General features: G+C 72.4%; 199 protein-coding genes, 16 pseudogenes and 1 riboswitch (2 of these 216 running past the window's edge). Of the genes and pseudogenes, 105 read left to right on the top strand and 110 right to left on the bottom strand.

The annotated features are described in order from the left end of the window. Positions 1–1,944, top strand: partial view of a SpoIIE family protein phosphatase gene (locus G3I77_RS09985; RefSeq protein WP_248502641.1) — the 3' portion only. The gene continues 213 nt to the left of window position 1, outside the view; 1,944 of the gene's 2,157 nt are visible here — the last part of the coding sequence; its start codon lies beyond the left edge, outside the window; the stop codon is at positions 1,942–1,944. A 114-nt stretch (positions 1,945–2,058) separates the two neighbouring features. On the opposite strand, the gene G3I77_RS09980 is transcribed toward G3I77_RS09985, so the two are convergent. Further along, on the bottom strand, positions 2,059–3,426 hold the full coding sequence (locus G3I77_RS09980; RefSeq protein ID WP_248502280.1) for a S1 family peptidase: 1,368 nt from the start codon (positions 3,424–3,426) through the stop codon (positions 2,059–2,061). 742 nt (positions 3,427–4,168) lie between these two features. Between G3I77_RS09980 and G3I77_RS09975 the strand changes: the two genes are divergently transcribed. The 4 genes from G3I77_RS09975 (at position 4,169) to G3I77_RS09960 (ending at position 10,335) form a co-directional block, all read left to right on the top strand. Next, a complete protein-coding gene (locus tag G3I77_RS09975; protein ID WP_248502278.1) occupies positions 4,169–4,384 on the top strand; it encodes a type A2 lantipeptide in 216 nt (71 codons plus the stop codon). Positions 4,385–4,479: 95 nt separating this feature from the next. Continuing rightward, positions 4,480–5,286: an HlyD family efflux transporter periplasmic adaptor subunit gene (locus G3I77_RS09970; protein ID WP_248502276.1), complete on the top strand. Its 807-nt coding sequence runs from the start codon at positions 4,480–4,482 to the stop codon at positions 5,284–5,286. Then, positions 5,283–7,508, top strand: a complete 2,226-nt coding sequence (locus G3I77_RS09965; protein WP_248502275.1) for an NHLP family bacteriocin export ABC transporter peptidase/permease/ATPase subunit — start codon at positions 5,283–5,285, stop codon at positions 7,506–7,508. The genes G3I77_RS09970 and G3I77_RS09965 overlap by 4 nt, the downstream gene beginning before the upstream one ends. Before the next feature lies 1 nt (position 7,509). Next, a complete protein-coding gene (locus G3I77_RS09960; RefSeq protein WP_248502273.1) occupies positions 7,510–10,335 on the top strand; it encodes an NHLP bacteriocin export ABC transporter permease/ATPase subunit in 2,826 nt (941 codons plus the stop codon). Positions 10,336–10,387: 52 nt separating this feature from the next. On the opposite strand, the pseudogene G3I77_RS40855 reads toward G3I77_RS09960, so the two are convergent. Continuing rightward, a pseudogene (locus tag G3I77_RS40855) lies at positions 10,388–10,636 on the bottom strand (MFS transporter); the annotation flags it as partial. A gap of 213 nt (positions 10,637–10,849) precedes the next feature. Here G3I77_RS40855 and G3I77_RS09950 point away from each other — a divergent pair. Genes G3I77_RS09950 through G3I77_RS09930 form a run of 5 tightly spaced genes read left to right on the top strand, consistent with a single transcriptional unit; the run spans position 10,850 to position 14,029 of the window. Then, positions 10,850–11,857: a Ppx/GppA family phosphatase gene (locus tag G3I77_RS09950; RefSeq protein WP_248502271.1), complete on the top strand. Its 1,008-nt coding sequence runs from the start codon at positions 10,850–10,852 to the stop codon at positions 11,855–11,857. Between the two features lie 48 nt (positions 11,858–11,905). Next, positions 11,906–12,106, top strand: a complete 201-nt coding sequence (locus G3I77_RS09945; protein WP_248502270.1) for a hypothetical protein — start codon at positions 11,906–11,908, stop codon at positions 12,104–12,106. A 50-nt stretch (positions 12,107–12,156) separates the two neighbouring features. Continuing rightward, a complete protein-coding gene (locus G3I77_RS09940) occupies positions 12,157–13,164 on the top strand; it encodes an iron-containing redox enzyme family protein (RefSeq protein WP_248502268.1) in 1,008 nt (335 codons plus the stop codon). A 21-nt stretch (positions 13,165–13,185) separates the two neighbouring features. Further along, complete coding sequence (locus G3I77_RS09935) at positions 13,186–13,842, top strand: HemK2/MTQ2 family protein methyltransferase (protein WP_248502266.1); 657 nt, start codon at positions 13,186–13,188, stop codon at positions 13,840–13,842. Continuing rightward, positions 13,823–14,029: a CDGSH iron-sulfur domain-containing protein gene (locus G3I77_RS09930; protein ID WP_248502264.1), complete on the top strand. Its 207-nt coding sequence runs from the start codon at positions 13,823–13,825 to the stop codon at positions 14,027–14,029. Before G3I77_RS09935 ends, G3I77_RS09930 begins: the two co-directional genes overlap by 20 nt. A 165-nt stretch (positions 14,030–14,194) precedes the next feature. On the opposite strand, the gene G3I77_RS09925 is transcribed toward G3I77_RS09930, so the two are convergent. Next, positions 14,195–14,629 carry a protease inhibitor gene (locus tag G3I77_RS09925; RefSeq protein ID WP_248502263.1) on the bottom strand — a complete coding sequence of 145 codons (435 nt, stop codon included), beginning with the start codon at positions 14,627–14,629 and terminating at the stop codon, positions 14,195–14,197. A gap of 326 nt (positions 14,630–14,955) precedes the next feature. On the opposite strand from G3I77_RS09925, the gene G3I77_RS09920 reads away from it, so the two are divergent. From G3I77_RS09920 to G3I77_RS09910, 3 genes are all read left to right on the top strand, one after another. After that, positions 14,956–15,537, top strand: coding sequence for a hypothetical protein (locus G3I77_RS09920; protein ID WP_248502261.1), 582 nt, complete (start codon positions 14,956–14,958; stop codon positions 15,535–15,537). A 94-nt stretch (positions 15,538–15,631) separates the two neighbouring features. Further along, complete coding sequence (locus G3I77_RS09915; protein ID WP_248502259.1) at positions 15,632–16,330, top strand: alpha/beta fold hydrolase; 699 nt, start codon at positions 15,632–15,634, stop codon at positions 16,328–16,330. A gap of 80 nt (positions 16,331–16,410) precedes the next feature. Next, positions 16,411–17,580 (top strand): lactate 2-monooxygenase, encoded by a 1,170-nt coding sequence (locus G3I77_RS09910; protein WP_248502257.1) that lies wholly within the window; start codon positions 16,411–16,413, stop codon positions 17,578–17,580. Positions 17,581–17,638: 58 nt separating this feature from the next. On the opposite strand, the gene G3I77_RS09905 is transcribed toward G3I77_RS09910, so the two are convergent. The 3 genes from G3I77_RS09905 to G3I77_RS09895 form a co-directional block, all read right to left on the bottom strand. After that, positions 17,639–19,249, bottom strand: a complete 1,611-nt coding sequence (locus tag G3I77_RS09905) for an RICIN domain-containing protein (protein WP_248502255.1) — start codon at positions 19,247–19,249, stop codon at positions 17,639–17,641. 327 nt (positions 19,250–19,576) lie between these two features. Beyond that, the gene (locus G3I77_RS09900) at positions 19,577–19,954 is read right to left on the bottom strand and encodes a hypothetical protein (RefSeq protein WP_031110699.1); all 378 of its coding nucleotides are present in this window, start codon (positions 19,952–19,954) and stop codon (positions 19,577–19,579) included. A 3-nt stretch (positions 19,955–19,957) separates the two neighbouring features. Then, on the bottom strand, positions 19,958–20,203 hold the full coding sequence (locus G3I77_RS09895; RefSeq protein ID WP_248502253.1) for a hypothetical protein: 246 nt from the start codon (positions 20,201–20,203) through the stop codon (positions 19,958–19,960). 175 nt (positions 20,204–20,378) lie between these two features. On the opposite strand from G3I77_RS09895, the gene sigJ (G3I77_RS09890) reads away from it, so the two are divergent. Together sigJ (G3I77_RS09890) and G3I77_RS09885 are read left to right on the top strand one after the other, a co-directional pair. Then, positions 20,379–21,308: an RNA polymerase sigma factor SigJ gene (gene sigJ, locus G3I77_RS09890; protein WP_248502252.1), complete on the top strand. Its 930-nt coding sequence runs from the start codon at positions 20,379–20,381 to the stop codon at positions 21,306–21,308. Positions 21,309–21,445: 137 nt separating this feature from the next. Beyond that, a pseudogene (locus tag G3I77_RS09885) lies at positions 21,446–21,928 on the top strand (ubiquinol-cytochrome c reductase cytochrome b subunit); the annotation flags it as partial. Here G3I77_RS09885 and G3I77_RS09880 read toward each other — a convergent pair. From G3I77_RS09880 to G3I77_RS09870, 3 genes and pseudogenes are all read right to left on the bottom strand, one after another. Next, positions 21,919–22,710: an alpha/beta fold hydrolase gene (locus G3I77_RS09880; protein WP_248502250.1), complete on the bottom strand. Its 792-nt coding sequence runs from the start codon at positions 22,708–22,710 to the stop codon at positions 21,919–21,921. The pseudogene G3I77_RS09885 and the gene G3I77_RS09880 sit on opposite strands and share 10 nt — an antisense overlap. A gap of 76 nt (positions 22,711–22,786) precedes the next feature. Then, positions 22,787–25,030, bottom strand: a complete 2,244-nt coding sequence (locus tag G3I77_RS09875; protein WP_248502248.1) for a glycoside hydrolase family 9 protein — start codon at positions 25,028–25,030, stop codon at positions 22,787–22,789. Positions 25,031–25,185: 155 nt separating this feature from the next. Next, a pseudogene (locus G3I77_RS09870) lies at positions 25,186–28,280 on the bottom strand (glycoside hydrolase family 2 TIM barrel-domain containing protein). Between the two features lie 256 nt (positions 28,281–28,536). Here G3I77_RS09870 and G3I77_RS09865 point away from each other — a divergent pair. Together G3I77_RS09865 and G3I77_RS09860 are read left to right on the top strand one after the other, a co-directional pair. Next, complete coding sequence (locus tag G3I77_RS09865) at positions 28,537–30,924, top strand: SpoIIE family protein phosphatase (RefSeq protein WP_248502246.1); 2,388 nt, start codon at positions 28,537–28,539, stop codon at positions 30,922–30,924. Positions 30,925–31,059: 135 nt separating this feature from the next. After that, positions 31,060–32,358, top strand: coding sequence for an arsenic transporter (locus G3I77_RS09860; RefSeq protein ID WP_248502245.1), 1,299 nt, complete (start codon positions 31,060–31,062; stop codon positions 32,356–32,358). Positions 32,359–32,370: 12 nt separating this feature from the next. On the opposite strand, the gene G3I77_RS09855 is transcribed toward G3I77_RS09860, so the two are convergent. Continuing rightward, positions 32,371–34,761 carry a ricin-type beta-trefoil lectin domain protein gene (locus tag G3I77_RS09855; RefSeq protein WP_248502243.1) on the bottom strand — a complete coding sequence of 797 codons (2,391 nt, stop codon included), beginning with the start codon at positions 34,759–34,761 and terminating at the stop codon, positions 32,371–32,373. A gap of 372 nt (positions 34,762–35,133) precedes the next feature. Continuing rightward, a complete protein-coding gene (locus tag G3I77_RS09850) occupies positions 35,134–36,090 on the bottom strand; it encodes a helix-turn-helix domain-containing protein (RefSeq protein ID WP_248502241.1) in 957 nt (318 codons plus the stop codon). A gap of 63 nt (positions 36,091–36,153) precedes the next feature. Here G3I77_RS09850 and G3I77_RS09845 point away from each other — a divergent pair, with 63 nt between their 5' ends. Then, positions 36,154–36,996 carry a phytanoyl-CoA dioxygenase family protein gene (locus tag G3I77_RS09845; protein ID WP_248502240.1) on the top strand — a complete coding sequence of 281 codons (843 nt, stop codon included), beginning with the start codon at positions 36,154–36,156 and terminating at the stop codon, positions 36,994–36,996. 16 nt (positions 36,997–37,012) lie between these two features. Here the strand turns inward: G3I77_RS09845 and G3I77_RS09840 are convergent, their stop codons facing one another. From G3I77_RS09840 to G3I77_RS09830, 3 genes and pseudogenes are all read right to left on the bottom strand, one after another. Further along, complete coding sequence (locus G3I77_RS09840) at positions 37,013–37,981, bottom strand: aldo/keto reductase (protein ID WP_248502636.1); 969 nt, start codon at positions 37,979–37,981, stop codon at positions 37,013–37,015. 150 nt (positions 37,982–38,131) lie between these two features. Beyond that, a pseudogene (locus G3I77_RS09835) lies at positions 38,132–38,665 on the bottom strand (flavoprotein); the annotation flags it as partial. A 28-nt stretch (positions 38,666–38,693) separates the two neighbouring features. Beyond that, entirely contained in the window at positions 38,694–39,152 is a 459-nt protein-coding gene (locus G3I77_RS09830) for a nuclear transport factor 2 family protein (protein WP_248502239.1), read from the bottom strand. Positions 39,153–39,243: 91 nt separating this feature from the next. On the opposite strand from G3I77_RS09830, the gene G3I77_RS09825 reads away from it, so the two are divergent. Continuing rightward, a complete protein-coding gene (locus G3I77_RS09825) occupies positions 39,244–39,795 on the top strand; it encodes a TetR/AcrR family transcriptional regulator (protein WP_248502238.1) in 552 nt (183 codons plus the stop codon). A 9-nt stretch (positions 39,796–39,804) separates the two neighbouring features. Here G3I77_RS09825 and G3I77_RS09820 read toward each other — a convergent pair whose 3' ends face one another. Both G3I77_RS09820 and G3I77_RS09815 read right to left on the bottom strand, forming a co-directional pair. Continuing rightward, positions 39,805–40,002, bottom strand: a complete 198-nt coding sequence (locus tag G3I77_RS09820; RefSeq protein WP_248502237.1) for a ferredoxin — start codon at positions 40,000–40,002, stop codon at positions 39,805–39,807. A gap of 13 nt (positions 40,003–40,015) precedes the next feature. Further along, entirely contained in the window at positions 40,016–41,212 is a 1,197-nt protein-coding gene (locus G3I77_RS09815) for a cytochrome P450 (RefSeq protein ID WP_248502236.1), read from the bottom strand. 349 nt (positions 41,213–41,561) lie between these two features. Here G3I77_RS09815 and G3I77_RS09810 point away from each other — a divergent pair, with 349 nt between their 5' ends. Continuing rightward, positions 41,562–42,194: a LysE family transporter gene (locus G3I77_RS09810; RefSeq protein ID WP_248502235.1), complete on the top strand. Its 633-nt coding sequence runs from the start codon at positions 41,562–41,564 to the stop codon at positions 42,192–42,194. Between the two features lie 102 nt (positions 42,195–42,296). After that, on the top strand, positions 42,297–42,746 hold the full coding sequence (locus G3I77_RS09805) for a nitroreductase family deazaflavin-dependent oxidoreductase (protein ID WP_248502234.1): 450 nt from the start codon (positions 42,297–42,299) through the stop codon (positions 42,744–42,746). An 89-nt stretch (positions 42,747–42,835) separates the two neighbouring features. Here G3I77_RS09805 and G3I77_RS09800 read toward each other — a convergent pair whose 3' ends face one another. Then, on the bottom strand, positions 42,836–43,756 hold the full coding sequence (locus G3I77_RS09800; RefSeq protein WP_374385383.1) for a cation diffusion facilitator family transporter: 921 nt from the start codon (positions 43,754–43,756) through the stop codon (positions 42,836–42,838). 139 nt (positions 43,757–43,895) lie between these two features. Between G3I77_RS09800 and G3I77_RS09795 the strand changes: the two genes are divergently transcribed. Together G3I77_RS09795 and G3I77_RS09790 are read left to right on the top strand one after the other, a co-directional pair. Continuing rightward, positions 43,896–44,921, top strand: a complete 1,026-nt coding sequence (locus G3I77_RS09795) for a glutathione S-transferase family protein (protein ID WP_248502232.1) — start codon at positions 43,896–43,898, stop codon at positions 44,919–44,921. Between the two features lie 35 nt (positions 44,922–44,956). Beyond that, positions 44,957–45,253 carry a DUF4235 domain-containing protein gene (locus G3I77_RS09790; protein WP_030845173.1) on the top strand — a complete coding sequence of 99 codons (297 nt, stop codon included), beginning with the start codon at positions 44,957–44,959 and terminating at the stop codon, positions 45,251–45,253. Positions 45,254–45,348: 95 nt separating this feature from the next. Here G3I77_RS09790 and G3I77_RS09785 read toward each other — a convergent pair whose 3' ends face one another. The 8 genes from G3I77_RS09785 to G3I77_RS09750 all read right to left on the bottom strand — a co-directional run bounded on the left by G3I77_RS09785 (position 45,349) and on the right by G3I77_RS09750 (position 51,981). Further along, positions 45,349–45,741, bottom strand: a complete 393-nt coding sequence (locus G3I77_RS09785; protein ID WP_248502231.1) for a VOC family protein — start codon at positions 45,739–45,741, stop codon at positions 45,349–45,351. Positions 45,742–45,819: 78 nt separating this feature from the next. Beyond that, positions 45,820–46,284 (bottom strand): pyridoxamine 5'-phosphate oxidase family protein, encoded by a 465-nt coding sequence (locus G3I77_RS09780; protein ID WP_248502230.1) that lies wholly within the window; start codon positions 46,282–46,284, stop codon positions 45,820–45,822. A 127-nt stretch (positions 46,285–46,411) separates the two neighbouring features. Beyond that, positions 46,412–47,662 (bottom strand): cytochrome P450, encoded by a 1,251-nt coding sequence (locus G3I77_RS09775; RefSeq protein WP_248502229.1) that lies wholly within the window; start codon positions 47,660–47,662, stop codon positions 46,412–46,414. Further along, entirely contained in the window at positions 47,659–48,261 is a 603-nt protein-coding gene (locus G3I77_RS09770) for an ATP/GTP-binding protein (RefSeq protein ID WP_248502228.1), read from the bottom strand. The genes G3I77_RS09775 and G3I77_RS09770 overlap by 4 nt, the downstream gene beginning before the upstream one ends. After that, positions 48,242–48,613 carry a DUF742 domain-containing protein gene (locus G3I77_RS09765; protein ID WP_248502227.1) on the bottom strand — a complete coding sequence of 124 codons (372 nt, stop codon included), beginning with the start codon at positions 48,611–48,613 and terminating at the stop codon, positions 48,242–48,244. The genes G3I77_RS09770 and G3I77_RS09765 overlap by 20 nt, the downstream gene beginning before the upstream one ends. Next, the gene (locus G3I77_RS09760) at positions 48,610–49,020 is read right to left on the bottom strand and encodes a roadblock/LC7 domain-containing protein (protein WP_248502226.1); all 411 of its coding nucleotides are present in this window, start codon (positions 49,018–49,020) and stop codon (positions 48,610–48,612) included. Before G3I77_RS09760 ends, G3I77_RS09765 begins: the two co-directional genes overlap by 4 nt. A 4-nt stretch (positions 49,021–49,024) precedes the next feature. Further along, complete coding sequence (locus tag G3I77_RS09755; protein WP_248502225.1) at positions 49,025–50,752, bottom strand: sensor histidine kinase KdpD; 1,728 nt, start codon at positions 50,750–50,752, stop codon at positions 49,025–49,027. 284 nt (positions 50,753–51,036) lie between these two features. Beyond that, complete coding sequence (locus G3I77_RS09750) at positions 51,037–51,981, bottom strand: GlxA family transcriptional regulator (protein WP_248502224.1); 945 nt, start codon at positions 51,979–51,981, stop codon at positions 51,037–51,039. Between the two features lie 69 nt (positions 51,982–52,050). On the opposite strand from G3I77_RS09750, the gene G3I77_RS09745 reads away from it, so the two are divergent. Next, positions 52,051–53,001 (top strand): NADP-dependent oxidoreductase, encoded by a 951-nt coding sequence (locus G3I77_RS09745; RefSeq protein ID WP_248502223.1) that lies wholly within the window; start codon positions 52,051–52,053, stop codon positions 52,999–53,001. Positions 53,002–53,638: 637 nt separating this feature from the next. On the opposite strand, the gene G3I77_RS09740 is transcribed toward G3I77_RS09745, so the two are convergent. Together G3I77_RS09740 and G3I77_RS09735 are read right to left on the bottom strand one after the other, a co-directional pair. Beyond that, the gene (locus G3I77_RS09740; protein ID WP_248502222.1) at positions 53,639–54,745 is read right to left on the bottom strand and encodes an NAD(P)-dependent alcohol dehydrogenase; all 1,107 of its coding nucleotides are present in this window, start codon (positions 54,743–54,745) and stop codon (positions 53,639–53,641) included. A 23-nt stretch (positions 54,746–54,768) separates the two neighbouring features. After that, positions 54,769–56,223, bottom strand: a complete 1,455-nt coding sequence (locus G3I77_RS09735; RefSeq protein ID WP_248502221.1) for an aldehyde dehydrogenase — start codon at positions 56,221–56,223, stop codon at positions 54,769–54,771. A 103-nt stretch (positions 56,224–56,326) separates the two neighbouring features. Here G3I77_RS09735 and G3I77_RS09730 point away from each other — a divergent pair, with 103 nt between their 5' ends. The 4 genes from G3I77_RS09730 (at position 56,327) to G3I77_RS09715 (ending at position 59,064) form a co-directional block, all read left to right on the top strand. Then, a complete protein-coding gene (locus tag G3I77_RS09730; protein ID WP_248502220.1) occupies positions 56,327–56,764 on the top strand; it encodes a MarR family winged helix-turn-helix transcriptional regulator in 438 nt (145 codons plus the stop codon). Positions 56,765–56,969: 205 nt separating this feature from the next. Beyond that, entirely contained in the window at positions 56,970–57,347 is a 378-nt protein-coding gene (locus tag G3I77_RS09725) for an anti-sigma factor antagonist (protein ID WP_248502219.1), read from the top strand. A gap of 105 nt (positions 57,348–57,452) precedes the next feature. Beyond that, entirely contained in the window at positions 57,453–58,115 is a 663-nt protein-coding gene (locus tag G3I77_RS09720) for a DUF4230 domain-containing protein (RefSeq protein ID WP_248502218.1), read from the top strand. Positions 58,116–58,518: 403 nt separating this feature from the next. Further along, positions 58,519–59,064 (top strand): VanZ family protein, encoded by a 546-nt coding sequence (locus tag G3I77_RS09715; protein ID WP_248502217.1) that lies wholly within the window; start codon positions 58,519–58,521, stop codon positions 59,062–59,064. A 13-nt stretch (positions 59,065–59,077) separates the two neighbouring features. Here the strand turns inward: G3I77_RS09715 and G3I77_RS09710 are convergent, their stop codons facing one another. Continuing rightward, entirely contained in the window at positions 59,078–59,314 is a 237-nt protein-coding gene (locus tag G3I77_RS09710) for a hypothetical protein (protein WP_248502216.1), read from the bottom strand. Between the two features lie 66 nt (positions 59,315–59,380). Continuing rightward, positions 59,381–60,190, bottom strand: a complete 810-nt coding sequence (locus G3I77_RS09705) for an SDR family oxidoreductase (protein WP_248502215.1) — start codon at positions 60,188–60,190, stop codon at positions 59,381–59,383. Between the two features lie 124 nt (positions 60,191–60,314). Between G3I77_RS09705 and G3I77_RS09700 the strand changes: the two genes are divergently transcribed. The 4 genes from G3I77_RS09700 (at position 60,315) to G3I77_RS09685 (ending at position 64,627) form a co-directional block, all read left to right on the top strand. Beyond that, a complete protein-coding gene (locus tag G3I77_RS09700; protein ID WP_248502214.1) occupies positions 60,315–61,346 on the top strand; it encodes a PHP domain-containing protein in 1,032 nt (343 codons plus the stop codon). 39 nt (positions 61,347–61,385) lie between these two features. Next, a complete protein-coding gene (locus G3I77_RS09695; protein ID WP_248502213.1) occupies positions 61,386–62,042 on the top strand; it encodes an HAD family hydrolase in 657 nt (218 codons plus the stop codon). A gap of 165 nt (positions 62,043–62,207) precedes the next feature. Then, positions 62,208–63,389 (top strand): aromatic acid exporter family protein, encoded by a 1,182-nt coding sequence (locus tag G3I77_RS09690; RefSeq protein ID WP_248502212.1) that lies wholly within the window; start codon positions 62,208–62,210, stop codon positions 63,387–63,389. Between the two features lie 209 nt (positions 63,390–63,598). Further along, complete coding sequence (locus G3I77_RS09685; protein ID WP_248502211.1) at positions 63,599–64,627, top strand: SDR family oxidoreductase; 1,029 nt, start codon at positions 63,599–63,601, stop codon at positions 64,625–64,627. Between the two features lie 88 nt (positions 64,628–64,715). Here the strand turns inward: G3I77_RS09685 and G3I77_RS09680 are convergent, their stop codons facing one another. The 4 genes and pseudogenes from G3I77_RS09680 to G3I77_RS09665 form a co-directional block, all read right to left on the bottom strand. Next, complete coding sequence (locus tag G3I77_RS09680) at positions 64,716–64,991, bottom strand: hypothetical protein (protein ID WP_248502210.1); 276 nt, start codon at positions 64,989–64,991, stop codon at positions 64,716–64,718. 61 nt (positions 64,992–65,052) lie between these two features. Further along, a pseudogene (locus G3I77_RS09675) lies at positions 65,053–65,508 on the bottom strand (ROK family protein); the annotation flags it as partial. A gap of 48 nt (positions 65,509–65,556) precedes the next feature. Then, positions 65,557–66,528: an aminoglycoside phosphotransferase family protein gene (locus tag G3I77_RS09670; protein WP_248502209.1), complete on the bottom strand. Its 972-nt coding sequence runs from the start codon at positions 66,526–66,528 to the stop codon at positions 65,557–65,559. Positions 66,529–66,559: 31 nt separating this feature from the next. After that, a complete protein-coding gene (locus tag G3I77_RS09665) occupies positions 66,560–69,751 on the bottom strand; it encodes a cytochrome P450 (protein WP_248502208.1) in 3,192 nt (1,063 codons plus the stop codon). Between the two features lie 152 nt (positions 69,752–69,903). Here G3I77_RS09665 and G3I77_RS09660 point away from each other — a divergent pair, with 152 nt between their 5' ends. Further along, positions 69,904–70,548 carry a PAS domain S-box protein gene (locus G3I77_RS09660; protein WP_248502632.1) on the top strand — a complete coding sequence of 215 codons (645 nt, stop codon included), beginning with the start codon at positions 69,904–69,906 and terminating at the stop codon, positions 70,546–70,548. On the opposite strand, the gene G3I77_RS09655 is transcribed toward G3I77_RS09660, so the two are convergent. Continuing rightward, positions 70,488–71,402 carry a DUF3626 domain-containing protein gene (locus G3I77_RS09655; protein ID WP_248502207.1) on the bottom strand — a complete coding sequence of 305 codons (915 nt, stop codon included), beginning with the start codon at positions 71,400–71,402 and terminating at the stop codon, positions 70,488–70,490. The genes G3I77_RS09660 and G3I77_RS09655 overlap by 61 nt on opposite strands. Positions 71,403–71,485: 83 nt before the next feature. Between G3I77_RS09655 and G3I77_RS09650 the strand changes: the two genes are divergently transcribed. From G3I77_RS09650 to G3I77_RS09635, 4 genes are all read left to right on the top strand, one after another. Next, positions 71,486–71,980, top strand: coding sequence for an FBP domain-containing protein (locus G3I77_RS09650; protein ID WP_248502206.1), 495 nt, complete (start codon positions 71,486–71,488; stop codon positions 71,978–71,980). Between the two features lie 87 nt (positions 71,981–72,067). Next, a complete protein-coding gene (locus G3I77_RS09645; RefSeq protein WP_248502205.1) occupies positions 72,068–73,321 on the top strand; it encodes an FUSC family protein in 1,254 nt (417 codons plus the stop codon). A gap of 45 nt (positions 73,322–73,366) precedes the next feature. After that, on the top strand, positions 73,367–74,542 hold the full coding sequence (locus G3I77_RS09640) for a hypothetical protein (protein ID WP_248502204.1): 1,176 nt from the start codon (positions 73,367–73,369) through the stop codon (positions 74,540–74,542). A gap of 115 nt (positions 74,543–74,657) precedes the next feature. Beyond that, positions 74,658–75,851: a lactonase family protein gene (locus G3I77_RS09635; protein WP_248502630.1), complete on the top strand. Its 1,194-nt coding sequence runs from the start codon at positions 74,658–74,660 to the stop codon at positions 75,849–75,851. On the opposite strand, the gene G3I77_RS09630 is transcribed toward G3I77_RS09635, so the two are convergent. Further along, complete coding sequence (locus tag G3I77_RS09630) at positions 75,819–76,547, bottom strand: DUF2470 domain-containing protein (RefSeq protein ID WP_248502203.1); 729 nt, start codon at positions 76,545–76,547, stop codon at positions 75,819–75,821. The genes G3I77_RS09635 and G3I77_RS09630 overlap by 33 nt on opposite strands. Before the next feature lie 85 nt (positions 76,548–76,632). Further along, complete coding sequence (locus G3I77_RS09625; RefSeq protein ID WP_248502202.1) at positions 76,633–77,241, bottom strand: TetR/AcrR family transcriptional regulator; 609 nt, start codon at positions 77,239–77,241, stop codon at positions 76,633–76,635. 109 nt (positions 77,242–77,350) lie between these two features. Between G3I77_RS09625 and G3I77_RS09620 the strand changes: the two genes are divergently transcribed. Then, positions 77,351–78,847, top strand: a complete 1,497-nt coding sequence (locus G3I77_RS09620; protein WP_248502201.1) for a cytochrome P450 — start codon at positions 77,351–77,353, stop codon at positions 78,845–78,847. On the opposite strand, the gene G3I77_RS09615 is transcribed toward G3I77_RS09620, so the two are convergent. The 11 genes from G3I77_RS09615 to G3I77_RS09565 all read right to left on the bottom strand — a co-directional run bounded on the left by G3I77_RS09615 (position 78,809) and on the right by G3I77_RS09565 (position 90,543). Then, a complete protein-coding gene (locus G3I77_RS09615) occupies positions 78,809–79,651 on the bottom strand; it encodes a pentapeptide repeat-containing protein (RefSeq protein WP_374385374.1) in 843 nt (280 codons plus the stop codon). The genes G3I77_RS09620 and G3I77_RS09615 overlap by 39 nt on opposite strands. 30 nt (positions 79,652–79,681) lie before the next feature. Beyond that, entirely contained in the window at positions 79,682–80,593 is a 912-nt protein-coding gene (sigJ, locus tag G3I77_RS09610; protein ID WP_248502199.1) for an RNA polymerase sigma factor SigJ, read from the bottom strand. A gap of 33 nt (positions 80,594–80,626) precedes the next feature. After that, on the bottom strand, positions 80,627–81,361 hold the full coding sequence (locus tag G3I77_RS09605) for a PIG-L deacetylase family protein (RefSeq protein ID WP_248502198.1): 735 nt from the start codon (positions 81,359–81,361) through the stop codon (positions 80,627–80,629). 50 nt (positions 81,362–81,411) lie between these two features. Next, positions 81,412–82,713, bottom strand: coding sequence for an alpha/beta fold hydrolase (locus tag G3I77_RS09600; protein WP_248502197.1), 1,302 nt, complete (start codon positions 82,711–82,713; stop codon positions 81,412–81,414). A gap of 108 nt (positions 82,714–82,821) precedes the next feature. Next, entirely contained in the window at positions 82,822–83,847 is a 1,026-nt protein-coding gene (locus tag G3I77_RS09595; RefSeq protein ID WP_248502196.1) for a LacI family DNA-binding transcriptional regulator, read from the bottom strand. 87 nt (positions 83,848–83,934) lie between these two features. Beyond that, the gene (locus tag G3I77_RS09590) at positions 83,935–85,365 is read right to left on the bottom strand and encodes a BNR repeat-containing protein (RefSeq protein WP_248502195.1); all 1,431 of its coding nucleotides are present in this window, start codon (positions 85,363–85,365) and stop codon (positions 83,935–83,937) included. A 174-nt stretch (positions 85,366–85,539) separates the two neighbouring features. Continuing rightward, positions 85,540–85,860, bottom strand: a complete 321-nt coding sequence (locus tag G3I77_RS09585; RefSeq protein ID WP_248502194.1) for an L-rhamnose mutarotase — start codon at positions 85,858–85,860, stop codon at positions 85,540–85,542. Positions 85,861–85,890: 30 nt separating this feature from the next. Next, positions 85,891–86,973 (bottom strand): rhamnose ABC transporter substrate-binding protein, encoded by a 1,083-nt coding sequence (gene rhaS / locus G3I77_RS09580; protein ID WP_248502193.1) that lies wholly within the window; start codon positions 86,971–86,973, stop codon positions 85,891–85,893. Positions 86,974–87,003: 30 nt separating this feature from the next. Further along, positions 87,004–87,996 carry an ABC transporter permease gene (locus tag G3I77_RS09575; protein WP_248502192.1) on the bottom strand — a complete coding sequence of 331 codons (993 nt, stop codon included), beginning with the start codon at positions 87,994–87,996 and terminating at the stop codon, positions 87,004–87,006. After that, entirely contained in the window at positions 87,989–89,029 is a 1,041-nt protein-coding gene (locus tag G3I77_RS09570) for an ABC transporter permease (RefSeq protein ID WP_248502191.1), read from the bottom strand. Before G3I77_RS09570 ends, G3I77_RS09575 begins: the two co-directional genes overlap by 8 nt. Next, positions 89,026–90,543 carry a sugar ABC transporter ATP-binding protein gene (locus G3I77_RS09565; protein WP_248502190.1) on the bottom strand — a complete coding sequence of 506 codons (1,518 nt, stop codon included), beginning with the start codon at positions 90,541–90,543 and terminating at the stop codon, positions 89,026–89,028. The genes G3I77_RS09570 and G3I77_RS09565 overlap by 4 nt, the downstream gene beginning before the upstream one ends. A 261-nt stretch (positions 90,544–90,804) precedes the next feature. Between G3I77_RS09565 and rhaI the strand changes: the two genes are divergently transcribed. The 6 genes from rhaI to G3I77_RS09535 all read left to right on the top strand — a co-directional run bounded on the left by rhaI (position 90,805) and on the right by G3I77_RS09535 (position 98,513). Beyond that, positions 90,805–91,965, top strand: coding sequence for an L-rhamnose isomerase (gene rhaI, locus G3I77_RS09560; RefSeq protein ID WP_248502189.1), 1,161 nt, complete (start codon positions 90,805–90,807; stop codon positions 91,963–91,965). Positions 91,966–92,068: 103 nt separating this feature from the next. Next, entirely contained in the window at positions 92,069–94,108 is a 2,040-nt protein-coding gene (locus tag G3I77_RS09555) for a bifunctional aldolase/short-chain dehydrogenase (RefSeq protein WP_248502188.1), read from the top strand. After that, on the top strand, positions 94,105–95,568 hold the full coding sequence (locus tag G3I77_RS09550) for a rhamnulokinase family protein (protein WP_248502187.1): 1,464 nt from the start codon (positions 94,105–94,107) through the stop codon (positions 95,566–95,568). Before G3I77_RS09555 ends, G3I77_RS09550 begins: the two co-directional genes overlap by 4 nt. A 70-nt stretch (positions 95,569–95,638) precedes the next feature. Continuing rightward, a complete protein-coding gene (locus G3I77_RS09545; RefSeq protein ID WP_248502186.1) occupies positions 95,639–96,394 on the top strand; it encodes a (Fe-S)-binding protein in 756 nt (251 codons plus the stop codon). Beyond that, positions 96,391–97,869 (top strand): LutB/LldF family L-lactate oxidation iron-sulfur protein, encoded by a 1,479-nt coding sequence (locus G3I77_RS09540; protein WP_248502185.1) that lies wholly within the window; start codon positions 96,391–96,393, stop codon positions 97,867–97,869. Before G3I77_RS09545 ends, G3I77_RS09540 begins: the two co-directional genes overlap by 4 nt. Then, positions 97,866–98,513 carry a lactate utilization protein C gene (locus tag G3I77_RS09535; protein ID WP_248502184.1) on the top strand — a complete coding sequence of 216 codons (648 nt, stop codon included), beginning with the start codon at positions 97,866–97,868 and terminating at the stop codon, positions 98,511–98,513. Before G3I77_RS09540 ends, G3I77_RS09535 begins: the two co-directional genes overlap by 4 nt. 14 nt (positions 98,514–98,527) lie before the next feature. Here the strand turns inward: G3I77_RS09535 and G3I77_RS09530 are convergent. After that, a pseudogene (locus G3I77_RS09530) lies at positions 98,528–98,926 on the bottom strand (SDR family NAD(P)-dependent oxidoreductase); the annotation flags it as partial. A gap of 43 nt (positions 98,927–98,969) precedes the next feature. After that, complete coding sequence (locus G3I77_RS09525) at positions 98,970–99,539, bottom strand: TetR/AcrR family transcriptional regulator (protein WP_248502183.1); 570 nt, start codon at positions 99,537–99,539, stop codon at positions 98,970–98,972. Between the two features lie 146 nt (positions 99,540–99,685). Here G3I77_RS09525 and G3I77_RS09520 point away from each other — a divergent pair, with 146 nt between their 5' ends. Together G3I77_RS09520 and G3I77_RS09515 are read left to right on the top strand one after the other, a co-directional pair. After that, entirely contained in the window at positions 99,686–100,543 is an 858-nt protein-coding gene (locus tag G3I77_RS09520; protein WP_248502182.1) for a MoxR family ATPase, read from the top strand. Then, positions 100,540–101,898 carry a VWA domain-containing protein gene (locus G3I77_RS09515; RefSeq protein WP_248502181.1) on the top strand — a complete coding sequence of 453 codons (1,359 nt, stop codon included), beginning with the start codon at positions 100,540–100,542 and terminating at the stop codon, positions 101,896–101,898. Before G3I77_RS09520 ends, G3I77_RS09515 begins: the two co-directional genes overlap by 4 nt. Here the strand turns inward: G3I77_RS09515 and G3I77_RS09510 are convergent, their stop codons facing one another. Then, positions 101,899–102,603 carry an SDR family oxidoreductase gene (locus G3I77_RS09510; protein ID WP_248502180.1) on the bottom strand — a complete coding sequence of 235 codons (705 nt, stop codon included), beginning with the start codon at positions 102,601–102,603 and terminating at the stop codon, positions 101,899–101,901. It abuts the gene before it with no gap. Positions 102,604–102,815: 212 nt separating this feature from the next. Between G3I77_RS09510 and G3I77_RS09505 the strand changes: the two genes are divergently transcribed. Beyond that, entirely contained in the window at positions 102,816–103,793 is a 978-nt protein-coding gene (locus tag G3I77_RS09505) for an NAD(P)-dependent alcohol dehydrogenase (protein WP_248502179.1), read from the top strand. Positions 103,794–103,804: 11 nt separating this feature from the next. Here the strand turns inward: G3I77_RS09505 and G3I77_RS09500 are convergent, their stop codons facing one another. The 3 genes from G3I77_RS09500 to G3I77_RS09490 are packed head-to-tail and all read right to left on the bottom strand — an operon-like array spanning position 103,805 to position 105,882. Further along, entirely contained in the window at positions 103,805–104,164 is a 360-nt protein-coding gene (locus tag G3I77_RS09500; RefSeq protein WP_248502178.1) for a cupin domain-containing protein, read from the bottom strand. Positions 104,165–104,224: 60 nt separating this feature from the next. Next, a complete protein-coding gene (locus G3I77_RS09495; RefSeq protein ID WP_248502177.1) occupies positions 104,225–105,205 on the bottom strand; it encodes a pyridoxal-phosphate dependent enzyme in 981 nt (326 codons plus the stop codon). Then, the gene (locus G3I77_RS09490) at positions 105,202–105,882 is read right to left on the bottom strand and encodes a transcriptional regulator (protein ID WP_248502176.1); all 681 of its coding nucleotides are present in this window, start codon (positions 105,880–105,882) and stop codon (positions 105,202–105,204) included. The genes G3I77_RS09495 and G3I77_RS09490 overlap by 4 nt, the downstream gene beginning before the upstream one ends. Positions 105,883–106,068: 186 nt before the next feature. Between G3I77_RS09490 and G3I77_RS09485 the strand changes: the two genes are divergently transcribed. From G3I77_RS09485 to G3I77_RS09475, 3 genes are read left to right on the top strand one after another with little or no spacing between them, the layout of a single operon-like run. Continuing rightward, positions 106,069–106,989, top strand: a complete 921-nt coding sequence (locus G3I77_RS09485; protein WP_248502175.1) for a metal ABC transporter solute-binding protein, Zn/Mn family — start codon at positions 106,069–106,071, stop codon at positions 106,987–106,989. Then, positions 106,986–107,834 (top strand): metal ABC transporter ATP-binding protein, encoded by an 849-nt coding sequence (locus G3I77_RS09480; protein ID WP_248502174.1) that lies wholly within the window; start codon positions 106,986–106,988, stop codon positions 107,832–107,834. Before G3I77_RS09485 ends, G3I77_RS09480 begins: the two co-directional genes overlap by 4 nt. After that, the gene (locus G3I77_RS09475) at positions 107,831–108,712 is read left to right on the top strand and encodes a metal ABC transporter permease (protein WP_248502173.1); all 882 of its coding nucleotides are present in this window, start codon (positions 107,831–107,833) and stop codon (positions 108,710–108,712) included. Before G3I77_RS09480 ends, G3I77_RS09475 begins: the two co-directional genes overlap by 4 nt. Before the next feature lie 7 nt (positions 108,713–108,719). On the opposite strand, the gene G3I77_RS09470 is transcribed toward G3I77_RS09475, so the two are convergent. The 4 genes from G3I77_RS09470 to G3I77_RS09455 are packed head-to-tail and all read right to left on the bottom strand — an operon-like array spanning position 108,720 to position 114,469. Further along, positions 108,720–110,417 (bottom strand): amidohydrolase, encoded by a 1,698-nt coding sequence (locus G3I77_RS09470; protein WP_248502629.1) that lies wholly within the window; start codon positions 110,415–110,417, stop codon positions 108,720–108,722. A 47-nt stretch (positions 110,418–110,464) separates the two neighbouring features. Next, on the bottom strand, positions 110,465–111,448 hold the full coding sequence (locus tag G3I77_RS09465) for an ABC transporter permease (protein WP_248502172.1): 984 nt from the start codon (positions 111,446–111,448) through the stop codon (positions 110,465–110,467). Continuing rightward, the gene (locus G3I77_RS09460) at positions 111,445–113,448 is read right to left on the bottom strand and encodes an ATP-binding cassette domain-containing protein (protein ID WP_248502171.1); all 2,004 of its coding nucleotides are present in this window, start codon (positions 113,446–113,448) and stop codon (positions 111,445–111,447) included. The genes G3I77_RS09465 and G3I77_RS09460 overlap by 4 nt, the downstream gene beginning before the upstream one ends. Positions 113,449–113,458: 10 nt before the next feature. Continuing rightward, on the bottom strand, positions 113,459–114,469 hold the full coding sequence (locus G3I77_RS09455) for a sugar ABC transporter substrate-binding protein (protein WP_248502170.1): 1,011 nt from the start codon (positions 114,467–114,469) through the stop codon (positions 113,459–113,461). Between the two features lie 207 nt (positions 114,470–114,676). Between G3I77_RS09455 and G3I77_RS09450 the strand changes: the two genes are divergently transcribed. Then, positions 114,677–115,699 carry a LuxR C-terminal-related transcriptional regulator gene (locus G3I77_RS09450; RefSeq protein WP_248502169.1) on the top strand — a complete coding sequence of 341 codons (1,023 nt, stop codon included), beginning with the start codon at positions 114,677–114,679 and terminating at the stop codon, positions 115,697–115,699. A gap of 15 nt (positions 115,700–115,714) precedes the next feature. On the opposite strand, the gene G3I77_RS09445 is transcribed toward G3I77_RS09450, so the two are convergent. Then, on the bottom strand, positions 115,715–116,656 hold the full coding sequence (locus tag G3I77_RS09445; RefSeq protein WP_248502168.1) for a TIGR03619 family F420-dependent LLM class oxidoreductase: 942 nt from the start codon (positions 116,654–116,656) through the stop codon (positions 115,715–115,717). A 103-nt stretch (positions 116,657–116,759) separates the two neighbouring features. Between G3I77_RS09445 and G3I77_RS09440 the strand changes: the two genes are divergently transcribed. Further along, a complete protein-coding gene (locus G3I77_RS09440) occupies positions 116,760–117,332 on the top strand; it encodes a MarR family transcriptional regulator (protein WP_248502167.1) in 573 nt (190 codons plus the stop codon). A 14-nt stretch (positions 117,333–117,346) separates the two neighbouring features. Here the strand turns inward: G3I77_RS09440 and G3I77_RS09435 are convergent, their stop codons facing one another. From G3I77_RS09435 to G3I77_RS09390, 10 genes are all read right to left on the bottom strand, one after another. Further along, positions 117,347–118,039 (bottom strand): gamma-glutamyl-gamma-aminobutyrate hydrolase family protein, encoded by a 693-nt coding sequence (locus tag G3I77_RS09435; protein WP_248502166.1) that lies wholly within the window; start codon positions 118,037–118,039, stop codon positions 117,347–117,349. Next, a complete protein-coding gene (locus G3I77_RS09430; RefSeq protein ID WP_248502165.1) occupies positions 118,036–119,526 on the bottom strand; it encodes an aldehyde dehydrogenase in 1,491 nt (496 codons plus the stop codon). The genes G3I77_RS09435 and G3I77_RS09430 overlap by 4 nt, the downstream gene beginning before the upstream one ends. A gap of 63 nt (positions 119,527–119,589) precedes the next feature. Beyond that, positions 119,590–121,050, bottom strand: a complete 1,461-nt coding sequence (locus tag G3I77_RS09425; protein WP_248502164.1) for an APC family permease — start codon at positions 121,048–121,050, stop codon at positions 119,590–119,592. A 138-nt stretch (positions 121,051–121,188) separates the two neighbouring features. Continuing rightward, positions 121,189–121,791 carry a TetR/AcrR family transcriptional regulator gene (locus G3I77_RS09420; protein ID WP_248502163.1) on the bottom strand — a complete coding sequence of 201 codons (603 nt, stop codon included), beginning with the start codon at positions 121,789–121,791 and terminating at the stop codon, positions 121,189–121,191. 313 nt (positions 121,792–122,104) lie between these two features. Further along, positions 122,105–122,950, bottom strand: coding sequence for a fumarylacetoacetate hydrolase family protein (locus tag G3I77_RS09415; RefSeq protein ID WP_248502162.1), 846 nt, complete (start codon positions 122,948–122,950; stop codon positions 122,105–122,107). Continuing rightward, positions 122,943–123,863: a 3,4-dihydroxyphenylacetate 2,3-dioxygenase gene (locus tag G3I77_RS09410; RefSeq protein ID WP_248502161.1), complete on the bottom strand. Its 921-nt coding sequence runs from the start codon at positions 123,861–123,863 to the stop codon at positions 122,943–122,945. The genes G3I77_RS09415 and G3I77_RS09410 overlap by 8 nt, the downstream gene beginning before the upstream one ends. Beyond that, positions 123,856–125,316, bottom strand: a complete 1,461-nt coding sequence (locus G3I77_RS09405) for an aldehyde dehydrogenase (RefSeq protein WP_248502160.1) — start codon at positions 125,314–125,316, stop codon at positions 123,856–123,858. The genes G3I77_RS09410 and G3I77_RS09405 overlap by 8 nt, the downstream gene beginning before the upstream one ends. A gap of 121 nt (positions 125,317–125,437) precedes the next feature. Next, positions 125,438–126,247, bottom strand: coding sequence for an acetoacetate decarboxylase family protein (locus tag G3I77_RS09400; protein WP_248502159.1), 810 nt, complete (start codon positions 126,245–126,247; stop codon positions 125,438–125,440). Further along, a complete protein-coding gene (locus tag G3I77_RS09395) occupies positions 126,244–127,455 on the bottom strand; it encodes an NAD(P)/FAD-dependent oxidoreductase (protein WP_248502158.1) in 1,212 nt (403 codons plus the stop codon). Before G3I77_RS09395 ends, G3I77_RS09400 begins: the two co-directional genes overlap by 4 nt. A gap of 1 nt (position 127,456) precedes the next feature. Then, the gene (locus G3I77_RS09390) at positions 127,457–127,645 is read right to left on the bottom strand and encodes a ferredoxin (protein WP_031108213.1); all 189 of its coding nucleotides are present in this window, start codon (positions 127,643–127,645) and stop codon (positions 127,457–127,459) included. A 337-nt stretch (positions 127,646–127,982) separates the two neighbouring features. On the opposite strand from G3I77_RS09390, the gene G3I77_RS09385 reads away from it, so the two are divergent. Then, positions 127,983–129,332 carry a glutamine synthetase family protein gene (locus G3I77_RS09385; RefSeq protein WP_248502157.1) on the top strand — a complete coding sequence of 450 codons (1,350 nt, stop codon included), beginning with the start codon at positions 127,983–127,985 and terminating at the stop codon, positions 129,330–129,332. Between the two features lie 17 nt (positions 129,333–129,349). Continuing rightward, positions 129,350–130,636, top strand: a complete 1,287-nt coding sequence (locus tag G3I77_RS09380; RefSeq protein WP_374385373.1) for a cytochrome P450 — start codon at positions 129,350–129,352, stop codon at positions 130,634–130,636. Here the strand turns inward: G3I77_RS09380 and G3I77_RS09375 are convergent. After that, positions 130,623–130,976, bottom strand: a complete 354-nt coding sequence (locus tag G3I77_RS09375) for an alpha/beta fold hydrolase (RefSeq protein ID WP_248502155.1) — start codon at positions 130,974–130,976, stop codon at positions 130,623–130,625. The genes G3I77_RS09380 and G3I77_RS09375 overlap by 14 nt on opposite strands. A gap of 66 nt (positions 130,977–131,042) precedes the next feature. Between G3I77_RS09375 and G3I77_RS09370 the strand changes: the two genes are divergently transcribed. Next, positions 131,043–132,422 carry an FAD-binding oxidoreductase gene (locus G3I77_RS09370; protein WP_248502154.1) on the top strand — a complete coding sequence of 460 codons (1,380 nt, stop codon included), beginning with the start codon at positions 131,043–131,045 and terminating at the stop codon, positions 132,420–132,422. Positions 132,423–132,454: 32 nt separating this feature from the next. Continuing rightward, on the top strand, positions 132,455–133,270 hold the full coding sequence (locus tag G3I77_RS09365; protein ID WP_248502153.1) for an alpha/beta fold hydrolase: 816 nt from the start codon (positions 132,455–132,457) through the stop codon (positions 133,268–133,270). A gap of 85 nt (positions 133,271–133,355) precedes the next feature. On the opposite strand, the gene G3I77_RS09360 is transcribed toward G3I77_RS09365, so the two are convergent. Both G3I77_RS09360 and G3I77_RS09355 read right to left on the bottom strand, forming a co-directional pair. After that, positions 133,356–133,967 carry a sigma-70 family RNA polymerase sigma factor gene (locus G3I77_RS09360; protein ID WP_248502152.1) on the bottom strand — a complete coding sequence of 204 codons (612 nt, stop codon included), beginning with the start codon at positions 133,965–133,967 and terminating at the stop codon, positions 133,356–133,358. 217 nt (positions 133,968–134,184) lie between these two features. Beyond that, the gene (locus G3I77_RS09355) at positions 134,185–134,841 is read right to left on the bottom strand and encodes a hypothetical protein (RefSeq protein ID WP_248502151.1); all 657 of its coding nucleotides are present in this window, start codon (positions 134,839–134,841) and stop codon (positions 134,185–134,187) included. A 144-nt stretch (positions 134,842–134,985) separates the two neighbouring features. Between G3I77_RS09355 and G3I77_RS09350 the strand changes: the two genes are divergently transcribed. Continuing rightward, on the top strand, positions 134,986–136,125 hold the full coding sequence (locus tag G3I77_RS09350) for a winged helix DNA-binding domain-containing protein (RefSeq protein ID WP_248502150.1): 1,140 nt from the start codon (positions 134,986–134,988) through the stop codon (positions 136,123–136,125). An 89-nt stretch (positions 136,126–136,214) separates the two neighbouring features. Here G3I77_RS09350 and G3I77_RS09345 read toward each other — a convergent pair whose 3' ends face one another. Then, on the bottom strand, positions 136,215–136,691 hold the full coding sequence (locus tag G3I77_RS09345) for a DUF4396 domain-containing protein (RefSeq protein WP_248502149.1): 477 nt from the start codon (positions 136,689–136,691) through the stop codon (positions 136,215–136,217). A gap of 126 nt (positions 136,692–136,817) precedes the next feature. Here G3I77_RS09345 and G3I77_RS09340 point away from each other — a divergent pair, with 126 nt between their 5' ends. The 12 genes from G3I77_RS09340 (at position 136,818) to G3I77_RS09285 (ending at position 149,072) form a co-directional block, all read left to right on the top strand. Next, positions 136,818–137,684: an SDR family NAD(P)-dependent oxidoreductase gene (locus tag G3I77_RS09340; RefSeq protein WP_248502148.1), complete on the top strand. Its 867-nt coding sequence runs from the start codon at positions 136,818–136,820 to the stop codon at positions 137,682–137,684. Between the two features lie 107 nt (positions 137,685–137,791). Then, a complete protein-coding gene (locus G3I77_RS09335; protein ID WP_248502147.1) occupies positions 137,792–138,589 on the top strand; it encodes a VOC family protein in 798 nt (265 codons plus the stop codon). A 118-nt stretch (positions 138,590–138,707) separates the two neighbouring features. Beyond that, positions 138,708–139,100, top strand: a complete 393-nt coding sequence (locus tag G3I77_RS09330; protein WP_248502146.1) for a nuclear transport factor 2 family protein — start codon at positions 138,708–138,710, stop codon at positions 139,098–139,100. A 30-nt stretch (positions 139,101–139,130) separates the two neighbouring features. Then, positions 139,131–139,667 (top strand): GNAT family N-acetyltransferase, encoded by a 537-nt coding sequence (locus G3I77_RS09325; protein WP_248502145.1) that lies wholly within the window; start codon positions 139,131–139,133, stop codon positions 139,665–139,667. Between the two features lie 23 nt (positions 139,668–139,690). After that, positions 139,691–141,193: an ABC transporter substrate-binding protein gene (locus tag G3I77_RS09320; RefSeq protein ID WP_248502144.1), complete on the top strand. Its 1,503-nt coding sequence runs from the start codon at positions 139,691–139,693 to the stop codon at positions 141,191–141,193. Between the two features lie 20 nt (positions 141,194–141,213). Next, a complete protein-coding gene (locus tag G3I77_RS09315) occupies positions 141,214–143,091 on the top strand; it encodes an ABC transporter permease subunit (RefSeq protein WP_248502143.1) in 1,878 nt (625 codons plus the stop codon). Further along, positions 143,088–144,395 carry an MFS transporter gene (locus tag G3I77_RS09310; protein ID WP_248502142.1) on the top strand — a complete coding sequence of 436 codons (1,308 nt, stop codon included), beginning with the start codon at positions 143,088–143,090 and terminating at the stop codon, positions 144,393–144,395. The genes G3I77_RS09315 and G3I77_RS09310 overlap by 4 nt, the downstream gene beginning before the upstream one ends. A gap of 282 nt (positions 144,396–144,677) precedes the next feature. Further along, a complete protein-coding gene (locus G3I77_RS09305) occupies positions 144,678–146,054 on the top strand; it encodes a serine/threonine-protein kinase (RefSeq protein ID WP_248502141.1) in 1,377 nt (458 codons plus the stop codon). A 129-nt stretch (positions 146,055–146,183) separates the two neighbouring features. Continuing rightward, positions 146,184–146,369: riboswitch (cobalamin riboswitch) on the top strand. 29 nt (positions 146,370–146,398) lie between these two features. Beyond that, a complete protein-coding gene (locus G3I77_RS09300; RefSeq protein ID WP_248502140.1) occupies positions 146,399–147,100 on the top strand; it encodes an energy-coupling factor ABC transporter permease in 702 nt (233 codons plus the stop codon). Then, on the top strand, positions 147,097–147,465 hold the full coding sequence (locus G3I77_RS09295; protein WP_248502139.1) for an energy-coupling factor ABC transporter substrate-binding protein: 369 nt from the start codon (positions 147,097–147,099) through the stop codon (positions 147,463–147,465). The genes G3I77_RS09300 and G3I77_RS09295 overlap by 4 nt, the downstream gene beginning before the upstream one ends. Positions 147,466–147,471: 6 nt before the next feature. Beyond that, positions 147,472–148,221: a cobalt ECF transporter T component CbiQ gene (gene cbiQ, locus G3I77_RS09290; protein WP_248502138.1), complete on the top strand. Its 750-nt coding sequence runs from the start codon at positions 147,472–147,474 to the stop codon at positions 148,219–148,221. Then, on the top strand, positions 148,218–149,072 hold the full coding sequence (locus G3I77_RS09285; protein WP_248502137.1) for an energy-coupling factor ABC transporter ATP-binding protein: 855 nt from the start codon (positions 148,218–148,220) through the stop codon (positions 149,070–149,072). The genes cbiQ and G3I77_RS09285 overlap by 4 nt, the downstream gene beginning before the upstream one ends. 63 nt (positions 149,073–149,135) lie before the next feature. Here the strand turns inward: G3I77_RS09285 and G3I77_RS09280 are convergent, their stop codons facing one another. Then, positions 149,136–150,272, bottom strand: a complete 1,137-nt coding sequence (locus G3I77_RS09280) for an amidinotransferase (protein WP_248502136.1) — start codon at positions 150,270–150,272, stop codon at positions 149,136–149,138. A gap of 165 nt (positions 150,273–150,437) precedes the next feature. Between G3I77_RS09280 and G3I77_RS09275 the strand changes: the two are divergent. The 4 genes and pseudogenes from G3I77_RS09275 to G3I77_RS09260 all read left to right on the top strand — a co-directional run bounded on the left by G3I77_RS09275 (position 150,438) and on the right by G3I77_RS09260 (position 153,844). Next, positions 150,438–151,093, top strand: a pseudogene (locus G3I77_RS09275) (maleylpyruvate isomerase N-terminal domain-containing protein). A gap of 67 nt (positions 151,094–151,160) precedes the next feature. Then, a pseudogene (locus G3I77_RS09270) lies at positions 151,161–151,445 on the top strand (SpoIIE family protein phosphatase); the annotation flags it as partial. Then, positions 151,442–151,774, top strand: a complete 333-nt coding sequence (locus tag G3I77_RS09265) for an STAS domain-containing protein (RefSeq protein ID WP_248502135.1) — start codon at positions 151,442–151,444, stop codon at positions 151,772–151,774. The pseudogene G3I77_RS09270 and the gene G3I77_RS09265, both read left to right, overlap by 4 nt. A gap of 255 nt (positions 151,775–152,029) precedes the next feature. Beyond that, positions 152,030–153,844 carry an ABC transporter ATP-binding protein gene (locus tag G3I77_RS09260; RefSeq protein WP_248502134.1) on the top strand — a complete coding sequence of 605 codons (1,815 nt, stop codon included), beginning with the start codon at positions 152,030–152,032 and terminating at the stop codon, positions 153,842–153,844. Positions 153,845–154,014: 170 nt separating this feature from the next. Here the strand turns inward: G3I77_RS09260 and G3I77_RS09255 are convergent, their stop codons facing one another. Then, on the bottom strand, positions 154,015–155,529 hold the full coding sequence (locus G3I77_RS09255; protein WP_248502133.1) for an MFS transporter: 1,515 nt from the start codon (positions 155,527–155,529) through the stop codon (positions 154,015–154,017). A gap of 231 nt (positions 155,530–155,760) precedes the next feature. Here G3I77_RS09255 and proP point away from each other — a divergent pair, with 231 nt between their 5' ends. Further along, positions 155,761–157,257, top strand: a complete 1,497-nt coding sequence (gene proP / locus G3I77_RS09250) for a glycine betaine/L-proline transporter ProP (protein WP_248502132.1) — start codon at positions 155,761–155,763, stop codon at positions 157,255–157,257. A 53-nt stretch (positions 157,258–157,310) separates the two neighbouring features. Then, positions 157,311–157,649 (top strand): alpha/beta fold hydrolase, encoded by a 339-nt coding sequence (locus G3I77_RS09245; protein WP_248502672.1) that lies wholly within the window; start codon positions 157,311–157,313, stop codon positions 157,647–157,649. A gap of 23 nt (positions 157,650–157,672) precedes the next feature. On the opposite strand, the gene G3I77_RS09240 is transcribed toward G3I77_RS09245, so the two are convergent. The 8 genes and pseudogenes from G3I77_RS09240 to G3I77_RS09210 form a co-directional block, all read right to left on the bottom strand. Further along, the gene (locus tag G3I77_RS09240) at positions 157,673–158,866 is read right to left on the bottom strand and encodes an aromatic ring-hydroxylating dioxygenase subunit alpha (RefSeq protein WP_248502131.1); all 1,194 of its coding nucleotides are present in this window, start codon (positions 158,864–158,866) and stop codon (positions 157,673–157,675) included. 150 nt (positions 158,867–159,016) lie between these two features. Further along, the gene (locus tag G3I77_RS09235; protein ID WP_248502130.1) at positions 159,017–159,550 is read right to left on the bottom strand and encodes an AAA family ATPase; all 534 of its coding nucleotides are present in this window, start codon (positions 159,548–159,550) and stop codon (positions 159,017–159,019) included. 77 nt (positions 159,551–159,627) lie between these two features. Beyond that, a complete protein-coding gene (locus tag G3I77_RS09230) occupies positions 159,628–160,158 on the bottom strand; it encodes a GNAT family N-acetyltransferase (protein WP_248502129.1) in 531 nt (176 codons plus the stop codon). A gap of 106 nt (positions 160,159–160,264) precedes the next feature. Then, positions 160,265–160,405: a hypothetical protein gene (locus tag G3I77_RS09225; protein ID WP_248502670.1), complete on the bottom strand. Its 141-nt coding sequence runs from the start codon at positions 160,403–160,405 to the stop codon at positions 160,265–160,267. 106 nt (positions 160,406–160,511) lie between these two features. After that, a pseudogene (locus G3I77_RS41150) lies at positions 160,512–160,748 on the bottom strand (hypothetical protein); the annotation flags it as partial. A gap of 121 nt (positions 160,749–160,869) precedes the next feature. Further along, a pseudogene (locus tag G3I77_RS09220) lies at positions 160,870–161,082 on the bottom strand (ATP-binding protein); the annotation flags it as partial. A gap of 193 nt (positions 161,083–161,275) precedes the next feature. Further along, complete coding sequence (locus G3I77_RS09215; protein WP_248502128.1) at positions 161,276–162,994, bottom strand: SpoIIE family protein phosphatase; 1,719 nt, start codon at positions 162,992–162,994, stop codon at positions 161,276–161,278. 216 nt (positions 162,995–163,210) lie between these two features. After that, the gene (locus G3I77_RS09210; protein ID WP_282572770.1) at positions 163,211–163,996 is read right to left on the bottom strand and encodes an endonuclease/exonuclease/phosphatase family protein; all 786 of its coding nucleotides are present in this window, start codon (positions 163,994–163,996) and stop codon (positions 163,211–163,213) included. A 266-nt stretch (positions 163,997–164,262) separates the two neighbouring features. On the opposite strand from G3I77_RS09210, the gene G3I77_RS09205 reads away from it, so the two are divergent. Together G3I77_RS09205 and G3I77_RS09200 are read left to right on the top strand one after the other, a co-directional pair. Continuing rightward, positions 164,263–164,958 carry a GAF and ANTAR domain-containing protein gene (locus G3I77_RS09205; protein ID WP_248502126.1) on the top strand — a complete coding sequence of 232 codons (696 nt, stop codon included), beginning with the start codon at positions 164,263–164,265 and terminating at the stop codon, positions 164,956–164,958. A gap of 139 nt (positions 164,959–165,097) precedes the next feature. Next, a complete protein-coding gene (locus G3I77_RS09200; protein ID WP_248502125.1) occupies positions 165,098–166,345 on the top strand; it encodes an aromatic acid exporter family protein in 1,248 nt (415 codons plus the stop codon). Positions 166,346–166,604: 259 nt separating this feature from the next. Here the strand turns inward: G3I77_RS09200 and G3I77_RS40850 are convergent, their stop codons facing one another. After that, the gene (locus tag G3I77_RS40850) at positions 166,605–166,832 is read right to left on the bottom strand and encodes a hypothetical protein (protein ID WP_308311370.1); all 228 of its coding nucleotides are present in this window, start codon (positions 166,830–166,832) and stop codon (positions 166,605–166,607) included. Here G3I77_RS40850 and G3I77_RS41145 point away from each other — a divergent pair. Then, positions 166,783–167,040, top strand: a pseudogene (locus G3I77_RS41145) (AAA family ATPase); the annotation flags it as partial. The gene G3I77_RS40850 and the pseudogene G3I77_RS41145 sit on opposite strands and share 50 nt — an antisense overlap. 384 nt (positions 167,041–167,424) lie before the next feature. Here G3I77_RS41145 and G3I77_RS09190 read toward each other — a convergent pair. Then, positions 167,425–167,613 (bottom strand): hypothetical protein, encoded by a 189-nt coding sequence (locus G3I77_RS09190; RefSeq protein WP_248502668.1) that lies wholly within the window; start codon positions 167,611–167,613, stop codon positions 167,425–167,427. Between G3I77_RS09190 and G3I77_RS41140 the strand changes: the two are divergent. From G3I77_RS41140 to G3I77_RS09170, 5 genes and pseudogenes are all read left to right on the top strand, one after another. Next, positions 167,612–167,695 (top strand): annotated as a pseudogene (locus G3I77_RS41140) (polysaccharide deacetylase family protein); the annotation flags it as partial. The gene G3I77_RS09190 and the pseudogene G3I77_RS41140 overlap by 2 nt on opposite strands. Positions 167,696–167,756: 61 nt before the next feature. Then, positions 167,757–168,860, top strand: a pseudogene (locus G3I77_RS09185) (lipase family protein); the annotation flags it as partial. Between the two features lie 234 nt (positions 168,861–169,094). Then, positions 169,095–170,411, top strand: coding sequence for a Na+/H+ antiporter NhaA (gene nhaA / locus G3I77_RS09180; RefSeq protein WP_248502124.1), 1,317 nt, complete (start codon positions 169,095–169,097; stop codon positions 170,409–170,411). 174 nt (positions 170,412–170,585) lie between these two features. Beyond that, complete coding sequence (locus tag G3I77_RS09175) at positions 170,586–170,837, top strand: hypothetical protein (protein WP_248502123.1); 252 nt, start codon at positions 170,586–170,588, stop codon at positions 170,835–170,837. 136 nt (positions 170,838–170,973) lie between these two features. Then, positions 170,974–171,522: a TerD family protein gene (locus G3I77_RS09170; protein ID WP_248502122.1), complete on the top strand. Its 549-nt coding sequence runs from the start codon at positions 170,974–170,976 to the stop codon at positions 171,520–171,522. Here G3I77_RS09170 and G3I77_RS09165 read toward each other — a convergent pair. The 6 genes from G3I77_RS09165 to G3I77_RS09140 form a co-directional block, all read right to left on the bottom strand. Further along, a complete protein-coding gene (locus tag G3I77_RS09165; protein ID WP_248502121.1) occupies positions 171,494–172,144 on the bottom strand; it encodes a hypothetical protein in 651 nt (216 codons plus the stop codon). The two genes, G3I77_RS09170 and G3I77_RS09165, sit on opposite strands and share 29 nt — an antisense overlap. Positions 172,145–172,300: 156 nt before the next feature. Then, positions 172,301–173,338, bottom strand: coding sequence for an SPFH domain-containing protein (locus tag G3I77_RS09160; RefSeq protein WP_248502120.1), 1,038 nt, complete (start codon positions 173,336–173,338; stop codon positions 172,301–172,303). 4 nt (positions 173,339–173,342) lie between these two features. After that, positions 173,343–173,774: an NfeD family protein gene (locus tag G3I77_RS09155; protein WP_248502119.1), complete on the bottom strand. Its 432-nt coding sequence runs from the start codon at positions 173,772–173,774 to the stop codon at positions 173,343–173,345. Positions 173,775–173,977: 203 nt separating this feature from the next. After that, a complete protein-coding gene (locus tag G3I77_RS09150; protein WP_248502118.1) occupies positions 173,978–178,789 on the bottom strand; it encodes a DNA repair ATPase in 4,812 nt (1,603 codons plus the stop codon). A gap of 89 nt (positions 178,790–178,878) precedes the next feature. Continuing rightward, positions 178,879–180,912: a flotillin family protein gene (locus G3I77_RS09145; protein ID WP_248502117.1), complete on the bottom strand. Its 2,034-nt coding sequence runs from the start codon at positions 180,910–180,912 to the stop codon at positions 178,879–178,881. A gap of 76 nt (positions 180,913–180,988) precedes the next feature. Continuing rightward, positions 180,989–181,480, bottom strand: coding sequence for a hypothetical protein (locus G3I77_RS09140; protein WP_248502116.1), 492 nt, complete (start codon positions 181,478–181,480; stop codon positions 180,989–180,991). Between the two features lie 245 nt (positions 181,481–181,725). On the opposite strand from G3I77_RS09140, the gene G3I77_RS09135 reads away from it, so the two are divergent. Next, positions 181,726–182,784, top strand: coding sequence for a helix-turn-helix domain-containing protein (locus G3I77_RS09135; protein WP_248502115.1), 1,059 nt, complete (start codon positions 181,726–181,728; stop codon positions 182,782–182,784). 56 nt (positions 182,785–182,840) lie between these two features. Here the strand turns inward: G3I77_RS09135 and G3I77_RS09130 are convergent, their stop codons facing one another. Further along, positions 182,841–183,413: a DM13 domain-containing protein gene (locus G3I77_RS09130; RefSeq protein ID WP_248502114.1), complete on the bottom strand. Its 573-nt coding sequence runs from the start codon at positions 183,411–183,413 to the stop codon at positions 182,841–182,843. A 459-nt stretch (positions 183,414–183,872) separates the two neighbouring features. Here G3I77_RS09130 and G3I77_RS09125 point away from each other — a divergent pair, with 459 nt between their 5' ends. Beyond that, positions 183,873–185,405: an alanine/glycine:cation symporter family protein gene (locus tag G3I77_RS09125; RefSeq protein WP_248502113.1), complete on the top strand. Its 1,533-nt coding sequence runs from the start codon at positions 183,873–183,875 to the stop codon at positions 185,403–185,405. Positions 185,406–185,489: 84 nt separating this feature from the next. Here G3I77_RS09125 and G3I77_RS09120 read toward each other — a convergent pair. Next, positions 185,490–185,639, bottom strand: a pseudogene (locus tag G3I77_RS09120) (pirin); the annotation flags it as partial. A gap of 20 nt (positions 185,640–185,659) precedes the next feature. Here G3I77_RS09120 and G3I77_RS09115 point away from each other — a divergent pair. Both G3I77_RS09115 and G3I77_RS09110 read left to right on the top strand, forming a co-directional pair. After that, complete coding sequence (locus G3I77_RS09115; protein WP_248502112.1) at positions 185,660–185,821, top strand: hypothetical protein; 162 nt, start codon at positions 185,660–185,662, stop codon at positions 185,819–185,821. Positions 185,822–186,162: 341 nt separating this feature from the next. After that, positions 186,163–188,616 carry a SpoIIE family protein phosphatase gene (locus G3I77_RS09110; protein ID WP_248502111.1) on the top strand — a complete coding sequence of 818 codons (2,454 nt, stop codon included), beginning with the start codon at positions 186,163–186,165 and terminating at the stop codon, positions 188,614–188,616. Positions 188,617–189,123: 507 nt separating this feature from the next. Here G3I77_RS09110 and G3I77_RS09105 read toward each other — a convergent pair. Beyond that, a complete protein-coding gene (locus tag G3I77_RS09105; RefSeq protein WP_248502110.1) occupies positions 189,124–190,089 on the bottom strand; it encodes a pirin family protein in 966 nt (321 codons plus the stop codon). A gap of 113 nt (positions 190,090–190,202) precedes the next feature. Here G3I77_RS09105 and G3I77_RS09100 point away from each other — a divergent pair, with 113 nt between their 5' ends. The 3 genes from G3I77_RS09100 to G3I77_RS09090 all read left to right on the top strand — a co-directional run bounded on the left by G3I77_RS09100 (position 190,203) and on the right by G3I77_RS09090 (position 191,566). Further along, positions 190,203–190,685 carry a MarR family winged helix-turn-helix transcriptional regulator gene (locus G3I77_RS09100; RefSeq protein ID WP_248502109.1) on the top strand — a complete coding sequence of 161 codons (483 nt, stop codon included), beginning with the start codon at positions 190,203–190,205 and terminating at the stop codon, positions 190,683–190,685. After that, positions 190,682–191,128 carry a MarR family transcriptional regulator gene (locus G3I77_RS09095; protein WP_248502108.1) on the top strand — a complete coding sequence of 149 codons (447 nt, stop codon included), beginning with the start codon at positions 190,682–190,684 and terminating at the stop codon, positions 191,126–191,128. The genes G3I77_RS09100 and G3I77_RS09095 overlap by 4 nt, the downstream gene beginning before the upstream one ends. Positions 191,129–191,206: 78 nt before the next feature. After that, positions 191,207–191,566 (top strand): tetratricopeptide repeat protein, encoded by a 360-nt coding sequence (locus tag G3I77_RS09090; RefSeq protein WP_248502107.1) that lies wholly within the window; start codon positions 191,207–191,209, stop codon positions 191,564–191,566. Between the two features lie 57 nt (positions 191,567–191,623). Here the strand turns inward: G3I77_RS09090 and G3I77_RS09085 are convergent, their stop codons facing one another. Then, positions 191,624–193,027 (bottom strand): PepSY domain-containing protein, encoded by a 1,404-nt coding sequence (locus tag G3I77_RS09085; RefSeq protein WP_248502106.1) that lies wholly within the window; start codon positions 193,025–193,027, stop codon positions 191,624–191,626. 153 nt (positions 193,028–193,180) lie between these two features. On the opposite strand from G3I77_RS09085, the gene G3I77_RS09080 reads away from it, so the two are divergent. Beyond that, entirely contained in the window at positions 193,181–193,825 is a 645-nt protein-coding gene (locus tag G3I77_RS09080) for a peptide deformylase (protein WP_248502105.1), read from the top strand. Between the two features lie 200 nt (positions 193,826–194,025). Here G3I77_RS09080 and G3I77_RS09075 read toward each other — a convergent pair whose 3' ends face one another. Then, positions 194,026–195,456, bottom strand: coding sequence for an NAD(P)/FAD-dependent oxidoreductase (locus G3I77_RS09075; protein WP_248502104.1), 1,431 nt, complete (start codon positions 195,454–195,456; stop codon positions 194,026–194,028). Positions 195,457–195,575: 119 nt separating this feature from the next. Here G3I77_RS09075 and trxA point away from each other — a divergent pair, with 119 nt between their 5' ends. Continuing rightward, positions 195,576–195,956, top strand: coding sequence for a thioredoxin (gene trxA, locus G3I77_RS09070; RefSeq protein ID WP_248502103.1), 381 nt, complete (start codon positions 195,576–195,578; stop codon positions 195,954–195,956). A gap of 45 nt (positions 195,957–196,001) precedes the next feature. On the opposite strand, the gene G3I77_RS09065 is transcribed toward trxA, so the two are convergent. From G3I77_RS09065 to G3I77_RS09055, 3 genes are all read right to left on the bottom strand, one after another. After that, entirely contained in the window at positions 196,002–197,438 is a 1,437-nt protein-coding gene (locus tag G3I77_RS09065; RefSeq protein WP_248502102.1) for a benzaldehyde dehydrogenase, read from the bottom strand. Positions 197,439–197,666: 228 nt separating this feature from the next. Further along, on the bottom strand, positions 197,667–198,716 hold the full coding sequence (locus G3I77_RS09060) for a LacI family DNA-binding transcriptional regulator (protein ID WP_374385372.1): 1,050 nt from the start codon (positions 198,714–198,716) through the stop codon (positions 197,667–197,669). 82 nt (positions 198,717–198,798) lie between these two features. Continuing rightward, the gene (locus tag G3I77_RS09055) at positions 198,799–199,467 is read right to left on the bottom strand and encodes a TetR/AcrR family transcriptional regulator (RefSeq protein WP_248502100.1); all 669 of its coding nucleotides are present in this window, start codon (positions 199,465–199,467) and stop codon (positions 198,799–198,801) included. Positions 199,468–199,594: 127 nt separating this feature from the next. On the opposite strand from G3I77_RS09055, the gene G3I77_RS09050 reads away from it, so the two are divergent. Then, positions 199,595–200,158 (top strand): NAD(P)H-dependent oxidoreductase, encoded by a 564-nt coding sequence (locus tag G3I77_RS09050; RefSeq protein WP_248502099.1) that lies wholly within the window; start codon positions 199,595–199,597, stop codon positions 200,156–200,158. Between the two features lie 177 nt (positions 200,159–200,335). Here G3I77_RS09050 and G3I77_RS09045 read toward each other — a convergent pair whose 3' ends face one another. From G3I77_RS09045 to G3I77_RS09030, 4 genes are read right to left on the bottom strand one after another with little or no spacing between them, the layout of a single operon-like run. Further along, a complete protein-coding gene (locus tag G3I77_RS09045; protein ID WP_248502098.1) occupies positions 200,336–201,466 on the bottom strand; it encodes an XdhC/CoxI family protein in 1,131 nt (376 codons plus the stop codon). After that, positions 201,459–203,576: a xanthine dehydrogenase family protein molybdopterin-binding subunit gene (locus G3I77_RS09040; protein ID WP_248502097.1), complete on the bottom strand. Its 2,118-nt coding sequence runs from the start codon at positions 203,574–203,576 to the stop codon at positions 201,459–201,461. The genes G3I77_RS09045 and G3I77_RS09040 overlap by 8 nt, the downstream gene beginning before the upstream one ends. After that, positions 203,573–204,565: a xanthine dehydrogenase family protein subunit M gene (locus G3I77_RS09035; protein WP_248502096.1), complete on the bottom strand. Its 993-nt coding sequence runs from the start codon at positions 204,563–204,565 to the stop codon at positions 203,573–203,575. Before G3I77_RS09035 ends, G3I77_RS09040 begins: the two co-directional genes overlap by 4 nt. Further along, complete coding sequence (locus tag G3I77_RS09030) at positions 204,562–205,107, bottom strand: (2Fe-2S)-binding protein (protein WP_248502095.1); 546 nt, start codon at positions 205,105–205,107, stop codon at positions 204,562–204,564. Before G3I77_RS09030 ends, G3I77_RS09035 begins: the two co-directional genes overlap by 4 nt. A 244-nt stretch (positions 205,108–205,351) precedes the next feature. On the opposite strand from G3I77_RS09030, the gene G3I77_RS09025 reads away from it, so the two are divergent. Beyond that, the gene (locus tag G3I77_RS09025; protein WP_248502094.1) at positions 205,352–205,930 is read left to right on the top strand and encodes a TetR/AcrR family transcriptional regulator; all 579 of its coding nucleotides are present in this window, start codon (positions 205,352–205,354) and stop codon (positions 205,928–205,930) included. 61 nt (positions 205,931–205,991) lie between these two features. Here G3I77_RS09025 and G3I77_RS09020 read toward each other — a convergent pair whose 3' ends face one another. Then, the gene (locus G3I77_RS09020; protein WP_248502093.1) at positions 205,992–206,897 is read right to left on the bottom strand and encodes a LysR family transcriptional regulator; all 906 of its coding nucleotides are present in this window, start codon (positions 206,895–206,897) and stop codon (positions 205,992–205,994) included. A gap of 115 nt (positions 206,898–207,012) precedes the next feature. On the opposite strand from G3I77_RS09020, the gene G3I77_RS09015 reads away from it, so the two are divergent. Beyond that, positions 207,013–207,228, top strand: coding sequence for a hypothetical protein (locus G3I77_RS09015; RefSeq protein ID WP_248502092.1), 216 nt, complete (start codon positions 207,013–207,015; stop codon positions 207,226–207,228). Between the two features lie 45 nt (positions 207,229–207,273). Here the strand turns inward: G3I77_RS09015 and putP are convergent, their stop codons facing one another. The 4 genes from putP to G3I77_RS08990 all read right to left on the bottom strand — a co-directional run bounded on the left by putP (position 207,274) and on the right by G3I77_RS08990 (position 215,996). Then, complete coding sequence (putP, locus tag G3I77_RS40845; RefSeq protein WP_308311369.1) at positions 207,274–210,855, bottom strand: sodium/proline symporter PutP; 3,582 nt, start codon at positions 210,853–210,855, stop codon at positions 207,274–207,276. 145 nt (positions 210,856–211,000) lie between these two features. After that, on the bottom strand, positions 211,001–211,708 hold the full coding sequence (locus G3I77_RS09000) for a hypothetical protein (RefSeq protein ID WP_248502091.1): 708 nt from the start codon (positions 211,706–211,708) through the stop codon (positions 211,001–211,003). Beyond that, positions 211,705–213,357: a serine/threonine-protein kinase gene (locus G3I77_RS08995; protein ID WP_248502090.1), complete on the bottom strand. Its 1,653-nt coding sequence runs from the start codon at positions 213,355–213,357 to the stop codon at positions 211,705–211,707. The genes G3I77_RS09000 and G3I77_RS08995 overlap by 4 nt, the downstream gene beginning before the upstream one ends. A gap of 155 nt (positions 213,358–213,512) precedes the next feature. Further along, entirely contained in the window at positions 213,513–215,996 is a 2,484-nt protein-coding gene (locus G3I77_RS08990) for a SpoIIE family protein phosphatase (protein WP_248502089.1), read from the bottom strand. Between the two features lie 348 nt (positions 215,997–216,344). Here G3I77_RS08990 and G3I77_RS08985 point away from each other — a divergent pair, with 348 nt between their 5' ends. The 4 genes and pseudogenes from G3I77_RS08985 to G3I77_RS08975 all read left to right on the top strand — a co-directional run bounded on the left by G3I77_RS08985 (position 216,345) and on the right by G3I77_RS08975 (position 220,349). Next, the gene (locus tag G3I77_RS08985) at positions 216,345–217,319 is read left to right on the top strand and encodes an alpha/beta hydrolase (RefSeq protein WP_248502088.1); all 975 of its coding nucleotides are present in this window, start codon (positions 216,345–216,347) and stop codon (positions 217,317–217,319) included. 81 nt (positions 217,320–217,400) lie between these two features. Further along, a pseudogene (locus G3I77_RS41135) lies at positions 217,401–218,027 on the top strand (hypothetical protein); the annotation flags it as partial. Beyond that, positions 218,022–219,005: a helix-turn-helix domain-containing protein gene (locus G3I77_RS41130; RefSeq protein ID WP_374385382.1), complete on the top strand. Its 984-nt coding sequence runs from the start codon at positions 218,022–218,024 to the stop codon at positions 219,003–219,005. The pseudogene G3I77_RS41135 and the gene G3I77_RS41130, both read left to right, overlap by 6 nt. 153 nt (positions 219,006–219,158) lie before the next feature. Continuing rightward, the gene (locus G3I77_RS08975; RefSeq protein WP_248502086.1) at positions 219,159–220,349 is read left to right on the top strand and encodes a CaiB/BaiF CoA-transferase family protein; all 1,191 of its coding nucleotides are present in this window, start codon (positions 219,159–219,161) and stop codon (positions 220,347–220,349) included. 21 nt (positions 220,350–220,370) lie between these two features. Here the strand turns inward: G3I77_RS08975 and G3I77_RS08970 are convergent, their stop codons facing one another. Together G3I77_RS08970 and G3I77_RS08965 are read right to left on the bottom strand one after the other, a co-directional pair. Further along, positions 220,371–221,351: a TerC family protein gene (locus G3I77_RS08970; protein ID WP_248502085.1), complete on the bottom strand. Its 981-nt coding sequence runs from the start codon at positions 221,349–221,351 to the stop codon at positions 220,371–220,373. 84 nt (positions 221,352–221,435) lie between these two features. Continuing rightward, entirely contained in the window at positions 221,436–222,080 is a 645-nt protein-coding gene (locus G3I77_RS08965; RefSeq protein ID WP_248502084.1) for a phosphoribosyltransferase, read from the bottom strand. A gap of 214 nt (positions 222,081–222,294) precedes the next feature. Here G3I77_RS08965 and G3I77_RS08960 point away from each other — a divergent pair, with 214 nt between their 5' ends. The 4 genes from G3I77_RS08960 to G3I77_RS08945 are packed head-to-tail and all read left to right on the top strand — an operon-like array spanning position 222,295 to position 225,531. Beyond that, entirely contained in the window at positions 222,295–223,284 is a 990-nt protein-coding gene (locus tag G3I77_RS08960) for a GlxA family transcriptional regulator (RefSeq protein WP_248502083.1), read from the top strand. Then, positions 223,281–223,883 carry a DJ-1/PfpI family protein gene (locus G3I77_RS08955; RefSeq protein WP_248502082.1) on the top strand — a complete coding sequence of 201 codons (603 nt, stop codon included), beginning with the start codon at positions 223,281–223,283 and terminating at the stop codon, positions 223,881–223,883. The genes G3I77_RS08960 and G3I77_RS08955 overlap by 4 nt, the downstream gene beginning before the upstream one ends. A 55-nt stretch (positions 223,884–223,938) precedes the next feature. Further along, positions 223,939–224,394: an archease gene (locus G3I77_RS08950; RefSeq protein ID WP_248502081.1), complete on the top strand. Its 456-nt coding sequence runs from the start codon at positions 223,939–223,941 to the stop codon at positions 224,392–224,394. Positions 224,395–224,427: 33 nt separating this feature from the next. Beyond that, a complete protein-coding gene (locus G3I77_RS08945) occupies positions 224,428–225,531 on the top strand; it encodes a CapA family protein (protein ID WP_248502080.1) in 1,104 nt (367 codons plus the stop codon). A gap of 19 nt (positions 225,532–225,550) precedes the next feature. On the opposite strand, the pseudogene G3I77_RS08940 reads toward G3I77_RS08945, so the two are convergent. Next, positions 225,551–225,785: pseudogene (locus tag G3I77_RS08940) on the bottom strand (sigma factor-like helix-turn-helix DNA-binding protein); the annotation flags it as partial. 55 nt (positions 225,786–225,840) lie between these two features. On the opposite strand from G3I77_RS08940, the gene G3I77_RS08935 reads away from it, so the two are divergent. Then, positions 225,841–226,293 (top strand): YbhB/YbcL family Raf kinase inhibitor-like protein, encoded by a 453-nt coding sequence (locus G3I77_RS08935; protein ID WP_248502079.1) that lies wholly within the window; start codon positions 225,841–225,843, stop codon positions 226,291–226,293. A 154-nt stretch (positions 226,294–226,447) separates the two neighbouring features. Beyond that, positions 226,448–227,231, top strand: the 5' portion of a protein-coding gene (locus G3I77_RS08930) for an MFS transporter (protein WP_248502078.1). The gene runs 476 nt beyond the window's last position; only the first 784 of its 1,260 coding nucleotides appear in the window; its start codon is at positions 226,448–226,450; its stop codon lies beyond the right edge, outside the window.

Below are 227,231 nucleotides of genomic sequence, written 5' to 3'. Positions count from 1 at the left end.
CGGGTGGGTCTGAGCTCGCCGATCCCGGTCTCCGACGCGGCGCGCGAGCGGCGGCTGGTGTGGGTCGGCGGCGAGGAGCAGATGGCCCGCCACTATCCGCGGATCGCCGTGGTGCTGCCCTACCCGTTCGCCCTGGCCGCGGTGCCGATCGCCACCGAGTCGACCGTCTATGGCGCGGTCTTCGTGACCTGGCCGGGCGCGCATCCGGCGGAGATGTCCGATCACGAGCGCGATCATCTGACCGCGGCCTGCGACCGGCTTGCGGTCCGGCTCGAGCGGGCCGCCGAGCACAGCATCCCGCCGCACCCCGAGACCGATCTGCTCGCCTCGCCCCTGGTGGGCGGCATGGCCGGCACGCTCGGCACGGTCGAGGCGGCCCGGATGGTGAGCCGGCTGCCGTACGGGCTGGTCTCGCTGGACCTGCACGGACGCATCGGCTTCGTCAACGCGGCGGCGGCCGAGCTGCTGAACGTCCCGGTCAGCCGGCTACTCGGCACCCAGCTGTGGGCCTCGGTGCCGTGGCTCAACGACCCGGTGTACGAGGACCGTTACCGGGCCGCACTGCTGAGCCAGCACGTCACCTCGTTCGTGGCGCTGCGCCCGCCCGGTGAATGGCAGTCGTTCCGGCTGTACCCGAGCACGACGGGCCTGAGCGTCCGCATCACCCGGTCCAGGGCCGTGTCCCGGATGAACCGGACCGCGCCGGCGCCCGCCGGGACGCCGTCCCGCCTGGTCACCATCTCGCAGGTGCTGGACCTGGCCGGCGCGCTCACCGAGGCGGTCGGGGTGCAGGACGTGGTGCAGCTGGTCGCGGACGAGATCGCCCCGGCCGTGGGCAGCCAGGCCCTGGTCGTGCTGGGCTCGCGGGCGAACCGGCTGCAGGTGCTCGGGCATCGCGGATACCCGGACCCGCACGTGGTGGAGCGGTTCGACGGGATGCCCCTGACCGAGTCGACACCCGGCACCCAGGTGCTGCGGACGGGCGTGCCCGCGTTCTTCGAGTCGCAGGAGGAGCTGGAGCGCCTGTACCCGGTGCGGCTCGCGACCCCCGACGGGTTCGCGGCCTGGGCCTATCTCCCCCTGATCGCCCAGGGCCGCCCGGTGGGGACGTGCGTGCTCTCCTACGCCGAGCCGCACCCGTTCCCGACGGAGGAGCGGGCGGTGATGACCAGCATGGCCGGGCTGATCGCCCAGGCGCTGGAGCGGGCACTGCTCTACGACGCCAAGCACCGGCTCGCGCACGGCCTGCAGGAGGCGCTGCTGCCGCACTCCCTGCCGTCGCTGCCCGGCATCGAGGCGGTCGGCCGCTATGTGCCGGCCACTCAGGGCATGGACATCGGCGGCGACTTCTACGACCTGGTCGGCTCCCAGGGGATGGCGGCGGCGGTGATCGGGGACGTGCAGGGCCACAACGTGACGGCGGCCGGGCTGATGGGGCAGGTCCGCACCGCGGTGCGCGCGTACACGACCGTGGGGCAGGCGCCCGAGGAGGTCATGCGCAGCACCAACCGGCTGCTGCTCGACCTGGGCTCCGACCTGTTCGCCAGCTGCCTCTACCTGCGGCTCGACCCCGAGCACGGGCGGGCCGTGATGTCCCGGGCGGGGCATCCCCCGCCGCTGCTGAGACGGCCGGACGGCAAGGTGCGCGTCCTCGACCTGGCGGGCGGCCCGCTGCTGGGCATCGACGCCTCGGCGGTGTACCCGACGACGGAGGTCGCCCTGCCCCCGGGTTCGCTGCTCGTCCTCTACACCGACGGGCTGGTCGAATCCCCCGGCACGGACTTCGAGGAGGCCCTCGCGGATCTGGGCCGGCGGCTGGGTCACGCCGGGGACCAGCCGCTGGACGAACTCGCCGACAGCCTCATCCGCCAGAAGCCCCCTCACATGGACGGGGAGGAACGGCTCGACGACATCGCCCTGTTGCTGATCAGGGCCCTCGGTTAGGGCCGGGGGCGCCGGCGGCCGGACAGGAACGCCGGAATGCCGGCCCGGTTCCGCCAGGAAGGGGGCGGAACCGGGCCGGCTGCGTCGGACCGGCTGCCGACGGCTTCGAAGGGGTCAGCGGGACTCGGTCAGACCGGAGTTGTCCTCGACGCCCTGACCCGCGTCCTGACCGGCACCGGCTCCGGCACCCGCTTCCTCGCCTCCGGCCTGCTCACCGGCACCGGCCTCCTCGCCGGCTCCGGCCTCTTCGCCGGCACCGGCTTCCTGGCCGGCACCCGCGCCGCCCTCTTCACCGGCACCGGCTTCCTCACCGGCGCCCGCACCGGCCTCGTCACCGGCACCGGCACCGCCGCCCGCGGCACCGCCCGCGCCGAGGGTCGCGCCGACCGCCTCCAGAGCGGTGGTCACCGGCTGGAAGAACGTCTCGCCGCCGACCGTGCAGTCGCCGCTGCCGCCGGAGGTCAGGCCGATGGCCAGACCGTCCTGGGTGAACAGCGAGCCGCCGCTGTCGCCGGGCTCGGCGCAGACGTTGGTCTGGATGAGGCCGGTGACGGTGCCCTCCGGGTAGTTCACCGTGGCGTCCAGGCCGAGGACCTGGCCGTCGGCGAGCCCGGTGGTGCTGCCCATCCGGAAGACCTCCTGGCCGACGGTCGCCTCCGCGGCCTCGGTGATCGGCACGGTCTGGTCGCCGGTGTTGACATCGCTGGGCGCCTCGGTCGCCGGGTCGTCGTACTTCACGAGTGCGAAGTCGCCGTTGCCCGGGAACGTGGACTGGTCGACGGTGGCGATCGGCTGGCCGCCCTGGGTGTCCGACCACTCGTTGCCGCCGAGGGTGCAGTGACCGGCCGTCAGGAAGGCCGGCGAGCCGTCGCCCGCGGTGACGTTGAAGCCGAGGGAGCAGCGCGAGCCGCCCGCGAAGATGGCGTCGCCGCCGGAGACGAACGGCTTGAAGGTCCCGGAGGACTTCTTGATGGTGGCCATGCCGGAGCCGAGCTCCTGCACGGTGGATTCCAGTCTGTCCCACTTGGCGCCGGTCACGGTGCTGTCCGCCGTCACCAGGAGCTTGTTGGTGCGCGGGTCGATCGACCAGGAGGTGCCCGCGATGGTCGCCTCGGACTTCAGCGTCGACGCCCCGTCCTGGAGCTCCGACCAGCTGTTCTCGACCTCGCGGACCTTCGCGCCGGCCGCCTTCGCCTGCACGATCACGTTGTTGTTGTCGCCCGGCACGACGTTGACGACGAGCTGCTGGCTGTCGCCGTCGTAGTAGGAGCCGCCGAACGCCTCACCGAGGAGCCCGGAGAGCTGCGAGGCGAGATCCGAGGCGTCGCCCGCCTTCAGGGTCTTCGGCGCGGCCGCCGCGTCGCCGGACGAACCGTCCTGCGAGGCGTTGGCGTTGGGGAGCAGGATCGCGGCCGCGCCGAGCGCCACCACGCCGCCCGCCGCTATCGCGGCCTTGCGCTTCGGAATTCGCTTGTGACTCAAACTTCTCTCCTCCTGGGGGGACGGAGCCTGTGCCGCCGTCCGGCAGCTTGGGGGGCGCCTGGATGGCTGTTGGTACGCACGGGCCGCCTGGGGCGTTCAATTCCGATTGCAAGTGATCCCTTCGCATCGCGGAATCAGCCAACTCCCGCCGCCCGCGCACCGACCGCGCGGTCCGCGACTCCCCTGTTCGCATGGGCCGGTCGAGAAGGGCGGGCCCGGTCGGCCCGCGGAGAGCCATGGCCGGATGACGGCCCTTCAGTTACGGGTGCCGCTCCGGCATGGCGGAACGGAACGCTCCGTATCCGGTCGGGAACGATCTGTCGCAATCACGGAGTGGAATCCCGGCTTCAGTGAATCTGCACATCGAATGCTCAACCCGGTCACCGAAATGAGGGTTATCCACACCCCGGCCGCGTCGGTCACGTCTTTAAGGCGGGAGTGCCGGATTCGCCGCGCCCGGAGCAAGGACCCGGATGCGCCGATGCGGTGCCGCATGTGAAGAACTCGCCGCCAAGCGGTGCGCAGACCTGCACGGATCGGTGCTGCTGGTGCGCAAGTTGCCTGGTGAGGAGGGTGGTTGATTGGAAGCGCGGAGCCGCAGCGTGCTTTGATCCATCGCACCGCGGGGGCCGCTCAGGGCACTCGGAAACGAATGCCCGGTGCCCGCGGTCGCGGCCGTCATCTGTCCCCAGAGGGGGCCGCTCCCCCCTTGTGAGATATCCATACGAAGGGAAGTTCCATCATGAACTCCACCCCCCAGGTTGAGACCGTCGAGATCGCTGACGCCCAGCTCGACGCCATCTCCGGCGGCCTGTCCGTGAACGCCGTGAACACCGTCACCGACACCGTTGACGGCATTGCCCCGGTCTCCGGCCTGGTCGACACCGCCGTCGGCACCGTCGAGGGCGTCACCGGCCTCAACACGGCCCCGGTCTCCGGCCTGGTCTCCGGCCTCTGATCGAGCCCCTGTGCCGTTGATTCCCGGAACCGCAGCCGGCGGTTCCGGGTTCTTCGGGTTCCGTACGCACCTCTTCCACGGGTGAGGGAAGTTCATTGCAGTTCCGCCAACAGGCCCTCGCCAAGCTCCAGTCACCGGAGGAACTCGATCTGCCGGTGCGCTTCGCCCGCCCGCAGGGCTGGCTCGTACTCTCGGTGACGGTGGTCGCGATGGCCGCAGCCTCGGTGTGGGCGGTGACCGGCTCGGTGACCTCCACCGTCAGCGCACCCGCCATCATCACGCACGGGCAGGGCAGTTACCTCCTCCAGAGCCCCGTCGCGGGCCAGGTCACGGCGGTGCTCGCCAAGCAGGGACAGCGCGTACCCGCGGGCTCCCCCGTACTCAAGGTCCGTACGGCCGAAGGCGAAACGGTCGTCCGCACCCTCGACGCGGGCCGTGTCTCCGCGCTCGCCGCGACCGTCGGGCAGATCATCCAGACCGGCGCGAACGTCGCCGCCGTCGAGAAGGTCACCCACACCAAGGACCCGCTCTACGCCACCGTGTACGTCCCCGCCGAGAACGCCGCCTCGATCCCCGACGACGCCGCCGTGGACCTGACGGTGCAGTCGGTGCCGACGCAGGAGTACGGCGTGCTGCGCGGCCATGTGAAGTCGGTGGACCGCTCGGCCCAGTCCTCGCAGCAGATCGCCGCGTTCCTCGGGGACAGCCAGCTGGGCGAGCAGTTCACGAAGAAGGGCAGGCCGGTGGCCGTGACGGTCCGGCTGGACAAGTCCTCCGCCACGAAGAGCGGCTACGAGTGGTCGTCCGCGGACGGGCCGCCGTACAAGCTGACCTCCATGACGCTGGCCTCCGGTTCGATCCGGCTGGCCGACCAGCGCCCCGTCGACTGGCTGCTGCCATGAGCGCGACCGCGCAGGAGCCCCGGAGCAGGCGACGCGCCGCCCCGCCGAAACGCAAGGTTCCCAAGGCCCGGGCGAAGACCGTGCGCACCCCCACCGTGCTCCAGATGGAGGCCGTCGAGTGCGGCGCCGCCTCCCTGGCGATGGTGCTCGGCCACTACGGCAAGCACGTCCCGCTCGAAGAGCTGCGCATCGCCTGCGGCGTCTCCCGGGACGGCTCGCGCGCCAGCAACCTCCTGAAGGCGGCCCGCTCTTACGGCCTGACGGCCAAGGGCATGCAGATGGACCTGGCCGCCCTCGCCGAGGTGAAGTCGCCGGCCGTCCTGTTCTGGGAGTTCAACCACTACGTCGTCTACGACGGCATGGGCCGGCGCTTCGGCCGGCGCGGCGTCTACATCAACGACCCCGGCAAGGGCCGCCGGTTCGTCCCCATGGAGGACTTCGACGGCAGCTTCACCGGTGTCGTACTGGTGATGGAGCCCGGCGAGGACTTCGCCCGGGGCGGCCGCAAGCCGGGCGTCCTGGGCGCGATGCCCGCCCGGCTGCGCGGCACGGCGGGCACCATGCCGGCCGCGGTGCTGGCGAGTCTGCTGCTGGTGGCGGTCGGGGCGGCGGTACCCGCGCTGAGCCGGACCTACATCGACGAGTTCCTGATCGGCAACCAGACCTCGCTGCTCGGCGTGCTGTTCACGTCGATGGCGGCGTGCGTGCTGCTCACGGTCGTGCTGACCTGGCTCCAGCAGGCCAACCTGCTGCACGGCCGCATCATCTCCTCGACCCTGTCCAGCGCCCGCTTCCTGCGGCATCTGCTGCGGCTGCCGGTGACGTTCTTCTCCCAGCGCAGCCCGGCCGACCTGGTGCAGCGTCTGCAGTCCAACGACGCGGTGTCCGAGACCCTGTCCCGCGACCTCGCGGCGGCGGGCGTGGACGCGATCGTGGTCGTCCTGTACGCGGTACTGCTGTACAGCTACGACCCGCAGCTGACGTTCGTCGGCATCGGCGTGGCCCTGCTGAACATCGTGGCCATGCGGGTCGTCATCCGGCTGCGGGCGACGCGCACGGCGAAGCTGCGCGCGGACACGGCCCGGCTCACCAACACGGCGTACTCGGGCCTTCAGCTGATCGAGACCATGAAGGCGACCGGCGGCGAGGACGGCTACTTCCGCAAGTGGGCCGGACAGCACGCCACCACCCTGGAGGAGCAGCAGCGGCTCGGCGTGCCGAGCGCCTGGCTCGGCGTGGTCGCGCCGACGCTCGCCACCCTCAACAGCGCGCTGATCCTGTGGATCGGCGGCATGCGGGCGGTCGAGGGGCACATCTCGGTCGGTCTGCTGGTCGCCTTCCAGGCCCTGGTCACCCGCTTCACGGCCCCGCTGACCCGGCTGAACGGCGTCGCGGGCCGCATCCAGGACTTCGCGGCGGACGTGGCCCGGCTGAAGGACGTGGAGAACTTCAAGGCCGACCCGCTCTACGGCCGTCCCGGCGCAGGCGAGTCCACGCGTCGCCTCCAGGGCCATGTCGAGCTGGAGAACATCACGTTCGGCTACAGCCCGCTCGACAAGCCCCTGCTCACCGGCTTCGATCTGACGGTCGGACCCGGACAGCAGGTCGCGCTGGTCGGCGGTTCGGGCAGCGGCAAGTCCACGGTGTCCCGGATGATCTCCGGCCTGTACGCGCCGTGGGAGGGCGTGATCCGCATCGACGGGCAGCGCATCGAGGACATCCCGCGAGGGGCACTGGCCGCCTCGGTCTCCTTCGTCGATCAGGACGTCTTCCTCTTCGAAGGGACGGTCCGCGACAACGTGGCGCTGTGGGACCCGTCGATCCCCGACGACGCGGTGGAGGACGCCTTGCGCGACGCCGCCCTGTACGACGTGATCACGCGCCGGCCGGGCGGCATCCACAGCAAGGTGGAGCAGGACGGCCGCAACTTCTCCGGCGGCCAGCGCCAGCGCCTGGAGATCGCGCGGGCGCTGGTGCGCCGGCCGAGCATCCTGGTGCTCGACGAGGTGACGAGCGCGCTGGACGCGGAGACCGAGCAGGTCGTGATGGACAACCTGCGCCGGCGCGGCTGCGCCTGCGTGGTGATCGCGCACCGGCTGAGCACGGTGCGCGACAGCGACGAGATCGTCGTCCTGCAGCACGGCACGATCGTGGAGCGGGGACGGCACGAGGACCTGGTGGCCCGCGGCGGCGCGTACGCGGCACTGGTCAGGGAGCGGTGAGATGACGGCCGTTCACGAAGGGCACGACGGCGACCTCGTGCTGGGCGCCTTCGGGCAGATGGGCTCGCGCATCGACTGCGCCGGGTTCAACCGTCTCGACCTCGAAGGCCCGCAGGTGCTGTGGCTGGTCGCGTCCGGCGCCGTGGATCTGTTCGCGGTCGACGCCGGGCAGCAGGGCCACTGGCACCATCTCGGCCGGCTGGAGGCGGGCTCGCTGGTGCTCGGCCCGGTGCCGGGGCCGCAGCACACCTTGGTGGCCCGCCCGCTGCGGGACTGCGTGGTGCACCGCATCGCCCTGCGCGAGCTGTACCAGCCCGCCAACACCGCGACCTGGTCGTACGACGAGTACGGCAACCCGCAGTACGTACCGCCCACGACGAGTCCGCTGGAGTACGCGCTCGCCCTCGGGGTCGGCCGCAGCCTGTCGATCCTGTTCCAGGCGCCGATGGCCACCGAGCGGGCCGCGGCGCCCACGGACGACGACGTGTTCTGGATGCAGGTACCGCCGGGCAGCGTGCAGTACGGCTCGTTGTACGGCGCGGAGGCCGCGGCCGACCTGCTGATGGACCCGGGGCTGTGGCAGTCCATGGTCGACCAGCAGTACCGGCTGCTGACCACCCTGGACCGCTGGATCGAGCAGCTGGAGCACACCCACGAGACCCGTACGGCCGAGGGCATCAAGGCCGGTGAGGCGGTGCGCGCCCAGGCCGACCAGACGCTGCTCGCCTCCATCGGCAAGCGCTCCTCGCAGCGCACGACCGCGGCCGACGCGGACGCGACGTACGCGGCCTGCAAGCTGGTCGGGCAGGCGGCCGGGATCCGGATCACCGAGCCGACCCAGAAGGGCATCGGCGGGGACCGTCTCGACCCGGTCGAGCAGGTCGCCCTGGCCTCGCGGGTCCGTACCCGGGCCGTACGGCTCGACGGCCGCTGGTGGCGGGACAACGCGGGGCCGCTGGTCGGCCGGCGGGCCCTGTCGGGCGCGCCGGTGGCGTTGCTGTGGCGGCGCGGCGGCTATGTCGCGGTGCATCCGTCGACCGGCCGCGAGACGCCGATCGAGAAGGCGAACGCCGACGAGTTCGAGCCGCGCGCGGTGATGTTCTACCGTCCGCTGCCGGAGCGGGGGCTCAGCCCGCTGAGGCTGTTGCGGTTCTGTATGCAGGGCATGCGCGGCGATCTGACGGGCCTGTTGCTCAGCGGTCTGGTCACGGTGGCGATCGGCGCCCTGGTGCCGGTCGCGACCGGCAAGGTGCTGGGCGAGTTCGTGCCGAAGGCGCAGACGGACCTGATCGTGCGGGTGTGTCTCGCGGTGATGCTGAGCAGTGTGGTGGCCGCGGCCTTCATGCTGCTGCAGAACCTGACCATCCTGCGGCTGGAGGGCCGGATCGAGGCCACGCTCCAGCCGGCGGTGTGGGACCGGCTGCTGAGACTGCCGACGAAGTTCTTCACCGAGCGCTCCACGGGCGAACTGGCCAGTGCGGCCATGGGCATCAGCTCGATCCGCAGGCTGCTGGCGGGAGTCGGCCCGACGGTGGCCCAGTCGGTGACGGTGGGCGCGATGAACCTGGGGCTGCTGCTGTGGTTCAGCGTGCCGATGGCGATGGCCGCGATCGGCATGCTCGTCGTCATCGCGGCGGTGTTCCTGGGGCTCGGGCTGTGGCAGGTGCGCTGGCAGCGGCGGCTGGTGGTGCTCTCCAACAAGCTGAACAACCAGGCGTTCCAGACGCTGCGCGGCCTGCCCAAGCTGCGGGTGGCCGCCGCCGAGAACTACGCGTACGCCGCGTGGGCGTCGGAGTTCGCGCGCAGCCGTGAGCTCCAGCAGAAGGTCGGCCGCATCAAGAACCTCACGACGGTGCTGGGCGCGGTGTATCTGCCGCTGTGCACCCTGCTGATGTTCATGCTGCTGGCCGGTCCGGCCCGGGGCTCGATGTCGGCGGCGGCGTTCCTCACCTTCAACACCTCGGTGACGATGCTGCTGACCGCCGTCACCCAGCTGACCGGCTCGTTCGTCTCGGCGGTGGCCGCGCTGCCGCTGTTCGAGGAGATCAAGCCGGTGCTGGACGCGACACCCGAGGTGCGCACGGCGAGCACCCGGCCGGGTCCGCTGACCGGGGCGATCGAGGCGCGGCGGGTGTCCTTCCGCTACTCGGACGACGGTCCGCTGGTCCTGGACGACGTGTCGTTCGAGGTGCGGCCGGGCGAGTTCGTCGCGGTCGTCGGCCCGAGCGGCTGCGGAAAGTCGACACTGCTGCGGCTGCTGATCGGCTTCGACCGGCCCGGGTCGGGCAGCGTGCTGTACGACGGGCAGGACCTGGCGGCCCTCGACCAGTCGGCGGTGCGCCGCCAGTGCGGGGTGGTGCTCCAGCACGCGCAGCCGTTCACCGGCTCGATCCTGGACGTCATCTGCGGCACCGAGCCGTACACGCCGGAAGAGGCGATGGCGGCGGCCGAGATGGCCGGTCTCGCCGAGGACATCAAGCGGATGCCGATGGGGCTGCACACCATCGTCGCGGGCAGCGGGGCCGTCTCCGGCGGCCAGCGCCAGCGGCTGATGATCGCCCAGGCGCTGATCCGCCGGCCGCGCATCCTCTTCTTCGACGAGGCGACCAGCGCGCTCGACAACGAGACGCAGCGCACGGTCATCGAGAGCACCAAGGCCCTCAACGCCACCCGGATCGTCATCGCGCACCGGCTGTCGACCGTGATGGACGCCGACCGGGTCGTGGTGATGGAGGACGGCAAGGTCATCCAGCAGGGCTCGCCGGCGCAGTTGCTCGCCGACACGAACGGGCGGCTGCACGAGCTGGTCCGCCGCCAGATGGCGTGACGTAGGGCACTTCCCCACCGCCCCAGCGAAACGTTGCCGTTTCGCTGGGACCGTTCAGCAGCGAGAGCGCGGTCGGCGCGAGCAGCGCGCCGAAGACGCCCTGAAGGGCCCGGGCGACGACCAGCATCTCGAAGCCGTTCGCCGCGCCGCCGAGCGCGGAGGCGGCGGCGAACCCAACGATGCCGACGACGAAGGCCGGCTTGCGGCCGAACAGGTCGGCTGTCCGGCCGCCGAGCAGCAGCAGGGAGGCGAACGCCAGCGCGTACGCGGTGACGATCCACTGCCGGTTGCCGTCGGAGAAGCGCCGCGGGTGCGCTGATCACCCTGGTCCTGCACCGGCACGGGGTGCCGGAGCTGGACGCGGAGGCGCCGCCGGTCGTGCACATGTGACCGCCGGGAGGTGCCGGGGCCGTCGTGCGCGGGGACACGGCGGCCCCGCCGGCCGGTGGCGCGTCCTCGCCGGTGCGGAGCGTGCGGCCTGTTGGCCCGCCCCGTAAGTGGGTACCCACCGGCCATGCGAATCAGCGTGGTGGATGTGGGATCGAACACGGTCAGACTTGTGGTCGCGGACGCGGCGGACGGGGTGCCGCTGCCCGTGCACACCGCCAAATGGCGACTCAGGCTGTCCGAGCAGGTCACACCGGGGGGACCCATCCCGGAGCAGGCCGTGGGACAACTCGTCGACGCGGTGGCCGGGGCGAGCCGGACCGCCACCCGGTGGGGTGCGGCCGGCCCGCTGGCGTTCGCGACCGCCGTGGTGCGCAACGCGCCGAACCGGCACGAGGTGCTGCGCACCGTCCGCGCCCGTACGGGCGTCGACCTGTGCACCCTGCCGGGCGAGGTCGAGGCCGAACTGACGTTTCTCGGGGCCCGGCGCTGGATGGGCTGGCGCTCGGGGCCGCTCGCCCTGCTCGACATCGGCGGCGGCACGCTCGAAGTCGCCTTCGGGCGCGGCCGGTTACCCGACTTCGTGGCGTCGCTGCCGCTGGGCGCGCGGCGGCTGACGCACGAGTTCTTCGAGGACGAGGACCCGCCGTCGCCCGAGCGGGTGCGGGCGCTGCGCCGCAAGGTCCGCCATCAGCTGCGGGACGTCGCGGCGCGGATCCGCTGGGAGGGCCCGCGCACCGCGGTCGCCACCTCCCGCACCTTCCAGCAGCTGGGGCGGCTGTGCGGCGCGGCGCCCGGACGCCACGGCCCCTTCGTGGACCGGCAGATGCACCGCTCCGAGCTGCGGGAGGCGATCACGCGGCTGGCCGCCCTGCCCGCCGCCGAACGCGCGCACCTGCCCGGCATCTCCGCACCGCGCGCCGCACAGAGCCTGGCGGGAGCGGTGGTCGGGCACACCGCGCTGAAGCTCACCGGCATCAAGGCGGTCACGGTATGCCCCTGGGCGATCCGCGAGGGCGTGCTGCTGCGCCATATCGAGGACGGCCCCTCCTGGTGGGCGGAGGTCACCCGCCGCAGCGAGGAGGCCGCCCCTCCCGACCCGGTGCCGCTGCGCATCGCCGCAGCCACCACCTGAACGCCCACGCCCGTGACCGGGCGTACCGAACACAGGAAGGAGACCTCCGTGTCCCAGCACAAGGACCACGACCGGGACGAGGACCAGCACGGCGAGCCGCCCCAGACGGCGCTCGAGGAGGTGCTGCGGGAAGTCGAGGACGCCGAGAACCGCACCCGGGACTCCGCCGGGGAGCGCCGCCACCGGGGCGAGGCCGGGGATGCCGTCACCCCCAACCCGCGCGCGCAGGAGGAGTCCGAGGGGGACTGACCCGGCCCCGCCACGGGTGACCTCGGTCGCCTGGCGGGTACCCGGCGCGCATGGAGCACGAAGGACCACGACTGCCCACCCCGCGCGGCCCGCTGAGCAGGGGCGTCGACGCGTATCTGCGGGGTGCGGGCCGCCTGCCCCGCCTCGAGGAGGCCGTCCGTGCCGAGGTGTACGGCGACGACCTCCAGCTCGCCCTGTACCTGTGCTACGAGCTGCACTACCGCGGCTTCGCGGACGTCTCCCCGGAGCGCGAGTGGGACCCGGACCTGCTGCGCGTCCGCGCGGCCATGGAGCACCGCTTCCTGTCCGCGCTGCGCACCGACGCACACGTCCACGACAGCGTGGACGAGGCACTGGCCGGCCTGCTGGTCGAGCCGGTCGAGGGCACCGGCGTCAGTCACTTCCTGCGTGCCGAGGGCGAGCTGTGGCAGGTGCGCGAGTACGCGGCCCAGCGCTCCCTGTACCACCTCAAGGAGGCGGACCCGCACGCCTGGGTGCTGCCGCGGCTGTGGGGCCGGGCGAAGGCCGCGATGGCGGCGGTGGAGTTCGACGAGTGGGGCGGCGGCCGCGCCGACCGCGTGCACGCCTCCCTGTTCGCCGGCCTGATGACGGACCTGGGCCTGGACACCACATACGGCCGCTACCTCGCCGCGGCGTCCGCCGAGGCCCTGGCCACGGTGAACATGATGTCCCTCTTCGGGCTGCACCGGGCCCTCCGGGGCGCCCTGGTCGGCCACTTCGCGACGGTCGAGATCACCTCGTCACCGAGCTCGCTGAGGCTCGCCGAGGCGATGCGCCGCACGGGCGCCGGGCCCGCCGCCGAGCACTTCTACGACGAGCACGTCGAGGCCGACGCGGTCCACGAGCAGGTGGTGCGTCACGACGTCATCGGCGGGCTGCTGGAGCAGGAGCCGCATCTCGCCCCGGACGTGGCCTTCGGCATCGACGCCACCGAGTTCGTCGAGGAACGCTTCGGCGCCCGGCTGCTCACCGACTGGCGTGCATCACGTTCGTCACTGTATGCACCCCTCGCCCGGGAAGAAGCTCATATCTCCTGATTGCCGGGGTACTCGGCGTCCGTGACTGCACTGGTACCCCCGGGCGTGTACGCCCCGCAGGAAGACACCGAGCTGCTGGCCGGCGCCCTGGCCGACGAGCCGCTGCCCCCGGGTGCGAGAGTCCTCGACGTGGGCACCGGCAGCGGCGCCCTGGCCCTGGAGGCCGCGCGCCGGGGCAGCCGCGTGACCGCGGTGGACGTGTCCTGGAGTGCCGTGTGGGCCGCACGGCTCAACGCCCGGCTGGCGGGGCTCCCGGTCCGCATCCGGCACGGGAATCTCTTCGAACCCGTGCGCGAAGTAACGTTCGATCTGATCCTGGCGAATCCGCCGTACGTGCCGGCGCCGGAGGGTCATCGCAGGCCGCCGCGAGGCGCGGCCCGGGCCTGGGACGCGGGCGGTGACGGGCGGCTGGTCGTCGACCGGATCTGCCGGGAGGCGCCCGGCCTGCTGCGGCCGGGCGGGGTGCTGCTGCTCGTGCAGTCGGCGCTCAGCGGCCCGGACCTCACCGTCGGCCACTTGCGCGCGTCCGGCCTGAAGGCCGCGGTGACCCGCCGGCGCCGGATCGCGCTCGGGCCGGTGCTGCGCGGCCGGGAACGCTGGCTGCGGGAGCGGGGGCTGCTGCCCGCCGCCGATGACGAGGAAGAGTTGGTGGTCGTCCGTGCCGAACTCCCCGTCTGACCGGTCCGCGACGCCGCGCCGCGTCACCGTCCAGCGCAAGGGCCCGCTGCTGCTGGAGGGCCCGGTGGAGGTGGAGCTGGAGGACGGCTCCGTCGTCACCTCGGACCGCTTCCGCGTGGCCCTGTGCACCTGCCGCCGCAGCCGCCGCTACCCGTGGTGCGACACGAGCCACCGCGACCGGGCGTGAGGCCCCGGGCGCAGAAAACGCCCAGGGGCCGACGGGCGGCCCCACTCCGCCCGCCGGCCCCCTTGCGCGAGATCGCGACTCCCCGTGACAACGGCCCGGCTCCCCAGCCACGGCCCGCTGCGCTTCACGGATTCAGCGCGATCCCGGTCTGTGGGCTCGGCCCTCTCAGAAGGAGAAGACGCCCGTTCCGTAGGCGTTCTTCATGCAGTCGTTGGAGAAGGTGCGCTCGTAGGAGACGCGCTTGCCCTGCCAGACACCGTCGACGGTGACGACCACGGGGTCGTACTGCTTCGTGCACATCACGCCCTCCCTCGCGGTCAGGGCGTCGAAGTCGCCGCCGACGCCGCGCAGTTCCGCGCAGGCGGAGCCCGCCGCCGGGTGCGTACCGGCGGGCGTCGGGGCACAGGTCAGGGTGACCGCGCGTTCGGGAGTCGCTGTGATCGCGCTCTCGCCATGGCCCACCGTGAGGACGAGGGCCGACGGGGCGTAGAGCGCGGTGGGGGCCTGACCCGGGGTGGCGAGCGCGGCCCCGGAGAGGGGTCCGCAGACGGCGGTGGCCGTCAGGCCGAGGGTCATGGCCCAGCGCGCGGTGGTCCGCATTGTGTGCATCCTTCCGCATCGATTACAGGGTGTGCCGGCCCGTGCTCGGTCGGTGCCCGGAGCGGCGAGCGCGAGTCTGCCGAGTCCGCCGCGGAAACACACATCGACCCCACGGATTTCAGTAACATTGCGTGTTGAATCAGTGGCGTGAAGTTACGGAATCTGCACGGGTGAAGCCCGTAACTGCGCGGTTTCCGGGGTCACGAAGCGGCCAGATGGCTGATTTCCGTGCGCTCGTTAATAGGCCTGAAACATTCCGATTCTGCTCTCGGCCGACTGCCCGGCGACCCCTTGTGTTCATGAATCGGCCGAGTAATCGTCATTACATGATTACTTCAGAGCAGAGAGAGAAGCTCCGCGGCTGGTTCGCCGGCCGCCTGCCCGACGACCTCTTCGAGGAGCTGACCGAGATCACGGTCGACCGCGAGGAGATCACCGTGATCGGCCGCATCCCCGCACCCCGGCTGGCCGAGGACTCCCCGGCCACCGAACGGGAGGCGGCCCTGGAGAGCCGGGTACAGGAGTTCCGGGAGCGCACCCGCGAGGACCGGATGGCGGTGGCCCGGGAGGCCGAGCACCGGTTCCGCCGGAAGGTGTCCTGGGGTGTGGAGTGCGGCGGGCAGCGGACGCTCTTCACCCACGTGGCCGCGCCGGTCATGACGCGGCTGCGCCAGCCGGAGCGCCAGGTCCTCGACACCCTGATCGCCGGCGGCGTCGCCCGCAGCCGCAGCGACGCGCTGGCCTGGTGCGTGCGCCTGGTCCAGCGTCATACGGACGACTGGCTCGCGGAGTTGCGCGATTCGCTCGAACACGTGCAGCGCGTCAGGGCCCAGGGTCCGGACGCCGAACCGGACGCCACACCGCGCGCGGACGACACGCACGACGACGACACGAAGGACCAGGAGTGACCACGGACGCCGCAGCGGCTGTACCCGAACCCCGGACGGCCTGCGGGCCCGGCACGGCAGGGACGTTGTCGGACCCTTCGGCTACGTTGCCCGCATGACCGACTTCGTACTGGTGGCAGGGACATGGCTCGGGGCGTGGGCATGGGACGAGGTGGCCGCTGAGCTGCGCGGCGCCGGGCATGACGCGCATGCGCTGACGCTGTCGGGCCTCGCCGAGCGGCGGAGCACCCAGCCCGCCGGTCAGCAGACGCACGTCGGGGACATCGTCGAGGAGGTGGAGCGCCTCGATCTGCGGGACGTCGTCCTGGTCGGGCACAGCTACGCGGGCATCCCGGTGGGGCAGGCCGCCGAGCGGATCGGCGACCGGCTGCGGCGCGTGGTGTTCGTCGACGCCAACGTGCCGGTGGACGGGGAGTCGTTCCTGTCGGGCTGGCCCAGCGACCACGTACGGCAGGCGATCGACGGCCATGCCGGGTACTGGCCGCCGCTCGGCCCCGAGGACTACGCGGGGCAGGGGCTGACGGACGAGCAGATCGCCCGGATCGTGGGCGGCTCGGCCCCGCACCCCGGTGTCACGCTCACCGAGCCGGCGGTCCTCGCCCGTCCCCTCGGCGAGCTCCCGGCGACGTATGTGAAGTGTCTTCTCGACGGGGACGAGCCGATGCCGGCGGTGGCCGCGGTCCTCGGGAGCGACAGCTGGGAGCTGGTGGAGCTGGACACCGGGCACTGGCCGATGTTCTCGCAGCCGCGCGCACTGGCCCGGGTGCTGCACGCGGCCGTGGCCCGCCCCTGATCCGGCGGCGCGCATACCGCTCGGTATCGTCGGCCGCACGGCACGGTCTCGACGAGGAGACGACGAGAGGCGGGCGTACGGTGGGCAAGCACTGGGCGGACTTCCAGTACGAGATCTATCTGAACGGGATGACGGGTGCCGTACCGCGGCTGCCCACGGATCTGACCCGGCTGGAGGAGCTCACCGAGCAGCGGCTCGGGCCCGGCCCGGTGGGCTATGTGGCGGGCAGCGCGGGCAACGGCAGTACGGCCCGCGCCAATCGGGCGGCTCTGGAGCGCCGCCGGATCGTGCCGCGCATGCTGCGGGACGTGCACGAGCGGGATCTGTCGGTCGAGGTGCTGGGCCGTGCCCTGCCGGCTCCCCTCGCCCTGGCTCCGGTCGGCGTGCTGTCGATCATGCACCCGGACGCCGAGTCCGCCGCGGCCCGGGCCGCCGCCGCGCAGGGCGTGCCGTACATCCTGTCGTCCGCGTCCAGCACGCCGATGGAGCAGGTCGCCGAGGCGATGGGCGACGCCGAGCGCTGGTTCCAGCTGTACTGGCCGAAGGACCCGGAGGTGGCCCGCAGTTTCCTGACCCGGGCGAAGGCGGCCGGGTTCACCGCGCTGGTCGTCACCCTGGACACTCCGCTGCTGGCGTGGCGGCCGCGCGATCTCGACCAGGCGTACCTGCCGTTCCTGCACGGTGTCGGCACGGCCAACTACTTCTCGGACCCGGCCTTCCAGGCAGGTCTGGCCAAGCCGGTGCACGAGGATCCGAACGCGGCCGTGACGCACTTCGTCGGCATGTTCTCCGATCCGGCCAAGAGCTGGCCGGACCTGGCGTTCCTGCGGGAGAACTGGGACGGCCCGATCGTCCTCAAGGGCGTCCTGCACCCGGACGACGCGCGCCTGGCCGCCGACGCCGGCGTGGACGGCGTGGTCGTCTCCAACCATGGCGGGCGCCAGGTGGCGGGCTCCGTGGCGGCGGCCGACGCTCTCCCGCGCGTGGCGGAGGCCGTGGGCGACCGGCTCACCGTCCTCTTCGACAGCGGCGTCCGCACCGGTGACGACATCTTCAAGGCGCTCGCCCTCGGCGCCCGCGCGGTCCTGGTCGGCCGCCCGTACGTCTACGGCCTCGGCCTCGACGGCTGGGCCGGCGTCGAACACGTCATCCGCTGCCTGCTCGCCGAACTCGACCTCACGCTCGCCCTCTCGGGGCATGCGACACCGCGCACGATCGGCCCGGCCGACCTCGTCGAGGATCCGGCCTGAGCGGGGGCTGCGCGGCGCGTCCGGCGCGCAGCCCCCGCTCAGGTCCCCGGGCCCGTCGTCACGCAGTGCGGCCGTCGGTCAGTGCCACCCGGCGGGCCGCCGGGTCGTCCTGCTCCTCGATCGACAGGGAGCCCGCCGCCGTCGGCAGGGGCTCCGGCTGCCAGCGCTGGGCGTCGGAGGAGCGGTCGCGGACCTTGACGACGATGTCGGCGTCCGGGGCGTCGTCGGCCGGGGCGAGGGCGAGCTGCTCGTCCCAGCGGGGCAGCAGCTCCCCCTGCACGGTGAGGTCGTAGCGCACGTCGTCGCTCCGCTCGGCATCCTCGTCGGCGCAGGTGCCGAGGACGACGACACCGGCGTCCTTGTGGGAGTCCAGACACAGCCCGGGATCGGCGACGCTGCGCAGGAGCCCGTCGTCCTCGTACGTCCACTGCTGGGTCCACACCGTCGCGCACTCCGCCAGCTTCGTGCCCGAGCCCTCCTTCGGCAGGTCCCGGATGTCGAGGCACAGGTCGGCACCCGCGTTGCGCAGCCGCGTCACGCCCTGGGCCGCGGGAAGCCCGGCGGTGCCGGGCGGCGTCACCGACGCGGAGCCGGTGCCGCCGGCGGCACCGGTGGAGCCGGCCGGGTCGGCCTCCCCGCCGTCGTAGGACGACACGTTGATGATGAGCACCGTCGCCAGCACCCCGGCCGACACCGCGCCGACGCCGGAGAGCAGCGTCCGCGAGGAGCGCGGCGCCCCCGGAACCCGGCGGGCGGGCACGGGAAGCCGGGACAGCAGCCCGTGCCGCCCCCGCCGCCCGCCGCCGCGCCGGCCCGCGCGGGTGCCGTGCGACGCCCGTCCCGGGCGCGAGTCGAGGTAGCGGCGAGCACCCCAGCCGAGCACCGCCTCGGCGATCAACGGACCCAGCGGGCCCTCGAAATGGCTCAGTTGTTCCGCCGCGTTCCGGCAGTAGCGGCACTCGTCCAGATGCTGCTGGACGTCCGGCAGCAGTGCGCCGCCCCGGCGGATCGGGACGTCGAGGAGACGGTTGTAGAACCGGCAATCCTGGGTCGGGGCGAGTTCGCGATGGGCATGAACACAGCCTTCACGGAATGTGTCCCGCGCCTGTTCGAGGGCCGCCGACGCGATGTCGGTGTCCATGCCGAGCAGACCGGCCGGGACGCTTAAAGGATCTGCCTCGACCTCGACATGCCAGAGCAAACACCGCAAGGCCGCGGGAAGTGCCTGGAATGCCCGCTCCGCGAGGGTGCGATTTTCGGGCGTCATGGACGTCGCCGCGCGCAGGCCGCGCCCTCCGGCCGGTTTCTGCAACGCGGGCAGAACGGCTGATATTCGATCGTCACCGGACCACTCGCGGATCGTGTCGCGCACGGTCACCAGTAGGGCCGGGCGCAGCGCGACGGCGGACTCGCCGAAGGCGAGGCGGTTGAGGGTCCGGTGGAAGGCGGTCCCGGTCACCATCGCGGCGACCTGCGCCGACGAGGCGAGACAGATGACCGCGTACTCGTGCACCGGCTGGTAGTGCCGCGCCATCAGCAGCGCGACGGAATGGGCGGCGACCTCGCCCTCCGGGCTGCCTCTCAGCGGGGCGGCGAGTGATTCATCGGATTCCCCGGGATCCCCGCCGGGCGGGGGATACGGGGGGCGAGGGGGGTGGGGGGTGGGCACTGAGATGGTTCCTTCCCACGCATGTGGCACACAGAAGTCCTGCCGCCGAAAAGGAGGCCCGGTGGGTGCGTACCTTTTGGCGGGGCGCGGGAGGTGCGAATTCACCGACGGCGAATCGGACGCGGTCCACAAATCACGTGCGACACCCGGCCATTCCCCCCGCACGCGCGTTTCACTCTTGCACAACCCCCACACGGCCAACAAGGCGCCCGGACAACATGCCCGCCATTGACAAGAAGTCAGAAACGGGGAACGGATGCGCGCAGGTCGCACTCGTTTTCGACATTTCCCTGCGGCCCGCGTGAATCGGGCACCGGATCCGGTTCCTCAGATCTGCCACGAGCGCAGCCGGTCCGCCGCGCCGTAGACGTCGGTGGTGCCGGACAGCAGGTCGCGGGCGAGGTCGACGAGGGCTCCGTAGGGCGGGTCGATGCCGACGCCGCTGACGAACATGTACGCCACGGCGGTCGCGCAGGCGAAGCGGGCGTTGGCCGAGGGCAGCGGCCGGAGCACGGTGATGGTGTGCAGCAGGGCGGCGGCCCGCCAGGCCGGGTCGGAGTTCACCCCGAGGCGCGGCGGGTCGACGCGATGCCGGGCGACGGCGGCGACCAGCGCGGAGAAGTCGTTGACGGTGGGCTGGTCCGGCAGGACCTCCTCGTGGCGCTGAAGCAGCCAGGGCACGTCGATATGGATCACGGGTGCCATGGGTCAGGCGGCCCGCCCTTCGCCCCTGGCGGGCGGTTCGTCGTCGGGGAACGCGGCGGCGAACTCGTCGGCGTGGGTGGCGAAGAACCGGCGGAAGGCCTCCGCGCCCTCCTGAAGGGCCCGGTGGCGGGCTATGTCGGCCGCGGCCGCTTCCCGCACGAGCGCCTTCATGGACGTACCGCGCTCCTTGGCGATCTGCCTGAGGTCCTCAAGTTCGCGGTCGCTGAACTCCACGTTGAGAGCTGGCATGCCTTCACGGTACCGCTCGGGTACTGACTCGTAAATATCCCCAGCTCAGAGAGGACGCGAGAAGGTACCGGACCGGTATTCCACCTGAGATGCGGGTCACATCGGGCCGGGGGATGTCACATTCCGGGGCCCTGCTCGGCTCGCAGTGGTGAGCGCGTCTCTGGGAGGCCCACGCATGACCGAGATCTCCGTACCCGGCACCGACGCCCCGCTCGACGCGGCGACCGGGGTGTTCGTCGACCAGCGCGAGCTGCTGTTCGGCGTCGTCTACAACATGCTCGGCAGTGTCGCCGACACCGAGGACGTCCTGCAGGAGACATGGCTGTCCTGGACGGCCCGCGGCGGGGGTGCTCCCCTGGCCGGGGTCGACAACCCGCGCGCCTATCTCGTCCGGGTGGCGGTCAACCACGCGCTGCGCCGCCGTGCCGTGATCAGCCGCCGGCGGGAGACGTATGTCGGCCCGTGGCTGCCCGAGCCCCTGGTCGGCGAGGAGACCGAGACCGCCGAGGACCCGGCCCTGCGTTCCGAGTCGGTGTCGCTGGCGATGCTGGTGGTTCTGGAGTCGCTGACGCCGCTGGAGCGGGCCGTGTTCGTGCTGGGCGAGGTGTTCGGCTACCCGCATGCCGAGATCGCGGAGATCATCGACCGCTCCCCCGCCGCCGTACGGCAGTTGGCGCACCGGGCCCGGGAGCATGTGCACGCGCGGCGGCCGCGGTACGAGGCGCATCCGCGGGTGCGGCGGGAGGCGACCGAGCGGTTCGTGCGGGCGGCGCTCGGCGGGGACATCGCCGAGCTGATGGAGGTGCTCGCGCCGGACGTCACAGCGTGGACGGACGCGGGGGGCAAGCGCCGCCGGGCGAGCCTGCGCCCGGTGCACGGCCGGGACAAGGTGGCCCGTCTGCTCACCGCCGGCCGGGGCGGTCCGGACCACCCGGTCTGGCACTACCGGCGCGTCAACGGCGACGACGCGGTGGTGCTGTTCGACGGCGACGCGCCGTACGCGGTCCTGGTCCTGGACCTCACCCCGGAGGGCGACCGGGTGTGCGGCATCTATGTCGTGGCCAACCCGGACAAGCTCGCCCATCTGCCCGGGGCGGCGGCATGAGCGCCGGGCGCGGAGAGCGGCTCGCCGACTGGTTCGACGGGCGGCTCGGCATCCATACGCTCGGCAGGAAGTACCTGCGCAAGGTGTTCCCCGACCACTGGTCGTTCCTGCTGGGCGAGATCTGCCTGTACAGCTTCGTGGTGCTGGTCCTCACCGGCGTGTATCCGTTCCTGGAGGCCAGGTTCACCGGCGACCGGGACGAGCACCATCTGCTGGACCGGCCGCGCGACCGGCCGGTCCGTACGGCGATCGGAGCGGCCTGGATCAGCCTCTACCTGGTGCTGCTGGCGGGCGGCGGCAACGACATCGTGGCGACCCGCTTCCATCTGTCGATCAACACGGTGACGTGGGCGGTGCGGATCGGGATGTTCGTCGTCCCGGCGGTCGTCTTCGTCGTCACCCGGCGGATCTGCCTGGGGCTGCAACTGCGCGACAGGGAAGTGGTGGCGCACGGCCGGGCGACCGGCGTGATCAAGCGCCTGCCGCACGGCGAGTACGTCGAGGTGCACGAGCCGCTCGACCGGGCTCGCCTGCACACGCTGACCGCCCACGAGCGCCCGGGGGAACTCGTCGGGCACGAGCCGCGGCGCCGGGCCGTGGGCGGGTCCGGTCAGGAGTGAGCGCGGCAGAACTCCCGGACGGTCCGGTTGAACGGCTCCGGCGCCTCGATGTTGCTGAGGTGCCCGATGCCGGGGAGAACGACCAGCATGGCCCGCGGGATCGCCGCGAGGAACTGGTGGGCGACGGGCTCCACGGGTGAGCGGGCGTCGAGCTCGCCCCACAGCAGGAGCACCGGTACCGCGATCTTCGGCAGCAGATCCCGCTGATCGGCCTCGGCCATGACGGTGAGCTCGGTCCGCACGCTCTGGGCGCGGGTGTCGGCCGACATCACGGACAGCACCCGCACGGCTTCGGCGGGTGGCTGCCCGGCGAAGAGGCCCGGCATGGTCGGTGCGAACGCCTCGGGCGGGACCGCGAGCATCCGCTCCGCGCCCTCGACCCGGGACCGCACCTCCGCCGCGGACAGCGAGCCCTTCCAGCCCGCGTAGGTGTCGACGAGAAGCAGCGTCCGCACGACCTCGGCGTGACGCCGGTAGAGCTCCAGCACGACGGTCCCGCCCCAGGACAGGCCGAGAACATGGGCCGGGCCGAGGTCCACGTCCTCGATGACGGCCGCCAGACAGCGGGCGTAGTCGGCCAGGGCGAAGGAGGGCGGTACGTCGGAGGACCGGCCGGCGCCCGGTTCGTCCCAGGCGACGACGGTGAACTCGTCGGCCAGGTCCTCGACCTGGGGACGGAACAGCCGGGCGTCCGTCGTGGCGCCGTGCGCGAGCACGAGGGGCGGGCCCTGGCCCACCCGGTCGTACGCGACCTCGATGCCGTCGACCCGCACCGCTGGCATGACTCCAGGCTACGTGCGCGTGCCGGAGGCGTCCTGTCGGCGGACTCCCCCGGCACGCGGCACCGCTGTCCGCTCCCTATCCCTGGTCCGCCACGAAGGAGGCCATGCGGGTCAGGGCGGCGTTCCAGTTGATCGTGTGCTCGTTGGTCGACCAGGACTGGATGTCGTCGATGTAGCAGAACTGGCCGACGCAGCCCTGGAGTTTGCTCTGTGCGTAGGGGTCCTGGATGCTCGAGTTCGGCCCGCCCGCGAGGGTGCCCTTCGGCGGGCCCGGCTGGTTCGGGTCGAGCTGGCGGGCGTACCAGCGGCTGTGCTGGTTCTGCGCACTGACCTCGCCGTAGCCGGTGACGTAGGAGATGTTCAGCGCGTTGCGGCCCAGGATGTAGTCCATGCTCTGCAGCGCGCCGTCCCGGTACTTCGAGGCGCCGGTGATGTCGTACGCGGTGGCGAGGACGACCGCGTTGTTGAGGACCTGGTGGCTGGATCCCCAGTCGTACGTGTCGCCGTCCGGGGCGTACGGCATGCCGTAGGGGTGTGCCTTCAGCGTGGCGAGGTAGCGGTCGGCGCCCTTGATCACGGACTGGCGCGCCTTGTCCCGGCCGGGCAGCCGGCTGGGCACCGTGGCGAGGTCGAGCCGGCCCGCCGCGCCGGTGCGGGCCCAGTCGAAGCCGATGGGCTTGAAGAGGTCGGCCGTGTGGACCGGGGACTTCAGGACGTACTCCTCGAACTGCTTCTCGCCCGTGGAGAGGTACAGCTCGGCCGCCGCCCAGTAGAAGTCGTCGCTGACGTCGGTGTCGGCATAGGCGCCGCCGCCGATCCCGTCGCTCTCGGAGGCGAGGCGGTCGGGGTGGGCGAGCGCCGCCGACCACGCCTTGCGGGCGGCGGACAGGGCCTTGCCGGCGAACGCCCTGTCGTAGGGCCGGTAGAGGCGGGCGGCCTGCGCGGCCGTGGCGGCCAGGTTCAGGGTCGCGGCCGTGGACGGCGGGTGCAGCTCGCGCTTCTGCGGGTCGTCATGGGGCATCAGCGGCAGGCCGGTCCACTGCTCGTCGTGCATCTTGTGGTGGGCCATGCCGGCCAGCGCCTCGCCGTCGGGCACCTGCATCTTCAGCAGGAACTCCAGCTCCCAGCGGGCCTCGTCGAGGAGGTCCGGCACCTTGTTGCCGCTCTCGGGGATGGCGAGCGTGCCGTCCCCGAGCTTGTCCGCCTGCCCGGTGCGGGCGTTGCGCGCGCGTTCGTAGGTGCTCAGCAGCTCCCAGGTGGAGATGCCGCCGTTGACGACGTACTTGCCGTGGTCGCCGGCGTCGTACCAGCCGCCGCTGACGTCGAGGCTGTAGTCGCACACGCCGGGCTGGCAGGGCACGGAGGTGTCGCCCCGGTTGGGGGCCACGCCCACGTGACCGGCCGGCCGGCCGTAGCCGGGCCGCAGGTCGTCGCGGATGGCGAGGCCGCTGCGCTGGGTGTAGTAGTACTTCGCCGAGTCCAGCCGGAGCCGCTCGTAGGCGCTCGCGTCGATGTCGAAGGGGCGGCTGGTCTCGCCGTCGGCGACGAGCGTGAAGCCCGTGCCCTTCGTGCGGTGGGCGCCGAAGTCGATCGAGTGGACGTTCTGCCCGGAGGAGGCGTCGACGCCGCGCGGCAGGGTCGTGCCCCGGGCGACCACCCTCCCGCGGGAGTTCTTCAGCTGCCACGGCAGTCTGGCCGTGGCGTCGGTGACGAGGGTGGCGTTCTTCGGCCCGGCCGGCAGGTAGGCGACCTGGTTCACGCGGACCCGGGGCCCGGTGTCGGGCTCGTACGGTTCCGGTGCCACGCCGGCGAGCAGCGAGACGTCGTCCATGCAGAAGCGCCAGGCGTCCGCGCTGCCGCCGAGCTGGAAGCCGACCTGGCCCTGCGCGGTGTCAACGGGCGAGGTGAAGGTGTACGAGTAGGTGTCGCCGGAGACGCTGAGCTGCGGTGTCACCTCGTAGTAGGTGTCGTACGGCGACACCGACAGGCCCACGATCGCCCGCACCGCATGCCCGGCGGGTGTCCCGGTCGCGCTGAACGAGAAGCGGTACGACTCCCCCTTCACGAGGGTGATGTCGTTCTGCCCGACGGCGGCGTCCCAGCGGTTGGCGGTGCCGCCGGGGACGTCGGCGCACAGCCGGCCGTCGGACACGCCCGCGGTGACGTTGCTGGTCGTCCACCAAGGGTCGGTGGCGGTGTCGAAGGTGCCGTTCCTGACCTGCTCGACCTCGTCGGCCCCGGCCGGCGAGGAGGGCAGCGCGGTGAGCGCGGTCGCCAGCAGGGCCGTCAGGGACAGCAGGGCGGTTCTGCGTCGTTTCACGTCTGGGCTCCTCTGGGAGGTGCGGGTGGCGCTCGACATGGGAGCGCTCCCAGATGCGGATGCCCGCCATGGTTGTGGTTGATGTGACACCCCGTCAACGGTCCGGACGGGACTGGCTGTTCGCCGCCCGTCCGGATCAGTGGCGCGAGGGGGGTTCAGGCGGTCGGCGTCTCCAGCCGGCTGATGCGGATCGCGCCCCGGGGCTCGCCGGGGTGACGGCTCGTGAGGGTGAGCCGGATCCGGGAACCGCGGAGGGACTTGAAGGTGATCACGGTCGGGGCGTCGGAGGCGGTGGCCCAGCCGATCTCGGTCTCCCGCGCGGCCTGCCACGCCTCACCGTCCCACACCGCCACCTCGATCGCCGCGGGCAGGCTGTGCGCGGCGTCCACGGTGAAGGAGACCTCCACCCGGTCGAAGCCGCGGGTGCGCCCGTGGTCGAGCGAGACCCAGTCCTCGGTCCGCGCGCCGTCGAAGGCGGGCAGCAGGGCCGTGGCCTGCTTGTGGAAGCCGTTGGACCAGCCGGTGGCGGGGTCTTTGTCGAGCATGGCGGCGGGCAGGGTGTCCGGACGGCCGGAGTAGCTCGCGTCCGCGTGCGGGAGGCCGACGGGGTCCGGGTGCTCCGGCCGGAAGGCGGCCGGAGCCGTCTCGGCCCGGTCCTTCGCCCGGGTGGCGCGTACGGTCGCCGTGCCCGCGCGCAGCCCCTCGGCGCGGGCGGTCACCCTCACCACGCCGGCCCTGGTGCCGGACCGGACGATGGCGAGGGCCTTGCCGTGGAAGGCGGTCCGGGTGCTCGCTGGTATCGCTCGGCGCTCTCCTGGCGGCCGTTGTCGAGCCCGGCGAGGGAGCCGCCCGCCACCTCGAAGGACAGCAGGTGCTCGGCGTCGGGCACCACCACACCGCGCCGGTCGACGACCTCGGCGGTCACGAAGACCAGGGAACGGCCGTCCGCGGCGAGGGACTCGCGGTCCGCGCTCAGGCGTACCGCGTGCGGGGCGCCGGCGGTGCGCAGCACGTCGGTGGCGACCACCTTGCCGCCCCGCCGTGCGACGGCCTTCAGCTCGCCCGGCGCGAAGGGCACCTTCCAGGCCAGGTGGAGCTTGCCGGCGCTGCCGTTCGGGCTGGTGTAGCTGCCGGGGTAGGGGCCGTCGGTGAAGGTCTTGTCGTCGCCGGTCGCCTCGGTCGTCTCCAGGTACGCGCGGCCGTCGACGGTCTTCTTGGTGTCGAACCGCCGTACGCCCAGGGACTTCCCGTTGAGGTACAGCTCGACGGTGTCGACGTTCGCGTACGCCCAGACCTCGACCGTGTCGCCCTTCTCGTGGTTCCAGGTCATCGGCAGCAGATGGACCATCGGCTCGCCGACCCACTGGCTGCGGAACAGGTAGTACATGTCCTTCGGGAAGCCCGCCGTGTCGACCGCACCGAAGAAGGACGCCTTGACCGGGAAGACGTCGTACGGCGTGGGTTCACCTATGTAGTCGATGCCCGACCAGAGGAACTGCCCGGTGAACCACTTGCGGTCCCGGTCCTTCTTGTGGCCGTACTCGCCGCTCATGGTCCAGGAGGCGAGGTTGTTGTCGTAGGAGGAGGTCGAGCGCCTGCCGGGCGTGTGGTTCTCGCCGGTGTTGAGGTGCTCGGGCTCCTGGTAGGCGCCGCGGGTGGAGGTCTCCGAGGAGGACTCGGACTCGAAGAGGAACAGGTGCGGGTAGGCCGCGTGCAGCTGGTCCACCGACTGGGCCGTGTTGTAGTTGAGGCCGAGGCCGTCCAGCTTGGCCAGCATCAGATCGGCCGCGGAGCCCTTGGCGGGCAGGCGGCGGTACTTGTCGGAACCGATGACCAGCGGCCGGGTGTCGTCGGCGGCCCTGATCGCCTCGATGATCCGGTCGGCCATGGCGAGGCCGGCGGTGGAGGTGGAGTCGGGGACCTCGTTGCCGATGGACCAGCTGAGCACGGCGGGCGAGTTGCGGGCCGCCAGCACCATCTCGGTGGCGTCCTTCTCGCCCCACTCGTCGAAGAAGCGGCCGTAGTCGTACCGGTTCTTGCCGGTGCGCCAGCAGTCGAACGCCTCCACCAGCATGATGACGCCGAGCTCCTCGCAGACCTGGATCACCTCGGGCGCGGGCGGGTTGTGGGAGGTGCGCAGGGCGTTGACGCCCATGGACCGCATGATCTCCATCTGCCGGCGGACGGCGTCGATGCTGACGGCGGCGCCGAGGGCGCCCAGATCGTGGTGGAGGTCGACGCCCTTGATCTTGTGGTGGGTGCCGTTGAGGAAGAAGCCCTCCTCCGGGTCGAAGCGGAAGGTGCGGAAGCCGAAGGGCGTGCGATAGGTGTCGGTGGTCCTGCCGCCGACGCGCAGTTCGGTGTGCAGGGTGTAGCGGTGTGGCGACTCGAAGTCCCACAACTTCGGCCGCCGGAGCGTGAGTTCATGGGTCTCGGTGTGCTCACCGGTGACGGCCGCGGTGGAGGATGTGCGGGCGACGGTCCGGCCCTTGCGGTCGACGATCCGGGAGACGACCTCGACGTCCGCGCCCGCGCCGGAGGCGTTGACGACGGAGGTGGCGACCCGTACGACGGCACGCTCGGCGGAGATCTCGGGCGTGGTGACGCGGGTGCCCCAGCGGGCCACGTGCACCGGCTCGGTGATCACCAGCCTGGCCTCGCGGTAGATGCCGCTGCCCGAGTACCAGCGGCTGCTGGGGAGCCGGTTCTGGACCTTCACGGCGATCACGTTCTCGGTGGTGCCGTCGGTGTGCACCAGGTCGGTGAGGTCGAGGGCGAAGCCGGTGTAGCCGTAGGGGTGGCGGCCGGCCTCCTTGCCGTTGCAGTAGACGGTGGAGTCCATGTAGACGCCGTCGAACTCCACCGAGACGCGCCGGCCGGCGAGGGCGGACGGCAGGGTGAAGGCCAGGCGGTACCAGCCGAGGCCGCCGGGCAGGAAGCCGGTGCCGCTGGTGGTGCCGTGCTCGGTGGTGGGGGTCTGCTCGATGCTCCAGTCGTGCGGGACGGCGGTCTCACGCCATCCGGAGTCGTCGTGGCGGGGAAGGTGGGCGTCGGCGTAGGCCCCGGTCGGGTCGGTGATTCCGCCCGGGTTCACCAGCGCGAAGCGCCAGCCGTCGCGCAGTGCGACGGTCCGGCGGCCGGACGCGCCGCGCGCCTCCCCGGCAGCCCACGCCTCCGGGGTGGCGAGCAGCGCTCCGGCCGCGGGCGCGGCCGCGGAGGCGAGCAGGACCGATCTGCGCGTGACCGACATGACGGCTCTCCCTCATTAGGGCCCAGAAGTACTCACAACTGATCGTGAACAAACAGATTCTGTCGATGCGTCACACCGGCCCGTCAAGGGTGCGGGGACGCCCTTCTGCCTCAGGGATCACTTCGGCCGGATGTGAGCCTGCCCCGGGCCGGGGCGGCGGCACCGGGGTTACCGGTCCACGCCGGGCGCCTACGGACTAGGCTGGAACTCAACTGGCCTCCCTGTTCACTGTGAGTGTCCGTATGGAGTCGCGACGATGAGCCCGGACGAGGCGTTCGACGATGGCGTGGCCGCCCGTGCCGTCATCGCCGTCGACGGCACGCTCACCGAGTGGAGCGAGGGCGCCCGCCGTCTGCTGGGCCACACGGCCGCCGAGGTCGTGGGCCGTCCCGCCGCCGCGCTGCTGGCCGACGGCGCGGACCCGCCGTCCGTGGCGGACGACTCCCGCTGGAGCGGCACACTCACACTGCGTCACCGCGACGGTCACCCCGTGTCCCTGTGGGTGCTCGCCCACCGCAGACCGCCGGACGAAGCGGAGGCGACCGACTGGCTCGCGGTGTCCCCGCCGGAGGCCAACGACCACGGGCTTCCGGACGACCCGCTGGTGCACATGGCCCTGACCCAGTCGCCCTGCGCCACCATGATCTTCGACGAGCGGCTGCGGCTGCGCGGCGTCAACGAGGCCATGGCGGACCTCGTGGGACTGCCCGCCGGGCGGATGCTGGGCCTGCGGCCCACCGACATCGGCAGCCGTCCGCAGAACTCCGAGCTCGAAGAGCTTCTGCGCCGGGTGCTGAGCACCGGCCGGCGGCAGGACATGCAGACGTACATGAAGGCAACCGGCGAGAACCGGGGCGCGCACGCCTGGCTGGCCCGGATGGCGCCGCTCACCGACGGTACGGGCCAGGTGCGGGGCGTGTGCGTGACCGCCCACGACTTCTCCGACCAGTACCGGTCACGGGAGCGGCTACAGCTGGTCAACGAGGCGAGCGTGCGCATCGGCACCACCCTCGACGTCACCCGTACGGCGCAGGAGCTGGCGGACGTGTGCGTCCCGGCGCTCGCCGACTTCGTCAGCGTCGACCTGCTCGACCCGCTGGAGCACGGCGGCGAGTCCGCCGGGGCACCGGCCACGCCGCTGAGTCTGCGCCGGTCCGCCCACCAGTCGGTCAACAAGGGCAGCCCCGAGGCCGTCGCCAAGCCGGGGCAGGTGGACGTCTACCCGGAGAACTCCCCGCAGGCCGCCTCGCTGGTCGCGGGGCACACGGTCGTGGCGTCGGGCTTGTCCGGCGACCTCGAGCAGTGGCTGGCCTGGGACCCGGTGCGCTTCCGGCGGATCCAGGAGTACGGCATCCACTCCACGATGTCCGTCCCGCTCCAGGCCCGGGGCACGACCCTCGGGGTGGCGGTCTTCACCCGCTTCAGGCGCCCCGAGGCGTTCACCGACGACGACGTGCTGCTGGCCGAGGAGGTCACGGCCCGGGCCGCCGTGTGCATCGACAACGCGCGCCGCTACTCCCGCGAGCGCGAGACGACCCTCACCCTGCAGCGCAGCCTGCTGCCCCGCACCCTGCCGCGCACGGCGGCGGTCGAGGCGGCCTCCCGCTATCTGCCGGCCATACGCTCCGGTGTGGGCGGCGACTGGTTCGACGTGATCCCGCTGTCGGGGATGCGGGTCGCCATGATCGTCGGCGACGTCGTCGGCCACGGCATCCAGGCCTCGGCCACCATGGGCCGGCTGCGCACGGCCGTCCGTACCCTCGCCGACATCGACCTCGCCCCCGACGAACTGCTCACCCACCTCGACGACCTGGTCGTCCGGCTGTCCCAGGAGTCCGGCGGCGACCACGGCACCGGAGAGGTGGGTGCGACCTGTCTGTACGCCGTGTACGACCCGGTGTCGCGGCGCTGCAACCTGGCCCGGGCCGGGCATCCGCTGCCCCTGCTGGTGCCGCCGGACGGCCCGGCCCGGCAGCTCGACCTGCCCTCGGGTCCGCCGCTGGGCGTCGGGGGGCTGCCGTTCGAGGCGGCCGAGGTCGAGCTGCGGGAGGGCAGCGTCCTGGCGTTCCACACGGACGGGCTGCTCGTGAGCCGCGAGCGGGGCCTCGACTCCGGCGGCCGGATGCTCCGCGAGGCCCTGTCGGTGCCCTCCGACTCCCTGGACGAGATCTGCGACCGCGTGCTGAACACCCTGCTCCCGCCCGGCGGATCCAGCGACGACGTGGCGCTGCTGCTGGCCCGCACCCGCGGCCTGCCGTCCGCCCAGGTCGCCACCTGGGACATCCCCGCCGACCCGGCACTGGTGGCCCCCATCCGCAAGCAGGTCGTCGACCAGCTCGAACGCTGGGGGCTGATCGACGCCACGTTCACCGCCGAGCTGGTGGTGAGCGAGCTGGTCACCAACGCCATCCGCTACGGCGCGCCACCCATCCGGCTGCGGCTGATCCATGACGCGGCCACCCTGATCTGCGAGGTGTCCGACACCAGCCACACGGCGCCGCACCTGCGCCGGGCCAAGACGTGGGACGAGGGCGGCCGCGGTCTGCTGCTGGTCGCGCAGCTCACCCAGCGGTGGGGCAGCAGGCACACCGCCGAGGGCAAGACGATCTGGGCGGAGCTGGCCCTGCTCCACGACGAGATCTGAGGGCACCGGGCCGGGCGGGCGGCCGGGCGGCCGGCGCCGGACAGGAGTTCCTGACGGCGCTCGCGGCGGGCGGCGCAGCGGTCTTCGAACAGCACCGCGGGGCCGTTGAGAGTCTCCTTACCTGGGCCTGCTTTCATGGGCGGCCGACCTGCTCGCGCGCCGGAGGACCCCGCCCTGAACACCCCGCTCGCCGAAGTCCTGTCCGTGACGCTGCTGGCCGCCGTACTCCTCTGGGCCGTCGCCCGCCCGAAGGGCCTGCCCGAGGCCGTGCTGGCGGTGCCTGCCGCCGGGCTCGCCATCGGCCTCGGAGTGATCCCGCCGGAGCACGCCTGGGAGGAGATCCAGCGGCTGGGGCCCGTGGTCGGCTTCCTCGCGGCCGTGCTGGTGCTCGCCCACTTCTGCGACGTCGAAGGGCTGTTCACGGCGTGCGGGGCGTGGATGGCCCGCTGGGCGGCGGGGCGCCCCGCGCGGCTGCTGACCGCGGTGTTCGCACTGGCGTCCGTCATCACGGCCGTGCTCAGTCTGGACGCCACGGTCGTCCTGCTGACTCCGGTGGTGCTCGCCACCGCCACCCGCATGGGCGTGCAGGCCCGGCCGCACCTGTACGCGTGCGCCCATCTGTCGAACACCGCCTCGCTGCTGCTGCCGGTCTCCAACCTGACCAATCTGCTGGCCTTCACGGCGAGCGGGCTGAGCTTCACCCGCTTCGCGGCACTGATGGCGCTGCCCTGGCTGGTCGCCATCGCCGCCGAGTACCTGGTGTTCCGGCGCTTCTTCGACGACGAACTCACGGCGCCTCTCCCCTCCCCCGACCCCGCGCCGCATCCGGAGCCGCTCCCGCTGTTCGCCCTCGTCACGGTCGGCTGCACGCTCGCCGGGTTCGTCGTGGCCTCCGCCGTGGGGATCGAGCCGGCGTGGGCCGCGCTGGCCGGTGCGCTGGTGCTGGCCGGGCGGGCGCTGGTGCGCCGGCGGGCCACGCCGCTGACGGTGGTGCGGTCCGCGGGCCCCGCCTTCCTGGCGTTCGTGCTCGCGCTCGGTGTCGTCGTGCGCGCGGTCGTCGACCACGGGCTCGCCGACGCGCTGCAGCGGGTCCTGCCCGGCGGATCGGGCCTGCTCACGCTGCTGGGCGTGGCCGCGGTGGCCGCCGTTCTGGCCAACCTCATCAACAACCTGCCCGCGGTGCTGGTGCTGCTGCCCCTCACCGCCGGGGCCGGTCCCGGCGCCGTGCTGGCGGTGCTGCTCGGTGTGAACATCGGCCCCAACCTGACCTACGCCGGATCGCTGGCGACCCTGCTGTGGCGGCGGATCGTGCAGCGGCACGGGCACCGGGTCGGGCTCGGGGAGTTCACGCGGCTCGGGCTGATTGCCGTGCCGGCCGCGCTGGTGCCGGCCGTGCTGGCCCTGTGGCTGTCGCTGACCGTCGTCGGGGCCTGAGCACACGCCCGGTCAGCGGCGGCCGCCTCCGCCGTGGCCGTAGCCGTAGCCGGGGTAGCCGTGTCCCGGGTTGCCGTACTGACCGTCCGCGTCGCAGTAGTAGCCGTAGCGGTAGCAGGACGAGTCGGTGGCGGCAGGGCTGCTCGGCGCCGGCTGCGGGGCCGAGGAGGTCGCGGACGGCGTCGGCGCGGGCTCGGGCGTCTTCGACGGTGTGGGAGTCGGGGTCGGCTCGGGCGTGGGGCGCGGGGCCGGAGCGGCGGCGCTCCAGTTGACGGCCTCCATCCGGAGGTCGGCCTTGGAGGTGTCGATCACCCAGCGCTGGACCTCGTCGTCCGCCCGGGCCTTGACGACCAGGGCTCCCGAGCCGTCGGTCGCGGCCGGGGCCAGGGCGACGTCCTGGTCCCAGCGGGGCACCAGGGCGCCCTGGAGGGTGAAGTCGTAGCGGATGTTCTTCGGGTCCGGCCGGGACGCGCCCGCGCAGGGGGCCAGCCGCACCGAGTAGCCGAGCCGCGAGTCCAGGCACAGGTCGGGGGCGGCGCCGTTGCGCAGCAGTCCGTCGGTCTCGTACGTCCACTGCTGGGCGGCGTCCGCGGAGCAGGTCGTGAGCTCGGCCTCCCCGCCCTCGACGGCCTTGTTGCCGTCGATGCCGACGCACAGGTCCGAGGCGACGTTGTGCAGCCGGCCGCGCAGGGTGCCCTTCTCGGCGTTGCCCGCCCCGGCCGAGGACGGGTCACCGTTCGCCTCGCCCGCCCCGGAGTCGGGTGCCTCCTCGGCGGACCGGTCGGCGCCGGACGGGGCGCCGTCGCCGGAGTCGCCGATGGACCACAGGACCAGCGGCAGGACGACGAGGCCGCTGACGGTCAGGATGCCCGCGGTGAGGTTGCGCCGCCGGGCGGCACGGCGGGCCGCCTTGTGGGCGGACCTTCGGGCGGCGGCCCGGTGGCCTTCGGGCCGAGGGCCCGGGGATGCGGTGACAGGCGAGGGGGAGTCGCCCGCGCGGGCCGGAGCCTGGGCCGTGTCCCTGACTGCGTCCGCGCCCTCGGCCAGGGGAGCGGGCGGAACGGCGGCCGGCCCGCCCGGATCGGTGAACGACTCCCCGACGGTGCCTGTCAGGGCAACCGGGTCCGGGTAGGCCTCACGCCCCTGAGCGGCCGGATGGGGAAACGCCTCACGCGCCGTACCCGCCGGGCCCCGGAAGCCTTCATGCGCCGTCCCGGCCGGGTCCGGAAGCACCTCACGCGCCGTACCCACCGGATCCGGGAACTCCTCACCCGCCTGACCGGCCGGATAGGGAAACGCCTCACGCGCCGTACCCGCCGGGCCCCGGAAGCCCTCACGTGCCGTCCCCGCCGGGTGCGGGAAGACTTCACGCGCCGTACCGACCGGGTCCGGGAACACCTCACGCGCCACGTCCACCGGGTCCGGGAACACCTCACGCGCCAGACCGACCGGATCCGGGAAGGCCTCGGGCGTCAGACCGGCGGTGGCGGCCGCAGCGGCCGCTCGCCGGGGCAGCCCGCGCCCGCGCTCCGCGGCACCGCTCCCGCGGCCGCCCCCGCCGGTCTCCCCCGCGTCCCTCACCCGGCTCTCCGCGTACTCCCGCCCGCCCCAGCCCAGAACCCCCTCCGACAGGGCGGTGCCCAGGCCATGGTTGAACTGGTCGAGCTGGTCGGCGGTGGCGCTGCAGTGCCCGCAGCCCTCGATATGCGCGCGTAGATCCGGGTCGATGTCGAAGCCCCCGCGTCGGTACGTCACGTCGAGCAGGCGCAGATAGCGGCGGCACTCCTCGTCGGGGGCGAGTTCGCGGTGCAGCTGGAGGCACTCCTCGCGCAGCCGGTCCCGGGCCCGGCCCAGTTCGACGCGCGCGCCCTCCTCGTCCAGGCCGAGCAACCCGGCCGGGGAGGTGAGCGGTTCGGCCTCGACCTCGACGTGCCACAGCAGGCAGCGGGCGGACTGGGGCAGCCGCTGGAAGGCCCCGGACAGCAGGCGCCGGCGCTGCGACGGCAGCAGTCGGGCGGCAGGCCGCTCCCCCTCGCCGGTCCCGGCGAGCAGCTCCGGGTGGAGCATGTCGCGTCTGTGGTCACCGGCCCACTCGGCCGCGATACGCCGCACGGTGACGAGCAGATGGGGCCGCCATGCGGCGGACGGGCCGTTCTGCCGGAGGGTTTCGCCGAAGAGCCGGGTGAAAGCCGCAGTGGTGAGCATTCCCGCGGAACGCGGGCCGTCGGTGCACAGCCGGGCGTAGGCGAAGGCCGCCTCCCAGTGCCGGTCCAGCAGTTCACCGACGGGATGAAGTGCGGGCGTCGCCCCGGTCCACTTCCTGAGCTCCGCGCTCAGCTGCTCGTCCGTCGCGCCGAACCTGCGGGCCGAGGCCGGATAATTCGACGGGCCTGCGTCTTTCACGGCTGCATTCCTCTCAAGGGCATGCGAAATAAGGTCCATACCAAGGGGTATGCCAGCACGGCGGCCTCGCGCATACGAAGAAAGGCGTGATGTGGGCACGCTGTCACGGCACACCTTTGCACAGGTCAGGGACGGGGAACAAGAGATCCAGCGGTTTCGTGCATTGTGTGCGCTGCCAGCGCCTTTTGACAAAGTGTCAATCAGCTGAGCGAAAGGCATTTCCGTGCTGTCTGCCCCCTTTAGCGACTCGCATTAGCCCGCTTCCGGTAGCCGCAGGAAACCATTGACCCATCGCCTGCACAGCAGCTCACCCCGTCGACCGCCCTCTCCGCGCCGGCCATTCGGGGCCGCCCGCGAGACCAATGGCGGTGCTCAGCCCGGCGAACCGCCGTGCATCGTGCGGTACGCCCCGGGTGGCGCCCCGTAGCGCTCGCGGAAGGCGCGGTTGAAGTGGAACGGGCTGACGAAACCCGAGGCCGCGGCGACACGTTCCACGGGCAGGTCGGTGCTCTCCAGCAGCCGGGCGGCATGGCGCAGCCGCGCCTCGCGCAGGGCACGCATGGGCGACTGGCCGAGCTGCCGGCTGAACAGATGGGCGAAGCGGGACGGCGACAGCGCGACGCCCCCGGCGAGCGAGCGGACGGTGTGCGGGGCGCCCGGGTCGGCGTCGATCAGCTCCCGGGCGCGGCGGATCCGTGCGTCGAGACCGGGGTGGGGCGTCGCGGGCCGGGCGGCGGCGGTGGTGAGCAGGACGATCTCCTCCAGTGCGCACAGGGCCAGTTCGCGCGCCGCGCTGCCGTGCGCCACGGCGACCTGCCCGTCCGGAGGTGACGCGTCGGGCGTTGCCTCGGTGCCGGTCCAGCGCGCGTCGGCGTGCATCCGCCGGAACGCCGTCCCGACCCGGCCGTGCACTCCGGCCGGGGCGGAGGTGACGACGTACATCCCGGCGCCGGCGTCGTACGGGCGCAGCCACGCGGCCCAGGACGGGCGGGCCTGACAGTGCGCCCACCAGAACCTCCAGTGCCGGGCGCCGGGCTCGACGGCGTAGCCGTGCGGGACGCCCGGGGCGAGGACGACCAGGTCGCCCGCGCCGGCCGAGGTCTGCGCACCGCCCTGCCACAGCCGTCCCCGGCCTGCGGTGGTCCAGGTGAAGAGCCAGCTCGCGGATCCGTGCGGCCGGTTGACGCCGTAGCCGGGCGGCTGGTCGAAGTGGCCGAGCACGACCAGCCCGGGCGGCGGGGCGGGATCCCCGGCGTTCCCGGCGTTCCCGGTGCTTCCGGTGTCCTCGCGCTCAGCAGTGCCGGGCAATCCGTCAGCACCCACGGGCATCCTCCTCGACGGCTGGGCGGCCTAGCGTTTCGGACCGAGGACACCTGACCGAGGAGTGCGTTCATGACAGTCACGGGCAATGGCGCCACCGGCGCTTCCATCCTGGACCCCGCCGGGCTCCGGCGGTACCGGGAGGGGTTCGAGGAGGACGGCTTCACGGTAGTGCGCGGGCTCTTCGGGGCCGACGAGACCGACCGGCTGTGCGACGAGTTCGCGGCGCTGCGGGCGGCCGGTCCGGTGCCCGGGCACTTCGAGCCGCGCGCGGCGGACGCGCCGGGCGTCGATCCGCTGCACGTCTGGCCCCGGGTGATGCACCCGCACGAGATCAACGGCGTCGCGCGTGAGGTCCTGCTGGACGCCCGGCTGCGGACGGTTCTGGAGGTGCTTCTCGGGGAGGAGGTGCTGGCCGCGCAGAGCATGTTCTACTTCAAGCCGCCGGGGGCCCGGGGGCAGGCGCTGCACCAGGACAACTTCTATCTGCGGGTGGAGCCGGGCACCTGTGTGGCGGCGTGGGTGGCCTGCGATGTGATCGACCGGGAGAACGGCGGGCTGGAGGTCGTGCCGGGCACGCATCGCATGGACCTCTTCTGCCCGGAGCAGGCCGACTCGGATGTGTCCTTCGCCCGGGAGTTCGTTCCGCCGCCGACGGGGCTGACGCCGGTCCCGGTGGACATGGCGCCGGGGGACGTCCTGTTCTTCAACGGGAGCCTGGTGCACGGATCGCAGCCGAACCGGTCGGCCGAGCGGTTCCGGCGGTCGTTCATCGGGCACTACGTGGGACGGTCTGCGGAGCGGATCGGGCGGTACTACCGGACGCTGACGATGAGCGGGGCGAGGGTGGAACTGGCGGAGAGCGAGGGGTCGGGCCCCTGCGGAACGGAGTTCGCGCCGCAGGGGCCCCACTGAGCTTCGCGTGCCGCGTTCAGTGCCCGGCGACGGGATGGGGGCCGTACGGGTGCTGAAGTTCCTCCAGCTCCTTGTCGCTCAGCCGGATCTCCACGGCAGCCACCGCGTCCTCCAGGTGCCCGGGCTTGGACGCGCCGACGATCGGGGCGGTCACCGTGGGCTGGTGGAGGAGCCAGGCGAGGGCGACCTGCGCGCGCGGGACGCCCCGCTCGCCGGCGATACGGGTGACCGCCTCGACGATGGTGCGGTCGCCCTCCTGGTACAGGGTGCTGCCGAAGGTGTCGGTGGCGCTGCGCTCGGTCGTGGTGTCCCAGTCCCGGGTGAGGCGGCCTCGGGCGAGCGGGCTCCAGGGCAGGACGCCGACGCCCTGGTCCGCGCACAGGGGGAGCATCTCGCGCTCCTCCTCGCGGTAGATCAGGTTGTAGTGGTTCTGCATGGAGACGAAACGGGTCCAGCCGTTCAGCCGCGCGGTGTACTGGGCCTTGGAGAACTGCCAGGCGTACATCGAACTCGCCCCGATGTAGCGGACCTTGCCCGCCTTGACGACGTCGTGCAGGGCCTCCATCGTCTCCTCGACCGGGGTGTGCGGGTCGAAGCGGTGGATCTGGTAGAGGTCGACGTAGTCGGTGCCGAGGCGGGTGAGGCTCTGGTCGAGCTCGGTCATGATCGCCTTGCGGGACAGTCCGCCGCCGTTCGGTCCGGGCCGCATCCTGCCGTGCACCTTCGTCGCGAGGACGATCTCGTCGCGGCGGGCGAAGTCGCGCAGGGCCCGGCCGACGATCTCCTCACTGGTGCCGTCGGAGTAGACGTTCGCCGTGTCGAAGAAGTTGATCCCCGCCTCGACCGCCTGCCGTATCAGCGGGCGCGAGGCCTCCTCGTCGAGGGTCCACTCGTGCGGACCGCGGTCGGGCAGACCGTAGGTCATGCACCCCAGACAGATCCGCGAGACGTCCAGGCCCGTCGAACCGAGCTTCACGTACTGCATCGTTGCTGCTCCTGTCTTCGGGAGGGCTTCCACGGGGAGCGTACGTGTTCGTGTGTGCTCGAAGACGCGGCCGGGCAGGATGCCTGACGGACCGTCACCATCGCTGTCCCCAGATGGGGCCGCGGTCGGCAGCGCGCCTGACCGTCGGCCGCGTCCGATCAGGTCCAGGGCCCGTTCCCACCCGAACTCCGGCCGCCCGCCGCCCTCCCCCGGCTCTCCCGTGTACGGCTCGCCGAACCGCACGCCCATCCCGCGCAGCCGTTCGAGGCTCTCCCGGTAGGCGGGGTGGGCGGCCAGCGCGCCGGCCACGCACGGCAGGACGGCGACCGGCACACCGGTGCCCGCGACCTCGCACAGGGTGCCCAGGGCGAGGGTGTCGGCGATGCCGGCCGCCCACTTGTTGACCGTGTTGAAGGTGGCGGGCGCGACGACCACGGCGTCGGGTGCCGGGAACGGGCGCGGCTCGCCGGGGGTACGCCAGGCGGAGCGGATCGGGCGGCCCGTCCGCGCCTCGACGGCGGAGGTGTCGAAGAAGCCGTTCATGGCGACGGGCGTCGCGATGACGCCCACCTCCCAGTCCCGTTCCTGCGCGGCGGTGATCAGTTTGCTGACGTCGGCGGCGATGCCGGCGGCACAGACGACGACGTAGAGGAAGGGTTTCCGGGCGGCGGCCTGTTCGGTCATCCCGGAAACCCTAGCGACTCCCCCGGGCTCACCGGAGGGGGAACGTCTCTCCCCGTTCGGCCTCCGGCCGTGGACCGTGGATACGGCGCTCCTTCTCCTCGATCGGCACGTCGTTGATGCTCGCCTCGCGCCGGGTCATCAGGCCGTGCTCGTCGAACTCCCACAGTTCGTTGCCGTAGGCGCGCCACCACTGCCCGTCGGTGTCGCGGCACTCGTACTGGAAGCGGACGGCGATGCGGTTGCCGTCGAAGGCCCACAGGTCCTTGCGCAGCGCGTACTCCTGCTCGCGCTCCCACTTGCGGGTCAGGAGTTCGGCGATCTCGGCGCGGCCGGTGACGAAGGTGTCGCGGTTGCGCCAGACGGAGTCCGGCGCGTAGGCGAGGGCGACCTTGTGCGGGTCGCGGGTGTTCCAGGCGTCCTCGGCGGCCTGGACCTTCTGTGCGGCGCTCTCGCGGGTGAAGGGCGGCAGCGGCGGGCGGTCGGACATGGATCCTCCCTGTCAGCAAGGGAGAACGAGCGTTCTCCGCAGGGCTGCTACCGTAGGAGAACGCTCGTTCTCGCGTCAAGGAGGGTCGTCCATGGACAGCGCAGAGGCCCGGGAGCGGGCGCTGGACGCCGCCGAGGAGTTGTTCTACGGGCGGGGTGTGCAGTCCGTCGGCATGGACGACGTCCGCGGCGCCTCCGGGGTCTCGCTCAAGCGGCTCTACCAGCTGTTCCCGGCGAAGGAGCACCTGGTGGAGGCGTATCTGGAGCGGCGCGACACGCGCTGGCGCGGGCAGCTGGCCGAGTACGTCGAGGGGCACGCGGAGCCGGAGCAGCGGCTCCTGGCCGTGTTCGACTGGCTCGGGATGTGGTTCGGCGAGCCGGGCTTTCGCGGCTGCGCGTGGCTCAACGCGTACGGCGAGCTGGGCGCCACCTCGGCGCGCGTGGCGGCCCAGGTGCGCGCGCACAAGCGGGCGTTCCGCGCCTACCTCGACGCGCTCGTGGCGGCGGCGGGGCTGCCCGGCGCGCTGGCCGGGCAGCTGTTCCTGCTGGCCGAGGGTGCCATGGCCACGGCGGGCGTCACCAGGAGCGCCGAGCCCGCCGCCGAGGCGCGCGAGGCGGCCCGGCGGCTCCTGGACGCCGCGTGAGATCCGGTGTCAGCTCACCGTCTCGGACACGGAGATGGCGCTGACCGGGCAGGCGCGGGCCGCCTCCCGCAGCAGCGGGCTGCCGCTGTCCTCCCCGCCGGGCAGCAGGGTGCTGTAGCCGTCGTCGTCCTGGGTGAACACCTCCGGGGCGGTCAGGGCGCACTGGCCCGCACCGATGCAGATGTCCTTGTCGATGTCGATGTGCATGTGCGGAAGCCTCTTACCAGGTCACGGGGAGTTCCAGCATCCCCTGGATGGTGTCGCCCGGCTTGAACGGGATCTCCTCGGCCGGAGCGGCCAGGCGCAGGGTGGGCAGCCGGTCGAAGAGGCTGTGCAGGGCGATCTCCAGTTCGGCGCGGGCGAGGTTCTGGCCGAGGCACTGGTGGATCCCGAAGCCGAACGCGACGTGGTGACGGGCCGGGCGGCTCCAGTCGAGGGTGTCCGGCTCGGGGTAGACGCTCTCGTCGCGGTTGATGACGGAGGTCGCGAAGACCACCCCCTCACCCTTGCGGATCGTCGTCCCGGCCACCTCGATGTCCTCGACGGCGAGACGCAGCATGCCGTCCGCGATCGACAGCATCCGCATCAGCTCCTCGACCGCGGCCGGCAGCAGTCGCGGGTCCGCGCGCAGCTCGGCGAGCCGCTCGGGGTGCTGGAGCAGGGTGAAGGTGCCGAGCGAGATCATGTTGGCGGTCGTCTCGTGGCCCGCGACCAGCAGGATGAGGGCCATGGCGATCAGGCCCTCGCGGTCGAGGTCGCCCTCGCGCAGCTGCCGGTGGACCAGGTCGTCCAGCAGGCCGGTGCCGGGGTCCCGCTGCTTGCGGTCGATCAGGTCGCCGAAGTACGACTCCAGCCGGTCCCGGGCGTCGAGGACGTCGGCGGTCTCCGGGCCGCGCAGCAGCCGTCGCGACTGGGTCTCGAAGAAGTCGTGGTCGGCGTAGGGGACGCCGAGCAGGGCGCAGATCACCATGGACGGCACGGGCAGCGCGAAGGCACTCACCAGGTCCGCGGCCGGGCCCCGGGCGATCATCGCGTCGAGCCGTTCGTCCACGATCTGCTGGATCCGTGGCCGGAGTTCGACGGCCCGCTTGAGGGTGAAGTCCCCGACGACCATCCGCCGCTGGGCGCGGTGCTCGGGGTCGTCGACGCCGAGCAGGGCCGTTCTGCGGTCGCGGATCCCGGCGAAGCGCTTGGTGGGGGCGGGGAAGCCGGGCCGGTCGCGGTTGGACGACAGCCGCGGGTCGGCCAGCAGTGCGCGGGCGGTGGCGTGCCCGCTGACCAGCCAGGCCTCGCGGCCGTCGAAGAGGGTGACGCGGCTCAGGGGGCGTTCGGTGCGCAGCGCGTCGTAGGCGGCGGGCGGGTGGTAGGGGCAGGTCCGGCTCTGGGGGAAGGCGACGGGTGCGGTCGTTTCCGTCATGAAGACCTCGCAGACGAGTAGTGCGTCGTGCCGATCTTCATTAGATGCCCCAGGCACCTATAGGGCGACGCGAAGTTCGGCCAGATCGCCGGTGGCGGCAACATGGCCGGGGGCTGCCGTCTTCCCGTTCGAACACCGGGGACGGTGGCCCGTGTTGCGGGCTCCGCGTCCTCGCCCGGGCGCGGGTGCGGCCACGCCGATTCGAAAACCGGTTGTCGGTACGGCGGGGCAGGCCGCAGGATCCGGCCATGCCTACGTTCACCGTTCTCCTGCCGCCGTCCGTCGCCGCCTCTGCCCCGCGCCGACAGCGGCAGTCCGGCCGCCGGGGAGGTCCGACTCCGCCGCGGTCATGACGGCCGCGCTCGTCGCGGGGCTGCTCGCCGGGTACGGCATCGCCGTCCCCGTGGGGGCCGTCGGGACCTACCTCGTCTCCCTCACCGCCCGCACCTCCCTGCGCACCGGTGTCAGCGCCGCGCTCGGTGTCGCCACCGCCGACGGGCTCTACGCCCTCGCGGCCACCCTCGGGGGCACGGCCCTCGCGGCCGCGCTGCGGCCGGTGCTCGGGCCGCTGCGGTGGGTCTGCGTGCTGGTGCTGCTCGCGCTGGCGGCCTGGGGCACGGTCACCGCCGTGCGCGAGTACCGCGGCCACCGGCTCGCGACCCGGAGCGCCCCCGCTCCCCCGAGCCCCGCCCGGGCCTGTCTGGGTCTGCTGGGCATCACCCTGCTGAACCCCACCACCGTCATCTATTTCGCGGCCCTCGTGCTCGGTTCCCAGGCCACGGGCCCGGCCGGTCCGCTGGAGCAGGGCGTGTTCGTGGCAGCCGCCTTCGCCGCCTCCGCGAGCTGGCAGGTGCTGCTGGCCGGGAGCGGAGCGCTGCTGGGCCGGGTGCTGACCGGCCATCGAGGGCGGCTGGCGACGGCACTGGTGGCGAGCGGGGTGATGACGGCTCTGGCCGTGCGGATGGCACTCGCGCCGGGGTGAGTCCACGTCCGGCCGGATCCGGCCGGTGCGGATGATTCCCGGGGGCACGGACGTTGAAGCCAGGTGGCGATGAGCCTCGGACGCGACGATGGGACGGATGCCATGCCTCTCGAAGGCGAGTACGAACCCAGCCCGACGCAGTGGGTGCGCAAGCAGGTGGAGCTGTACGAGAGCTCCGGCGGTACGGAGGGGACTACGTTGCAGGGCTCGAAGATGCCGGTCGTCCTCCTGACCTCACGCGGTGCCAGGAGCGGAAAGCTGCGCAAGACACCGGTGATGCGGGTGGAGCACGAGGGGCGTTACGCCGCGGTGGCCTCCCTCGGCGGGTCGCCCAAGCACCCCGTCTGGTACTTCAACCTCCGGGCCGACCCGCATGTGGAGCTCCAGGACGGGCCGGTGAAGCAGGACATGACCGCCCGTGAGGTGACGGGCGAGGAGAAGGCGGCATGGTGGGAGCGGGCCGTCGCGGCGTACCCGGCGTATGCCGACTACCAGAAAAAGACGGACCGGGAGATTCCGGTGTTCGTACTGGAGCCGCCCCAGGAGGGCTGAGACAGGGGCCGGCTGCCCGGTGCGGGCAGCCGGCCGGGAAGAACTTCCTCCTCGTGTGTGTGAACCGGCCGCGAGGGGGCACGCGAGGTTCAGGCCCCGCCGCGTTCCCCCGTCGCGGCGGGGCTTTCCGCTGCCTCGCGGGCGAGGCGGTCGGTCACGTCGAGGAAGATCTGGTCGGCCTCGGGCACCGTCCGGGCGATGGATCGCTTGATGCGGACGGCGACCTCCTCGACCCGCTCGCTGTCCAGGCCGGGCACCAGGTCGACGCGGGCGGCCACCAGGGCCGTGTCCAGCCCGGTCTTCATCGTGAACAGCGCTTCCACACTGTCGATCTCGGGCTGGGCACACAGCAGCGCCTGGATCCGCCCGCTCGACTCCGGGTCGGCCGCCTCGCCGATCAGCTGGTCGCGGGCGTCGCGGCCCAGCCGGAACGCCACGTAGACCAGCAGCGCGCCGATCGCGAGCGAGGCGGACGCCTCCCACACCACCTGGCCGGTGACCATGTGCAGCGCCATGCCCACGATGGCCAGGGTGACGCCGAGCACCGCGGTGCCGTCCTCGGCGACGACCGTCCGCAGAGCCGGATCACGCAGCCCGGCGCTCGTGCCACCCTGCCGGCGCACCTGGTACAGCGCGCGCAACAGCGAACCGCCCTCCGCGAGGAGGGCGATACCGAGCACGATCAGGCCTGCCACATAGCCGCTGAGATTCTCCTCCGAACCGCTCGCCAGGGCCTCGAAGCCCTGGAAGAAGGAGAAACAGCCGCCCATCACGAAGATCCCGACAGCCGCGAGGAGCGACCAGAAGAACCGCTCCTTGCCGTAGCCGAAAGGATGACGCCGGTCGGCGGGGCGACGGCTGCGGCGCAGCGCCGCGAGCAGGAACACCTCGTTCAGACTGTCGGCCACCGAATGGGCCGCCTCGGACAGCAGGGCGGGTGACCCCGCTGCCAGGCCGCCGATGGCCTTGGCCACCGCTATCACCAGATTGGCCGCGAGCGCCACCAGCACGGTGACGCGTGTCCTGCGATCACTTCCTTCATCACTCACCCACGCCGATTGCCCCGGTCGGCGGTGCTCACACCGTGCCGTCCGCGGAAAACGGGGAACGCGTTCACCAGGGCACACGTACGGCAAGGAGGTCACCCCCATGAGCCGCGACGACGGCGACGACGGCAACACCGGCTACGGAAGGAGGGCGTTCACACGGTCCAAGGCACATTTCGCGGACCGGATCACCGCGGACGGCCGGGACGGCTGGCCGGTGGAGGCCGGGCGCTACCGTCTGGTCGTCAGCCGTGCCTGCCCGTGGGCGAGCCGGTCACTGGTCTCCCGGCGGCTGCTCGGCCTGGAGGACGCCCTGTCCCTGGCCGTCGCCGACCCGATCCAGGACGACCGCAGCTGGCGCTTCACCCTGGACGAGGACGGCCGCGACCCGGTCCTCGGCATCCGCTTTCTGAGCGAGGCCTACGACCGCCGCGAGAACGACTACCCCGGCGGTGTCAGCGTGCCGGCGGTCGTGGACGTGCCCAGCGGGCAGCTGGTGACCAACGACTACCAGCAGCTCACCCTCGATCTCGCCACCGAGTGGACGGCCCTGCACCGGGACGGCGCGCCCGACCTGTACCCGGACGCGCGGCGCGACGAGATCGACGAGGTCATGGCGGACGTCTACGAGGACGTCAACAACGGCGTCTACCGGGCGGGTTTCGCCACCGGGCAGGAGGAGTACGAGGCCGCCTGCGCGGGTGTGTTCCGGCGGCTGGAGCTGCTCTCGGGGCGGCTGGAGCGGCAGCGGTACCTGGTCGGCGACACGATCACCGAGGCGGACATCCGGCTGTTCACCACGCTGGTGCGCTTCGACGCGGTCTACCACGGCCACTTCAAGTGCAACCGCTGGAAGCTGACGGAGAACCAGGTGCTGTGGGCGTACGTCCGCGACCTGTTCCAGACGCCCGGGTTCGGCGACACCGTCGACTTCGACCACATCAAGCGCCACTACTACCAGGTGCACACGGGCATCAACCCGACCCGCGTCGTCCCCCTGGGGCCGGACCTGTCCGGCTGGCCGGCCCCGCACCACCGCGAGGAGCTGGGCGGCCGGCCGTTCGGTGACGGCACACCGCCCGGGCCGGTCCGCGTCGAGGAGCGGATACCGGCGGCGCACACCCCCTGACCACGTTCCCCCCCACAGCGATCAAGGAGTTCCCCGTGGCAAAGAAGAAGAAGATGTCCCTCGCGTACCAGCCCCTCGGCTTCGTGCTCGGCTGGTCGGGCGGCTGGCTGGCCGGGCTCGCCTTCCGCAAGACGTGGATGGCGATCCGGCACGAGGAGGACGCGCCCGACGCGCTGGACAAGGACCGCGGCTGGGGCGAGGTCCTGCTGGCCGCCGCGATCCAGGGCGCCATCTTCGCGGTGGTGCGCAGCGCCGTGGACCGCGCGGGTGCCAAGGCCATCGAGCGTTCGACCGGCACCTGGCCGGCCGGCGAGAAGGGCGGCCGGGACTGACAGCGACGCGGCCCCGCCCGGCACCGTACCGGGCGGGGCCGTCCTGTGCGCTCAGCCGCCCCGCTGGGCCCGGCGGCGCCGGGCGGACGCCGCGCTCAGCCCTGCTTGGGTGCCGTCGGCGCCGTGCGGCGCAGCGTGAAGGAGTGGCCTGCCGGGTCGGCGTAGCCGCGCTCCTCCAGGGGACCCGAGGCCTCCTTGGCCTCCAGGGGGCGGCCGCCGAGGCTGATGACGCGGCGTTCCACCGCGTCGAGGTCGTCCACCACGAACTCCAGATGGGCCTGCAGGGAGTTCTCGGGGCGCGGCCAGCTGGGCGGGGTCGCGTTGACGTCCCGGCGCAGTGCGATCCGGAAGCCGTCGGCGCTCTTGATCTCCACCAGGTTGGCGGTGGCGTCCGACTCCTCTCCCTCCAGCAGTTCCTTGTAGAACACGGCGAGCTTCTCGGGCTCGGCGCAGTCGAGCACGAGGACCCCCGCTTTCACCAGTGCCATGTCTCCTCCGCAGGATTCGGTCGCGGGGCGGTCGTGCCCCGCGGACCCGTACCTTGCGGATATCCCGGTACGGCGGATTCAGTCGGTCTTCAACCACCGTCCGTCGCGCATGAGTTCGCGGCCGTCGAGTTCGTCGGCCTCCCGCCAGGCCTGCACCCGCCGCGGCACGACGCGGAAGTAGAGGTACGGCGTGGCCAGCCGGCGGGGGTCGAACCCGGTCTTGGCGGCGAAGAGTTCGGCGTCCTGCTCGGTCAGCTCGCCGGGCTGGACCGTCTCGACGGTGCCCTCGACGAGGACGACGTCACGGGTCGGCCCGATGCCCACCCGGGCCCGGCCGGAGGCGGCCAGGTTCCGTCCGGTGGGGCTGGACGCGGGCGTGGCGAACAGCAGGTACGAGCCGTTCCAGAGGAAGGACAGCGGGACGAGGTACGGCGTCCCCGACACGCCGTCGGCCGTGGCGACCCAGGCGTCCACGTCGTGGTCCAGGCGGTGCAGGGTGTCCTTCTTGCGCTGCTCAGCGCTGCGTACGGGTGCGGACGTCATCGCGGTGCGCCTCCTGACGAGTCGTCGGACGGACTCGTACCAGTGTGACGTCCCGGGGCGGCGGAGGCTCGGCGGACAAGCCGGGCGGGGCCCGGCCGGAGGTCCGGCCGGGCATCACGCGAGGGCGCTACACGGCGAACTCGACCGGCAGGCTGTCCAGCCGGGACTCCCACGTGGAAGCGGTCGAGGTGAGATCCTCCGGGGGCACGGCCAGGGTCAGGCCCGGCAGGCGGTGCAGCAGGACGTCCACCGCGATCTCGATGATGGACTGGCCGATGCTCTGCCCCGGGCACTCGTGCGGACCCGAACTGAACGCCAGGTGTGCCTGGTTGCCCTGGACGGAGACACCCGTGTCCGGCCGGACGTCGGGGTCGGTGTTGCCCGCAGCGAGGCCCAGCACCAGCAGGTCGCCCTCCTGGATCTGGTGGCCGCCGAGTTCGAGGTCGCCGGCGGCGAACCGGCCCGGCAGCACGGCCAGCGGCGGGCTGTTCCACATGACCTCCTCCACCACGGCGGAGATGTTCAGCTGGCCGCTGATCAGTCCGGAGAGCCGGACGGTGTCGGTGAGGATCATCTGGAGCACCCGGGCCAGCAGGTTGCTGGTCGTGGTGTGCGCGGCGATCAGCACCAGACGCAGATGGCTGACCACCTCGTCCTCGTCGAGACCGGCCGCGTGCCCCAGCAGGGCGGTGGCGAAGTCGCCGCCGGGCTCGGTGCGCTTGCGCTCGGCCAGTTCGGCGAGGATCCCCATGATGCGCTCGTTGTGCGCGAGAGCGTCCTCGCCGCCCTTGAAGACCTGGGCACAGGACTCGACCAGGTCGCGCCCCTCCGACTCGGGAAGACCGAGGATGCGGGAGAGCACGAGCATCGGCAGGTACTCGGCGTAGTCCGCCACGAGGTCGGCGCGTCCGGTGTCGGCGAAGGCGTTGATCTGCTTGTTCGCGAAGTGGGTCGCGTGACGCCGGATGCCGCGGGCAGCCGCCGCCTGGAGCCCGTCGGTCACGGCCGCGCGCAGCCTGCGGTGCGGTTCGCCGTCCTGGGAGACGCAGTCCGGCCGCCAGCCGATCATCGGGATCAGCGGCGAGGTCTCGTCGACGCGCCCGTCGGCCCAGTCCCGCCAGATCCTCGCGTCCCGGCTGAACTGGCGGGGGTTGTCGAGCACCCGCCGGTTGTCGCGGTAGCCGAGGACCAGCCAGGCGGGCACGTCTCCTTCGAGCAGGACCGGCGCGACCGAGCCGTGCTCCTTGCGGAGCCGCTCGTAGATGCCCATCGGGTCGGTCGCGGCGTCCGGGCCGTACAGCCGCGTCAGGTCGGCCCCGTGGTGGGCGACGGGGCAGCCCCGCATGGCCGGGAGGCTGGATTCGGTCGAGTCGTTCATCGGGGCTCCAGGGCCACGGCCGAGCGTTCCTTCAGATGGTGGATCAGGGCGACCAGGACGTCCCGGCTGGCGGCCCGGTCGCGGGCGTCGAAGGCCACGACCGGGGTGTGCTCGGGGATGTCCAGGGCGTCCCGGATCTCCTCGACCGGGTAGTTCCGCGAGTCGGGGAAGACGTTCAGCGCGACGACGAAGGGGACCTCCTGCCGCTCCATCTCCTCGATCGCCCGGAAACTGGATTCCAGACGGCGCGTGTCCACCAGGACGATCGCGCCGAGGGCCCCCTTGAACAGCCCGTTCCACAGGAACCAGAACCGCTCCTGACCCGGCGTGCCGAACAGGTACAGCACCAGGCTCTCGTTGATGCCGATCTTGCCGAAGTCCAGGCTGACGGTGGTCTGCGTCTTGTCGGCGACGCCGATGAGACGGTCGACGTCGGCACTGGCCTGGGTGAGGGTCTCCTCGGTGGTGAGCGGCTTGATGTCGCTGACCGACCGGACCATGGTGGTCTTCCCGGTGCCGAACCCGCCGGCGATCATCACCTTCACCGAGCGGGTGTCCCCGGCCGAGCCTCCGGGTTGGTCAAAGCCTTTCAAGTCCACTGAGTACCTCCTCAAGGAGCGCGAGGTCGGGCCCGCGGCCGGCGTCGTGTGCCGGGATGGGGTTACGGGCTTCGACGCGACCTGCGTCCAGCAGGTCCGACAGCAGCACCGCGAGAATGTTGAAGGGGAGCCCGAGGTGGGCGCCGAGCTCGGCGACCGACAGCGGGTCGCGGCAGCGGCGGAGGATGTCCTCGTGCTCGTGCTGCATGCCCGGTAACGGGGCGGCGCGGGCGACGACCAGCGTCGCCACGTCGAGGCTCGACGCCGAACCGCCCGGTCCGCTGCGCCCTCCGGTGAGGACGTAGTAGCGCTCGAGACCGGACGGGTCCGACGGCCTGCGGGGAGCACTCATCCAGAGTGCTCCTCCAGGCGCGGAGTGGTGCCGAGGAGCTCACCCATCCTGCGGGCCAGGTCTCTCATCTGGTGCCCGAGCAGGCCCTGGTCGAGGCCTTCCCTGGCGAGGACGCCGAGGTACGTCTCCACCCCCGCGCGGACGACGAAGAGGTGCCCGCCGTCCACCTCGATCATCGCGAGGCGCAGCTGCCCGGCGTAGTTGGGGAACTGCTCGGCGACCGGCTGGGCCAGGGCCTGCAGTCCGGCCACCACGGCCGCGAAGCGGTCGACGTCGTCGGGGTCTTCGGCGCCGTAGGAGGTGATGGCCTTGCCGTCGCTGGAGGCCACGAGGGCGAAACGGATCTCCTGGATACTCTCGACGAGATCGCGGAGCGCCCAGCTCACATCTGTTCCTTGCTGCGTCATGGGACTAGTCGCTCTCTTCGGTGCGGTGCTCGGTGTACTCGCGTCCGGCGAGGGTGCCGCGGTCGTCGGCCGCCTCGGAGGCCTCCGCCGCGTCGCGTCCGGCGGTGGCGAAGGCGGCGAGACCCGAGAAGGACGCGTCCGGCGGGACGGCGGCGACGGTGTTCCGGTCGGTCCGCTCGGCCGGCCTGGGCGCCTCCGTCTCGTTGCGCTTGCTGCGGCGCCGGGGCAGTCCGCCGGGGGTGGTCTGCCCGGTCTCGGCCTGCACGGCCTGTGGGCCGGGCGCGGTGTCCGACTCGGCGGCCGGGGCGGCCGTGGCGGTGCGGACCTCCGGGGCCGGCGCGGCCGTCGCGGTCGCGGCCATGGGCAGCGGGCTGAAGTACTTGTGCGGGACCACGACCACCACGGAGGTGCCGAGCCACGGCGAGTCCGCGAAGGTGACGCGGATGCCGTAGCGGCGGGCGAGGGCGCCGACGACGCGCAGGCCGATGTTGGCATCCTCGGTGATGCCGCCGAGGCCCGCGCCGGGCGCGGTGCCCGCGAGGGCGTGCTCGGCCTCGCGCTTCTTCTCCTCGCTCAGGCCCTTGCCGGAGTCCTGGATCTCGATGCCGACGCCGTTGGGGACCTCCTTGCCGGAGATGAGCACCGGCTCGGTGGGCGGCGAGTAGCGGGCCGCGTTGTCCAGGAGGTGGGCCAGGATCAGCGTGAGGTGGTCGACGAGGCCGCCGTCGACGCCGAGTTCGGGCAGGTGGCGGACCTGGATCCGGTGGAAGTCCTTGATCCGGCCGATGCCGCCGCGCACCACGCTCAGCAGCCGCTGCGGTTCCTGCCACTGACGCCCGGGCCGGTCCGAGCCGCCGAGCACGCCGATGCTGGCGGCGAGCGAGTCGGCGGGGCCGAGCTCCTGGTCGAGTTCCATCAGGCCCCGGGCGACGGACGGCAGCCGGCCGTGCTCGCCCTGCATCTCGTGCAGACGGCCGCGGAGCTTGCTGGTCAGGACGTGGATGCGGTTGCCGATGCTGATCACGGCCTGTTCGGCGGAGGTGGAGCGGTCGAACTCCGCCTCCAGGCCGATCAGGGAGGTGCGCAGCAGCTTGCGCAGTTCGGCCTGGAGGTCCGAACTGACCTTGGCGCACTGGTTGACGGTGGGCAGCAGGTCGTCGATGGCGTCGCCGGCGCGCAGCTTCTCCATCGCGTCGGGCAGCTGCTCGTCGGCGAGCCGGGCGACCGCGGCGAGCTGGTGGGAGAGCTGCTCCTGCCAGACCTCGGCCTGGTCGGCGAGCTGGGCCTCGTACGAGGTGGCCTGCTCGGTCAGCCGTTCCTCATAGGCCCGGGACTGGTCGGCGAGCTGCGTCTCGTACGTGGCGCTCTGGTCGGCCAGGCGTCGCTCGTACGCGGCGTTCTGCTCGTTGAGCTGGGATTCCAGCGTGGCGCGGTCGGCGGTGAACTTGCGTTCCAGACCGGCCACATGCTGCTGCCACTGCTGGTTGTGCTCGGCCTGCGTGGTGCGGAAGGAACCCTCCGCGCGGTGCAGTTGTGCCCGGGTGCGCAGCAGCAGCCGTACGCACACGGCACCGGCCGCCGTCGCCGCTACTCCGGCGACGGCCACGGTTATTCGCTCCGAGCTCATGAACGTGGCGGCAACGGTCCCGCCTCCCAAGCCCAGCGGCATCAACCACCAGCTGTACCAGGCGACAGGGGCCCGCGCCGCCGGTGGCGGAGTGGCGAGTTCCATCTGCATCCTTCGAGGCAACACGATCGAACAGGGGGGTGTGGATCGCACTCATGAGTACGCACTGCGAATCGACTGGACGCGATCGCGTCAACTCGCAGCGCCGATCGGAACCTTATCGGGTTTGGACCCGAAAGGATCAACCTCCCCCCTGTCGGACGTGAGGGTTCCGTCACGCTCCGACAGAAGGCAACAGGTCGACAAATGTCTTTGCTGTCAATGGAATTGGCTGTGCGTCAGGACGCGCGGCAGGTCATGCCGCAGGCCGTACGCGGATGCCGCCGATGTCAGCGGGCGGTCTGGAACGTGCGGCGGTAGGCCTGCGGGGAGACCCCGATCGCCGCGTGCAGATGCTGGCGCAGGGACGCGCCGGTCGCGAAGCCGACCCGGCCGGCGATCTGATCAACCGTCAGGTCGCTGGACTCCAGCAGATGCCGGGCCCGCGCCACGCGCTGCTGGATCAGCCAGCGGCCGGGGCTGAGACCCACCTCGTCGTGGAAACGGCGGGCGAAGGTGCGCAGGCTCATCCGCGCATGGCCGGCGAGGTCGGCGAGCGTGAGCGGTTCGCCGAGACGCGCCAGGGCCCAGGCGCGGGTGGCCGCGGTGCTCGCGGCGCCCTGCTCGGGCACGGGCTGCTCGATGTACTGGGCCTGGCCGCCGTCCCGGAAGGGCGGGACGACGCAGCGGCGGGCGACGCTGTTGGCCACGTGGCTGCCGTGGTCCTTGCGGACGAGGTGCAGGCAGATGTCCACGCCGGAGGCGGCACCGGCGGAGGTCAGGAACGGGTGGTCGTCGACGAACAGCACGTCCGGGTCGAGGTCGACCCGCGGGAACATGCGCCTGAAGTGGTCGGCGACCTGCCAGTGGGTGGTCGCCCGCCGCCCGTCGAGGAGACCGGCGGCGGCGAGGACGAAGGCGCCGGTGCAGATGGAGACGATGCGGGTGCCGGGGCGGATGAGCGCGAGCGCGGCCAGGACGTCGTCGGACACCTCGTCGGTCAGGTGGGAGGGGGCGACGGGCGCGATCACCACCGTGCCGGCCGTGGCCAGGGCCTCGGGGCCGTGCTCCACGGTGACGCCGAAGTCCGCGTTGGTGCGCACCGGACCGCCGTCGACCGAGCAGGTGAGGACCTCGTAGCGGCCGTCGGCCGCACCGAGGATCCGGCTGGGGATGCCCAGCTCGAAGGGATACACCCCGTCCAGGGCCAGGACCACCACTCGCTCGCGTCGCATGGCACGATCCTATCGAAGGTTGGCAATCGTGCCATTGGCGGGCGGTGCGCGGACCGGCACGCTGGGTCCATGAGCACACAGAACACGATGCGAGCCATCGGCCAGGAGGACCTCGGCGGCCCCGAGGTCCTGAAGGAAGTGGAGATCGAGCGCCCGGTACCGAAGCCCAACGAGGTACTGGTCCGGGTGCGGGCCGCAGGGGTCAACCCGACCGACTGGAAGCACCGCGCGACCGGCGGGTTCCTGGGTGAGCCGCCCTTCGTCCTCGGCTGGGACGTCTCCGGGGTGGTGGAGGCGGTCGGCATCGGCGTCGTGGCCTTCGCACCCGGTGACGAGGTCTTCGGCATGCTGCCGTATCCCTACGGGCACGGCTCGCACGCCGAGTACGTGATCGCCCCGGTCCGCGCCCTCGCCCGCAAGCCGGCCGGGGTCGACCACACCCAGGCGGGCGCGCTTCCGCTGGTCTCGCTCACCGCCTGGCAGGCGCTGACCGAGCACGCGAACCTCCGGCCCGGGCAGCGGGTGCTGATCCACGCCGCGGCGGGCGGGGTCGGGCATGTGGCGGTCCAGATCGCCAAGGCGCGCGGCGCGTACGTGATCGGCACCGCGAGCGCGGGCAAGCACGACTTCCTGCGCGAGATCGGTGTGGACGAGGCGGTGGACTACCGGGAGACGGACTTCACCGAGGCCGTGAAGGACGTCGACGTCGTCCTGGACACGATCGGCGGCGACAACTCCCTGCGCTCGCTGCGCGTGCTGCGCCCCGGCGGGGTCCTGGTCTCGATCCTCCCGGGTGGCTCGGACGACCTCTACGAGGAGGCCGAGCGGCTCGGTGTGCGGGCGCTGCGGATGCTGGTGGACGCCGACCGCAGCGGCATGGAGGCGATCGCGGAACTGGTCGAGACGGGGAGGCTGCGCGCCACGATCGCCGGAACCTTCCCGCTGGCCGAGGCCGCCGAGGCGCACGCCCTCGGCGACACCGGGCGTACGACGGGCAAGCTGGTGCTGCTGAACGACTGAGCACGCCTCTGACCGTCGGCCGAGCCGGGGCGTACCGGGCCGGCTGCGGACGGGGGCGCCCCGGCGAGGCCGACGACCACCCGGCCGAGCCGGACGGTCCGGCTCCACCCGGCGAACGCGAAATGAGCCGGGAGGGGGCCGGCAGCCGGCTCGTGAGGTCCGGCCGGGCCGTCCCGCCACGCGGCACCGCTCCGGCTCCACCGGGCGAACGCGATAGAGCCAGACAGAAGGGAACCGGCAGCCGGCTCGACAGGCCCGGCCGGTCCCGACCCACCGGGCAGCACCGGCCGCCCGGCCCGGCCGGTCCCGACCGGACCGGCCGCACGCGAGCCGCCCCGGCGGCCTCGCCGCCGTCGGCGAGCCGTCACGGCGCTCGGGCCTCGCCCGGTCGCCAAGGAAGGCCGCGCGGCTCCGGCCTCCCTGCCGGCCGCACGGCCCGGACAGTCGCGACCCGCCAAGCAGCACCGGCCGCCCGGCCCGGCCGGTCCCGACCGGACCGGCCGCACGCGAGCCGCCCCGGCGGCCTCGCCGCCGTCGGCGAGCCGTCACGGCGCTCGGGCCTCGCCCGGTCGCCGAGGCAGGCCGTGGCCCAACTCCCCTGTCGGCCCGGGCGGTCAGACTGTCCGGGCCGGCGGTGTCAGAACGTCAGGACCGGCTTGATCGTCTTGCCGGACCTCATGTCCTGGACCGCCCGGTCGATGTCCCCGAAGGAGTAGGTGCTGATCAGGCGGTGCAGCGGGAGCCGTCCGTCCTTCACCAGGCGGACGAGGGCCGGGATCATGGTCTGGGTCTCGCTGTCGCCGAGGGTGAGGCCGACGATGCGCTTGCCGCCGAGGAGGCCGTTGACGTCCAGGGCGACCTCGGTGCCGAAGGGCGGGGCGCCGACGACGACCAGGGTGCCGCGGGCGGCGAGTGCGTCGACGCCCTGGCGCAGGACACCGACATGGCCCGTGGTCTCCACGACACCGTCCGCGCCCTGACCGCCGGTGATCCCGGCGAGGGCCTCGGCCAGATCCGCCCGGCTCGTGTCGACGGTGTGCGTGGCGCCCAGCTCCGTCGCCAGGGCCAGGCGTTCGGCGACCCGGTCGACGGCGACGATCCTGGTGGCCGGGGTGAGGGCGGCCGCCATCACGGCCGACAGGCCGACCGCTCCGGCGCCCAGGACGACGACCGTGCCGCCGGTCTCCGGCTTCAGGACGTTCCACACCGCCCCCACACCGGTCTGTACGCCGCAGCCCAGCGGGGCGATCGACTCCAGCGGCACGTCCGGGTCGACCTTGACGAGGCTGCGCTCGTCGGCCAGGGCCAGCTCGGCGAAGGAGGACTGGCCGAAGAAGTGGCCGCCCAGGGTCTCGCCGCCCCGGCTGATGGTGCTGGTCCCGTCGGCCCGGCGCCCGCCGATCAGGTTCAGCGGCAGCCAGGTCGCACAGTACGCGGGGTGCCCGCCGCGGCAGTTGCGGCAGTCGCCGCAGGAGGTGAAGGAGAGCAGGACGTGATCGCCCGGCGCGACGCCGGTGACGGCGGAGCCGACGGCCTCGACGACGCCCGCGCCCTCGTGGCCCAGGACGCCGGGCAGCGGGAAGGGCAGTCCGCCGCTCGCCACCCCGAGGTCGGTGTGGCACAGGCCGGTGGCGGTCATGCGGACCAGCGCCTCGTGCGGGCCGGGTGCGTCGAGCACGACGTCGGAGAGGGTGAAGGGCGCGCCGCCGGACTCGACGACCGCGGCAAGGGTGGTGGTGGGCATCGCGATGACTCCTTGACGGTGTCTCAGTCGAGCGAGACGACGACGGACTTGACCTTGGTGTAACCGGCGAGGGCCTCGGGCCCGTACTCGCGGCCGTAGCCGGAGTCCTTCACCCCGCCGAAGGGCACCGCGGGGTCGAGCATCGCCCAGTCGTTGATCCAGACGATGCCGGCCTGGAGCCGGTCGGCGACCCGGTGGGCGCGGGCGAGGTGGCTGGTCTGGATGCCCGAGGCCAGGCCGTAGGGCGTGGAGTTGGCGAGGGCGACGGCCTCGTCCTCGTCGTCGAAGGGCTGCACGGTGAGGACCGGGCCGAAGATCTCCTCCTGGATCACCCGGGAGTCGTTCGCCAGGTCAGCGATGACGGTGGGCTTGTAGTAGTAGCCACCGTCCAGGTCGAGCCGCTCGCCGCCGCAGACGATACGGGCGCCCTCCATGCGGGCCAGGGCGACGTACTCCTCGACCTTCTTCAGGTGCTTCTCCGCCGCCATGGGGCCGATGACGGTGGCCGGGTCGCGCGGATCGCCGATCGGCACTCCGGGCACGGCCTCGGCGAGGATGCCGAGCAGCGTCGGATACACCGAGCGGGCCACCAGCAGGCGCGGGCCGCCCATGCAGAACTGGCCGGTGTTGAAGACGAAGCCCTTGATGACCGCACCGACCGCCTTCTCCAGGTCGGCGTCCTCGAAGACGATGTGGGCGGCGTTCCCGCCGAGTTCCATGGTGACGGGCTTGAGCGCCTCGCCGGCGACGCTCGCCACGTGCCGGCCGATGGCGGTGGAGCCGGTGAAGGCGACCTTGTCGACCCCGCGGTGCCGCAGCAGCGCCTCGCCCGCCACCGGGCCGCTGCCGGTCACGACGTTGACCACGCCGTCGGGGACGCCGGCCTCCTGGAGCAGCCGGGCCATGTACAGGGCGCTCAGCGGGGTCTCGTCGGCGGGCTTGTGGACGACCGTGTTGCCGGCCGCCAGCGCCGGGGCGAGCTTCGAACCGGCCAGGATCAGCGGGAAGTTGAACGGGGTGATCGCGGCGACCACGCCGAGGGGCTCGCGCTTGGTGTAGGCGAGGGCGTTCATGGGGATGTCGCGCAGCGCGCCGTCCTGGCTCTGGGCGAGCTGGGCGTAGTACTCGTAGTCGTTGGCCGCGTTGGTGACGTCGACCGCGCCGCACAGCGAGATCGGCTTGCCGACGTCGAGGCTCTCCAGCGCGGCGAGCTCGTCGGCGTTCTCCCGGATCAGCTGGGCGACGCGGTGCAGCACCCGGCCGCGCTCGCGGCCGCTCAGGCCGGACCAGGCACCGTCGTCGAAGGTCTCGCGGGCGGCGTTCACGGCCGCGTCGACGTCGGCGGGGCCCGCCTCGGCGACGGTGGTGACGACCCTGCCCCGGGACGGGTCGATCACCTCGGTGCGCGACCCGTCGGCGGCCTCGCGCCATCGGCCCCCGATGAACAGTTGCCCGGGTGTGCCCTCGAAGGTGGTCATCGCCGCTCCTCAGCATCGTCGCCAAGATTTCAACAAACAGGATTCCTGTCTTTGCGCAGTCTCTTTACGGACAGGTTTCCTGTCAATGGTCTAGCCTGCCCCCATGCTCGACACACAGGTGACCAAGGCGCCCCCTTCCCTGCTCTACATGGTCAAGCAGGTGGAGCTCGTCGTGCGCTCCCATCTGGACGAGCTGGTCAGACCTTCCGGGATCACCGCTCTTCAGTACACGGCGCTGACCGTGCTGGAACGGCACGACCACCTGTCCGCCGCCCAGCTGGCGCGCGACTCCTTCGTCACCGCCCAGTCCGTCGCGGACCTGGTCCGCTCCCTGGAGGGCCGCGGGCTGGTGCGCCGGGAGCGCAACCCCCGCAACCGCCGGGAGCTGCTGATCCTGCTCACCGACGCCGGCCGCGAACTGCTCGCCCGGCACGCCGGGCCCGTCCGGGAGCTGGAGGAACGGATGGTGCGCGACCTCACCGCGCATCAGACCGAGCAGTTCCGCCAGGCGCTCACCAAGGCCTGGCACGCCCTGTCGTAGCCCCGCCGGGCCGTCGCGACGCGCCCCCGGAGTGACACCCGCGCACGCCCCGGCGTAAACCTCGGCCAACTCGGCCGGAATTCAAAGACATATGTCAATCGAACATGCTCAAATTCACTCGTTGGGGGGTAACTTGCAGAGCGGGGACCGGCGTTGGGGCCGCGGCCCCTCCCCAGGCACGGAGCAGGCTGGAGGCGATCTCGTCGTGCGGCAGGAACCTGCACCGCTCACCCGGTATCTGCGCGTCCGCCAGGAACGGGGGCACACGGTGCTGGAGTTCCGCGGCGAGATCGACCTCGCCGCGGCCGCGGAGATCGCCCCGCACCTGGACCGGGAGACGAACCGCCCCGCCGCCCGGGTCGTGATCGACCTCAGTGGGATCGACTTCTTCGACTGCTCCGGCCTGCGGCTGCTGTACCGGGCCCGCAGCCGCGTGCTCGACCGGCGGGGGTATGTGCTCCTCGTCTGCGCGCACCCGCTCACGCTGCGCGTCCTGCGGATCACCGGCCTGTCCCGGCTGCTGCCTCCGCAGCCGACGCTGGACGCCGCGCTGGAGCAGCCGGAGGCGACCTCCCGCCCGTGACGGGTATGCGCCCTGCGTGCTTCCGCCGATGTCGTCCAATCCTCAACTCGGCGGTCTGTCAGGGGATGTGGCGGGCATCCGGACAGTAGGAAGGAGGGCCGTCGCATGACGACTCCCGTCAAGCGCCTCCCCAGGCGCATGCCCGGCTGGGCGAAGGTGGTGGCCGCGCTCGTGCTGGTGCTCGTCGTGTTCTTCGCCGGGCTCCGGCTGAGCGTGGTCCCGGGCCTGAAGGACCTGTTCGGCACCGACACCCACGACCGGTCCGGCCCCGCGCTGCTGAAGTCCATCCAGGACATCAGCCGCTACGACGCCGCCTCCGGCAACTTCCAGGTGGTCGTGGACCTGGAGAAGGACGCCAAGCTGCTGCCCGACGCGATCCGCGGCACCCGCACCCTGTATGTCGGCGCGGGCACCGTCGACGCCTATGTCGACCTGGGCAAGATCGGCGAGAACGACGTGAAGGTCAACGGCGACCGCACGTCCGCCACGCTCCGGCTGCCCCACGCGCAGCTGGGCAAGCCCGCCCTCGACCCCGACCGCTCCTACGCGGTCTCCAAGCAGCGCGGTCTCTTCGACCGCCTCGGCGACCTCTTCTCGGACAACCCCAACGGCGAACAGGCCGTGCAGAAGCTCGCGGTACGGCACATCGGCGACGCGGCGAAGGAGAGCGAGCTGACCGCGCGCGCCGAGTCGAACACCACCGGCATGCTCGAAGGCCTGCTGCGCTCCCTGGGCTTCAAGGAGGTGCGCGTCTCGTACGGGAGCTGACCGGCTTCCGAGGACCCCGGCCCGGTCGGTGCGCCCAGCAGCGTGGGCGCACCGACGGGGCCGAGCAGGGCCAGGGCGAGATCGGCGCGGCGATGCCCCACGGGGCCGCGGCCGGGCCGGCACCGAGGGTGAGCGTGGCGGCGAGGGCCCAGTCGTTCACCGGTGGCCATGAGCAGGGGTCGATGTGATCGGTCATCCACACACCGCCCCGGCCGCGGGACGCGGCGGCGGGCGGCCGCTCCCGGCCGGGAGTGCCCCGGCCGATCGCGGGCAAACCGAGGGAGGGAACGGTCCCGCGATGGCGCCGGGGACCGTGGCCGGGAACGCGCCCCCCACGGCATCGTCGCCTCGCCCGGGGGTAACCGCCCTGTCACACAGGGAAGTTGAAGACTGGAGGACCCCCATGGCCAGTACAGCCTCACGTCCCCGGACCGCCGGGTCCGGGAGCGAGCGACGCCCGCTCCCGTGGCCTGTCCGGCTGCTGGCGATGCTGTGCGCGTTCACGTTCATGGTCGCCTTCGCCGTGGTGCTGGCTCGGCTGACCCTGTACCCCTCGCCGGCCTCGGAGGCGCTGACCCACAGCAATCTGCAGCCGGGCAGCTCCCTGAAGGCCTACCTCGACCAGCCCGAACTGCGAGACGCCTTCAAGCAGATCGGCGGCAACATCCTGCTGGGCATCCCCTTCGGCGTCCTCGTGCCCGTGGTCGCCCCCCGCACCCGTGGCATCCTGCGCGTGCTGCTCCTCACCGCGATCGTGATGCTGCTGGTGGAGTTCGCCCAGGGCGCCCTGGTCACCGGCCGCGCCTTCGACATCGACGACGTCATCCTCAACACCACGGGCGCGCTCATCGGTTACCTGCTCCTGGGGCGCCGCCTCAGCAGGGCCGTCCACGCGCGCAAGCCCCGCCCGGGCCGGGCCGAGGAGAAGCCGGCGGCCGGCAAGGCCTAGGCCGCGACCGGCCTTAATGCACGGTCCAGGTGAACTTGTCTCCCCCCACCCAGCGGACCACGTCCGGATCGTCCATGTCGTGCACGGTGATGCCGAACGCGGCCGCGGCGGCCAGCACGTCGGTGACGGCCCGGGCTTCCCCGACCACCTGGCCGTCGATCTGCACGATCCGGAACGGCGGTGTGCCCGGCTGTACCCCGAGCACCATGATCCGCGGGTGGGACATGTAAGGGCTCGCGCTTTCGGTCATGCATCGAGCGTAGAACGCAACCGTCGGTGGCGCGGGTTCAGAGCACCCGCCGGATCGGCCGGTCGCTCAGGGCCGGCGCCAGTCGTGGCCGGTCAGGTGTGAACCGGCCTGCGGGCCCATCCGGAGCATGCCGCCGTCGACGCTCCAGGAGGCGCCGGTGACGTAGGAGGCGTCCGGGCCGGCGAGGAAGGCGATGACGGCAGCGACCTCGCGGGCGTCGCCGGGCCGCCCGAGCGGGATGCCCGGGCGGCTCTCGGTGTGCGGGTCGGTGTCCTCCTGCCCGGTCATGGGCGTGGAGATCTCGCCCGGGGCGACGGCGTTGACGGTGATGCGGTGCTCGGCCAGTTCGAGTGCCATGACCTGGGTGAGCAGGCCGAGACCGCCCTTGGCGGCGCAGTAGGGGGCGGCGCCCACCCGCGGCTGGTGCTCGTGGACGGACGTGACGTTGATGATCCGGCCGCCCTCGCCGTGTCCGATGATGTGCCGGGCCGCCTTCTGCCCGCACAGGAACGGCCCGACGAGATCGACGTCGAGGACCTCGCGCACGTCGGACAGCTCCAGGTCGAGGAAGGGTGTCATGGTGCCGGTGCCGGCGTTGTTGACCAGCACGTCGATGCGCCCGAGCCGTTCGCACAGCTCGTCGATGACGTCGGCGGCGTCGGGCAGCCGGGTGAGGTCCATCCGGGCGACCTCGGCCCGCTGCCCGTGCGAGCGCACCTCGTCGGCCGTCTCCTCCGCGCCTTTGCGGTCGCTGTGATAGGTGATGCCGACGTCCATGCCCGCCTGCGCCAGGCGTACGGCGGTGGCGCGACCGATGCCGGAGTCGGCGCCGGTGATCACGGCGACCTTGCCGGGGGAAGCGGTGGGGGCGGACATGACAGGCCTCCTCGTCGAGGGGTCGGGACGAGGCATCGCAGTACCCGGGGGGATACCGGGCAAACCGCGCGCGCCCGTCGTGCGGCCCGCAGGGCGCTGGGGAACCCTGGAGGTGGAGGTGGCGATGGACCCCGTCGAGGCACTGGAGCGGATCGCCTTCCTGCTGGAGCGGTCCCTGGCACCGACCTACCGCGTGCGCGCCTTCCGTACGGCGGCCCGGGTGCTGAAGGAGCTGGGCGGGGACGAGGTGCGCCGGCGGGCGGCGGACGGTTCGCTGGAGAAGCTCAAGGGCGTCGGCCCGAAGACCGCGCAGGTGGTCCGGGAGGCGCTGGCCGGCGAGGTCCCCGGCTATCTGGACAAGCTGGAGGGCGAGGCGGAGAAGGCGCAGCCGACCGTGCGGGGCGGGGAGAAGCTGCGGGCGCTGCTGCGCGGGGACTGCCATCTGCACTCGGACTGGTCGGACGGCGGCAGCCCGATCGAGGAGATGGGCAGGGCGGCCGCGGAGATGGGCCACGAGTGGGCCGCGCTGACCGACCACTCGCCGCGGCTGACGGTGGCCCGCGGGCTGTCCCCCGAGCGGCTGCGCGAGCAACTGGACGTGGTGGCGGAGCTGAACGGGACCTGGGCGCCGTTCCGGCTGCTGACCGGCATCGAGTGCGACATCCTCGAGGACGGCACCCTCGACCAGGAGCCGGAGCTGCTGGACCGGCTGGACGTCGTCGTGGTGTCGGTGCACTCCAAGCTGCGCATGGACGCCCGGTCGATGACCCGGCGGATGGTGGCCGCCGTACGCGATCCGCACGCGGACGTGCTGGGGCACTGCACGGGGCGGCTGGTGACCGGGCGGGGGCGGCCGGAGTCGGAGTTCGACGTGGACGCGGTGTTCGCGGCGCTCGCCGAGACGGGCACGGCCCTGGAGATCAACAGCAGGCCGGAGCGGCTGGACCCGCCGCGGCGGCTGCTGTGCCGGGCCGTGGCCGCGGGGGTGCTGTTCTCCATCGACACCGACGCGCACGCGCCGGGGCAGCTGGACTGGCAGATCAACGGGTGCGCACGGGCGGAGGAGTGCGGGGTACCGCCCGAGCGGGTGGTGACCACGTGGTCCCTGGACGAGCTGCTGGCGTGGACCCGGGAGCGGCGAGTGCCGTCCCGCTGACGTGGTACTCGCGCTGCCGGAGAGGAAGGAACCGTACCTATGGAACGCGCGGCCGTGTTCGATGTCGACGGCACGCTGGTCGACACCAATCATCTGCATGTCGTGACCTGGTGGGAGGCTTTCCGGCAGGCGGGCCACCGGGTGCCGATGCACGCCGTCCACCGGGCCGTGGGCCTGCCGTCGACCGACCTGATCGCCCATCTGCTGGGCGACGACCGGGACACGGACCAGGACGCCGACATCAGCGCCGGTCACAAGGCGCTGTACGGGCAGTACTTCGACCGGCTGCCCGCACTGCCGGAGGCAGGGGCGCTGCTGCGGCGGCTGCACCGGGACGGCTGGACGGTGGTGCTGGCCACCTCGGCGGGCGGCGCGGAGCTGAGCGCGCTGCGCCGGGCCATCGACGCGGACGAGGCCATCGCCGCCACGGCCAGCGCCGACGACGTCGACGAGGGCAAGCCCGCACCCGAGCCGGTCGAGCACGCCCTGGAGCTGGCCGGGGTGCCGGCCGAGCGGGCGGTGTTCGTCGGCGACACCGTGTGGGACATGCAGGCGGGCAGCCGGGCCGGGGTGCGCTGTGTGGGCGTCCTGTGCGGCGGCATCCCGCGCGCCGATCTGGAGGAGTCCGGAGCGGACGCGGTCTACGCCGACCCCGCCCACCTCCTGTCCGCCCTCGGCGACGGTGCGCTGGCATGAGACGACGTGCATCCACGGTCACGGCGATACCCGCAGCGCAGGAGGCGTGGGCCGCGTGCGGTACGGAGGGCGGCGGGAGCCTTCCGCGGGCGAAGGGACAGGGGCTCGGACATGGGGACGGCCCCGGGTGGGCGGGGTCGAGGAGCTCCGACGGCTCGGGTGCAGATGCGCGAGCCTGAGCGGGGAACGCGCTCCGTACGGCCGGTGGATGCCGTACGGCGCGAAGGGCGGGCCGCCTGGGACGCCGTGCGGGCGGCGTGGCGAGGGCCGGGGCGGGAGCGGGACCTGGTCGTCCAGTCGCTGAAGGCGGCCGGGGCGGCGGTGCTCGCCTGGCTGGTGGGCGGCGTCTGGATGGGCGACCCGCTGGCACTGATGGCGCCCTGGGTGGCGCTGGTGCTGGTGCAGGCCACGGTTTTCAGCTCGCTGGTGCAGGGCGCGCGGCAGTTCGGGGCGATCTGCGTCGGCACGTTGCTGGCTTCGGCGGCGCAGGCGATCACCGACGACACCACCGGCGCGCTCGCCCTGTCCATACCGGTGCTGATGCTGCTCGCGAACTGGCCCCGCTTCGGCGACCAGGGCATCTACGCGGCGACCACGGCCCTGTTCACCATCTCCTCCGGCATGGTCAGCCTGTCCGCCGTCGGTCACCGGGTGGGGCAGGCCGCGATCGGCGCGGTCATCGGCGTCGCCGTCAACGCGCTCGTCCTGCCTCCGATCCACCTGCGGGACGTACGGGAGAACCTGGCGGCGCTCGCCCGGGAGGCGGGGGACGTGCTGTACACCGTGGCAGGCGATCTGCGCGAGGGCGAGTGGGACGCACAGACCGCCTCCGGCTGGGTCGGTGCCTCGGCACGGCTGGACCACCGCCTGAAAGGGCTGCGTTCGGCACGCCGGTGGAGCCAGGAGAGCCTGCGTCTGGCCTACGGCCCGCTGCGCGCCCTGCACCGCGTACCGCACGGGGCCGCCCTGCCGCCGGTGGAGGAGGACGAGCGGCTCGGCCGGGTCACCGGGCACGTCACCACGCTGACGCGGGCCCTGGCGGTGTCCGTGGACGACAACAGGACGCCCGCCCCGCCCGGGGGCCCGGTCCTGCACTCGTACGCGCGTCTGCTGGAGCTGATCGGGGACGCCCTGTGCGCCGAGGCCGACAGTCTGCTCGACGGCGGTGTGACCGCCCGGCCGGACGACGAGACCGAGAAGGCGATGCGGGACCTGCACGAGGAGTTGCAGGACCGGCTGCGCCGGCACGCCGGGGAGAGGGCCGCCCCTACCGCGGTCCTGGGCACGCTGCTGCTCCAGGCGGAGAACCTCTGGGCCGAGACCGTCGCGGGCGACCGGGAGCAGTGACGCACCTCACCGGGCAGGGGTTCCGGGCGCGGAACACCCAGAGGTGGTTGCCCGTTGAACAAGATGTGGGTCCGGACAGGATCCGCCCCTGAGCCGCCCCGGCCGTGATTCCCCCGTCCGGCCGGGGCTTCTCTCTGCCCACGTGCAATCCGCGCCACCCGGGTACTCGGTCACCTCTGGCGAAACCAGGCGGCCGAGAGGAGCGCGAGGTGAGCAGCGGAACAGGCATGAGGGTCGTCGTCACGGGTGCCACCGGCAATGTCGGCACCAGCGTGGTGCGCCTGCTGTCGGAGGATCCGGAGGTCGCCTCCGTGCTGGGCCTGGCCCGGCGGATCCCCGACTGGTCGCCGCCGAAGACGGACTGGGCCGCGGTCGATCTGACCTCCGAGCGGCCCGGCCTGGTGGAGCGGTTCACGGACGCCGACGCGGTGGTCCATCTGGCCTGGGCGTTCCAGCCGACGCACGACCCGGCGGCCACCTGGCGCACCAACGTGCTCGGCAGCATGCGGGTCTTCGAGGCGGTGGCCGCGGCGGGCGTGCCCGTACTGGTGCACGCCTCGTCGGTCGGCGCGTACTCGCCCGGCCCGAAGGACGGGGCGGTGGACGAGTCGTGGCCGACGCACGGCTGGCCGGATGCCGCGTACTGCCGGGAGAAGGCCTATCTGGAGCGGGCGCTGGACACGTTCGAACGCGACCACCCCGGGACGCGGGTGGTGCGGATGCGGCCCGCGTTCCTGTTCCGGAGGGAGTCCGCGAGCGAGCAGCGCCGCATCTTCGGCGGCCGCTTCCTGCCCGGCCCGCCGGCCCGCCCGGAGCTGCTGCCGTTCCTGCCCGACATCCCGGGACTGCGGGTGCAGGCGCTGCACACGGACGACGCGGCGAACGCGTACCGGCTGGCCCTGCGCTCCGATGTCCGGGGCCCCTTCAACCTCGCGGCCGAGCCGCCGATCGACGCGCGGCTGCTGGGCGAGATGTTCGACGCACGCCCGGTGCGGCTGCCGCGTACCGCGGTCCGGTCGGCGATCGCCGCCGCCTGGGGCCTGCATCTGCTGCCCGCCTCCCCGCACCTGTTCGACGCGGTGCTGCGGCTGCCGCTGATGGACTGCACGCGGGCACGTGTCGAGCTCGGCTGGCGGCCGGAGCACACGGCTCCCGAGGTGCTGGAGGAGTTCCTGCTGGGCATCCGGCAGGGCGCGGGGGCGCGCACGGAGCCGATGCGGGGACGCAAGGTGGGATGACTCGGGCCGAACCTCAAGCGATCCGGACATGCCCGAGGGCCGCAGCCGGCCCCCACAGCCGGCTGCGGCCCTCGGTGGTATGCCCTCCTCAGGCGGAGGGCTCGTCCGGCACCGGGTGCTCGGGGTGAACCGTTCCCGAGCGCGGTGCTCCCTGTCGGCCCGTCCCCGCTTCGTCCGTGTCGGGGACGTCACCGGCGGGCTCGTCGGTCTCGTCGTCGCTCTCGTTCTCGGCGTTCTCGCCGGTGCCCGTGAAGCGCGGGGCGACCTCCCACGGGTCCTCGCCGTCGTCGGCCTGCTGGTCCGGCATGTCCCGCGGGACGGGCTCACCGTTCTCGCCGGGTCCTTCGAGGCGGTGGTCGGTCACGGCGTGCTCCCTTCTGTGGTCCGGGCGCCACGCGAGTACCTCCGCGGTGATCCGCGAAACCTCAGCGCGGTGCCCGCTCCTGAAGTGCCGTGTGCCAGGCGGGGAGCGGGTACTCCGGGGCCGGGTCGGGGCGTCGTCCGCCGCGTGCGAAGAAGTCGGCGAGCGGCAGGATCGCGGCGCCGACCGTGACAGCGTCGGGCCCGAGCCGGCCGAGGTCGACGGTGACCTTCCCGGCCGGGTGGCGCAGCGCGTACGACATGGCGTGGCGGCGTACGGCGGGCAGGAAGCGCGAGCCGAGCGCCAGGCCCGCCCAGCCGCCGATGAGGATGCGCTCGGGCTGGAAGAGGTTGATCAGGTCGGACAGGCCCGCCCCGAGGTGCTCGGCGGTCTCCTCCAGGACGGCCGGCGCGACGGGGTCGGCCGTGCCGCCCTCGGGCGGGTGGGCGGCGGCGAGCATCGTGGTGAGGGCGGTCTCCTCGTCGGTGCCGTCCGGGACCCGGCCGCCCTGCTCCCGCCAGACCTTCCTCCACCCCTTATTTCACGATGTGAGCTAACCGGGCCCCGCTCAGGAGGGCCGGGAAGCCTCCTCGATCTCGTCCATGGCCGCGACGAGTTCCGGGGCGACCGTCTTCTGCACCCAGCGCCGCTGCTCCTCGCCGGCCTCGCGGGGAACCGTCTCGGTGAGCATGATCAGGTACAGGTAGGAGCGGTACAGCGCGAGCCGCAGCCGGGCCGGGGCGTCGAAGCAGGCCCGGCCGCCGGCCTCCCGGTAGCCCGCCAGGAAGTCCTCGTCCGTCCTGATGTCGCCGAGCAGCGCCAGCGAGACGAAGTCGGCCAGGGGGTCGCCCCAGAACATGCGCTCCCCGTCGACGAGGCCGCCGATACGGGCCTCGCCGCCTGAGCGGTCGACGAGGATGTTGCCCCGCCACAGGTCGAAGTGGACGAGGCACGGGGCGGTGACCTCGTCGAGCGCGCCGTACGCGGACGCGGCGGTACGGGCCACCGCGTCGACGGGGCGGGGCAGCCGGGCCCGGTAGCGCCGGGCGTCGTCGAGGACGGCGTCGACCATCGCCGTGAACGCGGTCCGCCAGTCGGGGGCGAGCGGCCCGAGTGCGCCGGAGGGGTAGCCGTAGCCGGGCCCGGTCACGGCGTGCAGGCGGGCCACCTGGCGCCCCAGTTCCGTGCGCAGGGCGGTCTGTTCCGTGTCGGTGAGCGTGCCGTCCCAGGGGTCGCCCGGGACGGCCGTCATCAGCAGGAAGTCGTCCCCCGCGGACACCTGCCGCGGCGCGGTCACCCCGACGCGGGCGGCCGAGCGGTAGAACTCGGCCTCGGAGACGAGCAGCCGCCTCTCGTGCCGCAGTCCGGGGACGGCCGCGGCGGGCGGGATCTTCAGCACGTAGCGGCTGCCGTCGGTGAGGCGGAGTTCCTCGACGGTGTTGTACGTGCCGCCGGTCAGCGGGGTGAGGTGGGCGAGGCGGCCGGGGTCCAGGCCCGCCGCCTCCAGGATGTGCCGGGCCCGTTCCCAGGAGTCCACCACCGTGTGCCCACCCCTCCCCCTGCCGCTTCGGTCAGCCGGCCGCGTACACGTCCTCGACGTACCGCCCGTCGGCGATCAGCCCGTCGAGCCACTGCTCCGCGGCGGTCTCGTCCGCGGCGTCGACGGGCCGCGCGTGCTTGCGGAACAGCGTACGGAACGCCTCCCGCACTCCGGGCGCCATTCGGGAACCGTCTCCGCAGACGTACACCCGCGCTCCGGCCTCGAGCAGGGCCCAGACCTCCGCGGCCTCGGCGGCGATCCGGTGCTGCACGAACCGCACCTCGCCCTCGGGGGTCTCGCTGAAGGCGGGGCGCAGGGAGACGGCGCCGGCCCTTTCGGCGGCGCGCAGTTCCTCGGCGTGCAGGAAGTCCGCGTCGGGGGCGTCGCAGCCGAAGTAGCAGAGGGCCGGGGCGAGTGGCTTGCCGGCCGCGAGGGCCGCGGTGCGGTCGGCGATGGTGCCCCGGAAGGGGGCGAGGCCGGTGCCCGCCGCGACCATGACCACCGGTGCGGCGTCGCCGGTGACGTCGATGCGGAAGGCCTCCCGGCACGGCTGCACGCGCGCGTAGACCGTGTCGCCGGGCTCGACGGTGGTGAGGTGGCCGGAGCCGGTGCCGCGATAGACGCCCCTGCCGGAGCGGGCGGGTGCCTCCAGCAGCGAGACCATCAGCTCCACGTGGCCGGGATCGACGGCGGGCGAGGAGGAGACGGAGTAGTGGCGCGGGCGCAGCGGGGTGAGGAGGTCGAGGAGCCGCGGCCAGTCCAGGACGCCGCGCAGGGCCGGGTGGTCTTCCAGGATCTCCACGAGGGTGCGCGGGTCGTCGGTGAGAGCGGCCAGGGCCATGCGCTCCGGCGGGCACGGGTTGGCGGCGGCGAGCGCGGCCAGCTGCCCGGCGCTCGGGCGCTCCTGCAGCTCCACGTGGTGAGTGAGGAGCTGCCGTACCGTCACGGGCCGGTCCACGGCGATGCCGTCGCGGCGGGGGCGGGTGGCGCGGATGTCCAGGACGGTGTCGAGGTCGGCGCCGAGCGCGGTGGCGGCTCGGGCGACGAGGCCGGGGGCGCCCGCGGGCAGCACGGTGAGGTGGTCGGCCGTGCGGTAGGTGACGCCGTCCGGGAGGGCCACGCGGAGGAACCGCTTGCGGCGCGGGTGGCCGGGCGCGGTGAGGTCGCGGGCCTCGGTGACACGCATGGGGACGAGTTCGTGCCGTTCGGCGAGGGCGTCCAGCGGGCCGCCGGTCAGGGTGCGGACCTCGTAGGCGCCGGCCGGCTCGGGGTCCGGCGTCGTGGCGTCCGGGTCGCCGTAGCGCTCCAGCAGGGCGGTGCGCAGGGCCGCGGTGAAGGTGCGGACGGTGCCGGTGAGATCGCCGGAGGCGTCGGCGGCGGCACGCTCCAGCAGCCGGCCGGCGCCGGACGCGGCGAGCCGCTCGTCGATGCGGGTGGGGACGTGCTGGTAGGTGGCGGCCCAGTTGCGGTCACCGACGCCGAGGACGGCGTACGTCACGCCGGACAGGTCGTGGGTCTCCTCCAGCCGGGCGGCGAAGGCGGTGGCGTCGTCGGTGGGGCGGCCGTTGTAGGAGGCGGCGGTGATGACGACGGGCCGGTCGGTGGGCAGGCCGCCCGCGTGGGCGTCGAGCGGTGCCACCTCGGTGTCGCAGCCGATCGCGGCGGCCTCGTCGGCGAGCCGGGCCGCGAAGTCACGGCAGGTGCCGTAGTTGCTGCCGTGCAGGAAGAGGGCGGTGGTGCCGGGGCGGACGCGGGCGGGCAGGCCCTGCGGCTCGGCCGACTCGGTGTCCCGGGCCGGGGCGGCTCCGGACAGCGGCGTGTGGACCCGGTCGGCGGAGGTGCGCGGCGCCAGCGCGAGGGTGAAGCCCTCCGGCTTGAGGGTGAGGGTCTCCTTGACCGTCAGCCGGTAGTCGGCGTGGTCGCGCAGCCGGTAGCGGTGGACGAGCATGGCCAGCAGCATGGTCGCCTCGTGCAGCGCGAACTGGCGCCCGATGCAGGCGCGCTCGCCGGTGCCGAACGGCTTGAAAGCGTGCACCGGGCGCTCCGCCTCCGCCTCGGGCGTGAAGCGGGAGGGGTCGAAAAGCTCGGGGTTGTCGCCCCACACGGGCTGCCGGTGCAGCATCGGTGTGAGGACCAGGGCGGACTGCCCGGCGCGCAGCGGGATGCGGCCGCCGAGCAGGGTGTCCTCGCGGGCCTGCCGGGAGAAGACGGCGGCCGTGGGCCAGAGCCGGAGGGCCTCGTTGAGGACCTGTCGGGTGTAGGTCAGCTTGCCGACCTCGTCGTACGTCGGCTCGGGGTCGGCCTGGCCGCCCCACAGCTCGTCGACCTCGCGCTGCACCAGCTTCAGCGCGGTGGGGTGCTTGGCGAGGTAGTACAGCGCGAACGACATGGCGCCGGAGGTGGTCTCGTGGCCGGCGATCAGGAACGTGATGACCTGGTTGCGGATGTTGGCGGTGTCGAGTGTGGTGCCGTCGGCCGGGTGCTGGGCGGTGAGCATCAGGCCCAGGAGGTCGTCGGAGTCGCTCTGGTCGGTGCCGGTGCGCGCGGCGATGACGTCGTCGACGACCCCGGCCAGGTAGGCGGAGTCGTCCCGGAAGGCCGCGTCCTGCGCCGAGCAGTCCCTCCCCGGAACGCGCGCCAGGCGGGTCATGCTCCACTCCAGGCAGCGGACCATCGACTCGACGAAGGGGTGCGGCTCGGCCCGCTCGAAGGAGCCGAAGTCGTAGCCGAAACCGGCGAGTCCGATGGTGTCGAGCGTCATGCGGGTCATGTCGTCGGGCACCTTCACCGGCTGTCCGGCGCGGGCGTCGCGGTCCCAGGACTCGATGAGCCGGCGGGCCACCTGCAGCATCACGGGGTGGTAGGTGCGCATCGAGCCCAGCGCGAAGGCGGGCATGAGGATGTCGTGCGCCTTCGCCCAGTTGGGCTCGTCGTTGTACGCCGTGAAGAGGCCGTCGGCGGCGAACTCCCGGACGTTCTCCAGGCCGGGCCCGATGTGCTTGGCGAACCGCTGCTCGTCCGCGAGGTCGGCCACGAGGTCCAGGTCGCCCACGAACAGGGTGTCCCGCCCGTACAGTCGCCGCACGAACGCGGGCCCGTGCTCGCGCATCAGGTCCATGGCCTGCTGGATGGGCGCACCGCCGGGGCCGGTGGCGGAGATGTCGGCGACGGGGACGCCGGGGAGGGCGTCGGCGGTCAGGGGAGTCTGTCCGGTGGGGGGCATGACGCGGCAACTGCCTTTCGCGGTACGGAAGTACTGCGCTCCAGCGTGATCCACCGGGCCCGGGAGGCCGTGCCGTGGCCCTACATGATTGTGTAGTGCAAGCAGATGCGCCGCTCTTGCGCGAGAGCGGCCCGGCGTGGCAGGAGAGGCTCGTGGACCTGGCCCGGCAGGAGGCCGTGACGTGGCGCAACCGCGCCCTGCTCCTGTTCGACCGGGTCGCGATGCCGGTCGCGGTGTGCGACGTGTACGGGGCGGTGCTGCTGGCCAATCCGGCGATGGCCGCGGAGTGCGGTTCGACGCCGGGGCAGCTCCGCGGCCGCGATGTGCTGGACCTGTTCAGCCCGCGGGAGGCCACGCAGGTGGAGCGCATCGCCGAGGCCCTGCGCCTGCGCCACCGCTCGCGCTACCAGGTGTCGGTGCGCTGGCAGGCTCCCGGCGGCGTGGAGCGCTGCGGCGAGCTGACGGCGGATCCGGTCAGCGACTCGGCGGAGGACACCCCGGCCCTGCTGGTGATGCTCCGGGTGGACGCCGAACGCGCCCCCTCCCCCGCCGCACCCGCCGAACCGGCGCGGGTCACACCGATGGAGGCCCGCGTCCTGGCGCTTCTGGCCGCCGGCGCCACCACGGCCCGGGTGGCCCGCGAAACGGCCCTCACCACGGACGGTGTGACCTACCACCTGCGCCGCCTGTCGTCCCGCTGGGGCGCGTCCAACCGCACGGCACTGGTGGCCCGGGCCTATGCGCTGGGGGTGCTGACCCCCGGGGTGTGGCCGCCGGAGGCCTCGGACCCCGAGTAGGCCGTGCCCGCCCCCTCCGGGGCGCCGAAGCGGGCGAGGGTGTGCCAGACCATCTTGAGGTCCTGCGGTTCGTAGCGGCGGGTGCGGACGGCATCGCCGATGGCCCGGGGGTCGACCAGGCCGTCCCGTGCGATCCGGGCGCCCAGCTCGGCGTACTCGGGGCCACGGTAGGACGCGTGGTGCCGCAGCCCGGCCACGGAGAGCCGGTAGCCGGGGTGCCACTCGACGGCGCAGGGCAGCGACCGGGCCGCCGCCTCGACGGGCGTGCCGCGGTAGCAGGCGTCCAGCACGAGCGCCTCCACGTCCCGGGCGAGGTCGACGCCGCCGTGCACATGGGCCTCGACGTAGTCGTTCAGGGCGTCCTGCTCGTCCGCCTCGGCCGACGCGATCAGCGGCATCCTCGCCGCGACGCCGAAGTCGGCCGGCTCGGCGGCGCTGTCGGGGTAGCAGAAGGTGGCGCGGGCCAGTACCGCGGGCCGCAGCCGGAAGTGCGAGGAGCCGAAACGGGGTGCCGCGCCGACCACTTGCCGCCGGAAGTTCAGGGCGCCGTACACGGGCCTCTCGTGCCCGGCCGCCGCGTCGTAGGCTCCGCCGAAGATCCGGCTCTCCCATCGCCACCGGTCGCCTCCGGGGTGGGCGGTGAGGCCGCCGTTCCCGGTGCCGGTGACGAACTGCGAGTGGTAGGCGCCGTCGCGGGCCAGCGCCGTGAGGATCGGCCGATCGCGCGCCATGCGATCCGGATGGAAGTTCAGCGTGATGTGCAGGCGCGGGTCGATGGCGGGTCCCGCCGAGCGCGCCGCCACATGGCGCAGCGCCGTCCGGGCACGCGAAGAGACGGCCTCTCGGAAATCCACTGGCTCTCCCTCGTCGTCGATGTCTAACCTGAACCGGAAACCTAGGACCCCTAGGTTTCGAGACGACAACCAGGAGCCCTCCCATGAGATCACTCACCGAGCACGACATCCGCAACTCCTTTGTCAACTGCTCGAAGGGCGAGGCCAAGCGTCTGGCCGTGCCCCGGGACCTCGGCGAGCGGCCCTGGGACGATCTCGACTTTCTCGGGTGGCGAGATCCCGGGGCGCCGGACCGGAGCTATCTGGTGACCGAGCGGGCGGGGCGGCTCGTCGGCTTGGCGATGCGGTTCCAGGCCGCGCAGCGCGGGTTCCTGCACCGCAGCATGTGTTCGCTGTGCCTGACGACGCACCCGCGGGGCGGGGTCTCGCTGATGACCGCGCGGAAGGCGGGGGCGGCCGGGCGCGAGGGCAACTCCGTCGGGGCCTACATGTGCACCGACCTCGCCTGTTCCCTGTACCTGCGCGGGAAGAAGACGCCGGAGGCCGGGTCCCGGTTCGAGGAGAGCCTCACCCTGGAGGAGCAGATCGAGCGGACCACGGTGCGCCTGGCCGCCTTCCTCGACAAGGTCTACGCCTGACCGCCCTCGGTCGCCCGCTGTTTCCCCCGGCACTAACGTCCTTCATGGACGCGTTCGACACGCCCGGGGAAGGGGAACAGCCCGAGGATGCGAGAGGTACGTGAGTGGACGGCGCACGCCGAGCGGATCGTGAGGAAACGTCGTGATCCCGTGGTCGTCCAGACGCTGCGGTCCGCGACCGCGGCGACGATCGCGTACGTCATCGCGCTGCGCCTGAGCCCCGAGCCGGCGCCCCTCACCGCTCCCCTGACGGCGCTGCTGGTCGTCCAGGTGACGCTGTACGCCACGCTCACCAACGGCTTCCGCCGGGTTAACGCCGTGGTGACCGGCGTCCTGGTCGCCATCGCGTTCAGCCTGCTGGTGGGCCTGACCTGGTGGAGCCTGGCGCTGCTGCTGGTGGCCTCACTGGCGGTGGGACGGCTGGTCCGGGTGGAGGAGTACGTCCCCGAGGTCGCGATCAGCGCGATGCTCGTCCTCGGCGTCACCACCGTCGGGGACACCGCCTGGGCCCGGGTGGTGGAGACCCTGATCGGCGCGTCCGTCGGGCTCGCCTGCAATCTGCTGCTGTCTCCGCCGGTGTGGGTGGAGGAGGCGGGCCAGTCGATCGACGGTCTGGCGCGCCGGCTGCGGCAGCTGATGCTGCGCATGGGCGAGGCGGCCGCGGGCGGCACGCCCGTGGACCGCGCGGAGAAGCAGCTGCACGAGGCGCGTCGGCTGGACCACGACATCGTCGAGGTGGACGCGGCCCTGCGGCAGGCCGAGGACAGTCTGCGGCTCAACCCGCGCGTGCAGGACAGCGTGCTGCACCGGGTCGTGATGCGCACGGGCCTGGACACGCTGGAGATCTGCACGGTCGTCCTGCGCGTGCTCGCCCGCTCCCTCACCGACCTCGCGAAGAAACGCGAACCCGAGCCGCTGTTCGAGGCCGAGACGGGCGCCGCCCTGGAGCAGCTGCTGTCCGAGATCGCCGACGCCGTGGTGAGCTTCGCCGTACTGGTCACCACCCACCTCAGCGCCAGCGCCGAGTCGGCGGAGGAACGCCTCGCCGCGGAACTGCGCACCGCGGCGGGCACCCGCGACAAGCTGGCGCTGCTGCTGCGCGAGGAGGCCGAGCGCGACCCGGGGCACTGGCAGCTTCCGGGAGCGGTCCTCACGGAGGTCGACCGCATCCTCGACGAACTCGACACCGAGCACCGCACCCGGCGCCTGTTCGAGGAACTGGACCGCGTGTCACGCGAGCAGCGCGCCCGGATGCCGCGGCTGACGCGGCTGCGGGAGCGGCTGGGCGTCACGGAGCAGATGTGGCGGAACCGCGCCGGGTTCGACGGGCGTTCTCCCTGAGGGAGCGCCGGCAGGGGGCCGGCACCTGACGCGAGGAGCGGGCCGATGGCCGACACGACCGTGCGGATCGACGGGAACACACTGCGGCTGCCGGGCGGGGTGGCCGTGCGCTTCATCCGCACCCTGCGCCTGCCGGAGACCGGCACCCATCCGCTGCCGCCGGGCCTCGGTGAGTTCCCGGTGCGGCGGGTCGCCGACTACGGGGACAGGGTTCCCGAGGAGTGGCGGGCGCGCGGCGGTGTGATGCTGCCGGTCTATCTGCGCGAGGCGATGTGGCTGAGCTTCGCGGGCACCTCGGAGCCGGCCGCGCTCCAGGTCGGCGTCGGCAAGGTGTGCGCGGTCTCGGGCCGGCCCTGGAGCGGCCGCCTGGCACGCGGCCCGCAGAACTACGTGGTGCTCCCCCGCCAGCCCTGGCTGGACGGCATCAACTCCGGCACGGGCACGGTCCGGCAGTTCGTGGCCGTCCCGCTCGGCTTGGGCGCCACCGTCGAGGGGCAGGTCACGGGCGAGGAGGTGTGGGGCGGCGTACAGCTGCAGTCCTTCGCGCTGAACGACCGGGAGCTGGCGCGCTGGCGTGAGGAGGAGCGGCAGCGGGCGGAGCAGGCGCGGTCGATGGCCCCGCCGAGTGGTTACGGCGCCGCGATGCCGGGCGGTCTTCCCGCCGCCGCGGGAGGCGGTTTCGGCGCCGCGATGCCCTTGTCGGCCCCGCCCGCGTCCGGTGGCTTCGGCGCCCCGATGCCCTTCGCGGCACCGCCCGCGCCCGGCTCTCCCCCGCCCGCCCCCGGGTCGGCTCCGGCACCGGCCGCTGCGGGCGCTCCTGCGAGCCCGCCCCGCGCGGCCGCCGCGATGGGCCTGGGCGTCGGCGGCTCCATGCGGCAGGAGGTCTACCAGGACGACCGGCCGCTGACGGACTGGTCGGGGCAGGCGGCGGGCCGGGTCTTCGTGCACCTGGTGACGCCGCCGGAGTGGCGCCGCATCACCGGCGAGGCCGCACCGCCGTCGCCGGTGGACCGGGCGGCGTACACCCGCGCGGGCCTGCCCTGGTTCGACTACTACGACGAGGAGGCGCAGGACCTGGCCCCCACGGACACGCTCGCGTCCGTGAAGCCGGTCGGCGACTGGCTCGGTGACGACCACGAGCCCTGGCAGCCGCCGGTGCCCGGGCAGACACAGCAGCTCAAGGACGCACCGGGCAAGCCGGTCGGGGACGGCGACTGGTAGCCGGCCCGGGGCGCGTCGCGTCGCGCGCGACACCCGCTGCCGTTGTTGCACCCAGAGGCCGGGAAACGCCAAGGTGGCTGTCACGACGGGGACGAGTGACGACCTGAGGGGCGACATGGACAGTGGTGGCTGGAGCAGGCGCCGGTTCGTCGGCGCACTGGCGGGCGGGGCCGCCGCGGCGGCGCTGCCGTCCTGCGACGACGCGCCCGCGCCCGCGACGACTCCGACCACGGCGCCCGAGGCGAGTGCGGGTCCGTCGCGCGAGGCCCGGCGCCCCTCCGGGCCCCGCCCGCTCTACCTCGGCACCTACACGTCCGTCGAGGGCGGCGGCAAGGGCATCGGTCTGGCCACGTACGACACGGCGACGGGCCGGATCACCGGCACCGGCACGGTCACCGGCGTCGGCGACCCGTCGTATCTCGCGATCCACCCGGACCGCCGCACCCTGTACGCGGTGGACGAGCGCGAGGACGGCGCGGTGACCGCCGTGCGCCTGGCCGACCGGAAGGAGCTGGGCAGCCGGAGCACCGGCGGCGCGGGCCCCTGCCATCTGTCGGTGCACCCGAGCGGGCGTTGGCTGCTCAGCGCGAACTACGGCTCGGGCAGCGTGGCCGTGCATCCGATCGACGCCTCGGGCGCCCTCGGCGAGCGCACCGACCTCGTCCGGCACTCCGGTCCCCCGCCCGGCCCCGGCCAGGAGGGCCCGCATGCCCACCAGTTCGTCACGAGCCCGGACGGGGGCCATGTGCTCGCCGTCGATCTGGGCACGGACACCGTCTACACGTACCGGCTGGACGAGAAGGCGGGCACGCTCTCCGAGGTCGCGCAGGCGCAGACCCGGCCGGGCGCGGGCCCGCGCCATCTCACCTTCCACCCGGGCGGCCGGTACGCCTACCTCGCCAACGAGGTCGACAACACGGTGGCGGTCTGCTCGTACGACCCGGCCTCCGGCCGTGTGACCGTCGGCGAGGCGCAGTCCACCGGCACGGGTCCGGGCACGAGCTACCCGGCGCAGATCCTGGTGACCGCCGACGGCCGCTTCGCCTATCTCGCCAACCGCGGCCACAACAGCCTCACCCGCTACGCCGTCGAGGCGGACGGCGCCCGGCTCAGGCTGCTCGACACGGTGCCGGTGGGCGGGGACTTCCCCCGGCAGATCGCCTTCTCACCGGAGGGCACGCTGCTCTTCGCGGCGAACCAGAAGTCCTCCACCGTCACCGTCTTCCACGTGGACGAGGCCGACGGCGGACTGCGGCGCGCAGGCGAATCGTTCCCCTCACCCGTCGCCGTCTGTGCGCTGCCGCTGTAGGGCCCGCGGGCACGCCGCGGCGGTGGCCTGGCTGAGCAGGATGTGCATGCGCTCGGTGAGCTGCGCGACGTCGTCGGCGGGCGCGTGGAACGCGAGGCGGACGTCGCCGTGGGTGCGGGCGCGTTCGATGCGCAGCGTCAGTCCGTGCCGGTCGACGGCGAGCGGCTGGACGCGGACCGCGCCGTGCAGGCTGTCGGAGTCGACGAGCCGGGTGAGCCGTTCGACGGCGTCGGCGTGGCAGTCGGCCAGGTGGGTCAGCAGCCGGGCCTCGGCCGTGGTGAGCGGGTCGGGCGCGGCGGTGGCGAACTCGTCGAGGTCCACGACCACGGAGCCGGACGGCTGCCGCAGCACGACGCGCGTGGGGGTGAAGGCGAGCCGCTCCCCCTCGACGGCGAACCAGCCGGCGAGCCACAGCCGGGCGCGGATCCGGTTGCGGACCGGGACGGGCGCGACGTCGGCGAACTCCAGCACCGCGGACGGCTCGCCGCGGGGCGCGCAGATCGCGGCCGCGAGCAGGGCGCTGTCCTCGGGCACGTCGACGAGCACCCGGCCGTCCTCGCCCACGGTGTGCGCGCCGACCAGTTCCTCCCGTGTGCCCTCCGCGGTCACGGAGCAGGACCACGCGGCGGCGAGCACCGAGCGCGCCCGCTCCGCCGCGGCGGGAGCCGCCGTCCAGCTGTGGCTGTCGTCACCCATCCCAGACCTCCTTAGGTAAGCCTCACCTAACCTACCGAAGATCGGGGTGCACGCCAACCACGTCACGTGATCTTTGCGGGACCTTTCAGGGCGTGAGGACGCCCAGCAGGGCGCGCGCACACAGCTCGCGCACCTGTTCCCGGCCCAACTCCGTGCCGCGCAGCCACTCCAGGCAGACGGCCGTGGTGAACGCCAGCCAGCCGCGCACGGCCAGCCGGACCTCCGGCCGCTCCTCGAAGGCCGGGCCGAATTCGGGGTCCGCGGCGAGCGCGGCGAGGATCTGCCGCTCCTGCGCGGCCAGGGCCCGCTGATAGACCCGCCGCACCGCCTGGTCCCCGGCCGCGTCGGCGCGATGGAAGGCGCGGTAGCCGTGCGCGTGCGCCTGGACGTACTCCAGGAACGTCTCGAGCCCCGCGGCGAGTTGCTCGCGGACCGGGAGGCCGGGCACCGCCGCCGTCATGCGCAGCATGCGCTCGCTCTCGCGCTCGACGACCGCCGCGAAGAAGTCCCGTTTGGTCGGGAAGTAGTGGTACAGCAGCCCGCGCGACACCCCGGCGATCTCGGCGACCTGCTCGATCCACACGTCGTCGTAGGGACTCTCCGAGAACAGCCGCGCCCCGACCGACAGGAGCTGCTCCCGGCGCTCCTCGGTGCTGAGCCGGCGGCGCGTACGCCCGCCCTGGTTCGCGGCCATGCCCGCACTTTACTTGACGTCGGTTCAACAGCCGGACCAGACTGAACCGCGCTATTGAACCCACGTACAACACGTGCGAACCCGCCGCCGGATCAAGGGAGATCGCGTCATGACCCAGGCGCCGACACGGACCGGGGAGCCCAAGGGGTTCCGGAGTGCCGAGCTGGGCTGGCCGGAGCTGGACCGCATTCCGCATCCGCCGCGCCGGATCCCGTTGCTCGGTGACGTGCTGGGCGTGAACCGGCGCACTCCGCTGCAGGACTCGCTGCGCTACGCCCGCCAACTGGGGCCGGTCTTCCGGCGGAAGGCGTTCGGCAAGGAGTTCGTGTTCGTGTGGGGTGCCCGGCAGGCGGCCGACCTCGCGGACGAGTCGCGGTTCGCCAAGCATGTGGGGCTCGGCGTGGCCAATCTGCGGCCGGTCGCCGGGGACGGCCTGTTCACGGCGTACAACCACGAGCCGAACTGGCAGCTGGCTCACGATGTGCTCGCGCCGGGGTTCAGCCGCGACGCCATGGCCGCCTACCACCCGATGATGCTGTCCGTCGCCCAGCGGCTGACGGAGCACTGGGACCGGGCGGCGGCGACGGGCCGGGCGGTGAACGTGCCCGGCGACATGACCAAGCTGACGCTGGAGACGATCGCGCGCACCGGCTTCGGGCACGACTTCGGCTCCTTCGAGCGCTCCAGGCCGCATCCCTTCGTGACCGCGATGGTGGGCACCCTGACCTACGCGCAGCGGCTCAACACCGTGCCCTTCCCGCTGGCTCCCCTGCTGCTGCGCAGCGCGAGCCGCCGCAACGCGGCCGACATCGACTGCCTCAACCACACGGTCGACGAACTGGTCCGGGCCCGGCGCGCCACCGGCGGCGGCGACGGGGACCTGCTCGACCGCATGCTGGAGACGGCCCACCCCGACACCGGCGAACGGCTGGCGCCGCAGAACGTCCGCCGCCAGGTCATCACGTTCCTCGTCGCCGGACACGAGACGACCTCCGGCTCGCTCTCCTTCGCCCTGCACTACCTCGCCCGCCACCCCGAGGTCGCGGCCCGCGCCCGCGCCGAGGTGGACCGGGTGTGGGGAGACACGCAGGAACCCGCCTACGAGCAGGTGGCCAGGCTGCGCTACCTCCGCCGGGTGCTGGACGAGTCGCTGCGGCTGTGGCCCACCGCGCCCGCGTTCTCCCGGGAGGCCCGGCGGGACACGGTGCTGGCCGGGGAGCACCCCATGCGGCGTGGGGCGTGGGCGCTGGTGCTGACGCCGATGCTGCACCGGGACCCCGAGGTGTGGGGCGCGGACGCCGAACGGTTCGACCCCGACCGTTTCGACGCGCAGGCCGTACGGCCCCGGCCGCCGCACACCTTCAAGCCGTTCGGGACGGGCGCGCGGGCGTGCATCGGCCGCCAGTTCGCGTTGCACGAGGCCACGCTGGTGCTCGGGCTGCTGCTGCGGCGCTACGAGCTGCGGGCCGACCCGGCCTACCGGCTGCGCGTGACGGAACGGCTGACGCTGATGCCGGAGGGCCTGCGGCTGCATCCGGAGCGCCGCACGGCGGTGCGGGAGCCGGCCTCAGACCTGCGCTGTCCAGTGCCCGGGACGGGTGACTGACCCCGGCAGCCGGGTCCCGGCACTCCCCCGGGCCGCGTTCAGCTGCGGCTGGGTGAGGAAGAACGCCCCGGTCAGGTCGGCGTCCGTGAGGTCGGCGTCGCGCAGGTCGGCACCGATCAGGTCGGCTCCCCTCAGATCGGCGCCGGTCAGGTCGGCGGCGATGAGGTAGGCGCCGCGGAGGCCGGCACCGCGCAGGTCGGCGCCCTTGAGACGGGCGCCCATGAGGTCCGCACCCCGGCGGTCCTTCTTGCGGCCCTTGGTGCCGGCCCTGGCCAGCTCGCTCGTTCGCAGCAGCAGGACGTTGACCTCCTGGCGGTGCGCCGCCACGTCCAGCCCGGCGAGCTCCTCGGGGGTCCCGCCGGTCAGCTCCTCGGTCTTCTCCAGGGCCTTGCGCAGCTCGGTGTGGACGGGGCGGGCCGCCGGCAGGGCGAGCGCCTCGGTCAGGTACCACAGCAGCTCGTGCAGCTGCCGGACCACCGGGAACACGTCGAACATGAGCCGGGCGCGCTCCGGCGGCCCGGTCCGCCAGTCCTGCCCGCCGAAGGTGATCTGCGAGACCTGCTGCCCGGCGCCGAAGCAGTCGTAGACCGTGCAGCCGGTGAATCCTTTCTGCCGGAGCCTGGCGTGGATGCCGCAGCGGTGGTCCTCCTGGAGGTTGCGGCAGGGCGTGCCGGCGGCCTTGTCGACCGCGAAGTCGGCCGAGGCGGCGAAGGGCAGGGCGACGCAGCACAGCCCGAAGCACCGCTCGCAGTCGCCGCGCAGCTCCGCCTGCTCAGCCTGGTGATCTCGCATGCCGTTCAGCATACGAAACGAAGACTCCCGGGTCGGATCCCGTCACCTCGTCACCCCGGGCGCCTCCACGCGCTCCAGCCGCTCGGGGTCGGCCAGGATGTACATGCCGGTGATCCGGCCGTCGGCGATCGTGACGCCCATGACCGACCGGACACGGCCCCCCAACGCGTCGACCACCCCGACCGAGCCGTTGACCAGCACCAGCTCCGCGGACCGCGTGTACGGGGCGAACAGGAGCGCCTGCTCCGCCACTGCCTTCGCGCCCTGGACGACCTTGGACGCGGCCGCGCCCCGCACGAGCGCCCCGGAATCGGCCCGCAGCACCACGTCCGGGTGCAGCAGCCCGAGGAGCGCCTCGAAATCACCGCCGCGCGAGGCGGCCAGGAACGCGTCGAGCACCTGCCTCTGCCGGCCGAGGTCCGGCTCGGCCGACGGGGTGGCGCCGCGCACCCGGCGCCGGGCGCGGCTCGCCAGCTGCCGGGTCGCGGCCGGGCTGCGCTCCACGATCGGCGCGATGTCGTCGAACGGCACGGCGAACATGTCGTGCAGCACGAACGCGAGCCGCTCGTCCGGCGCCAGGTTCTCCAGCACGACGAGCAGGGCCAGGCCCACGGAGTCGGACTGGAGCGCCTCCTCAGCCGGGTCGAGGTGCGGCAGGGGCCGGAGCACGGGGTCCGGGACGAAGGTCCGTACGGTGTCCTGGGTGTCGCCCATCGGCTCCTCGCGGCGCGCGGCGCGCGAGCGCAACAGGTCCAGGCAGACCCGGCCGGTCACCGTGGTGAGCCAGCCGCCGAGGTTCTGGATGTCGTCGGCGGCGGTGCGGCTGAGCTTCAGCCAGGCCTCCTGGACCGCGTCCTCCGCCTCGGAGAGGGATCCGAGCATGCGGTAGGCCACCGCCCTCAGGTGACCGCGGTGTTCCTCGAACCGGTCGGCCAGTTCCTCGCTGCCTGTCATGATCTCCCCCGTCGTCTGCCGGTCAACCGCTGATCATCTGCTGAACAGTTCGAACGCCACCGCCGGCCGGCCCCCGAACCGCTCGCCCGTCCTCTCGGCGTGCTGCGTCAAGAAACCGCGCACGTACGTCTCCGGGTCCTCACTGGTCAACACCTCGATGTACGTGCGGTGTTCCAGCAGGGAGCGCACCGCCCGCTCCAGGCCGGGCGTCGCGTCGACGGCGTGCGTGGGTGTGCTGGAACCCGCGACGGCGACCCAGCGCACGCCGTCCCAGGGGTCGAGGCCCTGTTCGACGAGCTCGGGGAAGATCCACCGGTTGCCGGCGTCGCCGGCCGCGTCGAGCGTGGCCCGGCCGACGGCCACGTGGTCCGGGGTGTTCCAGGCGACGCCGCCCCAGGTGTCGCGGTGGTTGAGCGTGATGACCAGCTCGGGCTTGTGCCGGCGGATCGCGGCGGCGATGTCGCGGCGCAGGGCGGTTCCGTACTCGATGACACCGTCCCTGTGGTCGAGGAACTCCACCTCCGAGACGCCGACCACCGCCGCGCCGGCCCGCTGCTCCCGCTCGCGCAGCGGTCCGCACCGCGCGGGCTCCAGCGTGTCGATGCCCGCCTCGCCCCGGGTCGCGAGCACGTAGGCGACCTCGCGGCCCTCGTCGGTCCAGGCCGCGATCGCCGCCGAGCAGCCGTACTCGAGGTCGTCCGGGTGTGCCACGACCGCGAGGGCACGCCGCCAGTCGCCGGGCATGGGCTGCAGTTGAGTGGTCGTCATGTCCGCAGACTAATCCGCGCCACCGACATCAACGGGCGTACGGCACGGCATCACGCCTCGCCCCGCACGAGCGCCAGCAGCCGGTCGAGGACGCGAGGGCCGCCGGTACGGATGCCGTCGTGCTCGAACTCGTCCGTGACCCAGGTGCGCAGGCCCCGGATCGTGCGGGCGGTGCGCAGAGACTGGGCCGTGTCGACGTACATGTCGTCGTGGTAGACGGCCGCCACGACCGGCACCGTGTTGGCGGCGAGGCGGGCCGGGTCGTACAGGGGCGTCCAGTCGGTGCGGGCGGCGAGCAGGTCGGCGGTCTCGCGCAGCGGGCGCAGGGCCGGGTCGCAGTCGAACATCCAGGGGTGAATCGATTCTCCGGTGAACAGCAGAGGCTCGTCACCCGCGAGGGCCTTGGCGGCGTCGAACTGCGGGAACTCGGCGCGGACCCGCTCGGCCGACCAGGCCGTGGGACGGGTGTCCTGGCCGTAGATCGACTCGTGGACGAGCGCGTACAGCGGGTGGCGGGCGTAGGACAGCATGGCCTGCACCTGCTCCTGGAACGCGTCGGAGAGCGTGAAGCCCTGCGGCGTGCGGACGAAGGCGTTCTCGAGGAGGTAGTGCAGGCGGTGGGTGCCGTCGCCGGTACCGAGGGCGATGCCGAGGGACTGGAAGGCCTCGACGGTGAGCCGGTAGCCGTTCGGCAGGACCACGTCGTGCGTCAGGAGGTGGTCGGCGATGCGGCGGGCGCGTTCGGCGTCCTGCGGGTAGCGGGCGTAGTGGGCGGTGACCTTGCGTTCGATGCGCGGGAAGGCGGCCCGGTAGACGTCGTCGGCGTGCGCGTCGAGGGTGGGCAGCCCGCCGGTGATGACGGCGGCGGCCAGGCCCTCGGGGGCGAGGGAGAGGTAGCTGGTCGCGCAGAAGCCGCCGAAGCTCTGGCCGAGGACGGTCCAGGGGGCGCCGCCGGTGACCTCGGCGCGGATGGCCTCGCAGTCGCGGACGATCGAGTCGGCGCGGAAGTGCGTGAGGTAGCCGGCCTGCTCGGCGGGGCCGCCGCGCAGGGGGAGGGTCTGGCGGTTGGCGGGTGTGCTGTGGCCGGTGCCGCGCTGGTCGAGGAGCAGGACGCGGTACTCCTTCAGGGCCCTGCCGAGCCAGCCCGGCCGGCCGACGGACCGGTCCGCGCCGAAGCCGGGACCGCCCTGGAGGTAGAGCAGCCACGGGAGGTCCTGGTGCGTCTTGTCGCTCGCGACGACCTCGCGGGCGTACAGCTCGATCGTCTCGCCCTCGGGGCGGCCGTGGTCGAGGGGGACGGTGAAACGGCGGTCGGTGAGGAGGACTCCGGGCTGGCGGTAGCTGATGGTCAACAGGGCTCCCGGGACGGGCGGATTTTCGGACCGCGTCCCAGTTCATCACAGCAATCGCCCGCGGGTGAGCCCTTCGATCATGAAACCTTGCTGAACGGCCGTTCAGGCTCAGCGCGCGGACAGACTGGAGCGGCGGACCACCAGCTCGGGCTGGAGGACGACCCTGCGGTGCTCGTGCGGCCGGGCCGCGCCCTCCTCCTCCGTCTCCTCCAGGAGCAGGTCGGCGGCCATGGCGCCCATGGTGACGGCGGGCTGCCGCACCGAGGTGAGCGGGACGGCCGCCGCGGCGGCGAACTCGATGTCGTCGTAGCCGACGATGGCGAGGTCGTCGGGGACGCCGACACCGGCCGCGTACATGGCCTGCAGGACGCCGAGGGCGAGCAGGTCGTTGGCGCAGAACACGGCGGTGGGCCGGTCGGCGAGGCCGAGCAGCCGGGCCCCGGCGTCACGGCCGGCGGCGACGTCCAGCCGCTCGGTGGGCAGCTCGCGCAGCGCGTCGGGGCCGAGCCCGGCCTCGGCGAGCGCTTCGAGGGCGCCGATACGGCGGTCGCGTACCTGGATCAGGCCGGGCGGGCCGCTGACGTAGGCGAGGGAGCGGTGCCCGGCGTCGACGAGGTGGCGTACCGCGAGGGCGCCGCCCGCCACGTCGTCGACGGAGACCGAGCACTCGGTGGTGCCCTCGGCGACCCGGTCGACCAGGACGAACGGGATGCCGTGCCGGCGGAACGCCTCGATGTTGCGGCCGGTCGCGTCGGCGGGGGTGAGCAGCACGCCGCGTACCCGCTGCTCGGCGAAGAGCGACAAATACTCGGCCTCCTCGCCCGGGGTCTGGGCGCTGTTGCAGACCATCACGCCGAGTCCGGCCCGGCGGGCGGCGCGCTCGGCGCCGCGCGCCACGTCGACGAAGAAGGGGTTGCCCATGTCGAGGACGAGCAGCCCCATGATGCGGCTGCGGCCCGCGCGCAGCTGGCGTGCGGACTCGCTGCGGACGTAGCCGAGCCGGTCTATCGCGGACAGCACGCGGGCCCGGGTCTCGGTCGCGACCGTGTCCGGGCGGTTGATCACGTTCGAGACCGTGCCGACGGAGACTCCGGCGACGCGGGCGACGTCCTTGATACCCACCGACTGGGCCATCGGGCAGGGACCTCCAGAGGGAGATGAGGGGGCGGCGGCCGGGGCGGCTTCACATTACCGGCATGCCGCCCCGGGGACCTGATGCGGTCAGGCGGGCAGGCGGAAGTTCAGCGAGCGGAGCGCCGAGGGCGTGGTACCGCTGGACTTCTCCTGGTACATGACCGACAGGAAGTTGTCCTGCGCGATCCGCATCTCGTCGATCACGACCTCGCCGAAGGCGTTCAGCCCGGCGGCGACGCCGTCGTACAGGACCGTCCAGTCGGTGTACCCGGACGCCTTGGAGGCTCCGGCGATCCGGCAGAAGGGGAAAATCGCGTACGCGTTGTCGTACTTGTCGAGGATGAGCTTGGTGCGCTGGCTGGAGTTGAGCGGGACCGGTATCTCGGTCTTCTGCCAGGCGCCGGAGGAGTTCTTGCGGACGTGGAAGGCACGGCCGTTGGCGGTGCGGTTGGCGACGTAGTTCGTCGTGCACTGGCCGAAGCGGCCGGGGACGTAGCTGATGATCGCGTGCGGCAGACCGGCCGAGTCGGTGAACTGGGCTTCCTGGTTCATCAGCGAGTGGTCCGGGTTGAGCGGGTCCACGACCAGCCCGGCGTCGGTCACGGACACCTTGTCGGAGCCTCCGGTGACGCCGACGACGGTGCCGGCGTTGTTGCGCCAGGTGCGGCCGCGGTCGTCGGAGTAGACGTAGCCGGTGTCGTGGTTGGTGATGCCGCCGCCGTTGCACATCACGGCGCCGTTCTGCTCGCGCCAGGTGAAGAAGGAGTGCAGCCGGCCGTTCCGGTCGTAGTCGATGCCGTGCAGGTACATGTTGCGGGCCGTCGAGGAGCCGTGCTCGCTGGTGTAGGTGCCGGTGGAACTGCTCCACTCGCCGAGGTTCCTCCAGGACGTGCCGTCGTACTCGGCCAGCGCGTTGCGGCCGTTGCCGGAGACGGCTACGCGGTAGCTCAGCTGGAGCTCGCCCTCGGGGGTCGAGATGAACTGCGGGTAGGTGAACTGCGAGGTGAGCGCGAGCCCGTCGAGGGTGGACTGGGGAGCGCCGAAGCGGCTCGTGGTCCAGCTCATCCCGTCCGGGTTGTCCATGAGGCCGGCCACCGACTTGACGTAGGTGAAGCCGTCGCTGTGGGAGTCCATGTTGAGGTGCAGCCGGCCGTCGACCTTGGATATGCCCATGGAGATGACGTTGTGGGAGTCGTTGTACCGCAGAGTGTGGCCGACCTTGACGGTCTGCCAGGTGTTCGAGGGGAACTTGCGGCGGCCGACGACGGCGTTGCGGTCAGCGGTGTACCAGACGGCGTACTGGTAGCCCTTGTAGGTCAGCAGGCCGTTCTTCTGGAACGCGTTGTTGTTGACCAGGCCGTCGTAGGAGACGAAGAAGATGGCCTGGGAGTCGAGCAGGGTGCCGCCGGTCAGGGTGACCGAGGGGCCCGGGTCTGCGGCTCGGGCGATGCCGGAGCCGAGGGCGGGGGACACCACGGCACCGGCGAGGGCGGCGCCCAGCAGTGTGCGTCTCTTCATCTCAGGGGACTCCATTGTCGTGTGAGGTGGGAAAGGGGTGGTGTGGGGCTCGAGCGGGCGTTCCTCAAATCGGGGGTGACGCGAAAACTGGGGGTGCGAACCGGGGTGTCCCGAGCCTGAGGGATCAGGCTGGGTGGGGGGTTCGGGCGAGATGGGGCTCAGGCGAGGTGCGGATCAGGCGAGGTGGAACACTTCCGTGAGCGGTCTCATGGCCTCGTCGGGCCGGGCGCCGTCCAGCGACTCGAAGAACGGCGCCATCTCCGCCTGCCAGCGGGCGTTGACGTCGGTGGCCTCCATTCCGGCCTGGGCGGCTGCGAAGTCCTCGGTCTCGAGGTAACCGACCAGCAGTCCGTCCTCGCGCAGGAAGAGCGAGTAGTTGTGCCAGCCGGTCTCCGAGAGTGCCCTGAGCATCTCGGGCCACACCGCGGCGTGCCGCTCGCGGTACTCGTCGAGGCGCTCCGCCCGGACCTTCAGCAGGAAGCACACGCGCTGCATCAACAGCCCTTTCGGTCGATCAGAAGCCGATCAGAAGTTGAACTGGTCGATGTTCTCGGCGTCGAACACGGTCGGCTTGCCGAGGCTGATCACGCCGTCCTTGCCGATGGTGTACTCGCCCATGGAGCCGGCCTTGAAGGTCTCGCCCTCCTTGCCGGTGATCTGCCCGGAGGACAGGGCGACGGCGGTCCGGGCGGCCAGCTCGCCGAGCTTGGCCGGGTCCCACAGCTCGAACGCCTCGACGGTGCCGTTCTTGACGTACTTGCGCATGTCGTTCGGGGTGCCGAGGCCGGTCAGCTTGACCTTGCCCTTGTACTTGGAGCCCGACAGGTACTGGGCGGCGGCCTTGATGCCGACGGTGGTCGGGGAGATGATCCCCTTCAGGTTCGGGTACTCCTGGAGCAGGCCCTGGGTCTGCTGGAAGGACTGCTGGGCGTCGTCGTTGCCGTACGCGGTCTTCACCAGCTTCATGTTCTTGTACTCGGGCTTCTTCAGCTCGTCCTTCATGAAGTCGATCCAGGTGTTCTGGTTCGTCGCCGTCTGCGCGGCGGACAGGATCGCGATCTCGCCCTTGTAGTCGAGCTGCTTGGCGAGCAGCTGCACCTCGGTACGGCCCAGGTCCTCGGCGGAGGCCTGCGAGACGAAGGCGTTGCGGCAGTCGGGCGTGGTGTCGGAGTCGTAGGTGACGACCTTGATGTCGTTCTTCATGGCCTGCTTGAGCGCCGTGCACAGGGCGCCCGGGTCCTGCGCGGACACGGCCATCGCGTCGACCTGCTGCTGGGTGAGCGTGTTGACGTAGGAGACCTGCCCGGCGGTGTCGGTCGCGCTGGACGGGCCGACCTCCTTGTAGCTGGAGCCGAGCTCCTTGAGCGCCTTCTCGCCGCCCTTGTCGGCGCTGGTGAAGTACGGGTTGTTGACCTGCTTGGGCAGGAACCCGACGGTGAGGCCCTTCTTCAGCTCGGCGTTGGGGTCGGCCTTGCCGGCGGTGGCGGCGGAGGCGCCCTCGTTCGCGACGTCCTTCTTGGTGGTCCCGCCGCAGGCGGTCAGCGCGAGTGCGAGAGAGGTGGCGGTGGCGAGGGCCGCGCAGCTGCGGCGCAGGGTTGACTTACGCATGGCGTTGGTCCTTTACGAGGAAGGGCTGGGTTACGAGGTGGGAGTCGAGGCGGCTCTACGGCCCGCCCTCGCTGTGGAGATCTGCCGCACGACCCGGGGGCCGAGCACGGACAGAACGAGCAGGACGCCGGTGACGACGATCTGGGACTGGGCGGACACGTCCTGGAGGCTCATCACGTTCTGCAGCGCGCCGAGGAGGAACACCCCGGCGATCGCACCGCCCAACGTGCCCTTGCCGCCGTCGAAGTCGATGCCGCCGAGCAACACGGCCGCCACGACGGACAGTTCGAGGCCGGTGGCGTTGTCGTAGCGGGCGCTGGCGTAGTGCAGCGCCCAGAAGATGCCGGTCAGGGAGGCCATCAGGCCGGTCAGCGTGAACAGGATCAGCTTCTGCCGCCTGACCCGGATGCCGGCGAACCGCGCTGCCTCCTCGCTCGCGCCGATCGCGAACAGCGACCGGCCGAACGGCGTGGCGTGCAGCGCGACCACGGCGATGGCGAGCAGGACGAGGAACGGCAGGAAGGCGTACGGGATGAACGTGTCACCGATGCGCCCGGCCGCGAAGTCCAGGTACTGCGTCGGGAAGTCGGTCACCGCGTCGGACCCGAGCACGATCTGTGCGATACCCCGGTAGGCGGCGAGGGTGCCGATGGTCACGGCGAGGGACGGCAGCCCCAGCCTGGTCACCAGCAGCCCGTTGACCAGCCCGCACACCACGCCGAGCAGCAGGCAGATCGGAATGATCGTCTCGATGGTCATGCCCTGGTTCCACAGGGCGCCCATCACCGCACCGGACAGACCGGCCGTGGAGGCGACCGACAGGTCGATCTCACCGGAGACGACGAGCAGGGTCATCGGCAGGGCGATCAGCGCGATCGGCAGCGTGTTGCCGATCAGGAACGACAGGTTGAGCGCGTTGCCGAACCCGTCGACGAAACCGAAGGAGAACAGCAGGACCACGACGAGGAGCGCACCGACGACCGTGTCCCAGCGGACCGCTCGGCTCAGGGAGATGTCAGCCATGGCGGGCGTTCCTCTTCTTCAGGGCGGAGGCCACGCGCAGCGCGACGACCCGGTCGACCGCGATGGCGAGGATGAGCAGGATGCCGTTGATGGCGAGCACCCAGACGGAGCTGACGCCGAGGGCCGGCAGCACACTGTTGATGGAGGTCAGCAGCAGCGCGCCGAGGGCCGCGCCGTAGACGCTGCCGGAGCCGCCGGTGAAGACGACACCGCCGACCACGACCGCGCTGACGACGGTCAGTTCGTAGCCGGTGCCGGTGCCGGAGTCGACGTTGCCGAACCGGGCGAGGTACATCGCGCCGGCGAGTCCGGCGAGGGCGCCGCAGAAGGTGTACGCGACGAGGATCCGCTGGCGGACGGGGATGCCCGCGAGGCGGGCGGCCTCGGGGTTGGAGCCGAGCGCGTACAGCTCGCGGCCGCTGGCGAAGTGCTTGAGGTAGTAGGCGGTGGCGATGAGCACCGCCAGCGCGATCAGCGCCAGGTACGGCACCGCCGCGATGCCGCCGGAGCCGAAGTCGACGAAGCCGCCGGGCAGATCGGCCGCGGTGATCTGGCGGGAGCCGACCCAGATGGAGTCGATGCCGCGGATGATGTACAGGGTGCCGAGGGTGACGACGAGCGCGGGCACCTGGCCGAGGCTGACGAGCAGTCCGTTGAGCAGTCCGAAGCCGATGCCGAGCAGCACGGCCAGCGCGATCGCCACGACGGAGTTGCCGCCGCCCTGGAGATAGGTGCCGGCGGCGAACGCGCTGATGCCGAGGGTGGAGCCGACCGACAGGTCGACGTTGCGGGTGATGACGACGAGGGACTGACCGGTGGCGACCAGGACCAGGATGGTCGCGTTCAGCAGCAGGTCCTTGATGCCCTGCTCGGACAGGAACTCGCTGTTGCCGGCCTGGGTGACGGCGATCATCACCAGGAAGACGAGCAGGATGGCGAGTTCGCGCATCTTGAAGACCCGGTCGACCAGCCGGGTGCCGCTCGACTTGGGCACATCGGCCACGGGGGCCTCTTGCGGAGTGACGACCGTCATGCGGCGGCCCTCCCGGTGGCTGCGGCCATCACGGTTTCCTCGGTGGCGTCGGAGCGTGGGATCTCGGCGGTGAGGCGGCCCTCGTGCATCACCAGCACGCGGTCGGCCATGCCGAGGATCTCGGGCAGGTCGGAGGAGATCATCAGGACGGCCACGCCGTCGGCGGCCAGTTGCGACAGCAGCCGGTGCACCTCGGCCTTGGTGCCGACGTCGATGCCCCGGGTCGGCTCGTCGACGATCAGCACCTTCGGGCCGGTGGCCAGCCACTTGGCGAGCACGACCTTCTGCTGGTTGCCGCCGGAGAGCGTGTTGACGGTGTCGGCGATCCGCGCGTACTTGACCTGGAGCTTGACGGCCCAGTCGAGGGAGCGGCTGCGCTCGGCGCCGCGGTCCACGAGCCCGGCCTTGACGGTCGTACGCAGACCGGTCAGCCCGATGTTCCGCTCGATGGACATGTCCATCACCAGGCCCTGGGCGCGCCGGTCCTCGGGGACCAGGGCGAGTCCGGCGGCCATGGCGGCGGACGGTGCGCCGTTGACCAGGGCTTTGCCGTGGACGGAGACCTCGCCGGCGTCCCGGCGGTCGATGCCGAACACGGCCCGGGCGACCTCCGTGCGCCCGGCGCCGACGAGTCCGGCCAGGCCGACGATCTCGCCGTGCCGGACCTCGAAGGAGATGTCGGTGAAGACGCCCTCGCGGGTCAGCCGGCGCACGCTCAGGGCGACCTCGCCCGGCTTCACGTCCTGCTTGGGGTAGAGCTCGTCGAGGTCGCGGCCGACCATGCGGCGCACGAGGTCGTCCTCGGTCATGCCGTCCAGGGGCTCGCTGGCTATCCAGGCGCCGTCGCGCAGGGTGGTGACCCGCCGGCAGATCTCGAAGATCTCCTCCAGCCGGTGGGAGATGAACAGCACGGCGGCGCCCTGGTCGCGCAGGGTGCGGACGACGCCGAAGAGCCGGGCCACCTCGCTGCCGGTGAGGGCGGCCGTCGGCTCGTCCATGATCAGGACGCGGGCGTCGAAGGAGAGCGCCTTGGCGATCTCGACGATCTGCTGGTCGGCGATGGACAGACCGCGGGCGGGCCGGTCGGGGTCGAGTTCGACACCGAGGCGCTTCATCAGGGCGGCGGTCGCGTTGTGCGTGGCCTTGTGGTCGATCCGGCCGAGGGCGCGGCGCGGCTGGCGGCCCATGTAGATGTTCTCGGCGATCGACAGGTCGGGGAAGAGCGTGGGCTCCTGGTAGATCACGGCGATGCCGGCGTCGCGGGCGTCGCCGGGGCCGTGGAAGGCGACGGGCGCACCGTCGAGCAGCACCTGGCCGGCGTCCGGGCGGTGCACCCCGGCGAGGGTCTTGATGAGGGTGGACTTGCCGGCACCGTTCTCACCGGCGAGTGCGTGCACCTCCCCGGGGAACAGCTCCAGGGAGACGTCCCGCAGTGCCCGGACCGCGCCGAAGGACTTGGAGACGTCCCTGAGCGCGAGAACCGGGGCCGGACCCGTGGTGGACGGGTGGGTCATGAGGGCTCCTCGACGACGCCGGCGGGTCGGCCCTCTCGGCGTCGTGAAAGGTTTCAACTGGGTTGCCGGGACGTTAGGCGGGCCGCGCATGTCACGTCAATGGGTTCCGGTCGAAAAAGTTTCGAGGACAGAAGGTCACGCACGGGTCACGGGAAACCGTCTCGGCCGGAGGGGTTGACACCCCTCCGGGGGGCCCATAACTTCGCGTCCTGAATCGTTTCATTCGGTGGTCGTTACGACCCGATGTCACAGGAGCCTGACGTGACCGAGCTCGCCGCGGCGAAGGCCGCTCTCAAGACACAGGCCGTCGAGACGCCGTCGTGGGCGTACGGGAACTCGGGCACACGGTTCAAGGTGTTCGCGCAGGAGGGTGTGCCGCGCACCCCGTTCGAGAAGCTGGACGACGCGGCGAAGGTGCACGAGTTCACCGGGGTCGCCCCGACCGTGGCCCTGCACATTCCGTGGGACAAGGTCGACGACTACGCGGCGCTCGCCAAGCATGCCGAGCAGCGCGGGGTGAAGCTCGGGGCGATCAACTCCAACACGTTCCAGGACGACGACTACAAGCTGGGGAGCATCTGCCATCCGGAGGCTTCCGTGCGGCGCAAGGCCGTCGACCATCTGCTGGAATGCGTCGACATCATGGATGCGACCGGCTCCGCGGATCTGAAGCTGTGGTTCGCCGACGGGACGAACTATCCCGGGCAGGACGACATCCGCGGGCGGCAGGACCGGCTGGCCGAGGGACTGGCCGAGGTCTACGAGCGGCTCGGGGACGGGCAGCGGATGCTGCTGGAGTACAAGTTCTTCGAGCCGGCGTTCTACACGACGGACGTGCCGGACTGGGGTACCGCCTACGCCCACTGCCTGAAGCTCGGGCCCAAGGCGCAGGTCGTCGTCGACACGGGGCATCACGCACCGGGGACCAATATCGAGTTCATCGTGGCGACGCTGCTGCGTGAGGGGAAGCTCGGGGGGTTCGACTTCAACTCGCGGTTCTACGCGGATGACGACCTGATGGTCGGGGCCGCCGATCCGTTCCAGTTGTTCCGGATCATGTACGAGGTCGTGCGTGGGGGCGGGTTCTCGCCCGAGGTCGCGTTCATGCTCGATCAGTGTCACAACATCGAGGCGAAGATCCCGGCGATCATCCGGTCGGTGATGAACGTCCAGGAGGCCACGGCGAAGGCGCTGATGGTCGATGGTGACGCGCTGGACGCGGCGCAGCGGGCGGGGGATGTGCTGGAGGCGAATGCCGTGGTGATGGATGCCTACAACACGGATGTGCGGCCTCTGCTTCGTGAGGTGCGCGAGGAGATGGGGCTGGACCCCGAGCCGCTTGCCGCGTACCGGCGGTCCGGGTGGGGTGAGCGGATCGTTGCCGAGCGGGTTGGTGGACAGCAGGCCGGTTGGGGGGCGTGAGCGTCTGCCGGCCTCTGTTTGCTGTCGGGCTGCGGGCCGGTTGTGGCTGGTCGCGCAGTTCCCCGCGCCCCTGAATCCCACTCTCTTCTGAAAAGGAACTGTCATGGCTGTCCATCCCGAAGCTGCCGCCCTGCTTGCTCGTTCGCATCGGCTCGGTGCCGATCCCCGCAACACCAACTACGCCGGCGGCAACGCCTCCGCCAAGGGCACCGAGACCGACCCCGTGACCGGCGGCGACGTCGAGCTGATGTGGGTCAAGGGGTCCGGTGGGGATCTGGGGACGCTGACCGAGGCGGGGCTGGCCGTACTGCGGCTGGACCGGATGCGGGCGCTCGTCGACGTGTATCCGGGGGTCGAGCGTGAGGACGAGATGGTCGCCGCGTTCGACTACTGCCTGCACGGCAAGGGTGGGGCCGCTCCGTCCATCGACACCGCCATGCACGGGCTGGTCGAGGCCGCGCACGTCGATCATCTGCACCCGGACTCGGGGATCGCGCTCGCCTGTGCCGCCGACGGGGAGAAGCTGACCGCCGAGTGCTTCGGGGACAGCGTGGTGTGGGTGCCGTGGCGGCGGCCGGGGTTCCAGCTGGGGCTGGACATCGCCGCCGTGAAGGAGGCCAATCCGCAGGCCGTCGGGTGCGTTCTCGGCGGGCACGGGATCACCGCATGGGGTGACACCTCCGAGGAGTGCGAGCGGAACTCGCTGCACATCATCCGGACCGCCGAGCAGTTCCTCGCCGAGCGGGGGAAGGCCGAGCCCTTCGGGCCGGTGCTGGAGGGGTACGCCGCGCTGAGCGCCGGTGAGCGGCGGGAGCGGGCCGCCGCCCTCGCTCCACACGTGCGGGCCATCGCCTCCCAGGACCGGCCGCAGGTCGGCCACTTCAACGACTGTGACGTCGTTCTCGACTTCCTCGCGAGCGCGGAGCACCCGCGGCTCGCCGCACTCGGGACCTCCTGCCCGGACCACTTCCTGCGGACCAAGGTGCGGCCGCTGGTGCTGGACCTGCCCGCGAGCGCTCCCCTCGACGAGGCCGTCGCCCGGCTGAAGGAGCTGCACGCCGCGTACCGGGAGGAGTACGCCGCCTACTACCGGCGGCACGCCCTGCCCGACTCCCCCGCCATGCGCGGCGCCGACCCGGCGATCGTGCTGGTGCCGGGGGTGGGCATGTTCTCGTTCGGCAAGGACAAGCAGACCGCACGCGTCGCCGGCGAGTTCTACGTCAACGCCGTCAACGTGATGCGCGGGGCCGAGGCCGTGTCCACCTACGCACCGATCGAGGAGTCCGAGAAGTTCCGGATCGAGTACTGGGCGCTGGAGGAGGCCAAACTTCAGCGGATGCCGAAGCCCAAGGCGCTGGCGACCCGGGTGGCACTGGTGACGGGTGCCGGGAGCGGGATCGGCAAGGCCATCGCGCACCGGCTCGTGGCCGAGGGCGCGTGTGTGGTCGTCGCCGATCTCGACGCGGAGAACGCCGAGGCCGTCGCCGAGGAGCTGGGCGGGCCGGACAAGGCCGTCGCGGTGACGGTGGACGTCACGTCCGAGGAGCAGATCGCCGAGGCGTTCCGGGCGGCCGTGCTGGCCTTCGGCGGCGTGGATCTCGTCGTCAACAACGCGGGCATCTCGATCTCCAAGCCGCTGCTGGAGACGTCCGCCAAGGACTGGGACCTCCAGCACGACATCTTGGCCCGCGGGTCCTTCCTCGTCTCGCGGGAAGCGGCACGCGTGATGATCGCCCAGGAGCTGGGCGGTGACATCGTCTACATCGCCTCGAAGAACGCCGTGTTCGCCGGACCCAACAACATCGCCTACTCCGCCACCAAGGCCGACCAGGCGCACCAGGTGCGGCTGCTCGCCGCCGAGCTGGGCGAGCACGGCATCCGGGTCAACGGGATCAACCCGGACGGTGTCGTGCGCGGGTCGGGGATCTTCGCCGGCGGGTGGGGCGCCAAGCGGGCCGCCGTGTACGGGGTGGAGGAGGAGAAGCTGGGCGAGTTCTACGCCCAGCGGACCATCCTCAAGCGCGAGGTGCTGCCCGAGCATGTCGCGAACGCCGTCTTCGCGCTGACCGGCGGGGATCTCACCCACACGACCGGCCTGCACATCCCGGTCGACGCCGGCGTCGCGGCCGCCTTCCTGCGATGAGCGCGGCTGTGAAGGCGTACGCCGCGGTCGATCTCGGCGCGTCCAGCGGGCGCGTCATGGTCGGCCGCGTCGGCCCGGACAGCCTGGAGCTCGCCGAGGCGCACCGCTTCCCCAACCGGCCCGTCCGAGTGCCCGAGGGACTGCGCTGGAACGTGCTCGGGCTGTACGCCGGGGTGCTGGAAGGGCTGCGGGCGGCGGGTGCCCACTGCGGTGGACGGCTCGACTCCGTCGGCATCGACAGCTGGGCCGTCGACTACGGGCTGCTGGACGCCGACGGGGCGCTGCTCGGCAATCCCGTGCACTACCGGGACGCGCGGACGGAGGGTGCCGCGGAGAAGGTGTGGGCGAGCGTGCCCGCGGCGGAGCTGTACGCCGCGACCGGGTTGCAGTACGCGCCCTTCAACACCCTGTACCAGCTCACCGCCGCCCGGTCCACGGCTCAACTCGCGCAGGCGAAGCGGCTGTTGTTGATGCCGGACCTGCTGACGTACTGGCTGACCGGCGAGCAGGGCACCGAGCTGACCAACGCGTCCACGACCCAGCTGATCGATCCGCGCACCCGCGACTGGGCGCACGGCGTCGCGGAGCGCCTCGGGATCGACCTGGGGCTGTTCGCGCCGCTGCGGCAGCCCGGCGATCCGGCGGGCGTGCTGCGGCCGGAGGTGCTGGAGGAGGCCGGCCTCGCCGGTCCCGTGCCGGTGACGGCCGTCGGGTCGCACGACACCGCCTCCGCGGTCGCCGCCGTCCCCACGTCGGGCGAGCGGTTCGCCTACATCTGCACGGGCACCTGGTCGCTGGCCGGACTGGAGCTGGACGCGCCGGTGCTGACCGAGGAGAGCCGGGCGGCCAACTTCACCAACGAGCTGGGGCTGGACGGCACGGTCCGCTATCTGCGCAACATCATGGGGCTCTGGCTGCTCCAGGAGTGCGTACGGGCCTGGGGCGACCCGGACCTCGGCGCGCTGCTGCTGGAGGCGTCCAAGGTGGAGGCACTGCGGTCGGTCGTGGACGCGGGCGACGCGGCGTTCCTCGCGCCGGGGCGGATGCCGGAGCGGATCGCCGAGGCGTGCCGGGTCTCGGGGCAGCCCGTGCCGAAGTCGCCGGCCGAGGTGACGCGCTGCATCCTGGACTCCCTCGCCCTCGCGCACCGCAAGGCCGTCCAGGACGCCCAGCTGCTCGCCGGGCACGCGGTCGACGTCGTGCACGTGGTCGGGGGCGGTACGCGCAATGCCCTGCTGTGCCAGCTGACCGCCGACGCCTGCGGGCTGCCGGTGGTGGCCGGGCCGACCGAGGCCGCCGCGCTCGGGAACGTGCTCGTACAGGCGCGGGCGCACGGGCTGGTCGGGGACCTGGCCGGGATGCGGCGGCTGCTCGTGAACACCCAGCCGCTCACCCGCTACGAGCCGCGCGGCGGGACCGAGCGGTGGCACGCCGCACAGGCCCGGCTCGCCGGGGCCTGACGGGGTCTCCCCTGCGTCTTGTCCCCGGGCTAGGCTGCACTCATCCGATGATCGACCACTAGGAGCCGCGATGCGTGTCGCCCTGTTCCTGACCTGTGTCAACGACACGCTCTATCCGGACACCGGGCGCGCCGTGGTGAAACTGCTGACCAGGCTGGGTGTCGACGTCGACTTCCCGATGGCGCAGACGTGCTGCGGGCAGGCGCACTACAACACCGGGTACCGCCATGAGGCCGAGCCGCTCGCCCGGCATTTCTCCGATGTCTTCGGCGAGTACGAGGCGATCGTGACGCCGTCCGGGTCGTGCGGGGCGATGGTGCGGGAGCTGTATCCGCGGATGGGTGAGCGGGCCCGGGCCGAGGGGCGCGGGGAGGCCCTGGCCACCACGCTGGCGCCGGTGGTGCCCAAGACGTACGAGCTCACGGAGTTCCTGGTCGACGTGCTGGGCGTGACGGACGTCGGGGCGTACTACCCGCACAAGGTGACCTACCACCCGACCTGCCACGGGCTGCGCGGACTCGGGCTCGGCGAGCGGCCGCGGCGGCTGCTCCAGTCCGTGCGGGGGCTGGAACTCGTCGAGCTGCCGGGGGCCGACGAGTGCTGCGGCTTCGGCGGCACCTTCGCGCTGAAGAACGCCGACGTCTCGGCGGCCATGGGCACCGACAAGGTGCGCAACGCCGAGTCGACGGGCGCGGAGGTGCTGTGCGCGGCCGACAACTCCTGCCTGATGCACATCGGCGGGACGATGGCCCGGCTGCGGACCGGCATGCGGCCGGTGCACATCGCGGAGATCCTGGCGAGCACGGAGGAGGAACCGGCCGTATGAGCGGGACGTATCTCGGCATGCCGGCGTTTCCGGAGGCCGCGCGGGAGGCCGTGGGGAACGCGACCCTGCGTGGCAATCTGCGGCACGCCACCCACACCATCCGCGCCAAGCGGGCCAACGCCGTCGCGGAGGTGTCCGACTGGGCCGAGCTGCGCGAGGCGGGCAAGCGGATCAAGGACCACACCCTGCGCCATCTCGACCGCTACCTCGTGCAGTTGGAGGAGTCGGTCACGGCCGCGGGCGGCGTCGTGCACTGGGCCGCCGACGCGGACGAGGCCAACGAGATCGTCACCCAGCTCGTGAAGATGACCGGCGAGTCCGAGGTCGTCAAGGTCAAGTCGATGGCCACGCAGGAGATCGGGCTCAACGAGGCGCTGGAGGCCGAGGGCATCCACGCCTTCGAGACCGATCTCGCCGAGCTGATCGTGCAGTTGGGCAAGGACCGCCCCTCGCACATCCTCGTCCCGGCCATCCACCGCAACCGGGGCGAGATCCGGGACATCTTCGCCCGGGAGATGAGCGAGTGGGGCCGCCCCGCTCCCGAAGGCCTGACGGACACACCGGCCGAACTCGCCGAGGCCGCCCGCCTGCACCTGCGGGAGAAGTTCCTGCGGGCCAAGGTCGGCATCTCCGGCGCCAACTTCATGGTCGCTGAGACGGGCACTTTGGTGGTCGTCGAGTCCGAGGGCAACGGCCGGATGTGCCTGACCCTGCCGGAGACGCTGATCTCGGTCGTCGGCATCGAGAAGATCGTGCCGACGTGGCGGGACCTGGAGGTGTTCCTGCAGACCCTCCCCCGTTCCTCGACGGCCGAGCGCATGAACCCGTACACGTCCACCTGGACCGGCACGACCGACCAGGACGGGCCGGGCACCTTCCATCTGGTGCTGCTGGACAACGGCCGCACCGACACCCTCGCCGACGAGGTCGGCCGGCAGGCGCTGCGCTGCATCCGCTGCTCGGCGTGTCTCAACGTGTGCCCGGTGTACGAGCGGGCCGGCGGCCACGCGTACGGCTCGGTGTACCCGGGGCCGATCGGCGCGATCCTCAGTCCCCAACTGCGGGGCACGGGCAGCGAGATCGACGCGTCGCTGCCGTACGCGTCCTCGCTGTGCGGGGCGTGCTACGAGGTGTGCCCGGTCGCCATCGACATCCCCGAGGTGCTGGTGCACCTGCGGGAGCGGGTCGTACAGGGCGGCGAGGTCACGCGGGAGGGCAACAAGGTGGTGCTGCGGCCCGCCAAGGGGCATGCCGCCGAGCGGGCGGCGATGCGCGCGGCACGCTGGGCGTTCACGCACCCGGGCGCGCTGCGCACCGGCCAGCGCGCCGCCTCCCGGACGCGTCGCTTCCATCCTCGTACGCTGCCCGGGCCCGGCCGGGCCTGGAGCGGGACCCGGGATCTGCCGCCGGTGCCCGCCGAGCCGTTCCGGGACTGGTGGCAGCGCACGCGCAGCGGGAAGGACGGGGCCCAGTGAACAGCAGGGAACGCATCCTGGGGCGGGTGCGGCGCGCTCTGGCGGACGTACCGCGGGACGACGCGCCGTACGAGCAGGCGGTGTCGCGTGACTATGTGCGCGAGCACGGGGAGCGGAGTGCCGCGGAGACGGTGGATCTGCTCGCCGAGAACCTGGCGGACTACCGGGCGATCGTGCACCGCACGGACACCGGCGGGCTGGCCGGTCTGATCGCGGGGCTGCTGGAGAAGCGCGGGGCGGCTTCGGTGCTGGTGCCGCCCGGGCTGGACGAGGGGTGGCTGGCGGCGACCGGTGTCCCGCGGGTGACGGACCGGGCGGAGAGCACTCCGGGCGAACTCGACCTGGTGGACAGCGTGGTGACGGCCTGTGCGGTCGCGATCGCCGAGACCGGCACCATCGTGCTGGACGGTGCACCCGACCAGGGCCGTCGCCGCATCACCCTCGTCCCCGACCACCACATCTGCGTCGTACGGGTGCCGGACCAGGTGGTCTCCTCCGTGCCACAGGGATTCGAACGCCTCGACCCGGCGCGCCCGTTGACGTGGATCTCCGGGCCGTCGGCGACCAGTGACATCGAACTGGACCGGGTCGAGGGGGTGCACGGTCCGCGCACCCTGGAGGTGGTCCTGGTGGGCGGCGCCTGACTCGGGGCAGGATCCGAGCCGACGTAGCCGCCGTCGACCCGCAGGGCGCCGCCCGTGGTCGCCGAGGCCTGGTCGGAGGCGAGGTAGACGACCATGTGGGCGATCTCCTGCGGCTCGATCAGCCGCTGGAGCAGCGACTGCGGCCGGTGCTGCCGCATGAAGGCGCGCCGGGCCTCGTCCCAGGGCAGGTCGCGGTCGACGAGCCGGCGGACGAAGTCCTCGACGCCGGCGGTGTGGGTCGGTCCGGCGATGACCGAGTTCACCGTGACGCCGGTGCCGGCCGCCTGCTTGGCGAAGCCCCGGCTCACCTCGAGCAGGGCGGTCTTGGACATGCCGTAGTGGATCATCTCGGCGGGGACGACGACCGCCGAGTCGCCGGCGATGTTCTGCACGCGCCCCCAGCCGCGTTCGGTTCCGCTCCGGGGCGTCGCAGGGCGGCCGTTTCGGCGGCCGGCCTCATCGCGTGCCGGAGGCGTCCAGCAGCGCGGTCACGGTCGTCGTGGTCAGGCCGTCCAGCGTCTCGATCCCGGCGCCGGCCCGGGCGCTGGCCCCGTCGAAGACCAGCATCAGCTGACGGGCGAGCAGCTCCGCATCCCGCGCCCCGCCCTCCTCGGCCCGCGTACGGAAGAAGCCCAGCAGCCACTCCTTCGCCCCGCGGGCGACGGCACTCGCCGGGTGCTCGGGATCCTTCAGCTCGACCAGCGCGGCGAGATAGGGGCAGCCCCGGTAGGCGGGCTCGGCCGAGACCTTCTCCAGCCGCTCGAAGACGTGCAGGATCCGCTCGCGTGGGGTGCCGGCCTCCTGCGGACCGGGCGCCAGCCGCTCCTCGTACACCGGAAGCCGCCGGGCCAGGCTCGCCGCGAGGACCTCGTCCTTGCTCGCGAAGAGCTGGTACATGGACCGCTTCGAGACCCCGGCGCTCCGGCACAGCGTCTCGACACCGAGGGAGACGCCCTCGCGGTAGAACAGCTCGGCCGCCGCGTCGAGGAGCCGGTCCCTGGTGGACGCCTTGTCGGTTGTGCCCATACGGGCGAGAGTACCCCGTCACGAGCCCCGGGGAAACCGATCGGTTTTGCCGCCCGCCCGCACAGGAACCCCGTGACAGCGTGAGTGAACAAGCGCTTAGATAGTGCCCTGTCCGTCCGTCTGTCGCCGCCGACCCGGAGGCCCCGTTGTTCACATCCGTCGACGACGTCTCCGCACGCCTCGCCGAGACCGGCTACCTCGCCTCGCCCGCCGTCGCCACGACCGTCTTCCTCGCCGACCGCCTCGGCAAGCCGCTCCTGGTGGAGGGCCCGGCCGGCGTCGGCAAGACGGAGCTCGCCAAGGCCGTCGCCGAGGTCGCCGGCGCACGGCTCGTCCGCCTCCAGTGCTACGAGGGGGTCGACGAGTCCCGCGCCCTGTACGAGTGGAACCACGCCAAGCAGCTCCTGCGCATCAGCGCGGGCCGCGACGAGACGTGGGACGAGGCCCGTACGGACATCTTCAGCGAGGAGTTCCTGCTCACCCGGCCGCTGCTGACGGCCATCCGGGGCGACGACCCGAAGGTGCTGCTGATCGACGAGACCGACAAGGCGGACGTCGAGGTGGAGGGCCTGCTGCTGGAGGTGCTCAGCGACTTCCAGGTGACCGTCCCGGAGCTCGGCACCATCACGGCGACGCGCCGCCCCTTCGTCGTCCTCACTTCCAACGCGAGCCGCGAACTGTCCGAGGCACTGCGCCGCCGCTGTCTCTTCCTGCACATCGGCTTCCCGGACGAGGAGTTGGAGCGCCGGATCGTACGGCTGAAGGTGCCGGGCCTCGACGAGGCGCTGGCGCGCTCGGTCGTCCGGGTCGTGGGCGCGCTGCGGGCGATGGACCTGCGCAAGGTGCCGTCGGTCGCCGAGACGGTCGACTGGGCGCACACCCTGCTCACGCTCGGCGCCGGCTCGCTGGACGAGACGGTCGTGCGGGCCACGCTCGGGGTGCTCCTCAAGCACCAGGACGACGTCCTCAAGGCGTCCGCCAAGCTCGACCTGGACGCCCTGTGACGACGCCGGCGGGCGTCGCCGAGCGGCTGACGTCGCTCGTCGGGGCGTTGCGCGCGCACGGCGTGCGGATCGGTACCGGCGAGACGGTCGACGCGGGGCGGGCGGTCGGGGAACTCGGCCTCGCGGACCGGGAACTGCTGCGCGAGGGTCTCGCGGCGACGCTGCTGCACGGGCCCGGCCAACGCCAGGTGTTCGACCCGGTCTTCGACCTCTACTTCCCGCGCGGTGTCGGCGGACCGGAGCAGCGGGCGGCGGGGCGGGAGGACCTGCGGAACCGCCTGGCCGACGCCCTGGCGGCCGACGACCAGGGGATGCTGGGCCGGCTGGCGGTCGAGGCGGTCGACGGTTTCGGTGGCTACGGTTCCTCGCCGGAGTCGGACGGCTGGTCGTCGTACCAGGCGCTCGAACGGCTGCGGCCGCAGACGTTGCTGGCCCGGGTGCGGGACAACGTCCGGGGGCAGGGCGGAAGTTCAGGGTTCGCGGACCGGCTGCTGGAGGACGAGATCCGGCGGCGCATCGACACCTTCCGCGCTCTGGTGGCCGCGGAGGCGCGGCGGCGGGTCGCCGAGCGGCGCGGCCGGGACGAGATCGCCCGGCGGGCGGTGGCCCCGACGGCCGACCGGGTCGACTTCCTGTTCGCGGGGCAGGACCGGCTGGCCGAGCTGCGCAGGACGGTTCAGCCACTGGCCCGCAAGCTCGCGACCCGGCTGGCGGCCCGGCGGCGGCGCGCCTCCCGGGGGACGATCGATCTGCGGCGGACCCTGCGCGGTTCGCTGTCGACGGGCGGGGTGCCGATGAAGCCGGTGCTGCGCAGACGGCGTCCCGCCCGCCCCGAACTGGTGCTGCTGTGCGATGTGTCGGGGTCGGTCTCCGGCTTCTCCGACTTCACGATGCTGCTGGTGCAGGCGCTGCACGACCAGTTCAGCAAGGTGCGCGTGTTCGCCTTCGTCAACCGGATCGACGAGGTGACCGGGCTGCTGGAGCACGGCAGGGCGGACCCGGAGGCGCTGGGCGCCCGTATCCAGGCGGAGGCGGCGGTCACGGGCTATCACGGCAGCAGTGACTACGGCATGGCGCTGGGCGAGTTCGCCGAGCGGTACGCGGACGCGGCCGGTTCGCGCACGACCGTGTTCGTCCTCGGTGACGCCCGCACGAACCGGAGCGATCCGAACCTGCCCGCCGTGCGGCAGATCGCCGAACGCGCCCGCCGCGTCCACTGGCTGAACCCCGAGCAGCGCTCCCGCTGGGGCACGGGCGACTCCGTCGCGCCCGCCTACGCCGAGCTGGTCGAGATGCACGAGTGCCGCAACGCCCGGCAGTTGAGCGCGCTGGTGGCCCGGCTGCTGCCCGTGTGATCAGGCGGCGGTGAGCTGCGGGTAGAGGGCGGCCGGGTCGGCCGCCAGCCCGGCCTTGACCTGCCGGGAGATGTCGTCGGCCAGGACCTCGTAGGCACCGGAGGCGATGCCGTCGAGGGCCTGCGCCGCGACCGAGTCGGCCGTGGACTTGGGGGCGTCGACCCCGACGGTCATGTCCGTGTCGACGTAACCGACATGGAGGCCGGTGACGTCGATCCCGCGCGGCTTCAGGTCCAGGCGCAGGGAGTTGGTCTGCGACCAGAAGGCGGCCTTGGAGGCGCTGTAGGAGCCGGCGAGGCCGATCCAGGACAGCACGGAGTGGACGTTGAGGATGTGGCCGCCGCCGTTGCGCTCGATGACGGGGACGAAGGCCCGGGTCACCAGGAGCGGCCCGTAGAAGTTGGTCTCGAACTCGCGCCGCACGTCCTCGACGGGCGAGTCGAGGAAGTTCGCGTTCACCGACGCACCGGCGTTGTTGATCAGCAGGGTGACGTCCTGCGCCTGCTCGGCCGCCGCGGCGACGGACGCCGGGTCGGTCACCTCCAGAGCCAGCGGTACGGCGTCGGGGTGCGTGACGGTGCGCGGGTCGCGGGCGGTGGCGTACACCTTCCGCGCGCCCCGCTCGTACAGCGCCGCGACCAGCGCCCGGCCGATACCGCGGCTGCCGCCGGTGACCACGGCAACGGAACCTTCGATGGCGGTCATGGGGTCTCCCTCATTCCTTCTCAGCATGGAAACCGATCGGTTTCCGATGCCGGGAAGCGTAAACCGATCGGTTTCCGAGAGCAAGCGGAGGGGATGGGAGGAGGGTCGTTGTCCGGGGAAACGACATCCGGCCTCCGGAGAAAATCAGGGTTCGTCCCCGATGGTCCGCACGCGGGGGTCTGCCTACGCTCGCCGGGAGCGGAGGAGGTCTCATGAAGGCAGTGGTCCAGGACCGGTACGGCTCGGCGGACACGCTGGAGTTCCGGGAGGTCGACAGGCCGGCCCCGGCGGCCGGTGAGGTGCTGGTACGGGTACACGCGGCCTCGGTCAACGCCTACGACTGGCACTTCATGCGCGGTGATCCGCTGCTCGGCCGCGGTGTGATGGGGCTGCGCAGGCCCAGGATGCCGGTGCGGGGCCGGGACTTCGCGGGCCGTGTCGAGGCGCTGGGCCCCGGGGTCACGGGACTCGAGCCCGGTGACGAGGTGTACGGGGAGGCGGACGGCGCGTTCGCGGAGTACGTGTGCGCGCGGGCCGGCGAGGTGGGCCCGAAGCCCGCCAACCTCACGTTCGAGCAGGCCGCCGCGGTACCGCTGGCGGGGAACACCGCGCTCATGGCCCTGCGCGACGTCGCCCGCGTGCAGCCGGGGCAGACGGTCCTGGTGAACGGGGCGTCGGGCGGCGTGGGCACGTTCGCCGTCCAGCTCGGCAAGGTCTACGGCACGGACGTGACGGCCGTGTGCAGCACGCGGAATGCGGACCTGGTCCGCTCACTGGGCGCGGACCGGGTCATCGACTACACGCGGGAGGACTTCGCCCGGGGCGGGGAGCGGTACGACGTCGTGCTGGACCTGGTGGGCAATCGCTCCCTCGGGGAGTTCCGGCGCGTGCTGGCCCCCACCGGGACGCTCGTCCTGTCCGGCGGCGGGGTGTACGAGGGCGGCAGCGTGGTGGGGCCGATGGGGCTTTTCCTCAAGCGGCGGGTCCTGGCGCCCTTCGCGCGCGGCCAGCGGCTGCTGGAGGTCTCGGCGCGGCAGAGCAGCGCGCATCTCGCGACGCTGCGGGAACTGGCCGAGTCCGGAAAGATCGCCCCGGTCGTCGAGCGGACGTATCCGCTCAGCGAGGCCGCCGAGGCGATCCGGTACCTGGAGGTGGAACACGCCCGGGCGAAGGTGGTGGTCACCGTGTGACGCGCGGCCCCCTAGTCCTTCTTGGCGTAGTCCTTGGCCATGCTGCCCGCGAAGTCGTACACCACGCACTGCTCGTCGCCGGCGACCCACGCGTCGTGGCCGGGTGTGCAGACGAACACGTCGCCGGGTCCCACTTCGCTCTCCGCGCCGTCGTCCATGCGGATGTGCATACGGCCCGAGACGACATAGCCGTTGTGGTGGAACTGACAGCTGTCCGTCCCGGCGATCGGGGCCACGGACTCGGACCAGCGCCAGCCCGGTTCGAAGGTGGCCACGGCGAAGTCCAGTCCGCTCATGTGGACGGCTTCCAGGTGGCCTCGGGGGTAGTCGCGCCGCTCGTCCGGCTTGTCGAGCGTCTTCACTTCAAGCATGACGCTCCTCCTCGGTGAGGGTGTGCTTCCATCGTCCGCCTGTCCGGTGGGCGGCGCCATTCATGGGGTGCCGCTGCCGCAGAGCTCGGCGAAGCGCCCGGCGTCGATGTTGCCGCCGGAGATGACGACGCCGACCCGGCGCGGCAGGGTGCCCGTCCGGCCGGTGAGCAGGGCGGCCAGCGGGGTGGCGCCGCTCGGCTCGACGACGATCTTCAGGCGTTCGAAGGCGAATCGCATCGCGTCCCGGATCTCGTCGTCGGTGACCAGGACGACGTCGTCGAGGAGCCGCCGGTTGACCGAGAAGGTCAGCTCTCCGGGAGTGTGCAGGGCCTGGCCGTCGGCGATGGTGTGCGGGACCGGGACGCTGATGCGCCGGCCGGCCTCCAGCGAGCGCTTCGTGTCGTCCCCGGCCTCCGGCTCGACGCCGATGGTCCGGATGCCGGGGTACAGGCCCTTGGCGGCGGTCGCGCTGCCGGCCATCAGCCCGCCGCCGCCGACCGGTGTCAGCAGCGCGCCCAGCTCCCCGGTCTCTTCGAGCAGTTCGAGAGCGGCCGTGCCCTGTCCGGCCATGACGTGCGGGTGCTCGTACGGCGGGATGAGGGCGAGACCGCGCTCGGCGGCGAGGGCCTCGGCGACGGCGACGCGGTCGCCGGTGTAGCGGTCGTACGTGACGATCTCGGCGCCGTAGCCGGCGGTGGCGGCCCGCTTCGACGGCGGGGCGTCCTCCGGCATGACGATGACGGCCGTGGTGCCCAGCTCGCGGGCGGCCAGAGCGACGGCCTGGGCGTGGTTGCCGGAGGAGTAGGCGGCGATGCCCCGGGAGAGCTGCTCGGGGGTGAGGCGGGAGGCGGCGTTGTAGGCGCCGCGGAACTTGAAGGCGCCCACGCGCTGGAAGTTCTCGCACTTGAGGAAGATCTCGGCGCCGGCGAGCGCGTCCAGGGTGCGGGAGCGCAGCACCGGCGTGCGGTGGGCGACGCCCTTGAGCCGGGCTGCGGCGTCGCGCACGTCGTCGAGGGTGACCGGTGGGGTGGTGGTCGTCACGCGGGTCCTCCGGTGGAAGTGTCGTGGGCGGCCCGGGCCTGGGACAGGTAGTTGTAGGCGGAGGCGCGGGAGATGCCGAGCCGGGCGGCGACCTGCTCGACGGCGCCGCGCACCGCGAAGACCCCGCGGGTGTCCAGCCCGCCGAACAGCTCCAGGCGTTCCGCGCGGTCGAGCTCCGCCCAGCTGCCCCGCTGCTTCGACTGGTGGGCGTCGACGAGGGCGTCGACCACGGAGTCGATGTCGTTGGCGAACGTGGTGGTCGGCAGCTCGGCCGGGGCGGCACCGAGTCCGGCGAGCGCGCCGAGCAGGCCGTGGGCCTGGGTGACGGCGCTGATGTCCACGTTGACGCAGAGGGCTCCGAACACGGCTCCCGTGGAATCGCGGAGCACCATCGTGGAGGACTTCACCTGCGTCCCGTTGCGGGTGCGGGTGACGTAGTTCAGTTCGTCGGCCGCCTCGTCGCCGCGGGCGAGGACGCGCATACCGATCTCGCTCATCGCACCGCCGACCGTTCGCCCGGTCACCGATCCGGCCACGGCGACCACCGACTTCTCCGGGCTCCGGTAGTCGTGCAGCACGACGTCGCACACCGGCCCGAAGGTCGCGGCGATCCCCTCCACGACCGGCGTCAGCGCGGCGAGGATCGCGTCCCGCTCGGCGTTCGGCTCGCTGCCCATCCGACCTCCTCTCACCTCCATCACCTTAGACCATGAGTCCAAGTCTTGGATAGACAGTCCAATCGATCTCCAACAGTTGGCAATGGTTTTCGCATGACTTGGACCTGAACCCGCTTTTGACATTCATTCCCATCTAGCGTGATGCCTGTCGACCAACCCCCTGTGCACGTCCGTCCTGGAGGAGCCATGCCCCTGTCCACGTCCCGCCGCCTCGCGCTGCTGACCAGCGCGTCACTGGCCCTGCTCGCGGGCTGCGGCAGCTCTTCGGACTCCGCCGGTGACAAGAGCGCACCGACCCGCGTGACCGTCGTCGCCTCCACGAACGTCTACGGCGACATCGCCCGGCGCATAGGCGGCGACCGGGTCGACGTCACATCGGTCATCAGCGACCCCGACCAGGACCCGCACTCCTACGAGGCCGACCCCCAGAACCAACTGGCCCTGTCCAAGGCGAAGGTCGTCGTCGAGAACGGCGGCGGCTACGACGACTTCGTCGACCGCATGCTCAAGAGCGGACACAACGACTCCGCCGAGGTGATCAACGCGGTCGAGGTGTCCGGCAAGGCCGCGCCCGAGGGCGGGGAGCTGAACGAGCACGTCTGGTACGACTTCCCCACCGTCGCCGAGGTCGCCGGCCGGATCTCCACCGCCCTCGCCGAGGCCGACCCGGCCGACGCGGCCGCCTTCGAGAAGAACGCCGCCGCCTTCAAGGCGGGACTCGCGCCGCTGGAGGCCAAGGAGGCGCAGATCAAGAAGGCGCACGGCGGTGAGGGAATCGCCATCACCGAGCCGGTGCCGCTGTACATGACCGAGGCGAGCGGCCTGGTGAACAGAACGCCCGCGCAGTTCAGCGAGGCGATCGAGGAGGGCGACGACGTCTCCCCGCGCATCCTCCAGGAGAGCCTCGCGCTGTTCAGCGGGGCGAAGGTGAAGGCACTCGTCTGCAACGAGCAGACCTCCGGCCCGCAGACCGAGAAGGCCGAGGCGGCGGCCAAGGCGGCCGGCATCCCCGTCGTGCCCGTGACGGAGACCCTGCCGAAGGGCAAGGACTACCTGGGCTGGATGACCGCCAACCTCGCCGCGCTCGCGGGCGCGCTGGCCAAGTGACCCCGATACCCCGGCAGGACGGCACGCCTGTCATCGCCCTGCGCGCGGCCGCCCTGTCCTACGGCGAGCGCGAGGTGTGGAGCGGTCTCGATCTCGACGTACGGCCCGGGGAGTTCCTGGCCGTACTGGGCCCGAACGGTGCGGGCAAGACCAGCTTCGTCCGGGCGCTGCTCGGCCGCCGGCCGCTGTCCGCCGGCACCTTGACGGTCCTCGGCCGGCCCGCGCGCGAGGCCGCACGGCACATCGGCTACGTCCCGCAGCAGGCGGCGCTGTCCGCGCAGACCCTGCTGCGCGCCCGCGACCTCGTCCGGTTCGGCATCGACGGCCACCGCTTCGGGCCGCGGCCGCGCACGGGCGGGATCCGCCGCCGGGTGGACGAGATCCTCGCGTCGGTCGGCGCCTCGGCCTACGCCGACGTCCCGCTCGGGATGCTCTCCGGCGGCGAACGGCAGCGCGTGCGCATCGGGCAGGCCCTGGCGACCGACCCGCGTCTGCTGCTGTGCGACGAGCCGCTGCTGTCGCTCGACCTGCACCACCAGCGGGCCGTCACCGAACTGATCGACGCCCGGCGCCGCTCCCACGGCACGGCGGTGGTGTTCGTGACGCACGAGATCAACCCGGTACTCGGCCTGGCCGACCGGGTGCTGTACCTGGCCCGCGGCGGCCACCGGGCCGGCACCCCGGACGAGGTGCTGACCTCCGAATCGCTGTCCCGCCTCTACGGCACACAGGTCGACGTGATGCGTGTCCGGGGCCGGGTGGTGGTCGCGGGGGCACCCGACGAGACGGCCACCCCGCCGCACCACCCCGAGCGGTTTCACGAGACGGACGGAGTGCGCGCATGACACTCGCCGACGGGATCTGGCACCAGGTCTTCGACTTCACCGACTACGGCCAGCTCCTCGCCCTGGTCCGCAACTCCCTCGTCGCCGGTGTGGCGCTGGGCCTGGTGGGCGGGCTGGCCGGGCTGTTCGTGCTGATGCGGGACCTGCCGTTCGCGGTGCACGGCATCAGCGAGCTGTCCTTCGCCGGGGCGTCGGCGGCACTGCTGCTGGACGCGAACATCGTGGCGGGCTCGATCGCCGGTTCGCTCCTCGCGGCCGGCGCCATCGGCGTCCTCGGAACGCGGGCCCGGGACCGCAACTCGGTGATCGGCGTCATCATGCCGTTCGGACTGGGACTCGGCGTGCTCTTCCTCGCCCTCTACAAGGGCCGGGCGGCCAACAAGTTCGGTCTCCTCACCGGGCAGATCGTCGCCGTCGACACCCCGCAGATGTCCTGGCTGCTCGGCACGTCCGTCCTGGTGCTCGTGGCCCTGGCGGTCATGTGGCGTCCGCTCGCCTTCGCCAGCGCCGATCCGGACGTGGCTCAGGCCCGCGGGGTTCCGGTGCGTGGACTGTCCTTCGCGTTCATGCTGGTGCTCGGGCTCGCGGTCGCCCTGTCGGTGCAGATCGTCGGGGCGCTGCTGGTGCTCTCCCTGGTCGTCACCCCGGCCGCGGCGGCCGCCCGCGTCACCGCGTCGCCGGTGCTGCTGCCCGTGCTGAGCGTGCTGTTCGCCGTCACCTCGATCGAGGGCGGCATCCTGCTCGCCCTGGGCAGCAGCATCCCCATCAGCCCCTACGTCACGACGATCTCGTTCACCGTCTACGCGGTGTGCCGGGTGACCGGCCGGTACCGGAACCGGCGGTGGGGAGCGCGGCGGACGGCGGTGCGAGTGGCCTGAGCAGGCCTCACCGTTCGAAGACGACCTGCCCGTCGAAGACCGTGAGATCCACCTGCACCTCAGTGATCTCGTGCGGGTCGAGGGCCGGCAGTGACCGGTCCAGGACACACAGGTCGGCGGCCCGGCCCGGTTCGACGGTGCCCTTCCAGTCGTCCGCGAAGTCCTGCCAGGCGGCGGTGGACGTGTAGGCGCGCAGGGCCTCGGCCAGGGGTACGCACTGCTCGGGGCCGCTCGGACGGCCGCTGGCCTTGGACTCGCGCAGCATCATCGAGGCCACGCCCTGCCGCCAGTCGGGCTCGGTGATGGGGGCGTCGGAGCTGGCGCAGACCCGTACGCCGGCGTCGAGCGCGGAGCGCACCGGCCACTGGTAGGCGGAACGTTCGGGGCCGACGACCTCGTCCATCAGGTCGGAGATGGTCCACTTGATGGCGGGGTTCATGTTGACGCCGTAGCCGTGCGCGGCGAGCTTGCTCAGGCTGCCGGGGCTGATGAAGTCGCCGTGGATGACGTAGTGGCGGGCGTCGGGCCGGGGCGCGGCCGTGTTCGCGGCGAGGAAGGCGTCCACCACGAGGTCGATGGCCCGGTCGCCGGTGACGTGCACGCCGAGCTGGAAGCCGGCCTCGTGGCCGAGCCTGATCATCTCGCACAGTTCGTGCACCTGGAGTGCGGGCGTGTCGCCGTGCACGCACAGGGCGCCGTGGCCGCCGCCCGGATACGGTTCGCTCATCCACGCCGTGCGGTTGGGCGGCACGCCGTCGGCGAAGATCTTGACGCCGATGGCCCGCAGCAGCCGGGGGTCGGCCGACTCGGGGCGGCTCAGTTCGGCCAGTCCCTTGCGGACATCGTCGGCGGAGCCGCCCATGGGGGCGGGCAGGAGCAGGACGCTGACGCGGGCCTGGAGTTCGCCGCTCGCGGCGAGGTCGGCGTAGGCGGTCCAGTTGTCGGTGCTCAGGCCGCCGAAGAGGGAGCCGGCACCGCCGGGGCCGAGGCCGGGCTCGGTGTAACTGGTGATTCCGCGGGAGTGCAGCTCACGGATCACGCCCTGGATGGCCCGGCGGCGCTGGGCCTGGGTCGGGGCGGGCAGTTCGGCCTGGACGAGCCGCCCGGCGGCCTCGCGCAGGATGCCGGTGGGCCGGCCGTCGGGGTCGTGGTCGATGACACCGCCGGGCGGGGCCGGGGTCGCGGCGTCGACGCCGCAGCGGCGCAGCGCTTCGGAGTTGACCCACACCATGTGTGAGGAGAAGTCGGTCAGGCAGACCGGGTGTTCGGGCGCCACCGCGTCCAGGTCCCGCCGGTGCGGGAAGCGGCCCGGGTCGGCCAGGCACTCGGCGAGGTAGCCGGCGTCCCAGCCCAGGCCGATGATCCACTCCCCTTCCGGTGCCTCGTGTGCCGCCCGGCCGACCGCCGCGGCGATGTCGGCGATGGAACGCACCGCCGGGTGGCCGACGTCGAGGGCGAACGGCGGTTTCGTCATGCCGTAGGCGGCCCCGTGCAGATGCGAGTCGTTGATGCCGGGCAGTACGGTCCGGCCGCCCAGCTCGACGATCCGGGTGCCGGGCCCGGCCAGGGCGCGCATCTCCGCGTCGCTACCGACGGCCAGGATGTTCCGGCCGCGCACGGCCACGCCCTCGGCGACGGTGAACCCGGCGTCGACGGTGAGGACCTGACCGCCGGTCAGGACGAGGGTGGGAGTGGTGTCGCTCACGGATGCGGTGTCGCTCACGGATGACCTCATTTCGGGGGGAGGGTGGGTCAGCGCCCGGTGCGAGGGGCGAAGTACGCCAGGGCCGCGCCGGCCACCAGCGCGGTGCCCTGGGCCATCTGCTGCCAGAACGTCGGCACGTTCAGCAGGGTGAGGCCGTTCTGCAGGCCGCCGAGGAAGAGCACGCCGAGCAGGACGCCGAGGATGGAGCCTGTACCGCCGGTGAGGGCGACGCCGCCGAGCAGCACCGCGGTGAGCACGGTCAGTTCGAACCCGGAGCCGGAGGTGCCGGCCACCGCACTGTCCAGCACCGATGCCTTGATGGCCCCGGCCAGGGCGGCGGCGACGCCGGTGGCGACGAACAGCGCGAACGGGGTGCGGCGGATGGGGATGCCGGAGAGGTGGGCGGCCTCGCGGTTGACGCCGATGGCGAAGACGTGCCGTCCGGCCGGGGTGAGGGCGAGGAACAGGGCGCCCGCGGCCAGCACGAGCGCCGCGATGACGACCGGCGCGGCGATCCCGGCGATGCGGGCCCCGCCGATCCAGGCGAACCCGGGGCCGAAGCCGCTCAGCGGCAGCGGGAACAGTTGCTGCGCCAGACCGCGCACGGCGGTCAGCATGCCGAGGGTGACGATGAACGCGGACAGGCCGAAGTAGCAGCACAGGACGCCGTTGACCGCCCCGACCAGCGCCCCGGCCGCGAGCGCCCCGAGCAGTGCGACGGCGGGCGACTGGTGGTGCTGCCCCGCCAGCCAGCCCGCGACCAGCCCGCCGAGGGCGAGCGTGGAACCGACCGACAGGTCGAGGTAGCCGCTGATGACGAGCAGGGCCAGCGGGACGGCGACGACGGCGAGCGTGGCGGCGTCGGTGGCGATGCCGCGCAGGTTGGCCGGGTCGAGGAAGCTGCCCGTGGTCAGCTGGAAGACCAGCACCATCGCGACGAGCACGACGAGGAGCGGGTTGCGGCGTACGGTGGCGAGCCCGCCCAGGGCGATCGGGCGGGGCCGCGGGAGGGTCGGGTCGGCGGTGGTCATGCTGCTCCTTCGGCGGTCAGGGGGTCGTGAACGGCCGACAGCAGGGCCTGTTCGGTGAGTTCGGCACCGGAGAGTTCGCCGACGATCCGTCCCCGGGCGACGATCAGACAGCGGTCGGCGAGCGCCACGATCTCCTCGGGGTCGCTGGAGGCGAACAGCACGGCGGTGCCGCGTTCTTCGGCGAGTGCGGACACCACCCGGTAGATCTCCTGCCGGGCCCCGACGTCGACGCCCTGGGTCGGCTCGTCCAGCAGCAGCACGTCCACGTGCCGGGCCTCGTTGATCCACCGGCCGAGGACGAGCTTTTGCTGGTTGCCGCCGGAGAACGCGCCCGCCGGCAACCGGGGTTGGGCGGGACGCAGCCCGACCGCGCTCGCCAGCGCGCCGAACACCCGCCGCTCGGAGCGCAACACCCGTACCCCGAAGCGGGACAGCGGCTGGACCGAGGGGAGCAGCGCGTTGTCCTGCGCGGACAGCGACGGGAACAGGCCCTGCGCCCGCCGGTCCGCCGGTACGAGCGCGATCCCGGCGGCGAGCGCGTCGGCCGGCCGGGCGGGGGTGACGGTTCGGTCGCCGACCCGGACCGTGCCGGCGGTGGCGCGGCGCCGGCCGTAGAGGGTCTCCAGGATGCGGGTGCGGCCGGAGCCGGTGAGCCCGAACAGTCCGACGCGTTCGCCTCCGGCGACGGTGACCCTGACGGGGCCGAAGCCGGGACCTTGCAGGGCTTCGGCGACGAGGCGGGGTGTGACCGGCGTGCGCCGAGCCTCGGGCGGGTCGTGGGTGGGCGTGTGGGCGGGGTCTTGGGCGTCCGGGCGCGTCGGGTGTGCGGGGCCGTGGACGTCCGGCGGCGGTGGGTGTGCGGGGCCGTGGACCTCCGGCCCCGGCGGGTGTGCGGGGCCGTGGACCTCCGGCCCCGGCGGGTGTGCGACGCCCTCGGTGTCCGGCCCCGGCCTCTGGCCAAGGCCCTGGGCTTGCGAGCCCGGCGTCTGACCAAGACCCTGCACCTCCGACCCCGGCGTGGGACCGAGGCCCTGGACCTCCCGCCCCGGCGCGTGGCCGAGACCCTGGACCTCCCGCCCCGGCGCGTGGCCGAGACCCTGGACCTCCCGCCCCGGCGCGTGGCCGAGACCCTGGACCTCCCGCCCCGGCGTCTGGCCAAGACCCTGCACCTCCGACCCCGGCGTGGGACCGAGGCCCTGGACGTCCGGCCCCGACGTCTGGCCGAGGCCGTGGGCCTGTGGGCCCGGCGCCGGCCGGGGGCCGCTCGCGTGCCGCACCGGTGAGCCCGCGATCGCTTCCACCAGGTCCCGCCGCGTCTGCCCCGCCACCGTCGTACGGTGGGCCACCCGGCCGTCCCGCAGCACGGTCACCGCGTCCGCGAGCCGTTCCACCTCTCCCAGGAGATGGGTGACGTAGACGAGGGCGAGCCCCTGGGTGCGCAGGTCCTCGACGCGTTCCGCCAGGGCATCGGTCTCCGCGCCGGACAGGGCGGCCGTCGGTTCGTCGAGGACCAGGACGGAGGCGCTGCGGCTGAGGGCCTTGGCGATCTCCACCAACTGGCGCTGGCCCATGGGCAGATCACCCACCCGGTCGCGCGGGGAGCACTTCGCGGCCACCCGCTTCAGCAGCCCGGCGGCGACCTCCTCCTGGGCACGCCGGTCGATGCGGCCGTGCCGGGTCCACTCCTGGCCGAGGAAGATGTTCTCCGCCACGGTCAGAGCGTCGACCACGCTGAGCGTCTGGAAGATGATCGCCACGCCGGACGCGATGGACTCGCGAGGGGTGAGCCGGGTGTACGACGTCCCGCCGACCTCGATGGTGCCGGCGTCGGGCGGGTAGGCGCCGCCCAGGCACTTGATGAGGGTGGACTTGCCGGCGCCGTTGTGGCCGAGCAGGGCGTGCACCTGGCCGGCGGGGACGGTGAGGTCCACACCGTCGAGGGCCTTCACGCCGCCGAAGGATTTGGTCAGGCCGCGGATGCGGAGGTTCGTGGTCGTCATGGCGTCGGCCCTAGGCGTTCTGGGCGAGCAGGGCGTCGATCCGGGCGGTGTCGGCGCGCTGGACGAGTGTGATCGGCACCTGGGCGCTGGGGTTCGCCTTTCCGGCGGCGACCGCGCGCGGCACGTCGACGATGGCGGCCGCGATGTCCTTGGGCGCGAGGGCGGCGGAGGCCCGGTAGAACGTGCCCTGCTTGACGGCGAGGAGGGAGGGCGCGGAGCCGTCCTGCCCGCCGACGAAGGTCTTGGCGTCGTCCTTCGCCCGGCCCGCCTGCTGGAGAGCTTTGAAACCGCCGTACGCGGCGGCGTCCGTGACGCCGAGGACGAGGTTGAGGTCCGGGTGCTTGGCGAGGATCGCCTTCGTCTTCGACAGCCCCGTGTCCGGGTCGATGGACTGCTCCCGCGCCACCACGTCGACGCCGGGCGCCGCCTTGGTGAAGGCGTCGATCATGCCCTTGGTGCGTTCGCGGCCCAGCTCGATCGTGCTGTCGGTGAGGAAGGCGATCTTGCCCTTGCCGCCGAGGTGTTCCTGGGCCCACTTCGCCGCTGCCGCGCCGAGCAGGGTGCCGCCCTCGCGGAAGCTGAACTGGATGTCGGCGCTCTGGTGTTGCAGGGAGCCGCCGTAGGTCACCCAGATCAGCCCCGCGTCCAGGGCCGCTTCGGCGAGCGGCTCGGCGGCCTCGAACACCATGGGGAAGGAGACGATCGCCGGGACCTTGCGGGCGACCCAGGTGTTCAGGTTGCTCGCTTGTGTGTCGGCACTGGCGTTGTCGCTCGTCGTCAGCAGGGAGATGCCGTGCTGCCCGGCCCGGGCGGTGGAGAGCTTCACCAGCGTGGAGTAGAGCGGCAGCTGCGTGAAGGGGTAGTCGAGGCCGATCTTCGTCAGGCGGGAGCCGCCGGGGGGTGAGGGCTTGGCCGAGGCGGCCGTGTTCTCCGGCGCCGAGCATCCGGCGGCCGCCAGCGCGGTGGCGGCGGACAGGGCGAGGAAGTGTCTGCGCGAGGCGGTGTACGGCGGTGGGGTCATGGCGAGGGCTCTCCGAGGGGCGGGCCCGACTGGAGCGGGCGTCCGGCTGTGCCGATCAGGAAAGACCCGCCGGGCCCGCCGCACCATCCGTAGAAATACCGACCGCGGATACGGCCGGACCCCGGTGGACACCTTGCCGGACACGGCCAGGACCCCTATCGTTAGGCCCCAAACGACATTGCTGTCCGAGCCGCCCGGAGGCTCGCCATGCCCAGCCACCACCAGATCGCGGCAGCCGCCCGCATCGGCATGCTCACCCGCGAGCGCGACACCACCTCGGCCTCCGCGCAGGCCCTCCGCGAGCTCGCCCGCGCGCTGCCGCTGGACGCGGCGACCCTGCTCACGATCGACCCGCTGACCGGCTCCCACGTCCAGGTCGCGAGCATCGGCTACGCCGCCGAGGCCGCGCAGGCCCTCGCCGGGGAGTTCGTCGCGACCCCGTGGTACCGCAATGTCGTACGGCGGGAGCTGCCGCCGTCCATCTCGGAGGACGCCGAGGACGCCGGACCCCGATTCCGGCACGGCTGGTTCTACGCCGAGCGGGTCCGCCCGGCCGGATTCCGCGACGGCGTCACGGGGGCGCTGCGGCACCGGGGCCGGCTGGTGGGCCTGGTCCACCTCTCCACCGAGAGCGCGGACGCCTACGACACCGACGCCCGCCGGCTGCTCGCCTCCGTCATCCCCGCCCTGGCCGCCCTCGCCGACCCGCTGGCCCACGCCGGTGATCTGCACGGTCTGGCGGAGACGGACGCGGCGAGTCTCGTCACCGGCGACGGCGCGGTGCTCGACCTGCCCGGCCGCGACCGGCCCCGGGCACTGCGGGAGGACGGCGGGTTCGGCGCGCTGCTGCACGCCTTCACCGGCACGGGCGGGCAGCGGCTGCGGCTGCTGTGGCCGGCCGGCGGAGGCTGGCACCGGATCGTTCTGCACCGGCACCCGGCAGGGCCCGGCCTGGCGGCGGACGCGGTGCTGGTGCGCGAGACGCCCACGGAACTGCCGTACGGGCTCAGCCCCCGGGAGCTGGAAGTGCTCACCCGGGCCGCCACGGGGCAGACCAACCAGGCCATCGCGCAGACGCTGTTCCTGTCCCCGCGGACCGTGCACAGCCATGTCGAGCATCTGCTGCGCAAGACCGGCTGTGCCTCCAGAGCCGAGGCCACCGCGCTCGCGGTGCGGGACGGGCTGCTGCGGCCGGACCCGGATCACCTGGCGCGGTTCGTCGAGCGGTGATCCGGGCCGGGACGGTCAGGACGTCAGGGCGTCGACACGCCGCATGACCTCACGGCAGAACTCCCCCACCCCGTCGGGGTCGTCGATGAACTGGTTCGGCTTGACGCAGAACGTCGTGAAGCCCTGCTCCAGTTGCTCCGGAAGCACGGAGAGCGCCGCGCCGAGGTCCGCCGGTGAGCGGTCGTCGGGAAAGACGGCCCGGGTGCCGCCGATCATCTCCAGGTCCGCGCTGTCCCGCCCCGCCTCGGCCATCGCCTCCTTGAGCGCCTGGAGGTCATCGGGCGTGGGCCGGCCCAGCGGGTGGAAGCCGTGGCCGTACCGGACGAGGCGGCGCAGGACGGGGCCGTGCAGGCGCTGGCCGCCGAACCAGAGCCGGGGGCCGTCGGGGCGGTGGGCCCTGGGCTCGAAGTAGACGTCCCGGAAGGGGTAGTGCGGCCCGTCATGGGAGATCGGGGACGGGCCCCAGGCCTTCGCCCACACCTCCAGGTGCTCGTCGAGCAGCCGCCCGCGCCGGGCGAACGGCACGCCGAGGGCGTCGTACTCGTCCTTGCTCCAGCTGACCGTGGGCTGCACGACGAGACGCCCCTGGCTGATCAGGTCGAGGGTGCCGAGTTCGCGGGCGAGCAGCAGGGGGTGACGCAGCGGGGCGAGGACGGCCGCGGCGGCCAGGCGCAGCCGGGAGGTGACGGAGGCGATGGCGGCGAGCAGCAGCAGCGAGTTCGGCCAGGGCGTGTACGGGTCCTGGTTGCCCGGGAGGGCGTAGTCGCGGGGGTTGCCCATGATGCCGGCGGCCGCCGCGTCGGGGCCGAGGACGATGTGCTCACTGACCATGACGGCGTCGAAGCCGGCGTCCTCGGCCTCGCGGGCCCAGCGGACGGCGGCGGGCAGATCGGCCCGGCCGCCGGTGAGGGTCCAGTTCTCGCTGAGGACGAGGAGCATGCGGGGAGGACGGGGCATGACGGGTATTCCTTTCAGCTTCGTACAATTTGAGTCCGAACGACTGGACGCAGGGTTGAGCCGCCCGTGCGTGACGCGTCGCGACCAGACGAAGGAGCCACCCGTGCCGGGGCACCGATCCATCACCGAAGCCGAGAAGCTCGCCGCGGCGAAGCTCGGCGGCATTCCGATCCGCCGGGAGCAGATGGCGGCGGTGGCGAACATCTACCGGGCCGCGTCCGCGGTGCGGCAGCACCTGGAGAACTCGGTGCTGCGCGGCTCCGACCTGACCTGGACGGCCTTCGTGGTGCTGTGGGTGGTCTGGGTGTGGGGCGAGTCGGAGACCCGGCACGTGGCGGAGGAGGCGGGCATCTCCAAGGGCACGCTGACGGGTGTGGTGCGCACGCTGGAGTCCAGGGGCCTGCTGCGGCGGGACGGTCATCCGAGCGACGGGCGCCTGGTGCTGCTGAGCCTCACCGACGAGGGCGAGGAGTTCATGGCGCGGGTGTTCCCGGCGTTCAACGAGGAGGAGGCCTTCGTCACCGGCGGGCTCAGCGACGCAGAGTGTCGCAGCCTCGCCGAAGGGCTGCGCAGTGTGGTGCTCCAGGTGGAGGAGCACGGTGAGGAGCGGCGGCAGTCCCTGCTGGGCGGTGCCGAGCCCGCCCCGCGGCGCAGCGGGCGGCGGCCCCGGTCCTGAGCCTGGCCGCGGCCTCACCGGGTCGCGGCCCGCACGAGTGCGTCGAACAGGCCCTGCTGGGCGGGGTCCTCGTGGGCGGTGTCCTCCGGGTGCCACTGGACGGCCGTGAACCAGCCGTCGCCGCCGGGGAGTTCGAGGGCCTCGATCGTGCCGTCGGCCGCCCGGGCCGTGACGAGGAGGTCCGGGGCCGGGCGGTCGACGCGCTGGTGGTGGTAGCAGGACGCGTCGGCCTTCTCGGCGCCGGTGGCCCGGGCGAGAAGCGAGCCGGGGTCGAGGGTGACGGGGTGCACGAGGTGCCGGTGTTCCCGTTCCGGGCCGCCCATGTCCTGCTCCAGGGTGCCGCCGAGGGCGACGTTGACGACCTGGAGGCCGCGGCAGACGGCGAGCAGGGGCAGGCCCGTCGCCAGGGCGTGCCGGGCGACGTCGAGGTCGAAGGTGTCCTGGAGGGTGTCGACGTCGTAGACGGCCTCGTGCGTGTCGGTGGCGCCGTAGCGGGAGGGAGCGAGGTCGCCGCCGCCGGGGAGCAGGACGCCGTCGAAGCGGGCGAGCCGGGCGGCCGTGCCGGTGTCCGCCGGGTGGATGCTGACCGGTTCGCCGCCGGCCCGCCAGACGGCCTCGATGAGGGCGCGGGCGTTGACCTCGGCGGCGTACCGGAGGGCGGAGGTCCGCTCGGCGAAGCGGGCGGGGATCGCGATCAGGGGCCTCACAGCTGGATCCAGGTGGTCTTGAGTTCGGTGTACTTCTCCAGCGCGTGGACGGACTTGTCGCGGCCGTTGCCCGACTGCTTCATACCGCCGAAGGGCACGGTCAGGTCGCCCTCCTCGTAGCAGTTGACCCAGACCGTTCCGGCCTTCAGCCGACGGGAGACCCGGTGTGCGGTGGACAGGTCGGAGGTCCACAGGCCGGCGGCGAGGCCGTACTCGGTGGCGTTGGCCAGCCGGACCGCCTCGTCGAGGTCGTCGAAGGCGAGCACCGACAGGACGGGGCCGAAGATCTCCTCCCGCGCCAGTCGCGATCCCGGGTCCACGCGGTCGAAGACGGTCGGCTCCAGGTACGTCCCGCCCGTCTCGGCGAGGACGCGGTCGCCGCCTGCACGCAACCGGGCGCCCTCGTCGACGCCGTTGCGGATGTGGTCGCGTACGCGGTCCAGGTGCCCGCTGCCGACGAGTGCGCCCATCTCCGTCTCCGGGTCGAGCGGGTCGCCCACCCTCAGTTCACGGGCCCGCCGGACCACGGCCTCGGTGACCCGCTCGGCGATCGAGGAGTGCACGAGGAGCCGGGAGGGGGCCGTGCACATCTCGCCCTGGTTGAAGAAGATGCCCCAGGCGGCGGTGGCGGCGGCCCGGTCGAGGTCGGGGGCGTCCGGCAGGACGATGTTGGGCGACTTGCCGCCGAGCTCCAGCCAGACGCGCTTGAGGTTGGAGTCGGCGGCGTAGCGCAGGAAGTGGCGGCCGACGGCGGTGGAGCCGGTGAACGCCAGGACGTCGACGTCCGGGTGGAGGCCGAGGGCACGGCCCGCTGCCGGGCCGTCGCCGGTGACCACGTTGAACACGCCGGGCGGGATGCCGGCCTCGGTGGCGAGGCGCCCGAGGAGCAGGGCGGAGAGCGGGGAGTTCTCCGAGGGCTTGAGGACGACCGTGCAGCCGGCCGCCAGGGCCGGGGCGACCTTCCAGCAGGCCAGGGTCAGCGGGAAGTTCCAGGGGACCACCGCCCCGACCACCCCGGAGGGCTCCCTGGTGACCAGGGCGAGGGCGTCCGGGGCGGTGTGGGGGGCGGTGTCGGTCAGCTTGTCCGCGAGCTGGCCGTACCAGCGGAAGGTGCCGATGACGGCGCGCAGTTCGATGCCGTACGCGTCCGAGATCGGTTTGCCCATCTCCAGGCTGACCGTGAGGGCGAGTTCCTCGCGTCGCTCTTCGAGCAGGTCGGCGAGGCGGAGCAGGGCCCGGCCGCGCTCGGCGGGTGCCAGGCGCGGCCACGGGCCGGTGTCGAAGGCCCGCCGGGCGGCGGCGACGGCCGCGCCCACCTCGGCGGCGCCGCCGTCCGCGACGTCGGCGAGGACCCGGCCGTCTCGCGGGGACACGACCGGGAACGTCGCCCCTCCCCCGGCCTCCTCGGCGCCGTCGACGTGATGGGCGCCGGAGAGCTGGAACGCCTTGGCGCGACGCAGCCACTCGTCGTGGGGGACGGCGGACATGACGGACCTCCTTTGATCTCAAACGATATGACTGTGGCCGTGCGCGGCCGTTGCCGCGTAGCGTCAGCCGTCGGCGGCCGCGGCGGTCCTCCCGCGCACCCGTGCGGCGGCCAGGCCCAGCGCCATGACGACCGGGACGGACAGCGTGAGCCACAGGGCGGTGGTGCGTTCGCCGCCGATGAGGGTGGCGAAGTTGGCCAGGATGAGCCAGATCGCCCCCGCGATGCCGAGCGCGCCCAGGGCGGGTGCGATCAGCGTGTTCCAGAGGCGGGCGTCGAGACGGGCCCTGCGGAAGAAGACGAGAACGGACACCGAGGTCAGCAGGTACAGCAGCATCATCGCCAGGACGGCCACGCCGCTGAACCAGGAGAACAGCGTCAGCACCGGGTCCTTGCCGGCCAGCGCGAAGGGCACCACCAGGAGGACGGCCAGGACCGTCTGGACGCACCCGGCGGTCCAGGGTGCGTGGCGGCGGTTGAGCCGGCACAGCCGGAGCGGCAGCAGCCGGTCGCGGCCGAGGGAGAACAGGTAGCGGTTGGCCGAGTTGTGGAAGGTGAGGATGCCGGCGAAGAGGGAGGTGGCGAGCAGGATCGGCAGCACGTCGTTCACCCAGCCGCCGAAGTCCGCCGCTATGGGGGCGAAGACGAACCCGGCCCCGTCGCCGCCCTCCAGGGCCTTGCCCGCTGCCGCGGTGGCCCGGGAGGCGCCGTAGGAGGAGACGAGCATCCAGGAGACCAGGGCGAAGAAGCCGGTGACCACGGCGACCGCGAGGTACGTGGCGCGCGGCACGGTCTTCTTGGGCTCACGGGCCTCCTCGCCGTAGATGGCGGTGGCCTCGAAGCCGAACATGGAGGCCACGGCGAACATCACGGCCACGCCCGGGGCTCCGTCCAGGGCGGCGGACGGGGAGAAGCTGTCCGCGAGGCCGAGCCCTTCGGGTCCGCCGCCCTTGAAGAGGGTGACCAGGGCGAAGACCGACAGGATGCTGAACTCCGCGAGGACGAACACGGCGAGGACCTTGGCGCCCATCTCGACGCCGGCCGCTCCGAGCGCCTGGACGACGGCCATGGTGACCAGCGTCCAGACCCACCACGGCAGGTCGAGGCCGGTGTGGCTCGCGACCAGGCCGCTCACGATGGCCCCGTAGAGGCCGTACATGGCGGCCTGGATGGTGCAGTAGGCGAAGAGCGCGAGGCCGGCGCTGCCGGTGCCGGTGGTGCGGCCGAGGCCCTTGCCGATGTACGTGTAGAAGGCGCCCGCGTCCACCACATGGCGGCCCATGGCGACGAAGCCCACCGAGAACAGCAGGATCACCAGGCCCGCCACGAGGTAGGCGGCGGGCACGCCGGGGCCGTTGCCGAGGGCCACGGCGATGGGGGCCGCGCCGGCGATGCCGGTCAGCGGGGCCTGGGCGGACAGGACGAAGAAGAGGATGCCCAGGACGCCGAGGGCGTTGGGCTTGAGCGTGCCTGCGGTGGGCGCGTCCGGTTTCGCCGCGTGTCGGGCGACCGTCTGACTGTCCACTCGGATCACCTGCCAGAGGGGAGGAAGGATCGTTTCAGGCCAAACGAGTTGCCTCATCGTGGGGCGAAACTATCCGTTTGGCAAGGGGTGGGGGACGGGGAAATTCGCGCGCCGCGGGAAGGGGAAGGCCGGAGAGGGTCAGGCCTCGTCGTCGCGCCGCTCGGCGAGCAGCCGCAGCACCGAGCGCAGCTCGTCCAGTGCCTCGTCGATGACCTCGCGCTCACCGAAGACCAGCTGGTGCAGGACGAGCCCCTCCAGCGTGGCGAACACCATCCGGGACAGGCCCTCGCCGACCGGGCCGGGCAGCATCTGGGTGAGTTCGCGCCGCGTCGCGTCGAAGTACTCGTCGTACAGCGCCCGCAGGTGGGCCAGGAGCTCGGGGCGGCGCCGGGACTCCAGCAGCAGTTCGTACTGGAACGCCTGGAGGTCGGGCCCCGACTCGACCATGTCCGTCAGACCGACCGAGAAGTCGGCGGCCCTGCCCGTGCCCGGTTCGAGGGCGCTGCTGCTCAGGGAGGAGCGGATGGCGTGCGCCACGGCCTCCTCGATCAGGGCGTCGCGAGAGCCGAAGTGGTGCACGACCAGGCCATGGGTGACGCCGGCCTCCTCCGCGACGGCCCGGTAGGTGAGCCTGCGCAGCCCGCCCCGGGCCACGACCCGCACGGCGGCCTCCAGCAGGGCCTCACGGCCCGTGCCGTAGTTCACGCGCTTACGGGGTCGACGCCCGACCGGCTCGGTCATGCCCGCGACCCTACCCGGGCGGTCCCGCGCGGCGACGGGGTGGCCGGACGCCGTGCCGGCGGCGGAACGGGCAGAACCCGCGTCAGCACCACTGCGGCCCGCCCCCGCGCCGGCGACGCGGCCACCGGCCCCCGGATCGGCGGCGCGGCGGCCGGACGACGGTCCGGCGGCGGCCGGACGACGGTCCGGCGGCGTCCCCGCCGGATGCCGCGTCGGCGACGGGACGGCCAGAGCCCGCGTCGGCGCCACCGTGCCCGATCCCCGCGACAGCGGCGCAGCGGCCGGTCCCCGGGTCAGCACGGCGACCTCCGCGTCAGCGGCGCGGTGGGCGGATGCCACGGAATTCCCAGTCGCCGCCGAGCGCGGTCGAGAGGACCTCCTCCGACTCGGTGGGCTGGGCGCCCACGTCGGTGCGGATGGCGGTCGGGCCGGTGACGATGTGGTTGGTGAGGCGGCCGAGGCCCTCGACCTCGACCTCGACGACGTCACCGGGCTGGACGGGCCGGGAGTTGGCGGGGGTGCCGGACAGCAGGACGTCCCCGGGGCAGAGGGTGATGGTGCGGGCGATGTCGGCGACGAGGTAGTGCATGTCCCAGGTCATCTCGTCGGTCGAGCCGTCCTGCACCACCTCTCCGTTGACGTACGTCCGCAGCCGCTTGCCGTGGAAGTCCCAGTCGGTGACCAGGCCGGGGCCGAGCGGGCAGAGGGTGTCGGAGCCCTTCACCCGGAGCATCGACCCGGCGTCGGTGTCCCGGAAGTCGTGCAGGCCGTAGTCGTTGGCGACGGTGTACCCGGCGATGTACTCCCCCGCCTCGGCCGGCGCGATGTTCCGCGCCGTCTTCCCGATGACGATGGCGACCTCACCCTCGTAGTTGAGCCACGTGCAGCCCTCGGGCCGCACGATCGCGCCCTTGTGGGCGTTGAGAGCGGACGTCGGCTTGTGGAAGTAGGTCGGCGTGCCGGGAAGCCCGATCCCGAACTCGTCCACCCGGCTGCGGTGGTTGAGGTGAACGGCGATGACCTTGGACGGCACGACCGGCGGCAGGTGCAGCGCGTCCTCGGTCTTGACGCGGCGGCCGTCCCCGGCGACGAGTTCGTCACCGTCGACGGTGACCTGGACGGCGGCGCCGTCCAGGAGGATGCGGCGGTACTCAGGCATGGGCGGACTCCTGCGCGGGTGTGTGGTCTGCGGGCCAGCCGCCCGTGGGGCGGTCGAACCAGAGGTGGGCCTGGCCGGTGCCGATGGAGTTCTCGTACTCGCCGTACTGACGGGCCCGGGCGGCACAGCGCTGCTCGCCGAGCGCGCCGGCCATCATCAGGTAGTGGAAGAACTTCGCCTCGGGCTTGTACGTCCAGAACTCGTCCATCGTGTCGAGGACCTTGTCGTGGCGGCCCTCCTTGAACCAGGCGATGCGTTCGTAGTCGGCCGCACGGGCCTCGGGGGTACGGATGTGCACCGGGTCGCCTGCCTCGTGGTCGCGCAGTTCGCGCAGCGGCCAGAAGGTGTGGGACAGGGCGCCGGAGGCGATCAGGAGGACCCGGCGGCCGGGGGTCGCGGCGATCCCGTCGGCGAGGGCACGTCCGAGCCGCAGATGGTCCTCCATGTCGCCGGTCTGGCAGACGCCGATGGTGACCCACCGCTTGTCGGGCAGTCCCTCGCCGAGGAACTTCCAGAGGTTGACGGTGGCGTAGTAGATCGGCAGGTACTCGTCGTCGATCGGGGTGATCCAGGTGCCGTGTTTGCCGGCGAACGCGGCCACGTTGTGGGCGAGTTCGGGATCGCCGGGGAAGTCGTAGGGCATCCTGCACATGCCGCGGGGCAGTTCCTCGGAGGTGAAGAGCCCGGCCCTGCGCGCTTGCGCGGTCACGACGAACTCGACGGTGGTCGCCCAGTGCGAGTCCAGGACGACGACGGTGTCGTAGTCGTCCCGCTCGAATACGTCCCTGCGCAGCTGTCGCAGCCCGGTGACGAGGGTGATCTCCTTGCCCTCGTTGAGCTCCAGCCGGTCGGCCTCGGGCAGCACGATGGTGGGCACGTGGGCGAGCAGGCCCGCGCCGACGATCTCACCCATGGTCCTTCCATCCCTTCGGGGCGGTGACGGTGTTCTTCAGGTCGCAGTAGAAGTCGAAGCTCCAGGTCCCGCCCTCGCGTCCGACCCCGGACCGCCGGGAGCCGCCGAAGGGTGCCTGGAGGTCGCGTACGAAGAAGCAGTTGACCCAGACGGTGCCGGCGACGAGCCGCGCGGTGACCCGCTCCGCCCGGTCCCGGTCGCCGGTCGCGACGGTGGCGGCCAGCCCGAAGCGGGTGTCGTCGGCGAGCCGGACGGCCTCGTCCTCGTCGGCGAAGGTCTGGAGGGTCAGGACCGGCCCGAAGACCTCCTCCTGCACGATCTCCGAGTCCTGGGCGACGTCGGTGAGCAGGGTCGGCGCGTAGTACTGCCCGTCCTTGCGATGCCCGCCGATGACCGCCCGTGCCCCGGCCGCGACGGCCCGCCGCACGAAGCCGTCGATCTTCTCCAGCTGGCGGGGGTGGATGTTGGGCCCGATGTCGGTGCCCTCGTCACGCGGGTCGCCCTGCCGCAGGGCCGTGGCCTTCTCGACGAACCGGCGGGTGAACTCACCGGCGACCGACTCCTCGACGAGCAGCCGGGTCGCCGCCAGGCAGACCTGCCCGGCATTGTCGTACTGCTCCACGGCGAGGTCGACGGCCAGGTCGAGGTCGGCGTCGGCGAAGACCAACAGCGGTGACTTGCCGCCGAGTTCGAGACTCAAGGGTGTGAGATTCGCGGCGGCGGAGCCGGCGATGCGCTGTGCCGTCGGGACCGACCCGGTGAAGCTGATGCGGCGCACGTCGGGGTGGGAGGTGAGCGCGTCGCCGATCTCGGAGCCGTAGCCCTGGACGACGTTGAGGACACCGGCGGGCAGTCCGGCTTCCGCGGCGATGTCGGCCAGCAGGGAGGCGGTCAGCGGCGACCACTCGGCGGGCTTGAGGACGACGGTGTCGCCTGCGGCGAGGGCGGGGGCGACCTTCCAGGTGGCGAGCATGAGGGGCGCGTTCCACGGCGTGATCAGCACGCAGGGCCCGGCCGGGTCCCAGCTGACGTGGTTGGTGTGACCGCGCGTCTCGAAGTCCTCGTGGTCGAGCCGGAGCAACCAGTCGGCGAAGAAGCGGAAGTTGTGGGCGACGCGGGGCATGACGCCCCGCCGGTGGGAGCGGAGCAGGGCGCCGTTGTCCGTGGTCTCGACGATCGCCAGCTCGTCGATCCGCTTCTCGACGCCGTCGGCGATGGCGTGCAGGATGCGGGCGCGCTCGGCGCGTGGCGTGGCGGCCCAGGCGGGGAACGCGTCACGGGCGGCGGCGACGGCGGCCTCGGCCTCGGCGGGCCCACCGCGGGCGATCTCGCCGAGTGCGCCGCCGTCGATGGGAGAGTGATCGGTGAAGGTCCCGGCGGAAGCGACGCGCTCGCCGCCGATCCAGTGCCGGGTGTCGACGGAAACACCGGCGACGGTGATGTTGTCAGGCATGGGAAGAGTTCCATTCCATGAGGGGCTACTGCATGTCCTCAGGGGCGCAGGGCTGTCATCATGTGCGGCTCCGCCGCGTGGGCGCGGACAACCACGACGCACCCGCACTCGACCACCGGTACTACTCGGCAACCGCTCCGGAGGTACCGGCCTCCAGCAGCCGCCCCCCGTCCCAGACGACCCCGACCTGCCGGTAGTACGCGGCGATCGGCTCCCGGATCTCCAGCCGGGCCAGTTCCTCGGTCGGCGCCTCGAACAGCTCCAACTCCGCGTCCCCGGCCCACGGTTGCCCGCCCTCGAAGGACGCGGCCCCCGACTCGATCAGCTCGTCGAGCGCCAGGCCCTTGCCCTCGACCGACGGCAGCCACCGGTGATGCGCCATGGGATGCGCGTTGACGAACCCGCCGCTCTCGGACGGCTCCCGCAGCGTCACCACCGCCTGCGCGAGACGCCGGTCCGCGGCCGCCAGCGTCGCCCCGAACCGGGCTCCCGCCTCGATCCGCGGAGCGGGCCCGCAGGGATGCGGCCGCGTCTGGTGGATGGAGCCGAGCTTCTTCGGATACCCCTGATGCAGCCCCCGAGCGATGGCGAAGTCCTTGTCCACCCAGATGTAGACGCACCGCGAGTACGTCTGCCCCCGGTACTGGCACCGCACCACCGCGAACGCCTCCTTGTACTGGGCCCGTACGGGGTCCAGCAGCTCCTCCCCCGACGTCGAGCACGACTGCCAGTCGGCCCAGATCAGGGCGACGGCACCGGGGTCCTCATCCGCCGGCTCCAGCGGTTCAGGGAGCAGTTCACGCACGCGTGAGGGGTCCGTCCGGTACTCGACGGTGAGCAGGTCGCCGGAGTAGCGCCAGGGCGGAGAGGGGATCAGCGACGAGGCGCCCGTCGCCGTCTTGGGATGGAAGTAACCACGAAGACCGGTCACGAGAGGGCTCCTTGCGGGGTGAGAGAGGGCTGCTTCAGCAGATCGGCGCGGTACCGGGCGGCGGCCCGGGCGGCGGAGGGCCCGCCGAGCGCCACGACTCCGACCAGCCGTCCATCGCGGTGGTAACCGACCACCACATCCCCCGAGGGGTCACCGTCGAGGACCCGGACGTCGCCGAGCCCCAGGACGGGCGCACCGAAGGACTGCAGCCGGAAGTCGTGCTGGTCGCTCCAGAAGGTGGGCAGGGGCGCGAAGGGCGGCAGTCCGGCGTCGCCGCCGACGAGCACCTTCGCCGCGTGCTTGGCCGAGTCGGTCGGCACGGACCAGTGCTCGACCCGCCGCGGCACACCGTCGTAGCGGGCGTTCGGGAAGCGGGCGACATCGCCCACCGCGACGACGTCGGGCCGGCCGCCGACGCGCAGCTGCCCGTCGGTGAGCACGCCGTCGCTCAGGTCGAGTCCGTTGCCGTCGAGCCACTCGGTGTTGGCGACCGATCCGACGGATTCCACCACCACATCGGCGGGCAGCACGGACCCGTCGCTCAGCACGACGCCGGTGACCCGGTCGTCGCCCTCGAACCCGGCCACACCCGCACCGAGCACGAAGCGGACCCCGCGCTCCTCGTGGCGCGTGCGCAGCTCCCGCGCGAGCAGGTCCCCGAGCGGCCCGGCCATCGGCAGGGGCAGTGGATCTACCACGGTCACCTCGGCGGCGCCGAGCCCGATCGCCGTCGCGGCCACCTCGCAGCCGATGAACCCGGCGCCGACCACGACGACCCGCACGCCGGGCCGGGTCAGCTCGTCCCGCAGCACCTGGGCGTCGTCGATGGTCCGCACCGTGTGGCGGCCGGCGACCGGCCCGGGGCAGCGCAGCCGCCGGGCCCGCATCCCGGTGGCGGCGACCAGGCCGTCGTAGGGGAGCACCGAGCCGTCATCGAGCTCGACGGTGCGCCCGGCGAACCGTGCCGAGACGATCCTCGTGCCCAGCCGCCACTCCACATCCGTCGCGGACGCCTTCGGCGTGAAGGCCAGCGACGCGAAGGCCGCCCTGCCCGCGAGGACCTCCTTGGACAGCGGGGGCCGGTTGTACGGCGGGTGCGGCTCGTCGCCGATCACCGTGATGCCGCCGGTCCAGCCCGCGGCGCGCAGCTGCTCGGCGGCGCGCAGTCCGCCGAGGGAGGCGCCGGCGACGACGATGCGCCCGCTCATGTCAGTCCTCGATCCGGATGGCCTGCAGCGGGCAGACGTCCGCGGCCTCCTCGACCTCGTCGCGCAGGGCGTCGTCGGGGTCGGGGACGTAGGCGAGGCGGCCGTCGTCGTCCATCCGGAAGACGTCGGGGGCCGAGAAGACGCACTGACCGTGGTCCTGGCACTTGTTCATGTCGACGACGACCTTCATGGCCGGTCCTCCTGAATGTGAGGGGCGTCGAAACGGAAGGAAAAGGGGCCCGGCCGGAAGGGGCCGGGCCCCGGCCAACGGGGTGCGTGGAAAGCACCCCGAACTCGTTTGGCTTCAAACAAGGTAGGCAGGGGCAGGGGGCTGGTCAAGAGCTATCCGGATGGATAAATTCTTTCCCCGGCCCTCTTGCGGGGCCCCACACCCAGCTCTACCGTTTGGCATCAAACAAGTTCCGGGCTGCCCTGGCTCCGCCGCGCCCGGCCGCTCGCTCTCACGCCACCCGCCTCCCCGGCCCCGTGTCCCGGAGGTGTCCCGACGTCCGCCCGAGGAGACAACGGTGAGCGCTCACGATTCCGAAGAAGTCCGCCGCCACATGGACCGGCTCGCCGCCGACGGCATCGACGTGGTCCGGGTGACCTATCCCGACCTGATCGGCACCGACCGCGCGCGTGACGTGCTACTCGAGGAACTGCCCCGGGCCTGTGCGCACGGCCTGGCGTTCTGCCGGGCCGTCTACCACACCACCCCCCAGGGGGACGTCGTCCCGGTCAGCGGCGGGCTGGACGCGGGACTGCCGGACATCTGCGTCCGCCCCGACCTCGACACGCTGGTGCCGCTGCCCTGGGAGCCGGGGGTGGCCGCCTGTCTGGGCGAGGTCGTCGACCCGGCGACCGGCGCGCCCGCCCCCGAGTCACCCCGCGATCTGCTGCGGTCCGTCCTCGCCCGGTGCGCCGGGCACGGGCTGCGGCCGGTCGTCGGGCCCGAGCTCGAGTACTTCCTGTGCGAGCCGGACCCGTCGGGCGGCTGGCGCCGCTACGCACCCGACCCCGGGGTCGTCTACACCGCCGGGCTGCGCGCCGACCCGGACAACCACCTGTTGCGCACCCTGCGCCAGGTGCGCGATCTGCGGGTCGGGGCGATCAGCGGCAACCACGAGTTCGACGGCGGCCAGATCGAGATCAACCTGGCCCACTCGGACGCCGTGTCGGCCGCCGACCGCTCCTTCCGCTTCAAGGCCGCGATCAAGGAACTGGCCCGCAAGGAAGGCCGGCTGGCCACCTTCATGGCCAAGCCCTTCAACGACGCGGGCGGCTCCGGCTTCCACCTGCACCTGTCCTGCGAGGACGAGGAGGGCCGCAACACCTTCGACGACCCGTCGGGCCCGTACGGCCTGTCCGCCGGCGCCCGGCACGCCGTCGCCGGCGTCCTCGCCCACGCGCCCGCCCTGGCGGCGCTGCTCAACCCCACGATCAACTCGTACAAACGCTTCGGCCCGGACACCCTCGCGCCCTGGCTGATCGACTGGGGACTGGACAACCGCAGCGCCATGGTGCGCATCCCGCCCGAGCGCGGCACCGGCGCCCGGCTCGAACTGCGGCTGGGCGACGCGAGCGCCAACCCCTATCTGGCGATCGCCGCGATGACCGCCGCCGCGCTGCTGGGCGTGCTGGCCGGCGAGGAACCGCCCGCCCCGCTGGAGGGCTACGGCTACGACACCGCCCGCTCCGCCGTCCTGCCGCAGACCCTGTCCGCCGCGCTGGACGCGCTGGAGGCGGACACCGCCCTGACCGACCTGCTCGGCAAGGGATTCACCACGTCCTTCCTCTCCTACAAGCGCGACGAGGTCGAACGCTTCCACCGGCACGTCACCGACTGGGAGTTCACCGAGTACGCCTACCACCTGTGACGCCGAGGAGCATGCCCATGACGACCGAGACCCTGACCGACGCCGTGCGCGAGCCGCTGCCCCTGGCCGAGGTGAACCTCGCCGACCTGGACCGCTTCACCGACGGCGTGACGCCGTGGCGGATGTTCCACACCCTGCGTCACGAGGACCCGGTGCACTGGCAGCCCGAGGAGGCGCCCAACTCCGGTTTCTGGTCGCTGACCCGGCACCGGGACATCGTGCGGGTCGACCGCGACGCGGAGACGTTCACGTCGACGAAGTTCGTCAACCTGGAAGAGGTCGACGACGACCAGATCAAGAAGCGCGCCTCGATCCTCGAACTGGACGGGGTGCGGCACCGGGCGCTGCGCAGCCTGATCCAGCGGCAGTTCGGCGCGAACGTGATCAGCGGCTACACCGACTTCCTGCGCGGGCTGACCGCGAGGACCCTCGACGCCGCCCTGGCCAAGGGCCGCTTCGACTTCGTCGAGGACGTCTCGGCGGACTTCCCCATCAACGTGCTCGCCCGGCTGCTGGACGTCCCCCCGGAGGACAACCAGCGGCTCATCGACTGGGGCAACCGCATCATCGGCCACACCGACCCCGACTACGCGGACGTCCTGCTGCACAGCGAGGAGAGCGAGCGGTACCGCGATCTGCCCTTCCGCTCCCCCGCCTCGCTGGAGGTCTTCGAGTACGGCCGTGAGCTGGCCCGGCAGCGCCGGGGCGGCGACGGCACGGACCTGGTCTCCCGCCTGGTCAACACCACGCCCCGCGACGGAGTCCCGCTCTCCCCGCAGGACTTCGACAACTACTTCCTCCTCCTGGTCGTCGCCGGCAACGAGACCACCCGGCACACCATCTCCCACTCGATGCTGGCCCTCATCCAGCACCCCGAGCAGCTGGCCCGCCTCCAGGAGGACCCCTCGCTGATCCCGGTCGCGGTCGAGGAGTTCCTGCGCTGGGCCTCCCCCGTCTACCACTTCCGCCGCACCGCCACCCGCGATGTCGAGCTGGGCGGCAAGCGGGTGAAGGAGGGCGACAAGGTGGTGATGTGGTTCGCCTCCGGCAACCGCGACGAGGAGGTCTTCGGCAACCCCTACGACTTCGACGTCACACGCCGCGACAACGACCACGTCACCTTCGGCAAGGGCAGCCCCCACCTGTGCCTGGGCAACCTGCTCGCCCGCACCGAGATCCGCATCATGTTCGAGGAACTGATCCCGCGCCTGGCGGACATCCGCCTGGTCGGCGAGGTACCGCGGGTGCGCTCCAACTTCGTCAACGGCATCAAGAAGCTGCCGGTGGAGGTCACCACGGCCTGACGTGATCCGACCCGTCACGCGGCAGCCGGACCGTCCGTCCGACGTGTTCCTCTCCCTCCCGGTGCCGTACGGCGAGCAGGCTGACGGCCGGCCCGCCCAGGAAGTGGCCCACGGCCGCCACCGGCCCGTCGAACAGCGCGTCCGGGCCGTCCGCCGTCTCCGCCGGGGTGTTGCCCTCGTCCGGCACCGCCGAGCGGCCGTGTCCGCGCAGGTCGGGCACGATCACCCGGAAGCGAGCGGCCAGGGCCCCGGCATGGGGGGGGACCACTCCCGGGGCGCCGGCGGCGCCGAGCCTCGTGGGGAAGAGGCGGATGCGGGCCGAGCCCAGTCCTGCGGACATGCATCGCGGCGCGGTCGGCGGGAGGCTGGTGGTGTCAGCACGGTCACGCGCCCCGAGGAGATCGTCATGGACACCGCCACCCTGGAAGAGATGCGGTCCACGCTGCGGGGGCCGGTGATCGGCCCCCAGGACGCCGGTTACGACCAGGCCCGCAAGATCTACAACGCGATGATCGACAAACGGCCCGCCGCCCTCGTGCCCTGCACCGACGCCGCCGACGTGATGGCCGCGGTCGGCTACGTCCGCGACCACGGCCTGGAACTCGCGGTGCGGGGCGGCGGGCACAGCGGCCCCGGCCTGTGCCTGGTGGACGACGGCGTGACGGTCGACCTCTCGCCGATGCGCTGGGTGCGGGTCGACCCGGAGACGCGGACCGCCGAGGTCGGCGGCGGCAGCCGCCTCGGCGACCTCGACCACGCCACCCAGGCCTTCGGTCTCGCCACCCCGACCGGCATCATCTCCATGACCGGCGTCAGCGGCCTGACCCTCGGCGGCGGCCACGGCTACCTCACCCGCAAGTACGGGCTGACCGTGGACAACCTCATCGCCGCGGACGTGGTGCTGGCCGACGGCAGTTTCGTCACCGCGAGCGAGACCGAGCACCCGGACCTGTTCTGGGCACTGCGGGGCGGCGGCGGCAACTTCGGCATCGCGACGTCCCTCACCTTCCGGCTGCACCCGGTGGGCACGGTCGGGGCCGGGGTGACGGTCTGGCCGGTCGAGAGCACGCGCGAAGTGCTGGCGTGGTACCGCGAGTTCCTCCCGCAGGCGCCCGACGACGTCTACGGCTTCTTCGCCGTCCTCGTCGTCCCGCCCGGCCCGCCCTTCCCGGAGGAGCTCCACGGCAAGAAGGTGTGCGGCATCGTGTGGTGCTGCACTGACCCGGACGGGGTCGGCGAGACTCTCGCGGTGGTGAACGACGCGGGCCGGCCGGCCTTCCACTTCACGACGCCGATGCCGTACGACGCGTTGCAGAGCATGTTCGACGAGCTGATCCCGACCGGCTACCAGTGGTACTGGCGGGGCGACTTCTTCGACCACATCCCCGACGCCGCCCTGGACGTGCACCTCAAGTACGGCCGGAGCAACCCCACGCAGCTCTCGCTGATGCACCTCTACCCGATCGACGGGGCCGCCCACCGGGTCGGCCCGGACGACACCGCGTTCAGCTACCGGGACGCGCTCTGGTCCGGTGTCTTCGCCGGCGTCGATCCCGACCCGGCCAACGCCGAGACGATCAGGCGGTGGTGCGTGGACTACCAGGAGGAGCTGCACCCGTACTCGATGGGCGGCTCGTACGTGAACTTCATGGGCTCGGGCGAGGGCCAGGAGCGGGTCCGGGCGACGTACCGCGGCCACTACGACAGGCTCGCCCGGGTCAAGCGGACCTACGACCCGGACAACCTCTTCCACGCCAACCAGAACATCGAGCCGGCACGAGGATGACAGACACCGTCCGCGGCCCGGGGAGGCACACCATGGGACAGACGGTCAACGCCGACGGCGTGGAACTCTGGGCGGAACGGCGGGGTGAGGGACCCGACGTTCTGCTCATCGCGGGACTCGGTGATCCCGCCGAGGCATGGCAGTCGCAGCTCGACGGGTTCGCGGACCGCTATCGGATCACCGCGTTCGACAACCGCGGCGCCGGCCGCAGCCCGCTGCCCGAAGGCCCGCTCTCCGTAGCGCGGATGGCGGACGACGCCGCGGCGCTGCTGCGCGAGCTCCAGGTCCCGGCGGCTCACATCACGGGCTTCTCGGGGGGCAGTTTCATCGCCCAGGAACTGGCCCTCCGCCATCCCGGCCGGGTCCGCAGCCTGGTCCTCATGAGCACGATGGCCCGCTCGGATCCCTACTTCCGCGCCATGACGCGCTTCTGGCACTGGATGGTCGAACGCGCCCCGGACGAACGGGCCATGCTCGAGGCGTTCTTCCTGTGGATCTACACGCCACGGGCTCACGCCGACGGCATGGTCGACCGCCTCATCGACGAGACCCTGGCCTTCGAGCACCCGCAGTCCGCCGAGGCCTTCCGGCGCCAGCTCGCGGCGTTCGCCGGCCACGACACCCTCGACCGCCTCGGCGGCATCACCGCCCCGACCCTCGTGCTCGCCGGCGAACTCGACCTCGCCACACCACCGCGCCTCGGCCGTGAGGTCGCGGAAGGCATCCCGGGGGCCGTGTTCGAGGTGCTGCCCGGGGAGGCGCATCAGCCCTTCCAGGAGGTTCCGGAGGTGTTCAACGCGCGGGTCGCAGCCTTCTGGAGGGAGGCGGAGGCGCGGGCCGGCGAGTGAGTGACACGCTCCCTCGACGTCCTGCGCGAGCGTCGCCGTACGGTGCCCGCCGGACAGGGGCGGCGGGCACCGTCGGCCCGAGGGGTCAGGCCGCGACGAGGGCGGGGTCCGGTTCCTCCGCCGCGGCGAGCAGGGCGAGGAGCGTCGCCCGGGCGCGGGCCACGCGGGAACGGACCGTGCCGATGGGGCAGTTGCTCAGCGCGGCGGCCTCCGCGTAGGGCAGGCCGAGCAGTTGCGTGAGGACGAACGCCTCACGGCGTTCGTGCGGCAGTCCGGCCAGCAGCTCCCGCAGCGCCACACCGTCGTCGAAGCCGGGCAGGCCGCGCGGCTGGGCGAGTTCGGCCACCGGCTCCCAGTCCGGCAGGTCGGCCGGGCGGGGGCGTACGGCGGTGTACCGGATGCTGTCGGCCACCGCGCGCCGGGCGATCGCCAGCAGCCAGGTCCGCGCCGAGGAACGGCCCTCGAACCGGTGCAGGCTGCCGAGCGCCCGCAGGAACGTGTCCTGCGCCAGATCGTCCACCGCCTGCGGGTCGGCACACAGATGGGCGACGTACCGGATGACGTCACGGTGCAGGGCGCGCACGAAGTGGTCGACGGCCGCGGAGTCGCCGCCGCGGGCGGCCAGCGCCCAGGCGGTTATCGACTCGTCGGCCGACGCCGAACTCTCGGGCGAAAGGGGCAGGGCAGGAGTGATCACCTGATGTCCTTCTCGGGACTCCGGGACCACGAGGACGCGGGCAGGCAGGCCCTGAGGTCAGACGTGCGCGCGTGCTGCGCGGTCCGTTGAGCGGGGGGGGCGCGGGCGTGCCCGTACGGCGCATCGGGCGGCGTGACCGCCCGCGGGTGCGCGCACATAGGGCCGTACGACCGCGACCGGGGCACGCAGGGGCTGCCCCGGGTTGCACCGGCTGCCGTCAGGCGGCAGCGGCCCCCGCGGGTGGTCCCCGGGTGGTGATCGCGTGGACGAGAAGGAGGCGCCGCGGGTTGCGGTGCGACGACCGTCGCCGTTCGCGCACGGGCGGGGGCGGCGGTGCCGGCAGGGCGAACAGGAGCCGCAGTGGTGCGGCGAGCCGGCTGCCCACGGCGCGCAGGAGCCGGAAGACGGCCCGTTCCCCGTGGCCCAGCCAGAGGCCGCACAGCAGCGCGGCCAGGAGGTGGGCGGTGAGCATGCCGAGGGACGAGTCGCCGACGGGCACGTGGCCCGTGTGCGGGGACATGGACTCCATGGCGCCCGAGCTCATGTCGTGACTCATGGATCCCATGCCGTGATGCATCGGCGGCATGGGATCCATGGAGTCGGCCCGGGATGCGGCCGGCGCGGCCGGCCCGAGCGAGAACGCCGAGTGCAGCGCCGTCTGGACGGCCACGGCCACGGCGACGACCGGGTGGAGCCCGCGTTCGCGGCCCGCCAGGCACCAGCCCGCCACTCCCGTCACGGCCCATCCGGCCAGCAGCGTCGACCAGGGCACATGGTCGCCGGACATCATGACGTGCCCCAGGGCGGCGAGCACGACACAGACGGCCGCGAACACCGCGGCCCGTATCGTGCGAGCACACCACCCGACTGTCATGGCGCCTCATCCTCGCATCCGGCCCCGCTCCTCCACCCATGGGTACGGGCATCTCCCCCGCCGGACACTCAATCCGGGCCATGTGATCCAGGCCACTTCCGTGGAGTCCGGCGCCTCCGGTGGGGCCACGGCAGAATCCCCGGCGTGGACATCACCGCGCAGGAGCTCAATCGGGCCACCCTCGGGCGCCAGTTGCTGCTGGGGCGGGAGGTGATGGAGGCCGGGGAGGCGGTGCGGCGCGTGGTGGCGCTGCAGGCGCAGCATGCCGCTTCGCCGTACGTGGCGCTGTGGAACCGGCTCGCCGGGTTCGCGCCGGCCGAGCTGGACGCCGCCTTCGCGGGGCGTGCGGTGGTCAAGGCGACCCTGATGCGGATCACGTTGCACGCGGTCCACGCGGACGACTACCAGGTGTTCCGCGAGGCGATGCAGCAGACGCTGTACGCCTCACGGCTCGGGTACCGCTTCGCCGCGGCGGGACTCCTGCCGACCGACGGCGAGGCGCTCGTCCCCGAGTTGCTGGGCTTCGCGGACCGGCCGCGGACGGCCGCCGAGCTGCAGGACTGGCTGGAGGAACGGGTCGGCGCGGAGAAGAAGGCCGGGGCGTGGTGGGGGCTCAAGGCGTACGCGCCGCTGCTCCATGTCCCGACGGGCGGGCCGTGGTCGTTCGGCGCCCGGTCGTCGTTCGTCGCCGCGCGGACCGGTCCCGTGCCCGAAGGGCGGGAGACGGTGCCGGAGTCGCTGCGCCGGCTCGTCCTGCGCTATCTGGCCGGCTTCGGGCCCGCGTCGGTGGCGGATGTCGCGCAGTTCGCCATGGTGCCGCGGGCACCGGTACGCCGGGCGCTGCTCGCCCTCGACGACACGGTGGAGCAGCTCCGGGGACCCGACGGGACCCTTCTGTACGACGTGCCGGGCGCCTCGCGCCCACCGGCGGACACGCCCGCACCGCCCCGGCTCATGGCCATGTGGGACAGCGTTCTGCTGGCCCACGCCGACCGCAGCCGCGTGATTCCCCCGGCGTATCGCCGTCTGGTGATCCGCGTGAACGGCGACGTGCTGCCCACGCTGCTGGTCGACGGCCGGGTCGCCGGCGTGTGGCGCGCGGTCGACGGCGGTGTCGAGGCCACGGCGTTCCACGACCTGCCGGCCGCCGTGTGGGACGGACTCGCCGCGGAGGCCGCGTCGTTGACGGCGCTGCTGGCCGGCCGCGACACCGAGGTCTACCGCCGCTACCACCACTGGTGGCCGAAACTCCCCGCCGGCCAGGTGCGCCTGCTCACGGGCTGACCCCGTGCGGCACGGCAGCGACACCGGCGAGTTCGGCGGGAGGCGGGCCGGACACCGCCTCGTCACCGACCGCGAGGGGTGACATCGCGTCAGTGGTGGGCGTGGACCACGGCGTGCCCCTTGCCGCGGCCGATCATCCACTTGTTGACCGGGGTCGTGATCAGGAAGGCGACCGCGAATCCGCCCAGGAGCGCGGACCAGAAGAGGCCGTCGGACAGATGGGCGTCCATCGCACCCGGGGTGAGCGCGATGATCGCGTTGTCCACGAGTTCCATCACCGTGATCGACACCGTGTCCGCGGCGAGGGCGATCCGGATCGCGGCCTTGAGGCTGAGACCGGCCCGCAGGACCGCGAACAGGGTGAACGAGTAGCCGAAGAGGAACGCGAGCCCGATCGCCAGCACCATGGTGGGCACATTGGCCCACCCCAGCGACGTGCCGATCACCATGCCGAGGATCTCGCCGATCGCACACCCGGTCAGACAGTGCAGCGTCGCCTTCACGGCGGTCCCCCAGGAGGCGGCCCCGTGCGGGTGCTTCTCAGGTTCATGAGCGGTGTGGTCCATGAGGCCGACTATATACCCCCTAGGGGTATGCGCGCGAGAGGTCGGCCGGCGGCTCGCCGGGCCATCCCGCACGGCAGCCGGCACAGCTCGGCGACCGACCGGATGATCGACTTAAGGTGGGTCGCCATGACGACACAGCCGACCCCACCGCAGCCGACCCCACCGACAGAACCCACCCCGCCGACCCGGCCGACGGGGGTGACTCCGCCGTCCCAGGCGGCACAGGCCTATCTCTCCGAGTTGTTCTCGCTGGAGGGCCGGGTCGCGGTGGTCACCGGCGGCAGTTCCGGGATCGGCCGCGCCATCACCGACGCCCTCGCGCGCGCCGGGGCGAGCGTGGTGGTCGTGGCCCGCGGCGAGGCCGGGCTGGCCGCGACGGTCGAGGAGCTGACGGCCCTGGGCTGCCGCGCCGCCCGGGTCAGCGCGGATCTGAGCACCCGCGAGGGCGTGCGGACGGCCGCCGAGCGGGCGGTCGAGGCGTTCGGGGAGCCCGACATTCTCGTCAACAGCGCCGGGATCAACCTGCGTCCGCCGATGGACGAACTCGGCGAGGACGTCTGGGACGCCACCATGGCCGTCAACCTGGAGGCGCCGTTCCTGCTGGGGCAGCGCTTCGGTCCGGGCATGGCGGAGCGCGGGTACGGGCGGATCATCCACATCAGCTCACAGCAGGCGCATCGCGCGTTCGTCCAGAGCGGCGCCTACGGGGCCTCCAAGGGCGGGCTGGAGGCACTGGCACGCTCCCAGGCCGAGGCGTGGTCGCCGCGCGGCGTCACCTGCAACCTCCTCGTGCCGGGCTTCGTCATGACGCCGCTCAACGCGCGGCTGTCGTCGGACCCGGACAAGGTGGCCGCCCTCGCCGCCCGCACGATGATCGGGCGGAACGGTCTCGCCGAGGACTTCGCGGGCGCGGCGGTCTTCCTGGCAAGCGCGGCGTCCGCCTACGTCACCGGGCAGTCGGTCTTCGTCGACGGCGGACTGTCCGTCCACTGACGCGGTCCCCGGCATCCGGAGTCCCCCGAACGGAGAGCCGCCGAGGGCGATGGGCGGCGCTCGGTGTCACGCTGGGCACACAGGACCCGCCGAAGGGAAGCATCGCCATGATCACGACGGACTACGTCCCCGGTTCCCCGTGCTGGCTCGACCTGGGTGCTCCGGACGTCCGGGCCGCCGCCGACTTCTACGGCGCCGTCCTCGGGTGGGACTTCGAGTCCATGGGCGAGAGCGAGGACTTCGAGGGCGGGATGTTCAAGAAGGACGGCAAGATCGTCGCCGGGCTGGGCAAGCTCACCGAGGAGGGCGCGCGCCCGGCCTGGATGCTCTACTACAGCGTCACCGACGCGGACGCCACGACACAGGCCGTCCAGCAGGCGGGCGGCACCGTGCGGGTCGCGCCGATGGACCTCGACGACTGGGGCCGGATGGCGCAGTACAGCGACCCGCTGGGCGGCCAGTTCGCCGTCTGGCAGCCGGGGACGAACAAGGGCGTGGAGCTGGTGGACCGGCCGGGCTCGCTGTCGTGGACCGAGCTGTACACGACCGACGCCGCGGGCGCGCGGGAGTTCTACGGCTCCCTCTTCGGCTGGCAGTTCAGCGACATGCCGCTGCCGGGCGGCGCGGGCGCGTACACCCTGATCACCCCCTCAGGGCTCTCCGAGGACCGGATGCACGGCGGCCTCATGCAGCTCCGCAAGGAGGACCTGACGCTGACGGGCGGGCGGCCGTACTGGCACCCGGTCTTCGCCGTCGACGACTGCGACGCCGCGGTGGCCAAGGTCACCGAGGGCGGCGGCAGCGTGCAGATGGGCCCGGAGGACATGGAGGGCGTCGGCCGGCTCGCCGTCTGCCTCGACCCGGCGAACGCGGACTTCGTGCTGCTCACCCCGTCCGAGAGCTGAGCCGGGCCGTTCCGGCCGGGGGGCCGGGTCCCGGGTTCCGGGTTCCGGGTTCCGGACCCGGTCTTCCCCGTCGGCTGCCCTCCCCGCGTCTCCGCCTTGACACGACTACCGTCGCCGCATGAGCGAAAAGCCCGATTCGGCAGATGAACGTCAACTCACCCGACTGGCGAAGGGCTGGGCCGAGGCGATCGTCTCCAACGATCCCGCGCGGATCGCGGGCTTCATGGCGGACGAGTGGGTCATCGTCTCCGATTCGGGGATCGCCCCGAAGGAGAAGTTCCTCTCCCTCGTCGAGTCCGGCGCGCTCACCCACTCGGCGATGGACTTCGGGACCGACCCCCGGGTCCGCGTCTACGGCGACACCGCGCTGGTGACCGGCCGGGTGACGAACACCGCCCACTACCAGGGGGAGCGCCACGACGCCGACGAGTGGACGACGGACGTGTTCGTGCGGCGGCAGGGCGGCTGGCTGTGCGTGCTGAGCCACATCACACCGGCGGCCCCCGACTGACCCCGAGCGCCTCTTGCATATGATGTGCAAATGCGTGAGTACAGCATCAGGGAAGCCACGGCGGCCGACGTCGACGGAGCCCGGGCGGTGATGCTCGACGCCGTGTACCGCGACTTCGGCACGGGTTACGTGCCGCGATGGCACGCCGACATCATCGATCCGGTGCCGTTCTACGTCACGCCGCCCCGGCACACCCTCCTGGTCGCCGTGGACGAGCAGGAGGGGACGGTGGCGGCCACGGCGGCGCTGGACGCGCGCGGACCCGCACACCCGCCGAACCCGCGCCGGCTGGCCGAGCGGTTCCCCTCGGGCGAGACGGCGCAACTGCGGCGGGTGTACGTGCGCCCCGAGCACCGGCGGTGCGGACTGGCCCGGCAACTGGTGGACGGCCTACTGGAGTTCGCCCGGGCCGACGGCGGATACCGGTCCGTGTATCTGCACACGTACCCGCACTCCCCCGGCGCGATGGGCCTGTGGCGGACGCTGGGCAAGGCGGTGTGCGACGAGCGGGAGGAGGAGCCCGGCGGGGGCAGCGGCGTCGTGCACTTCGAGATACCGCTCACTTAACGAAAATGGTATTCATATACACTATGAGAACCCCCCGCCGCCGGTTCACCGCCGGCCTGCTCGCGCTGCCCTTGCTCTCCGGCTGTTTCGCGTCGTCCGGTGACGACTCCGCGGCCTCCTCCGGCTCCGCCGGCGGCGCACGTCTGCGTGTCGCCCTCCCCTTCGCCCCGACCGAGAACTACTCGCCGTACGGCCAGGATGCGATGCTCCTGTCCCGGCTCGGCGTCATCGAGGGGCTGACCAGGCTGGACGCCAACGGCACGGCGGTGCCCGCGCTGGCCGAGTCGTGGAGCAGTGAGAACGGCGGCAAGAGCTGGGTGTTCACCCTGCGGGACGCGAGGTTCCAGAACGGCGAGACCGTCACCGCCAAGGCAGTCGCCGCCGCCCTCACGGCCGCCGGGAAGGCCGATCCGGCACCGTCCGCGATCTCCGGTGTGCAGCTGACCGCCACGGCCGAGAACGACCAGCGGGTCCGGGTCAGCACGGTCGAGGCCGACCCCGTCCTGCCGCTGCGGCTGTCGAACCCGTCCCTCGCGGTGTTCGCGCCGAAGGCGTACGACACGAAGGGCACGGTGAACGTCGTCGGCACCGCCACCGGCCCCTTCGCACTCACCAGGATCGACGGTGACACCGCGGCCACGCTGAACCGTTTCGACGACTACTGGGGCGGGCGGGCCCAGGCGTCCGGAGTCACCGCCAGGTTCGTCTCCGACGGCACCGCCCGCGCCAACGCCCTGCGCACCGGCGACGTCGACATCGCCGAGTCCCTTCCCGTCGGCCAGGTCGCCTCCCTGGACAAGGACGAGGTCCACGAGGTCAACACCGCCCGCAACACCAGCCTTCACCTCAACACCGAGTCCGGCGCCTTCACCGACGCGGGGCTGCGGGCAGCCGCACGTGAGGCGATCGACAGCTCGGTCATCGCCCAGGGCGCGTACGAGGGGTACGCCGTGCCCGCGCAGGGCCTGTTCGGTCCGGCCCTGACCTGGGCGGCCGGCAAGCGCGTCGAACCGGCCGGGCGGGCGCGGGCGACCGGCCCCGACGGCGAGAGCATCACCCTCGCCACCTACAGCGACCGGCCCGAACTGCCGGAGGCCGCCCAGGTGCTCCAGCAGCAGCTGCAGAAAGCAGGGTTCGAGGTGAAGCTGGAGGTGCGTACGTACGCGCGTCTCGAAGGCGACCTGCTGGACGGCAAGTTCGACGCGGCGGTCTTCTCCCGCAACATGATGCTGGACACCGGCGACCCGGTCACCGTCCTCGCGAGCGACTACACCTGCGACGGTTCCAACAACCTGTCGTTCCTGTGCGACAAGAACGTGGACAAGCTGGTCGCCGCCGCCCAGGCCGAGTCCGACACCGCCGAGCGGCAGAACGCCGCCATGAAGGCGGAGGCGGCCGTCCTCGGCACCGACTCGGTGATCCCGCTGGTGCATCTGAAGCTCGTCGCGGGCATCGCGACGTCCGTACAGGGCGCGCTGCCCGATCCGTACGAGCGCACCCTCATAGGCACGGGGACCCGACGCTGAACCGCTCGATCACACCCCCGATGAAAGGTGCCGCCGCCGCGCTGCACGCACTTGCGCGCAGCAGCGTCCCGGCGCTGCTGTGGCGGACCGTGCTCGTGGCCGCCCTGGTGTGCGGAATCGGCCTGCTGCCGTGGCTGTCCCGTACCGACCCCGCGCTGACCGTGCTCAGGGCGCGGTCGGCGGACCGCGACGCCACTCCCGAGGTCCTGCGCGCCATCCGGGACCAACTGGGCCTCGACGACGGCCCGCTGGTGCTGCTCGGCCGCTGGCTCGGCGGGCTGCTGCACGGCGACGCGGGCACCTCCTGGGTGTCCGGCACCCAGGTGCTGCCGGGCGTCGTGCAGGCGCTCGGCGTGTCGCTGCTGCTGATGTCCGGGGCCCTGGTGGTCGCCGCGGGCACGGCGGCGGCCGTCTGCGCCCGCACGCTCCGGCTGGGCACGCGGGGCCGGCTCGGGGCGCGTCGCCCAGGCGGGACGGTGACGGCCGTGCTGGCCGCGCTGCCCGAGTTCCTTTTCGCCTACGTACTGGCCTCCGTGATCGGCGTGCAGCTGGGTTGGCTGCCCGCCCTGGGCTGGTACGGGCCGCAGTGGATGGTGCTGCCCTCGCTCGCCCTCGGCCTGCCCGCCGGTGCGGTCCTGGGACGGATGCTCGACGACCTGCTGCCCGGGGCGTTCACGGAACCCTGGGCCATGGCGGCCGCGGCACGCGGTGTTCCGCCGAAGTCCGTGGCGCGGCAGGCGGTGCACCGCTGCGTGCCCGGACTGCTGCCGAACCTGGCGCTGTTCGTGGTCGGGCTGACCGGCGGATCGGTCGCCGTCGAGCAGATCTTCGACATCCCGGGCCTGGGACGGCTCACCCTGCACGCCGCACTCGCCCAGGACCTTCCCGCCCTGCAGACGGGCACGCTCGCCCTCGTCCTGCTCGCGGCCACCGCGGGGATCCTCGCCCGGTTCGCCGCCCGGCTGCTGATCGGGCCGGCGCTGCGCGACGGCGCCCTGCAGTCCCTGCACCGGCCCCGGCCGCCCGCGCCCCGGACGCTCCCGCTGCTCTACGGGGGACTGCTGGCCGCCGTCATCGGGTTCGGGCTGCCCCGCGATCCGCTCGCCCTGGACACGCTCGCCCGGCTGCAAGCCCCCTCCAGGGAGCACCCCTTCGGCACGGACGCGCTCGGTCGCGACGTCCTCGCCCGGATCTCCCACGGCGCGCTGACCACGCTCGGCACCGCCCTCGCGGTGAGCGCCGCCGCCCTCGTCACGGGGCTGCTGCTGGGGCTGCTGCCGAGGCTGTCCGGGCCGCTGGTCGACACCCTCAGTGCCGTACCGCCCGTACTGGCCGGGCTCCTCGTCACCGGCATCATGGGCAGCGGGCCCTGGACGCCCGCGTTCGCCGTGGCCGTCGTGGCCTGGTCCCCGCTGGCCGCGCACACCTCCTCCCTGCTGCGGCAGGAGCGTGCGACCACTCATCTGACGGCCACCCGGGCGCTGGGCGCCGGCCGCTGGTACCTGCTCCGGCACGAACTGCTGCCCGCCGTGCTGCCCCCGGTCGCCCGGCACGCCCTGCTCCGGCTCCCGGGCATCGCGCTGAGCCTCGCCGCGCTCGGCTTCCTCGGCCTGGGCGCCCAGCCGCCGTCCCCCGACTGGGGCCTGCTGCTCGCCGAGAACCAGCCGTACGCCGAGCGTGCCCCGTGGGCCGTCCTCTTCCCCGCAGCCGTACTCGCGCTGCTCGGGGCGCTCGCGGTGACGGCCGCGGGCGGCGTACGGCTCCCCCGGCAGCGCACACGGATCGCCGGCCCGGCCGAACCGCCCGGGGATCCGGTCGTACCGGCCCCGCGGCGGCAACCGGACCGCCCCGACGCCCTCCTGACTCCCGTGTCCGCCTCACAGACAGAAGAACGATGACCGACCTCGTCTCCCGGCTGCTGACCCGCAAGGCCGCCCGTGCGTCCACCGGCAGCGGGACGCCCGGCGCGCCGCGTGAGAGCACCTGGCGCCTGTGCAGGGAGCTGTCGCCGCTGCTGCGGCTGCTGATCCTCACCCAGCTCGCCTTCAACATCGGCTTCTTCGCCGTCCTGCCGTTCCTCGCCGAGCATCTCGGCACCGCGATCGGCATGGCGGGCTGGCTGGTCGGGTTCGTGCTGGGGCTGCGCACCTTCAGCCAGCAGGGGCTGTTCGTGGTCGGCGGATGGCTCGTCGACCGGTTCGGGGTGCGGCCGGTCGTGCTGGCCGGCTGCGTGCTGCGGATCGCCGGGTTCGTGTGGCTCGGGTACGCGGAGGCGAGCCGGTCCGTGATCGGGGCGGTGCTGGTGATCGGTTTCGCCGCCGCGCTGTTCTCCCCCGCCGTGGAGTCCGAGGTGGCCCGCCAGGCGGTCGTGTGGGAGGAGGACGGGCGCGGCTCGCGCACCCGTGTCCTCGCCCTGTTCAGCGTGGCGGGCCAGGTCGGGGCGTTCGTCGGGCCGCTGCTCGGCGCGCTGCTGCTCGCCGTCGACTTCCGCACCGCGTGCTTCGCCGGTGCCGGGGTCTTCGCGCTCGTCCTGGCCGGGCACCTGTGGCTGATGCCGCAGCACATCCCCGGCCGGGTCCGCGTCCGGGAGCGGGGCGGGGCCCGCGCCCTGCTGCGCAACCGCCGCTTCCTCGCCCTGTGCTGTGCCTACGGCGCCTATCTGCTCGCCTACAACCAGCTGTATCTGGCCCTGCCGGACGAGGTGCAGCGCGCGGCCGGCTCCCAGGCGCCGTTGTCCTGGCTCTTCGCGCTGTCCTCGGTGCTGGTGGTGTTCACCCAGCTGCCGGTGACCCGCTGGGCGAGCGACCGGCTCGATCTGCGCCGCTCCATGACCGCGGGACTGCTGCTGATCGCGTCCGGTTTCGCGGTGGTGGCCGCGGCGCGGCCGGCCGGCTGGACGGGCGCCGCCGGGCTGCTGCCGGCCGCGGGCTTCGTGATCTTGCTCACCGTGGGGCAGATGCTGGTGGTGCCCGCCGCCCGCGCCTGGGTGCCCGATCTCGCCGAGGAGGGGCGGCTCGGCCTCTACATGGGTGCGCTGTCGTCGGTGTCCGGTCTGATCGTCCTCGCCGGCAGCGCGGCCACCGGCTCCCTGCTCGACCTGGGCCTGCCGGTTGCCGTCCCGTGGCTGGTCCTCGCGGCCGTAACGGCCCTGGCGGTGGCCGTGCTGCCGCGCCGTGAGAAGGGGGCGGGCGCGGCGGCCTGAAACGGCGCCGACGCCCCGCGGCAACCGGACGCACGAGAGTGTCACCCCCGCGGGCGACCTCTTCCCGGCGGGATTTCCGAGTCGGCACCCTGTGAGGACACCGCTGCGGAGATCGGTGGTCACGCCGCGCCAGTATCCTGGGTCGGCTGCGGCACCCCCACCAATCCCCGTGCATGAACGGGGAGTTCGGCCTGCGGCGACGACCTTCCCACACGCATGAGACGAGGACGAGTGCTGCTAGCGGGCCGCTACCGGCTGGATGTTGAGATCGGGCGCGGTGGAATGGGAGAGGTCTGGCGTGCGTACGACGAGACGCTCGCCAGAGCGGTGGCCGTCAAGCTGCTGCTCCCCCAGGACACCGATGCCACGGCAACCTCCCGGTTCCGTCTGGAGGCGCAGACCGCCGGGCGTCTCAACCACCCCAACGTGGTCGGTGTCCTGGACTTCGGCGAGTACGACAACCGGCTCTACCTGGTGATGGAGCTGGTCGAGGGCGACAGTCTCGCCGGAGTGCTGACCGGCTCCGGCGCGCTGCCCGCCGAGCGGGTGGCCCGGCTCGCCGCGCAGGCGTCCGCGGGGCTCGCCGCCGCACACGGGCAGGGCATCGTGCACCGGGACGTCAAACCCGCCAACCTGCTGCTGGACGCCCACGGCACGCTCAAAATCGGCGACTTCGGCATCGCGCGGTTCCTCGACGACCCCGGCGCCGCGCTCACCGCCACCGGCCAGATCGTCGGCACCGGCCTCTACCTCGCGCCCGAGCGGGCCCTGGGCAAGCCCGCCGGGCCCGCCTCCGACATGTACTCCCTGGGCTGCGTGCTCTACCAGCTCCTCAGCGGCCGCCCGCCGTTCGAGGCCGACACCGCCGTCGCCCTCCTCCACCAGCATCTCGACTCGGCCCCGGTGCCGCCTCGTGAGCTCGGTGTCGCCGGACTGCCGCCGGCGTTCGAGAACTACCTGCTCGGTCTGCTCGCCAAGCAGCCCGAGGACCGCCCCACCGCCCAGCAGGCCGCCGAGTGGTTCGCCGGGGGCGCCTGGCGGGGCCTGCCCGAGCCGCTGCCGGAGGCCTCGGCGCCGCTGCGGCCGACGACCACGTCCGCGGCGATGCCGGCCGGGCCGGGCCCGTACGCGGCCGCCCAGACCGGCAACCCGACCACGTACGCGCTGCCCGCCACCCCGGGGCACCGCAGCGCGGCCCGGGCAGCACAGGCGGGGCGTTCGGGCCGCTCCCGCGGGCGCGGCGGCGTCCGCGCCCGGTCGAGGCTGGCCGCGACGGCCGCCGCCGCGGCACTCTTCCTCGCGGCGATGCTCATCGGCATGCGCTGGTTCTCGCCCGACACGACCGCGGAGGGCACGGAACCCGACGCGTCCCCCTCCGCGAGCAGCCCCGCCGCCACGCCGTCCGCCGACTCCCCCTCGCCCCTGTCCTCCCAACCGGCGGCCGGCCCCGCGGCCGCCACCACTCCGACCACCGGCACCGTGGCCGATGTCACTCCGTCCACGCCCGCCTCCCCGACTCCTCCCTCGCCCGCGCCGAGCACCGCGGCTCCGACACCGGAAGCGGCGGACGGCGGGCCGGAGCAGCCGAAGCCCGAAAGGCCGCACGAGGCCGGAAACGACAGGGAGAGCGACGACGGAGACGACGGGGGCGACGACTGACGCGACCCGGACGTCGCGCGACGGCGCCCTGCCTCGGAGCACGTGGATCAGCCGGGGGATGCGCCGGTGTGCGAGTGGGCGCCCCCTCGCGCGCCCCTTGGGTGGCTTGTCATCGCCCTTACCCCGGCCTTATTGTCACCAGGCCTTGGTGAACGGGAAATCCGGTGTGATGCCGGTGCGGCCCTCGCCACTGTGAATCGGGAAGTCCGGCTCCGGCCCTCACGGGCAGCCACTGGGTCCTTGCGACCCGGGAAGGCGGAGTCCGGGCGGTGGTACCCGTCAGCCAGGAGACCGGCCAAGGCGCGTCAACCATCCACGAGGTGCTGGAGAGGGTCTGCTGAGCCATGCACATTGCCGAGGGTTTCCTTCCTCCGGCGCACGCGGTCGCCTGGGGCGTCGCGTCGGCGCCGTTCGTCGTCCACGGGGTCCGGTCGCTCACCCGTGAAGTGCGCGAGCACCCCGAGAGCACCCTGCTCCTCGGGGCGTCCGGCGCCTTCACGTTCGTCCTGTCCGCCCTGAAACTGCCGTCCGTCACCGGCAGTTGCTCGCACCCCACCGGGACGGGCCTCGGAGCCATCCTGTTCCGGCCGCCCGTCATGGCGGTGCTGGGCACCATCACCCTGCTCTTCCAGGCGCTGCTGCTCGCGCACGGCGGCCTGACCACGCTCGGCGCCAACGTCTTCTCGATGGCGATCGTCGGCCCCTGGGCCGGATACGCCGTCTACAAACTGCTGCGGCGCTACGACGCGCCGCTGATGGTCGCGGTGTTCTGCGGCGCGTTCGTCGCCGACCTGTCCACCTACTGCGTCACCAGCGTGCAGTTGGCACTCGCGTTCCCCGACCCGGGCAGCGGATTCCTGGGCGCGCTCGGCAAGTTCGGTTCCATCTTCGCCATCACCCAGATCCCGCTCGCGGTGAGCGAGGGCCTGCTGACCGTGCTGGTGATGCGGCTGCTGGTGCAGTCCAGCAAGGGCGAACTGACCCGGCTGGGCGTGCTCCTCGCCAAGAAGCAGTCCCGGACCGAGACCGAGGCGGTGGCCCGATGAGCAGGAACACGAAGATCAACCTGGTGCTGCTGCTCGTCGTGGCCGCGCTTGCGGTGCTGCCGCTCGCGCTGGGTCTCGGCGACCACAAGAAGGAGCCGTTCACGGGCGCCGACGGTGAGGCGGAGTCCGCGATCACCGAGATCGAGCCGGACTACGAGCCGTGGTTCTCCCCGCTGTACGAACCGCCGTCCGGGGAGATCGAGTCGGCCCTGTTCTCCCTCCAGGCGGCTCTCGGCGCCGGCGTCCTCGCCTACTACTTCGGCCTGCACCGAGGCCGCCGGCAGGGAGAGCAGCGGGCGCTGGAGCGGGAGGCCGAGAGCGCGCTCACCGGAGGCGCCGGGAAGTCCCCCGCCGAACGGGACTGATCGCGCGTGCTGCCGATCGACGCGGCGGCGCACAGCAGTCGCTGGCGCCGCCGCCATCCCGTGGACAAGGCCGTGCTCGGGCTCGGCCTCACCGTGCTCGCGATCTCTCTGCCGCCCTGGCCGGGCGCGGCCCTGGTGCTCCTGACGGCCCTGGTGGTGCTGCTGGGGCCGGCCGGTGTGCCCGGGCGGCGGCTGTGGCGGGCCTACCGGGTGCCACTGGGCTTCTGCGTGACCGGCGCGGTCACGCTGCTCGTCCAGGTGGGCGGGCCCGGGGGGTTCGTCTCCCTCGCCGGTGACGGGCCGGTCCGGGCCGGGGAGTTGCTGCTGCGCACCTCGGCGGCGTCCCTGGGCGTGCTGCTGTTCGCCTTCACCACGCCCATGTCCGACCTGCTGCCCCGCCTGGTCCGGGCCGGGATCCCGGCGCCGGTCGTCGACGTCGCGCTCGTGACGTACCGGATGAGCTTCCTGCTGCTGGACTCCGTGCGCCGCATCCGGGAAGCCCAGGCGGCCCGGCTCGGCCACACCAGCCGGGCCGCGGAGTGGCGTTCCCTGGCCGGGCTCGGAGCGACCGCGTTCGTCCGGGCCTTCGACCGGGCGACCCGTCTCCAGGCCGGACTCGCGGGGCGCGGCTACGACGGCACCCTGCGCGTCCTGGTGCCCGAGGCCCGGGTCTCCGTCCGCTTCACGGCCGCCAGTTGCCTGCTGCTCGTGGTGCTGGCCGCCCTCACCTTCGTACTGGAAAGGCCGCTGACATGAGCGAGCCCGCCCTCGTCGCCCTGCGGGGCGCGTCCTTCGCCTACGAGGACGGCCCGGCCGTGCTCAGCGGCCTCGACTTCGAGATCCGCGAGGGGCGCGCACTCGCGCTGCTCGGCCGCAACGGCAGCGGCAAGACCACACTGATGCGGCTGCTCAGCGGCGGACTGAAGCCGCACGCGGGCCGGTTGACGGTCGCCGGGCAGCCGGTGTCGTACGACCGCAAGGGGCTGACCCGGCTGCGGACGACCGTGCAGCTGGTGGTGCAGGACCCGGACGACCAGCTGTTCGCGGCGTCCGTCGAGCAGGACGTGTCGTTCGGACCGCTGAACCTCGGCCTGGACGACACGGAGGTGCGGGCGCGGGTGGCGGAGGCGCTCGCCGCCCTCGACATCACCGCCCTGGCCGACCGGCCCACCCATCTGCTCTCCTACGGGCAGCGCAAACGTACCGCCATCGCGGGCGCGGTGGCCATGCGGCCGCGCGTCCTCGTCCTCGACGAGCCGACGGCCGGACTCGACCCCGACGGCCAGGAGCGGTTCCTCACCACCCTCGACGGCCTCCGTGCCGCCGGCACCACGGTGGTGATGGCCACCCACGACGTCGACCTCGCCCTGCGCTGGGCCGACGACGCGGCGCTCCTCACCCCGTCCGGCGTCCGCACCGGGCCCGCGGCCACGGCACTGGCCCGCACCGACCTCCTCCACGAGGCCGGACTGCGGCTGCCGTGGGGCGCCGCGGCGGCGGAACTGCTGCGCGCGCAGGGGTGGTTGACCGACGCGGAGCCGGGGCCGCGTACGCCGGACGAGCTCGCCGCCCTCGTGGGAGGACGGCTGGGGGCGCCCGGAGGGTGAGGGGCACCCCCGTGGCCGCATCGCCCCCGGCCCCGCCCGCCTCCGGCCGTCGGAGCAGCTCGGTCAGTCGAAGTAGGACTGGAGTGAGCCGCGGCGCCGGACGTCGAGGGTCGCGCAATGGAACGAACCGCCGAAGGGGGCGTAGTGCAGCAGTTCGCACGGGATCGGCTCGAAGCCCCACTTCTCCAGCGCGCGCAGCATCCCGGTGTGGTGACGCTCCGCGATCACCCGCTTCTCGTCGAGCATAAGCACGTTCATGCTGAGCCACTTGCCGCACATCGACGTGAGTTTGAGCAGCCGCTCGTCGATCGGGTCGGGCTCGGGAGCGACGAGGACGTCCCAGGAGCCGAGGACGTCCGGCAGGCGGTCCGGGTCGACGTACTCGGGGTTGATCAGCACCTTCCCGGGCGCGAGCAGGACGAACGTCGTGTCGATGTGCATGGGTGTGCGGCAGCGGCTCTCGATCTCGTGGATGCGGTACTCCGGGCCGAGGTGGCGGAGCAGCCAGTCGATACCCATAGCGTTCGTGACGTTGCTGCGGGTGACGAACAGGTCCCGTCCCGCGCGGACGAAGTCCGCGGCGTCGAAGACGGGCTCGAACTCGGTGAGGATGTACCGCATGGGCTCGCCCGGCCCGGGGACGCGGAAGTCCGGGTCGAAGAGCTCGTCGGTGAGCTGCGGCTTGGGTGCCGCCGTCCAGCGCGCGCCACGCCGGAAGTAGTCCTTGAGGAGCGGGCGATAGGAGTGCGTCTCGAAGTACCGGCACGGCCATGCCATCGGCGTCTCGATGATCTCGTCGCCGATCACGAGCATGCTGTCACGCGGGCAGGTGTTGCAGAAGCCGCGCGAGGTCCAGTCGGGGGTGCCGAAGCGGCGCCGGTGGTCGACCGCCTCCGGCCGCCTGACCGTGACGCCGAGGGACCCCAGCAGAGCGACGAAGGCGTCTAGCTCCTGCTGCGCCTGCTCGACGAGCAGCCGCGGATACCGGAAACCGGCCGCGAGCCCCTGCAACCGCCCCGCCCACGGCGGCACGTTGCAGGTCACCACCGCGTGGTCGGAGGGGATCGTCGCGCCCTCCAGGCGTCCGACGATGATCTCCTCCAGCGGATCCCACTCGGTGTGCGAACCGACCGGCGACACGAGCCGCTCCGCGTCCTCACCGGCCGCGGGAGGTACCCCGGGGTTCTGCAGGAGGGTCATGCTCACCACCTCTTGGATCGCAAGCCATGTCATACGCCGCAAGGGCCGGATCACCCAGCGTGACCCACCAGGGTCTCACGCCACCGAGCGCAAACGCTTCCGGTAACGGTCCAGGTGCCCGCGATACGCTCGTCCACGCTCGCCGCACCGCGCTACGGTGCCGAGGTGGATCTCTTCTCGCGTTCATGGACGGCACCGCGCGCGGCGGTTGAAGATCTGTCCGACGAGGACTTCGGGCGGCCCTCCGGCTGCACGGGGTGGCTGGTGCGGGACCTGGTGTGCCATCTGATCGTCGACGCCCAGGACGTCCTGATCACCCTGGCCACCCCGTCCGACCGGGAGCCGACCCGTGACGCGCTGACGTACTGGGACATCTCCGACACACCGCCGACCGGTGACGACCCGCTCGACGCCCTGACCGTCCGGCTGGCCGCCGCGTACGCGGAGCCGCACCTGCTCAAGCTCCACCTGGACGACGTCGGTTCCGCCGCCGGCCGCGCCGCCCTGCTCGCCGACCCGGCCGCCCGGGTCGGCACCCGTGACGAGATCCTCACGTGGGCGACTTCCTCGCCACGTACGTCATGGAGTGGACGCTGCACCACCTCGATCTGATCGCCTACCTCCCGGACGCGGAGCAGCCGCCCGCGGAGGGGCTCGTCCGGTCCCGGGAGATGCTGGAGCGGATCGCCGGGAGCCCCTTCTCGTCCTCCTTCCACGACGTGGACGCACTGCTGATCGGCACCGGGAGGCGGGCGCCGACCGGGGCGGAGCAGGCCGAGCTCGGCGTGCTGGCCTTCAGGGTGCCGCTGTACCTGGGCTGACTTCCCGGTCGCGGACGTCTTCGCTCGCGCTCCCGCCGTCGAACCGCTCCGCCGGAGGTGGGAGCATGTGCGGCATGGACATCCGCTGGCCCCCGGCGACACGATCGTGCTGTACACCGACGGTCTCACCGAGGCCCGAACCGGCCCCGGCCGCGACGACCCGTACGGCGAGGACGCCCTGTACGCCTTCGCCACCGACCGCGCTCCGGCCGCACCGGACGAGGTGATCGCCGCCCTCACCGGGCTGCTCGAGAGCTTCGGCGAGGGCCTCGACGACGACACCGCCCTGCTCGCCCTCGGCGTTCCCGTCGCCCCGCCCCTCATAGGCCCTGCGACGAGTCACCCCTCATGAACCCGCTCACCATCGGACACCGCGACGCCGCGACCGGCCCCGTTCTGCACGTGGCCGGCGACCTGGACTTCGACCAGGCCCCCGCATTCCGCGGCCGGCTCGACCAACTCCCCCTGTCAGCGGGGCAGTGCCTGGTCCTCGACCTGTCCGGCCTCGAGTTCTGCGACTCCTCGGGCATCACCGCCCTGCTCGCCGCCCGCCAGCACGCCCTGGCCGCCGACGCCGACATCGTGCTGGCCGCCGTACCGGCGAACCTGCTGCGCGTCCTCGCCCTCGTCGGCCTCGACCAGGTCTTCACCCTGCGCCCGGACTCCAGCGCCGCGTCATGACCCGCCCGGCGCTCATCCTCGACGCGATCAGGTACTGACCTCCCGCTCAGACTCCCCGTCCCCGCCCCCAGTCCGCCCGCCGCGCCCCTTGGCGCTCCCCGCACACCACCACCGGGCCGGAAAACGCTTGGACGCCGCGGGCGGCATCGCGGGACACTTCCGGACTCGACCCGAATCCTCATGAATCCGTTGCGGCGATGGCCCCTGCCCGCACGCGCGGCGTGGCGGGCGGCCACAGGACGACACAGGGGTGGGATGGAAACGCCGGAAACACACAGGGTATTACCGGGCAGGCGCTCGGTGCTTCTCGCACTGCGCCACTACGGACGGGAGTTGTCCCGGCTCCGCCGGTGGACGGCACCCGCGATGCTGCTCTCGGCGCTGGGCAACATCGGAATCAACTACGTCGCGCCACTGATCGTCGCCAAGCTCGTCGGCGACATCGCGGAGGACAAGGACGTCACGGTCGGCTCGATGCTGCCGTACGTGCTCGCCTTCGCCGGCGTCCTGCTGGTCGCGGAGGCACTGTGGCGCGTAGCCCTGCACTGCCTCAACCGTCTCGACGCCCTGGGCATCGAGCATCTGTACGTGATCGGCATGGACGAACTGTTCGCCAAGGACGCCGCGTTCTTCCATGACAACTTCGCCGGTTCGCTGACCAAGCGGGTCCTCAGCTTCGCCTCCCGCTTCGAGCAGTTCGTCGACACGCTGACGTTCCAGATCGTGGGGAGCTTCGTACCGCTGGCGTTCGGCGCGGTGGTGCTGTGGCGTTACGAACCGCTGCTCGTCGTCGGTCTGCTGGTGATGATCGCGCTGACGGCGGTGCTGGTCGTGCCGCTCATCCGGCGCCGCCAGGCGCTCGTCGACCAGCGTGAGGAGGCGATCGCCCGGGTGTCGGGCCACGTCGCCGACAGCCTGATGAACATGGACACGGTGCGGGCGTTCGCCGCGGAGGAGCGCGAGGCCGCCGAACACCGGTCCCGGGTCGCGATGTCACGCCGGCTCACCATGCGGTCGTGGGACTACGGCAACCTGCGCATCGACACGCTGGTCGCGCCGATGTCCGTGCTGACCAACGCGATGGGTCTGCTGCTCGCGGTGACGCTGGGCGGCGGAGCACACGGGGTGGAGGCGATCGTGGTCGCCTTCGCCTACTACAACAACGCGACCCGGATCATGTTCGAGTTCAATCAGATCTACCGCCGGCTGGAGAGCTCGATGACGGAGGCCGCGCAGTTCACCGAACTGCTCCTGACGCCGCCGACCGTGCTCGACCCGCCGGCACCGGAGCCGCTGCGGCCCCGGACCGCCGACGTCCGCTTCGAGAAGGTGACCTTCGCCCACCGGGGCGGCCGGCCACTCTTCGAGGGCCTCGACCTGGCCGTGCCGAGCGGGGCGAAGGTCGGTCTCGTGGGCCGGTCCGGCGGCGGCAAGACGTCCCTCACCCGGCTGCTGCTGCGGATGACCGACATCGACGGCGGCCGCATCCTGGTCGGTGGCCAGGACATCAGCCGGGTGCGCCAGAGCGACCTGCGCGGCCGGATCGCGTACGTGCCGCAGGACCCGGCGATGTTCCACCGCACCCTGCGGGACAACATCGCCTTCGCCCGGCCGGACGCCACCGACGCCGAGATCCGCCGGGCGGCCGAGGCGGCCCATGTCACCGAGTTCGCCGACGCGTTGCCGGACGGCTTCGACACCATGGTGGGCGAGCGGGGCGTCAAGCTGTCCGGCGGCCAGCGCCAGCGGGTCGCTCTCGCCCGGGCGATCCTGCGGGACGCGCCGATCCTGCTGCTCGACGAGGCGACCAGCGCCCTCGACTCCGAGAGCGAAGTGCTGGTTCAGGAGGCGCTGTGGCGGCTCATGGACGGGCGGACCGCGCTGGTGGTGGCGCACCGGCTGAGCACGGTCGCCGGCATGGACCAGCTCGTCGTCCTCGACCGCGGCCGGATCGTCGAGCAGGGCACCCACCAGGAGTTGCTCGCGTTGGAGGGTGCCTACGCGAAGCTGTGGCAGCACCAGTCGGGCGGCTTCCTGGACGACACCGCCGGGCGGGCCGAGGTGCGGTAGCACCGGCGCGCTCACCTTCGAGGCGGCCTTCATCGCTTCGGCGGCCGCCGCGTGAGGGCGCGCGCCCGGGCCGCCAGGGCCTCCGGCAGAAGGCCCACCGCCTGTGCGAAGGAGTTGTCCGCCATCGCCCCGCAGGAGCCCCGGCCGCAAGTCCGGTGAACGGGTGACGCTCAGGTCTGCCGGGCGTGCACGGGATGGTGGGCGACATCGTCCGGGCACGCGCGGTGCGGCCCGCGCGTGCGCCGGTCGCGTCGCCAGTCGAACGCCGCGAGAGCCAGGGACGCGGCCATGCCGACGAGTCCGGCGACCATCGCGAGGAAGAGCGCACCGCGGTAGTCGTCGCTCCGGCTGCCCAGCACCAGGTAGTAGAGACCGGGCAGGGCCGCGGTGCCCACCGCGGCGCCAAGCCGCTGCCCGGTCTGCAGGGCGCCGCCCGCCGCTCCCGCCATGTGTACGGGAACGTCGCGCAGCGTCATGGTGATGTTGGGCGAGATCACGCACCCGCCGCCGACGCCGCCGAGGAAGAGGACCGGGGCGGCGATCCACGGCGCGATGTCCAGGGGCGCGAAGCGCAGCAGCAGCGCGGTGCCGCCCAGCCCGAGGATCACGCCCGCCAGCCCGCCCACGGTGAGCGCGCGGCCGAGCCGGTCCACCAGCCGCCCCGAGAGCGCGGCCGCCAGGGCCGAGCCGAGGGCGAAGGGAGTCACGGCGAGGCCCGACTCGAGCGGGGAGAAGCCCAGGCCGTGCTGGTAGAAGAGGGCGAAGACCAGCCAGACGCCGCTGAAGCCGATGAAGTAGAGGGTGCCGACGCCGGCGCCGACGGCGTAGCCGCGCACGGTGGTGAACAGGCGCGGATCGAGCAGCGGCTGGGTGCCGCGGTCCAGCAGGCGGCGCTGCCAGCGGGTGAAGACGAAGAGGAGCGCGGCACCGGCCGGGAACATCCACCACAGGCGGGTGAGGCCGCCGCTCTCCGCCTGGACCAGCGGATACATGAGCGCGAGGACGCCCAGGCCGAGGAGCAGGACTCCGGGCAGGTCGACGTGTTCCCGGCCGGAGCGCCGGGTGCGGGGCAGCAGGCGTCGTCCGAGGAGGACCGCGAGAATGCCGATGGGGACGTTGACGTAGAAGATCCACCGCCAGCCCTGGGCGCCGTCGGCCAGGGCGAGGATCAGGCCGCCGGTGAGGGGGCCGACGGCGGAGGAGATGCCGACGGTGGCGCCGAAGAAGCCGAAGGCGCGGCCGCGTTCGCCGCCGCGGAACATCTGCTGGATCAGCGCGGAGTTCTGCGGGGCCATGAAGCCGGCCGCCAGGCCCTGGGCGAGCCGGGCCACCACCAGCAGCGTGATGTTCGGGGCCGCCCCGCAGGCCGCGCTGAAGAGCACGAAGCCGCTGAGGGCGAGCAGGAAGATGCGGCGCCGGTCCAGGGCGTCGCCGAGGCGGCCGGCGGTGACGAGGGCGAGGCCGAAGGAGAGGGCGTAGCCGGACACCACCCACTGCACCTCGGCCGCGGAGGCGTGCAGCTGCTGCTGGATCGTGGGCAGGGCGACCGCCACGATCGACACGTCCAGCAGGCTCATGAAGCCGGCCACCAGCGTGACCCACAGGGCCCGCCACCGGTTCGGGTCCGGCTGGTACCCGTCCTCCGGGGCGCCCTGGTCGTGGCCGCCCGCCGCTGACGCTGTCACTTGGGCTCCTCTCACCAGGCACGCACCCGGCGAATCAAGTTCCCCCGCCGGGGCACGGGCACACACCCGTCCCGGAGATCCGCCGGGACGGCCCAGCGGCCGCGTCTCACCCTGAGCACCCGCGCATCACGTTCCGTGGTCAACCGGACGCCGCGCGAGAGGGTCGTTTGAGCGCGCAAGATCTGTACAGGCGTTGTGCTTGGGAAGACGACCGGCGAAAGGAACCACGTGATGGCGGCGACCGACAACGACGAGTCGGTGGATCCCGCGGCTGTGCGACGACACCGGGTGCTGTTCCGGGCGATCGAGAAACGACGCAATCCGAAGCTGCGTCGCAGCGACATCACGGTGACCGACGACGCGGCGGTCAAGCGCGCCACCAAGGCCGCCGCCCTCGGCAACGCGATGGAGTGGTACGACTTCGGTATCTACAGCTATCTGGCGTCGACCATCGGCAGGGTCTTCTTCCCCTCGGGCAACGACACCGCCCAGCTGCTCGGCTCCTTCGCGACGTTCGCGGTGGCCTTCCTGGTGCGTCCCCTCGGGGGCATGGTCTTCGGGCCGCTCGGGGACAAGGTGGGGCGCAAGCGCATCCTCTCTCTCACCATGATCATGATGGCGGTGGGGACCTTCGCCATCGGCCTGGTCCCCTCGCACGCCGTGATCGGTCTGTGGGCCCCGGCCCTGCTGATCTTCTTCCGGCTGGTGCAGGGCTTCTCGACCGGCGGGGAGTACGGGGGCGCCTCGACGTTCATCGCCGAGTACGCGCCGGACAAGCGGCGCGGCTTCTTCGGCAGCTTCCTGGAACTCGGCACGCTCGCCGGCTACGTCGGGGCATCCGGCCTCGTCGTCGTCCTCCAAACCGTCCTCAGCGACGGCCAGATGCTGGCGTGGGGCTGGCGCGTCCCCTTCCTGGTCGCGGCCCCGCTCGGCCTCATCGGTCTCTATCTGCGGCTCAAGCTGGACGAGACGCCCGCCTTCCAGAAGCTGGAGGGCGGCCAGGCCAAGGCGAGCGAGGCCGCCGACGCCGTGGAGACGTCGGCCGCCGCCGACCTCGGCAAGATCTTCACCCGGTACTGGCGGCCGCTGCTGCTGTGCCTCGCGCTGGTCGCGGCGTACAACATCACCGACTACATGCTGCTGTCGTACATGCCGACGTACCTGTCCGACGAGCTGGGTTACGAGACCAACCACGGGCTGCTGATCCTGCTCGTCGTGATGGTGCTGCAGATGTGCGTCATCAACCAGGTCGGGCGGCTCTCGGACCGCTTCGGGCGCAAGCCGCTGCTGATGACGGGGATGCTCGGCTTCCTGTTCCTCTCCCTGCCGTCGTTCCTGCTCATCCGGCAGGGCAGCGTCCTCCTCATCGCCCTGGGCCTGCTGCTGATGGGGCTCTCCCTGGTGGCGATGCTCGGCACGATGTCGGCGGCGCTCCCGGCGATATTCCCCACGCAGGTGCGCTACGGATCGCTCTCGGTGGCCTACAACCTGGCCACCTCGATCTTCGGCGGTACGACCCCGCTGGTGATCACCGCTCTGATCAGCGCCTTCGACTCGACCCTCATGCCGGCGTACTACGCCACGGGCGCCGCGGTCATCGGTGTCATCGCCGTGCTGTGCATGCGCGAGACCGCCAACAAGCCCCTGGCCGGCTCCCCGCCGTCCGTGGAGACGGCGGCGGAGGCGGAGGAACTCGTCCAGGCGCAGTCCCCCCGGCCCAAGTTCTGACCGAGGCCGGCACGGCGGACGAGGAGGGGCGGCGCCGACTGCCTTCCGGCGAGGTGCACTCCCGAGCGACGGGCCGCAACGAGACGGTCTGCGGCCCGTCGCTCAGCCGTTCCCGGCTGGTCCGCCTCCCGCACATCTCCGCCACCGCCCGCCGGTCGAAGGTCGTGGCCATGCGGCGCCCCAAGGCGCGGGCTCTCGCGACGTGCACCGTGCCTACGCTGGTGCTCCTGGCCGAACAGAGCCGTGCCCACCACCCGCGGCGTGCGGCGGCCGCCGCACGGCGGCTCCTGCCCGGGGCAGGCGTCGTCACCCTGCGCGGCGCCTCCCACCACTCCCTCCCCACCGAGCAACCCGCGGAGCTCAACCGGCTGCTGACGGAGTTCCTGGCCTGAACCCCACAGGCCCGTCCGCGTACCTAGGGCGCGGAGCCGCCGGCGCCGGATGTCGGCGCCGACCCGCGGTCGTGGCCGTCGCACGACGAGGCGGCACCACACATGCCGGCCCGGGGGCGGAGGGGGACGCCGTTGGTGCGCAGCACCTCGCGGACGTCCAGGATCAGGGAGAACACCTCGCGATTGCGGTCCTCACCCTGCTCGTCCCAGGCCCGCTGCTCGGCCTCGACGGCCATCCGGTCCTCGGCGAACACCCGCTCGGTGAAGCGCCTGATGAGCGGCCAGGCCATCTGCAGCGCGCCGGGAATCCGGGGCTTCTCGATCATGAGAAGGCCGAACGTGTGGCACCTGCGCTGCCCGGCATCCTCGGGCACATAGGCGACCCAGAGGCGGAAGGCGGGCCGCTCGGCATTCTCCGGGACCAGGTCGAGGGTCTGGTACGGGTACTCGGTGCGGATCGTCATGACGTCGCGGGAGTCGCTGCCGCCGATGCCCTCGGCGGCCAGCAGGCCGGCCCCGCGGTTGCGCTTGCCCCCGGCGTGGCTGAACAGGTACCTGGCCTCCACCGACCGCTCATCGGTCCGGGAGTCGAGCAGTTCGGGGTGGAGCCTGCCGACCACGCCCCGGTGGAGGAACTGGTGGTTCATGTCGAGCAGGTTCTCGTGCATGAACGAGTAGTGGCAGCGCACGGTCCGGGAGTAGGTCATCGTCTTGTACCGCGGCGAGCCGAACGCCGGCAGGTCGGGCAGCGGGGTGGGGGCCGCCTTGTCCGGGTCGCCCGGGAACACGAACACCAGGCCGTACGCCTCGCGGACCGGGTAGCCGCGCACACCGCGCGGCGGCCGGCCGTCGCCCCTGGAGAGGTACGGGATCTGCGAGATGCGGCCGTCGCCGCGATAGGCCCACGCGTGATAGCAGCAGCGGAGTGCCTCGCCCTCCACAACGCCCATGCTCAGCGGTACCTGGCGGTGGGCGCACCGGTCCTCCAGCGCGTACACGGTGCCGCTCTCCCCGCGGTAGAGCGCGATGCGCTCACCGGCGAACGTCGTCGCGAACGCCCGCTTGCTCCGCACGTCCTTCGACAGTGCGACCGGATACCAGAAGTCCGGGTTCGCCCCGACGCGCCGGAGGTCGACCACGCCCGTACCCGGGTCACGGTGCGCCGAGGGCCATACGGCCCCGGCAGAGAAGGTCCCTGCCTCGTCGGTCTCGGTCATACCTCTCCCTCGCGCGTACGGGCAGCGACGGCCGCGCGTCGCGTCGGGCAGCACCGAGCTGCCGAAGCGGACGCCCGGCACGGTCCATACTGATGGCGGCCCACCACTCACGCCCCGCCCAGTGCGTACGGACGGGTGAGGTCACAGGCGCTATAAGTCGATCGCGGGCAGAGCGGCCAGACCGGTGTCGAGCATGATGCGCCGCACGGTCTCCGGCAGGGTGCTGTCGGCACCGATGACGGTCTCGACGCCGCCGGGCAGCAGGTCCAGTTCCCGGTACCACTCACGTAGCCGCGGCTCGCCGACCTCGTTCGCGATCGGCTTGGTGGCATGGCGGACGAGGGTCTCCTCGAAGGGCACGTGCAGGTAGTACGCGTGGGTCGGCCCGCGGTGGTCGGCCCGCAGCCGGGTGAGCATGTCGCCGTAGCGGTCGGCGTACAGGATCCCTTCGACCACGACGTGGTACCCGGCATCGAGTGCGTAGCGTGCCGTCAGGTCGATCAGTCCGATGTTCGCCGCGCCGGGCCGGTCCCTCTCCCGCAGCACGACACGGCGCAGATTGTCCTGCGCGACCAGCGCCAGCCCCCGCCCGAACCTCTCTCGGACCCCGGCCGCGACGGACGACTTCCCGGCCCCGCTGTTGCCCCGCAGCACGACCAGCCGGGTCTGTTCGGTCCCCACCATCACGGAAGCCACCCTACGAGCGACGGTGACGGTTGCGGGTGCGGCCCGCGATGCCCTGGCTCTTCGCACGCTCCTCGTCAGGGCCTCACCAGTCCGCCGACCCACCAGTCGTGGGGCTTGCCGTCGTTGGCGATGCCGCGGTCGCGCAGCGTCCCCTCGACGGTGAAGCCCAGCCTCTCGGCGACGGCGCGCGAGCCGGTGTTCCCGGTCATGGCCCACCACTCGATGCGGTGGACGTCGAGCGTGGCCCATCCCCACTCGCACAGCGCCCGCGCGGCCTCGACCGAATAGCCCCGGCCGCGCTGCTCCTTCACCGCCCAGTAGCCGAGTTCGTAGACGCCCTGGCTCACCTTGGTGAGGCAGTAGGAGCCGACGAGTGCCGCAGTGTCCTTGCGGAACGCTCCCAGGATGTAGTCCTTGCCGGCGGCCCAGGCCTGAGGCCACTCCTCGCAGACCCTCTTCTCGGCGTCCTGCCGCCCGAAGGGCACGGGAACCGGCGTGTAGAACTGGATGTCCTCGTCCTGGCAGGCGTCGTGCACCGCGTCCACATCGCCCGGCTCGAAGGCCCTCAGCACCAGACGCCCGGTCTCTAGTGTCACTGGATCCACCGCGTCAGTATGAGCGCGGCCCCTCGCCTACGACCAGCGAATATCGCACCGGGCCGGGAAGTACGGAGCCGGGGCGGCAGGCCGCCCCGGCTCCGTGCCCCGCGCGTCACTCCTCGTCGCGCAGCCGGGCCGCCAAGGAGATCAGCGACTCCGTCTCATCGGTGTGCCCCAGGGCGGTCAGACGAGTGATCGCCGCGTCCAGGCGGGTGAGAGCGGGGGCGGGGCGCTCCAGGTAGAGGCCCTCCACCGCGCCCGCGAGGCGGACGCACTCGGCCCATTCGCCGGCCCGGTCGTCCTCCCGTCCCGGTTCGCCGAGCAGGGCGAGGGCCTTCTCCAGAGCCGCCAGGGCGCAAGAGGGTGAGCAGGCGCGCGAAGACGACGGGCGACTTCCGGGGTTCGGAGCCGTAGGTGTACGCCTCCTGGAGTTCGAGAAGCGCGTGGATGAGCGGGACGGGCTCCGCGAGCTGCTCGGCGGCGTCGACGAGTTCCTCGGCCGTGACGGTGCGGGTGCGGCCGTAGGGGCGGCGGTCGTTCTCCTGGAGCGCCTGGTACAGCTCGTCCGTGCTCTGGGGATGGGGTGCGGTGGGCATCGTCAGCTGTCCTTGCGGAGGGCGTGGGCGAGAAGGTCGAGGAAGGAGCGGTTGATGAGGCTCGACTCGGCGGGCCTGAGCGGGCGCCGGGACAGCATCGCGGCCTGCCCGTAGAGGGCTTCGGCGCTGGGGCCGAACGGCTCAGGACGTGGATCTCGTCCGCGACCAGGAAGCAGGAGAGCAGACCGATGCCGAACTGGCCGATGAAGTCTCCGCGTTGCTCGGCGATCCGTTCGGCGCGCTTGCTGCTGCGGCCGATGGTGGCGAGGAAGCTGTGCACATCGGCCTCGGTGAGACCGACGCCGTCGTCCTCGACGCGCACCACCGAGCCATCTCTCCGCACTCCTGCCGAACAGCTTGCCCTGGTCCCGCGTGATCGTCCGGTGCAGCATAAGCGGACCCACCGACATGTCCTCCACCGGGTTTTCACCGGCACTTCACGAGGTCAGAACCCCCCGCCCCGCCCCCGCCGGGCCTTTGGCCACGGGTGACGGAGAGCCCGACGCGCCCACCGCCGATGCGGGACGTCAGGCCTCGGGGACGCGCAGGGCCAGGACGGCGACGTCGTCGTCGTTGCCCGCGGGGCGGACGCGGCGCAGGAGCTGGTCCGTGAACGAGGCGAGAGGGCGGTGGGCGAGGGCGGCGGCGTGCTGGCGCAGTCGGTCCAGTCCCTCGTCGAGGGTGCTGCGGGGCGCTTCGATGAGGCCGTCCGTGTACAGCACCAGCGTGGAACCGGGCGGGAGCTGTGCGGTGGCATCCGGGCGCCGGGTGCCAGTCTGGGTGCCCAGCAGGATGCCGTGGCCGTCGGTGAGGTAGCGGGCCAGGCCGTCCCGGCTGATCAGCAGCGGCGGCGGGTGGCCGGCGTTGGTCCAGGACAGCTGCCAGTGGCCCTCTTCGGCCGGTTCGATCCGGGCGAAGATCGTCGTGGCCATGGTGACGTCGGTGATGTGCTGGATCGCCTCGTCGAGCCGTTCGACGATCCGGCTGGGGGGTTCGTGCTGGGACCAGGCGTAGGCACGGAGCATGTTGCGGACCTGCGCCATGCCGGCCGCCGCCTCCAGGTCGTGGCCGACGACGTCCCCGATGGCCAGGGCGGTGGACGCGTCGGCCAGAGGAAAGGCGTCGTACCAGTCGCCGCCGACCTGTGAGGCGTCGGGTGCGGGCAGGTAGCGGACGGTCATCTGCAGGCCCGGCACACCCGGCATCTGCGGCAGCAGATGGTTCTGCATGGTCTCGGCGACCTTGCGCTGGCGCTGGTAGAGGAGGGCGTTGTCCAGGGCGAGGCCGGCGCGGCGTGCGATGTCCTCGATCAGGGGGAGGTCCACGGGCGTGAAGGCCGCCGGATTCTCGTCGCGGCCCAGGGTCAGCGCTCCCAGGACCGAGCGGGTGCTGCGGATGGGTGCGATGGCCGCGGAGTGCATCCCCGTGGCGTCGAACAGGCGGCGCTGCTCGACCGCGATGCCGGAGTCCGGTGGCCCCTGGTAGGTCTGCGGTCCGGCCAGGTTGGAGGTGACGCCGCGCAGGGCCCTGGACAAGGGCATCGGGGATTCCTCGGGGACCGGCGGCATCGGCCCCTGCAGGTCCTCGCGGTGCGTGAGCGTGTCGCCGTCGGCGTGGACCACGACGGTACGCCACACCTCGTCGCGCTCGGTGATCAGGTCGACGACCAACCAGTCCGCGAGGCGGGGCAGGACCAGGGCCACCAGCCGGCGCAGCGCCTCGTCGACGTCGAGCGTGGAGGTCAGTTGCGCGGTGGTCTCGGCCAGCAGCGCCAGCCGGTGCAGCTCCGACAGCGGCTGGGCCCCCGGCTCCGGTTGCGGGTCGGTGACCTGCGGGTGGTCCGGGGTGTGGAAGACGACGAGCGTGCCGGCGTGCCGGCCACCGACGTCGTACGGCGTGATCAGCCAGGAGATGCGCAGCAGGGTGCCGTCGGAGCGGGCGAAGTAGTCCTCGTCGGCCTGGGCCGTGCGCCCGGCGTGGAAGGCCTGCCGCATGGCGCACTGGGTTCTCGGCAGGGGCTGCCCCTGCGGGCCGCGGTGCAGCAGGTCGTGCGCGTCCTGCCCGATCAGGTCGTCGGCGGACCGGCCCAGCAGGCGTTCGGCGCGGGCGTTCGCGGCGATGATGCAGCCCTGCTCGTCCACGACGTAGGCGCCTGCGCCGATGGCTTCCACGGACCCGGCCAGCACGATGGAGGCTGTCGGCACGGACGCCCCGGTAACGGTCTCCGTGTGTTCCGGCCCCGTCATCGCGGCCTCCCCGCTGATCCGGCCGGCTCCCTGTCGCCGGCATGCCCTGCTTGCTTGCCTTCCCCGTATGCCCATACGAAGGAAAATTCCACGTCGCCCGGCGACGCCGCGACCTGTACGCAGACCGTGATCACCGCATGCGGGCCGCTGACCTGCGATCCCGGGACACCGGACCGGACCGCCGCGCGTATCGGCAGAGCCGGCCGGGATGCCCGCTCAGGTCGGTTCCACGTCCGTGTGCAGGATGTGGTGGTCCGAGTACGCCGTCGGATGCACGCGGTGCCTGAGCGGGACGAAACCGCGCAGGAACACGTAGTCGAACTTGCTCTGCCAGTCGGTGGTCGGCTGACAGGTGCCGGTGGGCGACGGGTGGCACTGCGGGTCCGCGTCCGTGGCCAGCGCCCATATCCCGGTGAGTTCCGGCGCGTCCGGCACCGCGTTGAAGTCGCCGAGAAGGATCGCGCGGTCGTGCCGGGCGACCTCTGCGGCGAGTACGCGCGTCTGGTCCGCCCGGACCACCTCCTGACGGCGTTGCGCGAGATGCGTGTTGAAGACCCGGACCGGCAGGCCGGCCACGGTGGTCGTGACGGCCATGTAACCGCGGTCTTCGGATCCGCCGTCGGGATACTCCACCTTCACGGGGTCCGTCATCGGTGCGGCCGAGAGGATCGCCTGGCCGAAGGCTCCCGGATTCCACGGCGTACCCCCGCAGCGGCCCCATTTCCGCAGAACCGACCCGTACTCGACGTGGTAGGCCAGCCCGTGCAGGTTCTCCAGATACTCCCGGATCCTCTCGACGTCACGCACGCACGCTTCTTGCAGGCCGATGACCTGGGGCGCGTACGCGGCGATCTCCGCGGCCCGGTCGACGTCGCTCACCTCGCAGGGGTTGCAGATGTTCCACGTCATGACCCGGTTCGCCACGACGTCCCTGGCGGCTCCGGCGGGCTGTGCCCCGCCGAAGAGGGCACCGCTCGGTGCGCTGGGGCCGACGAGCACCATGCAGACCGCCACCAAGGCGCCCGCGAACAGCCGCGCGCCCGTGCCCCTACCGAGCACCCTCGCCTCCTCACCGTGGATACACCTGACGTCTGACGTCTCTCCATGCACGAGGTTATGGGACGGGTCGTCGGCACCACACGGGCTCTGCCAATTCGTTCCGTCGACCGTGGGTACTCGCCACGTTGCTCGGTCCTGGCGCCTTTGACGGTGAGGGTCCAGGCTGCGCGTAGGGTGGCTGGACTGATGATCGACGTGGGCGGTGACGCATGGACTGGCAAGAGTTCGCCGAGGAAATGGCCCTGCTCGCGCGGACCCTGCTGAAGCAGGACTCGGTGCAGCAGACGCTGGACGAGATCGCGGCGTCGGCCGTGAAGCTGGTGGACGGCTGTGACGCGGCCGGGATCCTCGCGGTGCGCAAGGGCCGCGCCGTCACGCTGTCCTCGTACGGGGACATGGTCGAGGAATCCGACCGCCGGCAGGGCGAGCTGGGCGAGGGACCATGCTTCGATCTCGCCCGTCGCACGGACGAGGAACGCGTGTTCCGGATCGTGGACATGACCCAGCCCCAGCCGGACTGGCCCCGTTACGCCGAGGCCGCGCGCGAGCTGGGCATCGGCAGCATGACCGGGGTCCTGCTCTACACCCACGAGGAGGACTTCGGCGCGCTCAACCTGTACTCCCGCCGCCCGGGAGCCTTCACCGAGGACATCGCGACCGCCGGCTGGCTGCTCGCCTCGCACGCCGCCGTCGCCCTCGCGGACGCCCGCACCATCGACCAGCTCGAACACGCCCTGGAGACCCGGCACGCCATCGGCGAGGCCATGGGCATCCTCAGGGAACGCCACGGGATGAGCGACGAGGACGCCTTCAACGTGCTCCGCAACATCTCCCAGCATCACAACATCAAACTGCGCGACGTCGCCCAGCGGATCCGGGACGAGCGCGCCGACGATCCGGCCTGACGGCCCGGGGCCCACCGTCTGCCTGCGCGAGGGGCAGGCGGACCCGGGAAAGGTATGACCTCTTCCACAGTCTGCGGTGACCTGCGCGGGGTACCCCTTGGCCCCGGCAGTCGTGGCGGGGCGAGTACGGGGAGAGAAGATGGCCGAAGCCGCTGCAGGAGCGCAGCGCACGGAGGCGGCGACCCAGGGCCGGTCGGCCCGGGTGAGGCAGTGGTTCGAACGGGCGGGTTCGGACGGGCACGAGCGGCACACCCTGGCCCTCATCGGCAAGAGCACTCTCGCGGCCGCCGTCTCCTGGGTCATCGCGCACGATGTCATGGCCGCGCAGTCGCCTGCGTTCGCGCCGTTCTCCGCGGTGCTGATCATGCAGGTCACCGTCTACCAGTCGCTGGTGCAGGCCCTGCGCTACGTCGGTGCGGTCGCCGTGGGCGTGGGACTGCAGGGTGTGCTGGGCCTGCTGGCCGGCCCTCACCTGCTCACGTTCGTGCTGGTGACGCTGGCGGCCCTGGCCATCGGACGGTGGCGGCCGCTGGGATCCCAGGGCTCCCAGGTTGCCACCGCGGCGTTCTTCGCCTTCTCCACCTACGTCGCCGCCGGCAGCGAATCACAGGGCTGGTCCCAGCTCGGGCAGATCATCGTGCTCGTGCTCATCGGCTGCGGCATCGGCGTCGTGGTGAACACGCTGGTGCTGCCTCCCCTGCGCTACCGCAGCGCCGAGTACGGCATCCACACCCTCGCCCACTCGCTGTGCGACCTGGTCGGCGACATGTACCCGGCGCTGCGCGAAGGGAAGCCGGACAGGGAGCGCACCCGGCACTGGCGCCAGCGCGCCTCCCACCTGGCACCGATCGTGCAGCAGGCCCAGTCCTCGGTCCACACCGCATGGGAGAGCACCCTCTACAACCCCCGGCGCCTACGGCGCCGTCATCGCCACCGCACGTCCTTCGACGGCTACCAGGCCGTCGTCGACGCCCTGGAACGCGTCTCCTACCAGGTGGCCTCCCTGACCCGCAGCCTCGACCAATGGCACGATGCCGACGCCGGCTCGGACCATGCGGACTTCGCCCGCGCCTACGGCGACTTCCTGGCCTCCCTCGCCCACATCGCCGAGCTGCTCAGCCAGGTCGACGAAGACCGTCTGCACGACCAGGCCCAGCAGCTGTGTGAAGCCGCCACGGAGGCTCAGCGGTGTCGCGGCCGGCTGGAGGACGAGGCCCGCGACAGCTCCCTGCCGCTCAGCGACCCCGCCCAGCCGTACGGCATCCTCATGGCCGAGGCCACCCGGCTGACGGACGAGTTCCAGCACACCTGCGATGTGCTCCAGCACGGCGTCGACGCAGCCCGGGCCGCACCCGACACCCCGGCGGCAGGAAGCGGGCACGGCTAGGGCGACACCGGCCGGAGGCGCCTTCGCATCGGCGTCGCGTCCGCAGATTGGGCCGCAATTGCCTCGAAGCGGCAGCCGAACTTGGGTTGGGTGCTCGATCAAGGCCGTCTCGGAAAGTCGGAAGGTACCGCCCGCTGGGACGACGCGAAAAACCGGTGGACCCCGACGCAGGACCCGTTCAGCGGCTCGCGCACGACCTGCGCCTGCTGCGCGAGAAGGCGGGAAAGCCGCCGTACCGGGAGATGGCCGAGCGGGCGGGCTACTCGACGACCGCGCTGTCCCAGACGGCGGCCGGCGACCAGTTGCCCTCGCTCGCGTTGCTGCGGGCGTACGTCCAGGTACTGGACGCCGACCCCGACGAGTGGGAGCGGCGCTGGCGGGAGGCGGACGCGGAGGTCCGGGCGTCCTCGGCCGGGGAGCGGGCACCGTACCGGGGGCTGGCCCGCTTCGAACCGGGTGACAGTGATCTCTTCTTCGGCCGGGACAAGCAGGTCGGCGAGCTGCTGGGCCTGGTGCGCGCGCACCGGTTCGCGGTCGTGTCCGGTCCCTCCGGCAGCGGCAAGTCGTCCCTACTGCGGGCCGGACTGATCCCCGCTCTGCGGCAGACGCAGGGCGCCGGCCGCCCGGCGGTGATCCGGGTGCTCACCCCTGGTGAGCAGCCCGCGCGCACGCACGAACGGGCGCTCGTTCCGAGGAACGGAGGCGACGGTGGGGACGGCGCGGAGGCGCTGGCCGCGAGCATGCTGGCGTGGCAGCGGGTTCCTCGGCGTCCGGCTCAGCGCCCAGGACAGCACCGCCGCCGGGAGCGGACTGATCAGTCACACCTATTGGTACGACGGGAAGGCCGGCGCGTACCGCACCGCGTTCGCACTCGTCGCGGACGGTTCCCGGGACGCCTTCGTCACCGCCCTGAAAGACCGGCTCAAGGGACGCCCGGGCACGGACGCGGACACGGTGGACGAGGCGTTCGCCGATCAGTCGGAGCTCACGGCCCTCCTCGACAACATGGCTTTCACCTCGGACGGCGGGCTTCGGGTGGTCTTCGGCCGGGGCCAGGTGGGCGCCGCCGCGGCCGGCTCCTACGTGGTGACCCTCTCCAAGACGACGGTCACCCCCTGGCTGTCCGCCTTCGGCAGCCGGGCCCAGCGGCAGACCGTACGGCCTTCCCGCTCACTCGGCCTCGGGGCGACGAGCACGCCGACGGCCGTCGCGCCGACGCACACGGCGCCCGGCGACGACGACACCGACTGCAAGCGGGTCCGCTGCATCGCCCTGACCTTCGACGACGGACCCGCCGCCCCGGAGACCGCGAGCCTGGTGACCTACCTCGCGCAGCACCACGCCCGGGCCACCTTCTTCACGGTCGGCCAGAACGTCGCCGCCCACCCGGACCTGGTCCGCGCCGAGGCCCCCGCTGCCGGGTACCGCCACCCGCCTGATGTACAAGTCCACCGACTCCAGCGGCCAGGCCGTCGCGGTGACCGGCGCCTACATCGAACCGTCGGCGAAGTGGGAGGGCGGCGGGCCCCGCCCCTTGGTGGCGGTGGCCTCGGGGACCATGGGCCAGGGCGACCAGTGCGCGCCCTCGCTCGCCCTGCAGCACCCGCTCACCGTCAGCGGGGAGACCCTGTCCATCGGCTACGACAACCTGGCGATCCACCGTCTCCTCGCCACCGGAGCGGCCGTCGTCGTCACCGACTACGTCGGCCTGGGCGCCACCGACCGTCTGCACACCTACGTCAACCGCGTGGACGAGGGGCACGCGGTGCTGGACGCCGTCCGTGCCGCGCGCGCCCTCCCCGGCACGTCCCTCACCTCCGCATCCCGCGTCGGCCTGTACGGCTACAGCGAGGGCGGCGGCGCGAGCGCGTCGGCGGCCGAACTCCAGCCCGGCTACGCGCCCGACGTCCAACTGACCGGCACCTACGCCGGTGCGCCGCCCGCCGACCTGACCTCGGTCATGAAGGGGATCGACGGGAGCGCTCTGGTCAGTGCCCTGGGCTGGGCGATCAACGGCTTCTCCCAGACCTACCCCGAGCTGCGCAGCGTCGCCGAGGCGAACCTCAACGACGCCGGGCGCAAGGCACTCGCCGACACGTCGACCATGTGCGTCGGCGACGCCGTCATCCGCTACGGCTTCACCCGGAGCACGGCGTGGACGACCAGCGGCACATCCGTCGCCGACGTCATCGCCGCCGAACCCCGCGCCCAGGCCGTCCTCGACGAGCAGCGCATCGGGACGCTCAAGCCGACCGGTCCCGTCCGTCTGGCCACCGGCATCCACGACGACATCGTTCCGCACGGCCAGGCCCGCCAACTGGCCGTGGACTGGTGCCGCAAGGGCGGCAACGTCACCTACCAGGCCGTCGACCTGCCCAACCTCGGCGACAGGATCCTCACCAACCACCTCGCCCCTCTCATCGCCGACCAGGGCGCGGCGATCTCCTGGCTCACCGACCGTCTGGAGGGCAAACCGACCACGTCCAACTGCTGGACGATGCCCTTCCAGCGCTGATCGAGTCGTCCGGCAGTGCAGGGCGGGCCACCCGCGCCTTGGGGTGTCCGGCATCGCGCGCCCTGCGTCACAGCAGGTGAAGGGACCCTTGGTGAGATCCGGCACCGGCGGTTAGGGTGTTCGGAACGCGTCAGCAACCGCCCCCGGGCGGGCGCCGCACGCGGGGTGTGCCGGGAAGTCTGGTCGGCGTCGAAGGGGCGTATGCCCTCATGCCGATGCCCCGGAGGTTTCCTTATGGCTGCTGCCCCGCGCGAGCGTTCCACCTTCCTCGGCCTGCTGCCGTGGCCGGAACGGACCGCCGTGGCCCAGGCGCTGCGGACGGAGACCGTCGGCGGACTGGTCCTGCTGGCGGCGGCGGTGGTGGCGCTGGTCTGGGCGAACACCCCGTGGAGCGGCGTCTACGAGGAGATACGCGACTTCCACTTCGGCATCGGCGCCCTCGGTCTCGACCTGTCGGTGGAACACTGGACCGCTGACGGACTGCTCAGCGTCTTCTTCCTGGTCGCGGGGATCGAACTCAAACGAGAGCTGGTCGTGGGTTCGCTGCGTACGCCCGCCACGGCCGCGCTGCCGGTTGTCGCCGCGCTGTGCGGCATGGTGGTGCCGGCCGCCCTGTACGCCGCCGTCGCCACCGCCGGCGGGGGGAGCCTTGAGGGCTGGGCTGTCCCCATGGCCACCGACATCGCCTTCGCCCTGGCGGTCCTCGCCGTCCTCAGCACCCACCTGCCCTCCGCCCTCCGCGCCTTCCTGCTCACCCTCGCCGTCGTCGACGACCTCGGCGCGATTCTCATCATCGCGGTCTTCTTCACCAGCGATCTGAACTTCGCCGCGCTCGGCGGAGCCGTCGCCGGGCTGGTCGTCTTCTACATACTCCAGCGCTACCGGGTGCGCGGCTGGTGGTGGTACGTACCGCTCGGTCTCACCATCTGGGCACTGATGTACAACGCCGGCGTCCACGCCACCGTCGCCGGGGTGGCGATGGGCCTGATCCTGCGCACCACCCGTGACAAGGGCGAAGACGCCTCACCCGCCGAGCGGACCTCGCATCTGCTGCACCCTTTCTCGGCGGGGGTGGCCGTACCGCTCTTCGCTCTCTTCGCCGCAGGCGTCGCGGTCTCCACGGCGTCACTGGCCGATGTGGTCACCCAGCCGGAGCCGCTCGGCGTGGTGCTGGGTCTGGTGGCCGGTAAGACCCTGGGCATCTTCGCGGGCACCTACCTCGCCGCCCGCTTCACCCGGGCCCGCCTCAACCCCGACCTGGCCTGGGCCGATGTGTTCGCCCTGGCGGTGCTCGCCGGGATCGGATTCACCGTGGCCCTGCTGATCGGAGAACTGGCCTTCCCCGACCCGGCCGAATCCGAGCACATCAAGGCGGCCGTACTGCTCGGCTCGCTGATCGCCGCGGTCCTGGCGTCGCTGCTCATCAAGCGCCGCAACGGGATCTACCGCCGCCTGTGGGAGGAGGAGACGCGGGATGACGATGCTGACGGCATCCCCGACATCTACCAGCAGACCAGCCCTGGGCGCGGCGGCGCCACGGGCGGCGGCTGAGCCGGCCCTCGACACCGACGGGCAGCAGGTGCACGATGCCGAGATGAGGGAAGCTCTGAACGGGCTCACCGTCGCCGAGTGGGCGCCACCCCGTCTGTTTCCGCCGCCCGGTACGGTCATCGCCCCGCGTCTCATGCAGCACTCCAGCGGCGCCCGGTGAACGGCGCCGGGTCTGTGCTGCCCGTTGTCATCGTGGTCGCCGCGCTGGTGATCAGGGCCGCGATCGTCGAGGTACGCCGGCCGGGCAACACCCGGCGACAGTGGGCGTTCGCCACCAGCCGCCCCGCCGTAACGGCCGGGGTGGTGGCAGCCGCGGCCGTTGCCGTGACGGGGTGGCAGCAGGCGGGGGCCACGGCATTGGCATGGGCGGTGCTCGCCGGTTGCCTCATCGCCTTCCTCGTGGGCCGGCCGTCGGACAGGTTCTGACGGGGCCACGAGCACGCTCTCCTCGCCCTCACCGGCAACGACACCACCCCGTCGGGACGGGCCGGCCGTGCCGGGCTTCAACGGGATGGCCCGGAGCCATACTTGACCCTACGGGGGGAGTCTGGGTGATGGTCCGATGTGGAGAGGTAGCGATCCGGTGAGCAGCGGCGGTCAGAGGGTGTCGAAGGTCGAGGTTCGGCTCAAGTGGGACCCGAGCCACTGGAATCAGCCACCTCATCATCTCGACATCATCGCCGCCACCTACTCGGCGGACGCCCCCTACGGACGGCCGGTCTACGTCGTCCACTTCGACAGCCGCTCGCCGGACGGCACCATCAACATGAGCCGGCACAGCCAGACCGGTCAGGGTCTGGGCTATGTCGAAGTGATGACTCTGGAGCTCGATCGCCTCGCCTCCTCCTTCGCACGTGTGGTCGTGGGTGTGGCGATCCACCAGAACAGCGGTCCCAAGACCTTCGGCGACCTCGCCAACGCCGGGGTGCTGGTGGTCGACGGCTACAAGGAGCTGCTGAAGGACGACTTCGCGCAGGTCGCCCCGTTCACCGCCCTCACCGTCGCGGAGTTCACCCGCGATGCCTCCGCGGCATGGGAGTTTCACGAGCTGCTCCGAGGCTTCGACAGCGACCCCGCGGTGTTCACGACGGAGATGGGCGGCGCCCCGTAGTCCTGGAGCTGCGGGATTCCGAGATCCGACCGATCGCGTTCCTGTCGGCACCCCAGCCGAGGAGGGCGAAACCCAAGGCGAAGCCCAGCATCGTGTACACGCCGCGCGGCCAGAAGATGTGGCTGTCGACGAAGGACCAGCCCGAGGCGAGGAGCACAGCCGTGCCGGGGATGACGCGGAGGCCGTGCCGGGGGAACAGTGCGACCGCCGTGGCCAGGACCGCGACGATGAGGGCGTAGGCACCGATCTGCCCGAGCGCTTCGCCCGTGTCGTAGAGCGGGCGTTTCACGGGCCCCAGGCCGGCTTCCTCGTCGGCGTGTGCGACCGCGGTGCCGGCGGCGATGCCGGCGACGGCGTCGAGCCCGGTGTAGAAAGCGGCGTAGCCGAAGGCGGCCACCCAGGCGACCAGCGTCGCGACGCCGGTGGTGTCGCGGCGGGGGCGCTGCCACAGAGGCACCAGGAGCCCGATCGTGAGCAGCGGGAAGACCGGCAGGAGCAGGATGTGCGTCTGTTCCCATTCGGCGGCCGTCGCCCGGGTGAGGCCGTGCGGGTGGGCTAGGCCGGCCACGGCCAGCACCAGGGGCGCGGCCGTGACGAGACAGGTCTTACGGAAGGTCGCCATGCGGCGATGGTAGGGAGGCGCGGAAACCCGGCCCGGCACGTTCCGGCCCACGTAAGGGGTTCGTAAGGCGTCCGGCCGTCGGCCCGGTGGTCACCTGTGCGGTGCCGTACGTGACCGGCGAGTTGGACGGGTGTGCCCGGTCATGGCCGACCCTCGTCAGCGAGAGGTGTCGGGCGGGAGGGCGCCGGAGGTGACGCCATCGGCCCTGGCTGCGTCGGCGAGGGCCGCGGCGGCGGCTTCCGCGGCCTGGGCCGTGTCGCTGGCGGCCTGGGCAGCCATGTCGTCGGAGGGCTTCTCGCGGGTGGCCGGCGACTGGGGCAGCACCTCGGTGAAGGCGCGGGACACGCCCTGGAGTGCGGAGGTGATCTCGCTGGGGATCACCCAGAAGTTGTTCCCCGAGCCTTGCGCGAGTTGGGGCAGCGTCTGGAGGTACTGGTAGGCGAGCAGCTTGGGGTCGGGATCGTTGCGGTGCACGGCCTGGAACACCTCGTCGATGGCCCGGGACTGCCCCTCGGCCTGGAGGATCGCGGCGGTGCGATTGCCCTCCGCGCGCAGGACCGCGGCCTGCTTGTCGCCTTCAGCGGTGAGAATCTGCGATTGGCGTTGCCCTTCGGCCCCGAGAATCGCGGCTCGCTTGTCCCGCTCGGCCCGCATCTGCTTCTGCATCGCGTCCTTGATGGACTGCGGAGGGTCGATGGCCTTGATCTCCACCCTGTTGACTCTCAGCCCCCATTTGCCGGTGGCCTCGTCCAGCACGCCGCGAAGCTGGCTGTTGATGGTGTCCCGGGACGTGAGGGTCTTTTCCAGATCCATGGATCCCACGACATTGCGCAAGGTGGTGACGGTGAGCTGCTCGACCGCCTGAAGGAAACTGGCGATCTCGTAGAAGGCCGCTCGCGGGTCGGTGACCTGGAAGTACAGGACGGTGTCGATCTCGACGACCAGGTTGTCCTCGGTGATGACGGGCTGCGGTTTGAAGGAGACGACCTGTTCTCGCAGGTCGATCACCGGGTGAACGCGGTCGATGTAGGGGATGACAAGATTGAGGCCGGGGTTCAGGGTCCGGTGGTAGCGGCCGAGTCGCTCGACATTGCGAGCGCGCGCCTGGGGAACGATGCGGACCGCGCGCACCACGGTGAAGACCGCGAAAAGCGCGACGAGCAATCCTGCAATCAAGAACGCCGAAGTGTCCATGGTTTCAGTCCCTGGGGTAGACGATCGCGGTGGCGCCACTGATCTCTATGACATCGACAGTCGTTCCCGAAGGGATCACCAGCGTTTCGTCGTAGGGGCGAGCGGTCCACTCCTCGCCGTCGATGCGGACTCTGCCGCCCTGGCCCGTCACTTCCGTAACGACGTAGGCGCCTTTGCCGACCAGCGCGTCCACTCCGAATCGCGCCACTTGAGGCCGGAGCACGTGACGCAACGCGATGGGGCGCACGAACATCACCGTGACGGTTGCGACGACGGTGAATACGAGGAACTGGAAGGGCAGCGGCAGCCCGACCGCAGCGGACCCCGCCGTGACCAACGCGGCCGCGCTCAGCATTCCGAGCGCTGCGGTAAGGGTGAAGATCTCCGCCACGGCCAGGACGGCGGCGATGATCAACCAGATCAGCCATGGATCCATTGCGTGCCCCTTTGACCGGTAGGGGTTGGGAGGGCGTGACTTCCACCATTGGACTCCGACAGAAGACGGCCGGATACCCCTGGGGAGAGAAACCCTGCCGCACGAGCCGAAGTGAGAGGGCCGCCACTCAATCGACTTTTCTGCCTTTGCACATATTTTACCTGACTGGCGAACATTGCTACGGGAAAACGAGCCCACCTCCCTCATGGCCGGGTGGCACGGTTGATCGCGGTCTCGACGGCCGCGACGCGGTCGGCGAGCAGGCCCAGCGTGGCGACCGCGCGGGTCAGAGGGTCGCTCTCCGGGCCGCCGAGGGACTGCACGCGGACGTGGGCTGCCTTCAACTCGTCCCAGCGCAGAGCCTGTTCGTCCGTCAGGGTGCCGCGCAGTTCTGCCAGTTTGAGGAGGTTGGCCTCGGCTCCGGTGGTGAGGGTCTGGGCCTCGGCCGTGTAGTGGTCGTCGATCAGCGCGGCCAGTTCGGCATCGTTCATGGCCGGCTGGATGCGCTGGGCGATCTTGTTCATGTTCCGGTAGGAGCCCTGGAGCTGGAAGGGCGGTTCCGTCCGAGTGGCATCGGACCGGGCCGCCGAGGCGATGTACGCGGCGTTCACCGCCAGGACCGTCTCGCGGGCCCTCAGGAGGTGGCCCAGTACGGCCAGGATCCGCTCCAGTTCGGCGGGGGCGTAGGGGTGGCCGAGCCGGTCGGCGCGGGCCGTCGTGTCGTTCTCGGCGAGGCGGATCAGCAACTCCAGGTCGGCTCGGTCGCGGCCGGCGAGGGGGGCCAGGACCGGGTTCGACGTGAGCGCGTTCTCGATGAAGCTGAGTGCGAAGGCGTCCTCCTTCCCCGTCAGGACGTCGCCGAGGTTCCACACGTCGGCGCGGTTGGCGAGCATGTCGGGGAGGCGGAACCGGCCGCCGGACTCGGTGTAGGGGTTGCCCGCCATGCATACGGCGAATCGCTTGCCCCGCAGGTCGTAGGTACGTGGCTCGCCGTTCCGTACGCCTTCGATGCGGCGGGTCGCGTCGCACAGCGGGATGAACTTCTGCAGCAGTTCGGGCGAGGTGTGCTGGATGTCGTCGAGGTGGAGGAGGGTGTTGTTGCCCGCCTCCAGCGCGAAGTTGATCTTCTCGACCTCCTGGCGGGCGGTGGCGTTCGGCGCCTCGGCGGGGTCGAGCGAGGTGACGGCGTGGCCCAGTGCGGGGCCGTTGACCTTGACCAGGATCAGGCCGAGGCGGTCGGCGACGTACTCCATGAGCGTGGTCTTGCCGTAGCCCGGCGGGGAGATGAGCAGCAGCAGGCCGCCGGTGTCGGTGCGCTTCGCATCACCGGTCGTACCGATCTGCTTGGCGAGACTGTCGCCGAGCAGCGGGAGGTACACCTCGTCGATGAGCCGGCTGCGGACGAACGCCGACATCACGCGCGGCCGGTACTCGTCCAGCCGGATCCGGGAACGCTCGGCGGCCACCAGCGCCGCGCGGCGGCGCTGGTACGCCTGATGGGCGGGTACCTCGCGGGCACGGAACTGCCGTGTACGGGCGAGAAGTTCGTCGACACGGACGGTGAGCCTGCGGCCGTCCATGCGTGGGTGGGCACCGAGCAGACCCTCCACCGTCTCGGTCAGCGGCGCGTCGGACTCGTAGCGGGGCAGGTCCGAGCAGAGCTCGGCGGCGACCGCCTCGGCCAGGTCGCCGGCGGTGAGGTCCGTGCCGGTCGCGGTGGTGTACGAGGTCAGCCACGCCTCGACGAGCTGTCGGCGGGCGGCCGGGTCCGCGAGGGCGGTGAGGTCGTCGTCGTAGGCCGACGTGCCCATCGTGCGGCGGAACTTGTCGAGCAGCGTGCGGGTGCTGCCGCTGATGACGAAGCCGTCGGGGCCGCTGGTCAGCTCCTCGAAGAGGTAGGCGGCCGCCGCTTCCGTTCCGATCGCCTCCGCGAGTTCGGCCCGCAGGTCGGCGATCGCGGGGGCGAGCCCGAACGTGTCACGGGCCCGCGCCATGGACACCGCACGCCGGGTCCAGCTGTCGCGCTCCCCGGCGGTCGTGCCGTGCGACCAGAACAGCTGGGCGGCGGCGCGGGCGGCGGGCTCGTGGCGGAGCAGGCCCGCGCCCTGGTGCAGGCGCAGGAGTGCCGTGAGGATCAGGGTCGCGTCGTGGTCGTGGACGCCGCGCGCGTATCCCTCGTCGTAGGCCGCCTCGGCTGCCTGCCGGACCAGGACGGGCAGGTCGTGCGTCTCCGCGAGTGCTGCCGGGCCGTGCTCGTCGAGCAGGCGGGCCGCGAGGTGTTCGGCGCGGTAGACGTCCGGCGATTCCGACGGCAGCGGGCGGTCCCAGTACGGACGGGTCGCGGCGAAGTCCGGGTCCGTCACCGGGGAGCGGTAGTCCGTGCCGGTGAGCGCGAAGGCGAGGGTGTCGCCGTACGGAACCAGGGCGAGGTCGAGGGGCTGGGCGTTGACCGCGAAGCGGTGGGTGCCCAGACGCAGGGTGCGGCCGTCGTCGGCGTAGAGGTCGGTGCGGTCCCGCAGGGCCCGCAGGGCCTCCTGGCGGGCGGCTTTGAGGCGGCCGTCCAGCTCCTCCGCCCTGACCTGGTCGTCGAGCTCCCGCAGTTGCTCGGCGATGCGGTAGACCTTGGCGGGCATCGGGTCGGAGGTGAAGTACGTGGCGACGGCGTCCGCGTCGGTGAGCGCGGCGGCGCGGCGGGTGACCGTCCGGAGCACGCGGGTCGCCGAGTCGGCGAGGCGTTCGGCACGGCGGGCGCGGGCGTCCGCGAGGGTCTGCTTGCGGGCGGAGAACGCCTCGTGGATCTCGTCGCGCTTGTCCGCGAGTTCGGTGAGGAAGTCGTCGGACTCGGCGAACCTCGACTCCAGGTTCTCCAGTTGCATCAGCATGCGCGCGAGTTGCTCGTCGCAGGCGTCCGGGCTGCCGGTGGCCGCGAGCGCGCCGGTGACGGCCTGACCGAGCAGGGCGAACTCGGCGGCGAACTCGGCGCGTCCCTCGCGGCCGAGGAGCTCACGGCGACGGCCGTCCAGGGTGGCGCGGGCACGGTTCACGCCACCGAGGACCTCGGCGATCCGCTCCAGGATGGAGGTGCGGACGGTGGCGTCGCCGATGTCGAGTCCGGTGACGACCTCGGTGACCGTGCGCAGCCCGTCGGCGAGTTCGTCGAGGCGGGTGGCGAGTGGCGCGGCCTCGGCGACCGTCGCGATCGCCTCGGCGTCGACGACGAGCCGCTCGACGTCGGCCCGGTGGTCGGCGAAGGCGTCCTCCCGGGCCAGATGGGCGACGGCCCGCTGCCCGAAGGCGGAGAGGTCGGCCTCGACGCCCGCTGCCACCTCATCGATGCGGGCGGTGTCCGCGTACCGCATGTCCTTGAGGGTGAGCAAGTGGCCCTTGGCGTGCCGGAGTTCGGTCAGGCCGGTGACCCACGCGGCGGCACTGCGCGGGACCTCGCCGCGCAGGCGACGTACCACCGCGGCGACCCCTGCGGTGGACTCGGCGAGGGCGTCGGCGGCCCGGCGGGTGAGGGCCTGGACGGTCTCGAACTCGACCAGCACCTGCTCGGCGGTCGCCCGGACGTGCGCCAACGGCTCGCGCAGATCGCCCAGTTCGCTCTCGCCCAGCCAGTGGTAGGAGTCGGCGACCCGGACACAGGAGGCCGCCAGCGCCTCGTACACCTCGCTCGTCGGGGTCGTCTCGGAGACCGCGCGCGTGATCGACAGGCAGTCGGAGATGCCGCGCACGAGGTCGGCGTTGCCGATGCGGGCCAGAGGGCCGGTGCCGACGGGCTGGGCGGCGGCATGGGTGTCGGAGACGTACGGCGAGCTCCACGACTGGAGTGGGTGCACGCGCTGGGGTTCGTCGCTGTCGGCGCGCAGGACCATGAGCGTGCCGTCGTCGAAGAGGGCCCAGCCGTGACAGGACAGCGGGGTGGCGATCTCCTTGCGGATCATGTTGTACGGCAGCAGCAGGCTGCGGCCTTCCACGCGCGCGTGGAAGGCGTACAGGACGTCCTCGCCGTTCGGGGAGCGGACCATGCGCTCGAACTCCAGGTCCGCCGTGTCGATGCCGTCGAAGGTCTTGTAGGCCCCCGTCGCCAGGCAGTAGCCGCCGGGGAAGACGACGCCCTGGTCCTCGGGCAGGGTGCGGCAGGCCCGGCCGATGCCGTCGAGGCGCACGACAGCCCTGGTGAGGGTGTTGAAGACCAGGTAGCGGTTCGCGTCCTCCTTGTAGGGGCGGATGCGCAGCAGGATCAGGGCGCCCACGCGCGCGTGGGCGATGTCCGCGTCGGCGAGGGACTGCAGTGGCTCGTCGACCGGCTCGGAGTGGATGCCCTCGCCCGTCTCGGTGTTGTCCTCGATCTTGACCGTCAGCGTCCCGCCGACCGTCTCGACGAAGACCTCACCCTCGATGGAGACATGTGGGTGGCGGCCGAGAACGTGGTCCTCGCGGGTCGCCTCGGTCCACTCGAAGTCGTGGGAAGGCGGGAAGACGTGGTCGCGGTCGCCGCGCGCGTCCAGGAAGGTCACCCGTGCGTCGTCGGCGAGCGCCCAGCGCAGGACGCGGATGTCGCCGGCCTTCTCGCCGGTCTGGAAGACGGCCAGCAGCTTGCCGTCGACACGGCGGAGCTGGAGGAGGTGAGCCTGGCGGTAGTAGCGGTAGAGGGCGGTGAACTCGCGGACGAAGGCGGGGTCGTCGAGCAGGCCGGGCACGGCGTCGTCGGGCAGCCGGTTCAGGTCGCGGTCGTACAGCGCGAAGACGTCCGCGACGGTCGTCTCGGGCTTGAGCCCGAGAAAGACGTTGTGCCCGAAGAGCAGCACGTCGCCGACGGAGACGATGTCGCGGGGCACGCAGTTGTGCTCGGTGCGGAGCCGCTCGGTGCCGGCGAGTCCGAGCCGGATGGAACCGAACTCCTCGGTGCGGCGGGCGTTGAGCGCCTCAGCGCGGCGGCCGAGCTCGGCGGCCTGCGCGGTGAGGCGGCTGCGCAGCACCTCGTACGTGCCCGTGTCCAGGCCGGTGGTCATGGGGTTCCCTTTCAGGAAGTCGCGGAGGACGCGGAAGACGCGGTCCGGAACTGCCGTCCCCTGTGCGGCAGTTCCGGACCGCGAGCCTGTCAGGACCTGGCGCTTCCGTTGAGCGCGGTCAGCGACGTGTCGGAGAGTCCCAGCTCGCCCGCCTTGTCGAGCAGCTGCTGCAGTTGCCCGGCGTCGGCGCCGCCTGTCTTCATGAGCTTCATCAGCAGGGCGGAGACCGTCAGGTTCTGTACGTCGGCGGTGGAGACCGAGCCGAGGAGACGGCCGAGGTCGTCGGTGAAGCTGCCGCTGCCGTCCAGCCACGGCCCCGCGAGCGCCTGGGCGGTCTCGGAGTGCTGCACGAAGCTGTCGACGCCCTTGCCGAGGGCGATCGAGGACACCAGCCGGTCGAGGAAGACCGACTCGCCGCCGACGATGTTGATGTCGGCGTTCTCCAGGCCGGTGGCGAGGACGGTGGCCTGAGCCTCGGCGACCTGCCGCTGCACGTCCAGCCCCGCGAGCCGGATGTCCTTCTCGGCCTCCAGCCGCAGCCGGTACTCCTCGTGGCCGCGGGACGCCTCGTCGAGCGCGGCCATCGCGGCGGCCTTCTCGGTGAGACCCGCGGCCTCCGCCTTGAGCTTCTCCCCGACGGCATGCGCCTCGGCGAACGCCTTGGCCTTGGTGCCCTCGGCCTCCGCCAGCATGCGCGCCTGGGTCGCCTCGGCCTCCGCGCGGCCGGCCTTCTCGATGACCTCGGCCTCCTTGTCACGGACCTGGACGGCGGCCAGGCCCTCGGCCGCGGACTCCGCCTGGACGCCCTCGGCGAGCCGCCGCTTGGCCTGCGCGTCGAGGTCGGCACTCTTCAACCGGGCCTCGGCCAGGGTGACTTCCTCGGCCGCGCGATGCACGGCGGCCTGCTCGGCGGCTTCCGCGGCCTTGATGTCCTTGACCAGCTTCTCCTGCGCCTCGGCCTCGGCGGCGATGACGACCGTCTGACGCTGCCGCTCGGCCTCCTCCACGGCGCGCAGCTTCTTGATGGACTCCTCCTGCTCGGCGACCGTACGGTCCACGGCGACCCGCTCGCGGACGACCTCGGCGATCTCCCGCTTCTCCGCCTCGACCTCCTTCTCGGCGGCGATCTGCGTCAGCTGCGTCTCCCGGTCGCGGGCGATGACTTCGAGCTGCCGGTCCTTCTCGATGCGCTCGTTCTCGACCGCGATGACCCGCTCCCGGTTCTTCGCGGCGACGGCCACCTCACGTGCCTGGTTCTCGCGCTGGACGCCGAGTTGCTCCTCGGTCTTCAGGAACGCGGACTGTGCCCGAAGCCGCTCCTCCTCCACCACCCGCGCGGTCTCGGCTTCCTCCCTCGCCCGTACGGTGTCGATCTCCCGGCGCTGCTTGATCTCGGCGTCGGCCTGGCGGCGCTCCAGCTCCAGGATCGCCTCGCGGGCGTCGACGTTCTGCCGGGTGATCTCCTTCTCCTCGGTGCGCTGCGCCTCGTTGGTGCGCACATGCTCCACGGCGGTCAGCTCGGTGATCTTCCGAATGCCCTGGGCGTCGAGGACGTTCGCCGGGTCCAGCTGGGTCAGCGGCGTCTGCTCCAGGTAGTCGATCGCCGCGTCCTCCAGGTGATAGCCGTTCAGGTCGACGCCGATGACCTCGATGATCCGGTACCGCAGTTCCTCACGCTTGGTGTAGAGGTCGGTGAAGTCCAGCTGCTTGCCCACGGTCTTCAGCGCCTCGGAGAACTTCGCGTGGAACAGCTCCTGCAACGTGTCCCGGTCGCTGGCCCGCGCCGTGCCGACGGCCTGGGCGACCTTGATGACGTCCTCCACGGTCTTGTTGACCTTCACGAAGAACGAGATCCGGATATCCGCGCGGATGTTGTCCCGGCAGATCAGCCCCTCCTTGCCGGCCCGGGTGATCTCGATGGTCTTCACCGAGATGTCCATCACCTCGGCCTTGTGCAGCACCGGCAGCACCACTTGCCCGGTGAAGGTCACGTCGACCTTGCGCATCTTGGAGACGATCAGCGCCTTGCCCTGCTCCACCTTGCGGAACAACCGGGCGACGAGGAGTACGACGAGCAGGCAGACGGCGGCGAGCACGCCGATGCCCACGATCATGGCAATCATGGATACGTCCTTCAAGGCGTAGGAAAGTTGAGGCGTGAGGAGGGGGGCCGACGGTGAGGGCCGGCGGCGCCGCGACTCAGGCGGCGCGGTCCCTCGACGGGAGCTCGGCGTGGCCCGACGTCCTCCGGCCGGGATCCTGGCGTTCTGCGTCCCGCAGTTCGGGGCCCTCGCCCGTGCGGGACTTCTCCAGCACGGGCGGCTCGGGTTCGTCCGGGAAGAGGGGGCGCAACAGCCGTACGATCAGGCAGGTCGCGGGCCAGGACACGAACAGCGCCCCGACCGGCAGGGCCAGGCGCAGCAGCCAGGTGGCGGGACCGGGTGGCGTGACCACGGGCAGCGCGAGCGTCGCACCGACGCTCAGACCCCAGGCGAGGAGCGTCAGCAGCGAGAGGGCGACCGCCGCGGGCACCCCGCCCATGCGCCACACCCGGAGATCCACGTCCGTGTCGAAGCTGTCCGGTGCGGCGGCGCCCACGGTGACCAACAGCCAGAAGCACACCACCACGACGAGTGCCGCGGTCAGCAGGATCGTGGGCAGCCCCGTCGCGGCGGTCAGAAAAGTCCGCATGTCCCGATCCCCCTTTCCGCCCACGGCGCACACGACGTGTGCTCGGGGATGCACGGTTTCTCGGATTCCGGCACCGGACACATGCCGGTGTCCGGCACCGAAACCATCCGTGTGCTCCCCGCGAGCCATGGTGCACGGCCGGCCCACGTTCACGCATTGCCGGACTCCGGCAGAGTTCACTAGGGTCTGCATGCCGGTGCGCCACTGAGGAACCGTCATCGGCGCGTCAAGAATGCGGGGGCGACGTGACGGACCGGGACATACCCGAGCGCTATCTGGATGGCTGTGCCCAGATCCTGGCCGAGGTCGCGGCCACCGGGCGACGCCTGACCCGGGAGGAAGTCGCCTCCCGGCGTGCTTTCGGAGAGCAGGCCGCGGACGCGGGCTACGGGCTGCGCGCCCTCGTCAGCGCACACCTGTCGGCGGCTCGCACGGCCTGGCCCCAGACCTCGGGTTCGGCCGCCGACGCGCTCGCCGCGGTGCAGCAGATCATCGACGCCTTCGCCGAGGGCTACGAACGCGCCCAACGGCAGGCGGTACGTCAGGAGGAGGCAGCCCGCCGGGAGTTCATCGACGACCTGCTCTACGGTCGAAGCGACCTGGGCCGTCTCGCCGAGCGCGCCGAACGCTTCGGCCTGCGCCTGTCCCAGGCCCACGCAGTCGCCGTCGCCCAGGGCCCGGCCGCCTACGAGGAGGGCGCTCCGGTACCCCGGCGGGTGGAGCAGGCGCTCATCACCCGCTTCGGCAACCGCGACGTCCTGCTCACCACCAAGGACGGCAGGCTGCTGTGCGTCGCACCCGGCCACGAGGACGAGATCCTGCCCTACTTCGCCAAGCAGGCCCACGCCGCCACCGACGGCGGCCGGGTCGCCATCGGGCGTCCTCAGCCCGGCCCCGGCGGGGTCGTCCAGTCGTACGAGGAAGCCCTCAACGCGCTCGAACTCGCCGAGCGTCTGGAACTGGACGACCCGGTGCTGCGCGCCGCCGACCTGCTCGTCTACCCGGTCCTCACCCGCGACCGGCAGGCCATGTCCGAGCTCGTCCACGACGCCCTCGGCCCGCTCGCCACCGCCCGCGGCGGCGCCCAGCCCCTCCTGGAGACCCTCACCGCCTACTTCGACTCCGGCTGCGTCGCGGCCGAGGCCGCCCGCCGCCTCTCACTGAGCGTGCGCGCCCTGACCTACCGCCTGGAACGCATCCACAAGCTCACCGGCGCCAACCCGGCCGACCCCGCTCACCGTTACATGCTCCAGACCGCGGTGATCGGTGCCCGGCTGCTGGACTGGCCCGCTACGGGGTTCTGAGCCCGGGCGGGCGAGCGGCAGTGCGCGGAAGCATCGGGCCGGGCCCGGGGCCGCGGTCACGCGCGAGCGAGCCGGGCGGCTCCGAAGGACACGTCGAATCGGTCGCACCAGATGCTGACGCTGGTGTAGCGGGCCGGGTCGACGTCGTCGGGCACGGTGTAGTTCTGGCTGCCCTTGTTGCCCTTGAGCTTGCCGAGGCTGACGTACTCGCCGTCGTCGAAGACGCGCCAGCCCGCCGTTCCCTCCTTCACCGGCGCGTCGGTCAGCCACACGCGCAGGTCCGGGCCGTTACTGGTGTCCAGGTTCTCCAGCCGTACGACGTGAGAGCCGTCGGAGAGCCGCACGAGCTTCACCACGCCCGAGGTGTCGTGCTCGTGGCTGATCAACTCGCCGCTCGCCAGCGTCTGCGGCCCGGGCGCCGGGGAGGGCGGCTGCGAGGGGGACGAGGAGGGCGCCGGCGCCTGGGGTGCCGATGTGGTCACGGCACCGGGCAGGGCCTCCTCCACGGTCTCGTTCTGCCACAGCTTCCACGGCTGGAACCAGTACAACCCGAGTCCGATGCCGGCGACCGCCACCACCAGTATCCCGATGACCAGCGGCCTGCCCAGCGCCGTCCGCATGCGTGCCATGCCCTGCCTCACTTCCCTGAGAGCTTTCGTAGCTCCCCATTCAACGGGTCAGGAAGGCGTCACGAACCCCGAGAGAGATGACGGAACGCTTACGTCGCGTGTCCTGGCCAATCTGTGTGCACGTTCATTAGCTGTCCGGTGAACGGATCTCGGCCTCCGCATAACGGTCCGATATCGCTCGCTGGCATTTTCGAAGGTAACTGCTGGTCATGTGATCTACATCACTAAAGGATGCGTAAGGGCCGTGGTAGAACTGCGCAACTCCGCAGGTGGCACCGCTCGACGCCACCAACCGGAGCGGTCGGCATGCACCGGCAGCACGGCCAGGGTGATCACGATCCGCATCCGCGGACAGCCCACCCAGCGTCGCCGATCGAACAACGGCGTTCGTTCAGAGACCGCACATCAGCCGGCGGCACTACCCCTGTGCCCCGGCCTTGCACCATCGAGGTAGCTACTGTGTCACTCGACTCCGTCACCCAAAACGTCGACGAAGCCGTCAGCGATTTCTTCGAACCGATAGCCAAGTGGCTCGGGGAGGTCGTTTTCTACGCCGTTCCCGTGGGCGGAACGGATCTGCCCCTCATCGTCGCCTGGCTCGTCGTCGCCGGCCTGGTCTTCACCGGCTGGTTCGGGTTCGTGCAGGTCCGCAAGTTCAAGCTCGCCTTCGACGTGGTGCGCGGGAAGTACGACGAGAAGGGGTCGGCCGGTGAGGTCAACCACTTCCAGGCGCTGACCGCCGCCGTCTCCGGCACGGTCGGTCTCGGGAACATCGCCGGTGTGGCCGTCGCCGTCTCCATCGGCGGCCCGGGCGCGACGTTCTGGATGATCCTGTGCGGTCTGCTCGGCATGGCGTCCAAGTTCGTCGAGGTCACCCTCGGCGTGAAGTACCGCGAGGTGCACGCCGACGGGACGGTCTCCGGCGGCCCGATGCACTACCTGCCCAAGGGCCTCAAGGAGCGCTTCGGCAGCGGCGGCGCCAAGCTCGGCAAGGTGCTCGCCGTCCTCGCCTCGATCATGATCCTCTTCTTCGGTCTGTTCGGTGGCAACCTGTTCCAGACCAACCAGAGCTACGCGCAGATCTCCTCGACCTTCGGAGGCGAGGACGGCTTCCTGGCCTCCTCCGCCGGTGCCGTCCTCTTCGGCCTGGTCGTCTCCGCGCTGGTCGGTCTCGTGCTGCTCGGCGGCATCCGCTCCATCGCCTCGGTCACCAGCCGGCTGGTGCCCGCGATGGCCGGCATCTACATCGTGGCCTGCCTGGTCGTCATCCTGGGCAACGTCACCCACGTCCCGGACGCCTTCCAGACCATCCTGCAGGGCGCCTTCGAGGCCGACGGCGTCGCCGGCGGTGTGATCGGCGCCCTGATCATCGGTTTCCAGCGCGCCGCGTTCTCCAACGAGGCCGGTCTCGGCTCCGCCCCGATCGCCCACTCCGCGGTCAAGACCAAGCACCCCGCGAGCGAGGGTCTGGTCGCCCTGCTGGAGCCGTTCATCGACACGGTCGTCATCTGCACCATGACCGCGCTGACCATCGTCATCGCCAACCCGGCCAGCTGGAGCGAGGCCCGCGCCGGCGAGAGCATCGGCGGCGTCACCATCACCTCCGACGCCTTCGAGACCGTACTGCCCTGGTTCCCGGCCGTGCTCACCATCGCGGTGCTGCTCTTCGCCTTCTCCACGATCCTGACCTGGGGCTACTACGGTCTCAAGGCCTGGTCGTACCTGTTCGGCAAGAGCAAGGTCAGCGAGATCGTCTTCAAGGTCATCTGGAGCCTGTTCGTGATCGTGGGCGCCCTGATGTCCCTCGACTCGCTGATCAGCCTCGCCGACTCCGCGCTCTTCCTGCTGTCGGTCTTCAACATCATCGGCCTCTACCTCCTCGCCCCCATCGTCAAGCGCGAGCTCAACTCCTTCCTGGAGTTCGTCCGCGCCCGTAAGGCCGGCGAGATCACCGGGGACGACGACCAGGAGTCGGCGAAGACCACCGTCTGACCGCCCCCTCGCGGCCCGGCTCCTGAACGGGCCTGTGCTCACCTCGCGCCTTGGTGAGCACAGGCCCGTTCGCACGTTCCCAGGTCAGCGCACTCTTCCACGCGGTTTCAGCGGCACCGGCGGCAGCTCAGGAGCGGGCAGCGGGGCCCCGTCGTACCCCTTCACCTCCCCGAAGCGAGTGCCTTCCGTCCAGTCCCGACGGGCCCGCACGATCTCCTCCTGCGTCCGCCCGATCCCAGGCCCCGTTCGAGGTCGTGATCACCGCCGAGGAGATCGGCGTCTACAAGCCCCGGCTCCGCGCCTTCGCATACACGCTGGACAAGCTCGGCGTGGCACCCGACGAGATCGTGCACGTCTCGGCGAGCCCGAGCCGCAGAGGGCCTGCCGTGCCCCGTGCCCGACCAGCCTCCCCATGAGAGGGGAGGCCCGTCGCACTCCTCGAAACGCCAGTCGCCCATCCGCAGCCAGTGGAAGCAGTCGCACACGATGACGGACAGCGGCAATCCGCGCTCCTTGCACTGCCGTGCCACCCGGAGGTGTTCGTCCTGCACCTGCACCCCATGGTCTCGGTCGGCGGCCCGGCCGCTGCTGTCGAACGGGGACGCGCAGGCCCTGGCCCCGGTCGCTCCGGGACCTGGCACCCCGAAAGCGCACCAGCCGGAGCGCCGTGGAGCGGGGGCCGATCTAGGCTGGAAGCAGCCGCTGGAAACCAGCCCCGACGGGCACGGCAATCCGGACGGAGGCGTGGTACGTGGAGATGGCCGACAAGCAGGATGCCCCCACTGCCGCTGTCGTGGTGGGCCCGGACGGCATGGTGAGCGGCTGGAGTGAGGGGGGCCGGCTGCTGCTGGGCTGGACGGCGGAGGACACCGTCGGGCGCCCCGTGACCGACCTGCTGGTCGATCCCCCGCCACCCGGCTTCCCCGAGGGCTACGGCGCCGGTCCCGACCCGACGGGGTTCATCCTCCTACGCCACCGGGACGGTTCCACTGTGGACGCCGTGGTGACGGCCCACCCGCTGCTCGGCCCCGACGAGCGGACGCTGGGTCACGTGGTGACCATCCAGCGTTGGGGACGCCGTCCGGTGATCGCCGACCGGGCATTCGAGCAGTCTCCCTTCGCTCTGGGCGCCTACGACCCTGAGCTGCGGTTCCTGTGGATCAACGCCTCCTCGGGCCGGGTGATCGCGCACTCCGAGGAGCAGGTGCTCGGCAAGAAGTACCGCGAGGTGCTTCCCGAATTCGACCGCACGTTGTTTCCCGAAAGGGACGACAAGCCCTACGCCGACGCGCTCGCCGAAGTGGCGAGGACGGGCGAGCCCACGCGTCTCATCACCGTCTTCCGCCCGCGCGGCAGCGACTACGCCAACGCCTGGGCCACCAGCATCTGGCCCGTCCGGGATGCCAAGGGCAGGGTCCGCGCGATCGCCAACTGGGGATTCGACATGAGCGCCGAGTACTGGGCTCGGCAACGCCTGCTCATCCTCAACAAGGCCAGCGGCGGCATCGGCCGGACACTCGACGTGATCGGCACCGCCCAGGAACTGGCCATGACCCCGGTGCCGGGATTCGTCGACCTCGTCAGCGTGGACCTCTTCGACGAGGTGCTGCGCGGTGAGGAACCGCCCTCAGGATCCCCGTTCGGCCCCGGCGAGACCATCAGGCTCAGCCGTGCCGCCGAGCACAGCACGAAGGTGGACGCCGACCAGGCTCCAGGGGTCACGACACCGGTCACGCACGCGCCCGGTTCCGTCGCCGCCCGCTGCATGGCCGCCGGCAGGTCCACGGTCGAGCTCGCCGCCGAGCCCGGCCAGGGCGGCGAGTGGGCCTTCGGGCCCGGACTCGCCGCCGACCCGGCCCACTGGCCACCGGGCAACCCGGTGATCGACGAGTCCATCGCCGCGGACGGGCTGACCGGCCGGATCACCGTGCCGCTCCGGGCGCGCGGCGCGCTGCTCGGCGTCGTCGCCTTCTCCCGCGTCGACCGGCCCGAGGCGTTCACCGCCGATGACTTGATCCTCGCCGAGGAGTTGACCGCCAAGGCAGCCGTCGCCATCGACAACGCCCGCCGGTACTCACGCGAGCGCACCACCGCGCTGACGCTGCAACGCACCCTGCTGCCGCAAGGGCTGCCGAACCAGGAGGCGGTCGAGGTGGCCTCCCGCTACCTGCCCGGCGGGACCGGTACGGAAGTGGGCGGTGACTGGTTCGACGTCATTCCGCTATCCGGCGCCCGGGTCGCCCTGGTCGTCGGCGATGTCGTCGGTCACGGCCTGCACGCCTCGGCCAGCATGGGCAGGCTGCGCACGGCGGTACGCACCCTCGCCGATGTCGATCTGCCACCGGACGAACTGCTGACCCACCTGGACGACCTGGTCCTCCACCTCGCCAGCGACCTCCAGCCCACCGGCCACTTCCAGCCGACCGGCGAGTCCGGGGCCACCTGCCTTTACACCGTCTACGACCCGGTCTCCCGGCATCTCACGCTGGCGAGCGCCGGCCACCCCCTGCCGCTGGTCATCTCCCAGGACGGCACCCGGACCCCGGTACCCGTCCATCCGGGACCGCCGCTCGGCATCGGTGGGCTGCCTTTCGAGGCCACCGAGCTCGAACTGCCGGAGGGCAGCCTGCTCGCCCTCTACACCGACGGACTGGTGGAAAGCCGCGAGCGCGACGTCGACCAGCGGACCGCCGAACTGCAGCGAGCCTTGAACCACTCAACCGCCTCGCTGGAGACCCTGTGCGACACGGTGATGGACGCCATGCTTCCCCCACGCCGCACCGACGACGCCGCCCTGCTGCTCGTTCGCACCCTCGCGCTGGATCCCCACCACGTCGCCGACTGGGACGTCGAGCCCGACACCGCGCAGGTGCCACGCGCCAGGAAGCTCGCCGTCGACCAGGTGGACGCCTGGGGCCTGGAGGAGGCGGCGTTCGTCACCGAGCTGGTGGTCAGCGAGCTGGTGACCAACGCCATCAGATACGGCGAGCCGCCCATCAGGCTGCGGCTGATTCGCGACACCTCCCTGATCTGCGAGGTCTCCGACGCCAGCAACACCACCCCGCACCTGCGCCGGGCCCGCGCCTTCGACGAGGGCGGCCGGGGCCTGTTGCTCGTCGCCCAGCTCACCCACGGGTGGGGCACCCGGCACACCACCAATGGCAAGACGATCTGGTGCACGCAGCCCCTCCCTCAGTCTGAGCGGCACTGAGTCAAAGCCCGCGGACGATCTCCTCCTGCGACCGTCCGATCCCGATGAAGTCACACTCCGTAGTCAGTTCCCGATCGCTGCACGTGGCCCGCCCGCGCCAGGCCGTCCACATCGACGAGTGCGTCACCGTCACGGACGCCGCGCGTCGTACAGCCCCGTCGGCGAGCTCTCTGCGCCGCCCAACGACGCTCAGGTGCCTTCGAGGTTGATCCGCGTCACCGGGCTACTCGACCCCGGCGTCTTCCACCGAGCAAGTGCTCCGTCTGCAAGTGCGGCACCCGCGTACCACCAACAGACGAAGAAGCTGCTGGCGGGCCTCCGAGACAGCACTCGTCAGCAAGAGTCCTGCCACAACTGCCCACGGACAGCCATACCGTGGAATCGCCAGCCCCGCCGACCCGAGCAAGCGACCCGCTCGGCCGCCGCCCGGCGAACGGTCGAAAAGCGGCCGCCAATGCCCAGCCGCCACCCACTCAACAGCCACCAACCCGCGAGCATTTCAGCAGGTCAGCGCACTCTTCCGCGCGGTTTCAGCGGCACAGGCGGCAGCTCAGGAGCGGGCAGCGGGGCCCCGTCGTACCCCTTCACCTCCCCGAAGCGAGTGCCTTCCATCCAGTCCCGCCGCGCCTGCTCGATCTCCTCCTGGGACCGCCCGATCCAGTTCCAGAACATGATCAGTTCCTCCTCGAACGGTTCGCCGCCCAGGAGCATCAGGCCCGCGTCCGACTCCGCCCGCAGGGGCAGTTCGCCGCGTCCGCAGCCGAGGTAGAGCATGGAGCCGGGGAGGACGGGGACGCCGTCGACGTGGGCCTCTCCGGACATCGACAGGACGGCGTACTCGAAGTCCGGTTCCAGGGGGAGGCGCACGTCCGCGCCTCGGGTCAGGGCCAGGTCGGCGCCGACGATCGGGGTGTACGCCGTAGCGGGTGAGGTAGCGCCGTCGAGGTCGCCGAGGATCAGCGTGGCCGTGACGCCGGGTGCCGTGACGACCGGCAGATCGGCGTGGTGCTCGAAGCGCGGGTCGGTGTGGCGGTGGCCGTCGGGGAGGGCGACCCACAGCTGAGCGCCGTGCAGGAAGCGGGCGTGCGAGCGCGGACTCTCCTCCGAATGGCTGATGGCCCGGCCGGAGGTCATCAGGCCGAGTTCGCGCGGGCGGATCGTCTGGAGGCTGCCGGTGGAGTCGCGGTGCAGCACCTCCCCCTCGTGCAGCCAGCTCACAGTCTGCAGACCCATGTGGGGATGCGGCGGCACCTGCATTCCGGGCTCGTCGGCGATGTCGTCGGGACCGTAGTGGTCGACGAAGCACCAGGCCCCGACCATACGGCGGCCGAGGTTGGGCAGCAGCCGGCGGACCTCGCTGGACTCGCCCAGCTTCACCTTGCGAGGGCTGAGGAGTTCACGCACCGGCTCCGCCACCACGAAGCCACGGCCACCGCACAGGGAGGGGGCCGCCTCGCGCTCAAGATTGCTCATGGCGCACAACCTAGTCCGGCACAAGGGCTTGCGTCAGCGTCAGGTTCGGGCCGCGCCGCGGACGCTCCACAAAACAGTAGCCATGTACATAGTAGCTATGTACTGTATTCGCCATGAGCAACGGTTCCGAAGGCGCGACGCCCGGGTTCCTGGTGTGGCGGCTGTCGATGAAGTGGCGGGTCGCGGTCGACCGTGCGGTGGCCCCACTGGGACTCACCCATGCGCAGTACTCGCTGGTGGCGTCGCTCCATGGCATGCAGCGCTCCGGCGAACGGCCCAGCCAGCGCCGCCTCGCCGACCACACCGGACTCGAGCCGCTCTACGTGTCGAAGCTGGCCCGCGCCCTGGAGACCGCCGGTCTCCTGGAGCGCACCAGGGACCCGCGCGACCCGCGCGCGGTGCAGCTCGCCCTCACCGAGCAGGGCCGCGAGGTCACCCGGCGGGCGATCGAGGTCGTCCAGGGACTCCTACAGCAGCTCCTCGACCCGCTCGGCGGCCTCGACAGCGCGCGCACCCGGGAGTTCAAGCGCGACCTGACGGCCCTGCTCGACGCACCTCTTGATCCCTTCAGCGAGAACGAGACGGAGCAGTCATGACCACCACCACACCCCTCGTCGACCCCCGTGTCATCGCCCTGGCCCACTACGCGGGCCGCGCTCTCCTCGAGAACGTGCTGGCCCGGCACGGCATCACCTTCCAGCAGTCCGTCACCCTCCGGCTCGCCGCCCTCGCCGACGGACCGGTCGGGCGCGAACAGCTCGTCGACGGTGTCACCGGCGCACTGAAGACCGACGCGACGGAGGCGCACGGCGTCCTCGACGAGCTGATCACCGCGCGGCTGCTGACCCCGGACGGGGCGTCGGACGTACGGATCACGGACGCCGGGCGCGAGCTGTACGCCACGACCTCCGGCGAGACGGCACCCATCACCGCCCGCATCTACGACGGCATCCCGGCTGAGGACCTGGCCGTCACGGGCCGCGTCCTGAGCCTGATCACCGAACGGGCCGGTGCCGAACTGGCCACCCTGGCCCGATAGTCCCGGCGCCGCGTTCCTGCCCGACCAGGGGAATAGTGAACCGGCAGGCTCGGTTGCCGCCCTCGAAGGAGGCCCCGAGTGAACACGACCCACGACACGGCGTACTACGCCCACGGAACCCCGGCCGAACGCTGGGAGCGCGCGCAGCTGTTCTTCGACGCCAAGGACTACGCCGCCGCCGCGCGCGTCCTGACCGGGCTGGTCGAGGAGGTGCCCGAGCAGACCGGGCCCCGGCTGCTTCTGGCGCGCTCCTACTACCACTCGGCCCAACTGCGCCGCGCCGAAGGCGAGTTGCGGACGATCGTCGAGCGGGACCCTGTGGAGCACTACGCCCGGCTGATGCTCGGCCGCACACTTCAGCGGCAGAACCGGCACGAGGAGGCGGATTCGCATCTGCGGATCGCCTCGGCGCTCGCGGGTGACTTCGAGCAGCGCTGACCCCCGCCGTACCGGAAGATGCCCGGCTCCGTGGGGAGCCGGGCATCGGTGCGTCCGCTACGCGGCCGGTGTCCCGTACGACCGCCGCCCCCGCCGGTGGGCGATCTCCCCCAGCAGAACGTCGACGGCGAGGAAGGCCGCCAGGGGAATGCCGAACAGGGGCAGGAAGTACCCGAGTACGGCGATGCCCGCCAGCAGCGGTACCAGGATCTGGGGCGGGACCTGCTGCCATGCGCCGCGCGGGATCGGACGGCCGAAGGCGGTGCCGCGGCCGCGCTGCCACCACATGCGGTAGCCCCACACGATCAGCAGGATCAGGGAGAGTGCGAGCAGCATCAGGGCGATCTGGTTGGCCAGGCCGAAGAGGATGCCGGTGTGCAGGTCGATGCCCCACCGGGTGAGCTTCGCGAGGACCGGGTAGTCCGCGAAGCGCAGCACGTCCATGACCTCGCCGTCGGCCGGGTCGATCGCGACGGCGTCCTGCTTCGAGGGCCAGCCGCGCTGCACCTGCTTGACGACGTACGCCGAGTTCGCGTCGGCGGGCGGCACGATCTCCACCGGGTCACCCAGGCCCTCGGAGCGGGCCGCCGCCAGGACCTTGTCCAGGCCCACGCCGTGCGCGGCGTCGCCCGCCTGCCCGGCGGCGGAGCCGTGGCCGGCGTGTTCACCGCCGGCCGCCGCCGACACCGAGGGGGTGGCCTGGCCCAGCGAGGTCCGCAGCTCGTCGATGGTGGCCCCGGCGTAGGCCGACCAGGTCAGACCGGTCGCCGAGAGGAAGAAGAAGCCGGCCGCCGCCCATACGCCGACACTGCCGTGCAGTCCGAGGGTGCGGCGCCGCCCCTTCGTCCCCCGTACCTTGCGCAGAGCCCGGCGCCGGGAGAACCACAGCACCAGGCCGCCCGCCGAGATCACCCACAGCCAGCTGGCCGCCAGCTCGCTGTACAGCCGCCCCTGCTCTCCCAGGTGCAGGTCCCGGTGGAACTCGTCGATCCAGGTGCGCAGCGGCAGGGCGCCGGTCGAGCCGTACTGTTCGAGGGAGCCGCGCACCTTCGCGGTGTACGGGTCGACGAACACGGCGAGCGCGTGGCCCTCGTCGACGCCCGGGACGCCGGACAGCATCACCCTGGTCGTCGCGTCGGCCTCCGGTGAGGGGCGTACGGCCGAGATCGTGCCCTCGGGGTGGGCCGTGCGCGCGGCGGCCACCTGCTCGCTGATCGGCAGCTTCTTCTCGCCTACGGGGACGGTCAGTTCGTGGTCGTACACGAGCTTCTCGGCCTGGAAGGATCCGGCGTACAGCAGGCCGGTGACGGCGGCGACGAGGAGGAACGGCGCCACCAGCACCCCGGCGTAGAAGTGCAGGCGGAGGATCAGCGGGCGCAGGGGGGCCCAGCTGCTCTTCGACGGTGCCGGGGCGGCTGGCTGCGGGGCCTCGTCCGTGGTGGTCGAGGGAGCGGTGGTCATCGGCGGGCTTCTCCGGGGACGTCTTCTGGGCCGTTGCGGTGTTGGCGGTGGCCGTTGCGGTGCAGTAGTCGGGGCGGCGGGGCGTTCAGTTCCCGGAGAACACATGTGACCTGCGTCACGCGGGGGTGGGGGGTGTCGTGCCATCCTGACGCGATGGGAACACCGAGCGATCGCGCACTCCTGGCCGAGCGGGTCGAGCAACTCCTCGACCAGGGCCTGCCGTTGACCATCGTCGCGGCCGGCGACCCGGTGCTGCGGCACGGCATTGAGCCCTACGACGGTCAACTGGGGCCCGACCTGCTGGCCCGGTTCGTCGAGGCCCTGCGGGTCACCATGCGCGCGGCGCCCGGGGTCGGTCTGGCGGCGCCGCAGGTCGGTGTGCCGCTCAGGATCGCGGTGATCGAGGATCCGGCTCCGGTGCCGGAGGAGGTGCGTCTCGCGCGCGGGCGGGTGCCGCAGCCGTTCCGCGTGCTGGTCAATCCCGCCTACGAGCCGGCCGGAGACGCGCGGGCCGCGTTCTTCGAGGGCTGCCTCAGCGTTCCGGGCTGGCAGGCGGTGGTGGCGCGGCACGCCGAGGTGCGGGTGACCGGGCAGGACGAGCACGGGCGGGCCCTGGACGAGGTGTTCACGGGCTGGCCGGCCCGGATCGTGCAGCACGAGACGGACCACCTCGACGGCGTCCTGTACCTGGACCGCGCCGAGTCGCGTTCGCTGTCGTCCAACCAGGCCATGGCGGAGCGCTGGGCTCAGCCGACGCCGCAGGAGGCGGCACGGGCGCTCGGCTTCGAGCTGCCGTAGCGCGCGCCGAGCCTCCCGGCCGAAATGCGCAGGCGTCCTCGGCGGCGCCGCCGTTGCCGTGACCGACGCGCTGCGGCCGGACCGGGTGCTGCTGCCGGAGGCGCAGGAGGACCTGTGGGACGACGACTACCGGGAGCTCGTGGTGCCCGCGCACGCGTGACGGCACCGCCGGCCCTGCGGCGACGCCGACTGAACGGAGGTCACGCGTCGCGGTGCGCCTCCAGCAGCCGCAGCCACACCTCGCTGATCGTCGGGTACGACGGGACGGCGTGCCACAGGCGGCTGACGGGAACCTGGCCGGCGACCGCGACGGTCGCGGAGTGGATGAGTTCGCCGACGCCGGGGCCGACGAGGGTGACGCCGCGCAGGATCTCGTTCTCGAGGTCGACGACCATGCGGGCGCGGCCCTGGTAGCCGTCGGCGTACAGGCCGGCCCCGGAGACGGTGGACAGGTCCACGTCGACGGCCTTCACCCGGTGCCCTGCCTGTTCCGCCTCGGCCAGGGACAGGCCGACGGCCGCGGCCTCCGGGTCGGTGAAGACGACCTGGGGGACGGCGGCGTGGTCGGCGGTCGCGGCGTGGGCGCCCCAGGGCTGTGCGAGGAGGGTCTCCCCGGTGGCCCGCGCGGCGATGGCGGCGCCCGCGATGCGGGCCTGGTACTTGCCCTGGTGGGTGAGGAGGGCCCGGTGGTTCACGTCGCCGACCGCGTACAGCCAGTCGTGGCCGGTCACGCGGAGGCTGTCGTCGACCGGCAGCCAGGAGCCGGGGTCGAGGCCGATCGTCTCCAGGCCGATGTCGTCGGTGCGCGGGGCGCGGCCGGTGGCGAAGAGGATCTCGTCGGCCTCGATGCGGTCGCCCCTGTCGGTGACGGCCACGACCGCCCCGTTCTCCCGGGTCACCGACTCCACCGAGGTGCCCGTACGGACGTCCGCGCCGGCCTCCGTGAGCGCCTCGGCGATCAGCTCCCCGGCGAAGGGCTCCATCCGGGGAAGCAGGCCCTTGCCGCGGACCAGCAGGGTCACCTGCGAGCCGAGGGCCTGCCAGACCGTGGCCATCTCGGTGGCGACCACGCCGCCGCCGATCACGATCAGCCGGCCGGGCACGGTCGGGGAGCTGGTGGCCTCCCGGCTCGTCCACGGCTTGACGGCGTCCAGCCCGGGCAGGCCGGGCAGGGCGGCACGGCTGCCGGTGCAGACGGCGACGGCGTGCCGGGCGGTCAGGACGCGCTCGCCGCCGTCCGGGCCGGTGACCGTCACCGTGCGGGGGCCGGTGAGGCGCCCGTGGCCGCGGTGCAGGTCGGCGCCGATGGAGTCGAGCCACCCGACCTGACCGTCGTCCTTCCAGTGGGAGGTGTAGTAGTCCCGGTGAGCGAGGACCGCGGACGCGTCGAGGGGGCCCTGCACCGACTGGCGCAGGCCCGGCACACGGCGGGCGTCCGCGCGTGCGATCACCGGCCGCAGCAGGGCCTTGCTGGGCATGCACGCCCAGTAGGAGCACTCGCCGCCGACCAGCTCGCTCTCCACGACCGCGGTGGTCAGTCCGGCCGCGCGGGTGCGGTCGGCGACGTTCTCCCCCACGGGCCCGGCCCCGAGCACCACGACGTCGTACGCGTTGGTTTCCGTTTCCGTCATGGGGTCAGTCTGGTGGGTGGTGTGCGCCCTGGCCACATGGGTAGGGGCGCGGAATACGTGTCCGGTCGGCCGTGTTGTGCCGACGGCTTGACCCCACACCAGGAAGAGGGATTTACGCCATGAGCAGCACCGTGGAGCTCACCAAGGAGAACTTCGACCAGACGGTCACGGACAACGAGTTCGTCCTGATCGACTTCTGGGCGTCCTGGTGCGGGCCGTGCAAGCAGTTCGCCCCGGTCTACGAGAAGGCGGCGGAGGAGAACCCGGACCTGGTGTTCGGCAAGGTGGACACCGAGGCGCAGCCCGAGCTGGCCGCGGCCTTCGGTATCCAGTCCATCCCCACGCTGATGATCGTCCGTGACCAGGTCGCCGTTTTCGCCCAGCCGGGCGCCCTGCCCGAGGCCGCCCTGACGGACGTCATCGGGCAGGCCCGCAACCTCGACATGGACGAGGTCCGCAAGGCGGTCGCCGAGCAGCAGGCCCAGCAGCCGGCCGAGTGACCCGCCCCGAGGGCCCGGGAGCCCGGGCCCTCGGGTACGGGGGCTCTAGAAGGGGTACGGAGCGACGTCTCCGCGTACCGTCGTCCAGCGCAGTTCGGTGAACGCCTCCAGATTGGCCTCACCACCGAAGCGGGCGCCGGTGCCGGAGGCGGCGACTCCGCCGAAGGGTGCCACGGCCTCGTCGTTCACGGTCTGGTCGTTGATGTGGACGATGCCGGTCGGGATGCGCTCGGCGAGGTCCAGGCCGCGGGCCGGGTCCCTGGTGACGATGCCCAGGGAGAGGCCGTACGGGCTCTGCCCGGCCAGGGCCGCCGCCTCGTCGGCAGTGGTGAAGGAACGGACGGGTGCCACCGGGCCGAAGACCTCCTCCGCGTACGCGGGGGTGCGGTCGTCGACATGGGCGAGGACCGTCGGCCGGTAGAAGAGCCGGTCGTGGGTACCGCCGGCGGCGAGCTTGGCGCCCGCGGCCGTGCTGGCCTCGACCAGGCCGCTGATCTTGGTGAGCTGGCCCGAGTCGATGATGGGGCCCAGGTGGACCTGGTCCCGGTGCGGGTCGCCGACGGCGAGTGAGTCGGCCTTGGCGGCCAGCCGCTCGACGTACTCGTCGTAGAGGGACGCGTGCACCAGATGGCGTCCGGTGGTCATGCAGATCTGGCCCTGGTGGAAGAACGAGCCCCAGGCGGCCGTGGAGATCACCGCGTCGAGGTCGGCGTCCTCCAGCACGATCATGGCGGAGTTGCCGCCCAGTTCCAGGTGGGCCCGCTTGAGGTGACGTCCGGCGGCCTCGCCGACGGCCCGTCCGGCGGCGGTGGAGCCGGTGAAGGAGATGACGGGCACGCGCGGGTCGGCGACCAGGGCCTGTCCGGCGTCCGGGCCGCCGGGAAGCACGTGCAGCAGGTCCTCCGGCAGGCCCGCGGCGGCGAAGACCGCGGCCAGGGACAGCCCTCCGCAGACGGCCGTGCGCGGGTCCGGCTTCAGCAGGACCGCGTTGCCCAGCGCCAGGGCCGGTGCCACGGAGCGGATGGACAGGATCAGCGGGGCGTTGAACGGCGAGATCACGCCCACCACGCCGGCCGGGACGCGGCGCGTGTACGACAGGCGCGGCGCTTCGCTGGGCAGCACCTGGCCGGCCGGGCGGGAGGCGAGCGCGGCGGCCTCGTAGCACTCCTGGGCGGCGACGTGCAGTTCGAAGTCGGCCTTGCCGGGGACGGAGCCCGATTCGCGGACGATCCATTCGCGCAGTTCGGCGGCGTGCTCGGTGAACAGGTCGCCGGCCTTGCGGAGCACGGCGGCCCGCGCGAAGTGCGGGGTGCGTGCCCACGCGCGCTGGGCTGCCGCGGCCCGCTCGGCGGCGGCCCCGACGTCCTCGGGGGTGGCGAGGGCGAGGGTACCGAGGGCTTGGCCGGTGGCGGGCTCGGTGACGGTGTACTCGGGCCCCGCGAGGCGGCGGGGCTGCCAGCTCCTGGTGTCGAGCAACGGCATGACGGCTCTCCGATCGATCGGTCACCGGCTGACGGGGTGGGCGAACTCCCGTGCGTGCGCGGCCGGTTCGGCGGTCACATGGCGGGGCGCGCCGAGCGGGCGCAGCGGTGTGCGCCGCGGCCCGCGCAGGAACGCGCCCCCGTTTTGTTGAGCATGCAACATCCTAGCCGTGCCGCGGCACGAAAGCCGGGCGGCGACCCCCCTGTCGGGGAGTCGCGCCCCGCCGGATCAACTCGATTCGCGGTGCAGCACCGTCGCCCCGAGCACCTTGTGCGTCTCGGGCTCGGTGGCGGGTCTGCGCACCGCGCGGTCGACCAGTTCGGCGAGTTCACGGCCGCAGGGCAACTTCAGCTGGACCGTGCTCAGCCGGGGCCGCAGCAGCCGCCCGAGCATCAGGTCGTCGGCGCCGATCACGGCCGTCTCCTCGGGGATGCGGATGCCCTCGTCCAGCAGCGCCCGCATCAGCAGCATCGCGTACTCGTCGTTGTAGGTGAACACGGCGTCCAGGCCGAGGGTCCGCCAGCGGGCGGCGAGGCGCGCCGCGGCCTGTTCGTCGTAGGCGAGGGGCAGTTCGGTCACGGTGGCGTCCGTGCCGCGCACCGACTGGCGCACGCCGTCGAGACGAGGTGCGGAGAACGCCTCGAGTCCGGGCTCCTGCGGGACGACGACGCCGATCCGGCGCCGGCCGCGGTCGTAGAGGTGGGCGCCCGCGCTGTGGCCGACGACGTCGTGGTCCATGAGCAGCGCGTGCGCGCCCTCGATGGTCTCGGGGCCGAGGGTGACCACGGCCCGCGCCCCCGAGCGCTTGAGCACCGCCACCCCGCGCGGGCCGAGCCCGGAGCCGGGCACGAGCACGGCCACGGGCCGTAACTCGGCCCAGGCGCAGGCGGCTTCGTCGCCGTGCGGGCCGCCGGTGCCGTACTGCACGACCGTGTAGTCCAGGCTGCCGAGCGATCCCTGGAGGTCGGTGAGGAACCGGTTGTAGAGCGGGCCTACGGGGAAGGTCGGCGCGGGGATCAGGACCATCCGGCTGTGCCCGGCACGCAGGCTGCGGGCCGCCGCGTGCGGTACGTACCCGAGTTCCCTCGCGGCCTCGTGCACACGGCGGCGGGTGGGTTCGCTGATCCGTACGGCGCTGGTGTTGTTGAGGACGTAGGAGACGGTCGCGCGCGAGACGCCGGCCAGGCGGGCCACATCGGCGCTCGTGGGCACGGAGCGCGACGGTGCGGGGGACGGGGGCGCGGGCGTTCTGGGTATCTGCACCATGACGTACGGCATCTTGGCAGAAGCCCCAATGCGCGCTTCCGGCGGGGGAGTTGTGAGGAACCCGTGAGCGCTCACGGGGTGGAGCGGAGTACTCTCAGCGGGCGGCGCCCGCGCCCGTCACCCGGTCGACCAGGTCGATCCACGCGACCTCCAGGCGGGACAGCGGTATGCCACGCTGCCTGGTCAGGTGGTGCACGAGGGCCGGGTCGAGCTGGCCCATCAGCGCGTGGGAGAGGAGTTCACAGTCCGCTTCGGGGACGGCCTGCCGCAGCAGCATCTCCATGTGGTGCCGCAGCACACGACGGGCGGGGGCGACATAGCGGCGGCTCGCGCCGGGCTCGGCCGCCAGCTGCAGCTCCAGCTCGTCGGCCGAGCGGCGCAACATCGCGCAGCCGAACGCCCGCAGCCGCTCCACGGGCGGCGCTCCGGGTCCGAGCGGCGGCGGGCCGCCGAGGAACGCGGCCTGGAACTTCTTCTCGGAGTGATCGAGCAGCGCCGTCAGCAGGCCGGTGCGGTCGCCGAACCTGCGGAAGACCGTGCCCTTGCCGACACAGGCCTCGGCGGCCACGGCCTCCATCGTGACGGCCTCCGCGCCGCGCTCCGCCACCAGCCGCCCGGCGGCCTCCAGCAGCCGGGCGCGGTTGCGCGCGGCGTCAGCCCGCAGGCACGGCTCGTCGTCCTCCACGGCGGTGCCGAGCTGAAGCAGCTCGGGGTGGCCGACGGGCTCCTGGGGCGTCGGGAAGGGGGGCGGGGCGGCGGACATGAAGCCAGCGTAAAGCATCGGGAACAAAACTGGACCGCGGTCCGGTTAGGATGCTACAACGTTAAACGGACTCCGGTCCGGATCGTCAGCAGTCCTTTCAGAGCAGTGCTCAGATGTGGGAGTCAGCATGTCCGTTCGTATCCTCGCCCTCGTCGGCAGCCTTCGCGCCGGTTCGCACAACCGCCAGCTCGCCGAGGCGTCCGTCAAGCTCGCCCCCGAAGGTGCCGAGGTGGACCTGTTCGAGGGTCTGGCCGAGATTCCCTTCTACAACGAGGACATCGACGTGGAGGGCAGCGTCCCGGCCGCCGCCGCGCGGCTGCGCGAGGCCGCGAACGCCGCCGACGGCCTGATCCTCTTCACCCCCGAGTACAACGGCACCATCCCGGCCGTCCTGAAGAACGCCATCGACTGGCTGTCCCGTCCGTACGGTGCCGGTGCCCTCGGCGGCAAGCCGGTCGCCGTGGTCGGCACCGCGTTCGGCCAGTACGGCGGTGTCTGGGCGCACGACGAGACCCGCAAGTCCGTGGGCGTGGCCGGCGGCAAGGTCCTGGAGGACGTCAAGCTGTCCATCCCCGGCTCGATGACCCGCTTCGCCGAGACCCACCCGGCCGACGACGCCGAGGTCGCCGAGCAGCTGACCGAGGTCATCGCCCGTCTGCACGGTCACGCCTCGGAGCCCGCCGCGGCCTGACCGTCCTCACCTCGCGCCCATGGAGGGGCCGCGGCCGGCAACGGCCCCGGCCCCTCCGTCATGCCGGCAGGGTGTCCACCGACTGGTCGACACACCAGGCAACCCCGACCCGCCCCGGGACAGGCGCACGACACCCCGGGCAAGCGCCCGACCCGGACCGTCGGCCCGGGATGATCCTCAGGCCGGTTGGGGATACGTCTCGCGGCCGGCCCTGTGGATCGGTGTGGCCGAGTCGGTGAGTGGTGTTCCCGTCCCGCCGTGCCGTGCCGCGATGATCTCCGCCGCGATGGACACGGCGGTCTCCTCGGGCGTACGGGCCCCCAGGTCGAGGCCGATCGGCGACCTGAGCCGGGTCAGCTCGTGCTCGCTCACGCCCGCTTCACGCAGCCGGCGGTTGCGGTCCTCGTGGGTGCGGCGCGAGCCCATGGCGCCGACGTAGGCGACCGGCAGCCGCAGCGCCTCGGCCAGCAGGGGGATGTCGAACTTCGCGTCGTGGGTGAGCACGCACAGCACGGTGCGTTCGTCGGTCTCGGTGCGCCGGAGGTAGCGGTCGGGCCAGTCGACGACGATCTCGTCGGCCTCCGGGAAGCGGGCCCGGGTCGCGAAGACGGGGCGGGCGTCGCACACGGTGACGTGGTAGCCGAGGAAACTTCCCGCCCGGACCAGGGCCGCCGCGAAGTCGATCGCGCCGAAGACGATCATGCGGGGCGGGGGCACGGCCGCCTCGACGAGCAGGGTGAGACCGCCGGGGCAGTGCGACCCGTTCTCGGAGAGCTCCACCGTGCCGGTGCGGCCGGTCTCGAGCAGGGCGCGGGCCCGGTCGAGCGCCGTGCGGTCCAGGCCCGGGTCGCCACCGAGAGCACCGTCGTATGAGCCGTCGGGGCGGACGACGAGGGCCTGGCCGAGGAGGCCGGCCGGGCCTCGCACCACCCGGGCCAGGGCCACGGGTTCGTCCCGGGCCGCAGCCGCCAGCGCGGCCTCCTCGACCGCACGGCCGCCCGCGAACGGGGTGATCATGACGTCGATCGTCCCGCCGCAGGTCAGCCCCACCGCGAAGGCGTCCTCGTCGCTGTAGCCGAACCGTTCGACCAGTGTCCCGCCGTCCTGGAGGGACTGAAGGCACAGGTCGTACACCGCTCCTTCCACACAGCCCCCGGAGACCGAGCCGATGGCCGTGCCGTCGGCGGAGACGGCCAGCGCGGCGCCGAGAGGGCGCGGGGCGCTGCCGCCGACGGCGACGACCGTGGCGACGGCGAAGTCCCGGCCCTCCTCGATCCACTCGTGCAGGGGCCCTGCGAGATCAAGCATCGCCGCCCGCCAGCAGCACGCGGTCGGGCCGGATCGGCAGGTTCCGGTGGCGTACGCCGGTCGCGTGCCACACGGCGTTGGCGACCGCCGCGGCCGCGCCCACGATGCCGACCTCGCCGATGCCCTTGATGCCGACCGGGTCGTCCGGGTCGGGGTCGTCGACCCAGTCGGCCTCGATGTGCGGGACGTCGGCGTGCGCGGCGACGTGGTAGCCGGCGAGGTCGGCGCCGTAGAGGCCACCGCTCGCCCGGTCCCGGACGGCTTCCTCGTGCAGGGCCATGGAGATGCCCCAGATCATGCCGCCGACGAACTGGTTGCGGGCGGTGAGCGGGTTGACGATCCGGCCGGCCGCGAAGATGCCCAGCATGCGGCGCACGCGGACCTCGCCGGTGGCGGGGTCGACGGCGACCTCCGCGAACTGCGCCCCGAACGAATGCCGCTCCTTCTGGGCCAGCGCCCCGATGGCCTCGGCCGTGTTCGACCGTACGGTGATGCCCTCCGGCGGGATGTCGGCGCCCGGCACGAGGCTCTGGCGCAGTTCCTCGGCGGCGGCCGTGACGGCCCAGCCCCAGGAGCGGGTGCCCGCCGAACCGCCGGCGATCATCGCGGGGCCGAGGTCGCTGTCCCCGATCCGCACCCGGACACGGTCCGTGGGCACCTCGAGGGCGTCGGCGGCCACCAGGGTGAGCGCGGTCCTCGCGCCGGTGCCGATGTCCGCGGCGTTGACGCCCACCGTGAAGGTGCCGTCCGCCTCCGCGGTCACGGCCGCCGTGGACGGCACGGCCATCGCGGGGAAGGAGGCCGCCGCGGTGCCCGTGCCGAGCAGCCAGCGGCCCTCCCGGCGTACTCCGGGCCGTGGGTCCCGCTCGGCCCAGCCGAACCTGCGGGCGCCTTCCCGGAAGCAGGCGATCAGGTTGCGGCCGCTGAACGGCAGCCCGGAGACCGGGCCCACCGCGGGCTCGTTGCGGACCCGCAGCTCGATGGGGTCGATGCCGCACCGCTCGGCGAGCTCGTCGAGCGCCGACTCCAGCGCGAACGAGCCCGGCGCCTCACCCGGGGCGCGCATCCAGGTGGGGGTGGGGACGTCGAGCTTCACGAGCCTGCTGGCCGTGTGGTGGGCGTCGGCGGCGTACATCGACCGGCTCGCCGCCGCGCTCGGCTCGACGAAGTCGTGGACGGTCGAGGTCTGGTTCAGCGACCGGTGCTCCAGGGCGCGCAGCCGCCCGTCCGCGTCGGCGCCGAGCCGGACCCGCTGGGCGGTGGGGCTGCGGTGGCCGGCCAGGGAGAACATCTGCCGCCGGGTCATGACGACCCGGACCGGGCGCTGCAGCACGGTCGCGGCCATCACGGCGGCCACCTGGTGCGCGCGGGCGCCCTTGCTGCCGAAACCGCCGCCGACGTGCTCGGAGCGGACCCGCACGGAGGCCGGGTCGAGGGAGAACAGGTTCGCGAGCTCACCGGCGACCCAGTTGGTGCCCTGGTTGGAGTCGACGACCTCCAGCCGGCCGCCCTCCCAGCGGGCCGTCGCCGCGTGCGGCTCCATCGGGTTGTGGTGCTCCTCCGGGGTGGTGTACTCCGCGTCCACCACGACGGCGGACGCCGCGAGTCCGGCCTCCAGATCGCCCTTCTCCACCACGGCCGGCAGGTGCCCGTCGAGCGCGTACGCCTCGTCCTCGCGCTCCGACGAGAACGCGACGTCGTGGGGCTCCTGGTCGTAGTGCACCACGAGCGCCTCGGCGGCCTCCCTGGCCTGCTCGGAGGTCTCGGCGACGACCAGGGCCACGGGCCAGCCCGCGTGGGACACCCGGTCGTGCTGGAAGAGGCCGACGCTCGGGTCCGGCGGGGTGCCCATCATGCCGGTGTAGCCGGTGTCGACGCGCGGGGCGTTGTGGTGGTGGAGCACGGTGAGGACGCCGGGCATCCCGAGCACGGCCTCGGTGTCCATGGCGCGAACGCGGCCGCGGGCGACGGTGGACAGCACCAGCCAGCCGTGGGCGAGTTCGGCGAAGGGGATCTCGCCGGCGTAGCGGGCCGCTCCGGTGACCTTGTCGCGGCCCTCCACGCGCGTGTGCGCGGTGCCGACGGCTCCCCTGGTGGCGGCGGTGGTCATCGGGCGGTCTCCTCGGCGAGTTCGCTCAGCACGGCCACGACGAGGTTGCGCATCAGGGTCACCTTGTATCCGTTGTGGGGCAGGGGCCTGGCGGCCGCCAGTTCGGCGTCCGCCGCGGCCGCGAAGTTCCCGGCGTCGGCGGGGGCGCCGGTCAGGACGCGTTCGGCCGCTCGGGCGCGCCAGGGGCGGGAGGCGACCGCGCCGAAGGCCAGGCGTACGTCGTGGACGAGGCCGTCCCGTACGTCGAGCGCGGCGGCGATGGAGCCGATGGCGAAGGCGTAGGAGGCCCGCTCGCGCACCTTGCGGTAGCGGGAGTTGGCCGCCGTGGCGGTGGGCGGCAGGGTGACGCCGGTGATCAGGGCGCCCGGCGGCAGGGCCGTCTCCCGGTGCGGGGTCTCCCCCACCGGCAGGTAGAGATCGGCGAGCGGCAACTCCCCCGGCCCGGCGGCCGTTTCGTACGCCACGCGCGCGTCGAAGGCGGCCAGGGCCACGCCCATGTCGGACGGGTGGGTGGCGACGCAGTGGCCGGAGGCGCCCAGGATGGCGTGGTTGTGGTGCTCGCCGGCGATCGCGGGGCAGCCGCTGCCGGGATCGCGCTTGTTGCAGGGGGAGGTGACGTCGGTGAAGTAGCCGCAGCGGGTGCGCTGGAGCAGGTTGCCGCCGACGGTGGCCATGTTGCGCAGCTGCCCGGAGGCACCGGCCAGCACCGCCTGCGCGAGTGCCGGGTAGCGGCGCCGGACCTCGGGGTGGGCGGCCAGGTCGCTGTTGGTGACGGTCGCCCCGATGCGCAGCCCGCCGTCCTCGGCCGGCTCGACGCGGTTCAGGGGCAGTTCGCGTACGTCGACGAGCCGGGCGGGCCGCTCGACGCCGGTCTTCATCAGGTCGACGAGGTTGGTGCCGCCGCCCAGGAAGCGGGCTTCCCCGTCGCCGTCGAGCAGCGCCACGGCGCCGGAGACGTCGTACGCCCGCTGGTAGCCGAACTCCCTCACGCGGCCGCTCCCTTCGTCTCTTCGGCGGCCCGGGCCACGGCCTGGACGATCGACACGTACGCGCCGCAGCGGCACAGGTTTCCGCTCATGCGCTCGCGGATCTCCTCCGGGGTCAGCGGTGGTGGTCCCGCCTCGGGCCGGACATCGCCGGTGACCGCGCTCGGCCAGCCGGCCGCGTGCTCCTCGATCACGGCGATGGCCGAACAGATCTGGCCGGGTGTGCAGTAGCCGCACTGGAAGCCGTCCAGGTCGAGGAACGCCTGCTGCACCGGGTGCAGTCGCTCGCCCTCGGCCACGCCTTCGATGGTGGTGATCTCGCGTCCTTCGGCCGCGACCGCCAGGTGCAGACAGGCCACGCTCCGGCGCCCGTCGACCAGGACCGTGCAGGCGCCGCACTGCCCCTGGTCGCAGCCCTTCTTGGTGCCGGTCATGTCCAGGCGCTCACGCAAGGCGTCGAGCAGGGTGGTGCGGTGGTCGACGGTCAGCGTGTACTTCTCGCCGTTGACGGACAGGGTGAGGTCGCTGGACGTCGATGGGGGCATGGAAGCCTTCTCTCTCACATCGCGAAGTCGGGGGGGCAGGAGCGCAGGGGGTGGCGATGCCGGTTCGCGACCACGCGGAATGCGGGGCGGGCCGGCCCGGGGTGCGGCCGCCGCGGGCTGTCCGCACGGGTGGCACGCCGATACGATGGGGCAAGCGGACAGGTGTCCGTTACTCGGAAAACGTAACGGACAACTGTCCGCTTAACAAGGGCCGGGTTTCGGCCACGGCCCGCGAGGAGGGCGAGTGCGGCAGAACAGGGATGCTCCCCTGCGCTCGGACGCGCAGCGCAACCGCGAGCGCATCCTGGAAGTGGCGCTGGACGAACTGACGCGTTCGGCGGACGCCCCGCTGAGCACCATCGCCAAGAAGGCGGGCGTCGGGCAGGGCACCTTCTACCGCCACTTCCCCACCCGTGAGGCGCTCGTCCTGGAGATCTACCGGCACGAGATGCAGCAGGTCGCCGACACCGCGACGCCACTGCTCGAGAGCCGGGAACCCGACCGGGCGCTGCGCGAGTGGATGGACCGGCTGGCGCGGTTCGCCATGGCCAAGGCGGGCCTGGCCGACGCCATCCGGCAGGCCACCAGCGCACCCGGGCAGCCGGCGAAGCCCGGCCACACCCCGGTGACCGAGGCGGCCGAACGCCTGCTCCGGTCCGCCGAGGAGGCCGGCACCATCCGCCCGGGGATCACCGCGGACGACCTCTTCCTCGCCATCGGCGGCCTCTGGACGATCGACCCCCACACCGACTGGCAACCGCGCGCCACCCGCCTGCTGGACTTCGTCATGGACGCGCTGCGCGTGGGGGCGCCTGGGCGGTGACGCGCGGGGGCTTCGGCCCGGCAAGGGCCCTGCGTACGGGTCGGTCCCGGGTGGCCGGCCTTCAAGCGACCGCCGTGGGTGCCAGGCCCCGAAGTTCCTCGAGTGCCGCCGCCACCGCCGGTCGGGCGTGGACGCCGCCCCGCGTGCAGGTCAGGAGCTTGCGATGGGGGTTGCCGGTGCAGCGGACCCGGGTGATCGGCAGATGCGGGGTCAGGTGGGCCAGGCGCGGGATGAGGGCGACGCCGAGCCGGTGGGCCACGAGGTGGGCGCAGACGTTCCAGTCGAGGGCGTGATGGACGACCTCGGGGGTGAACCCGGCCGCGCCGCAGGCGGAGAGGACGTGCGGACGGCAGGGGCTGTCCTCCACCGGCGCGATCCACGCCTCCCGTGCCGCCTCGGCGAGATCGACCCGGGCCCGCCCCGCCAGCCGGTGCCCTTCGGGTACGACGAGGTCGAACGGGTCGTCGAGCAGCGGCTGCTGGTCGAACCGCGTGTCGCTCAGCGGCGGGTTGTGCGGGGTGGCCTCGACGACCGCCAGGTCGGTGTCGCCCTCGAAGAGCAGGTCGAAACTCTCCGGGACCACCGCCTCGGTGATCCGGACGGACAACCGCGGATGCCGCTCCCCCAGCCGGGCCGCCATCGGCGCCAGCAGCACCGAGACGGCCACCGGGAACCCGGTCACCCGCAGCACCCCGGAAGGCGCCCCGTGGTCGGCCCGTAGATCCAGTTCGGCCTGGTCCCAGCGGGCCTGGATGGCGTCGGCGTGCGCGAGCAGGCTCTCGGCGGCCGGCGTGAGACGCACCCCGCGCCCCTGCGGCTCCAGCAGGTCGACACCCAGGTCCCGGGCGAGCTGCCGGACCTGCTGGGAGGCGGCGGACGGCGTGAAGTGCAGGGCCCGGGCGGCCGCGGTGACCGTGCCGTAGTGGGCGACCGCCCTCAGGACGTGCAGTCGGCGCAGGTCAATCATGAAGGCCAGGCTTCACAGTGACGTCCACAAAGTCAACCTGGACATGTACGGATCTTTCGACGCACCCTGGCTGTGTCGCGACGGTCAGCCAGCCACGACGTACGAGGAGTCAGTCATGACCAGCACGGATGCCAGCGCCTGCCCGCACTGCGGCTGGCCGGACCGGGGCGAGCCGTTCCAGGTGCTGTCGCGGCACACCACCGCGACGGGCCGCACGGAGTGGACGCGCTGCGGATGCGGCTCGCTGCAGGTGCGGGTCACCGACGGGTGCGGAACGCGCGTCGTCTCCCGCAGCCGGCCCGCGATCCGGTCCGGTGCCACGAGCCGCTGAGCGCGCCACCGGGACTTCCCGGTGGCGCGTTCCGGGCGGCACGCCCTAGACGACCGCGTCGGCGGGGATGACCTGCTCCGTCCAGATGACCTTGCCGGTCGTCGTGTAGCGGGTGCCCCACCGCTGGGCGAGCTGGGCCACGATCAGCAGCCCCCGCCCTCCCTCGTCGGTGGTCCGGGCGTGGCGCAGGCGCGGTGAGGTGCTGCCGCCGTCGGAGACCTCGCAGATCAGGACGCGGTCCCGGATCAGGCGCAGACCGACCGGTCCGGTCGCATGGCGGATGGCGTTGGTGACCAGTTCGCTGACGATGAGCTCCGTGGTGAAGGTCAGGTCGGGCAGGGCCCACTCCTCCATCTGCTCGCCGACCAGACCGCGGGCATGCGCGACGGCGGCCGGATCGCGGGGCAGGCTCCAGGAGACGACCTGGTCCGGGGCCAGGCCGTGGGTCCGGGCCAGGAGCAGGGCCACGTCGTCGGACGGCGGACCCGTCAGGAGGGCGTCGACCGCTCCCATGCCGATCTCCCGCAGGCCCGCCCCGCGCACCGCCAGGGCGTCGCCCAGCCGGGAGAGCCCGGCGTCGATATCCCGGTCGTAGGTCTCGATGAGGCCGTCCGTGTAGAGGGCGAGGAGAGTGCCCTCGGCCAGCTCCACCTCGATGGACTCGAAGGGCAGGTAGCCGAGCCCGAGGGGCGGTCCGGCGGGCAGGTCGAGGATGTCGGCGGTGCCGTCGGGACGGACGATCACGGGCGGGAGGTGGCCGGCGCGGGCCAGCGTGCACCGTCTGCCGACCGGGTCGTACACGGCGTACAGGCAGGTGGCCCCGAGGAACGCGGCGCCCGCGCTCTCGTCGCCAGCCGCCGCCGGCTCCTTGCTGTCGTACGCCCCGAGATGGCCGATGACGAGGTCGTCGAGATGCGCCAGCAGTTCGTCCGGGGGGAGGTCCAGGTCGGCGAGCGTGCGTACCGCGGTGCGCAGGCGCCCCATGGTCGCCGCCGCGTTCATGCCGTGTCCGACGACGTCCCCGACGACCAGTGCGACCCGGGCTCCGGAGAGCTGGATCACGTCGAACCAGTCGCCGCCCACACCGCTGGGCGCGTCCGCGGGCAGGTACCAGGAGGCGACCTCCAGGGCGGATCCGCCGGCCAGCTCATGCGGCAGCAGGTAGCGCTGCATGGAGCGGGCCGCGGTGCGCTCGCGTGTGTAGCGGCGCGCGTTGTCGACGCACAGAGCCGCGCGCGAGACGAGTTCCTCGGCAAGACGCACGTCGTCGTCCTCGAAGGGGCCCATACGCGCCGTGCGGGCGAACGTCGCCACTCCCAGCGTGACGCCGCGCGCCCGCACCGGAACCACGATCAGCGACCGGAAGTCGAAGTCGCGGAGGGAGGCTCCCAGGGACTCGTCCTCGGTCACCCAGGCACTGTGGGAGAGGTCCAGGACCCGCTCCACCCGCGTTTTGCTCTCCAGCAGGCTCCGGGTCACGGGCGACAAGGGAGCGCGCCGAACCGTTTCCCCCACGGACAGGCTCGCCTCCGGACAGCCCTCACGCACCGACCGCTGGCCGGCGCGGCGGATGACGGGCGTCATGCCGACCGGTCCGGGGGCGGGCTCCTCGCCCCGCATGACCGAGTCCAGCAGATCGACGGCGACGAACTCGGCGACGGACGGCACCGCCTCGTCCGCCAGCTCCTGCGCGGTCCGCGTCACCTCCAGCGTGCTGCCGATACGAGCGCCCGCGTCGTTCAGCAGCGCCAGGCGTTCCTGAGCCCGCCAGCGCTCGGTGACGTCGACGACGAGGTAGGAGATGCCCACGAACCGGCCTTTGCGGTCCCGCATGCCGAAGAAGGAGGCGGAGCACGCGCGAATCCGGTCGGGATCGGCGTGGCTCGGCCCCCGGTACTCGTAGTCCAGCACCGGGTCCCCGGTCTCGAGTACCTTGCGCATCTGTTCCTCGAAGGCCTCCGCCTCCGCCCCCGGCAGCACGTCCCGCACTTGCCGCCCCAGTCGCTCTTCGAGGGGGATGAGGCGGTCCAGCGAGTCGTTCACCCAGACGTAGCGCAGGTCCGTGTCCAGGACGGCCATACCGACCGGTGCGTGGCTGAGAAAGGGGGTGACCGTCAACTGGCTCACCGCGCCTCCCGGCATGCGCCAGAAGGCCCGTTTCGGCGGTCGGCCGACGAACCGGCCGAAGACCAGTGCGGCGGCCGTGGCGACCAGTACGCCCGGGACCATTTCGTAGATGCCGGACTCCAGGGGCCCGAGCAGTGGATTGATGTGGCCCCAGAACAGCACCGTGGCGGCGCCCGACACGATCCCGGCCATGGCTCCCGCCCACGTCATGCGCGGCCAGTACAGCGAGAGGAGGACCACCGGCCCGAAGGCCGCACCGAAGCCCGCCCAGGCATGGGAGACGATGTCGAGCAGGCCGCCGCCCCTGAGCGCGATCACGAAGGCCACCGCGATCACCAGGACGACGGCGCCGCGGCCGACCCGCACCAGCACCTGGTCCCCGGCCCGCCGGTGGAGGAACGCGTGGTAAAAGTCCTCGGTGAGGGCGGTGGACGACACGAGGAGCTGGCTGTCCGCGGTCGAGATGATGGCGGCCAGTACGGCGATCAGCATCAGGCCGGCGACCCACGGCGTGAGCAGGGCCTCGGCCAGGACGATGTACACCGTGTCCGGGTCGCCCAGGGGCGTGCCGAGCCGCCCGATCCCCACCAGGCCGACGAGTGTGGCGCCGGCGAGCACGACACCGGCCCAGGCCGTTCCGATGCGGCGGGCCGCGGGGACGGCGCGGGTGCTGCGGATGCCCATGAAGCGGGCCAGGATGTGGGGCTGGCCGAAGTAGCCGAGGCCCCAGGCGAGCAGCGAGATCGTCGCCACGGCACCGAGGGACCCGCCGTCCGACCACCGTCCGTCCGCGTAGCCGACCCTGGCCCCCATGTCGAGCAGACCAGGCGTCTTTCCCTTGAGGGCGTCGCCCAGTGCGCCGAAGCCCCCGAGCACCGCGACACCGGTCAGCGGGACCACGAGCAGGGCGAGGAACATCAGAGTGCCCTGCATCACGTGCGTCAGGCTCACGGCGAGGAAGCCGCCCAGGCACGCGTAGACACCGATCACCAGGGCGGTCAGGGTCACCCCGAGATCGAACCGGACATCGAAGACCTGCTCGAACAACAGCCCGCCGGCCACGAAGCCGCTGGCCACGTAGAGGGTGAAGAATGCCAGGGTCACGGCGGCCGACACCAGCCTGAGCATCCGGGTGCGGTCCTCGAACCGTTCCTCCAGGTAGGCCGACAGGCTCACGGCGTTCTCGGCCCGTTCGGTGTAAGTGCGCAGCCGGGGCGCGACGAACAGCCAGTTGAGGTAGGTGCCCACGACCAGGCCGACGGCGATCCAGCTGGCGCCGACACCGGCGGCGTAGACTGCTCCGGGCAGGGCGAGGAACAGCCAGCCGGACATGTCACTGGCTCCTGCGGACAGGGCGGCGACGAGCGCGTTGAGCCTGCGTCCGCCCAGAGCGAAGTCGGTGAAGGTGCGCGTGCGGGTGTAGGCCCAGACACCGGTTCCGATCATGGCTGCCACGTACACGAGGAACGTGGTCACGGTCGGCGCACTCAGATCAAACATATGGTCCTCGCCTGCGAGGCTCATGCAACGGGCGCGGCCATCGGCACGCCTGGTGTCGGTAGGTCCTGCCGTACAAATGTACAGATCCAGGCCATGAGGGAGCGACCGGCGCAGAGGGGGATCCGCGCTTCGGCGCGATGACCGGTCAGGGGCAGTCGTACGCGAAGCGGGCGGTGCCCGTGCGCGGAGTGCCGGAGAGGATGCGCAGTTCGGCCTGTGCCGTGCGCTGCCCCGTGCCCTGGAAGGTCCAGCGCAGGTGGAGGCGTGCCTGCCGCTGGCCCCGGACCAGCACTTCCCTCAGTACGCCCGAGGCGGTGCCGTCGCTTCGGATCCAGCGGTAGGACAGCGTGCCCGGGCGGCCGTTCGTGGTGACGAGGCCGACGAGGTCCGCGGTGCCGTCACATCCCAGAGCCGTCGGCCGGGCCGTGACCGTCACCTCCCGCACCGCCAGGGGCGGTCCGAGGCGCTGCCAGGCGAGGAACGCGAGGACGCAGACCACGACCAGCGCGGGCAGGGCGTGCCTGCGCAGCCGCCGGCCCGGGGGCGCGGGAGGCGACGGTACGGCGGGGAGCGTCCGGTGGGTGCGATGGGCGAGCGCGGCGGTCACGCCCGGGCCGAACCGCAACACGGCGCCCTCGACGCGATCGGGCCGCGTCGGGCGGGTCTTCGTCCAGGACTGCTCGACGAGGGCCTCGTCCGGTTCGGGCCGCTGGACCCAGTGGCCGGCCAGCACGGTGGCGCTGTACTCGGCGTCGTGGCCGGCGGAGCGGGGCTCCTCAACGGGTGGCGGCACCTCGGTGCGCTCGCCGGCGGGCGTTGTCGTGGGGACGCGGTCGTCGTCGCGGGCGCTCATCGCAGGAAGCACCGTCTGGTCAGGAGCTGCTGCGAGGCGCCTCCGTCGGCGGCGGCCGGGGTGGTCGTGGCCTGCACCGTCCAGTAGCAGCCGAGGTTCTGGAAGGTGTGGTCGACGGTGAGCGTGTACTGGGTGGCTCCGCTGCGCTGGAAGGTCTGGGACGCGCCGTCCGGGCTGCCCGGCTCTCCGGCCGTGTCGCCCGTGAACCAGGAGACGGTGAGGGAGAGCGGGCCGGTGCCGTCCGTGGTGATGTCGACGGTCGCGGTGGCGGTCGAGGGGCCCGTCTGCCGGAAGGCCGACACGGCGACGTCCTTGACGGTGGCACCGGCAGGTGAGGTGGGGGCGGCGGTCGTGGGTGTCGCCGCGGTGCTCGCCGCGCCGGGCGCCGACGTCGCCTGGCCGGACGCCGAGGTGGCGGCGGCCGGCGACTGGCCGGTGCCGGTGGGCGCCGGGCCCGTGGCGGACACGGTGGGTGACGGCGACAGGCCGGCCGACGCGGCCGGTGTGGCGGACGGGGAGGAGGACGAGACCGTCGGGGCGGGGGGCGCCGCCGGCTCAGCGCCGGGCCGGGCACCGGTGGTGGCCAGGGCCTGCGCCACTCGCTGCGCCGCGGTCCCCGGAGCGTACGGGAGGCCATAGGTCAGGAGGGCAGCGAGGAGGACGGCGGCACCGGAGACGAGCAGTCCGGGCCGGCCCGGCAGCCACGACCGCGCCCCGCCCGGTCCCGGGTTCCGGCTCAGCACCGTGCGTGCGGTGTCCGTGTCGCTCCGGGGCGCGTTGCGGGCCGAGGGCAGGAGCAGCGGCAGCAGTGCCACCAGTGCGGCGAGCCGGCCCCGGCCGCGTTCCTCCCAGTCGGGGCCGTAGGCGGCGCCGGCAGCGGCTTCCAGTTCCCCGACGAACGCATCGGCCTGTGCGGGCCGTTCCCACGGGTCCTTGGCCAGACCACGGCGGATCAGCTCCCGCACCGCCTCGGGGGCCTCCTCGGCGGGGACGGGCGCGTCGACGTGCTGCAGCGCGAGCTCCGCGATGTTGTCGCCCGCGTACGGCTTGTGACCCGTCAGGCACTCGAAGAAGGTGGCCGTGGCCGCGTACACGTCCGCGGCGGGCGAGGCGGGTGCCCCGGTCCACTGCTCGGGGGCCATGTAGGAGGGGGTTCCCGCCACACCCGCGCTGGTGCCCGTGTCCACGGCGATGCCGAAGTCGACGAGCTTGGAGGACCCGTCCGGCATGACCAGGACGTTCTCCGGCTTGTAGTCGCGGTGGACGACGCCGACGCGGTGCGCGTCGGCCAGACCGAGCAACGAGCCCTTGAGGACCACGAGCGCGGCCTCGGGGCCGAGCGGGCCCTCCCGCTTCAGCAGCGCACGCAGCGGGACGCCCTCGACCAGCTCCATCACGATGGCGGCGCCGTCCGGGCTCTCCACGTACTCGTACAGCCCGGCCACGTACGGGCTCTCGAGGCCGCCGAGCAGCCGCGCCTCCGCCCGGAAGTCGTGCACGAAGCCCGGCCGGACGCGCAGGGTCTCGCTGAGGTACTTCACGGCCACGGGCACGCCGGTCTCCTCGTGCACGGCGAGTACGACCCGCCCGCTCGCCCCCGACCCGAGTTCGAGCGACTCGGTGTATCCAGGCACTTCCCATGTGTTCATTCCAGCCCCCCAGGCCGCCTCGCCACCGCGGCCCCGCCATCGGCGAAGCGCCCCGGTCGCGCGTTGAGAGACACATTTTCGGCCACTGCGGTTGCGGTGGACCAGCCCTCGGTGGGCGGCAGTCCCGTGGGGCGGGTCACGGCGGGGGCCGGCGATCAGCCGTCGGCGTCGTCCGCGTCCGGCCCGGGGACACCGATCACCAGCAACGTCACGTCGTCGTCATAGGCGGCCGTGTCCGCGATGAGGGTCCTGATCAGCCGGTCCGCCGCCCGGTCGAGGGTGCCCGGGTCGTCGACGGGAGCACCCTTCAGCGCGACGTCGACGGTGTGGATCAGGACATCGATCTGGGCCTCGATGTCGGTGCCGGGCCTTTCGACCAGCCCGTCGGTGTAGAGCACGAGGGCGCTGCCCGGCGGCAGCGGTCTGGTGGCCTCCTCGAACGGCATCCGGTGTCCGGCGTCGTTGACGCCCAACGGCACACCGACCGGCACCCCCAGCCGGCCGGCGGGCCCGTCGGGCGGCAGGACGATGACGGGCAGGTGCCCCGCCGAGCACAGGGTGACCTCGTGCCTGCCCTGGTCCAGGATCAGGTAGAGGCAGGTGACCATCTGATCCGGCAGGTCGCCGACGAACGTGTCGAGGGCGGTCATGAGCCCGCTGGGCGTGGCACCCGTGCGGGCCAGGGCGTGGGAGGCGGCGCGCAACTGCCCCATGACGGCCGCGGCCTCCAGGCCCCGGCCCATCACGTCGCCGACGAGGACTCCGGTGCGGCGCTCGTCGAGCGGAATGACGTCGAACCAGTCGCCTCCGACTCCGGGGTCCTGGACGGACGCCAGGTACCGGTAGGCGCTGGGCAGGTACGCCAGGTGGGGCGGCTCCCCCATGAGGCTGTGCTGCAAGGTGAGGGCGATCCGCCGCTGCTGCTCGTAGCGCTCGGCGCGTTCGGCCTCCAGCCGTCTGCGCTCGGTGATGTCCCGGACGGTCAGGACCACCAGGGTCTCCTGTTCGGACCGCAGACTGCTGACGCTCACCTCGACGGGGAACTCGGAACCGTCGCCGCGCAGCCCGTACAGGCCCCTGTCCACCACCGTCGGCTTCGGATCACGCCGGCGGAGATAGGCATCGAGGAGTGCGCCGTGCCGCCGGCGCCGAGCGGCGGGCACCAGGCAGACCACCTCGGTGCCGACGAGGTCGCCCGGCGCACGGCCGAAGAGGTGTTTCACCTGAGGGTTGGCCATGACGACGGTGCCGTCGCCGTCCGTGATCAGGGTGGCGTCGGGAGCGGACTCCAGCAGCGCGAGGAACCGCCGGTGGGACCGTTGGACCTCGCGCTGGGCCGCGACGCGCTCGGTGATGTCGGTGACCACGCCGCACACGGCGTAGGGCCTACCGGAGGCGTCGTTGAGGGGGAAGAGGCTGGAGAGGAACTCCCGCGGGCCTCCCGGCAGGGCGAGCCGTTCCTCTCGCTGCACGGGCTTGCCCTCCGCCAGCATCGCGAGGTCGGCGGCCCGCGCCTGACGCGCGAGGTCGGACGGCATGGCCTCCAGGTCCCGGCGCCCCAGGACCTGGTCCCGGGTGAGGTTCAAGCTCCGCTCGAACGTCGTGTTGACCGCCAGGAAGCGGCCGTGCAGGTCCTTGATGAACACCACCGCGGGCGTGTGGTCCATGAAGTCCTGCAGCAGTTCGTTCTGGCGCACCCGCCACTCGAGACGGGCGTGCGCCACCTCGACACGACGGCCCACGGCCAGGGTCGCGAAGATCGCCGTCGTGAACACGGCCACGAGACCGCAGACGAGCAGCGCGATGCCCAGCCGCGCCCCGAACACCCCCGCGCCCTCACCCGCCAGGACCGCCCATCCCAGCAGCGGCGGCACGATCACGACGGTGACGAACAGCCATCGCCCCAGCGCCCCGGTCGTTCCCGCGTTCGACAGCAGCCCCGCGGGACCCTCGCGCGGACGGGCCAGGAAGAGGGCCGTGCCCAGCAGCACCAGAGCCAGCGCGGTGGGCACGGACATGCCGGTGTAGGCGCCGAAGCGCTCCAGCTCGGGCACCGCGTAGGCGGCCCCGTACAGCCGCAGCATGCCGAGCGCTCCGACGGCCAGGCCCGGGATCTGACTCACCCAGGCCGGGATCCGGGACACACCGGCGCACAGGGAGGCCGCCCCCGCGAGCAGCAGCGCCACGGCCGTGTTCGGCGCCATCCGGCCCGGCGTCCCCGCATCGCCGGTGTCGTCCTGGAAGAGCAGCTCGTCGATCCCCAGACTTGCCCCGGTCAGGTCCTCCGCGAGGGTGAGCACGCCGACCAGGGCGGCCAGGGCCGCCGCCGCGCGGGCCGCTGCGAGCGTCCGCGGGCGGACCTGACCACGGGTGGTCACGAACAAGGAGAGGCCGAGCGCTACGAGGGCCACGGCGGTGTTGGCCTTCATGGACACCACGGCACCGGGCCCGCTCGTCAGCGCATCGGACTCGAAGATCCATCCGGCCAGGCCCACCAGGCCCAGCAGAGCCGCTGCCAGGGCCGCGATCCCGGCCACCGCGCGCGCGGCACCGAGAACGGGTGCGTGGAACGGCAGACCGTCGGCCTGCTCCGGGCGGTGTGCGCCAGGCAGCCCCGGCGTCTGCTGCTCCCTCGTCACCGCATTCTCATCCCTGCCGGGCGACTGCCAACTAGCATCAATCATCCTAAGTAGTAGGAAAGGGTATAGCGGTGGCGGGCAGTGGGCCCTGCGGGACGACGACGCCTCGGGCCGACGGGAGCCGGTGGCTCCCGCCGGGCGGGTGCGTCAGGCCGCTACCCTGACCGCCGAGCCCGCGCAGCAGATGTGCGCACGCGGCGCCGCGCTCACCGCGGTGCCCTCACCCGGGCCCCGGAGCACCACCCGCCGAATGGCGGGCAGCTTCCGCCGCCCGGCGGCGTCCGCGGACAGTGTCCCGGGACCGACCATGGCTGCACGAGCCGCCGCGACCTCGCGTGAGGAGACGCCATGACGCACGTTCCGCCCCCGTTCGACCCCGAACTCGCCGCCGCCCTGGAGCTGATCAAGGACATGATCAGTCCGGGGCTCACGCCGGACGAGATCGCCGAGGTGCGCCAGGGCCCGGGCATCCAACTGCTGGCCGAGCTGGACCTGACGATGGGCGGGGCGTTCGAGGTGGAGGACCGGCAGGTGCCCGGGCCGCAGGGCGAGCCGGACATCTCCCTGCTGATCTGCCGCCCGGCCGGGCCGGAGACCGCCGGGCCGCGCCCCGTGATCTACCACGTGCACGGCGGCGGCATGATCATCGGGAACAACCGGGTCGGGGTGGACGTCCCGCTGGCGTGGGCGCAGGCGCTGGACGCGGTCGTGGTGTCCGTGGAGTACCGGCTGGCACCGGAGCATCCGCATCCCGCGCCGGTCGAGGACGTCTACGCCGGGCTGTTGTGGACGGCGGATCACGCCGCCGGACTCGGTGCCGACCCCGAGCGGATCGTCATCGCGGGCGCGAGCGCCGGGGGTGGGCTGTGCGCGGCTCTGGCCCTGCTCACCCGCGACCGCAAGGGGCCGCAGCCGATCGGGCAGGTGCTGATGTGCCCGATGCTCGACGACCGCAACGACACGCCCTCGAGCTACCAGATGGCGGGTCTCGGGGTGTGGGACCGCACCTCCAACGAGACCGGCTGGACCGCGCTGCTGGGCTCGCGCCGCGGCGGCCCCGACGTACCGGCGTACGCGGCGCCGGCCCGGGCCGAGGATCTGACGGGGTTGCCTCCGGCCTTCCTCGACGTCGGCTCGGCGGAGACCTTCCGCGATGAGGTCGTCGCCTATGCGTCGCGAATCTGGCAGGCCGGCGGGGTGGCCGAGCTGCATGTGTGGCCGGGCGGCTTCCATGGTTTCGACGGGTTCGCACCGCAGGCGGCGCTGTCGCAGGCGGCTCGGGGCGCGCAGGTGGCTTGGCTGCGGAGACTGCTGGGGGTGTGAGGCGCTGAGGGCGGCGGGCCCCGGTGAAACCGTCGGACGCCGACGGCCCGCAGAACCGGCCGCATACCGCACCATGGGCCTATGAAAGAGCTGGCCGGGCGGCTGACCGCCCTCGATCCGGATGCCGGTGCGGCGGTCCGGGTCATCGCCTACTTCGACCGCCTGGCCGAGTCCAGGGCCGGGGTGGAGGCGCTCGTGCGCGGCGCCGCGGTCCTGGCCGGCTGCCCGGCCGGGCTGATGGATCCTGGGCGGCGCGTGCACGTCCGGGTGGAGGCCGACGGCACCCGGCGTGACACCGAAGCCGCACCGGACCCGGCCTGGCCCTGCGCGCGATTGAGCCCGGACAGTGCGGCGGTGCTGTGGCTGGAGCGGGGAGGGGGCGCCGCCGAGCCCAGCGGCCCCGCGGCGCAAGGGCTCGACGCGCGGTACGCCCAGGCCGCCGCGCCCCACAAGGACGACGCGCGGCACGCGGCGGTCGCCCCCAGCGTCGTCGACGCCGTGATCCTGGAACGGGCGGCCGGTGCCGTACGGCTCGTTCTCGACCGCACCCGTGGCCGGGCCCCGGCCGACGATCCGGCCCTGGTCGAGACCCTCCTCGATGCCACCGCCCCCGAACCGGCCCGCCTGCACGCCGCCCGCCGCCTCGGCCTGGACCCGGCTGCCCCGGCCCGGGCTCTCGCCCCGCTGAACGGCCGGCCACGGGTGATATCCGCCGGCACGGAGGCCGTCCCCGACGCAGGCCGAGCGGCCGCGGAAGCCACCGCCCGGCCGTGGGCCGGCCTCACGAGCCCGGCAGCCGCTCCACGCTCCGCCGCCGTGCGCGGCACGGCGAACACCGCCAAGACCGCTGCCACAGCTGAGCAGCCCCGCCCCGAGGCAGCACCTGCCCGGCCCAACCGCGCGGGCGGCGCGACGCCCTCACGCACCGACGACCCCGCACACCCGGCGCCTGCCCGGGTCGCGCGTCCCCGCGACGGCGCAGAGGCGCTCGCTCCCGAAGCCCAACCCGCACACCCCACCACCGCCCACACCACGCCCAGCCCCCGCGACGACGCAGGCACACTCCTTCCCGAAGCTCAACCCGCACACCCGGCCACACCACACCCCCGCGCCAACGCAGGAACGCCCACCCCCGATACTCAACCCGCCACCGCTGTGCAGGCCACGCCCCGTCCCCGGACCGGCTCCGCGGCCGCCGGCCCGGCCGCAACCGTCACCGGCCTCCAGCCCCCTCCCCCGGACCCCCGTCTCCCCGCCGGGCGCCTCGGTGTCGGACCCGCCGTCCCCGTGCTCGAGCTGCCCCGCTCCTGGGCCGAGGCCTGTACCGCGCTGCGGTTCACCGCCGAGGGGACCCCGCAGGACCCCGGGCCCCGGGTCGTGTACGCCGACGAGCTGGGCGGTATCGCCCTGCTCGCCGATCTCGTCGCGCCGGGCTCCGAGCCGCCACCCGACGTCCGTGCTCTGGAGACGGCTGCGGCGACCACCCCCTGGTTGCCGGCCACCCTGCACGCGGTCGCGTCCACGACGAGCCTGCGGGCGGCCGCCGCCGGGATCAACGTCCACCACTCCACGCTCCAGGACCGCCTGGCCCACGCCGAGCACCTCCTCGGCTGGCCGATACGCACCCCGCAGGGCCGGCTCCGGCTGCAACTGGCCCTCACGATGCGCCAACTGGCCCGGCCCTGAACGTCAGCCGGCGAAAACCGCGCCCCACCGGCGCCGCCGCCCGCGAAACCATCCGCCGGCGTGATCCGGATCGCGTCGGTGGCACGCCCCTGTGCTCTCCCCCTGCGGCAGACTGTCCGAGCGCCCTCCGTACACGATTCAGGAGCTTGAGGCATGAGCGTGCAGCGGTATCCCCTGGCCGGGGTCACGGTGGTCAGTCTGGAGCAGGCCGTGGCCGCGCCCTACGCCACCCGGCAGCTCGCCGACCTCGGTGCCCGGGTGATCAAGGTGGAGCGGCCGGGCGGCGGCGACTTCGCCCGCCGGTACGACACGACCGTGCACGGTCATTCCAGCTACTTCGTCTGGCTCAACCGCTCCAAGGAATCCCTCACGCTGGACCTGAAGGACCCCCGCGGCCACGAGATCCTGCACGACCTCCTCGACGGCGCCGACGTCTTCGTGCAGAACCTCGCCCCGGGCGCCGCCGCCCGGCTCGGTCTGGACGCCGCCACCGTCACCGGCCGCCGCCCGAACCTGATCCCCTGCACGATATCCGGCTGGGGCACCACCGGCCCCTGGGCCGACCGCAAGGCCTACGACCTGCTCGTGCAGTGCCAGACCGGGCTGGTGTCACTGACCGGAACCCCCGAGGGGACCGCCCGGACCGGGATCTCCGTCGCCGACATCGCCGCCGGGATGTACGCCTACAGCGGCATCCTCACCGCCCTGTACACCCGCGCCACCACCGGCGAGGCCCACCCCGTGGAGGTGTCGCTGTTCGAGGCGCTCGCGGAGTGGATGGGCCAGCCCGCCTACTACACCCGGCACGGCGGCGCCCAGCCCCCGCGTCTGGGCACCCAGCACGCGACCATCGCGCCGTACGGGACGTACACCGCCGCCGACGGCAAGGAGGTGCTGTTCTCCATCCAGAACGAGCGGGAATGGGTGGCCCTGTGCGCCGAGTTCCTCGGCCGTCCGGAGCTGGTCGACGATCCGCGCTTCGCCACCGGCTCCGACCGTGTCGCCCACCGCGAGGAGCTCAACACCGTCGTCGCCGAGCGTTTCGCCCGCTCCGGCTCCGACGAGATCCTCAAGGACCTGGAGCGCGTCGGCATCGCCTGCGCCGGGGTCAACGACGTCGCCGCCTTCCTCGACCACCCCGTGCTCGCCGCCCGTGGCCGCTGGAGCGAGGTCGAGGTGCCGGGCGCGACCGTGGAGGCCCTGCTGCCGCCCGCCGACCTCGCGGGCCTGCCCGCGCGCATGGACCCCGTGCCGGCGGTGGGTGAGCACACCGAGTCGATCCTCACCGAACTGGGCCGCACCGCCGAGGAGGTGGCGGCCCTGCGCGCGGACGGCGTCGTCTGAGGCGGTTCCTCCCCCGGTTGCCTAGCGGGACTCCGCGCCCGGCCGTGCCGCCGCCTCGGTCTCCTGCTTCTTCGACGCCCGCAGGCTCGTGCACGTCGTCACCGCCAGGACCAGCACGATGAAGCCCAGCGAGAACGGGATGCCGATCTCGGGGACCTGGACGCCCGACTCGTGCAGGGCGTGCAGCACCAGCTTCACGCCGATGAAGCCGAGGATGATCGACAGGCCGTAGGAGAGGTGGACCAGCTTCTTCAGCAGGCCGCCGATGAGGAAGTACAGCTGGCGCAGGCCCATCAGGGCGAAGGCGTTCGCGGTGAACACGATGTACGGGTCCTGCGTCAGGCCGTAGATGGCCGGGATGGAGTCGAGGGCGAACAGCACATCGGTGGAGCCGATCGCGAGCATCACGACCAGCATCGGGGTCATGATCCGCTTGCCGTTCTCGGTGATGAACAGCTTCGTGCCGTGATAGCGGTCGGCCACGCCGAAGCGCTGCTCCGCGATCTTCAGCAGCTTGTTCTCCTGGTACTCCTCGTCGTGGTCCTGGGTGCGGGCGTCCTGGACCAGCTTCCAGGCGGTCCAGATCAGGAACGCGCCGAAGAGGTAGAAGACCCAGGAGAAGGCGGAGATGATCGCCGCGCCGGCCGCGATGAACACGGCCCGCAGCACCAGGGCCATCAGGACGCCGACCATCAGCACCCGCTGCTGGTACTGCGACGGCACCGCGAACTTCCCCATGATCAGGACGAAGACGAAGAGGTTGTCGACGCTGAGCGACTTCTCGGTGATGTACCCGGCGAAGAACTCGCCCGTGGGGCCGCTCCCACCGAAGTACCACAGCCCCAGCCCGAACAGCACGGCCAGGGCGATCCACACCACCGTCCACGTCCCGGCTTCTCCGACGGACACGTCGTGCGGCTTGCGGCCGACGAAGAAGTCGACGGCGACGAGCACGCACAGGGCTGCCACGGTCAGCAGCCACACGGACAGCGAGACGTTCACTTGTTACTCCTGGTGCAGGTGTGGGGAGGGACATCGTTGTCCGATGGGGCTGATTTCCGCCATACCCGCCAGGTGAACAATGGGTCAAAGCTGCACGTGCAGCGCCTCCAGGACGTCCTGGTCCGTCAGTTGATCGAAGTTCTCGTACCAGAGGCCCACGGCCATGAACGCGGCGGGGCAGTGCAGACAGATCACCTCGTCCGCCTCGGCGCGCATCAGCTCGGCCCCCTCCGGGGAGCACACGGGCGCGGCCAGCAGGACCTTCTCGGGCGCCTGACGGCGTACGAAACGCAGCGCGGCGCGGGCCGTGGAACCGGTCGCCAGGCCGTCGTCGACGACGATCACGGTCCGTCCGCGCAGGTCCGGGGCGGGGCGGCCCTGCCGGTACAGCCGCTCGCGGCGCCGCAGTTCGGCGCGTTCCCGCTCGATGACGGGGGCGAGGGCGGCCTCGCCGACACCGAGGTGGCGCAGGGCGTCCTCGTCGAGGAGCGGCACCTCGTCCCCGGCCATCGCGCCGACGCCGAGCTCCTCCTGGTAGGGCGCCCCGATCTTCCGTACGACGAGCACGTCGAGCGGCGCGTCCAGGGCAGCGGCGACCTCGCGCGCCACGGCGACACCGCCGCGGGGCAGGGCGAGGACAAGCGGATCGGGCAGGGCCCCCTCGCGCTGCCGCGCGCGCAGTGTTCCGGCCAGTTCCTCACCGGCCTGCCGACGATCGCGGAACCGCATGACGGTCACCTCTGCTTCCCGCACGGAGAGGACCCCCGGCCTGTCCGGCTCCCGCGTACCCCGGCGCCCGCCGGACGATGCACGCCTCCCGGATCCGGCCATCAGCGGCCGGTGCCGTTCTTGTGGTTCCCGCGCCGTGATGGACATCCCATGGCGCGATCTGTGGGAGGCGTGTCGTTGACGCCATGGCGCGGGACGGTGGAGCGTGAGGGGCGTGACCGATCGCCGTATCGTCTTCGTCGTCTTCGAGGGTTTCCAGCCGCTCGATCTGACCGGACCGCACGAGGTGTTCCACAGCGCGGGCGCGTACGCCTGTGAGGTCGTGGCGACCCGGGCGGGGCCGGTCCGGTCGGTGAGCGGGCTGGTCATGCATGCCGCCCACGGAGTGACCGACCTCGACCCGGCCGGGACGGACACCCTCGTGGTGGTCGGCGGCCAGGGCGTCGACCGGGCCCGGGAGGACGAGGCACTCGTCGCCTGGATCGCCGCCGCCGGGGCCGGTGCCCGGCGTGTGGCCTCGGTGTGCAGCGGGGTGTTCCTACTGGCGGCCGCGGGGCTGCTGGACGGGCGGCGGGTCACCACGCACTGGGCCCGTGAGGAGCAGCTGGCCCGGGAGCATCCCGAGGTGCGGGTGGACTGCGACCCGATCTTCGTCCGGGACGGGCGGGTGTGGACGTCGGCCGGAGTGACGGCCGGGATGGATCTGGCGCTCGCCCTGGTGGAGGACGACCTGGGCCGGGACGTCGCGCACGAGGTGGCCCGCCGGCTGGTGCTGTTCCTGCGCCGCCCGGGCGGTCAGTCGCAGTTCAGCGTGGCGCTGTGGTCGCGGCAGCCGTCGACGGACCCGGTGCGGGCCGCCGTCACCGCGATCCACTCCGACCCGGGCGCCCGGCACGACATCGCCGGCCTCGCCGCACACGCCGGGCTGAGCCCGCGTCACCTGCAGCGCCGCTTCACCGCCGAACTCGGCGCGCCGCCGGCGGCGTATGTCGAGCGGGTGCGCGTCGAGGCGGCCCAGCGCGCGCTCACGGACGGGGACGAACCGGTCGAGGCCATCGCGCGCCGCTACGGCTTCGCCACCGCCGAGACCCTGCGCCGCACGTTCCACCGCCGGCTCGGTGTCGCGCCGTCGGACTACCGCGCCAGGTTCCGCTCCGCCACGGGGCCCCTGGCCGATCCCGCAGAGGAAGGAAGAAGCGCATGACGACCTACGGTCTGCTGGTCTTCGAGGACGCCGAGGAGCTCGACTTCGTGGGGCCCTGGGAGGTCTTCACCGTCTCCGCCCGGCTCCGGGACAGCGCCGACACGGCCGTGCTCGTCGCCGAGCACCCCGGGCCCGTGCGCTGCAACAAGGGCCTGCGCGTCCTGCCCGACCACACCCTCGACGACCATCCGCCGCTGGACGTGCTGCACGTACCGGGCGGGCTGGGCGCGCGTGAGGCCCAGGTGCACAACCCGGTGGTGACCGACTGGATCGGCAGGACCGCGGAGCGGGCCGCGTGGGTGCACGGCGTGTGCACCGGCACGTTCCTGCTGCACGCCGCCGGACCCGCCCGGGGGCGCCGGGTGGCCACGCACTGGAGCCAGGAGGACACCTTGGAGGCGCGGGGGGACGTGACCGTGGTCCGGGACGCCCGCTATGTGGTCGACGGCCACCTGGTCACCAGCCAGGGCGTGTCGGCCGGGATCGACAGTGCGTTGTGGCTGGTCGGGCGCTTGCACGGCCGGGAGCACGCGCGGGCGGTACGCCGATACATCCAGTACGACCCGGCGCCGCCGTACCTCGCGGACGAGCCCGTCTGATCCACGCGCCGGTGCCGGGCCGCATGAGCGGGCGAGCCTCGGGCAGGCGAGGTAGATGGGCGGTGACACGGGCGACGGCGGGCAAGGGCGGCAGCCGGGCGAGTGCGGGCACCGGGCGGTGCCGCATCCCGGCGACATCCGGATCGAGGCGTGGGCGGCGTGCAGAGAGCATTGTCTGGCGGAGGCCGTCCTGGCGATGGTGGAGTGTTTCGCGGACGTCTCCGGGGTGCGGCCCACCGCCGTGGACCGGGTGCGGCTGCCCGAGGCCAGCGACGACGACCTGCTCGCCTCGCTGCTGGACGAGATCATCTTCCGGCTGGAGGAGTACGGGCAGGTGCCCGTGGACGTCGAGGCGGACGAGGCCGACGGCGGCCTGGACGTGCGGCTGGCGGTCACCGGCATCACGGACGTGGAGATCACGGGCTCGGTTCCGACGGCGGTGGCGTGGAACGAGCTGCGGATCGGGCCGGACCCGTACGGGTGGTCGTGTGCGGTGACGGTCGACGCCTGACCCCGGCGGTGCGAGTGCGCCTACCGTGGAGGGGTGGGCGGCGACGTCGTGACGCTGTTCCTGTGCGGTGACGTGATGCTCGGGCGCGGTGTCGACCAGATCCTCGCGCATCCCGGCGATCCGGCACTGCGCGAGGCGTACGTCGAGGACGCCCGGTCCTACGTCCGGATGGCGGAGTCGGTGCACGGACCGGTGCCCGTGCCCGTGGACGCGTCATGGCCCTGGGGTGAGGCGCTGCGGGTGCTGGACGAGGCCGCCCCGGATGCCCGGATCGTGAATCTGGAGACGTCGGTGACGCGCGACGGCACGTTCGCGCCCGGCAAGGAGGTCCACTACCGGATGCACCCGGCGAACCTGCCGGCCCTGACCGTGGCCCGGCCCGACGTGAGCGTCCTCGCCAACAACCACGTCCTGGACTTCGGCCGCCCGGGCCTGCTGGAGACCCTGGACGCGCTGGCCCGGGCGGGCCTGCCGACGGCGGGTGCGGGGCGCGACGCCGACGAGGCGTACGCACCCGCGGCGATCCCGCTCCCCGGCGGCCGCCGGCTGCGGGTGTTCGCCCTCGGGGCGCGCTCCAGCGGTGTCCCGTCCGGCTGGGCGGCGACGGCGGACCGGCCGGGTGTGGCGTACGTGCCCGACTACTCGCCGGGCGCGGCCGAGGCCGTGCTGCGGCGGCTGGGACGGGACGGTGGCCTCACCGTCGTGTCCGTGCACTGGGGCTCGAACTGGGGGTATCGCGTCCCCCGGGAGCAGGTCCGCTTCGCGCACGCCCTGATCGACGGTGGCGCCGATGTCGTCCACGGACACTCCTCGCACCATCCCCGCCCGCTGGAGGTGTACCGGGACCGGCTGATCCTGTACGGCTGCGGCGACTTCGTCGACGACTACGAGGGCATCTCCGGATACGAGGAGTACCGCGCCGACCTGCGGCTCGCCTTCCTCGTCTCGGTCGACGCGGAGAGCGGACGGCTGGCGGGCCTGCGCATGGTGCCGTTCCAGGCTCGGCGGATGCGGCTGGAGCCCGCGTCCGGCCAGGACCGTGCCTGGCTGCGCGCCGTGCTGGACCGGATCAGCGGTGGGGTGGGGGTGCGGCAGGCGGCCGACGGTTCGCTGGTCGTTCCGGCGCCGGCCGCGTGACGTGTCGGGACGGGGGAGGTCAGCCCACCCAGGCCACCAGCCGTTCGCGGTTCCCCGGCTCCCGCAGCCGGGCGAGCGACTCCTTCTCGAGCCGTCGGACCCGCTCCCAGCTCAGTCCGACCCGCCGCGCGACTTCGTCAGGGTGCGGGTGTGACCGTCGTGCGGCCCGTAGCGCAGGCTGAGGATCATGGCCTCGCGGCGCGAGTGTCGTCCACCGGCGTGTCCAGGCTGACGGCGTCCCGCCCGACGTGGCGGGGGAACCGGTCCCGAACCGTGTGCCGCTGGACCCTCGGGGGTACCCCGGGGCACATGACCGGCATCGAACTCAGCAGCAACGCGTTCAACGACCACTCCTTCATCGCGCGCCGGTACTCGTACGAGGGACCGAACGTCTCTCCGCCGCTGACCTGGAGCGGTGTACCGGACGACGCGGCCGAACTGGTCCTGCTGTGCGAGGATCCCGACGCCCCGTCGGGCACCTTCGCGCACTGGGTCGTGGTCGGCATCGACCCGCACAGCGACGGCGTCGAGGCGGGGCAGAGCCCACCGGGCGGCACGGAGCTCATCAACGGCTACGGCCAGCACGGCTGGGGCGGCCCGCATCCCCCGCCGGGGGACGACGCCCACCACTACTTCTTCCGGCTCTACGCCCTGTCCGAACCGTGTGTCCTGCCCGACGCGCCGCGCGCGGACCAGGTGCACGAGGAGGTCGAGAAACGCCGCCTCGCGGACGGGACGCTGGTGGGGCTGTACCAGCGCTGAGACTCCAGCGCTGAGACTCCACCCCGGGTCGCCTCACCACAACAGTTGGTTGTGGCGCGGCTGCCCGCTGGTTGTTTGATCGGCCCGCCGGCTTCTCGCTTGGATGACTCCCTGACAACACCGGGTTGTCCACGAGTGCGGGGAGTGCGCCGGGATGGCGGGCAGACGGTCGCTGGGGCGGCGGTTCGGGTGGCTGTGGGGCGCGTACGCGGTCAGCACGGCCGGCACCTGGCTCGCGTTCGACGCGTTCGCCCTGATCGCGGTCCTGGCGCTGGACGCCGGGCCGGCGCAGGTGTCGCTGCTGGCCGCGGTGGGACCGGCGGTCGGCGCGGCGGTGTCGGTGCCCCTCGGGCCGTGGGTGGAGATCCGCCGCAAACGGCCGGTGATGACGGCGACGGACCTGGTCCGGTGCGCGGTGCTGCTGAGCATCCCCGTGGCGTACGCCCTCGGCGGGCTGAGCTTCGGCCAGTTGCTGCTGGTGTCGGTGGCGGTCGCGGCGGCCGACATCACCTTCAACGCGGCGGCCGGGGCGTTCCTGAAGGACCTGGTGCCGCGGCAGGACCTGCTCGTGGCGAGCGGGCGGTTCGAGGCGACGACGTGGACCGCCAGCATGGTCGGTCCGCCGCTGGGCGGGGCCGCGATCGGCCTGTTCGGTCCGGTGACGACGGTGGCGGCCGACGCGGTGAGCTATCTGCTCTCGGCGATCGGCATCCGGGCGATCGGCGACGCCGAGAAGCCCCCGCCACGACCGGAACCCGCGGCGACCCGGGCCGGGGATCTGCTGGAGGGCTGGCGCCGCATCCTGGCCGATCCGGCACTGCGCCCGCTGTTCTTCAACACGCTCCTGGTGAACTCCCTGATCATGGCCGCGTCCCCGCCGCTCCTGATCCTGATGGTCGACGACCTGCACTTCGCGCCCTGGCAGTACGCCCTCGCCT

Origin of the sequence: Streptomyces sp. D2-8 (assembly GCF_023184515.1) — a bacterium.
GTDB lineage: Bacteria > Actinomycetota > Actinomycetes > Streptomycetales > Streptomycetaceae > Streptomyces.
This window is presented reverse-complemented; position numbering and strand designations above follow the sequence as displayed.

Coding starts and splice junctions, on each gene's coding strand:
- G3I77_RS09975 (WP_248502278.1), top strand. CDS start 4,169: ATGAACTCCACCCCCCAGGTTGAGACCGTCGAGATCGCTGACGCCCAG.
- G3I77_RS09965 (WP_248502275.1), top strand. CDS start 5,283: ATGAGCGCGACCGCGCAGGAGCCCCGGAGCAGGCGACGCGCCGCCCCG.
- G3I77_RS09960 (WP_248502273.1), top strand. CDS start 7,510: ATGACGGCCGTTCACGAAGGGCACGACGGCGACCTCGTGCTGGGCGCC.
- G3I77_RS09950 (WP_248502271.1), top strand. CDS start 10,850: ATGCGAATCAGCGTGGTGGATGTGGGATCGAACACGGTCAGACTTGTG.
- G3I77_RS09940 (WP_248502268.1), top strand. CDS start 12,157: ATGGAGCACGAAGGACCACGACTGCCCACCCCGCGCGGCCCGCTGAGC.
- G3I77_RS09925 (WP_248502263.1), bottom strand. CDS start 14,629: ATGCGGACCACCGCGCGCTGGGCCATGACCCTCGGCCTGACGGCCACC.
- G3I77_RS09920 (WP_248502261.1), top strand. CDS start 14,956: ATGATTACTTCAGAGCAGAGAGAGAAGCTCCGCGGCTGGTTCGCCGGC.
- G3I77_RS09915 (WP_248502259.1), top strand. CDS start 15,632: ATGACCGACTTCGTACTGGTGGCAGGGACATGGCTCGGGGCGTGGGCA.
- G3I77_RS09900 (WP_031110699.1), bottom strand. CDS start 19,954: ATGGCACCCGTGATCCATATCGACGTGCCCTGGCTGCTTCAGCGCCAC.
- G3I77_RS09895 (WP_248502253.1), bottom strand. CDS start 20,203: ATGCCAGCTCTCAACGTGGAGTTCAGCGACCGCGAACTTGAGGACCTC.
- sigJ (WP_248502252.1), top strand. CDS start 20,379: ATGACCGAGATCTCCGTACCCGGCACCGACGCCCCGCTCGACGCGGCG.
- G3I77_RS09880 (WP_248502250.1), bottom strand. CDS start 22,710: ATGCCAGCGGTGCGGGTCGACGGCATCGAGGTCGCGTACGACCGGGTG.
- G3I77_RS09865 (WP_248502246.1), top strand. CDS start 28,537: ATGAGCCCGGACGAGGCGTTCGACGATGGCGTGGCCGCCCGTGCCGTC.
- G3I77_RS09860 (WP_248502245.1), top strand. CDS start 31,060: ATGGGCGGCCGACCTGCTCGCGCGCCGGAGGACCCCGCCCTGAACACC.
- G3I77_RS09850 (WP_248502241.1), bottom strand. CDS start 36,090: ATGCCCGTGGGTGCTGACGGATTGCCCGGCACTGCTGAGCGCGAGGAC.
- G3I77_RS09845 (WP_248502240.1), top strand. CDS start 36,154: ATGACAGTCACGGGCAATGGCGCCACCGGCGCTTCCATCCTGGACCCC.
- G3I77_RS09840 (WP_248502636.1), bottom strand. CDS start 37,981: ATGCAGTACGTGAAGCTCGGTTCGACGGGCCTGGACGTCTCGCGGATC.
- G3I77_RS09830 (WP_248502239.1), bottom strand. CDS start 39,152: ATGTCCGACCGCCCGCCGCTGCCGCCCTTCACCCGCGAGAGCGCCGCA.
- G3I77_RS09825 (WP_248502238.1), top strand. CDS start 39,244: ATGGACAGCGCAGAGGCCCGGGAGCGGGCGCTGGACGCCGCCGAGGAG.
- G3I77_RS09820 (WP_248502237.1), bottom strand. CDS start 40,002: ATGCACATCGACATCGACAAGGACATCTGCATCGGTGCGGGCCAGTGC.
- G3I77_RS09815 (WP_248502236.1), bottom strand. CDS start 41,212: ATGACGGAAACGACCGCACCCGTCGCCTTCCCCCAGAGCCGGACCTGC.
- G3I77_RS09810 (WP_248502235.1), top strand. CDS start 41,562: ATGACGGCCGCGCTCGTCGCGGGGCTGCTCGCCGGGTACGGCATCGCC.
- G3I77_RS09805 (WP_248502234.1), top strand. CDS start 42,297: ATGCCTCTCGAAGGCGAGTACGAACCCAGCCCGACGCAGTGGGTGCGC.
- G3I77_RS09795 (WP_248502232.1), top strand. CDS start 43,896: ATGAGCCGCGACGACGGCGACGACGGCAACACCGGCTACGGAAGGAGG.
- G3I77_RS09785 (WP_248502231.1), bottom strand. CDS start 45,741: ATGGCACTGGTGAAAGCGGGGGTCCTCGTGCTCGACTGCGCCGAGCCC.
- G3I77_RS09780 (WP_248502230.1), bottom strand. CDS start 46,284: ATGACGTCCGCACCCGTACGCAGCGCTGAGCAGCGCAAGAAGGACACC.
- G3I77_RS09775 (WP_248502229.1), bottom strand. CDS start 47,662: ATGAACGACTCGACCGAATCCAGCCTCCCGGCCATGCGGGGCTGCCCC.
- G3I77_RS09765 (WP_248502227.1), bottom strand. CDS start 48,613: ATGAGTGCTCCCCGCAGGCCGTCGGACCCGTCCGGTCTCGAGCGCTAC.
- G3I77_RS09760 (WP_248502226.1), bottom strand. CDS start 49,020: ATGACGCAGCAAGGAACAGATGTGAGCTGGGCGCTCCGCGATCTCGTC.
- G3I77_RS09755 (WP_248502225.1), bottom strand. CDS start 50,752: ATGGAACTCGCCACTCCGCCACCGGCGGCGCGGGCCCCTGTCGCCTGG.
- G3I77_RS09750 (WP_248502224.1), bottom strand. CDS start 51,981: ATGCGACGCGAGCGAGTGGTGGTCCTGGCCCTGGACGGGGTGTATCCC.
- G3I77_RS09745 (WP_248502223.1), top strand. CDS start 52,051: ATGAGCACACAGAACACGATGCGAGCCATCGGCCAGGAGGACCTCGGC.
- G3I77_RS09740 (WP_248502222.1), bottom strand. CDS start 54,745: ATGCCCACCACCACCCTTGCCGCGGTCGTCGAGTCCGGCGGCGCGCCC.
- G3I77_RS09735 (WP_248502221.1), bottom strand. CDS start 56,223: ATGACCACCTTCGAGGGCACACCCGGGCAACTGTTCATCGGGGGCCGA.
- G3I77_RS09730 (WP_248502220.1), top strand. CDS start 56,327: ATGCTCGACACACAGGTGACCAAGGCGCCCCCTTCCCTGCTCTACATG.
- G3I77_RS09720 (WP_248502218.1), top strand. CDS start 57,453: ATGACGACTCCCGTCAAGCGCCTCCCCAGGCGCATGCCCGGCTGGGCG.
- G3I77_RS09715 (WP_248502217.1), top strand. CDS start 58,519: ATGGCCAGTACAGCCTCACGTCCCCGGACCGCCGGGTCCGGGAGCGAG.
- G3I77_RS09710 (WP_248502216.1), bottom strand. CDS start 59,314: ATGACCGAAAGCGCGAGCCCTTACATGTCCCACCCGCGGATCATGGTG.
- G3I77_RS09705 (WP_248502215.1), bottom strand. CDS start 60,190: ATGTCCGCCCCCACCGCTTCCCCCGGCAAGGTCGCCGTGATCACCGGC.
- G3I77_RS09700 (WP_248502214.1), top strand. CDS start 60,315: ATGGACCCCGTCGAGGCACTGGAGCGGATCGCCTTCCTGCTGGAGCGG.
- G3I77_RS09695 (WP_248502213.1), top strand. CDS start 61,386: ATGGAACGCGCGGCCGTGTTCGATGTCGACGGCACGCTGGTCGACACC.
- G3I77_RS09690 (WP_248502212.1), top strand. CDS start 62,208: ATGCGCGAGCCTGAGCGGGGAACGCGCTCCGTACGGCCGGTGGATGCC.
- G3I77_RS09665 (WP_248502208.1), bottom strand. CDS start 69,751: ATGCCCCCCACCGGACAGACTCCCCTGACCGCCGACGCCCTCCCCGGC.
- G3I77_RS09650 (WP_248502206.1), top strand. CDS start 71,486: ATGAGATCACTCACCGAGCACGACATCCGCAACTCCTTTGTCAACTGC.
- G3I77_RS09645 (WP_248502205.1), top strand. CDS start 72,068: ATGCGAGAGGTACGTGAGTGGACGGCGCACGCCGAGCGGATCGTGAGG.
- G3I77_RS09640 (WP_248502204.1), top strand. CDS start 73,367: ATGGCCGACACGACCGTGCGGATCGACGGGAACACACTGCGGCTGCCG.
- G3I77_RS09635 (WP_248502630.1), top strand. CDS start 74,658: ATGGACAGTGGTGGCTGGAGCAGGCGCCGGTTCGTCGGCGCACTGGCG.
- G3I77_RS09630 (WP_248502203.1), bottom strand. CDS start 76,547: ATGGGTGACGACAGCCACAGCTGGACGGCGGCTCCCGCCGCGGCGGAG.
- G3I77_RS09625 (WP_248502202.1), bottom strand. CDS start 77,241: ATGGCCGCGAACCAGGGCGGGCGTACGCGCCGCCGGCTCAGCACCGAG.
- G3I77_RS09620 (WP_248502201.1), top strand. CDS start 77,351: ATGACCCAGGCGCCGACACGGACCGGGGAGCCCAAGGGGTTCCGGAGT.
- G3I77_RS09615 (WP_374385374.1), bottom strand. CDS start 79,651: ATGCTGAACGGCATGCGAGATCACCAGGCTGAGCAGGCGGAGCTGCGC.
- sigJ (WP_248502199.1), bottom strand. CDS start 80,593: ATGACAGGCAGCGAGGAACTGGCCGACCGGTTCGAGGAACACCGCGGT.
- G3I77_RS09605 (WP_248502198.1), bottom strand. CDS start 81,361: ATGACGACCACTCAACTGCAGCCCATGCCCGGCGACTGGCGGCGTGCC.
- G3I77_RS09595 (WP_248502196.1), bottom strand. CDS start 83,847: ATGGCCCAGTCGGTGGGTATCAAGGACGTCGCCCGCGTCGCCGGAGTC.
- G3I77_RS09590 (WP_248502195.1), bottom strand. CDS start 85,365: ATGAAGAGACGCACACTGCTGGGCGCCGCCCTCGCCGGTGCCGTGGTG.
- G3I77_RS09585 (WP_248502194.1), bottom strand. CDS start 85,860: ATGCAGCGCGTGTGCTTCCTGCTGAAGGTCCGGGCGGAGCGCCTCGAC.
- rhaS (WP_248502193.1), bottom strand. CDS start 86,973: ATGCGTAAGTCAACCCTGCGCCGCAGCTGCGCGGCCCTCGCCACCGCC.
- G3I77_RS09575 (WP_248502192.1), bottom strand. CDS start 87,996: ATGGCTGACATCTCCCTGAGCCGAGCGGTCCGCTGGGACACGGTCGTC.
- G3I77_RS09570 (WP_248502191.1), bottom strand. CDS start 89,029: ATGACGGTCGTCACTCCGCAAGAGGCCCCCGTGGCCGATGTGCCCAAG.
- G3I77_RS09565 (WP_248502190.1), bottom strand. CDS start 90,543: ATGACCCACCCGTCCACCACGGGTCCGGCCCCGGTTCTCGCGCTCAGG.
- G3I77_RS09555 (WP_248502188.1), top strand. CDS start 92,069: ATGGCTGTCCATCCCGAAGCTGCCGCCCTGCTTGCTCGTTCGCATCGG.
- G3I77_RS09550 (WP_248502187.1), top strand. CDS start 94,105: ATGAGCGCGGCTGTGAAGGCGTACGCCGCGGTCGATCTCGGCGCGTCC.
- G3I77_RS09545 (WP_248502186.1), top strand. CDS start 95,639: ATGCGTGTCGCCCTGTTCCTGACCTGTGTCAACGACACGCTCTATCCG.
- G3I77_RS09540 (WP_248502185.1), top strand. CDS start 96,391: ATGAGCGGGACGTATCTCGGCATGCCGGCGTTTCCGGAGGCCGCGCGG.
- G3I77_RS09525 (WP_248502183.1), bottom strand. CDS start 99,539: ATGGGCACAACCGACAAGGCGTCCACCAGGGACCGGCTCCTCGACGCG.
- G3I77_RS09510 (WP_248502180.1), bottom strand. CDS start 102,603: ATGACCGCCATCGAAGGTTCCGTTGCCGTGGTCACCGGCGGCAGCCGC.
- G3I77_RS09505 (WP_248502179.1), top strand. CDS start 102,816: ATGAAGGCAGTGGTCCAGGACCGGTACGGCTCGGCGGACACGCTGGAG.
- G3I77_RS09500 (WP_248502178.1), bottom strand. CDS start 104,164: ATGCTTGAAGTGAAGACGCTCGACAAGCCGGACGAGCGGCGCGACTAC.
- G3I77_RS09490 (WP_248502176.1), bottom strand. CDS start 105,882: ATGGGCAGCGAGCCGAACGCCGAGCGGGACGCGATCCTCGCCGCGCTG.
- G3I77_RS09485 (WP_248502175.1), top strand. CDS start 106,069: ATGCCCCTGTCCACGTCCCGCCGCCTCGCGCTGCTGACCAGCGCGTCA.
- G3I77_RS09475 (WP_248502173.1), top strand. CDS start 107,831: ATGACACTCGCCGACGGGATCTGGCACCAGGTCTTCGACTTCACCGAC.
- G3I77_RS09465 (WP_248502172.1), bottom strand. CDS start 111,448: ATGACCACCGCCGACCCGACCCTCCCGCGGCCCCGCCCGATCGCCCTG.
- G3I77_RS09460 (WP_248502171.1), bottom strand. CDS start 113,448: ATGACGACCACGAACCTCCGCATCCGCGGCCTGACCAAATCCTTCGGC.
- G3I77_RS09455 (WP_248502170.1), bottom strand. CDS start 114,469: ATGACCCCACCGCCGTACACCGCCTCGCGCAGACACTTCCTCGCCCTG.
- G3I77_RS09450 (WP_248502169.1), top strand. CDS start 114,677: ATGCCCAGCCACCACCAGATCGCGGCAGCCGCCCGCATCGGCATGCTC.
- G3I77_RS09445 (WP_248502168.1), bottom strand. CDS start 116,656: ATGCCCCGTCCTCCCCGCATGCTCCTCGTCCTCAGCGAGAACTGGACC.
- G3I77_RS09430 (WP_248502165.1), bottom strand. CDS start 119,526: ATGTCCGCCGTCCCCCACGACGAGTGGCTGCGTCGCGCCAAGGCGTTC.
- G3I77_RS09420 (WP_248502163.1), bottom strand. CDS start 121,791: ATGACCGAGCCGGTCGGGCGTCGACCCCGTAAGCGCGTGAACTACGGC.
- G3I77_RS09415 (WP_248502162.1), bottom strand. CDS start 122,950: ATGCCTGAGTACCGCCGCATCCTCCTGGACGGCGCCGCCGTCCAGGTC.
- G3I77_RS09410 (WP_248502161.1), bottom strand. CDS start 123,863: ATGGGTGAGATCGTCGGCGCGGGCCTGCTCGCCCACGTGCCCACCATC.
- G3I77_RS09405 (WP_248502160.1), bottom strand. CDS start 125,316: ATGCCTGACAACATCACCGTCGCCGGTGTTTCCGTCGACACCCGGCAC.
- G3I77_RS09395 (WP_248502158.1), bottom strand. CDS start 127,455: ATGAGCGGGCGCATCGTCGTCGCCGGCGCCTCCCTCGGCGGACTGCGC.
- G3I77_RS09390 (WP_031108213.1), bottom strand. CDS start 127,645: ATGAAGGTCGTCGTCGACATGAACAAGTGCCAGGACCACGGTCAGTGC.
- G3I77_RS09380 (WP_374385373.1), top strand. CDS start 129,350: ATGACGACCGAGACCCTGACCGACGCCGTGCGCGAGCCGCTGCCCCTG.
- G3I77_RS09375 (WP_248502155.1), bottom strand. CDS start 130,976: ATGTCCGCAGGACTGGGCTCGGCCCGCATCCGCCTCTTCCCCACGAGG.
- G3I77_RS09370 (WP_248502154.1), top strand. CDS start 131,043: ATGGACACCGCCACCCTGGAAGAGATGCGGTCCACGCTGCGGGGGCCG.
- G3I77_RS09365 (WP_248502153.1), top strand. CDS start 132,455: ATGGGACAGACGGTCAACGCCGACGGCGTGGAACTCTGGGCGGAACGG.
- G3I77_RS09355 (WP_248502151.1), bottom strand. CDS start 134,841: ATGACAGTCGGGTGGTGTGCTCGCACGATACGGGCCGCGGTGTTCGCG.
- G3I77_RS09345 (WP_248502149.1), bottom strand. CDS start 136,691: ATGGACCACACCGCTCATGAACCTGAGAAGCACCCGCACGGGGCCGCC.
- G3I77_RS09340 (WP_248502148.1), top strand. CDS start 136,818: ATGACGACACAGCCGACCCCACCGCAGCCGACCCCACCGACAGAACCC.
- G3I77_RS09335 (WP_248502147.1), top strand. CDS start 137,792: ATGATCACGACGGACTACGTCCCCGGTTCCCCGTGCTGGCTCGACCTG.
- G3I77_RS09330 (WP_248502146.1), top strand. CDS start 138,708: ATGAGCGAAAAGCCCGATTCGGCAGATGAACGTCAACTCACCCGACTG.
- G3I77_RS09325 (WP_248502145.1), top strand. CDS start 139,131: ATGCGTGAGTACAGCATCAGGGAAGCCACGGCGGCCGACGTCGACGGA.
- G3I77_RS09320 (WP_248502144.1), top strand. CDS start 139,691: ATGAGAACCCCCCGCCGCCGGTTCACCGCCGGCCTGCTCGCGCTGCCC.
- G3I77_RS09315 (WP_248502143.1), top strand. CDS start 141,214: ATGAAAGGTGCCGCCGCCGCGCTGCACGCACTTGCGCGCAGCAGCGTC.
- G3I77_RS09310 (WP_248502142.1), top strand. CDS start 143,088: ATGACCGACCTCGTCTCCCGGCTGCTGACCCGCAAGGCCGCCCGTGCG.
- G3I77_RS09305 (WP_248502141.1), top strand. CDS start 144,678: ATGGGAGAGGTCTGGCGTGCGTACGACGAGACGCTCGCCAGAGCGGTG.
- G3I77_RS09300 (WP_248502140.1), top strand. CDS start 146,399: ATGCACATTGCCGAGGGTTTCCTTCCTCCGGCGCACGCGGTCGCCTGG.
- G3I77_RS09295 (WP_248502139.1), top strand. CDS start 147,097: ATGAGCAGGAACACGAAGATCAACCTGGTGCTGCTGCTCGTCGTGGCC.
- G3I77_RS09285 (WP_248502137.1), top strand. CDS start 148,218: ATGAGCGAGCCCGCCCTCGTCGCCCTGCGGGGCGCGTCCTTCGCCTAC.
- G3I77_RS09280 (WP_248502136.1), bottom strand. CDS start 150,272: ATGACCCTCCTGCAGAACCCCGGGGTACCTCCCGCGGCCGGTGAGGAC.
- G3I77_RS09265 (WP_248502135.1), top strand. CDS start 151,442: ATGAACCCGCTCACCATCGGACACCGCGACGCCGCGACCGGCCCCGTT.
- G3I77_RS09260 (WP_248502134.1), top strand. CDS start 152,030: ATGGAAACGCCGGAAACACACAGGGTATTACCGGGCAGGCGCTCGGTG.
- proP (WP_248502132.1), top strand. CDS start 155,761: ATGGCGGCGACCGACAACGACGAGTCGGTGGATCCCGCGGCTGTGCGA.
- G3I77_RS09240 (WP_248502131.1), bottom strand. CDS start 158,866: ATGACCGAGACCGACGAGGCAGGGACCTTCTCTGCCGGGGCCGTATGG.
- G3I77_RS09235 (WP_248502130.1), bottom strand. CDS start 159,550: ATGGTGGGGACCGAACAGACCCGGCTGGTCGTGCTGCGGGGCAACAGC.
- G3I77_RS09215 (WP_248502128.1), bottom strand. CDS start 162,994: ATGACGGGGCCGGAACACACGGAGACCGTTACCGGGGCGTCCGTGCCG.
- G3I77_RS09210 (WP_282572770.1), bottom strand. CDS start 163,996: ATGGTGCTCGTCGGCCCCAGCGCACCGAGCGGTGCCCTCTTCGGCGGG.
- G3I77_RS09205 (WP_248502126.1), top strand. CDS start 164,263: ATGGACTGGCAAGAGTTCGCCGAGGAAATGGCCCTGCTCGCGCGGACC.
- G3I77_RS09200 (WP_248502125.1), top strand. CDS start 165,098: ATGGCCGAAGCCGCTGCAGGAGCGCAGCGCACGGAGGCGGCGACCCAG.
- G3I77_RS09190 (WP_248502668.1), bottom strand. CDS start 167,613: ATGCAGCGGACCCGCTTGCAGTCGGTGTCGTCGTCGCCGGGCGCCGTG.
- nhaA (WP_248502124.1), top strand. CDS start 169,095: ATGGCTGCTGCCCCGCGCGAGCGTTCCACCTTCCTCGGCCTGCTGCCG.
- G3I77_RS09170 (WP_248502122.1), top strand. CDS start 170,974: ATGTGGAGAGGTAGCGATCCGGTGAGCAGCGGCGGTCAGAGGGTGTCG.
- G3I77_RS09165 (WP_248502121.1), bottom strand. CDS start 172,144: ATGGCGACCTTCCGTAAGACCTGTCTCGTCACGGCCGCGCCCCTGGTG.
- G3I77_RS09160 (WP_248502120.1), bottom strand. CDS start 173,338: ATGGACACTTCGGCGTTCTTGATTGCAGGATTGCTCGTCGCGCTTTTC.
- G3I77_RS09155 (WP_248502119.1), bottom strand. CDS start 173,774: ATGGATCCATGGCTGATCTGGTTGATCATCGCCGCCGTCCTGGCCGTG.
- G3I77_RS09150 (WP_248502118.1), bottom strand. CDS start 178,789: ATGACCACCGGCCTGGACACGGGCACGTACGAGGTGCTGCGCAGCCGC.
- G3I77_RS09145 (WP_248502117.1), bottom strand. CDS start 180,912: ATGATTGCCATGATCGTGGGCATCGGCGTGCTCGCCGCCGTCTGCCTG.
- G3I77_RS09140 (WP_248502116.1), bottom strand. CDS start 181,480: ATGCGGACTTTTCTGACCGCCGCGACGGGGCTGCCCACGATCCTGCTG.
- G3I77_RS09130 (WP_248502114.1), bottom strand. CDS start 183,413: ATGGCACGCATGCGGACGGCGCTGGGCAGGCCGCTGGTCATCGGGATA.
- G3I77_RS09110 (WP_248502111.1), top strand. CDS start 186,163: ATGGCCGACAAGCAGGATGCCCCCACTGCCGCTGTCGTGGTGGGCCCG.
- G3I77_RS09105 (WP_248502110.1), bottom strand. CDS start 190,089: ATGAGCAATCTTGAGCGCGAGGCGGCCCCCTCCCTGTGCGGTGGCCGT.
- G3I77_RS09100 (WP_248502109.1), top strand. CDS start 190,203: ATGAGCAACGGTTCCGAAGGCGCGACGCCCGGGTTCCTGGTGTGGCGG.
- G3I77_RS09095 (WP_248502108.1), top strand. CDS start 190,682: ATGACCACCACCACACCCCTCGTCGACCCCCGTGTCATCGCCCTGGCC.
- G3I77_RS09085 (WP_248502106.1), bottom strand. CDS start 193,027: ATGACCACCGCTCCCTCGACCACCACGGACGAGGCCCCGCAGCCAGCC.
- G3I77_RS09080 (WP_248502105.1), top strand. CDS start 193,181: ATGGGAACACCGAGCGATCGCGCACTCCTGGCCGAGCGGGTCGAGCAA.
- G3I77_RS09075 (WP_248502104.1), bottom strand. CDS start 195,456: ATGACGGAAACGGAAACCAACGCGTACGACGTCGTGGTGCTCGGGGCC.
- trxA (WP_248502103.1), top strand. CDS start 195,576: ATGAGCAGCACCGTGGAGCTCACCAAGGAGAACTTCGACCAGACGGTC.
- G3I77_RS09065 (WP_248502102.1), bottom strand. CDS start 197,438: ATGCCGTTGCTCGACACCAGGAGCTGGCAGCCCCGCCGCCTCGCGGGG.
- G3I77_RS09060 (WP_374385372.1), bottom strand. CDS start 198,716: ATGCCGTACGTCATGGTGCAGATACCCAGAACGCCCGCGCCCCCGTCC.
- G3I77_RS09055 (WP_248502100.1), bottom strand. CDS start 199,467: ATGTCCGCCGCCCCGCCCCCCTTCCCGACGCCCCAGGAGCCCGTCGGC.
- G3I77_RS09050 (WP_248502099.1), top strand. CDS start 199,595: ATGTCCGTTCGTATCCTCGCCCTCGTCGGCAGCCTTCGCGCCGGTTCG.
- G3I77_RS09045 (WP_248502098.1), bottom strand. CDS start 201,466: ATGCTTGATCTCGCAGGGCCCCTGCACGAGTGGATCGAGGAGGGCCGG.
- G3I77_RS09040 (WP_248502097.1), bottom strand. CDS start 203,576: ATGACCACCGCCGCCACCAGGGGAGCCGTCGGCACCGCGCACACGCGC.
- G3I77_RS09030 (WP_248502095.1), bottom strand. CDS start 205,107: ATGCCCCCATCGACGTCCAGCGACCTCACCCTGTCCGTCAACGGCGAG.
- G3I77_RS09020 (WP_248502093.1), bottom strand. CDS start 206,897: ATGATTGACCTGCGCCGACTGCACGTCCTGAGGGCGGTCGCCCACTAC.
- G3I77_RS09015 (WP_248502092.1), top strand. CDS start 207,013: ATGACCAGCACGGATGCCAGCGCCTGCCCGCACTGCGGCTGGCCGGAC.
- putP (WP_308311369.1), bottom strand. CDS start 210,855: ATGTTTGATCTGAGTGCGCCGACCGTGACCACGTTCCTCGTGTACGTG.
- G3I77_RS09000 (WP_248502091.1), bottom strand. CDS start 211,708: ATGAGCGCCCGCGACGACGACCGCGTCCCCACGACAACGCCCGCCGGC.
- G3I77_RS08995 (WP_248502090.1), bottom strand. CDS start 213,357: ATGAACACATGGGAAGTGCCTGGATACACCGAGTCGCTCGAACTCGGG.
- G3I77_RS08985 (WP_248502088.1), top strand. CDS start 216,345: ATGACGCACGTTCCGCCCCCGTTCGACCCCGAACTCGCCGCCGCCCTG.
- G3I77_RS08975 (WP_248502086.1), top strand. CDS start 219,159: ATGAGCGTGCAGCGGTATCCCCTGGCCGGGGTCACGGTGGTCAGTCTG.
- G3I77_RS08965 (WP_248502084.1), bottom strand. CDS start 222,080: ATGCGGTTCCGCGATCGTCGGCAGGCCGGTGAGGAACTGGCCGGAACA.
- G3I77_RS08955 (WP_248502082.1), top strand. CDS start 223,281: ATGACGACCTACGGTCTGCTGGTCTTCGAGGACGCCGAGGAGCTCGAC.
- G3I77_RS08950 (WP_248502081.1), top strand. CDS start 223,939: ATGGGCGGTGACACGGGCGACGGCGGGCAAGGGCGGCAGCCGGGCGAG.
- G3I77_RS08935 (WP_248502079.1), top strand. CDS start 225,841: ATGACCGGCATCGAACTCAGCAGCAACGCGTTCAACGACCACTCCTTC.